The organism is Streptomyces sp. NPDC016677, from assembly GCF_055562815.1.
Genome location: NZ_JBVHEO010000002.1, coordinates 629,124 through 856,857 on the forward strand (window position 1 = coordinate 629,124; position 227,734 = coordinate 856,857).

190 protein-coding genes, 3 tRNA genes, 4 pseudogenes and 1 riboswitch (2 of these 198 only partly in view) are annotated in these 227,734 nt (G+C 72.7%); of the genes and pseudogenes, 88 read left to right on the forward strand and 109 right to left on the reverse strand.

Annotated features, from left to right (window positions below; translation table 11 throughout):
* Positions 1 to 1,233: the 5' portion of a S8/S53 family peptidase gene (locus ACZ3IG_RS08155; RefSeq protein WP_467430036.1), read on the reverse strand. The gene continues 201 nt to the left of window position 1, outside the view; only the first 1,233 of its 1,434 coding nucleotides appear in the window; it begins with the start codon at positions 1,231 to 1,233; its stop codon lies beyond the left edge, outside the window.
* A 149-nt stretch (positions 1,234 to 1,382) separates the two neighbouring features.
* Here ACZ3IG_RS08155 and ACZ3IG_RS08160 point away from each other — a divergent pair, with 149 nt between their 5' ends.
* Positions 1,383 to 4,193, forward strand: coding sequence for a CHAT domain-containing protein (locus ACZ3IG_RS08160; RefSeq protein ID WP_467430555.1), 2,811 nt, complete (start codon positions 1,383 to 1,385; stop codon positions 4,191 to 4,193).
* Positions 4,194 to 4,241: 48 nt separating this feature from the next.
* On the opposite strand, the gene ACZ3IG_RS08165 is transcribed toward ACZ3IG_RS08160, so the two are convergent.
* Positions 4,242 to 6,065, reverse strand: a complete 1,824-nt coding sequence (locus tag ACZ3IG_RS08165; RefSeq protein WP_467430038.1) for a LuxR family transcriptional regulator AbsR2 — start codon at positions 6,063 to 6,065, stop codon at positions 4,242 to 4,244.
* A 94-nt stretch (positions 6,066 to 6,159) separates the two neighbouring features.
* Between ACZ3IG_RS08165 and absR1 the strand changes: the two genes are divergently transcribed.
* Positions 6,160 to 7,245 carry a beta-glucuronidase AbsR1 gene (absR1, locus tag ACZ3IG_RS08170; protein WP_467430039.1) on the forward strand — a complete coding sequence of 362 codons (1,086 nt, stop codon included), beginning with the start codon at positions 6,160 to 6,162 and terminating at the stop codon, positions 7,243 to 7,245.
* Positions 7,246 to 7,628: 383 nt separating this feature from the next.
* Here the strand turns inward: absR1 and ACZ3IG_RS08175 are convergent, their stop codons facing one another.
* On the reverse strand, positions 7,629 to 8,231 hold the full coding sequence (locus ACZ3IG_RS08175) for a TetR/AcrR family transcriptional regulator (RefSeq protein WP_467430041.1): 603 nt from the start codon (positions 8,229 to 8,231) through the stop codon (positions 7,629 to 7,631).
* Positions 8,232 to 8,383: 152 nt separating this feature from the next.
* Between ACZ3IG_RS08175 and ACZ3IG_RS08180 the strand changes: the two genes are divergently transcribed.
* On the forward strand, positions 8,384 to 8,953 hold the full coding sequence (locus ACZ3IG_RS08180) for a TetR/AcrR family transcriptional regulator (protein ID WP_467430043.1): 570 nt from the start codon (positions 8,384 to 8,386) through the stop codon (positions 8,951 to 8,953).
* On the opposite strand, the gene ACZ3IG_RS08185 is transcribed toward ACZ3IG_RS08180, so the two are convergent.
* Together ACZ3IG_RS08185 and ACZ3IG_RS08190 are read right to left on the reverse strand one after the other, a co-directional pair.
* Positions 8,916 to 9,362, reverse strand: a complete 447-nt coding sequence (locus ACZ3IG_RS08185; protein WP_467430044.1) for a hypothetical protein — start codon at positions 9,360 to 9,362, stop codon at positions 8,916 to 8,918. The genes ACZ3IG_RS08180 and ACZ3IG_RS08185 overlap by 38 nt on opposite strands.
* 97 nt (positions 9,363 to 9,459) lie before the next feature.
* Positions 9,460 to 9,876 carry a MarR family winged helix-turn-helix transcriptional regulator gene (locus ACZ3IG_RS08190; RefSeq protein WP_467430047.1) on the reverse strand — a complete coding sequence of 139 codons (417 nt, stop codon included), beginning with the start codon at positions 9,874 to 9,876 and terminating at the stop codon, positions 9,460 to 9,462.
* 104 nt (positions 9,877 to 9,980) lie between these two features.
* On the opposite strand from ACZ3IG_RS08190, the gene ACZ3IG_RS08195 reads away from it, so the two are divergent.
* Positions 9,981 to 10,904 carry an alpha/beta hydrolase gene (locus ACZ3IG_RS08195; protein WP_467430049.1) on the forward strand — a complete coding sequence of 308 codons (924 nt, stop codon included), beginning with the start codon at positions 9,981 to 9,983 and terminating at the stop codon, positions 10,902 to 10,904.
* 42 nt (positions 10,905 to 10,946) lie between these two features.
* Here the strand turns inward: ACZ3IG_RS08195 and ACZ3IG_RS08200 are convergent, their stop codons facing one another.
* The 3 genes from ACZ3IG_RS08200 to ACZ3IG_RS08210 form a co-directional block, all read right to left on the reverse strand.
* On the reverse strand, positions 10,947 to 11,735 hold the full coding sequence (locus ACZ3IG_RS08200) for an OBAP family protein (protein WP_467430051.1): 789 nt from the start codon (positions 11,733 to 11,735) through the stop codon (positions 10,947 to 10,949).
* A gap of 77 nt (positions 11,736 to 11,812) precedes the next feature.
* Positions 11,813 to 13,372, reverse strand: coding sequence for a glycosyl hydrolase 53 family protein (locus tag ACZ3IG_RS08205; RefSeq protein WP_467430054.1), 1,560 nt, complete (start codon positions 13,370 to 13,372; stop codon positions 11,813 to 11,815).
* Between the two features lie 118 nt (positions 13,373 to 13,490).
* Entirely contained in the window at positions 13,491 to 15,512 is a 2,022-nt protein-coding gene (locus ACZ3IG_RS08210) for a beta-galactosidase (RefSeq protein WP_467430055.1), read from the reverse strand.
* A 184-nt stretch (positions 15,513 to 15,696) separates the two neighbouring features.
* On the opposite strand from ACZ3IG_RS08210, the gene ACZ3IG_RS08215 reads away from it, so the two are divergent.
* Genes ACZ3IG_RS08215 through ACZ3IG_RS08230 form a run of 4 tightly spaced genes read left to right on the forward strand, consistent with a single transcriptional unit; the run spans position 15,697 to position 19,863 of the window.
* Positions 15,697 to 17,010 (forward strand): ABC transporter substrate-binding protein, encoded by a 1,314-nt coding sequence (locus ACZ3IG_RS08215; protein WP_467430056.1) that lies wholly within the window; start codon positions 15,697 to 15,699, stop codon positions 17,008 to 17,010.
* On the forward strand, positions 17,007 to 17,933 hold the full coding sequence (locus tag ACZ3IG_RS08220; RefSeq protein ID WP_467430058.1) for a carbohydrate ABC transporter permease: 927 nt from the start codon (positions 17,007 to 17,009) through the stop codon (positions 17,931 to 17,933). The genes ACZ3IG_RS08215 and ACZ3IG_RS08220 overlap by 4 nt, the downstream gene beginning before the upstream one ends.
* On the forward strand, positions 17,930 to 18,835 hold the full coding sequence (locus ACZ3IG_RS08225) for a carbohydrate ABC transporter permease (RefSeq protein ID WP_467430059.1): 906 nt from the start codon (positions 17,930 to 17,932) through the stop codon (positions 18,833 to 18,835). Before ACZ3IG_RS08220 ends, ACZ3IG_RS08225 begins: the two co-directional genes overlap by 4 nt.
* Entirely contained in the window at positions 18,832 to 19,863 is a 1,032-nt protein-coding gene (locus ACZ3IG_RS08230; RefSeq protein WP_467430060.1) for a LacI family DNA-binding transcriptional regulator, read from the forward strand. Before ACZ3IG_RS08225 ends, ACZ3IG_RS08230 begins: the two co-directional genes overlap by 4 nt.
* 371 nt (positions 19,864 to 20,234) lie before the next feature.
* On the opposite strand, the gene ACZ3IG_RS08235 is transcribed toward ACZ3IG_RS08230, so the two are convergent.
* The 3 genes from ACZ3IG_RS08235 to ACZ3IG_RS08245 all read right to left on the reverse strand — a co-directional run bounded on the left by ACZ3IG_RS08235 (position 20,235) and on the right by ACZ3IG_RS08245 (position 22,691).
* Positions 20,235 to 20,627, reverse strand: coding sequence for a VOC family protein (locus ACZ3IG_RS08235; protein WP_467430063.1), 393 nt, complete (start codon positions 20,625 to 20,627; stop codon positions 20,235 to 20,237).
* Positions 20,624 to 20,926 (reverse strand): ArsR/SmtB family transcription factor, encoded by a 303-nt coding sequence (locus ACZ3IG_RS08240; RefSeq protein WP_467430064.1) that lies wholly within the window; start codon positions 20,924 to 20,926, stop codon positions 20,624 to 20,626. Before ACZ3IG_RS08240 ends, ACZ3IG_RS08235 begins: the two co-directional genes overlap by 4 nt.
* A gap of 649 nt (positions 20,927 to 21,575) precedes the next feature.
* Positions 21,576 to 22,691, reverse strand: a complete 1,116-nt coding sequence (locus tag ACZ3IG_RS08245) for an amidohydrolase family protein (RefSeq protein WP_467430065.1) — start codon at positions 22,689 to 22,691, stop codon at positions 21,576 to 21,578.
* Here ACZ3IG_RS08245 and ACZ3IG_RS08250 point away from each other — a divergent pair.
* Complete coding sequence (locus tag ACZ3IG_RS08250; RefSeq protein WP_467430067.1) at positions 22,672 to 23,298, forward strand: TetR/AcrR family transcriptional regulator; 627 nt, start codon at positions 22,672 to 22,674, stop codon at positions 23,296 to 23,298. The genes ACZ3IG_RS08245 and ACZ3IG_RS08250 overlap by 20 nt on opposite strands.
* 413 nt (positions 23,299 to 23,711) lie before the next feature.
* Here ACZ3IG_RS08250 and ACZ3IG_RS08255 read toward each other — a convergent pair whose 3' ends face one another.
* Together ACZ3IG_RS08255 and ACZ3IG_RS08260 are read right to left on the reverse strand one after the other, a co-directional pair.
* Positions 23,712 to 24,644: an MBL fold metallo-hydrolase gene (locus ACZ3IG_RS08255; RefSeq protein WP_467430069.1), complete on the reverse strand. Its 933-nt coding sequence runs from the start codon at positions 24,642 to 24,644 to the stop codon at positions 23,712 to 23,714.
* 93 nt (positions 24,645 to 24,737) lie between these two features.
* Positions 24,738 to 25,439, reverse strand: a complete 702-nt coding sequence (locus tag ACZ3IG_RS08260) for a TetR/AcrR family transcriptional regulator (RefSeq protein WP_467430070.1) — start codon at positions 25,437 to 25,439, stop codon at positions 24,738 to 24,740.
* A gap of 1,198 nt (positions 25,440 to 26,637) precedes the next feature.
* Here ACZ3IG_RS08260 and ACZ3IG_RS08265 point away from each other — a divergent pair.
* Positions 26,638 to 27,084, forward strand: a complete 447-nt coding sequence (locus tag ACZ3IG_RS08265; protein WP_467430072.1) for an ester cyclase — start codon at positions 26,638 to 26,640, stop codon at positions 27,082 to 27,084.
* Complete coding sequence (locus ACZ3IG_RS08270; RefSeq protein WP_467430074.1) at positions 27,081 to 27,872, forward strand: MBL fold metallo-hydrolase; 792 nt, start codon at positions 27,081 to 27,083, stop codon at positions 27,870 to 27,872. Before ACZ3IG_RS08265 ends, ACZ3IG_RS08270 begins: the two co-directional genes overlap by 4 nt.
* A 551-nt stretch (positions 27,873 to 28,423) precedes the next feature.
* Here the strand turns inward: ACZ3IG_RS08270 and ACZ3IG_RS08275 are convergent.
* From ACZ3IG_RS08275 to ACZ3IG_RS08300, 6 genes are all read right to left on the reverse strand, one after another.
* Positions 28,424 to 28,497, reverse strand: a tRNA-Pro gene (locus ACZ3IG_RS08275).
* Between the two features lie 94 nt (positions 28,498 to 28,591).
* Positions 28,592 to 29,671, reverse strand: a complete 1,080-nt coding sequence (locus ACZ3IG_RS08280; RefSeq protein ID WP_467430075.1) for an Ldh family oxidoreductase — start codon at positions 29,669 to 29,671, stop codon at positions 28,592 to 28,594.
* A gap of 23 nt (positions 29,672 to 29,694) precedes the next feature.
* Positions 29,695 to 31,416 carry a thiamine pyrophosphate-dependent enzyme gene (locus ACZ3IG_RS08285; protein ID WP_467430077.1) on the reverse strand — a complete coding sequence of 574 codons (1,722 nt, stop codon included), beginning with the start codon at positions 31,414 to 31,416 and terminating at the stop codon, positions 29,695 to 29,697.
* A gap of 13 nt (positions 31,417 to 31,429) precedes the next feature.
* Entirely contained in the window at positions 31,430 to 32,290 is an 861-nt protein-coding gene (locus tag ACZ3IG_RS08290; protein WP_467430078.1) for an amidohydrolase family protein, read from the reverse strand.
* Between the two features lie 141 nt (positions 32,291 to 32,431).
* Positions 32,432 to 33,631 (reverse strand): L-2-hydroxyglutarate oxidase, encoded by a 1,200-nt coding sequence (gene lhgO, locus ACZ3IG_RS08295; protein ID WP_467430081.1) that lies wholly within the window; start codon positions 33,629 to 33,631, stop codon positions 32,432 to 32,434.
* A gap of 27 nt (positions 33,632 to 33,658) precedes the next feature.
* The gene (locus ACZ3IG_RS08300; protein WP_467430083.1) at positions 33,659 to 35,107 is read right to left on the reverse strand and encodes an aldehyde dehydrogenase family protein; all 1,449 of its coding nucleotides are present in this window, start codon (positions 35,105 to 35,107) and stop codon (positions 33,659 to 33,661) included.
* A gap of 223 nt (positions 35,108 to 35,330) precedes the next feature.
* Here ACZ3IG_RS08300 and ACZ3IG_RS08305 point away from each other — a divergent pair, with 223 nt between their 5' ends.
* The 3 genes from ACZ3IG_RS08305 to ACZ3IG_RS08315 all read left to right on the forward strand — a co-directional run bounded on the left by ACZ3IG_RS08305 (position 35,331) and on the right by ACZ3IG_RS08315 (position 39,542).
* On the forward strand, positions 35,331 to 35,618 hold the full coding sequence (locus ACZ3IG_RS08305; RefSeq protein ID WP_467430085.1) for a putative quinol monooxygenase: 288 nt from the start codon (positions 35,331 to 35,333) through the stop codon (positions 35,616 to 35,618).
* Between the two features lie 110 nt (positions 35,619 to 35,728).
* The gene (locus ACZ3IG_RS08310; RefSeq protein WP_467430087.1) at positions 35,729 to 37,909 is read left to right on the forward strand and encodes a hypothetical protein; all 2,181 of its coding nucleotides are present in this window, start codon (positions 35,729 to 35,731) and stop codon (positions 37,907 to 37,909) included.
* Position 37,910: 1 nt separating this feature from the next.
* Positions 37,911 to 39,542 carry an ABC transporter substrate-binding protein gene (locus ACZ3IG_RS08315; protein WP_467430088.1) on the forward strand — a complete coding sequence of 544 codons (1,632 nt, stop codon included), beginning with the start codon at positions 37,911 to 37,913 and terminating at the stop codon, positions 39,540 to 39,542.
* A 22-nt stretch (positions 39,543 to 39,564) separates the two neighbouring features.
* Here the strand turns inward: ACZ3IG_RS08315 and ACZ3IG_RS08320 are convergent, their stop codons facing one another.
* The 12 genes from ACZ3IG_RS08320 to ACZ3IG_RS08375 form a co-directional block, all read right to left on the reverse strand.
* A complete protein-coding gene (locus ACZ3IG_RS08320; protein WP_467430090.1) occupies positions 39,565 to 40,584 on the reverse strand; it encodes a uroporphyrinogen decarboxylase/cobalamine-independent methonine synthase family protein in 1,020 nt (339 codons plus the stop codon).
* A gap of 2 nt (positions 40,585 to 40,586) precedes the next feature.
* Positions 40,587 to 41,063, reverse strand: coding sequence for a GlcG/HbpS family heme-binding protein (locus ACZ3IG_RS08325; protein WP_467430092.1), 477 nt, complete (start codon positions 41,061 to 41,063; stop codon positions 40,587 to 40,589).
* Positions 41,060 to 41,848 carry an alpha/beta fold hydrolase gene (locus tag ACZ3IG_RS08330; RefSeq protein ID WP_467430094.1) on the reverse strand — a complete coding sequence of 263 codons (789 nt, stop codon included), beginning with the start codon at positions 41,846 to 41,848 and terminating at the stop codon, positions 41,060 to 41,062. The genes ACZ3IG_RS08325 and ACZ3IG_RS08330 overlap by 4 nt, the downstream gene beginning before the upstream one ends.
* Positions 41,849 to 41,874: 26 nt before the next feature.
* A complete protein-coding gene (locus ACZ3IG_RS08335) occupies positions 41,875 to 42,246 on the reverse strand; it encodes a VOC family protein (RefSeq protein ID WP_467430097.1) in 372 nt (123 codons plus the stop codon).
* The gene (locus ACZ3IG_RS08340) at positions 42,243 to 43,016 is read right to left on the reverse strand and encodes a fumarylacetoacetate hydrolase family protein (protein ID WP_467430098.1); all 774 of its coding nucleotides are present in this window, start codon (positions 43,014 to 43,016) and stop codon (positions 42,243 to 42,245) included. Before ACZ3IG_RS08340 ends, ACZ3IG_RS08335 begins: the two co-directional genes overlap by 4 nt.
* Positions 43,013 to 44,461, reverse strand: coding sequence for an NAD-dependent succinate-semialdehyde dehydrogenase (locus tag ACZ3IG_RS08345; RefSeq protein ID WP_467430099.1), 1,449 nt, complete (start codon positions 44,459 to 44,461; stop codon positions 43,013 to 43,015). Before ACZ3IG_RS08345 ends, ACZ3IG_RS08340 begins: the two co-directional genes overlap by 4 nt.
* A gap of 25 nt (positions 44,462 to 44,486) precedes the next feature.
* Entirely contained in the window at positions 44,487 to 45,404 is a 918-nt protein-coding gene (locus ACZ3IG_RS08350; RefSeq protein ID WP_467430100.1) for a VOC family protein, read from the reverse strand.
* Between the two features lie 136 nt (positions 45,405 to 45,540).
* Positions 45,541 to 46,452: a LysR family transcriptional regulator gene (locus tag ACZ3IG_RS08355; protein ID WP_467430101.1), complete on the reverse strand. Its 912-nt coding sequence runs from the start codon at positions 46,450 to 46,452 to the stop codon at positions 45,541 to 45,543.
* A 213-nt stretch (positions 46,453 to 46,665) separates the two neighbouring features.
* Positions 46,666 to 47,625 carry a sugar ABC transporter substrate-binding protein gene (locus ACZ3IG_RS08360; protein WP_467430103.1) on the reverse strand — a complete coding sequence of 320 codons (960 nt, stop codon included), beginning with the start codon at positions 47,623 to 47,625 and terminating at the stop codon, positions 46,666 to 46,668.
* 116 nt (positions 47,626 to 47,741) lie between these two features.
* A complete protein-coding gene (locus ACZ3IG_RS08365) occupies positions 47,742 to 48,761 on the reverse strand; it encodes an ABC transporter permease (RefSeq protein WP_467430104.1) in 1,020 nt (339 codons plus the stop codon).
* Positions 48,758 to 50,278: a sugar ABC transporter ATP-binding protein gene (locus ACZ3IG_RS08370; protein WP_467430106.1), complete on the reverse strand. Its 1,521-nt coding sequence runs from the start codon at positions 50,276 to 50,278 to the stop codon at positions 48,758 to 48,760. The genes ACZ3IG_RS08365 and ACZ3IG_RS08370 overlap by 4 nt, the downstream gene beginning before the upstream one ends.
* On the reverse strand, positions 50,275 to 50,838 hold the full coding sequence (locus ACZ3IG_RS08375) for a carboxymuconolactone decarboxylase family protein (protein WP_467430557.1): 564 nt from the start codon (positions 50,836 to 50,838) through the stop codon (positions 50,275 to 50,277). The genes ACZ3IG_RS08370 and ACZ3IG_RS08375 overlap by 4 nt, the downstream gene beginning before the upstream one ends.
* 233 nt (positions 50,839 to 51,071) lie before the next feature.
* Here ACZ3IG_RS08375 and ACZ3IG_RS08380 point away from each other — a divergent pair, with 233 nt between their 5' ends.
* The 3 genes from ACZ3IG_RS08380 to ACZ3IG_RS08390 all read left to right on the forward strand — a co-directional run bounded on the left by ACZ3IG_RS08380 (position 51,072) and on the right by ACZ3IG_RS08390 (position 52,967).
* On the forward strand, positions 51,072 to 51,482 hold the full coding sequence (locus ACZ3IG_RS08380; RefSeq protein WP_467430108.1) for a cupin domain-containing protein: 411 nt from the start codon (positions 51,072 to 51,074) through the stop codon (positions 51,480 to 51,482).
* A 74-nt stretch (positions 51,483 to 51,556) separates the two neighbouring features.
* Positions 51,557 to 52,534: a bile acid:sodium symporter family protein gene (locus tag ACZ3IG_RS08385; protein WP_467430110.1), complete on the forward strand. Its 978-nt coding sequence runs from the start codon at positions 51,557 to 51,559 to the stop codon at positions 52,532 to 52,534.
* A gap of 100 nt (positions 52,535 to 52,634) precedes the next feature.
* Positions 52,635 to 52,967 (forward strand): hypothetical protein, encoded by a 333-nt coding sequence (locus ACZ3IG_RS08390; RefSeq protein ID WP_467430111.1) that lies wholly within the window; start codon positions 52,635 to 52,637, stop codon positions 52,965 to 52,967.
* A gap of 52 nt (positions 52,968 to 53,019) precedes the next feature.
* On the opposite strand, the gene ACZ3IG_RS08395 is transcribed toward ACZ3IG_RS08390, so the two are convergent.
* The 6 genes from ACZ3IG_RS08395 to ACZ3IG_RS08420 form a co-directional block, all read right to left on the reverse strand.
* Positions 53,020 to 54,348, reverse strand: a complete 1,329-nt coding sequence (locus ACZ3IG_RS08395; protein WP_467430113.1) for an MFS transporter — start codon at positions 54,346 to 54,348, stop codon at positions 53,020 to 53,022.
* 244 nt (positions 54,349 to 54,592) lie between these two features.
* A complete protein-coding gene (locus tag ACZ3IG_RS08400; protein ID WP_467430115.1) occupies positions 54,593 to 55,543 on the reverse strand; it encodes a catechol 2,3-dioxygenase in 951 nt (316 codons plus the stop codon).
* Positions 55,524 to 56,651: a 4-oxalomesaconate tautomerase gene (locus tag ACZ3IG_RS08405; RefSeq protein ID WP_467430116.1), complete on the reverse strand. Its 1,128-nt coding sequence runs from the start codon at positions 56,649 to 56,651 to the stop codon at positions 55,524 to 55,526. Before ACZ3IG_RS08405 ends, ACZ3IG_RS08400 begins: the two co-directional genes overlap by 20 nt.
* Positions 56,648 to 57,358: a 4-carboxy-4-hydroxy-2-oxoadipate aldolase/oxaloacetate decarboxylase gene (locus tag ACZ3IG_RS08410; protein ID WP_467430117.1), complete on the reverse strand. Its 711-nt coding sequence runs from the start codon at positions 57,356 to 57,358 to the stop codon at positions 56,648 to 56,650. Before ACZ3IG_RS08410 ends, ACZ3IG_RS08405 begins: the two co-directional genes overlap by 4 nt.
* Positions 57,359 to 57,481: 123 nt before the next feature.
* Positions 57,482 to 58,132: a GntR family transcriptional regulator gene (locus ACZ3IG_RS08415; RefSeq protein ID WP_467430119.1), complete on the reverse strand. Its 651-nt coding sequence runs from the start codon at positions 58,130 to 58,132 to the stop codon at positions 57,482 to 57,484.
* 106 nt (positions 58,133 to 58,238) lie between these two features.
* Positions 58,239 to 59,249, reverse strand: coding sequence for a LacI family DNA-binding transcriptional regulator (locus tag ACZ3IG_RS08420; protein WP_467430121.1), 1,011 nt, complete (start codon positions 59,247 to 59,249; stop codon positions 58,239 to 58,241).
* Between the two features lie 121 nt (positions 59,250 to 59,370).
* On the opposite strand from ACZ3IG_RS08420, the gene ACZ3IG_RS08425 reads away from it, so the two are divergent.
* Both ACZ3IG_RS08425 and ACZ3IG_RS08430 read left to right on the forward strand, forming a co-directional pair.
* Complete coding sequence (locus ACZ3IG_RS08425; protein WP_467430122.1) at positions 59,371 to 60,567, forward strand: Gfo/Idh/MocA family protein; 1,197 nt, start codon at positions 59,371 to 59,373, stop codon at positions 60,565 to 60,567.
* A gap of 138 nt (positions 60,568 to 60,705) precedes the next feature.
* Complete coding sequence (locus ACZ3IG_RS08430; protein ID WP_467430124.1) at positions 60,706 to 61,710, forward strand: Gfo/Idh/MocA family protein; 1,005 nt, start codon at positions 60,706 to 60,708, stop codon at positions 61,708 to 61,710.
* A 9-nt stretch (positions 61,711 to 61,719) separates the two neighbouring features.
* Here the strand turns inward: ACZ3IG_RS08430 and ACZ3IG_RS08435 are convergent, their stop codons facing one another.
* From ACZ3IG_RS08435 to ACZ3IG_RS08455, 5 genes are all read right to left on the reverse strand, one after another.
* Positions 61,720 to 62,133 (reverse strand): VOC family protein, encoded by a 414-nt coding sequence (locus ACZ3IG_RS08435; protein WP_467430125.1) that lies wholly within the window; start codon positions 62,131 to 62,133, stop codon positions 61,720 to 61,722.
* 176 nt (positions 62,134 to 62,309) lie between these two features.
* Complete coding sequence (locus ACZ3IG_RS08440; protein WP_467430127.1) at positions 62,310 to 63,212, reverse strand: sugar phosphate isomerase/epimerase family protein; 903 nt, start codon at positions 63,210 to 63,212, stop codon at positions 62,310 to 62,312.
* Position 63,213: 1 nt separating this feature from the next.
* On the reverse strand, positions 63,214 to 64,059 hold the full coding sequence (locus tag ACZ3IG_RS08445; RefSeq protein ID WP_467430129.1) for an ATP-binding cassette domain-containing protein: 846 nt from the start codon (positions 64,057 to 64,059) through the stop codon (positions 63,214 to 63,216).
* Between the two features lie 4 nt (positions 64,060 to 64,063).
* The gene (locus ACZ3IG_RS08450; RefSeq protein WP_467430130.1) at positions 64,064 to 65,116 is read right to left on the reverse strand and encodes an ABC transporter permease; all 1,053 of its coding nucleotides are present in this window, start codon (positions 65,114 to 65,116) and stop codon (positions 64,064 to 64,066) included.
* The gene (locus ACZ3IG_RS08455) at positions 65,116 to 66,153 is read right to left on the reverse strand and encodes a sugar ABC transporter substrate-binding protein (RefSeq protein ID WP_467430131.1); all 1,038 of its coding nucleotides are present in this window, start codon (positions 66,151 to 66,153) and stop codon (positions 65,116 to 65,118) included. The genes ACZ3IG_RS08450 and ACZ3IG_RS08455 overlap by 1 nt, the downstream gene beginning before the upstream one ends.
* A gap of 289 nt (positions 66,154 to 66,442) precedes the next feature.
* On the opposite strand from ACZ3IG_RS08455, the gene ACZ3IG_RS08460 reads away from it, so the two are divergent.
* Genes ACZ3IG_RS08460 through iolD form a run of 3 tightly spaced genes read left to right on the forward strand, consistent with a single transcriptional unit; the run spans position 66,443 to position 70,103 of the window.
* Positions 66,443 to 67,339 (forward strand): Cgl0159 family (beta/alpha)8-fold protein, encoded by an 897-nt coding sequence (locus ACZ3IG_RS08460; protein ID WP_467430132.1) that lies wholly within the window; start codon positions 66,443 to 66,445, stop codon positions 67,337 to 67,339.
* The gene (iolB, locus tag ACZ3IG_RS08465) at positions 67,336 to 68,241 is read left to right on the forward strand and encodes a 5-deoxy-glucuronate isomerase (RefSeq protein ID WP_467430134.1); all 906 of its coding nucleotides are present in this window, start codon (positions 67,336 to 67,338) and stop codon (positions 68,239 to 68,241) included. Before ACZ3IG_RS08460 ends, iolB begins: the two co-directional genes overlap by 4 nt.
* Entirely contained in the window at positions 68,238 to 70,103 is a 1,866-nt protein-coding gene (gene iolD / locus ACZ3IG_RS08470; RefSeq protein ID WP_467430136.1) for a 3D-(3,5/4)-trihydroxycyclohexane-1,2-dione acylhydrolase (decyclizing), read from the forward strand. The genes iolB and iolD overlap by 4 nt, the downstream gene beginning before the upstream one ends.
* A 66-nt stretch (positions 70,104 to 70,169) precedes the next feature.
* Here the strand turns inward: iolD and ACZ3IG_RS08475 are convergent, their stop codons facing one another.
* Positions 70,170 to 70,991, reverse strand: a complete 822-nt coding sequence (locus tag ACZ3IG_RS08475; RefSeq protein WP_467430137.1) for an IclR family transcriptional regulator — start codon at positions 70,989 to 70,991, stop codon at positions 70,170 to 70,172.
* A 211-nt stretch (positions 70,992 to 71,202) separates the two neighbouring features.
* Here ACZ3IG_RS08475 and ispH point away from each other — a divergent pair, with 211 nt between their 5' ends.
* From ispH to ACZ3IG_RS08495, 4 genes are all read left to right on the forward strand, one after another.
* A complete protein-coding gene (ispH, locus tag ACZ3IG_RS08480) occupies positions 71,203 to 72,201 on the forward strand; it encodes a 4-hydroxy-3-methylbut-2-enyl diphosphate reductase (protein ID WP_467430139.1) in 999 nt (332 codons plus the stop codon).
* Between the two features lie 12 nt (positions 72,202 to 72,213).
* Positions 72,214 to 74,028, forward strand: a complete 1,815-nt coding sequence (locus ACZ3IG_RS08485) for a 1-deoxy-D-xylulose-5-phosphate synthase (protein ID WP_467430141.1) — start codon at positions 72,214 to 72,216, stop codon at positions 74,026 to 74,028.
* Positions 74,025 to 75,176, forward strand: a complete 1,152-nt coding sequence (gene ispG / locus ACZ3IG_RS08490) for a flavodoxin-dependent (E)-4-hydroxy-3-methylbut-2-enyl-diphosphate synthase (protein ID WP_467430144.1) — start codon at positions 74,025 to 74,027, stop codon at positions 75,174 to 75,176. The genes ACZ3IG_RS08485 and ispG (ACZ3IG_RS08490) overlap by 4 nt, the downstream gene beginning before the upstream one ends.
* 417 nt (positions 75,177 to 75,593) lie before the next feature.
* Complete coding sequence (locus tag ACZ3IG_RS08495) at positions 75,594 to 76,235, forward strand: response regulator transcription factor (protein WP_467430146.1); 642 nt, start codon at positions 75,594 to 75,596, stop codon at positions 76,233 to 76,235.
* Here ACZ3IG_RS08495 and ACZ3IG_RS08500 read toward each other — a convergent pair.
* From ACZ3IG_RS08500 to ACZ3IG_RS08545, 10 genes are all read right to left on the reverse strand, one after another.
* On the reverse strand, positions 76,228 to 77,013 hold the full coding sequence (locus ACZ3IG_RS08500) for a transmembrane-type terpene cyclase (RefSeq protein WP_467430148.1): 786 nt from the start codon (positions 77,011 to 77,013) through the stop codon (positions 76,228 to 76,230). The genes ACZ3IG_RS08495 and ACZ3IG_RS08500 overlap by 8 nt on opposite strands.
* Before the next feature lie 46 nt (positions 77,014 to 77,059).
* Positions 77,060 to 78,253 carry an acyl-CoA dehydrogenase family protein gene (locus ACZ3IG_RS08505; RefSeq protein ID WP_467430150.1) on the reverse strand — a complete coding sequence of 398 codons (1,194 nt, stop codon included), beginning with the start codon at positions 78,251 to 78,253 and terminating at the stop codon, positions 77,060 to 77,062.
* Between the two features lie 2 nt (positions 78,254 to 78,255).
* A complete protein-coding gene (locus ACZ3IG_RS08510; protein ID WP_467430151.1) occupies positions 78,256 to 78,645 on the reverse strand; it encodes a limonene-1,2-epoxide hydrolase family protein in 390 nt (129 codons plus the stop codon).
* 2 nt (positions 78,646 to 78,647) lie between these two features.
* Positions 78,648 to 80,438 (reverse strand): FAD-dependent monooxygenase, encoded by a 1,791-nt coding sequence (locus ACZ3IG_RS08515; RefSeq protein WP_467430153.1) that lies wholly within the window; start codon positions 80,436 to 80,438, stop codon positions 78,648 to 78,650.
* A gap of 52 nt (positions 80,439 to 80,490) precedes the next feature.
* Positions 80,491 to 80,700, reverse strand: coding sequence for a ferredoxin (locus ACZ3IG_RS08520; RefSeq protein WP_467430154.1), 210 nt, complete (start codon positions 80,698 to 80,700; stop codon positions 80,491 to 80,493).
* A gap of 5 nt (positions 80,701 to 80,705) precedes the next feature.
* Positions 80,706 to 81,875, reverse strand: coding sequence for a cytochrome P450 (locus tag ACZ3IG_RS08525; RefSeq protein WP_467430156.1), 1,170 nt, complete (start codon positions 81,873 to 81,875; stop codon positions 80,706 to 80,708).
* 100 nt (positions 81,876 to 81,975) lie between these two features.
* Positions 81,976 to 83,001 (reverse strand): polyprenyl synthetase family protein, encoded by a 1,026-nt coding sequence (locus ACZ3IG_RS08530; RefSeq protein ID WP_467430158.1) that lies wholly within the window; start codon positions 82,999 to 83,001, stop codon positions 81,976 to 81,978.
* 184 nt (positions 83,002 to 83,185) lie between these two features.
* Positions 83,186 to 85,195, reverse strand: a complete 2,010-nt coding sequence (locus ACZ3IG_RS08535) for a tryptophan 2,3-dioxygenase family protein (protein WP_467430161.1) — start codon at positions 85,193 to 85,195, stop codon at positions 83,186 to 83,188.
* A gap of 28 nt (positions 85,196 to 85,223) precedes the next feature.
* On the reverse strand, positions 85,224 to 86,213 hold the full coding sequence (locus ACZ3IG_RS08540) for a polyprenyl synthetase family protein (RefSeq protein ID WP_467430163.1): 990 nt from the start codon (positions 86,211 to 86,213) through the stop codon (positions 85,224 to 85,226).
* Positions 86,214 to 86,482: 269 nt separating this feature from the next.
* On the reverse strand, positions 86,483 to 89,218 hold the full coding sequence (locus tag ACZ3IG_RS08545) for a LuxR C-terminal-related transcriptional regulator (protein WP_467430165.1): 2,736 nt from the start codon (positions 89,216 to 89,218) through the stop codon (positions 86,483 to 86,485).
* Positions 89,219 to 89,415: 197 nt separating this feature from the next.
* Between ACZ3IG_RS08545 and ACZ3IG_RS08550 the strand changes: the two genes are divergently transcribed.
* Both ACZ3IG_RS08550 and ACZ3IG_RS08555 read left to right on the forward strand, forming a co-directional pair.
* The gene (locus ACZ3IG_RS08550) at positions 89,416 to 92,193 is read left to right on the forward strand and encodes an AAA family ATPase (protein WP_467430167.1); all 2,778 of its coding nucleotides are present in this window, start codon (positions 89,416 to 89,418) and stop codon (positions 92,191 to 92,193) included.
* Between the two features lie 83 nt (positions 92,194 to 92,276).
* Positions 92,277 to 92,747, forward strand: a complete 471-nt coding sequence (locus ACZ3IG_RS08555; RefSeq protein WP_467430168.1) for a MarR family winged helix-turn-helix transcriptional regulator — start codon at positions 92,277 to 92,279, stop codon at positions 92,745 to 92,747.
* A gap of 211 nt (positions 92,748 to 92,958) precedes the next feature.
* On the opposite strand, the pseudogene ACZ3IG_RS08560 reads toward ACZ3IG_RS08555, so the two are convergent.
* Together ACZ3IG_RS08560 and ACZ3IG_RS08565 are read right to left on the reverse strand one after the other, a co-directional pair.
* Positions 92,959 to 93,069, reverse strand: a pseudogene (locus ACZ3IG_RS08560) (MarR family transcriptional regulator); the annotation flags it as partial.
* A 170-nt stretch (positions 93,070 to 93,239) separates the two neighbouring features.
* Complete coding sequence (locus ACZ3IG_RS08565) at positions 93,240 to 93,992, reverse strand: TetR/AcrR family transcriptional regulator (protein ID WP_467430170.1); 753 nt, start codon at positions 93,990 to 93,992, stop codon at positions 93,240 to 93,242.
* Between the two features lie 313 nt (positions 93,993 to 94,305).
* On the opposite strand from ACZ3IG_RS08565, the gene ACZ3IG_RS08570 reads away from it, so the two are divergent.
* Genes ACZ3IG_RS08570 through ACZ3IG_RS08580 form a run of 3 tightly spaced genes read left to right on the forward strand, consistent with a single transcriptional unit; the run spans position 94,306 to position 98,125 of the window.
* Complete coding sequence (locus tag ACZ3IG_RS08570) at positions 94,306 to 94,941, forward strand: (2Fe-2S)-binding protein (protein WP_467430172.1); 636 nt, start codon at positions 94,306 to 94,308, stop codon at positions 94,939 to 94,941.
* Positions 94,938 to 95,921, forward strand: a complete 984-nt coding sequence (locus ACZ3IG_RS08575; RefSeq protein ID WP_467430175.1) for an FAD binding domain-containing protein — start codon at positions 94,938 to 94,940, stop codon at positions 95,919 to 95,921. The genes ACZ3IG_RS08570 and ACZ3IG_RS08575 overlap by 4 nt, the downstream gene beginning before the upstream one ends.
* Positions 95,918 to 98,125 (forward strand): xanthine dehydrogenase family protein molybdopterin-binding subunit, encoded by a 2,208-nt coding sequence (locus ACZ3IG_RS08580; RefSeq protein WP_467430177.1) that lies wholly within the window; start codon positions 95,918 to 95,920, stop codon positions 98,123 to 98,125. The genes ACZ3IG_RS08575 and ACZ3IG_RS08580 overlap by 4 nt, the downstream gene beginning before the upstream one ends.
* Positions 98,126 to 98,434: 309 nt before the next feature.
* Here ACZ3IG_RS08580 and ACZ3IG_RS08585 read toward each other — a convergent pair.
* Positions 98,435 to 98,508: transfer RNA gene (locus tag ACZ3IG_RS08585), tRNA-Pro, on the reverse strand.
* Between the two features lie 99 nt (positions 98,509 to 98,607).
* Between ACZ3IG_RS08585 and ACZ3IG_RS08590 the strand changes: the two genes are divergently transcribed.
* Genes ACZ3IG_RS08590 through ACZ3IG_RS08600 form a run of 3 tightly spaced genes read left to right on the forward strand, consistent with a single transcriptional unit; the run spans position 98,608 to position 102,057 of the window.
* Entirely contained in the window at positions 98,608 to 99,114 is a 507-nt protein-coding gene (locus ACZ3IG_RS08590; protein WP_467430178.1) for a DUF309 domain-containing protein, read from the forward strand.
* Between the two features lie 24 nt (positions 99,115 to 99,138).
* Positions 99,139 to 99,915 (forward strand): precorrin-6A synthase (deacetylating), encoded by a 777-nt coding sequence (cobF, locus tag ACZ3IG_RS08595; protein WP_467430180.1) that lies wholly within the window; start codon positions 99,139 to 99,141, stop codon positions 99,913 to 99,915.
* A gap of 60 nt (positions 99,916 to 99,975) precedes the next feature.
* Positions 99,976 to 102,057 (forward strand): MDR family MFS transporter, encoded by a 2,082-nt coding sequence (locus ACZ3IG_RS08600; protein WP_467430182.1) that lies wholly within the window; start codon positions 99,976 to 99,978, stop codon positions 102,055 to 102,057.
* Between the two features lie 180 nt (positions 102,058 to 102,237).
* Here ACZ3IG_RS08600 and ACZ3IG_RS08605 read toward each other — a convergent pair whose 3' ends face one another.
* Together ACZ3IG_RS08605 and ACZ3IG_RS08610 are read right to left on the reverse strand one after the other, a co-directional pair.
* Entirely contained in the window at positions 102,238 to 103,014 is a 777-nt protein-coding gene (locus ACZ3IG_RS08605; protein ID WP_467430183.1) for a sulfite exporter TauE/SafE family protein, read from the reverse strand.
* Positions 103,015 to 103,063: 49 nt separating this feature from the next.
* Positions 103,064 to 104,575, reverse strand: coding sequence for a long-chain-fatty-acid--CoA ligase (locus ACZ3IG_RS08610; protein WP_467430185.1), 1,512 nt, complete (start codon positions 104,573 to 104,575; stop codon positions 103,064 to 103,066).
* A gap of 181 nt (positions 104,576 to 104,756) precedes the next feature.
* Between ACZ3IG_RS08610 and ACZ3IG_RS08615 the strand changes: the two genes are divergently transcribed.
* The 5 genes from ACZ3IG_RS08615 to ACZ3IG_RS08635 all read left to right on the forward strand — a co-directional run bounded on the left by ACZ3IG_RS08615 (position 104,757) and on the right by ACZ3IG_RS08635 (position 107,910).
* Positions 104,757 to 105,566: an alpha/beta hydrolase gene (locus tag ACZ3IG_RS08615; RefSeq protein ID WP_467430186.1), complete on the forward strand. Its 810-nt coding sequence runs from the start codon at positions 104,757 to 104,759 to the stop codon at positions 105,564 to 105,566.
* A gap of 196 nt (positions 105,567 to 105,762) precedes the next feature.
* The gene (locus tag ACZ3IG_RS08620) at positions 105,763 to 106,245 is read left to right on the forward strand and encodes a Dps family protein (protein WP_467430187.1); all 483 of its coding nucleotides are present in this window, start codon (positions 105,763 to 105,765) and stop codon (positions 106,243 to 106,245) included.
* Between the two features lie 75 nt (positions 106,246 to 106,320).
* Positions 106,321 to 106,653, forward strand: coding sequence for a DUF3140 domain-containing protein (locus ACZ3IG_RS08625; RefSeq protein ID WP_467430188.1), 333 nt, complete (start codon positions 106,321 to 106,323; stop codon positions 106,651 to 106,653).
* Between the two features lie 2 nt (positions 106,654 to 106,655).
* Positions 106,656 to 107,303 (forward strand): HhH-GDP family DNA glycosylase, encoded by a 648-nt coding sequence (locus ACZ3IG_RS08630; protein ID WP_467430189.1) that lies wholly within the window; start codon positions 106,656 to 106,658, stop codon positions 107,301 to 107,303.
* 79 nt (positions 107,304 to 107,382) lie between these two features.
* Positions 107,383 to 107,910: an NUDIX hydrolase family protein gene (locus tag ACZ3IG_RS08635; protein ID WP_215171454.1), complete on the forward strand. Its 528-nt coding sequence runs from the start codon at positions 107,383 to 107,385 to the stop codon at positions 107,908 to 107,910.
* 310 nt (positions 107,911 to 108,220) lie between these two features.
* Here ACZ3IG_RS08635 and mnhG read toward each other — a convergent pair whose 3' ends face one another.
* From mnhG to ACZ3IG_RS08675, 8 genes are all read right to left on the reverse strand, one after another.
* A complete protein-coding gene (gene mnhG / locus ACZ3IG_RS08640) occupies positions 108,221 to 108,580 on the reverse strand; it encodes a monovalent cation/H(+) antiporter subunit G (RefSeq protein WP_467430558.1) in 360 nt (119 codons plus the stop codon).
* A 41-nt stretch (positions 108,581 to 108,621) separates the two neighbouring features.
* Positions 108,622 to 108,909 (reverse strand): MrpF/PhaF family protein, encoded by a 288-nt coding sequence (locus ACZ3IG_RS08645; protein WP_467430560.1) that lies wholly within the window; start codon positions 108,907 to 108,909, stop codon positions 108,622 to 108,624.
* 26 nt (positions 108,910 to 108,935) lie between these two features.
* Complete coding sequence (locus ACZ3IG_RS08650) at positions 108,936 to 109,541, reverse strand: Na+/H+ antiporter subunit E (protein WP_467430192.1); 606 nt, start codon at positions 109,539 to 109,541, stop codon at positions 108,936 to 108,938.
* Entirely contained in the window at positions 109,538 to 111,232 is a 1,695-nt protein-coding gene (locus tag ACZ3IG_RS08655; RefSeq protein ID WP_467430193.1) for a Na+/H+ antiporter subunit D, read from the reverse strand. Before ACZ3IG_RS08655 ends, ACZ3IG_RS08650 begins: the two co-directional genes overlap by 4 nt.
* Entirely contained in the window at positions 111,229 to 112,143 is a 915-nt protein-coding gene (locus ACZ3IG_RS08660) for a Na(+)/H(+) antiporter subunit C (RefSeq protein WP_467430194.1), read from the reverse strand. Before ACZ3IG_RS08660 ends, ACZ3IG_RS08655 begins: the two co-directional genes overlap by 4 nt.
* A complete protein-coding gene (locus ACZ3IG_RS08665; protein ID WP_467430196.1) occupies positions 112,140 to 115,064 on the reverse strand; it encodes a Na+/H+ antiporter subunit A in 2,925 nt (974 codons plus the stop codon). Before ACZ3IG_RS08665 ends, ACZ3IG_RS08660 begins: the two co-directional genes overlap by 4 nt.
* A gap of 156 nt (positions 115,065 to 115,220) precedes the next feature.
* On the reverse strand, positions 115,221 to 117,230 hold the full coding sequence (locus ACZ3IG_RS08670; protein WP_467430197.1) for a beta-galactosidase: 2,010 nt from the start codon (positions 117,228 to 117,230) through the stop codon (positions 115,221 to 115,223).
* 46 nt (positions 117,231 to 117,276) lie between these two features.
* Positions 117,277 to 118,194, reverse strand: coding sequence for a LysR family transcriptional regulator (locus tag ACZ3IG_RS08675; RefSeq protein ID WP_467430199.1), 918 nt, complete (start codon positions 118,192 to 118,194; stop codon positions 117,277 to 117,279).
* A gap of 175 nt (positions 118,195 to 118,369) precedes the next feature.
* Here ACZ3IG_RS08675 and ACZ3IG_RS08680 point away from each other — a divergent pair, with 175 nt between their 5' ends.
* From ACZ3IG_RS08680 to ACZ3IG_RS08730, 11 genes are all read left to right on the forward strand, one after another.
* On the forward strand, positions 118,370 to 119,389 hold the full coding sequence (locus tag ACZ3IG_RS08680) for a fumarylacetoacetate hydrolase family protein (RefSeq protein ID WP_467430200.1): 1,020 nt from the start codon (positions 118,370 to 118,372) through the stop codon (positions 119,387 to 119,389).
* Positions 119,386 to 120,348, forward strand: coding sequence for a cyclase family protein (locus ACZ3IG_RS08685; protein WP_467430201.1), 963 nt, complete (start codon positions 119,386 to 119,388; stop codon positions 120,346 to 120,348). Before ACZ3IG_RS08680 ends, ACZ3IG_RS08685 begins: the two co-directional genes overlap by 4 nt.
* A gap of 24 nt (positions 120,349 to 120,372) precedes the next feature.
* Positions 120,373 to 121,497, forward strand: coding sequence for an FAD-dependent oxidoreductase (locus ACZ3IG_RS08690; RefSeq protein ID WP_467430203.1), 1,125 nt, complete (start codon positions 120,373 to 120,375; stop codon positions 121,495 to 121,497).
* A 5-nt stretch (positions 121,498 to 121,502) separates the two neighbouring features.
* The gene (locus tag ACZ3IG_RS08695) at positions 121,503 to 122,501 is read left to right on the forward strand and encodes an amidohydrolase family protein (RefSeq protein ID WP_467430561.1); all 999 of its coding nucleotides are present in this window, start codon (positions 121,503 to 121,505) and stop codon (positions 122,499 to 122,501) included.
* Between the two features lie 6 nt (positions 122,502 to 122,507).
* Entirely contained in the window at positions 122,508 to 123,440 is a 933-nt protein-coding gene (locus tag ACZ3IG_RS08700; RefSeq protein ID WP_467430204.1) for a VOC family protein, read from the forward strand.
* A 34-nt stretch (positions 123,441 to 123,474) separates the two neighbouring features.
* Positions 123,475 to 124,446, forward strand: a complete 972-nt coding sequence (locus ACZ3IG_RS08705) for a fumarylacetoacetate hydrolase family protein (RefSeq protein ID WP_467430206.1) — start codon at positions 123,475 to 123,477, stop codon at positions 124,444 to 124,446.
* Positions 124,443 to 125,198, forward strand: a complete 756-nt coding sequence (locus ACZ3IG_RS08710) for an SDR family oxidoreductase (protein ID WP_467430207.1) — start codon at positions 124,443 to 124,445, stop codon at positions 125,196 to 125,198. Before ACZ3IG_RS08705 ends, ACZ3IG_RS08710 begins: the two co-directional genes overlap by 4 nt.
* A gap of 36 nt (positions 125,199 to 125,234) precedes the next feature.
* On the forward strand, positions 125,235 to 126,431 hold the full coding sequence (locus ACZ3IG_RS08715; protein ID WP_467430210.1) for an MFS transporter: 1,197 nt from the start codon (positions 125,235 to 125,237) through the stop codon (positions 126,429 to 126,431).
* A 62-nt stretch (positions 126,432 to 126,493) separates the two neighbouring features.
* The gene (locus ACZ3IG_RS08720) at positions 126,494 to 127,078 is read left to right on the forward strand and encodes a sugar O-acetyltransferase (RefSeq protein ID WP_467430212.1); all 585 of its coding nucleotides are present in this window, start codon (positions 126,494 to 126,496) and stop codon (positions 127,076 to 127,078) included.
* A gap of 10 nt (positions 127,079 to 127,088) precedes the next feature.
* Positions 127,089 to 127,685, forward strand: a complete 597-nt coding sequence (locus ACZ3IG_RS08725) for a TetR/AcrR family transcriptional regulator (protein ID WP_467430214.1) — start codon at positions 127,089 to 127,091, stop codon at positions 127,683 to 127,685.
* Positions 127,686 to 128,556: 871 nt separating this feature from the next.
* Positions 128,557 to 130,428 carry an ATP-binding cassette domain-containing protein gene (locus tag ACZ3IG_RS08730; protein ID WP_467430217.1) on the forward strand — a complete coding sequence of 624 codons (1,872 nt, stop codon included), beginning with the start codon at positions 128,557 to 128,559 and terminating at the stop codon, positions 130,426 to 130,428.
* Between the two features lie 104 nt (positions 130,429 to 130,532).
* On the opposite strand, the gene ACZ3IG_RS08735 is transcribed toward ACZ3IG_RS08730, so the two are convergent.
* Genes ACZ3IG_RS08735 through panD form a run of 6 tightly spaced genes read right to left on the reverse strand, consistent with a single transcriptional unit; the run spans position 130,533 to position 151,547 of the window.
* On the reverse strand, positions 130,533 to 130,745 hold the full coding sequence (locus tag ACZ3IG_RS08735) for an MbtH family protein (RefSeq protein WP_467430218.1): 213 nt from the start codon (positions 130,743 to 130,745) through the stop codon (positions 130,533 to 130,535).
* A 49-nt stretch (positions 130,746 to 130,794) separates the two neighbouring features.
* A complete protein-coding gene (locus ACZ3IG_RS08740) occupies positions 130,795 to 145,383 on the reverse strand; it encodes a non-ribosomal peptide synthetase (protein ID WP_467430219.1) in 14,589 nt (4,862 codons plus the stop codon).
* A 9-nt stretch (positions 145,384 to 145,392) separates the two neighbouring features.
* Entirely contained in the window at positions 145,393 to 148,575 is a 3,183-nt protein-coding gene (locus ACZ3IG_RS08745; protein ID WP_467430221.1) for an amino acid adenylation domain-containing protein, read from the reverse strand.
* Between the two features lie 57 nt (positions 148,576 to 148,632).
* Positions 148,633 to 149,799, reverse strand: a complete 1,167-nt coding sequence (locus tag ACZ3IG_RS08750) for a nucleotide disphospho-sugar-binding domain-containing protein (protein ID WP_467430222.1) — start codon at positions 149,797 to 149,799, stop codon at positions 148,633 to 148,635.
* The gene (locus tag ACZ3IG_RS08755; RefSeq protein ID WP_467430224.1) at positions 149,799 to 151,028 is read right to left on the reverse strand and encodes a cytochrome P450; all 1,230 of its coding nucleotides are present in this window, start codon (positions 151,026 to 151,028) and stop codon (positions 149,799 to 149,801) included. The genes ACZ3IG_RS08750 and ACZ3IG_RS08755 overlap by 1 nt, the downstream gene beginning before the upstream one ends.
* Before the next feature lie 51 nt (positions 151,029 to 151,079).
* Positions 151,080 to 151,547: an aspartate 1-decarboxylase gene (gene panD / locus ACZ3IG_RS08760; RefSeq protein WP_467430225.1), complete on the reverse strand. Its 468-nt coding sequence runs from the start codon at positions 151,545 to 151,547 to the stop codon at positions 151,080 to 151,082.
* A 171-nt stretch (positions 151,548 to 151,718) separates the two neighbouring features.
* Between panD and hppD the strand changes: the two genes are divergently transcribed.
* The 7 genes from hppD (at position 151,719) to ACZ3IG_RS08795 (ending at position 159,053) form a co-directional block, all read left to right on the forward strand.
* Positions 151,719 to 152,849, forward strand: a complete 1,131-nt coding sequence (hppD, locus tag ACZ3IG_RS08765; RefSeq protein ID WP_467430227.1) for a 4-hydroxyphenylpyruvate dioxygenase — start codon at positions 151,719 to 151,721, stop codon at positions 152,847 to 152,849.
* A gap of 5 nt (positions 152,850 to 152,854) precedes the next feature.
* Positions 152,855 to 153,949 carry an alpha-hydroxy acid oxidase gene (locus tag ACZ3IG_RS08770; RefSeq protein ID WP_467430229.1) on the forward strand — a complete coding sequence of 365 codons (1,095 nt, stop codon included), beginning with the start codon at positions 152,855 to 152,857 and terminating at the stop codon, positions 153,947 to 153,949.
* Positions 153,946 to 155,271: an aminotransferase-like domain-containing protein gene (locus tag ACZ3IG_RS08775; RefSeq protein ID WP_467430232.1), complete on the forward strand. Its 1,326-nt coding sequence runs from the start codon at positions 153,946 to 153,948 to the stop codon at positions 155,269 to 155,271. Before ACZ3IG_RS08770 ends, ACZ3IG_RS08775 begins: the two co-directional genes overlap by 4 nt.
* Before the next feature lie 77 nt (positions 155,272 to 155,348).
* The gene (locus ACZ3IG_RS08780) at positions 155,349 to 156,218 is read left to right on the forward strand and encodes an ATP-binding cassette domain-containing protein (RefSeq protein ID WP_467430234.1); all 870 of its coding nucleotides are present in this window, start codon (positions 155,349 to 155,351) and stop codon (positions 156,216 to 156,218) included.
* Positions 156,215 to 156,871 (forward strand): hypothetical protein, encoded by a 657-nt coding sequence (locus tag ACZ3IG_RS08785; protein WP_467430235.1) that lies wholly within the window; start codon positions 156,215 to 156,217, stop codon positions 156,869 to 156,871. Before ACZ3IG_RS08780 ends, ACZ3IG_RS08785 begins: the two co-directional genes overlap by 4 nt.
* An 8-nt stretch (positions 156,872 to 156,879) precedes the next feature.
* Positions 156,880 to 158,139, forward strand: coding sequence for a cysteate synthase (locus ACZ3IG_RS08790; protein WP_467430237.1), 1,260 nt, complete (start codon positions 156,880 to 156,882; stop codon positions 158,137 to 158,139).
* Positions 158,140 to 158,159: 20 nt separating this feature from the next.
* Entirely contained in the window at positions 158,160 to 159,053 is an 894-nt protein-coding gene (locus tag ACZ3IG_RS08795) for a TIGR01777 family oxidoreductase (protein WP_467430239.1), read from the forward strand.
* On the opposite strand, the gene ACZ3IG_RS08800 is transcribed toward ACZ3IG_RS08795, so the two are convergent.
* Positions 159,037 to 160,311 carry an MFS transporter gene (locus ACZ3IG_RS08800; protein ID WP_467430241.1) on the reverse strand — a complete coding sequence of 425 codons (1,275 nt, stop codon included), beginning with the start codon at positions 160,309 to 160,311 and terminating at the stop codon, positions 159,037 to 159,039. The genes ACZ3IG_RS08795 and ACZ3IG_RS08800 overlap by 17 nt on opposite strands.
* A gap of 11 nt (positions 160,312 to 160,322) precedes the next feature.
* Positions 160,323 to 160,988, reverse strand: coding sequence for a helix-turn-helix transcriptional regulator (locus ACZ3IG_RS08805; protein ID WP_467430244.1), 666 nt, complete (start codon positions 160,986 to 160,988; stop codon positions 160,323 to 160,325).
* Positions 160,989 to 161,510: 522 nt separating this feature from the next.
* Between ACZ3IG_RS08805 and ACZ3IG_RS08810 the strand changes: the two are divergent.
* Positions 161,511 to 161,585: pseudogene (locus tag ACZ3IG_RS08810) on the forward strand (tyrosine-type recombinase/integrase); the annotation flags it as partial.
* On the opposite strand, the pseudogene ACZ3IG_RS08815 reads toward ACZ3IG_RS08810, so the two are convergent.
* A pseudogene (locus ACZ3IG_RS08815) lies at positions 161,550 to 161,906 on the reverse strand (Tat pathway signal protein); the annotation flags it as partial. The pseudogenes ACZ3IG_RS08810 and ACZ3IG_RS08815 sit on opposite strands and share 36 nt — an antisense overlap.
* An 887-nt stretch (positions 161,907 to 162,793) precedes the next feature.
* Here ACZ3IG_RS08815 and ACZ3IG_RS08820 point away from each other — a divergent pair.
* Positions 162,794 to 164,392, forward strand: coding sequence for a glycoside hydrolase family 15 protein (locus tag ACZ3IG_RS08820; RefSeq protein ID WP_467430247.1), 1,599 nt, complete (start codon positions 162,794 to 162,796; stop codon positions 164,390 to 164,392).
* Positions 164,393 to 164,488: 96 nt separating this feature from the next.
* Here the strand turns inward: ACZ3IG_RS08820 and ACZ3IG_RS08825 are convergent, their stop codons facing one another.
* Positions 164,489 to 164,812: a hypothetical protein gene (locus ACZ3IG_RS08825; RefSeq protein WP_398136294.1), complete on the reverse strand. Its 324-nt coding sequence runs from the start codon at positions 164,810 to 164,812 to the stop codon at positions 164,489 to 164,491.
* 207 nt (positions 164,813 to 165,019) lie between these two features.
* Here ACZ3IG_RS08825 and ACZ3IG_RS08830 point away from each other — a divergent pair, with 207 nt between their 5' ends.
* On the forward strand, positions 165,020 to 165,307 hold the full coding sequence (locus ACZ3IG_RS08830) for a hypothetical protein (RefSeq protein ID WP_467430249.1): 288 nt from the start codon (positions 165,020 to 165,022) through the stop codon (positions 165,305 to 165,307).
* Here ACZ3IG_RS08830 and ACZ3IG_RS08835 read toward each other — a convergent pair.
* Positions 165,299 to 166,104: pseudogene (locus ACZ3IG_RS08835) on the reverse strand (IS5 family transposase). The gene ACZ3IG_RS08830 and the pseudogene ACZ3IG_RS08835 overlap by 9 nt on opposite strands.
* Positions 166,105 to 166,306: 202 nt before the next feature.
* On the opposite strand from ACZ3IG_RS08835, the gene ACZ3IG_RS08840 reads away from it, so the two are divergent.
* The 3 genes from ACZ3IG_RS08840 to ACZ3IG_RS08850 all read left to right on the forward strand — a co-directional run bounded on the left by ACZ3IG_RS08840 (position 166,307) and on the right by ACZ3IG_RS08850 (position 171,192).
* Complete coding sequence (locus ACZ3IG_RS08840; protein ID WP_467430250.1) at positions 166,307 to 167,374, forward strand: SPDY domain-containing protein; 1,068 nt, start codon at positions 166,307 to 166,309, stop codon at positions 167,372 to 167,374.
* A gap of 149 nt (positions 167,375 to 167,523) precedes the next feature.
* A complete protein-coding gene (locus ACZ3IG_RS08845) occupies positions 167,524 to 168,597 on the forward strand; it encodes a PIN domain-containing protein (protein WP_467430252.1) in 1,074 nt (357 codons plus the stop codon).
* A gap of 960 nt (positions 168,598 to 169,557) precedes the next feature.
* Positions 169,558 to 171,192 carry a carboxylesterase/lipase family protein gene (locus tag ACZ3IG_RS08850; protein WP_467430254.1) on the forward strand — a complete coding sequence of 545 codons (1,635 nt, stop codon included), beginning with the start codon at positions 169,558 to 169,560 and terminating at the stop codon, positions 171,190 to 171,192.
* 72 nt (positions 171,193 to 171,264) lie between these two features.
* On the opposite strand, the gene ACZ3IG_RS08855 is transcribed toward ACZ3IG_RS08850, so the two are convergent.
* The 5 genes from ACZ3IG_RS08855 to ACZ3IG_RS08875 form a co-directional block, all read right to left on the reverse strand.
* Positions 171,265 to 172,236, reverse strand: coding sequence for a quinone oxidoreductase family protein (locus ACZ3IG_RS08855; protein WP_467430255.1), 972 nt, complete (start codon positions 172,234 to 172,236; stop codon positions 171,265 to 171,267).
* A gap of 65 nt (positions 172,237 to 172,301) precedes the next feature.
* The gene (locus ACZ3IG_RS08860) at positions 172,302 to 173,129 is read right to left on the reverse strand and encodes an ABC transporter permease (protein ID WP_467430257.1); all 828 of its coding nucleotides are present in this window, start codon (positions 173,127 to 173,129) and stop codon (positions 172,302 to 172,304) included.
* Positions 173,126 to 174,034: an ABC transporter ATP-binding protein gene (locus tag ACZ3IG_RS08865; protein ID WP_467430259.1), complete on the reverse strand. Its 909-nt coding sequence runs from the start codon at positions 174,032 to 174,034 to the stop codon at positions 173,126 to 173,128. Before ACZ3IG_RS08865 ends, ACZ3IG_RS08860 begins: the two co-directional genes overlap by 4 nt.
* A complete protein-coding gene (locus tag ACZ3IG_RS08870) occupies positions 174,034 to 174,888 on the reverse strand; it encodes an ABC transporter substrate-binding protein (protein WP_467430261.1) in 855 nt (284 codons plus the stop codon). Before ACZ3IG_RS08870 ends, ACZ3IG_RS08865 begins: the two co-directional genes overlap by 1 nt.
* A 303-nt stretch (positions 174,889 to 175,191) precedes the next feature.
* Complete coding sequence (locus ACZ3IG_RS08875; RefSeq protein ID WP_467430262.1) at positions 175,192 to 176,178, reverse strand: ABC transporter substrate-binding protein; 987 nt, start codon at positions 176,176 to 176,178, stop codon at positions 175,192 to 175,194.
* Positions 176,179 to 176,343: 165 nt separating this feature from the next.
* Here ACZ3IG_RS08875 and ACZ3IG_RS08880 point away from each other — a divergent pair, with 165 nt between their 5' ends.
* The 8 genes from ACZ3IG_RS08880 (at position 176,344) to ACZ3IG_RS08915 (ending at position 185,463) form a co-directional block, all read left to right on the forward strand.
* Entirely contained in the window at positions 176,344 to 177,696 is a 1,353-nt protein-coding gene (locus tag ACZ3IG_RS08880; protein ID WP_467430263.1) for an MFS transporter, read from the forward strand.
* Positions 177,697 to 177,781: 85 nt separating this feature from the next.
* Positions 177,782 to 178,633 (forward strand): IclR family transcriptional regulator, encoded by an 852-nt coding sequence (locus tag ACZ3IG_RS08885; protein ID WP_467430264.1) that lies wholly within the window; start codon positions 177,782 to 177,784, stop codon positions 178,631 to 178,633.
* Between the two features lie 126 nt (positions 178,634 to 178,759).
* Positions 178,760 to 181,072 carry a CaiB/BaiF CoA-transferase family protein gene (locus tag ACZ3IG_RS08890; protein WP_467430265.1) on the forward strand — a complete coding sequence of 771 codons (2,313 nt, stop codon included), beginning with the start codon at positions 178,760 to 178,762 and terminating at the stop codon, positions 181,070 to 181,072.
* Complete coding sequence (locus ACZ3IG_RS08895) at positions 181,069 to 181,878, forward strand: enoyl-CoA hydratase/isomerase family protein (RefSeq protein ID WP_467430267.1); 810 nt, start codon at positions 181,069 to 181,071, stop codon at positions 181,876 to 181,878. The genes ACZ3IG_RS08890 and ACZ3IG_RS08895 overlap by 4 nt, the downstream gene beginning before the upstream one ends.
* Positions 181,879 to 181,886: 8 nt before the next feature.
* Positions 181,887 to 182,657 carry an SDR family NAD(P)-dependent oxidoreductase gene (locus tag ACZ3IG_RS08900; protein ID WP_467430269.1) on the forward strand — a complete coding sequence of 257 codons (771 nt, stop codon included), beginning with the start codon at positions 181,887 to 181,889 and terminating at the stop codon, positions 182,655 to 182,657.
* A gap of 118 nt (positions 182,658 to 182,775) precedes the next feature.
* The gene (locus ACZ3IG_RS08905; RefSeq protein ID WP_467430270.1) at positions 182,776 to 183,624 is read left to right on the forward strand and encodes an alpha/beta fold hydrolase; all 849 of its coding nucleotides are present in this window, start codon (positions 182,776 to 182,778) and stop codon (positions 183,622 to 183,624) included.
* Positions 183,625 to 183,661: 37 nt separating this feature from the next.
* Positions 183,662 to 184,516: an alpha/beta fold hydrolase gene (locus ACZ3IG_RS08910; protein WP_467430272.1), complete on the forward strand. Its 855-nt coding sequence runs from the start codon at positions 183,662 to 183,664 to the stop codon at positions 184,514 to 184,516.
* Positions 184,516 to 185,463 (forward strand): quinone oxidoreductase family protein, encoded by a 948-nt coding sequence (locus ACZ3IG_RS08915; RefSeq protein ID WP_467430274.1) that lies wholly within the window; start codon positions 184,516 to 184,518, stop codon positions 185,461 to 185,463. Before ACZ3IG_RS08910 ends, ACZ3IG_RS08915 begins: the two co-directional genes overlap by 1 nt.
* 198 nt (positions 185,464 to 185,661) lie before the next feature.
* Here the strand turns inward: ACZ3IG_RS08915 and ACZ3IG_RS08920 are convergent, their stop codons facing one another.
* Positions 185,662 to 187,161: an AMP-binding protein gene (locus ACZ3IG_RS08920; RefSeq protein ID WP_467430277.1), complete on the reverse strand. Its 1,500-nt coding sequence runs from the start codon at positions 187,159 to 187,161 to the stop codon at positions 185,662 to 185,664.
* Between the two features lie 163 nt (positions 187,162 to 187,324).
* On the opposite strand from ACZ3IG_RS08920, the gene ACZ3IG_RS08925 reads away from it, so the two are divergent.
* The 11 genes from ACZ3IG_RS08925 (at position 187,325) to ACZ3IG_RS08975 (ending at position 199,628) form a co-directional block, all read left to right on the forward strand.
* A complete protein-coding gene (locus tag ACZ3IG_RS08925; RefSeq protein WP_467430279.1) occupies positions 187,325 to 188,572 on the forward strand; it encodes an aromatic ring-hydroxylating oxygenase subunit alpha in 1,248 nt (415 codons plus the stop codon).
* 115 nt (positions 188,573 to 188,687) lie between these two features.
* Positions 188,688 to 190,046, forward strand: a complete 1,359-nt coding sequence (locus ACZ3IG_RS08930) for a M20 family metallopeptidase (protein ID WP_467430280.1) — start codon at positions 188,688 to 188,690, stop codon at positions 190,044 to 190,046.
* The gene (locus tag ACZ3IG_RS08935) at positions 190,043 to 191,002 is read left to right on the forward strand and encodes a DODA-type extradiol aromatic ring-opening family dioxygenase (RefSeq protein WP_467430282.1); all 960 of its coding nucleotides are present in this window, start codon (positions 190,043 to 190,045) and stop codon (positions 191,000 to 191,002) included. Before ACZ3IG_RS08930 ends, ACZ3IG_RS08935 begins: the two co-directional genes overlap by 4 nt.
* Positions 191,003 to 191,139: 137 nt before the next feature.
* Positions 191,140 to 191,865 (forward strand): IclR family transcriptional regulator, encoded by a 726-nt coding sequence (locus tag ACZ3IG_RS08940; protein ID WP_467430283.1) that lies wholly within the window; start codon positions 191,140 to 191,142, stop codon positions 191,863 to 191,865.
* Between the two features lie 168 nt (positions 191,866 to 192,033).
* Positions 192,034 to 193,038 (forward strand): NAD(P)/FAD-dependent oxidoreductase, encoded by a 1,005-nt coding sequence (locus ACZ3IG_RS08945; RefSeq protein WP_467430285.1) that lies wholly within the window; start codon positions 192,034 to 192,036, stop codon positions 193,036 to 193,038.
* A 5-nt stretch (positions 193,039 to 193,043) separates the two neighbouring features.
* Positions 193,044 to 193,364, forward strand: coding sequence for a ferredoxin (gene fdxA / locus ACZ3IG_RS08950; protein ID WP_467430287.1), 321 nt, complete (start codon positions 193,044 to 193,046; stop codon positions 193,362 to 193,364).
* The gene (locus ACZ3IG_RS08955; RefSeq protein WP_467430288.1) at positions 193,361 to 194,167 is read left to right on the forward strand and encodes a 2-keto-4-pentenoate hydratase; all 807 of its coding nucleotides are present in this window, start codon (positions 193,361 to 193,363) and stop codon (positions 194,165 to 194,167) included. The genes fdxA and ACZ3IG_RS08955 overlap by 4 nt, the downstream gene beginning before the upstream one ends.
* Positions 194,164 to 195,126 carry an acetaldehyde dehydrogenase (acetylating) gene (locus tag ACZ3IG_RS08960; protein ID WP_467430289.1) on the forward strand — a complete coding sequence of 321 codons (963 nt, stop codon included), beginning with the start codon at positions 194,164 to 194,166 and terminating at the stop codon, positions 195,124 to 195,126. The genes ACZ3IG_RS08955 and ACZ3IG_RS08960 overlap by 4 nt, the downstream gene beginning before the upstream one ends.
* Positions 195,123 to 196,145, forward strand: coding sequence for a 4-hydroxy-2-oxovalerate aldolase (gene dmpG / locus ACZ3IG_RS08965; RefSeq protein ID WP_467430290.1), 1,023 nt, complete (start codon positions 195,123 to 195,125; stop codon positions 196,143 to 196,145). The genes ACZ3IG_RS08960 and dmpG overlap by 4 nt, the downstream gene beginning before the upstream one ends.
* Complete coding sequence (locus tag ACZ3IG_RS08970; protein WP_467430292.1) at positions 196,142 to 196,951, forward strand: alpha/beta fold hydrolase; 810 nt, start codon at positions 196,142 to 196,144, stop codon at positions 196,949 to 196,951. Before dmpG ends, ACZ3IG_RS08970 begins: the two co-directional genes overlap by 4 nt.
* 1,414 nt (positions 196,952 to 198,365) lie before the next feature.
* Positions 198,366 to 199,628, forward strand: a complete 1,263-nt coding sequence (locus ACZ3IG_RS08975) for a tyrosine-type recombinase/integrase (protein ID WP_467430293.1) — start codon at positions 198,366 to 198,368, stop codon at positions 199,626 to 199,628.
* Here ACZ3IG_RS08975 and ACZ3IG_RS08980 read toward each other — a convergent pair.
* A tRNA-Pro gene (locus tag ACZ3IG_RS08980) sits at positions 199,594 to 199,667 on the reverse strand. The genes ACZ3IG_RS08975 and ACZ3IG_RS08980 overlap by 35 nt on opposite strands.
* A gap of 142 nt (positions 199,668 to 199,809) precedes the next feature.
* Here ACZ3IG_RS08980 and ACZ3IG_RS08985 point away from each other — a divergent pair.
* Both ACZ3IG_RS08985 and ACZ3IG_RS08990 read left to right on the forward strand, forming a co-directional pair.
* Complete coding sequence (locus ACZ3IG_RS08985) at positions 199,810 to 200,520, forward strand: transketolase (RefSeq protein WP_467430295.1); 711 nt, start codon at positions 199,810 to 199,812, stop codon at positions 200,518 to 200,520.
* 34 nt (positions 200,521 to 200,554) lie between these two features.
* Positions 200,555 to 201,466, forward strand: coding sequence for a transketolase family protein (locus ACZ3IG_RS08990; protein ID WP_467430298.1), 912 nt, complete (start codon positions 200,555 to 200,557; stop codon positions 201,464 to 201,466).
* A gap of 14 nt (positions 201,467 to 201,480) precedes the next feature.
* Here the strand turns inward: ACZ3IG_RS08990 and ACZ3IG_RS08995 are convergent, their stop codons facing one another.
* Positions 201,481 to 201,840, reverse strand: a complete 360-nt coding sequence (locus tag ACZ3IG_RS08995; protein ID WP_467430299.1) for an MmcQ/YjbR family DNA-binding protein — start codon at positions 201,838 to 201,840, stop codon at positions 201,481 to 201,483.
* A 108-nt stretch (positions 201,841 to 201,948) separates the two neighbouring features.
* Between ACZ3IG_RS08995 and ACZ3IG_RS09000 the strand changes: the two genes are divergently transcribed.
* Positions 201,949 to 202,542 carry a helix-turn-helix domain-containing protein gene (locus ACZ3IG_RS09000; protein ID WP_467430301.1) on the forward strand — a complete coding sequence of 198 codons (594 nt, stop codon included), beginning with the start codon at positions 201,949 to 201,951 and terminating at the stop codon, positions 202,540 to 202,542.
* A 114-nt stretch (positions 202,543 to 202,656) separates the two neighbouring features.
* Positions 202,657 to 203,496: a class I SAM-dependent methyltransferase gene (locus ACZ3IG_RS09005; protein ID WP_467430303.1), complete on the forward strand. Its 840-nt coding sequence runs from the start codon at positions 202,657 to 202,659 to the stop codon at positions 203,494 to 203,496.
* A 7-nt stretch (positions 203,497 to 203,503) separates the two neighbouring features.
* Here the strand turns inward: ACZ3IG_RS09005 and ACZ3IG_RS09010 are convergent, their stop codons facing one another.
* From ACZ3IG_RS09010 to rpmG, 13 genes are all read right to left on the reverse strand, one after another.
* Positions 203,504 to 204,031 (reverse strand): GNAT family N-acetyltransferase, encoded by a 528-nt coding sequence (locus ACZ3IG_RS09010; protein ID WP_467430304.1) that lies wholly within the window; start codon positions 204,029 to 204,031, stop codon positions 203,504 to 203,506.
* A complete protein-coding gene (locus ACZ3IG_RS09015; RefSeq protein ID WP_467430306.1) occupies positions 204,028 to 204,612 on the reverse strand; it encodes a helix-turn-helix domain-containing protein in 585 nt (194 codons plus the stop codon). The genes ACZ3IG_RS09010 and ACZ3IG_RS09015 overlap by 4 nt, the downstream gene beginning before the upstream one ends.
* Before the next feature lie 46 nt (positions 204,613 to 204,658).
* Complete coding sequence (locus ACZ3IG_RS09020) at positions 204,659 to 205,561, reverse strand: LysR family transcriptional regulator (RefSeq protein WP_467430308.1); 903 nt, start codon at positions 205,559 to 205,561, stop codon at positions 204,659 to 204,661.
* Positions 205,562 to 205,579: 18 nt separating this feature from the next.
* A complete protein-coding gene (locus ACZ3IG_RS09025; protein WP_467430309.1) occupies positions 205,580 to 206,773 on the reverse strand; it encodes a glycine C-acetyltransferase in 1,194 nt (397 codons plus the stop codon).
* Positions 206,774 to 206,800: 27 nt separating this feature from the next.
* The gene (gene tdh, locus ACZ3IG_RS09030; protein WP_467430564.1) at positions 206,801 to 207,829 is read right to left on the reverse strand and encodes an L-threonine 3-dehydrogenase; all 1,029 of its coding nucleotides are present in this window, start codon (positions 207,827 to 207,829) and stop codon (positions 206,801 to 206,803) included.
* A gap of 167 nt (positions 207,830 to 207,996) precedes the next feature.
* On the reverse strand, positions 207,997 to 208,566 hold the full coding sequence (locus ACZ3IG_RS09035) for a GAF domain-containing protein (RefSeq protein ID WP_467430311.1): 570 nt from the start codon (positions 208,564 to 208,566) through the stop codon (positions 207,997 to 207,999).
* Positions 208,563 to 209,195 (reverse strand): GTP-binding protein, encoded by a 633-nt coding sequence (locus tag ACZ3IG_RS09040; protein ID WP_467430312.1) that lies wholly within the window; start codon positions 209,193 to 209,195, stop codon positions 208,563 to 208,565. Before ACZ3IG_RS09040 ends, ACZ3IG_RS09035 begins: the two co-directional genes overlap by 4 nt.
* Positions 209,173 to 209,547 (reverse strand): DUF742 domain-containing protein, encoded by a 375-nt coding sequence (locus ACZ3IG_RS09045; RefSeq protein WP_467430565.1) that lies wholly within the window; start codon positions 209,545 to 209,547, stop codon positions 209,173 to 209,175. The genes ACZ3IG_RS09040 and ACZ3IG_RS09045 overlap by 23 nt, the downstream gene beginning before the upstream one ends.
* 2 nt (positions 209,548 to 209,549) lie before the next feature.
* Complete coding sequence (locus tag ACZ3IG_RS09050) at positions 209,550 to 210,038, reverse strand: roadblock/LC7 domain-containing protein (RefSeq protein ID WP_467430314.1); 489 nt, start codon at positions 210,036 to 210,038, stop codon at positions 209,550 to 209,552.
* A 79-nt stretch (positions 210,039 to 210,117) separates the two neighbouring features.
* The gene (locus ACZ3IG_RS09055; RefSeq protein WP_467430316.1) at positions 210,118 to 211,929 is read right to left on the reverse strand and encodes a sensor histidine kinase; all 1,812 of its coding nucleotides are present in this window, start codon (positions 211,927 to 211,929) and stop codon (positions 210,118 to 210,120) included.
* 616 nt (positions 211,930 to 212,545) lie between these two features.
* Positions 212,546 to 213,904, reverse strand: a complete 1,359-nt coding sequence (gdhA, locus tag ACZ3IG_RS09060; RefSeq protein WP_467430318.1) for an NADP-specific glutamate dehydrogenase — start codon at positions 213,902 to 213,904, stop codon at positions 212,546 to 212,548.
* 233 nt (positions 213,905 to 214,137) lie between these two features.
* Positions 214,138 to 214,260 (reverse strand): type B 50S ribosomal protein L36, encoded by a 123-nt coding sequence (gene ykgO, locus ACZ3IG_RS09065; protein WP_403543453.1) that lies wholly within the window; start codon positions 214,258 to 214,260, stop codon positions 214,138 to 214,140.
* Positions 214,261 to 214,297: 37 nt separating this feature from the next.
* Positions 214,298 to 214,462: a 50S ribosomal protein L33 gene (gene rpmG, locus ACZ3IG_RS09070; RefSeq protein WP_467430321.1), complete on the reverse strand. Its 165-nt coding sequence runs from the start codon at positions 214,460 to 214,462 to the stop codon at positions 214,298 to 214,300.
* Between the two features lie 317 nt (positions 214,463 to 214,779).
* Here rpmG and ACZ3IG_RS09075 point away from each other — a divergent pair, with 317 nt between their 5' ends.
* Positions 214,780 to 215,055 (forward strand): DUF6355 family natural product biosynthesis protein, encoded by a 276-nt coding sequence (locus ACZ3IG_RS09075; RefSeq protein ID WP_215171464.1) that lies wholly within the window; start codon positions 214,780 to 214,782, stop codon positions 215,053 to 215,055.
* Between the two features lie 209 nt (positions 215,056 to 215,264).
* Here ACZ3IG_RS09075 and ACZ3IG_RS09080 read toward each other — a convergent pair whose 3' ends face one another.
* From ACZ3IG_RS09080 to ACZ3IG_RS09090, 3 genes are all read right to left on the reverse strand, one after another.
* Entirely contained in the window at positions 215,265 to 216,452 is a 1,188-nt protein-coding gene (locus tag ACZ3IG_RS09080) for an MBL fold metallo-hydrolase (RefSeq protein ID WP_467430324.1), read from the reverse strand.
* A 103-nt stretch (positions 216,453 to 216,555) separates the two neighbouring features.
* The gene (locus ACZ3IG_RS09085; RefSeq protein WP_467430567.1) at positions 216,556 to 217,341 is read right to left on the reverse strand and encodes an SGNH/GDSL hydrolase family protein; all 786 of its coding nucleotides are present in this window, start codon (positions 217,339 to 217,341) and stop codon (positions 216,556 to 216,558) included.
* Between the two features lie 228 nt (positions 217,342 to 217,569).
* Entirely contained in the window at positions 217,570 to 218,406 is an 837-nt protein-coding gene (locus ACZ3IG_RS09090; protein ID WP_467430325.1) for a M23 family metallopeptidase, read from the reverse strand.
* Positions 218,407 to 218,410: 4 nt separating this feature from the next.
* Positions 218,411 to 218,571: riboswitch (cyclic di-AMP (ydaO/yuaA leader) on the reverse strand.
* A gap of 421 nt (positions 218,572 to 218,992) precedes the next feature.
* Here ACZ3IG_RS09090 and ACZ3IG_RS09095 point away from each other — a divergent pair.
* Positions 218,993 to 219,790: a tyrosine-protein phosphatase gene (locus ACZ3IG_RS09095; protein ID WP_467430326.1), complete on the forward strand. Its 798-nt coding sequence runs from the start codon at positions 218,993 to 218,995 to the stop codon at positions 219,788 to 219,790.
* Positions 219,791 to 219,815: 25 nt separating this feature from the next.
* On the opposite strand, the gene ACZ3IG_RS09100 is transcribed toward ACZ3IG_RS09095, so the two are convergent.
* From ACZ3IG_RS09100 to shc, 8 genes are all read right to left on the reverse strand, one after another.
* Positions 219,816 to 219,935: a DUF6126 family protein gene (locus tag ACZ3IG_RS09100; RefSeq protein WP_189415745.1), complete on the reverse strand. Its 120-nt coding sequence runs from the start codon at positions 219,933 to 219,935 to the stop codon at positions 219,816 to 219,818.
* Entirely contained in the window at positions 219,932 to 220,561 is a 630-nt protein-coding gene (locus tag ACZ3IG_RS09105; RefSeq protein WP_467430328.1) for a helix-turn-helix domain-containing protein, read from the reverse strand. Before ACZ3IG_RS09105 ends, ACZ3IG_RS09100 begins: the two co-directional genes overlap by 4 nt.
* A gap of 83 nt (positions 220,562 to 220,644) precedes the next feature.
* Positions 220,645 to 222,030: an aspartate aminotransferase family protein gene (locus ACZ3IG_RS09110; RefSeq protein ID WP_467430329.1), complete on the reverse strand. Its 1,386-nt coding sequence runs from the start codon at positions 222,028 to 222,030 to the stop codon at positions 220,645 to 220,647.
* On the reverse strand, positions 222,031 to 223,947 hold the full coding sequence (gene dxs / locus ACZ3IG_RS09115) for a 1-deoxy-D-xylulose-5-phosphate synthase (RefSeq protein WP_467430330.1): 1,917 nt from the start codon (positions 223,945 to 223,947) through the stop codon (positions 222,031 to 222,033).
* 28 nt (positions 223,948 to 223,975) lie between these two features.
* Positions 223,976 to 225,130, reverse strand: a complete 1,155-nt coding sequence (gene ispG, locus ACZ3IG_RS09120) for a flavodoxin-dependent (E)-4-hydroxy-3-methylbut-2-enyl-diphosphate synthase (protein ID WP_467430332.1) — start codon at positions 225,128 to 225,130, stop codon at positions 223,976 to 223,978.
* A 4-nt stretch (positions 225,131 to 225,134) separates the two neighbouring features.
* Positions 225,135 to 226,157 (reverse strand): adenosyl-hopene transferase HpnH, encoded by a 1,023-nt coding sequence (gene hpnH, locus ACZ3IG_RS09125; RefSeq protein ID WP_467430333.1) that lies wholly within the window; start codon positions 226,155 to 226,157, stop codon positions 225,135 to 225,137.
* Between the two features lie 5 nt (positions 226,158 to 226,162).
* Positions 226,163 to 226,804, reverse strand: coding sequence for a phosphorylase family protein (locus tag ACZ3IG_RS09130; protein WP_467430335.1), 642 nt, complete (start codon positions 226,802 to 226,804; stop codon positions 226,163 to 226,165).
* On the reverse strand, positions 226,804 to 227,734 hold the end of the coding sequence (shc, locus tag ACZ3IG_RS09135) for a squalene--hopene cyclase (RefSeq protein ID WP_467430337.1). It continues 1,100 nt past the right edge of the window; only the last 931 of its 2,031 coding nucleotides appear in the window; the start codon falls outside the window, past its right edge — the gene reads right to left on this strand; its stop codon occupies positions 226,804 to 226,806. Before shc ends, ACZ3IG_RS09130 begins: the two co-directional genes overlap by 1 nt.

Here is a 227,734-nt window from a genome sequence, read left to right on the forward strand (position 1 = left end):
GCCGCTCCACTGCGCGTTCCCTTCGAACATCACCTGGTCGGCCTTGGCGGGCGCCTCGCCCGGCTCGCTCAGCAGGCCGGTGTGCCGGGGCGCCTGGCAGGTGCAGGCGTAGGCGGAGCCGTACCGGCAGGCGTCGTAGGTGGAGTGCTGGTAGACGTACGGGACGGGGGTGTCGAAGCCGGTGAGGGCGCTGGTGAGGCGCTCGCCGGGGGCGTACGCCTTGACCCAGGGGCCGTGGTTGGAGAAGCAGGCGCCGCCCTCGCCGTCGGAGCGCAGCGCGCCGACCGACAGCACGGAGTCCTCCCAGCCGGGCACGTCGGCGTAGGCGGCGGGCCAGAACGGCGTGGCGCTGCCGTTGTTGCCGGCGGCGGCGACCAGGAGGGTGCCGCGCGTGCGCAGTTCCTCCATGAAGGCGTGCACGCCGAGCAGGCCGTCGGTGCGGCCGTTGGGGGTGCCGGCGGAGAGGCTGATGACGTCGGGCCAGCCGTCCTGGTCGACGGCCTCGAACAGCTTCTCGCCGAACTCGGACTCCAGGATCGCCCCGGCGTCGTTGAGGGTGTTGCGCACGGTGATGTCGGTGTTGGGCGCCACGGCCGCGAGGAGCCCGGCGATGAAGGTGCCGTGGCCGACGTACTGCATCAGGACGCCGGCGTCGTCGCGCTCTTTGATCTGGAGGTCGCCCCGGGTGTGGGCGAGCAGCGGGCTGGACCGGTGGTCGCGCGTGAGGCCGGTGTCGATGACGAGGACGCCGACGGCCGAGCCGGGGTCGTACGGCGTGGTGGCCGCCGCCGGGTTGGGCGGTTCGGCGCGGGGCACCGGAACGGGCTCGTCGCCGGGGCAGGCGTTGACGGCGATGTGCACGACGTGGTTGCGGCTGACCAGGCGGCGCTGGGCGCGGCCCTCGGCGGCGCGCAGGGACCGCAGGGCGTTCGCGACGGCCGGGTCGCCGGCGCCGGTGCCCCGACCGGGGTCGCCGACCTGGATACGGGTGATGCCACAGCGGTTGGTCTCACGGCTCGCGCGGCGCACGTGGTCGGCGTCGAGCCCGGCGACGGCGGTGAAGTGCTCGCGGACGGTGTCCTCGACGACGCGTGCCTCCTCGCCGTCGCGGGCGAGGACGACACCCCTCTCGTAGAGGAACTCGGCGGAGTCGTCGGGGCCCATCGCCAGCGGGACGTCGGGCATCGAGCGCTGGATGTGGTCGAACTGCTCGCGGAATCGCTGTGGTGCCATGGCGGGTCCTCTCCCCCTGAGGCTGCGTTCGTCAATGAGAGTCCGGAGACAGATGATTGATACAGACCCGCACCTGTGTGACGTGGTGCGCTGCCACTACCATCCTTGAGGTGACAGCGGGAAGCGACTCGGTTTTCGAACTGCTGCCGATGGTGTTCGCGGCCCCGAACGAGGCGCTGGCGAGGGCGGAAGGGCTCCTGGACGCCGCTCCGCCCCCGCTGCACGCCTCGATCGCCCATCAGGTGATCGGCATCTGGCAGCGGGACTTCGGCGACACCCGGCTGGCACTGGCCCATCTGCGGCGGGCCCGCGATCTGGCCGCCCGGGCGGATTCACCCGAAAGAGAGGCCGACGTCCTGGCCACTCTGGGGGTGGCCCTGGTGCACACGGGCCGTACCCGGCAGGGGCTGGCCGCCTTCGAGCGAGGCGTGGCCCGCGGCACCGGGCACACCCGGGCGCGGGTGCTGTACCGGCGGGCGTACGTGTGGTGGGTGCTGGGCCGGCACGGGGAGGCGCTGGAGGACGTACGGCGGGCGATAGTCGTGCTGCGGCAGGCCGATGACGTCATCTGGACGGCGCGGGCGCTGACGCTGCGGGCGACGGTGCATCTGGCGCTGGGCGCGGTGGAGCGGGCGGAGGCCGACTTCGCGGCGGCGGAGGAGCTGTGGGGCACCACGGACCAGGAGCACGACAAGGCGGACGCGGTGGAGAGCCGGGGGCTGGCCGCGTTCCGGTCCGGGGACGTGCCGGCCGCGCTGCGGCTGCTCGACGAGGCGAGCGAGCGGTACGCGGCGCTGGGCACGCCGATGTTCATGCTGAACATCCGGCGCAGCGAGGTCATGATGGCCGCCGGGCTGGCCCCGGAGGCCCTGGCCGAGGTCGATCAGGCGATCGCCGTCCTGGACGGCATCGGCGGGCAGTCCACCCGCAAGGCGGAGCTGCTGCTGGTCGCGGCGCGGGCGGCGCGGCTGGCGGGCGACGCGCAGACCGCGGTGGCGCGGGCGGCGGTCGCGGTGCGGCTGTTCGCGGCGCAGCGGCGCACCTGGTACGAGACGCACGCCCGGCTGGTGCTGATCGAGGCGCGGGTGGCGGCCGGGCGGGGTGCGGGGCGGCTGGTCGCGGACGCGGCGGCGGTGGCGGAGAAGCTGGCCTCGTTCGGGGCGCCGGCCGCGCCGGAGGCGTCGCTGCTGGCCGGGCGGATCGCGCTGGACCTGGGCTGGACGGCGGACGCGGAACGGCATCTGGCGGTCGCCGCGCGCAGCCGGCGCAGCGGTCCGCCGCTGGCCCGGATGACGGGCTGGGCGGCGCAGGCGCTGCGGGCGCGGGCGGCCGGTTCCACGCGCGGGGTGCTGGAGGCGTGCCGGCGTGGTCTGGACGTGCTGGACGACCACCGGATGACGCTGGGGGCCTCGGAGCTGCGGGCCCGGGCGACCGCGCAGGGGGCGGAGCTGGCGGCGCTGGCGCAGGAGGCGTCGCTGGCCTCGGGCGGGCCGCGGCGGCTGCTGGTGTGGAGCGAGCGGTGGCGGGCGACGGTGCTGACGGCGCCGCCGGCCCGGCCGCCGGCCGACCCCGTGCTGCTCAGCGACCTGACGGCGTTCCGGGAGATCGCGGCGCGGGCGGAGGAGGCCCGGATGAAGGGCCGTCCGGTGGCGGCGCTGGAGCGTGAACAGCGGCGCCTGGAGCGGGAGATCCGCGCGCGGACCCTGCACATGCGCGGGGAGGCGCCGGGCGGCGGTGACCGGTTCGACGTCGGCCGGCTGCTGGCGGCGCTGGGGGACGACGTACGGCTGGTGGAGCTGGCGGTGCTCGACGGCCGGGTGCAGGTGCTGCTGTGCGGGCAGGGGCGGGTGCGGCGGTTCGAGGCGGGGCTGCTGGCGGAGGCGGAGCGGGAGGCCGAGCACGTCCAGGCCGGGCTGCGGCGGCTGGCCCATCCCGGCGCGGAGGCCCGGCTGCCGCTGGTGGAGGCGGCCGGACGGCGTCTGGAGGAGCTGCTGCTCGGTCCGGCGGCGGCGCATCTCGGTGCCGGCCCGGTCGTGGTGGTGCCGCCGGGGCGGCTGCACCGGGTGCCGTGGGCGCTGCTGCCGGCGCTGCGCGACCGGGTGCTGAGCGTCTCGCCGTCCGCGACCAGCTGGCTGCGCGCCCGGGAGACGGCGCCCCCCTCCGGCGGCCGGCACATCCTGGTCCGCGGTCCGGGACTGACCAGCGGCGGCGCGGAGGTCCCGCTGCTGGCCGAGGGGTACGGAGCACCGGCGATGCCCTCCGGGGGGTACGGGACGCAGGCGATGCCTCCCGGAAACCACACGACCGGGAGCCACGGGCCCCGTGCCCCGCGCCCCGGGCCCGACCGCCTCCGTCACCAGGCGTCGGCGACACGCGTCGACGGGGCCGACGGGGCCGCTGCCGAAGGGGCTTCGGTGGACGGAGCCGCGACCCTCGGGAACGGGGAGCCGGGGTACCCGGCGCCGGGGCTCGCGCTCGCGCGCGGGGCGCCGGTCGTGCTGGAGGGCGACGGGGCCCGCGTGCCCCGGGTGCTGCGGGAGCTGGACGGGGCGGCGCTGGCGCACATCGCGGCGCACGGCACGTTCCGGGCGGACAGCCCGTTGTTCTCGTCGTTGCGGATGGCCGACGGGCCGCTCATCGTGCACGACTTCGAGCGGCTGGACCGCAGCCCGTACCGGATCATCCTGTCCTGCTGCGACACCGCCCGGTTCGCGTCGGTGGGCGCCGACGAGCTGCTCGGCCTGGTCACCGCGCTGCTGCCGTTGGGCACGGCCGGGGTGGTGGCGTGCACGGCGCCGGTCAACGACGCGGCGGTGGTGCCGTTGATGCTCGCCCTGCACAAGGGCCTGGACGCCGGGCTGTCGCTGGCGGAGGCGCTGCGCGACGCGCGGGCCGCGCTGCCGGGCGACGCGGTGCACCAGGTCACCGGGTGGGCGTTCTCGGCGTTCGGGGCGGCCTGAACCGGCCGCCCCTCGTGCCCCGTGCCCGTGCCCGGCGCGGGCCTGCCCTCAGGCCGCCACGCGTGCCCCGGGCAGCTCCACCAGCCACGGCAGCGCGCCCCGGTCGCCGCCGCCGAGGCGGGCGTAGGCGCTGTAGAGGTGGTTGCCGACGGTCCGGACGGAGAGGGTGAGTCTCTCCGCGATCTGCCGGTTGCTCAGTCCGGCGGCGGCGAGAGTGACGATCTGCCGCTGCCGGGCGGTGAGTTCACCGAGGACCAGTCCGGACAGGGCCGGGGTCCGGGCACCCTGGCAACGGCGGGCCAGGGCGACGGCCCGGGTACGGGCGGTACGCGCGGCGCTCGGGTCGCGGTGCACCCGTACCGCCTGGGCGTGCGCCTCCGCCGCGAACAGCAGGAAGCCCCGGCGCTCCAGTTCCCCGGCGGCCCGGTCCAGGGCCGGTCCGTCGCGGCGCGCGAGGGCGTCCGCGTGGGCGGCGAACACCCCGGTCAGCCGTCCGGCGGCCCGCTGCGGCACGCCGAGCCGTACGGCGTCGTAGGCGTCGTCGGCCACGGCGGCCAGGGCCGCGTCGAGGTCGCCGCGCGCGGCGGCGGACCAGACGGCGGACCCGCCGCCGGCCGCCCCGCCGTCAGGCACGGCCCGGCCCGACTGGGCGTCGGCGAGGGCGAGTTCGGTACGGCAGACGGGGTCGCCGGGGGACGAGCGCAGCCCCTCGCGGGCCCATGCCGCGGCTTCCCGCAGCCGGCCGCGCAGCCGCGCGAACCGGGCCCGTACGGCCGCGTCGCCGGCCGGAACCCGGGCCCCCTCGGCGACCAGCCACTCCCCCACCGGTGCCTCGGCGTCGCGTACGTCGGCCCGCTCGACCCGCCGGGCGAGGGCGGCCGTCTCCGCCTCCAGGGCGCGTCCGCAAGCGCCGGGGGCGCGGGTCAGCCGCCGGGCCCGCAGCCGGCCGGCGGCGGCGCGCAGCACCGGGCCGTGCAGGGGGTGGGCGAGGCGTACGGTGCCGTGCTCGTCGTCGACCTCGATCAGGCCCTCGGTCTCCAGCCGTTCCAGCACGGCCAGGTCGAGATCGTCCAGGGCCGGCGCCAGGGGTTCGGCGAAGGCCAGCCGCTCCAGGGTCTCCCGCTCCTCGGGCGTGCGGCGGCCGAGGGCGGGGGCGGTGCGTTCCCGCAGGGTCGCGGTGACCGGCACGGGGCCGCGCCAGCTCCACTCCCCCGTCTCCGGGACCGTGCCGAACGGGCCCCGTTCCCGTACCGCGCCGAGCAGTTCGCGCAGCAGCCGCAGGTCACCGCGGCACAGGCGGTGCAGCCGGCCGGCGGTGAGCGGCTCGGGGGCGGTGCCGACGGCCGCCGTGAGCAGGTCGGCGGTCTCCTCGCGGGGCAGCGGGTCGAGGATGAGGCGGGGCAGCAGTTCGCCGGTCCACAGCCGGGAGACCGCCTCGGGCGCGGCGGCGGTGTCCGTGACGACGACCAGCAGCCGGGTGCGGCCGTGCACGGCGAGCTGGTGGACCAGGGCGGCCGAGGAGTCGTCCAGCAGATGGGCGTCGTCCACCACCAGCAGCCGTACGGCTGACAGCAGTTGGACCGCGCGGTGCAGCGTGACGGATTCGGGCAGCAGGTGGGCGAAGGCGGCGAACGGCAGGTGGCGGGTCTCGGGTGTGCCGGCCGCGCGGACGTGGTCGGTGCCGCGGAGGGCCTCGGTGACCAGCCGGGTCTTGCCGCGGCCCGCCGGGCCGGTGATCACGGTTCCGGGCCGGCCCGCGGTCACCGACCGGCGTACCAGCTCCAGTTCGTCCGCGCGTCCGGTGAACGGCCAGGTTCCGGCCGCCGGTGTCCTCGTACCCCGCTGCAGGGGCGTCACGTCGAAAGTCGTCACGACAAGGAGAGTCCGGTTGCTCAGATCTGATACAGGGGCAGTTGAGTAGACCGCGACTCAGGCGCCGGGGCCGTCCGGACGGCACGCTGGTCACATGACCGCCCGCTACTGCTCGCTGCCGCAGCAGCCCGCCCCCGCGTTGCCGCCGGGGCTGGCCGCCGAGCGGCTCGGCGCGCTCGTCGGCGGGCGGCGGATGTGGGTCAACGGCACTGTGCTGCATTACTACTTCTTCGACGGTGACGCCGACGCCTCGGTCATCACGGTCCCGGGTACGGGCCGTACGCGCCGGGTGTCGTGGGTCGGGAGCGAGGAGCAGCGGGAGCTGGTGCGCTCCTGCCTCCGTGAGTGGCGGGACCTCGGTATCGGACTCGTCTTCACCGAGGTCGGCGACCGCTCCGAGGCGGAGCTGCGGATCGGTTTCCAGGCGGGCGACGGCTCGTGGTCGGCGGTGGGGAAGGACGCCCTCAAGGTCGGCCTGAACGAGCGCACCATGAACTTCGGCTGGGACCTGGCCGCGTCGGGGGACCGCTGCACGGCCCTGCACGAGATCGGGCACGCGCTGGGGATGCTGCACGAGCACCAGAGCCCGTTCGCCGGGATCCACTGGGACGACGAGGCCGTCTACGCGGAGCTGTCCGGCCCGCCGAACCACTGGAGCCGGGACCGGACGTACTTCAACATACTGCGCAAGCTCGACGCGGACGAGGTCAACGGGGCCGTCTGGGACCCGCAGTCGATCATGGAGTACCCGTTCCCGTCCGGGCTGGTCCTGGAGCCGGAGCAGTACCGCGGCGGGCTGCACCCGCCCGGCACGCTCTCGGCCGCCGACAAGGAGTTCGTCCTGCGCTGGTACCCGCCGGCCGACCCCTCCGGGCCGACCGCGCTGGTGCCGTTCCGCTCGGTGCCGCTCGGTCTGGGCGCGGGCGAGCAGGCCGACCTCGTCATCGAGCCGCCGGAGACCCGCGACTACACCGTGGGGGTCTTCGGGGAGGGCGACACCGTCGTCGTGGTCTTCGAGGAGCGGGAGGGCGAGCCACGCTTCCTCGTCGGCGAGGACGACGGTGGGACGCCGCACAACGCCAGGCTGAGAGCACGGCTCGTCAAGGGCCGCCGCTACGTCGTCCGGGTCCGCCTGTACTCCTCGTGGGGTCCGGGTGAGACGGCGGTCATGTGCTGGTGACAGCACGGGCCGCCACACCGGAAGGGGAGCGCCACTGACCGGCGCCGGGGAAGCGGCCGGATCGCGTTGCCTTCGGGGGAGGGAAACGCCGTCCGGCCGCGCCGCGCCGGGTCCGCCGCACGGGGGTCGGCGGACCCGGCGCCCATCAGCGCCCGAACCGGACCGGACCGCCGCGGGGCCGCCCCGCCGACGCGCACCGGACGGCCGGCGGCCGGGGCGCTCGCGCGGCCGCCGGCACGCCCGTAGCGCCGATGACGGCACAGGTCCGCGGCGCGTCGTGGGACTGGCGCCGTACGCCACCCGGTGGACGGCCGGTGTCCGCGTCGGCCCCGGCGGGGTGCCGGGCGTGGCGAGGGGGCCGTACGGCGGCGGGATCACCGGGCTCAGGGCCGGATCAACGCCCTGCGCCAGTGTTCGGTGACCTGTGTCCGCAGCCGTTCCGTGTCGATGTGCCGCGGGTCGACGAGCCGTTGCATGCCGATGCCGCGCAGCTGCGCGACGATGGCGATCGCGGTCTCGTCGGGTGCGGCGTCGGGACGGATCTCACCGCTGGTGATCCCGGCGGTGAGGTCTTCGGCCAGATCCCTGCGGAACGCCTCGTCGCGCTCGCGGAAGACGGGGGCCAGGTCCGCCGACGTGGCGGCTTCGGCCCACAGCATGAGGAAGACCCGGTTCAGCACGCCCATGCGGCCGAGCTCGCCGATGTAGCCGTCGATCAGCCGCAGGAGACGGTCCAGTCCGGGCGGCAGGCCGTCGAGTCCAGGTACGAACCCTGCCTGGGCCGCGTGCGCCAGGCGTTCGACGAGCGCCTTCTTGGACCCGAAGTGGTGGGTGACGAGTCCCCGGCTGTAACCGGCTCTCTCACCCACGCGTGCCAGTGTCAGCGAGCGCACCCCCTGTTCGTCGACCAACTCGGCGGCGGCCATGAGCAAGGCGGCTTCGGCCTCCTCGCGACGCTGTTTCTGCGTGCGGCGGGTGGTGGTCATGATCCGGATCGTACAACATACTTGTCATACAGCCAGCAAGTGTAAGAAGATGGCGGCGCCCGGGGCGCGATCGCAGACGCCCACTCCCGCGCGGGCCGGCAAGGCGTCCGGACGGCCCGTGAGCACGCCACAGACCGGATCGGAAGGCACGGATGACGCAGCCCTCTCGACGCGCACCGCGGTCGGACGCGCGGGAGAATCGCGCGCGCATCGTGCGGACCGCACGCGCGGCCTTCGCCGACGACCCTTCCGTGAGCCTTCAGTCGATCGCCAGGGCGTCCGGCGTCGGCCAGGGAACGATGTACCGCCACTTCCCCAGCCGCGAGGCCCTGTTGCTGGCCGTCTACCGGGAGGAGGTCGAGGCGCTCGTCGCCGCCGCCTCGGCCCTGCTGGCCGGGCACGAGCCGCTGGGGGCGCTCCGCCTGTGGTTCGAGCACCTCATGGCCTACGGCCGGAGCGGGCACGGGGCGGCCCTGGCCGTCGAGGCCGCCACGCGCGCCGGCCAGGGCAGCCGGGACCGTCCGCCGGTCACCGCCGCACTGGACCTGCTGCTCCGCGCCGGCAAGGAGGCACGACAGGTGCGGCCGGACGCCGAGGCGGACGAGGTCCTGCTGCTGGGAGCCTGCCTGTGGCAGACCGGTGACGGGCCCGCGTCGCGGGAACGCCGCCGACGCGTGCTCACCCTCATCCTCGACGGCCTGCGCGTCGGCGCGCGCGGCTGACGCCGGACCGGCCGCGCGTGGTGGCGCCGGTCTCGACGACGGTGCGGGCCACGGGGCCGGTCGCGGGCTCCAGGCGGGCGGGGCGCCCGCTCCCGACGGGTCGGAGCTGTCGAATCCCCGGATCCGCTTCGTCGGTACGGCCGGCGGCGACGGTCGCAAAGGCGCTCCCGACGTACGCCGGCAGCCCCGCTCCGACTGCCGAGCCGGCCTGCGCGATCGCCGCCGGCGCGGCGCGCGGGCCGAGGCCGCCCGCGACGCGATCGTGGCGCACCGGCAGGCCGGTGTCCGGCACGTCGTCGCCGACGTCCCGGCCGACGACGGCCTCGCCGTACTCGGTGCCGCCACCCCGGGCCGTGACGCAGCTCGGCGAGCTGATCACCCGCCTCATCGGCGCGGTCCTGATCGGCACCTCCTTCCGGTCCTCCGTACGCCGCGACGAGCGGCCCGCCGAGGCGGCGGAACCAGGAGACAGCGAGAAGGCGGACGTCTCCTCCGGAGTGTCAGTCTCAGGCGGGCGGGGCGAGCAGGTCCTGGAGGATGCGCCGCAGCTCGGCGCGGTCCTGTGGAGTGATCCTCGCCAGCCTGCGGTCGTACTCCGCCGCGAGGGCGGCCAGTGCCCGGTCCCGTGCCTCGACGCCCTCACCGGTCAGGACGAGCCGGTGACGCCGCAGGTCCTCGTCGTCGATCTCGCGCCGGACGAACCCCTTGGCGACGAGGTTGCGGACGTAGACCGTGACGCTCGCCTTGGGCAGCAGCAGCGCCGTGGCGATCTCGGCCGGATACCGCGCCGCTTCCACCTCGGCCAGCACGAAGAACTCCTTCGTCTCCAGCCCCAGCTCGGCCAGTTCCGGCGTGCAGGCGTCCATCACGACGCTCAGCAGCCGCTGGTTCAGCGTCCACAGCTGTGCCCCGTCGACCGGCATGCGGTCTCCTGTCAAGAATCGAAGTGGTACGGTCCTGTATTAGTTCCGAACTGTATCAGTATAGGTTCTGTACTGGATGACGACGGAACGACGTCTCACGAAGGGTGCCCGCCATGCTCCAGCACCTCACCATCCCGCGAGGGCCGATCCACCTCGCGGCCGACCTCCATCTGCCCGACGACGCCGACAGCTCCACGCCACTGCGCGCCGTGGTGCTCTCCACGCCCGGCAGCAGCGTGAAGGAGCAGATCGGCGCGAACTACGCCTCGCGCCTCGCCGCCCGCGGCATCGCGGCGCTCGTCTTCGACCCCGCCCACCAGGGGCAGAGCGGAGGCGAACCCCGTGACCTGGAGGACCCCTACCGCCGGGGCGAGGACATCTCCTACGCCCTGGACGCGCTCACCACGATCCCCGGCGTCGACCCGCGTCGCGTCGGCGTCCTCGGCATCTGCGCCGGCGGCGGCTACGCCGTGCACACCGCCCGCACCGACCACCGCATCAAGGCCGTCGGCACGGTCGTCCCCGCCGACATCGGCACCGCGTTCCGCGGCTTCCAGCCCGACGGCGCGGCCGCCGCGCTCGACGCCCTCGCCGACGCGCGCACGCAGGAGATCCGCTCCGGTGAGCCGACCCGGGTGAACTGGCTGCCCGACACCCTGGAGGACGCCGCGGCGGCCGGGCTGACCGACCTCGACACCACCCAGGCGATCACGTACTACCGCACCGATCGGGGCAGCGCCGAACACTCCACCAACCGCCGCCTGGCGCGCGGCGACTCCCTCCTGCTGGGCTACGACGCGTTCCACCTGGTCGACCCGCTCATGACCCAGCCACTGCAAGTCGTTCTCGCCGGACGCGTCGGCACCACCGGCTCCTACGACGCCGGCATGCGGCTGTGGAGGACCGCCCCCAACCCCGTCGACCTCATGGTGATCGACGGCGCCGGACACTACGAGATGTACGACGAGCCCGCGTACGTCGACGCCGCCGTCGAACGGCTCACGCGCTTCTACGCCGACCACCTGTGAGGCGTCGGGCCGCGCGCGGGACCGGCCGGACCGGCGCGGCGGTTACCGCTTGAAGTCCACCTCTTCGAGGCGGGTCCGCACGGTCCGGCCGCTCTCCCACGCGTTGGCGCCCGGTGCCACGTCCGGCACCGGGATGTCCGCCCGGCCGCGCCGCTTGCGGGACGTCGAGACGCCGAGCCTCTCGTCCCGGGCCCGGACCAGGTCCGGCGCGAGCTGTCCGTCCCCGGTGAAGCCCATCATCAGCTGCGGGATGCCGTAGGGGAAGTCGTCACGGTCGTACTGCCAGGTGTGGAACGTCTTGCCGTAGGTCGTCACGAGGTCCTCGAAGTAGGCGTGCTCGGCCATGTCGGGGATGCCGGGGGCGGTGAGGCTGCCCGAGGAGACCTCGTAGTGGTGGCTGTGCCACAGCCGCTTCTCGTCCTCGGGCAGCCCGCGGAACCGCTCCTCGCTGATGATGTACTCGATGCCGATCAGACGGGCGTCGGGCGCGTTGCGGTCGAAGATCACGCACTGGTGCAGGTCGTGCTGGAGATGGATGCAGAAGTGGGTGGCCTCGACCTGGCGGCCCATGTCGTCGGCGTACATGTGGAAGCCGTTGAGGTAGGTGCTCATCGCGTCCAGTGGGTATTTCGGCTGCACGGCGCCGGCCGCGAGGTCCAGCGCGCGGTGCTTGAGCGGGTGGCCCTTGCCGACCTTGCTGATCGTGGCGGCCTTGCGGCCGAACAGCAGACCGGCCGCGGCCGTCACACCCGCCGCGACACCGATGCCGATGCTCGCGGCGGGCCCTGGGCCGGAGCCGTGCGGGCGGGATGCGCCGTGTGTGAGTGCCATGGGCGGCGAGTACCCCGAACACGGTGTTCCGCATCCGGTGCGGCAAGATCTGCCGGGGGCGCGGCGGGCGGGACGGGTCAGCGGTGGCCGAACCAGCTCATCGCCGGCAGGGCCCGGTCGTCGTAGCCGAAGAGGGCCTGGTTCTCCCAGCCGTTGCCGGAGGCGGGGTCGGTGGGGTCCCAGCCGTTGCCGGTGACGGCGGTCCAGGTGGCCTCCCAGTAGAAGACGCCCAGGCCGCGGCCGTTCGGTACGGCCTCCACGATGCTCGCGACGTCGTTCATCCACCTCGTCTGCCCGGCGGTGGTGGCCGGGTAGCCGGGGACGAGTTCCCCGTCGAGGTCGATGATGTTCTCCTGCGCGTCCTCGCTGTCGAGGCGGAAGGGGTAGGCCGTCTCGGCGACGAAGACCGGCTTGCCGTAGCGGGCGGCGGCGTCGTCCAGGGTGGTCTGGAAGTCGGACAGCGCCCCGTGCCAGTACCCGTAGTACGACAGGCCGACGGCGTCGAACCGCACACCGTTCGCGACGGCCGAGTCGAACCACCAGCGGGTGCCCTCCAGGTCACCGCCCTCGGCCAGGTGCAGTGCCACGGTCGTGGCGGGGCTGACCGCCTTGGCCGCGTCGTAGCCGGAGTTGAGCAGTCCGGCGAGCTGGGACCAGTTGCCGGTGGCGCCCTCGTCCCACAGCATGCCGCCGTTGATCTCGTTGCCGATCTGGACCATGTCGGCGGTGGTGCCCTGGGCCTTCAGCGCGTTCAGCACGTCGTACGTGTGGCTGTACACGTCCGTCTTCAGCTGGGCGTAGGAGTGCGAGGCCCAGGCGGCCGGCTTGGTCTGCTTGCCCGGGTCGGCCCAGGAGTCCGAGTAGTGGAAGTCGACCAGCAGCTTCATGCCCTGCGCCTTGATCCGCTTGGCCAGGGCGAGGACGTGGGCCTTGTCGTTGTAGCCGTCGGCCGGGTTCACCCAGACCTTCAGACGGGCGTGGTCCATGCCGGCGGACCGCAGGACGGTGAGCGGGTCGGCGGTGGAGCCGGAGCCGGTGCGGTAGGTGCCGCCCCGTGCCTCGCTCTTGGCGAGGGAGGAGATGTCGGCGCCGTGCACGGTGGTGCCGCCGGTGCCGGGGGCGAAGGTCAGGTCGTCGACGTTGATCCAGTTGCCCGCGTTGGCGTCACTGCTGATGCTGACGGTGCACTGGTTGGTGGTGACGGTGACCGGCACTACGATCCGGATCCAGCCGCTCGCGGAGACCGGGAGGCCGGTGCGCTGTTCGGCGCCGCCGCAGTTCTTGAGCGCTATGTACGCGGAGTTCTGGCCGCCGCCGGAGCGGACCCAGGCGGTGAGCCGGTAGCTGCCGTTGGCGAGGCCGGAGAGGTACTGGTAGGTCTCCGTCCGGTAGGCGGTGGACGCCCAGTGGCTCAGCCGGTGGCCGCCGCCGTGACCGCCCGCCTCGACGTAGGAGGCGCCGGCCGAGCCGTACTCCGACCAGCCGGCGGGGGTGGCCGCGCCGGTGCCGTCGGCTTCGAAACCGCCGTTGGTGAGGGTGCTCGCCGCCTGCGCCGCGGGCGCGGGCGGCAGGGTGAGGGCGAGCCCCGCGGCCAGCGGCAGCAGCAGGGCCCTGAGCGTGCGTCTGGGATGGAACATCATCGTCCGTCGTCCCTTCGACGTGGGGGAAGGTACCGGGCGGAGGGACCGAGTGGCCCTCCGCCCGTGGGTGGTGCGGGCGGCCCCCAGGCCCGCGAACGTGCCGGGGGCCGTTGGTTCAGCCGTCGAGCCGGACGACCCGTACGGCCCCCGCGGGAACCTCGATGCGGCCCGCGGCGCTCTCGCCCGTCAGCAGTTCGGTGCCGGGCGTGTCCAGGGGCACCTTGGCGTCGGTGCCGGTGTGGTTGATCGCGAAGAGGTAGCTGCCCGACTCGCCGGCGCGCCGCACCACCTCGACGTCCCGGGGCAGGTCGGGACGGGCCGGGACGCGCGCGTCCTCGGCGGCCCGGGCCAGCACCGCGTCCAGGCCGTCGGCGTCCAGGCGGGTGGAGACGTACCAGGCGGTGCCCTCGCCGAGGCGGTGCCGGGTGACGGCGGGGTGGCCGGCGGCCGGGCCGTCCGCGTACGTCCACACCGTCTCGGCGCCGCGCGGGACCACGAACTCGGTCCAGACGTCGGCGGCCAGGCCGGTGCCGTCGGGGCCGGTGACCCGGACGGTGTCGCCCGCCAGCAGCGGTGAGACCTCCTCGACGGTCAGGCCGAGCACGTCCCGCAGCGCGCCGGGGCAGGCGCCCTCGTGGACGGCGTCGTGCTCGTCGACGACGCCGGAGAAGTACGACACCACCAGCGTGCCGCCGCCCTCCACGTACCGGGTGAGGTTGCGGCCGGCCGCCTCGGTCATCAGGTACAGCGCGGGCACCACGACCAGGGGGTAGGCCGACAGGTCGGCCTCCGGATGGGCGAAGTCGACCGTGAGGTGGCGGTCGTAGAGCGCCTCGTAGAAGGCGTCGGCGCGTTCGCGGGCGTCGTGGTCCTCGCTGGGCCGCCACTCCAGGTTCTGCGCCCACCAGGAGTGCCAGTCCCACAGGACCGCCACGTCGGCGACGGTGCGGGTGGAGCGGATCTCGCGCAGTGCGTCGAGTGACGCGCCGAGCCCGACGACCTCGCGCCAGACGCGGGTGTCGGTGCCGCCGTGCGGCAGCATCGCCGAGTGGAACTTCTCGGCGCCGCGCCGGGACTGCCGCCACTGGAAGAACATCGCGCCCTCGGAGCCGCGGGCCACGTGGGCGAGGGAGTTGCGGGCCATCTGGCCGGGGGTCTTGGCCGGGTTGCGCGGCTGCCAGTTGACGCCCGAGGTGGAGTGTTCGAGCAGCAGCCAGGGGGCGCCGCCCGCCACCGAGCGGGTCAGGTCGGCGGCCATGGCGAGGTTGACGTGGGTGCGGCGGCCGTCCGTGATCAGGTAGTGGTCGTTGGTGACCAGGTCGACCTCGCGGCCCCAGGCCCAGTAGTCGATCGAGTCGCACTGGCTGAGGGCGGTCATGAAGTTGGTGGTGACCGGGACGCCGGGTGCCAGGCGGTGCAGGATGTCGCGTTCGGCGCGGAAGTTCTCGCGGATGGTGGCGTCGGCGAACCGCTTGTAGTCCAGCGCCTGGGCCGGGTTGCCGGCCGTGGGGGTCAGCCGCGGCGGGTTGATCTCGTCGAAGCCGCCGTAGCGCTGGCCCCAGAACGCGGTGCCCCACGCCTCGTTGACCGCGTCGACCGTGCCGTACTCCGCCGCCAGCCAGCGGCGGAAGTGCGCGGCGCAGGAGTCGCAGTAGCAGGCGGAGACGGGGACGCCGTACTCGTTGTGGACGTGCCACAGGGCGAGCGCGGGGTGGTCGGCGTAGCGCTCGGCGAGCTTGGTGGTGATGTTCGCGGCGGCGGCCCGGTAGTCCGCGTTGCTGTGGCAGATGGCGCCGCGGGAGCCGAACTCGTAGCGCCTGCCGTCGGCGGTGACGGGCAGCGCCTCGGGGTGGGCCCGGAAGAACCAGACCGGGGGGACCACGGTGGGGGTGCCGAGATCGACGCGGATGCCGCCCGCGTGCAGCAGGTCCAGCACCCGGTCGAGCCAGCCGAAGTCGTACGTCCCCGGCGCGGGCTCCAGCAGCGCCCAGGAGAAGATCCCCACGCTCACCATGGAGACGCCGGCCTCCCGCATCAGCCGGACGTCCTCGGTCCAGACGCTTTCCGGCCACTGCTCGGGGTTGTAGTCCCCGCCGAAGGCGAGCCCGGTGAGGCCCTTGGGGGTGGTCTCCGGCATGTAAGTCTCCCGGTCGATCGATCATTTGGGAACGTGCACACACATGATGGACGGTGCGAGCCCAACATAACCGCACAGCAACAACCATTGACAAGTGTCCGGGACGTTTCTCTACTGTGAACGCTCACAGACGCATGGCAGGTCCTCGTGATGTGCGAGGACCCTGTTTTCAGGGGAGATATCCATGCCGCACACGAAGCACCGTCGCCTCGTGGCCACCGCCGTCGCCGTCGCGCTCGGCGCCACCGCGCTCGCCGCCTGCGGATCGGAGGACGACGGGGCCGGATCGGGTCCCGTTTCGCTCACGTACTGGACCTGGACGCCCGGCATGGACAAGGTCGTCGACCTGTGGAACAAGGGGCCGGGCAAGAAGGAGCAGATCAGCGTCACGGTGAAGAAGCAGGCGTCCGGCGACACGCTGGTCACCAAGATCCTCACCGCGCACAAGGCCGGCGAGGCCCCCGACCTGGTCCAGGCCGAGTACCAGGCGCTGCCCACGCTGGTCAGCAATGACGCGCTGGCCGACATATCCGGCGAGGTCGGTGACGCGAAGGCCGCGTTCGCCGAGGGCGTCTGGCAGCAGACCACGCTGGGCACCGACGCGGTCTACGCGGTGCCGCAGGACATCGGGCCGATGATGTTCTACTACCGCGCGGACCTGTTCGAGAAGTACGGCCTCGAAGTCCCCGCCACCTGGGACGAGTTCGCCGAGACCGCCCGGGCGCTGAAGAAGAGGGCGCCGGAGGCGGACCTCACCACCTTCTCCGCCAACGACTCCGGGCTCTTCGCCGGTCTCGCCCAGCAGGCCGGCGCCCGGTGGTGGACCACCGAGGGCGAGAAGTGGAAGGTCGGCATCGACGACGCGGCGACCAGGAAGGTCGCCGAGTTCTGGGGCGGGCTCGTCAAGGAGGGCGCCATCGACAACCAGCCGATGTACACCCCGGCCTGGAACAAGGCGCTCAACACCGGCAAGCAGATCGCCTGGGTCAGCGCCGTGTGGGCGCCGGGCACCCTGACCACCGCCGCGCCCGACACCGCCGGCAAGTGGGCCATGGCACCGCTCCCCCAGTGGTCCGGCGGCGAGGACGTCACCGGCAGCTGGGGCGGCTCCTCCACCGGCGTCACCACGGACTCCGGCGACAAGGAGGCCGCCGCGAAGTTCGCCACCTGGCTGAACACCGACGGCGAGGCCCTGAACGCGCTCGCCGAGGAGAGCGGCATCTACCCGGCCGCCACCGCCGCCCAGACCAGCGGCGCCTTCGCCGAGCCGCCGGAGTACTTCTCCCACCAGGAGGACTTCTGGAGCAAGGCCGCCGAGATCGCGGGGACCACCGCGCCGTCCGCCTGGGGCCCGAACGTCAACGTCGCCTACACGGCGTTCAAGGACGCCTTCGGCGCCGCCGCCAAGAACAAGTCCGACTTCACCGCCGCCCTGGCCGCCATGCGGGACGACACCGTCGCCGACCTGGAGAAGCAGGGCTTCGAGGTCGCCCGGTGACCAGCACGGCACGCCGCAGGCCGTACGGGGTGAGGACCGCCCCGTACGCCTTCCTCCTCCCGGCGACGCTCCTGTTCGCCCTGTTCTTCGCGCTGCCCATCGGCTACGCGGTCTGGCTCAGCTTCCGCAAGGTGCGGGTCTCCGGTCTCGGCCTGGGCTCGGGCGCCCGCACCGAGGTCTGGGCCGGCCTGGAGAACTACACCGCCGCCCTCAGCGACAGCGAGCTGCTCAGCGGCGCGCTGCGCGTCCTCGGCTACGGCGCGATCGTCGTCCCCGTGATGCTGGGCCTGGCGCTGCTGTTCGCGCTGATGCTCGACTCCGAGCGGGTACGGCTCGCCCCGCTCACCCGGCTCGCGATCTTCCTGCCGTACGCCGTCCCCGGTGTGGTCGCGGCGCTGCTGTGGGGCTTCCTGTACCTGCCGGACGTCAGCCCGTTCTACTTCGTGCTCGACGAACTGGGGCTGCCACAGCCGGACCTGCTGGACGGCGGTCCGCTCTACCTCGCCCTGTCGAACATCGCGGTGTGGGGCGGCACCGGCTTCAACATGATCGTCATCTACACCTCGCTGCGGTCGATCCCGGCCGAGGTGTACGAGGCGGCGAAGCTGGACGGCGCCGGCCCGCTCCAGATCGCGCTGCGGATCAAGATCCCGATGGTGGCCCCCTCGCTGGTGCTGACCTTCTTCTTCTCGATCATCGCCACGCTCCAGGTGTTCAACGAGCCCACCACCCTCAAACCGCTCACCAACTCCGTGTCCACCACCTGGAGTCCGCTGATGAAGGTGTACCAGGACGCCTTCGGCAAGGGCGACATCTACGCCGCCGCGGCCCAGGCCACCATCATCGCGCTGGTCACGCTGCTGCTGTCCTTCGGCTTTCTGCGGGCCGCGAACCGTCGTCAGAAGCAGGAGGCGGCCCGATGAGTTCCCTCGCCCTGCGCGAGTCCGCGCCCGCCGCGGGCACCACCCCCGACGCCGCCCAGGGACCGCCGCGCCGCCGGCGGATCGCCCTGGTCCCGACCGTGACGCTGCTGCTCGGCGCGGTCTACTGTCTGCTGCCCGTGGCCTGGGTGGTGATCGCCTCCACCAAGTCGGGCAGCGAGCTGTTCTCCACCTTCACCTTCCTGCCGGGCAGCGGATTCACCGAGAACCTGTCCGACCTCAGCGCCTACCGCGACGGCGTGTACTGGCAGTGGATGGGCAACTCCGCCCTGTACGCCGTGGCCGGCGCCCTGCTCTCCGCGGCCGTGTCGGCGTGCGCCGGGTACGCGCTGGCGGTCTACCGTTTCCGCGGCCGGGAGGCGATGTTCAACGTCCTGCTGGCCGGGGTGCTGATGCCGCCGGTGATCCTCGCCGTCCCGCAGTACCTGCTGCTGGCCCAGGCCGACCTGACGGACTCCTACCTGTCCGTGCTGCTGCCGCAGATCCTCTCCCCGTACGGCGTCTACCTGGCCCGTGTCTACGCCGCCGCGGCCGTCCCGGCGGACGTGGTCGAGGCCGGGCGGATGGACGGCGCGAGCGAGTGGCGGATCTTCACCCGGATCGCGCTGCCGATGATGGTGCCGGGCCTGGTGACGGTCTTCCTCTTCCAGTTCGTGGCGATCTGGAACAACTTCCTGCTGCCGTACATCATGCTCAGCGACGACGAGAAGTTCCCGATCACCCTCGGCCTGTACACGCTGCTGGAGCAGGGGGCGAACACGCCCGCCCTGTACACGCTGGTGGTCACCGGCGCCTTCCTCGCGGTGTTCCCGCTGGTGGCGCTGTTCCTGGTCGTCCAGCGGTTCTGGAGTCTGGACCTGCTGTCCGGGGCCGTAAAGTCATGACCATGAGCAAGGCAGGGGGCCGGCCCAGACCACCGACCATCCACGACGTGGCGCGCGAGGCGGGTGTCTCGCGCGGCACCGTCTCGCGCGTCCTCAACGGCGGGCACTACGTGAGCCCGGCGGCGCAGGATGCGGTCAACGCCGCGATCCGCAGGACCGGGTACGTGGTGAACCGGCACGCGCGCTCGCTGATCACCGGCCGGTCGGACTCGGTGGGCTTCCTGTTGACGGAACCCCAGGAACGCTTCTTCGAGGACCCCAACTTCAACGTCCTGCTGCGCGGCTGCACCCAGGCGCTGGCCGCGCACGACATCCCGCTGCTGCTGATGCTGGCGGGAACGGACGACGAACGACGGCGCATCACGCGGTACATCACCGCGGGGCACGTCGACGGAGTGCTCCTGGTCTCCAGCCACTCCGGCGATCCGGTGGCGCAGGAGCTGCTGGAGGCGGGGGTGCCGCTGGTCGCCTGCGGCAAGCCGATCGGGCTCGGCTCCAAGGTGAGTTACGTGGCCGCCAACGACCGGGACGGTGCGCGGGACATGGTGCGGCATCTGCTCGCGCTCGGCCGCCGCCGGATCGGCATGGTCACCGGTCCGCTGGACACGCCCGGTGGTGTCGAACGGCTCGCCGGCTACCAGGAGGAGCTGACCGGGGCGGGTCTTCCGGTCGACGACCGGCTCATCGCCTCCGGCGACTACAGCCGGGCCAGCGGCGAGGCGGGCGCCGAGCTGCTGCTCGCGCGGGCGCCCGACCTGGACGCCGTGTTCGTCGCCTCGGACCTCATGGCGCAGGGCGTGCTCGCGGCGCTGCGGCGGGCCGGGCGGCGCGTGCCGCAGGACGTGTCCGTCGGCGGCTTCGACGACTCCCCCGCCGCGCCGGCGGCGAGCCCGGCGCTGACGACCATCCGGCAGCCGTGGGACCGGATCAGTTCGGAGATGGTACGGGTGCTGCTCGCCCAGGTCGGCGGCGAGGACCCGGCGGCGGTGATCCTGCCGACGGAGCTGGTGGTGCGGGAGTCCGCCTGAGCCGCTGTCCGGCCCGGCCGGGCCACCACCTGTTCGACGTGGCGGGGCCGCCCGTGGTCCTCATGGACTGCGACGGGCGGCTCAAGGCGTTCTGCCGCGGCGACTACGGCCCGGCAGGCGACCCGGCAGTCGTCCGCAACGTCTCCGGCCGACCGGAGGTCTTCGCCCTCGGCCGGAACGACTCCCTCCAGCACATGTGGCAGACCCACGCCGCTCCCGAGGGCCGTCTCCAGGTCTTCGCTCTCTTCGGGGACCACACCCTGCGGTACGCCCGGCAGAGCACCCCCGGCGACCGCACCGACTGGTCGGCCCCGGCAAGTCGCTGGGCGTCCCCCAGGGCTGACGTCGCGGCTGCGAGGGAGTCCGCCCGCCTACTGAGGCTGTGTCGCGATCTGGATCAGGTTGCCGCAGGTGTCGTCGAAGACGGCGGTGGTGACGGGGCCCGCCTCCAGGGGCTCCTGGGTGAAGCGGACGCCGAGGCCGCGCAGCCGTTCGTACTCCGCCGTCACATCGTCGACGGCGAACTGGGCGAGCGGGATGCCGTCCTCGACGAGCGCGTCGCGGTAGGGCTTGACGGCCGGGTGGCCGGAGGGCTCCAGGAGGAGTTCGACGCCGTCGGGCGCGTCGGGCGAGACGACGGTCAGCCACCGGTCCTCGCCGCCCAGCGGGACGTCGTACTTCTTCACGAAGCCGAGGACCCGGGTGTAGAAGTCCAGGGCCTTGGCCTGGTCGTCGACGAAGATGCTGGTCAGGTGGATCTTCATGGGGTGCTCTCTTCTGGTGCGGAGGTGCCGGGCACGGGCCATCGCTCGGCTATCTGCCGCAGCGGGGCCGTGTTCAGGTCGTGGAACTTGTAGCGGCCCTCCCGCCTGGTCTCGACGAGCCCGGCCGCCTCCAGCACGGCGAGGTGCTGGGAGACCGCCTGGCGCGAGATGTCGAGCCGATGTCGCGTGCTCAGCCGCGAGCAGATCTCGAACAGCGTCTGCCCGGATCTCTCCGCGATCACGTCGAGGATGGTGCGGCGGGTGGCGTCGGCCAGTGCTTTGAAAATCTCGTCGGCCACGACCACAGAATAGGCAAGTGTCGACTTGCCTATCAAGTCGACGTCCGGCACCCGCACTGGCGCGGCGGGCTGGGCTGGGCTGGGCTGAGAGCTGGGGGCACCTCTGGCCCGCCCTCGCACCCGCCGGTGCCAAGGGTGGACGGTCACGGCCGGCGCATGCCGGCCGTGAAGCCCTCAGGAACGGTCAGGGGCCGGTTTCGGCCACCCCGCTCCAAAACTGGGCCGACGCCTGTCGGTCTCCAAGCAGGCTGCGGCGAAACTCATCGCGGTGCTGCGGGAACGCGGATGCGTGGCACGCGACACGGACCCCCTGGACGCCCGTCGCGAACGCCTTCACGTCACCGCACTCGGGCTCGAAGTGCTGCGACAAGGTGAAGCGATCTTCGACGAGTTGCGCGCCCAGTGGGCGCGGCGGATCGGTCCCGCCGAACTCGCGACCCGCGAAACGCAGCCGGCCGGCGGGGAGAGTCGGTGTAGCACTCGCCCCCGGACCCGCACGCTCCACAGTCCCGAACCTGGGGAGTCACTCCCCTTTGAGCACCTGCGGGCCACAGTGTCCACGGTGCCGGGTCGGGCAGAGACGAAAGCCCTCGAAGTCGGTCAGGGGCGAGCGGGGTGCATAGGGCTTGACCTGTATAAAGGCGCCCTCTCAGAGACCGAGGAGCCGTTCGGCGGTACCGTGGGCGATGCGGTTCTTGTCCTCGACACTCATGTCCGCCTCCTCGAGGAAGGCCGCTACGCCTTCGTTTCCCACGAACGGATAGTCGACCGCGAGGGCGATGCGCTCGACGCCGAGCGTCTCCACGCAGAACCGGAACTGCGCCTGGTTCCACATGCCGCTGGGCGTGATGTGGACATGGTGCTTGAAGTAGTCCGTGAACGGTCGGTCGAGTTGCGTGATCTCCTGAGGCAGCAACTCCTCGATCCTGTCGAGATAGAACGGGATCATCTCGCCCCAGTGACCGAGAATGACCTGGAGGTCCTGGTACTTGTCGAAGACACCGGAGAGCACCATGTGGATGAAGTGCTCCGCGGTCTCCACGTGCCACCCCCACGCCGCGGTCTGAAGTCTGCCGGTCACAAGCGGGGGAAGGCCCTCGTAGCTGGCCTCGGTGACGGCGCGCGGCGGCATCGCGGGGTGCAGGTAGACGGGCACACCGAGGCGGTTGGCCGTGGCCAGGACGGGGTCGAATCGCGGAGCGTCCAGGAACTCGCCCTCTGTGCGCCCGTTGATCAGCGTCCCGACGAAGCCCAGTTCGCTCACGCAGCGTTCCAGTTCATGCGCGGCGGCCTCAGGAGCGGCGGTCGGCAGAGCGGCGAACGCGGCGAAGCGCCCGGGGAACGCGTTGACCGCTTGCGCGGCGGTGTCGTTCGCGGCGCGGACGAGTTCCGGCGCCACGTCGGCCGGGGCCTGCTGCGCCCACAGGCAGGACAGGACCTGGGTGGTGATGCCGTTCCGGTCCATGTCCGCGATCCGCTTCTCACCGAGGTCCAGCAGCATGGACTCACTCTGCAGCGAGCCGGCGAACCCGGTTCCGGCTGCGTAAGCCGCAGCGAAGTTCGGGGCGAGCCGGTTGATGGCCGGACTGCTCGCCGCCGTGAGCGCAGGGTCCGCGAAGTGCTCTTCGAGCGTGATGATCCGCATGGCAGCCACCCCAGATAGAGGACAATATTGTTTCTTAACTTGACTGTACCAGGAGCGCTCGACGTGACGCGGTCCCAAGTGAGCGGCTATAAAGGACACGATGAGCCGCTCCTCAGCCACCCGTTCGAACGTCCGTGACACTGTTGCCGCGGAACGGCCCACGCGTCGGCGTGGCACGGAACTGACCCAGGCGATCTACGAAGCGACACTGCGGGAGCTTGCGGAGACGAGCTTCGAGGAGCTGAGCTTCGAGTCGGTGGCGTCGGCCGCGGGCACCGGTAAGTCCGTGCTCTACCGCCGCTGGAGCACCACGGCCGAACTCGTCCTCGCGGCGCTCAAGGATTATGAGGTTGGCCTGGCCAAGCCCGTGGTGCCGGACACCGGCACGCTGCGCGGAGATCTGATCATGATCCTCTCAACCCTTGCCCAGGTTCTGGACGAGCCGCGTGGACGTGCTTTGTGGCCCCTGCTGCTCCAGCGTGCCCGCCACCCTGAACTTTTCCACCGGATCATGGACCAGGTCAGCCGTCCCCACCGGGGCACCCTGCTCGAGTGCATCCGCGGTTTCGCCGACCAGGGCCAGGTCAGCCCGGCCAGGGTGACGGCACGCATCGCAGCCGTAGGCCCGCGCCTGATCATCGCCGAGTGCCTTGAGACCGGGAGTGTGTCCCAGGACGACGTCGTGTCCGTCGTGGACGAGGTTCTGCTGCCCCTGCTGACGTCATGAGAGCCTCAAGACCGACAACTCTGCCTGGTCAAGAGCGTGAGTTGCCGCTTCCTGGCGACCAGCTTCCCGGGTCGTGACGGCGGTCTTGCGCGTCCGGTGTTCCGCCGGCGGGTCGCAGCCGAAAGATGTTGCCCGCCGGGGCCCACGACGAGATCGGGGATGATGCCGGCGCCGGCTCCGCCGGTGCGGTGTGGACGGCTTGGACGACGTCCGTGTGATCGGTGGGATGGCAGCGGCGCCCGCGGCGAGCAGGCCGTCCTTCCTGGCAGTGTGCCGTGGGAAACGGCGTCGGTCTCCGCCGCCGTGATCCCAGGTGTGGGGGCCGCCGCCTTCGCGCGAAGAAGCCGCGGACACGTCCTCCCGGGGCAGCGGCGAGGTCGAGCAGAGCACCCGGCCGCTGCCGTTCGTCCGTGTCAGCCGCGCGGGAAGGCGGCCCACGCGGTGATGTCGAAGCCGTCGCCGTTCTCGCGGACTTCGGCGGCTCCGTGTCCCGGCCAGTGGGCCGGGATGACGAGTTCCCGTGTCTCGGCGGCCCGGGAGAGATAGGCGCGGCGGGTTCTGGCCGCGAGCGGGAGGTCGTCGCAGAAGCAGCTGTTCCAGCCGGGTTCGAGGACCTGGACGGGGCTGTGCAGCATGTCCCCGACGAAGACGGCGCGGTCGGTGCCCGAGCGGAGGGTGAGGACAGACGAACCGGGGGTGTGCCCCGGTGCGGCCTCCAGCAGCAGGTTGCCGTCGATGCGGTGGGCGTCTTCCCACAGGAGCGCCTGTCCGGCGCGGTGGATGGGGGCGACGCTGTCGTTGAACACGAGCTTGCTGCCCTCCCAGCGGAGGCGTTCGTGGTCGTCGCGCGGGGCCCTGCTGCGGCGGGGGTTTTCCGGGTCGAAGTAGAGGTTGTCGGCGCGGGGGATCAGGTAGGTGGCATTGGGGAAGGTGGGCACCCATTCCCCGTCGCGCAGTTGGGTGTTCCAGCCGACGTGGTCGTAGTGGATGTGCGTGTTGACCACGACGTCGACGTCCTCGGGCGCGACGCCGGCCTCGCGCAGGCGGGCGAGGTAGCCGGTCGACAGTCCGGCGAACTGCGGGATCTGCGGGCGCTCCCGGTCGTTGCCGACGCCGGTGTCCACCAGGATGGTCCTGCCCTCGCTGCGCAGGACCCAGGTCTGGATGTGGCAGTGGTAGGCGTCGTCGGCGGGGGTCCAGAAGTCCGGGGCCAGCCACTCCTGGTTGTCCCGCCAGGTTTCCTCGTCGCTGTCCGGGATGATGAAGCGGGCGGTACGGATGGGGCCGGACCACTCGACGACGCGCGTGATCGTGACGTCGCCGAGGGAGATGGCGTGTGCGGGCATGAGGGGTACTCCGGAATCGCTGAACGGTTCGGATGCGGTTACGGAAGTGCGGAGTGCGGAGTGCGGAGTGCGGAGTGCGGTGGAGCGTACGGCTCAGGCAGACTGCGCTGGGCCGTGGGACGCGGGAGCGTAGCGGGCCAGGAAGCTGAGTACGGCTTCCTCGATCACCACTTCCGCGGAGGGCTGGACGGCGGTCTCCTCGTCGAAGGCCATGACCCGGGGCCAGACGAGGAACTCCTGCACCAGACCCATGAACTGACGCGCCGCCAGATAGGTGTCCGCGCATCGCAGACGGCCGGTGCGGACCAGAGTGTCGAGGCAGCCGGCGAACGCTTCCGCGATGGGCCCCTTGCCCACCTGGTAGAACTCGTCGGCGATCCACGGCAACCGCCCGGACTCGCTCACCACCAGCCGGGCGAAACGGATCTGGTCCGTCTCGGTGGCGAAACGCTGAAGTGACCGTGCGAAGGAGCGTAGGACGTCCTCGGCGGTCTGCTCGGCGTCGCACTCCACGAGCGGCCGGCCCGGCCCGGCGAACGCCGACCAGTGATGGCGCGTCATCTCCCGGAAGACCGTCTCCTTCGAACCGAAACGGTTGTAGACGGTCTGCCTCGAGACCCCGGCGCACTCGGCGATCCGCTCCAGGGTGACGCCTTCGTAGCGGTCGGTCAGGAAGAGTTCCTTCGCGGCCGCGAGGATCTTCGCGTCGGAGGCGGACCTTCGGCGTCCGCTCCCCTTCCGCCGCGCTCCCGCCCTGTCCGGACTCGACAGGTCCGTGCTCGGCTGTTCGGTCACGCCGTTTCGCCCCCACTCACCCGCTGATTCCCCGGCCTGCCGGAGACGCCACGGCGGCACCGGCACGGCCATCGATGGGCGGTCCGGCCCGATCAGCCAGGCCGTCCTTCCCGCGTCGCAGTTTAGACTTTACAGTACAGTCCAACTCAGTGACCGCGGCCCAGTGGCCCTGCTGTCGGCGTCCAGCCCCGGCCGCGCCGGCCGCGACAAGGCGCGCGATGTTCTCCAGGGCAACGGGGGGCGGCGTCCGCGCCGTTGGCGGGAAGCGCCCTGTCGACCTGGCCGGCGATGGTGCAGATGCGGCCGTCCGGCGCTCCCACTCGCGAGCGACGTGCACCGTGTCCGTGCCGTGCGGATCCAGCGCCGCGGTGACGGGGCCCGCGCCGAGTTCGCGGACCCTGCCGGTCAGGCCCTGGCCGTACGCGGCCGGTTCGGCGCCGAGGCTTCGCAGACAATCCGCTGCCGACGGCGAGCCCGTCCCGATGACTGGCGCACCCGCCCTCCGCGCGAGCTGGACGGCGAAACGGCGCTCGGGAACGGGCGGCAGCAGCGGCGCGGCGCGCTCGACGGCACGAACCCCATCCACCGGACCGGCTGACCAGGGAGGACCGACCGATGAAGCATGCCTGGCAGGACACCGACGTCCTCGACATGCCGACCCTCGGCGCCCCGATCACCACCCTCGACGGCCTGAACGACGTGCCGGGCGGCTACGGCGCCCAGCCCGCGTGGGGCCCGTACGCGGGCGGCGGCGCCGCGCGCCGTATTCACGGCAACCGGCACTCCGGACAGCGTCACCACCTGCGACCTGGTAACCCTGCCCTGCCCAACGAGGTTCGGCCTTTCCCGCGCCTCCCTGGCCATCGCCCCGCTTCCTCGCCATCACCAACCGCACGCTCGTGGTGCGGTGGACGGAGAGCGACGGGCGGCGGGCCGCTGTTCGAGCCGAGCGAGGTCGGACTCGGCCGGAACACGCCGTACTTCGCGGCGCTGACCCGCCGCACCCCCAGCCGGGTGCGGTCTCTGATGCTCACCGAGCACGGCACGGCCCTCAGCCATCTCGCCCGTCTCGACCACCGAAGAGACCCGCAAGGCCCAGCAGAAGCTCGTCCTGGACCATTTCCACGACGAGGTCCGCCAGGACTGGGACGACGCCCTCGCCGCCTTCCCGCACCCGCACTACGAGCCGATCCCGACCATGCAGGTCCACGACGGAAACACAGCCGTCCGCGGCTACTACCGCGACAGGCGTATCGCCTTCCCGGACCAGGACCAGGACCAGGACCAGGACCAGGAGATCATCGCCCTGCGCCACAGCGACGACGCCGTCATCGTCGCATCCCGGCTGCTCGGCACCCACCTCGGCCCACTGGGCGCGATTCCCACACACACCGGCAACCGCTTCCGGGGCCGCATGACCGCGTACTTCATCTTCGACGACGACGGGAACGGCGGTGAGGCGCTGGTCTGCGAGCGGATCTGTTTCAACAGCCTTACACTGCTGAAACAGCTGCTCGACGGCCTGAACAGGCGTGACCCCCGCAACTGGTTCCTGGCCGCCCGCTGCCTGCGCGGACTCGTCGAAGACGCCGGCGGCGCCCCGCACCCCACCCGCGTCAACACGCCGAAAGCAGGACTGCCGTGAAGGTCCACCATCTCAACTGCGGCACCATGCACCTGCGGAGCGGCCCCCGGCTGGTCAGCCACGTTCTCCTCGTCGAGACGGACGAACAGGGCCTGGTCCTCGTCGACTCCGGCTTCGGCCTCCAGGACGTTGCCGCTCCCGGGCGCCGCGTGGGACCGGCCCGCCATTTCATCAGGCCGGCCCTCGACCCCGAGGAAACCGCCGCCCGCCAGATCGAACGCCTCGGCTTCCGCCGCGACGACGTCCGGCACATCGTCCTCACCCACTTCGACGCCGACCACATCGGCGGCCTCGCCGACTTCCCGCACGCCACCGTCCACATCACCGCGGCCGAGGCACGCGGCGCGATCCACGCCCCCTCCTGGCGCGAACGACTCCGCTTCCGTGCCGCCCAATGGGCCCACGGCCCGGCGATCGTCGAGCACAACCCGGACGGCGAGGCGTGGCGCGGGTTCGCCGCCGCCAAGGAGCTCGACTCCGTCGCGCCCGGCGTCGTCCTGGTCTCCCTCCCCGGACACACCCGCGGTCACGCCTGCGTGGCCGTCGACGCCGGCACGCGCTGGATTCTGCACGCCGGCGACGCCTTCTACCACCCCGGCACCCTCGACGGCCGCACCCCAGTGCCCCTCGCTCTCCGCGCCATGGAAACGATCGTCGCGTACGACCTCGAACAGGTCCGGGCCAACCACGCCCGCCTCGCCGAGCTGCATCGGCGCGCCGATTCCGACCTCGTCATCGTCAACGCCCACGACCCCGTCCTGTACGAGAAGCATCGGACCGACACGTGACACCGTCCGCTCGCGGCCTCCAGGTCGGCCGAGTCCAGCGCACCACAGCATGAAGGAAGGCACTGCGCGGCCCGGAACTCAAGACTCTCGCCCCCTACCTCTCGGGCCGGCGCACGCGCGTGGTACCCACCCTGGGTCACCTGCCGGTGCGGATGATCACCAACGGCGTCGTCGACCGCACCGTGCAGAACTGGATCGCCGACGAGCACAGCCGCTCTAGGTGAAGAACACCATCCCCGCCCTGGTGCGCGTCATGGAACAGGCCGTCCGCGACGGCACCATCAGGGTCAACCCCGCCCGTGTCACCGGCTGGCAGAAGCTCTGCGAACAGGCCCGGAACAGCCGCCGGCGCAGCCCTCTCCGGGCACCTCACCGCAGTCCGCGCCCCGCCCCCGCTCGGTCCCCAGCCCGATCGCCATGCCCCGCTGCCCCGGTCAAGGACGCCAAATATCCCCACTGGTCCCCAACTGGTCCCCAACTGGTCCCCAAGAATGATCAAAGGCCGGTTTCGGATCTCTCCCAAACCGGCCCTGACCTGCGACTGTCACCAGTCGGGACGACAGGATTTGAACCTGCGACCCCTTGACCCCCAGTCAAGTGCGCTACCAAGCTGCGCCACGTCCCGTGAACTCGCAGGTCAAGCCTACCGTATGCGCGGAGTGGGGGAAGTCGCCGGCCGTCCCCCCTTGAGTGCGGCCGGCGACGTACGGTCCCCCGGGTCAGGCGGCGTCGGGGGGTGTGATGCCGAACTTCTCGGCTGCCCGCGTCAGTTCGCGCCACACCTTGGGGGCCACCGGCACGCCGTGCGTACCGCGCTCGGCCGCCACGGCGGCGCTGCGCTCGCCGGGGTAGTACACGCCGGACGCGCCCTCCGCGGCCGGCAGGCCCTTGACGGTGTCCAGCGTGGTGTCGACGGCGCCGGTGAAGTCCTCCGCGCTGCCGCCGAAGGCCGCCGGGTCGACGGCGATCAGCAGGGCGTTCTGGCGGTGCCGGCGGCCGGCCGGGTCGGCCGAGTGGAAGGAGGAGAGGATCGGCGCGCCCACCAGGACGCTGGTGAGGAGTTCGAAGGCGAGGGACATGCCCGAGCCCTTGGCGCCGCCCAGCGGCAGCGGCATGACCGCCAGGGACGGGTCGGTGGTGGGGGTGCCGTCCTCGGTGGCGGCGGCGTTCTCGGGGAGCGGGGTGCCGTCGGCCCTGGCCTGGCGGATCTTGCCGAGCGCGATGGTGGCCGTCGCCATGTCGAGGAGGAGCGGGGCGTGGCCGGCGGCCGGGACCGCGATCGCCAGGGGGCTGGTGGCGACGGCCGCGCCCTTGACGCCGGTGTAGCCCATGGTGGGCATGCCGGCGACGAAGCCGAGGCCGACCAGGCCCTGGTCGGCGATCCGGGAGACGTAGTAGCCGATGGCGCCGGTGTGCACGGTGCGGCGTACCCCGACGGAGGCGATGCCGAAGGCGCGGGCCCGTTCGACCGCCTCGTCGGCGGCGGCGGTCAGGGCGACCGGGCCGGGGGCGCGGTCGGCGTCGATGACGGCGGCGGCCGGGGTGGTGGACTCGACCTTGACGTCGGGGGTCGCGTTGGCCACACCCTCGGCGAGCAGGTCGAGGTAGGCGGGGACGCGGGCCACGCCGTGCGACTCGACGCCGCGCCGGGCCGCCCAGACGAAGACGTCGGCGGTGGTGGCGGCGTGCTCGGGGCTCAGGCCCCCTTTCTCCAGGAGGGCGGCGGCGAAGGCGCGCAGGTCGTCGGCGGGGACGCGGACCTTGCCCGGCTCGGGCGCCGGGGTCGGGGTGTCGGTCATGGTGCGTAGGTCTCCTGGGTCGGTCAACGAATGACGAGGACGTCCACGACGGCGGTGGTGCCCTCCGCCACGGCCTTCAGGGCGCGCTCCAGGGCGGGCGCGAGGGCGTCGGTGGTGTCGACGGTCTCGGTGTGCATGCCGAAGGGTTCGGCGAAGGCCGCGAGGCGGGGCAGGCGGTGCAGGTCGGTGCCGAGCCACTCGCCGGTCCCGGCGGCGGCGCCGTCGGGGTAGAAGCGGCGGTGGTTGAGGTTCATCGACTTGTAGACGCGGTTGTTGAAGACCACGATCAGCAGCGGCAGGTCGTAGCTCCTGGCCGCGTCGTACGACGGGATCACCGGGTTGTAGGCGAAGGCGCCGTCGCCGACGGTGAGGACCACGGGCCTGTCCCGGGCGGCGAGTTTGACGCCGAGGGCCACCGCGATGCCCTGGCCGAGGCCGCCCTGGACGTAGAAGTAGGAGTCGGGGGCGTCCGTGCGCAGGTGGCGTCGGACGGTCTTGCTGTGGGTGATGGTCTCGTCGACGACGATGCCGTCCCGGCCGGACAGCAGCCCCCGGAGGGTGGCGGCGACCAGGACCGGGTCGACTCCCCGTGACTGCCCTGCCTTCGCCTCGGCGGCGGCGATCGCCTCGCGTTCGGCCGTGTGGCGGGTCTCCTGGGCCGCCCGGCGTGCGCTCACCGCGGTCCCGTCCAGGTCTTTCGCCCGCTTGGTGAGCTGGCGCAGGGTGTGGGTGACGTCGCCCTCCAGGTAGGCGTCCGCGAACAGCACCTGGTAGGCGATGTGCGGGCGCTGCGGCACCTGGTCGACGACGACGACCCTGGCCTTCGACGGCCGGCGGCTCGGCGGGTAGAACGGGGCCCGGCAGTTGACCAGGAGGATCAGGTCCGCCTCGGCCGTCCACGGTCCGATGTCGCTGCCGGCGTGCAGGGGGTGGGTGCGCGGGAAGTTGCCGCAGACCGCCGAGTCGGGTTCGACGACGGGCACGTGCCATGCCTCGGCGAAGGCGACGAGGGCCTCGAAGCCGCCCGCCTCGCGGCCCGCGGTCTCGGTGACGACGACCGGGTTCTCCGCCTCGCGGATCAACTGCGCGACGCGGTCGACCTCTTCGGGCGAGGAGTGGGTGGAGCCGGGTGGCACGACGGGCTTGGCCTCGCGGCCGTCCCAGTCCTCCAGCAGGGTCTCCAGCGGGATGTCGAGGTAGGCGGGGCCGGCCGGGGCCCGCCAGGCCAGTTCCGCCGCCCGGGTGATCATCGCGGGCAGGGTGCTGATGTGCGCGGCCTCGTTGGCCCACTTGGTGAACGGCTGGGCCATGTGGTGCGGGCCGCCCACGACGGACAGGTTGCGGTACCACTGGCCGCCCGGGTCCTGGCCGGGGCCGTCGCCGTACGTGGTGGACTCCGAGGAGGCCACCACCATGGGCACCCCCGCCAGCAGCGCCCCGTGCACGGCCATGGAGCCCTGGAGCAGACCGGGGGCGGCGTGCAGGAGCACACCCTGGGGACGGCGCCGGAGCAGTCCGTAGCCGGTGGCCATGCCGACCGCCACCGTCTCATGGGTGAGGTCCAGGTACGCGGGGGCCGGCTCGCCGTCGCGGTGGCGGCGGGCCAGCGACTCCCACACCGGGGCCCACTCGGAGCCCGAGGAGCAGAAGAGGTAGTCGGCGCCCGCGGCGGTGAAGGCGGATACGAAGGCGTCGCCGCCGTCACCGGCGTCGGCGCCCGGCTCGTTGCGGGGGGTGCCCGTCATCTCGTCCGGTCCCTCAGCCCTCGTACGGCCAGTTCAGGACCTCGGAGATACCGCGGCCCATGATCCATTCGAGTTCCTCGGGGGTGAAGTCCCAGTGCTTGGTGAACTGCTCGATGGTGTCGGTGTAGGTGATGCCGTGGCCGAGCAGGCGGGTGATGTCGGTGCCGTAGAAGCAGCGCCGCGGCCCCATCCTGTCGACCATCTCGCGCACGTACTTCTGGATGTTGTTGTTCGGGAAGGGCTGCGTGGAGTAGCCGGGCAGCGCCGAGACCTTGACGTAGATGTTGGGGTGCGGGGCGAGGTCGGCGGTCTCCTGGACCCAGTAGCCGATGGCGTCGTCGACGCAGCGGGCCATGATGCCCATGTGGTCGATGATGATCTTCAGCTCGGGGTGCTTGGCGGCGATCTCGCCCAGTTCGCGCTTCCAGATGGGGGCGTGGACCATGGTCGGGACGCGGAGCTGCTCGGCGACCGGCCAGTACCAGTCGTTGGTGCCGTCGATCATCCAGTTGCGGTCCTGCGGGCGGTGGAAGGTGAGCCGGGTGCCCTTGATGTGCGGGTTCTGGGCGAAGTCCGTCAGCAGGGCCGTGCCCTCGGCCTCGTTGTCCTGCGGGACGCGGGCCATGATGCCGAAGCGGTCGGGGTGGGCCTCGCACGCTTCGAGGGCGTAGTCGATGCGGTTGCCCTCCCAGGACGGCGGGAGGATGAGGGCCCGGTTGACGCCGGCCTCGTCCATCAGCTCCAGGGCCTCCTGGTAGGAGAAGGGTGCCTCGCGGTGGCCGTTGAGGCGGATGCGCTCGCGGGCGCCCGGGACCCAGGGGCGGTCCGGGGTCTCTTCCTTCCAGATGTGGATCTGGGTGTCGACGACGAACATGTCGTGAACTCGCTTTCTCGTCGGGGGCGCTGCGGTGGTGTGGAAGGAACGCTAGGGGGGTGCCGGGGCCTTGCAGAGAGCCCGGGACGCAAGCTGTTGTTGCGCGAGAACGCGCCGTACGCAGGGCGTTTCCGGATCGCGTCAGGCGTCGCCGAAGACGGCGCCGGCGATGTGCTCGGCGATCGCCATGGAGGCGGTGGCGGCCGGTGAGGGCGCGTTGCGCACGGCGGTGATCCGGCCGGCCCGGTGGACGCGGAAGTCGTCCACGAGGGTGCCGTCCCGGTCCAGGGCCTGGGCGCGGACGCCCGCTCCGCCGCGCACCACGTCCTGGGCGCCGACCCCGGGGACGTAGCGTCCCGCGTCGCGCATGAACGCCGCGGTGGACAGCGAGCCGCGGTACTCCTTGACGCCGGTACGCCAGTGCTGGGCCGCCATCCTCCAGGTGCCGGGGTAGGCGGCGAGGCCGAGCAGGTCGCGCGGGGAGACCGTGGTGAGCCGGTAGCCCTCCCTGGCGAGGGCGAGGACGGCGTTGGGCCCGACCTCCACCGTGCCGTCGACGCGCGGGGTGAAGTGCGTGCCGAGGAAGGGGTAGCGGGGGTCGGGGACCGGGTAGAGCAGCCCGCGCACCAGGTGGGCGCGGTCGGGCTTGAGCAGCATGTACTCGCCGCGGAACGGGACGATCCTGGGTTCTGGCCGGTCCCGGGCGAGCCTGGCGACCGTGTCCGAGTGGAGGCCGGCGCAGAGGATCAGCCGGTCCGTCTTCAGGCGCCGCTCGCCGGAGGCGACCTCGACGCCGCCGGGGACGCCGGTGATGCCGGTGACGGGGAAGCCGAGCTTCACCTCGCCGCCGGAGGCGGTGATGTCCTTGGCGAACTCCCGGGCGATCGCCGGGTAGTCGGTGATCGCGGTGCGCGGGGAGTGCAGGGCGGCGATGCCGCCGGCGTGGGGCTCCAGTTCCTTGATCTCGTCCCGGGAGACCTTCCTGAGGTCGGGCACGTGGTTGTCCTTGGCCCGCCGGTAGAGGGTCTCCATGCGGCCCAGCTCGTCCTCGCGGACGGCCATGACCAGCTTGCCGATCTCCCGGTAGGGCAGGCCGCGGTCCTGGCAGTACTCGCGCAGCAGGGCCACGCCGCGGACGGTCAGGTCCGCCTTCAGGCTGCCGGGCGGGTAGTAGATGCCGGCGTGCACGACGCCCGAGTTGTGGCCGGTCTGGTGCAGCGCGACCCGCGGTTCCTTCTCGACGACCACGACACGGGTGCCGGGCCTGCGCAGCGCGATCTCGCGGCCCAGGGCCAGGCCCACGATGCCGGCGCCGACGATGCCGATCGTCTCGTCAGCCATCGGCGTCCTCCTTCGTCGATAGCTCGTTCACGCGCCGAAGTGGACGGCGACCGTCTTGACCCGCGTGGAGAAGCGCAGGACCTCGTCGCCCTGCTCCTTGTAGCCGGTGCCGGAGTCGTGGAAGCCGCCGAAGGGCAGGTGCACGTCCCAGCCGGGGGTGGGGTGGTTGACGGCGATCTGGCCGCACTCGGCCTCGTCGGCGAAGCGGTAGGCGGCGCCGAGGTCACGGGTGAAGACGGCCGCGGCCAGGCCGTACACGGAGTCGTTGACCGCTTCGACGGCGTGCGTGAAGTCGTCGACGGCGCGGACGGCGAGGACCGGGCCGAACACCTCGTCCCGCCAGACGGCCATCCCGGGGGTGACGTCACCGAGCACGGTGGGCCGCACATAGCAGCCGTGCACGCGGTCTCCCTCGGTGTCGGCACCGCCGCCGGTGAGGACGCGGGCCCCCTCCTCGACCGCCCTGGCCAGCGCGGCGAGGACGCTGTCGCGCTGCCGGGGCCCGGACAGCGGGCACATCGTCGTCGCCGGGTCGGTTCCCGGACCGACGGTCAGCTTCTCGGCCTCCGCGACCAGCAGCCGGGTGAACTCCGCGTGCACCGGCCGCTCGACGACGACCCGGCTGGTGGCGGTGCAGCGCTGGCCGGCCTGGCCGAAGGCGGCGGCGGCGACGGCCCGCGCGGCGGCCGGCAGGTCGGCGTCCCTCAGCACGGCGGAGGCGTTCTTGCCGCCCAGTTCGCCCTGGAAGCGGACGTTGCGGCCGGCGAGGCGGCGGCGGAGCAGGTCGCCGACCTCGTTGGAGCCGGTGAAGGTGACGCCCGCGATCCGCGGGTCGTCCAGGAGCGCCTCCTCGATCTTCGGCGTCCGGCCGGTCACCACGTTCAGCACCCCGGCCGGCAGGCCCGCCTCGTGCAGGGCGCGGGCGAGGTGCAGGCCGGACAGCGGGGTGCCGGTGGCCGGCTTGAGGACGGCCGCGTTGCCGGTGGCGAGCAGCGGGGCGAGTTTGCGGGCCGGGGTGATCAGCGGGTCGTTCCAGGGGCTGATGACCAGCAGCACGCCGACGGGCTCGCGCTGGGTGTGCGTACGGGTGCCGGGGCGGGCGTCGTGCAGGAGGGTGCCATAGCCCTGGCGGGCGAGGCCGGCGTAGTAGTCGAGGAAGTCGGCGGCCTTGCCGGCCTCGCCGCGGGCCTCGGCCAGGGTCTTGCCGTTCTCGGCGGTCACGTCGGCGGCGATCTCGTCGAGGCGTGCGCGGATCAGCCGGGCGGCGCCGGTCAGGACGCGGGCCCGCTCGAACGGGCTGGTGCGCTTCCAGCCGGCGAAGCCCCGCTCGGCGTGGTCGTAGGCGCGGGTGACGTCCTCGGCGGAGAGGGCCGGGACCCGGGCCACGGGGGTGCGGACGTCGGCCGGGTCGTGGACGTCGATCCACTCGCCGGTCGTCACCCACTCCCCGCCCAGGAGCGTTTCCAGGGTGCGCATCAGATCACTTCCTTCATCGGCCGCGGCACAGGGGGGCGCGGTCAGCGGGTCGGCCGTGCGGGGCCGGAAGCGACGACACACCATGCCGGGACCGGCCCACCAGCCCCGCGGCGGCAGGCATTGCTTGCGCCGCGCGCGGGCCGGGCCAGGGGTGGTCCATGCTGGAATCTGCCGTCCGGACGGTACGCCCCGGACACCGTCCCGAGCCGAGGAGAGACCGCTCATGGCCTACGCAGTCGTCGCCCACTACCGCTGCGCGCCCGCCGACGCGGACGCGGTGCGAGCCGCGCTGCTGAGGGCGCGGGAGGCGACCCGCGCCGAGCCGGCGAACCTCGCCTACGACGTGCACGCGGTGGCGGACGATCCCGGCGGCTTCCTGCTGTACGAGCGGTACGAGGACGCCGCCGGGTTCGAGGCGCACCAGGCGGCCCCGCATTTCCAGGAGCAGATCGTCAAGACGGTGTGGCCGCTGCTGACCGGCCGGTCGGTGACCTTCGCCGAGGCGCTGTGACGGGCCGAGATCTCAGGTAGGTACCAACTTCCCTGCCGCACTGTGGTGTTGAAGGGGTCCGTGCTAAGTTCCCGGCCATCCCTGGCGACCGCACACCCACGGGGGCGTGGATGGCGAACGGTGAACTCCACGGGTACGGGCCGCTGCTGGAGACCTTCGTGCCCCGGGCGGTCGGCCTGGACGCGCGGGGCAGGGGCACCAGGCCCGGCTGGCCCGGCGGCGCCCCGGTCATCAGGATCTACGGCGGGCGCGGAACGGGCCGGACCGCGGTGTGCCAGGCCCTGCACGGCCGGTACGTCAACCGGCTGCACGTCGCCAAGTGGCCCGCGACCGACCGGGCGGTCCCGGCCGCGGCGCCGCCGGCGGACGGCGCGGGCCTGCTCGTCTCCCGCCCGCTGGCGGCCCTGGCCTGGCTGGTCCACGAGCTGAACGCCGGCGTGCCGAAATTCGGGCGCATCGCGTTCCCCCGGTTCACCTACGCCGTACTGGCCGTCGTCACCCTGGAGGAGTCGGCGCCCCGGGCCGACCCGGACGGTCCGAGTCCGGCCGAGCTGGCGACGTTCCAGCGGCAGCGGCAGGACCTGGAGCAGGCACTGGAGGACTCGGCCGGCGAGCCCGCCGTACGGGAACGCTTCGGTGCCCTGGTCGACGCGACGGTCCCACTGCTGCGGTGGATCCCGGTGCTGGCGCCGCTGGAGGACCTGGTGCGCGAGCTGCTGCGGCAGGCCCGTCGGGGCCGCGGCGGCCAGGGGCTGGACGCGGCGGCGCTGCGGTGGTGGGACGAGCGGCCGCTCGGCGTCCCGGGCACCGGGATCGAGAAACTGCTGCGGTACGCGCAGCACCTGGGCTTCGAGCTGCCGGCCCCCGCCCGCGACGACCTGGAACGGCGGCTGGCCGCGGCGTTCTTCGCCGACATCGACGCCTACTACCGGGCCTGGCACTTCTTCACCCGCCCGCTGCCCCTGGTCGTCCTGGACGACACGCACACCCGCACCGGCGAGCGCCTGTTCGACCTGCTGCTGACCGCGTACGCCGAGGCCGCGGGGCCGGACCCCGGCCGGGGCGCGGACGTCAGCCGTCCCGTGCTCGTCAGCACCCGGCTCGGCGCGGGCCCCGGCGGGGCACCGGACCGGGACCGGCACCCGGCCGACGTGACGAGGATCGGCACGCTCGCCTGGGAGAGCCCGCGGGGACGGTCGCCCGACGCCTGGCAGCTGTGGCTCAGGGCGCCGGCGCTGCGGACCGCGGACATCGCGGCCGCCCTCGGCACGGGCTGCCCCCGGGGGCTGCCCGATGTGACCGGGCAGATCAGCGCCGGCCGCGCGGGCCTGGCCCGGCCGCTGACCGACGCCGCCCGGCAGGACCTGCGCCGCGGCCGGGACAGTGTGCTGCGCCGGTGCGCGACCGAGGGCCTGGGCCGCGCGCTGCTCGGCCTCCCCCCGGCGGGTCCGGCCGAGGAGGCGAGCGTCGCGGACGTCCTGCTGCACTACCTGGTGCCCGAGCGGTCGCTGATCGAGCCCCTGCTGCCCTGGGCCGTGGCGCTGCGCCTCGACGACGTACGGCGGCTGCCGGGCCTCGGGGACGGCGAGGTGGCGGCGGGGGACCGGGTGCGGGCCTTCCTGCGGGCCGAGCACTGGGACCGGTCCCCCTGGGCGGGCGAGGCGGGTTTCGTGCCTCCGGTCGGCGACCGGGCCCTGCGCGAACTGCTGCTGCACCGGCTGCGGGCCGAGTGCACACCCGCCCGCCGGGGGCCCGACGCCTTCGCGTACTGGACACGGCTGCACTCGGCCGCCGCCGCCCACTACGGCCGGGCCGCCGCCGACGACCGGGACGCGCTGATCGCCCGGCTCCACCACACCCTGGCCCTGGGCCGCCGCGAGGAGGCCGTGGCCGGACTGCACCAGCTGTTCGGCACCGACGACCGGCGCTCCTGGCTGGCCGCCGTGCAGTTCGTCTGCGCGGCACCCCGGCCGCCGGACGGTTACGCGCGGCAGCACCCGGAGGGGCCCGGCAGCTGCCCGGCCTGTCCCGGGCCGCGTCCGGACGGCCGGCACCGGGCCGTCGCGGCGCTGGTGACCCGCCTCCAGGACCTGTCCACGCTCTCCTCCCTCTACACGGACGACCCCGACAGCCCGGACAACCGGCTGCGCCAGTTGCTCAGCGGCTTCGACATCGCCTACGACGACCAGGACATCGCCACCGTGGAGGCCGCCCGGCTCTGGCCGGCGCTGCTCGCCCAGGGGCGGCGCGTTCCCGAACTGCCCATTCCGGCCGAGCGAAGGGACCACTGACGTGCCGGCACCCGAGTTCTGGCCCGGATGGCTGCTGGTCGGCGGGGCGAGCGCGCTCGTCGTCGCCACGGCACTGGTCCTGTGGTGGGTGTGGCACGCCGGTGTCGACCACCTCGTCCGCAACGCCGTCGCCGTCGTCTGCGCCCTCGTCGCGGGCGGCGCGGTGGCCGTCGTCTGCTGGACGGCCGCGCTGCCGGACTACTGCCAGAGCGGCAACGAACGGCTGGTCCGGGAGGACGGCCAGTGTGTGGGGATCAGCGACGGCGGCTACGTGTTCGACGACGCCCTCGCCGCCGTGTCCGCGCGGATCGAGGAACTCAACCACCGTGTCGAGCAGGGCGACAAGCCGTACGCCACCATCGCCCTGATGATCCCCATGACGCCCGGTGAGGAGAGCGCGGCGGACCGCGCCCAGTTGCTGCGCGAGGTCCAGGGCGCCTATCTCGCGCAGTACCGGGCCGACGTGGTGGCCCCGGAGGACGTGCCCGTCCGGCTCGTCCTCGCCAACCCGGGCCGGGACCTGGAGCACGGCCGGCGGGTGGCCGACTGGCTCGCCGAGCTGGCCGCCTCCGACCAGGACCGGCTGCGGGCGGTGTTCGGCTTCAACCTCAGTGTCCAGGAGAACGCCGACACCATCGGCTACCTCACCCGGGAGAAGAAGATCCCGGTGGTGGGCGGCCCCATCACCGCCACCGATCTCGCCGACGGCGGGAGGACGCCGTATCCGGGCCTGGTGAAGGTGGTGCCGTCCAACCACGACCAGGCGCGCGCGCTGCGGCACTACCTGGACCAGGACGACACCAAGTCCTTCCTCGTCGAGGACATCAGCGGCACCGACCTGTACGCGAGGTCGCTGCGGGAGGCGTTCCGCGAGGTCACCAGGAACGCGGCGAGCGGCCCGGAGCAGTACGACGCCCAGCGGGTGACGAACAACGACTTCCAGCAGATGGTGAACAACATCTGCGACTCCCGGGCCACCACCCTCTACTTCGCCGGACGGCCGGCCGCACTCGCCCAGCTGATCAACGCGCTGGGCCGGCGCGGCTGCGACCGGCATCTGACCCTCGTCACCGTCTCCGGGGCGTCGACCATCACCCTGGAGCCCAGCCTCGACTGGGGCGCGCTCACCCGGGGCAAGGGCCTGACCGTGGAGTACGCCACCATCACCCACCCGGACGTGTGGGCGGCGGACGGCAGCCCCGCGCCGCCCTCGACCGGCGGCTCGCCCGCGGACCTCGCGAAACTGACCGGTCTGCTGGAGCCGGACGCCGCGCACGATCCGGGGGACATCGGCGCCACCGACCTCTCCGACGGGCGCACCATCACCATGTACGACTCGGCGCTGACCGCCATCACCGGCATCGAGAACCGGGTGACCGAGAAGGGCGAGGTGCCGGATCTCGCGGCCATCGAGGAGGCGTGGCGGCGGCTGCACGGCGTGCACAAGGTGCCCGGGGCGAGTGGGTGGATCTGCCTGGGCGGCGACGGCACCCCGTACGACAAGGCGGTGGCGATCGTCCGGCTGGTGGCCGAGGGCGGCGAGGGGCCCGGCGGGCACCTCGCCTACCAGGGGGTGGCGTGGCCGACCGGCCGGCCGCTGACCGCCGAGCGGTGCCTGAACACCAAGGGCTGAGCCGGTCCCCCGCCCCGCGCCGTCAGAACTCGTTGCCCCAGCAGTAGCGCGCGATCGTCTCCACGAGCACCAGTTTGCGGCGCTGGTCCCCGGCGGTCAGCAGCGGCCGCGCCGCGACGTCCGCGAAGCCCCGGGACGGGGACACGGCCGCGTCCTCCAGGTCGGCGAACGCCTCCAGGGGGTCGATGCGGGACATCACCGTGTCGATGTCCTCCAGTGCCGGACTGGTGGCGTCGACCACGCCCAGGCAGAAGTCCCGCCCCTCGGGCAGCGCCCGCACCAGGTCCGTCTCGGCCGCGGTGCCCCGGTCGAACGGGAGCACCCAGCGGTCGGCGGGAATGCCGGTGTACATCCGCTCGGCGCGGGCGCGGTCCACGGCGGCCGGTGCCGCCCAGCCCGGGGACACGGCGACGCGGACGCCCTCGGGCCGCTCGGCCGGCCGTACGGCCCGGGCGTCCACGGCGAGGGCGTCCACGGCGAGGGCGTCCTCGAAGGACAGGGCGCCGCCGGGGGCCGGTTCGGTGCCGGCCTGGCCGAGCAGGAGCGGGTTGTTGAGCTGGATCAGGCGGACACCCTCGGCGACCAGCAGGGCGATCTCCGCCCGCACGATCTCCGCGAGCGCCTCGCCCAGTTCGCGGGCGGAGGAGAGGCCGGGGCCGGGCCGGTACGTGGTGGCCGCGAGGTACGCCGGGGAGGGCAGGGACACCTTCGGGGCGATCCGGGTCAGCCCGGTGAGCCGGGCGGCCCGGTCGGCGAGCAGCGGGCCGTCCGCCTTCGGCGGGGACTCGGCGACCCAGCGGACCAGGCCGTCGGGGCCCGTCTCGCCGGTGCGGCGGAAGCCGGAGACACGGTCGAGGACGGCGCCGCGGAAGTCCTCGCGCGGGAAGTCGCCGTCGGTGACGACGGTGGAGCGCAGCCTGCGCTGGTCGGCGACGGCCTCGGCGACCGCGTCCGCCACCGAGTCCGGGTCGTCGCGCACCAGGCGGGCCGGGCGGACCAGGCTGCCGTGGTGGTCGATGCGGTAGTTGTACGTGTCCGCCATGATCAGCTCTCCGTTCCCTGGGCGGCGGGCTCGGCCGCGACGCCCCAGGCCGCGAACTCCAGCTCGTACCCGAGGGATTCGAGCACCTCGTCGGCGATGGCCTGGTCCTCGTCGGCGGTGCCGCCGGCGATGCCGAGGCCGCCGATGACCTCGCCGTCCTTCTTGACGGTGACGCTGCCGTCGGTGGCCATGATGGGCTGGGCGGCCCCGGGGAGCTGGGAGAGCTGGGAGAAGAAGACGGGCTGGCTCTCCTGCCACTTCTTCAGCATTCTGCCGGGGCGCCGCATCACGGCGGCGGTGTACGCCTTGGCGCGGGCGATGTCGGGGGTGAGCGGGCGGGCGCCGTCGGAGCGGCGGACGGCGACGACGAAGCCGCCGGCGTCGACCACGGCGACGCTCACCGCCTTGCCGACGGCCCGCCCGCGCTGGAGCGCGGCGGCGATGATCTCTTCGGCGGCGTCGAGGCTGATGGTGCTCATACGGCGGCTTCCTCCGGGGCGGTGAGGGTGCGGCGCAGCCGGGCCAGGGCGGCGTTGTAGGGCTCGGGCGTCTCCCAGTACATGGAGTGCGGGGCGCCGGGGACGATCTCCAGGTGGGAGCCGGGCAGCAGTTCGTGGGCGCGGGTGACGGTCTTGACGCCGAGCACCGCGTCCTTCTCGCCGGCCAGGAAGGCGACCTTGACACCGGAGTGCTGGATCTCGTCCAGGGTCGGGCCGTCGGTGTCGAGGTTGCGCAGGTCCTGCATCCTGGCCGCGTTGAACGTGCCCATCTGCTGGAAGAGGAAGGTGAGGTCGGCGCGTTCGGTCTGGAACTCCTTGGTGAGCAGCCGGTCGGTGACGGGCAGCTTGACGGCCTCGGCACGGTCGGCGGCGGCCAGTTCCCGCAGCTCGGGGTGGTTGATGCCGCCGAGGGAGTGGCCGAGGACGACGCAGGAGACCCGGTCGGGGCGGAGCAGGCCGGCGCGGAGGGCGGCGACGGAGCCGATGGACTGGCCGACCAGCATGACGTCGGTCAGGTCCGCCGCCTCCAGGACCGCGACGACGTCGCCGGGGAAGTCCTGGCCGTCGAACTCCGGCAGGGAACTGTCGGACTTGCCGAAGCCGCGCAGGTCGAGCGTGACGACCGTGAACCGCTCGCGCAGCGCCGCGACCTGCTGCCACCAGGCGGCGTGGTGGCCACCGCTGCCGTGCACGAACAGGATGGCCGGGCCGCTGCCGTGGCGCTCGTAGTAGACGGCGGTGCCGTCGGAGTCGGCGAAAGGCATGGGGTGCAACTCCTCGACAGCGTACGTCAGTTGGGGCGCTTGGCGTGGTGGACCAGCTCGATCATGGTGTGGTCGGGGTCGTGGATGTAGCAGAACTCGGACTGGTTCTCGGGGCGCTGGACGGGCCGGGTGTGCCGGATGCCCAGCTCCCTGAGGTGGGCGAGGAAGTCGTCCCAGTCGTCGACCTCGACGGCGAAGTGGTAGGGCGCCATGCGCTCCATCTCCTCGACCGGGGTGAAGTGCAGGTCGAAGGTGCCGCGGGTCATCAGCACCACGCGGGTGTTGGACTTGGGCATGATCCGCTTCATGCCGAAGACCTTGGCGTACCACTCGGCGGTGCGGTCGGGGTCGGTGGTGGGGAAGTTGACGTGGTGGATGTAGCGGGGTGTGGCGCTCATGACGCGTTCCCTTCCAGGTGTACGGGGTTGGAGAGGGCGCCGATGCCGCTGATGCCGACCTCGACGGTGTCGCCGGGTTCGAGCGGGCAGACGGACTCGGCACCCATCCAGAGCACGTCGCCGGGGTGCATGGTGATGTGCCGGGTGATCTCGACGATGTAGTCGTACGGGTCGAAGACCATGTCGCCGGTGGCGAACTCGGCGCGGACGTCGCCGTTGACGCGCAGGGTGGTGGTCTGCGCCAGCGCGTCGACGTCGGTCTCGATCCAGGGGCCCATCGGCTTGAAGGTGTCGCTGTTCTTGCCGCGCCACAGGGTGCGGTCCTGGTGCTGCCAGGTGCGGGCGCTGACGTCGTTGCCGACGGTCCAGCCGAAGACCGCCGCGCGGGCCTGGTCGTGGGTGGCGTGCCGCAGGGTGCGGCCGATGACGGCGACGAGTTCGGGCTCGGCCTCGAAGCGGCCGGTGACCTCGGCCGGTTTCACGATGGGCGTGAGGTGCCCGGTCAGGGCGTTGTTGGCCCGGTAGCCGACCTCGGGGCGCTCGGGCGTGGGCACCCCGGCGTGGGCGATGTGCCGGGGGTAGTTCAGGCCGACGGCGTAGAAGACGGGCGGGACGACGGGCGGCAGCCAGTGGGCGCCCTCGCGGGGCACGGTGCCGATGACGTCGACACCGGTCTCCTGGAGCGGGGAGCCGGACAGCAGCTCGATGTCCCGCTCCCCCACCCGGCCCCACACCGCCCGCCCGCCGGCCGCGACGCGCGCGTACCTCATGGCGCCAGCAGGTGGGAGACGCGCTTGGTGATCAGGTAGGCGTCGAGTGCCTCGGGGCCGCCCTCACGGCCGTAGCCGCTGTCCTTGACGCCGCCGGAGGGGGCCTCGTGGACGGAGCCGCCGCAGTGGTTGACCGACAGGATGCCGGCCTCCAGTTCGGCGCAGAGCCGCTCGGCGGTGGCGGCGGAGCCGGTGAAGCCGTAGGCGGCCAGCCCGTACGGCAGGCTGTTCGCGAGCGCGAGCGCCTCGTCGAGGTCGTGGAAGGCGACGATCGGCGCGAGCGGTCCGAACGGCTCCTCGCTCAGCAGTTCCGCGTCCTCGGGTACGCCGGTGAGGACGGTCGGCGTGAAGAACCAGCCGGGGCGGTCCAGGCGCCTGCCGCCGGTGCGGATCTCGGCGCCGTGGGCGACGGCGTCGGCGGTGAGGCGCTCCATGGCCTGGAGGCGGCGTTCGTTGGCGAGCGGCCCCATGGTGGTGGCCGGGTCCAGCCCGTCGCCGACCGTGACCGCTTCGGCGGCCTTGACGAACTCGGCGGTGAACTCCTCGGCGATCGACGCGTGGACGAGGAAGCGGCTGGGCGAGGTGCAGACCTGGCCGGCGTTGGCCCACTTGGCGCGGGCGGCCGTGCGGGCGGCCGTCACGGGGTCGGCGTCGGCGCAGACGATCACCGGGGCGTGGCCGCCCAGCTCCATCAGGGAGGGCTTCATGACCTGGCCGGACCTGGCGGCGAGGAGCTTGCCGACCGGGACGGAGCCGGTGAAGGCGACCAGGCGGGTCACCGGGGAGGCGATGAGGCGCTCGGAGACCTCGGCGGGTTCACCGAAGACGAGGTTGAGGACGCCGGGCGGCAGGCCCGCGTCGGCGTAGCAGCGGACCAGTTCCATGGCGCTGGCCGGGGTCTCCTCGGACGCCTTGATGACGAGGGAGCAGCCGGCCGCCAGGGCGGAGGAGATCTTGCGGTTGGGGCCGCCGACGGGGAAGTTCCACGGGACGAACGCCGCGACGGGGCCGATGGGTTCGCGGCGCACGGTGAGGACGGTGCCGGGGTCGGCGGGGATGACCCGGCCGTAGGCGCGGCGGGCGTCGTCGGTGTGCCAGCGCAGGGTGGCGGCGGTGCGGCGGGCCTCGCCGGTGGACTCGCGCAGCGGTTTGCCCTGTTCCCGGGTGGCGGTCCGGCCGAGCGCGCCGGCCCGCTCGGCGATCAGGTCGGCGGCGGTGTGCAGGATGCGGGTGCGCTCGGTGACCGGGGTCGCGCGCCACACCGGGAAGCCCTGCGCCGCCGCGTCGAGCGCGCGGTCCAGGTCGGCCGTGGTGGCCAGCGGGACGTCGCCGATCACCTCCTCGGTGGCGGGGTCGGTGATCGGGGCGGTACGGCCGGTCTCGCCCTGGCACCACTCGCCCGCGATGTACATGCGGACGGCGGGGCGGCCGTGGTCGGTGGTCATGGGTGGGTGCCCTCTCGAAAGGGGTTCAGGACGCGGGGGCGTCCTGGTCACGGTGGGTGCGCAGGGCCCAGATGTGGTGCGGCGGGGTGGTTTCGTGGACGCGGGTCTCGTAGGTGTCGTCGACCCGGTCCATGTCGGCGGCGTACTCGACGCGTCCGCCGCAGGGGGCGTGCAGGAAGCGGAAGACGTTGGAGCCGACGGTGTGCCGGCCCAGCCTGCGGGCCTCGCGCCAGCCCCGTTCGATCATGTGGTTGCCGCCCTCGACCACATCGTCGAAGCCGGGGACCTCGTAGGCGATGTGGTTCACGCAGACGCGGTCGGGGCGGTGGCAGAGCAGCATGGTGTGCTGGTCGTCGTCGCCGGGGGCCCGCATGAAGACACCCATGGGTTCGACGACGTCGGTGGGGCGGAAGCCGAGGAGGCCGGTGTAGAAGGCGACGGCCTCGTCCTTGCCCTCCTTGGCGATGTTGAGGGCGACATGGCACATGCGCAGGGGGTGGGCGCGGGTGAGCGGCTCCAGCGGCTCGTTCCAGCGGTGGACACTGCCGTAGGTGTTGGCGCGGCGGGGTTCGACGGTGACCTTCCTGGGGCGGGCGAGGGTGAGGCCCACGCCGAAGCCGCTTCTGTCGACGGTGTGGTGGACGCCGTCGGCGGTGGTGCGGACCCGGTGGCCGCGGGCCACGGCGGTCACCAGCCGGTCCAGTTCCTCCTGGGTGTCGACGCCCCAGACGACCTCGCGCAGGGTGGGGCCGTCCTCCACCGGGGGCGGCAGCAGGGGGCTCGGGTCGGTGTCCAGGTGGAGGGTCTGTCCGGTGAGCGTCTCGAACACCGCGTGTTCGTCGGTGCGTTCCACCAGGAAGAGACCGAAGTCCTCGAAGAACCGGACGCATGCGCCGAGGTCGTCGACGCTGTGGGTGACCGACTCGATGCGCTGGATTCCCATGGCTTCCTCGTTTCCGTCTCGCCTGGTGAGCGTAGGTTTGCGGAGGGTGGGGCCTCAATGGCCCGGGGGCCGCCGGGTGCGCAACCCTTTCTTGCGCCGCCGGCACGGTCGAAGCCGCCGCGGGCACGCGCGGCGCTCAGGGCCGGGCGGCGGCGATGGGGTGCCGGGAGAACCAGTCGGCGAGGAAGTCCAGGAAGACGCTCACCTTGCGCGGGGTGTCCCGGCCGGGGCCGTAGATCGCGTAGAGCGGGCGGTCGGGGACGGCCAGTTCCGGCAGCAGCACCTTCAGGGCGCCGGCGGCGATGTCGTCGTGGACCGGGCGCTGGGGCAGCAGGGCGAGGCCGCGGCCGTGTACGGCGGCCTTCTGCAGGGCGATGTAGGAGTTCGACGAGAAGACGATGTTGCGGATCTTGTGCAGGGTGCTGGCGTGGCCGTGGCCGATCCGCCAGACCGGGTCGTTGACGTGCACCAGGCAGTCGTGGTGGGCGATGTCGTTGGGGTGCGTCAGGTCCCCGTGCCGCTCGATGTACTCCCCGGAGGCGCACAGCACGAAGGGCAGCGAGGAGATCTTCTTCAGACGGACGCTGGAATCGCGCAGGTCCCGGGTGTGGAAGGCGATGTCGAATCCGCTGTCCAGGAAGTCGTAGGTGCGGTCCGACATGCCGCCCAGCTCGAAGCGGATGTGGATCTTGGGGTGGGCGGCGGAGAACGCGGCGATGGCGTCGCCGAGGTCGAGGCTGCCGATCCATTTGGGGCAGATGACGCTGAGGGTGCCCTCGGCACGGTCGTGGAGCCGGGCGATGCCGGCGTCCTCGGCCTCGATCTCGTCCAGGATGCGGGCGGCGAACTCCGCGTAACGGCGGCCCGGTTCGGTCAGGCTCACCGAGCGGGCGGTGCGGTTGACCAGACGGACCCCGACCTGGCGTTCCAGCTCCGCGACGTGCCGGGAGACCAGGGAGCCCGACGACCCGAGTTTCTTGGCGGCTCCGCTGAAACTGCCGACCTGGGCGACGGTGACGAGGCTGTGCATGAGGAGCAGACGGTCCATGTTTCCCTCCGGAGGCCGCTCCCCGTCCGACCGGCGGCGCGGGGCGGGGAGCAAGGGCCCGTCGTGCCGTCGGCCCGCCCCCGTGGCGGGTCCACGGGGCAGGCCGGACGCGCGGCGGGCGGGATGTGCGCGGCTCGTGCGGGTGAGGCTCGTGCGGATGCGGCTCGTGCGGGTGGCTCGTGCGGTGAGGGGGCGCCGGTTCCCGGTGGGGGCCTACTTCGGGCAGTACTGCGGAGCCTCGCTCAGGTTGTCCTTCGTGACCAAGACAAGAGGAATGTCAGAGATTTTGTCAACACCTTGTGCCTCGCCGAGCAGTCCGATCGTGCTCTTCACGGCGGTCTGTCCGATGGTCATCGCCGAGTTGGCGACGGTGGCGGCCAGGCGCCCGTCCTCGACCGCGGCGATGCCGTCCTCGGTGCCGTTCACCGAGACGATCCGCACGTCCTCGGCGCCGGCGGCGTCGAACGCCTTGCGCACCGCGAACGCCATCTCCTCGTTGGCGACGAAGGCGTAGTCCAGGCCGGGATGGGCCTGGATCATGTTCTCGGCGACGTCCTGCGCCTTGGCCGGGTTGAACATGCCGGGCTGGTCGGCGACGACCTTCGCGTTCTTCGGCAGGGCGTCCTGGAACCCGCCGACCAGCAGGTCGGAGGCGGCGCCGGGGGCACCGGCGACCACGCCGACCGTCACCTCCTTGCCGGCGGCGTCCTCGGCGATCCACCCGGCGTCCAGCGCGCCGACCTTCTTCAGGTCGACCACCGCGGCGCCGAGCACGTCGTCCATGTCGGAGGTGGCGACCGAGGTGAGGTAGATCGGGATGCCCGCGCTCTTGGCCTTGGCGATGTCGCCCTCCAGGGCGTCGACGTTGACCGTCTGCACGATCAGTGCGTCCACGTCGCGGGAGATCATGTCCTCGATGTTGGACAGCTCGGTCCCGGCGTCCTGCTTGGAGTTGGCCGAGTAGACCGTGGCGTCCCGCGCCTCGGCCTCCTGCTCGACCGCCTTGAGCAGACAGGAGTGGAAGTGGGTGGTGGAGCCGTTGACGAACCCGAGGGAGACGGAGCCTTCGGCAGCACCGCCGCTGTCGTCTCCGGAACCGCATCCGGCGAGCACCAGGGCGGTGGCGCCGATGAGAAGGGCCGCGACGGTGCGGCGTGAGCGGACGGAGTTCATGGGTCGAACCTTTCCTGCGTCGTCGAAGAGAAGGTGCGTGCGCGGGGCTGCGCCGGGATGGGGGAACGCGCGAAGGTGCGGGGACGTGCGGAGGCGGAGGGTGTGCGGCCGGGACGCTAATGCCCTGGTGCGGACCCGCGCTGGAACTCGTTGACGACGGCCGCGACCAGCAGCACCCCGCCGGTGACGACGAGCTGGTAGTTGCTGTCGACCTGGAGCAGGTTCAGCGCGTTGCCGACCACGCCCAGCAGGATCACGCCGAAGACGGTGCCGACGACGGTGCCGTGGCCGCCGGCCAGCGAGGTGCCGCCGATGACCACCGCGGCGACCGCGGTCAACTGGGTCTGGAGCCCCGCGGTGTTGGGCGCGGCGGCGCCGAGCCGGGAGAGCAGCATCAGGCCGGCCAGACCGGCGAGCACCCCGGCGAGCGCGTACAGGGCGAGCTTGCGCCGGCCGACGTCGATGCCGCTGAGCCGGGCGACGTGCTCGTTGCCGCCCATCGCGAACGCGTCCCGGCCGAAGGTGGTGAACCGCATGGTGACGCCGGTCAGCGCCAGCACCAGCACGGCCACCACCGTCAGGTACGGCACACCCGCGACCTCGTCGTTGCCGAGCGCGGACATCTTGTCGCCGGTGGTGACACTCATGCCGTCCAGGACCAGCAGGGCGACACCGTCCAGGAGCATCGCCGAGGCGAGGGTGGCGACGAACGGGGCGACCCGGGTGAAGGTCACCACCAGCCCGTTGGCCAGGCCGATCAGGGTGGCCAGGGCGAGGCAGACGACGACCACGGCGGGTGTGGACCAGCCGCCATCCAGCAACTGAGCGCCCGCGCACAGGGTGACGGCCGCGTTGGAGCCCATGGAGAAGTCCATGCCGCCGGCGGTCATCAGCAGGGTCAGGCCGGCCGCGATGACGGCGTTGACGCTGACCTGACGCACCACGTTGAGCAGGTTCTGCGAGGAGGTGAAGGCGTCCGCCTGCACGGCGGTGAACACACAGACCAGGATCAGTACGAGGATCAGCCCGCCGTGCGGGACGCGCAGCAGGCTCCGGGCGCCGGGGCGGGAGTCCGCCCGGCCGGGCGGGCCGTCGGCCGTGACGTCCGGGGCGGCGGAGGGGGTCTTGAGGCTCACTGCGGTTGACCTCCGAGTGCGGTCGCGACCAGTTGGTCGCGGGTGATGGCGTGGATGTCGTGCTCGGCGACGGTGCGGCCGGCGCTCACCACGACGACCCGGTCGGCCAGGCGCATGACCTCCTCGGCGGAGGAGGAGGCGAGCAGGACGGCCACACCGCGGGCGGCGAGGCCGTCGACGAGGGCGTGGATGTCGGCCATGGCGGCGACGTCCACCCCGTTGGTGGGGTCCTCCAGGAAGCAGGCGACCGGCTCGGTCTCCAGCCACTTGCCGAGCAGCACCTTCTGCTGGTTGCCGCCGGACAGCGCGCCGACCGGCGGGTTGCCGGAGAGGGCGACGACACCGTAGGCGGTGCGGACGGGCGCGGCGCGGCGGGCGAGGTGGGCGGCGCGGTGCAGCCGGCGGCGGGCGAAGCGGTCGCCTGCCAGCATCAGGTTCTCGTCCACGGTCATGCCCTGGACCAGACCGAGGGAGCGGCGGTCCCCGGTGACGCAGCGCAGGCCGCTGGCGAGGGACGCCCTGACCTTGCCGAAGGGCACGGGGCGGCCGTCGACGCGGACCTCTCCGGCGTCGGGGCGGCGACGGCCCGACAGCAGGTCGAACAGGCGGGACTGGGCGTCGCCGGCCGGGCCGAGGACGGCGACGACCTCGCCCTTGCGGACCTCGACGGTGAAGTCGCGCACGGCACGGCCGTCGGTCAGTCCGCGCACGACCAGCCCGTGGTCGTCCTCGGGCGCCGGGCGTACGGGGCGGGTGGAGACCACGTCCCGGCCGGCCATGGCCCGCACCAGCGAGGCGGGGTCCAGCTCGGCGGCCGGGGCGCTGCGCGCCAGGGCGCCGTCGCGCAGCACGGTGACCCGGTCGGCGATCGACATGACCTCGTCGATGTAGTGCGAGATGTAGACGACGGCGACGCCCTCGTCCCGCAGCCGGCGCACCAGGGCGCGGACCTGGCCGGCGTCCCGGGCGCCGAGGCAGGCGGTCGGCTCGTCCAGGATCAGCACCGTGCCGCCGCGCCGCACCTCGCGGGCGACCTCGACCATGGTCTGCTCGGCGACGGTGAGGGTGCCCGCGACCCGGTCGACGTCGATGTCGATGCCGAGGCCGGTGAGCGCGGCCCTCGCCTGGGCGCGGACCGCCTTCCAGCGCACGGTGCCGGCCCGGGTGGGCAGGTCGCCCAGCATGACGTTCTCGGCGACGGTGAGCCCCATCGCCAGTTCGCGGCGCTGCGGCACCGAGGAGACGCCGAGTCCGCGGGCCTTGCGCACGGTGAGTCCGGCATGCCGCTCGCCGCCCACCTCGACGGTGCCGCCGTCGGGCCGGTGGACGCCGCTGAGGACCTGCACCAGGGTGGACTTGCCGGCGCCGTTCATGCCCATCAGGGCGTGGATCTCACCGGCGTACAGGTCGAGGTCGACGCCCTTGAGGGCGGCGGCCCCGCCGAAGCTCTTGGTGACGCCCCGTACCCGCAGCACGGCCCGCACACCGGTGCCCGCCGGGTCCGGTACGGCACTCACGGCCGGGCCCCGTCGCCGTCGGGGGCGACCCTGCCGTGACCGCGGACGTCGGGGAAGGGCGGCTCCTTGCCGGGCTGGAGGTCCACCTGGAAGGTGTTGAGACACATGCCGAGCATGGTGAAGTTGCCGAGCGCGCCGATGGTGTCGACCAGGCCCCTGTCGCCGAAGTGCCGCCGGGCCGCGGCGAAGGTGGCGTCGGTGACGAAGTGTTCCTCCAGGACCTCCTTGCAGAACCGGTAGAACGCCTGGTCGGCCTCGTTGTCGAAGACCGCCTCGCGCTTCTCGGCGATGGCCTTGACGGCCGCCTCCGGGACACCGGCCTCGATCGCCTGGTGGACGTGCGCGTTCCAGGAGTACTGCGCGTCCCAGTTGCGGGCCGCCAGCAGCAGCGCCAACTCCCGCAGGTGTTCCGGCAGGCCGCAGTCGAACCGGGCGAACGCGCCGAGCGACTCGGCCCGTTCGCACATCTCCGGGCTGTGCAGCCAGACCCGGAAGGGGCCGCGGACCGCGCCGCGGCGTCCGGCGATTCGCGCGGCCAACTCCCGCTGCCGCTGGTCCATTTCCTCTTCGGTGAGCACGGGGAGCCTCATCGGGCCGACACCTGCCTTTTCTTTCCGGCGCGTTTCCCGGGCGGGTCGAGCGGCCCGCGGTGACAGGTGACGGTACAGCCGGGCCGTTGCGGCACACCCCTTGCGGAACGCAACGTAAAACTGCGCGCCCGAGGGCACCGGCCGGTGCCCGCGCGGCCTAACGTCGTGCGACGCGAGCCGCCGAACGGAAGGACATCCCCGCAATGACCACGATCATCAAGGCCGCGTCCGTGCCCCTGCTCGACCGGGGCGGTGCGGTGGTGACCACGCCCCTGATCACCACGTCGTCGGCCGGCGGGGAGAACCGCGTCACCAGTGGCATGAGCGTGTACCCGGTGGGTTCCGGGGCGCCGCTGCACTCGCACAACTGCGACGAGCACGTGACGGTCCTCGACGGCGAGGCGGAGGTGTGGGTGGACGGCGAGGTGACGAAGCTGGAGCGTTACGACACCACGTACATCCCCTCCCCCGTCCCGCACCTGTTCCGCAACGTCGGCGACACGCCGCTGCGCATCCTGTGGGTGTACTCCTCCGGCCATGTGACCCGTACGTTCACGGAGACCGGCAAGACGGTGGAGCACCTGTCGGCCGAGGACCGGATGGGCGAGGACTGATCCCGCCCCCGTGTGACCGATCACATGCCGAGACACGCTTGCATCATGCACCTGACCAGGCGTTGTCTCGCACGGTGAGTACCGAACGAACCGAACACCACGACACCGCGGCCACCGCGGCCACCGCGGCCACCGGTGACCGCTCCGCACGGCGTGCCGTCACCGTCTTCCCCGTACTGGTCCTCCTGGCCGGCGCCCTCGGACTGCTGCTCCCGGGCAGCTTCTCCGGCTGGAGCGAGGGAGTGCCCTATCTGCTGGGCGTCGTGATGTTCTGCATGGGCGTCACCATGACCCCGGAGGACTTCCGCGGGGTCGCCAAGCGGCCCTGGGCGGTGGCGCTCGGACTGGTCGCGCACTACGTCATCATGCCGGGGCTCGGCTGGGCCATCGCCCACCTCCTCCATCTCTCCCCGCAGCTCGCCGCCGGGGTGATCCTGGTCGGCTGCGCCCCCAGCGGCACGGCCTCCAACGTGGTCACCTACCTGGCGCGCGGCGACGTGGCGCTGTCCGTCTCCGTCGCCACCGTCTCCACCGTGCTGGCCCCGCTGATCACCCCGCCGCTGACGCTGCTGCTGGCCGGCGAGTACCTGCCGGTCGACGCCGGTTCGATGGTCACCGACATCCTCAAGACGGTGCTGCTGCCGGTCCTCGCGGGTCTCGTCGTCCGGCTGGTCGCCGGCCGGTGGGTGCAGCGGACGCTGCCGGTGCTGCCGTGGCTCTCCGCGCTGACCATCGCCGTGATCGTGGCCGTGGTGGTGGCGGGCAGCGCCGACGCCATCAAGTCGGCCGCCCTGCTGGTGTTCGTCGCCGTGGTGCTGCACAACGGCCTGGGCCTGGCGCTGGGGTACGGCGCGGGCCGGCTGGGCCGGCTGGGCGAGGGGGGCAGCCGCGCCATGGCCTTCGAGGTCGGCATGCAGAACTCCGGGCTCGCGGCCTCGCTGGCCACCGCCCACTTCAGCCCGCTGGCCGCGCTGCCGGCCGCGGTCTTCTCCGTCTGGCACAACATCTCCGGCGCGCTGGCCGCCGCCTGGCTGTCCCGCCGTCCCCGCTGAGTCACCCCCCTGTACGGCACCGCCCCGGTCCACAGCATGATGTGGGCCGGGGCGGTGCCGTCGTTACGGCGGCACCGGAAGGCTCGCGAAGGGGGAAGCATTGACCATGCCGAACGCCGGCCGGCGCGTCGTCGCCGTCTGGGCCGGACTGTGTCTGGCCGGTCTGACGGCCACCTGGGTCCTCTCCTCGGACCCGTACGCGGACGGCCCGGAGTTCCCCGCCGAGGAGCCGGCTGCGGCACCCACGGGGAGTTACTCCTACGACTGCGAGGAGATCGCCGACGAGATCGCGCGGGAGCGGGCGGAGGCGGCCCGGGAGCAGGCGCTGCCGCCCTCCCCCGGGGCCGTTCCCGTCCAGACGTTGAGGGCGTACGCGGTGCCCGAGGACTGCCGCGACGAGCTGGACACCCCGCTGGGCGTCAACTCGCCATGAGAAACGCCGGCCCCGCGTCCTCACGGGGGCCGGCTCGGCGCGGCGGTGCCGCTCAGTGGGCCGCGCCCACCAGCTTCCGCCCGGCGCCGTCCCCGGCCGTGCGCCTGCCGGCGCGGGCGGCGGCGATGCCGATGAAGACCATGGACGCCACACCGGCCAGCGCGAACGCGGTGAAGCCCCAGTCGCCCTTGTCCGCGGCGAGCAGCTGACCGCCCAGCCAGGGGCCGAAGACCGCGCCGAAGCGGCCCATGCCCGAGGTCCAGCCCACGGCCGTGGCCCGGCTGTCGGGGGTGGAGGCGATGGACACCGTCGCGTAGATCATCACCTGGGCGCTGTTGAGGAAGACACCGGTGAGGAAGACGACCACGAAGGTCAGCGCCAGCGGCATGTGGACGCTGAGCAGGAAGACACCGGCGGCGGTCACCGCGAACCAGAGAGCGGAGATGCGCGGGGCGCCGAACCGGTCGGAGGCGCGGCCGGCGATCAGCATGCCGACGATGCCGCCGAGGTTGAACAGGACCACGAAGGTCAGCGCCGAGCCCAGCTCGTAGCCCTCACTGCGCATCAGGGTGGGCAGCCAGGTGGCGACGCCGTAGACCAGCAGCAGTCCGCCGAAGGAGGCCAGCCAGTACAGCAGGGTCTGGATCCACTCCCGGCCCTGGAAGAGAGCGGCCAGGTTGCCCCAGCGGGCGCCGGCGGCCTTGTCGGCCTTGGGGGCGGGCAGCTCGACGTCGTAGCGGGCGGCCAGTGCGGCGGCCTCGTCACGGCGGCCCTGGGCGACCAGGAAGCTCAGCGACTCGGGCAGCCACTTCAGCAGCACCGGGACGAAGAGCAGCGGGACCACGCAGACCCAGAAGGCGGCGCGCCAGCCGAGCGGCTCGACGATCCACAGGGCGACGTAGGCGGAGAGGATGCCGCCGGCGTGGTGGGCGGTCATCAGCAGGCCGATGGTGAGGGCCGCGCGGCCCTTGGGGGCGTAGTCGGAGACCATGCTGATCGCGGTGGGCAGCAGACCGCCGAGGCCGACGCCGGCCAGGGTCCGGCCGAGGCCGAAGACGGCGACGCTGTTCGCGACGGCGCACAGGCCGGAGGCCAGGGAGAAGAGCGCGACGCAGGAGAGCATCAGCTTCCTGCGGCCGATCCGGTCCGCGATCGTGCCCGCGGTCAGCGCGCCGACGAGCATGCCGAAGGTGGCGTAGCTGCCCAGGTCTCCCGCCTGGCCGGAGGTGATCCCGAGGGCCTTCTCCTCCAGCATGTGGGGCAGCACCGAGCCGTAGATGAACATGTCCAGGCCGTCGAAGAGCACGGCGACCCAGCACAGGACGACGACCAGCAGGGCCAGTCTGCTGCCCTTTGAGGACAGGGCGGGGGAGGAGGACATCGTTGTTTTCCTCTCGACCAGGACGAGTTCCCTGGAGGGATCGGTGAAGCGGGTCCGCGCGGCTCGTGCGGCTCGACCCGTGATGTGCGCTAGACGCTAAAGTTCCGGCCCTTGAGTGTCAACGGTTTTGTTAACAATCTCAGCAACGATCTGCTGGCGCCCGGCCCCTCCCCCTGCGCCACGGGGGCGGGGCCGCGCACACCTGTCCGCGCGGCCCCGCCCCCGTGGCCCGTGGTGCCCGTCGTCAGGCGACCGGCGGGGTGCCGTGGGTGTGGAAGGACTCGATGGTCTTCAGCCCCCAGGCCTGCCCCTTCTTCCGCTCCTCCTCGGTCCAGGTGATCAGCGGCCAGTCCGGCGCCAGCACCAGGCGGGTGAGCGGGTTGCACAGTTCGATCCGGTTGCCGCCGGGCTCGTAGACGTACAGGAAGAACGTCTGCTGGATGGCGTGCTTGTGCGGGCCGGTCTCGATGAACACGCCGGTGTCGATGGCTAGGTCGGCGGCGCGCAGGATGTCCTCGCGGTTCTCGGTCGCGAAGGCGATGTGGTGCAGCCGCCCCTCGGAGCCGGTCCAGTCCTCGGTGTAGACGACGTCGTAGGACTTGTCGGTGAAGGTCAGCCAACGGGCCGCGATCCTGCCGGAGTCCAGCCGGATCTGCTCGGTGGGCCGGGCGCCCAGGAGGTGTTCCTGGAACTCGGCGTTGGCGAGCACGTCGGAGGCGAGGAAGTTGATGTGGTCGAGGCGGCGGACGCCGACTCCCCGGTTGGGCTTGGCCTGCGGCTGGTTCTTCAGGGCGGGCTTCAGCCCGTCGGGGGCCCGGTAGTGCTCGCTCTCCCAGTACAGGGCGTGCTCGTGGCCGTCGGGGTCGGTGGTGAGGTAGAGCCGGCCGAGGCCCGGCTCGTCCTCGACCCACTTCCCGCCGCGGCCGGCCTCCTCCAGGGCCCTCACCCGGCGCTGGAGGGCGTCCTCGCTGGAGGTGCGCAGCGCGAGCCGGCCGAGGCCGGGTGTCTCGCGGGCGGTGAGCACCAGGCTGTGGTGCTCGTAGTCGTCGTAGGTGCGCAGGTAGACCGTGTCACCGTCCTGGCCGTTGACCGTCAGGCCCAGGAAGTCGGTGAAGAAGCCGACACTGGCGTCGAGGTCGGGCGTGAACAGCTGGGTGTGACCGATATGGGCGATGTCACCGAGCGGCGGAGTCATCGTTGCCTCCAGAGGATGGTGCGGGGGTCGGGGCCGTCCCGGCCGGCCGGGGGAACACGGTGCCGTCGAAGATCTTCCGTGCGGTGCGCACGACGGCGGTACGGCGGACCACCGGGGGCGTGCCGTCGGTCCCGGGGTCGACGGCGGTCTCGACGTCCAGGAAGCCGGTGGGGTGTTCGACGCGGGTGCGGTCGCCGCTGCCGGGCAGCTCGGCGATGCCCTCCCCCACCCCGCCGGGCAGGCGGAGTCCGGCGGCCACGCTCGCGGCGCCCAGGACGCCGATGGAGGTGTGGCAGCGCACGGGGATGAAGGTGCGGGTGGTGACCGCGCCGCCGTCCCGGGGCGGCGCGAGCAGGCTGAGCTTGGGCACGGTGGTGGACTCGACGTCCCCGAGCCCCATCAGCCGGCCCGCCGCCAGCCGGATCTCCCGGAGGCGGCCGGCCAGGGCCGTGTCCTCCTCCAGGTCCCGCGGCTCCTCGTAGCCGGTGACCTTCAGGGCGCCCGCCGGGATCAGCACGACCGGCATGCCGTTGTCGACGCAGGTCACCTCGGTGCCGGCGACGGTGTCGCGGACGTTGCCGGTGGGCAGCAGCGGTGAGCTGCCCTGCGGGAACTCGATGACGACCGCGGCGGCGGTGCCCGGTACGCCCGAGATCCCGGCGTCCCCGGTGTAGTCGACACGCCCGCCCGGGGTGGGGAAGGTGGCGATCGCCAGTTCCCCGGTGTTGCGCATCCTGATGCGTACGGACGTCTCACCGTCCCGGGCGGGGACCAGTCCGCGCTCCACGGCGAACGGGCCCACCCCGGCGAGGATGTTGCCGCAGTTCTGCCGGTCGGTGACCTCGGGAGTGTCCACGTCGACCTGGAGGAACAGGTAGTCGACGTCGGCCTCGGGGTCGTCCGACGCCGAGACCACGGCGACCTTGCTGGTCAGCGGGTGGGCGCCGCCCAGCCCGTCGATCTGGCGCGGGTCGGGGCTGCCCATGACCCGCAGCAGCAGGCCGTCGCGGGCGGCGGTGCCGGCGGGGAGGTCCTCGGCCAGGAAGTAGGCGCCCTTGGAGGTGCCGCCGCGCATCAGCATGCAGCGGACCTCGTCGGGTGCGCTCACGACGCGTCCCCGCCGCGCGTGTACTCCTCGTAGGACTGGTAGGTCACGCCGAGCTGGACCAGCTTCTCGCGCAGCCCGTAGCGGTCCAGGCCCAGCTGGCCCTCCAGGAAGGCGGCGCGGGTCGCGGCCTCCTTGTCCTCCCGGGCCCGGGACGCCTCGGCGGTCCGCCGGGCCTTCTCGCGCGGGACGACGACCACGCCGTCGTCGTCGGCGACGATCACGTCACCGGGGTGGATGACCTGGCCGCCGATGACCACCGGCACGTTGACGCTGCCGCCGGTCGCCTTGACGGTGCCCTGCGCGGACACGGCGGCGGACCAGGCCGGGAAGCCCATCTCGCGCAGCTCGGAGGTGTCCCGGACACCCGTGTTGATGATCAGCCCGCGCACCCCGCGCTGCTGCAGCGCGGTGGCGAACAACTCGCCGAACAGGCCGTCGGTGGAGGGCGAGGTGGTGGTGACGACCAGGATGTCGCCCTCACCGCACTGCTCCACGGCAGCGTGGATCATGAGGTTGTCGCCGGGCCAGGACAGCACCGTCACCGCGGTGCCGGCGATCCGGGTGTCCTGCTGGATCGGGCGCAGGTGCGGGCCGAGGAGGCCGGTGCGGCCCATCGCCTCGGACACGGTGGCCACGCCGTACCCGGACAGGGCCTCGACGTCCTTGGCCTCCGCCTTCGGCGGGTCGGTGACGATGACGCCGCTCATGCCTGCTCCTTCGGGGTGTGCGGGTACGCGAACACGGGATCTCTTCCTCTTCGGGCCGGTGCGCCGGCACGCCCTCGCTCCTCGCTCACCGGGGTGAGCGGATGCGCGTCCGCCCGGTGCGGGTCAGTCGCGCAACGCCCCGATCACGCTGGTGAGGTGGGCGCGGACGGCCGCCTCGGCCGCCTGTGGGTCTCTGGCCTCGATCGCCTCGATCATGGCCAGGTGCTCGTTCAGGGATTGCTGGGGCCGCCCCGGACGCAGCGCCAACTGGAAACGGTGGCGCACCAGTTGGGCGTTGAGCCGCTCCAGCAGCTCCAGCGCCGTCAACTGGCCGGAGAACTCCCGGATCCTGGTGTGCAGTTGGTGGTTGAGTTCCGAGTAGGTCAGCGGTTCGCCGTCGGCCACGGCCTTGCGCATCGCCGTACCGAGGCCGGTCAGCTCGACGACCTGTTCGTCGGTGACGGCTGCCGCCGCCTTCGCCGCGCAGAGCCCTTCGAGCACCAGCCGGCACTCGGTGATGGCGACCGCTTCCTCCACGGTCACCACCCGCACCCGCGACCCTCGGTTGCGGATGCGCTCGACCAGTCCCTGCGACTCCAGGTCGATCAGCGCGGCCCGGATGCTGGCCCGTGTCACACCGAACTGCTCGGCGAGTTCGTTCTCCACCAGCCGCTGGGCCGGTGCCATGTCGCCGCGCAGAATCGCCTCCCGCAGCTGTCCGAGCGCAAGCTGTTTCGCCTGCTCCCCGGTGCTCGGACCGGCTTGTTTCGGCATGTGCCCTCCCTGAGTGAGTGCTCGTCGAACGTAAATCTATCCAAACAAGATTGTCAACAATTTTGTTCGCTGAATTACGGGGCGCTGTGCGGGGTCTTCGACGTGGTCACCGGCGCGGCGGGGCGGTGGTTCCCCGGATCTCCAGCGCGGGAGCCGCGAGGTGCAGGCCGCCCGGTCCGCCGGGGGCGCGGAGCCGGTCGAGCAGGCGGTGGGCGGCGCGGCGGCCGACCTCGTGGCCGGCGTTGTCGACCGTGGTGAGCCAGAGGTGGCGCAGCCGGGAGATGCTCGTGTTGTCGTATCCGGCCACGGACAGGTCGTGCGGCACCCGCAGTCCCAGTTCCTCCGCCGCCGACAGGGCGCCGACGCAGGCGATGTCGTTCACGGCGAAGACTGCGGTGGGCCGCTCGGGTCCGCTGCCGCCGAGCAGCCGGACGGTGGCGCGGTAGCCGCCCTCCTCGGTCATGTCGCAGGGCTCGACGGTGGCCCGGCCGGCGAGGCCGTGGCCGCGCATCGCCGACTCGAAGCTGCGCCGCCTCAGCTCGCCGACGGCCCCGTAGCCCGCGAGGTGCGCCACCGCGCGGTGGCCGAGGCCGATGAGGTGCTCGGTGACCAGCCGCGCCCCGCGCTCGTCGTCACCGGCCACCACGTCCACGCCGGGCGGCACTGCCTCGCGGGCGCCCGCGACCACCACGGGGATCCGCGCGGCGACGTCCTCCAGGGCGGCCGGGTCGGGCAGCGTGCCGACCACGACCAGCCCGTCGACACCGAGGTCGCGCAGGGGGCCCGCGGCGTCGCCCGGTCCCCAGCGGCGGTTGAGACGGGCGTCGGAGAGCAGCACGTGCAGGTCGTTGTCGCGCAGCACGGCGTTCAGTCCGTCGAGCAGGTCCACGAACCAGGGGTTGCGCAGGTCGTTGAGGAGGACGCCCACGGTGCGGGTGCGCCGCTCGCTCAGGCTGCGGGCCGCCGCGTTGGGCCGGTAGCCGAGTTCCCGCGCGGCGCGCAGCACCGCTTCCCGCCGCTCGGGCCGTACCCCGTCGGCGCCGCGCAGCACCAGGGAGACCAGCGACTTGGAGACCCCGGCCCGCTCGGCCACGTCACGGATGGTCGGCTGCTTCATGGCTGGACCGTTCCACGGGGTGCTTCGCCTGTCAAAGCCTTGACATCACGGGCCAGGAGTCCTCAGGGTGACAGGGACAGGTGCTGGACCGGTCCAAAGAGGGGCTCGCATGGTTCACCCGGTGGTTCACCCGAGAGGTCGCCCGGAGGTTCCCGCGGAGGGGACGCTCGGCGTCGCCGTCGTCGGTTTCGGCTGGATGGGCCGGGTGCACACCCAGGCCTACGCCCGCGTCCGCCACCACTATCCGCGGCTCGCCGTCCGTCCGGAGCTGGTCGTGGTCGCCGAGGAGGTGCCGGGCCGGGGCGAGGAGGCCGCCGACCGGTTCGGGTTCGCCTCGGCCGTCCGCGACTGGCGTGAGGTGGCCGCCGATCCCCGGGTACGGGCGGTCAGCGTCACCGCCCCGAACTTCCTGCACCGCGAGATCGGCGTCGCGATGGCCGAGGCGGGCAAGCACCTGTGGATCGAGAAGCCGGTCGGGCTGAACGCCGAGGACGCCCGCGCGGTGGCCGCCGCCGTCGCCAGGGCCGGGGTGCAGGGCGCGGTCGGCTTCAACTACCGCGGCGCGCCCGCCGTCGAGGCGGCCCGCGACCTGATCGCCGCCGGGGACATCGGCGCCGTCACCCATGTCCGCGTCCGGCTGTTCAGTGACTACGCCGCCCATCCCGAGTCGGCCCTGACCTGGCGGTACGAGCGGGAGCGCGGCGGCAGCGGGGTGCTGGGCGACCTGGCCTCGCACGGCGCGGACCTGGCCCGGTTCCTGTGCGGCGACATCGCCTCCGTGACCGCCGACACCGCCGTCTTCGTCCCCGAGCGGGCCCGCCCGGCCGCCGCCACCGCCGGTCACACCCGGGCGACGGGCGGGGAGCGCGGCCCGGTGGAGAACGAGGACTACGTCGGCTGCCTGCTGCGCTTCGCCTCCGGCGCCCGTGGCGTGCTGGAGGCGTGCCGGGTCTCGGTCGGCGAGCAGAACGCCTACGGCTTCGAGGTGCACGGCACCAGGGGCGCGGTGTTCTGGGACTTCCGGCGGATGAACGAGCTGGGCGTCAGCCGCGGCACCGGGTACCAGGACCAGCCGGTCAGCACGGTGTACGTCGGTCCGGGCGACGGCGAGTTCGCCGCGTTCCAGCCGGGCGCGGCCAACGCCATGGGCTATGACGACCTGAAGGTGATCGAGGCGTACCGCTTCCTGCGCTCGGTCGCGGAGGGCACCCCGTACGGCGCGACGCTGGCGGACGCGGTGCGCGGCGCGGCCGTGCTGGACGCGATGGAGCGTTCGGCCGCGAGCGGTGCCTGGGTCGCCGTGGACCCGTCGGTGTGACCCCGCCCCCTCTCCATCCCGCTCCCTCTCCATCCCGCTCCCTCCACCCCGCTCCCTCTCTATCCCGCTCCCTCCACCCCACTCCCTCTCCATCCCGCTCCCTCCGCCCCGCCCCTCGCCTGTCTCAGGAGCAGCTCCATGCGTATCGGCATCCTCGGTCTCGGCCGCATCGGCGCCTTCCACGCCGAGACCCTCGCCGGGCTCGGCGCCGTGGAGTCCCTGGTCGTGTCCGATCCGGCGGCCGGCGCCGCGCGGGCCGCCGCCGAGCGGTTCGGCGCGCGGGTCGCGGACTCCCCCGCCGAGCTGCTGGCCCGCGGGGTGGACGGGCTCGTCGTGGCGGCGGCGACCGACGCCCATCCGGCGCTGATCCGGGCCGGGGTGGACGCCGGGGTGCCGGTCTTCTGCGAGAAGCCGGTGGCCCGCACCATGGCCGAGGGCACGGAGGTGCTGAAGGCCGTCGCGGGGCGGGACGTGCCGGTGCAGATCGGGTTCAACCGGCGGTTCGACGCCGGGTACGCCGCGGCGCGGGCGGCGGTGCGCTCCGGCGAGCTGGGCCCCCTGCACACCGTACGGTCGACCACACTGGACCCGGCGCCGCCGCCGGCCGCGTACGTCGCCGCCTCCGGTGGCATCTTCCGGGACTGCGCGGTGCACGACTTCGACATGATCCGCTGGGTGACGGGCCGCGAGGTGACCGAGGTGTACGCGGTCGGCGGCAACCGGGGTGCCGCGTACATCCGGGAGGCGGGCGACGCCGACACCGCCTCGGCGGTGCTCATCCTGGACGACGGCACGGTCGCGGTGGTGTCCAGCAGCCGGCACAACGGGCGCGGTCACGACGTCCGCATGGAACTGCACGGCTTCGCCGACTCCCTCGCGGTCGGCCTGGAGGACCGGCTGCCGCTGCGCTCGGCGGAGCCGGGCGCGACCTTCCCCTCCGGTACCCCGCACGACTTCTTCATGGACCGGTTCGCCGCCGCCTACCGCGCCGAGCTGGCCGCCTTCACGGAGGTGGTCGCCGGGGCGCGCCCGTCGCCGTGCGGGATCGAGGACGCGCTGGAGGCGGGCTGGATCGCGGAGGCGTGCACGCTGTCGCTGCGCGAGCACCGTCCGGTGGCGGTGGAGGAGGTACGGCGGGCGTGAGCGGTCCGGTCAGGCGGCCGGCTCACTGATGTCCACCATCCAGGAGACGCCGAACCGGTCCCTGCACATGCCGAAGACGTCGCCCCACATCTGCTTCTCCAGCGCCACGTCGACGGTGCCGCCCGCGGACAGCTTGGTCCAGTAGCCGCGCAGCTCGGTGTCGTCGTCGCCGCTGAGGCTGATCGAGAAGGCGTTCCCGGGGGTGTGCTCGGTGCCGGGCGGGGCGTCGGCGCCCATCAGGGTGAAGCCGCTCGGTGTCTCCAGCATGCCGTGCATGATCTTGTCGGCGTCCGGGCCGGGCGACCCGCCGAAGGACGCGTAGGTGTTCAGTGTCAGCGTGCCGCCGAACACCTCCTCGTAGAACTCCATCGCCCGGCGGGCGTCGCCGTCGAAGCTGAGGTACGGATTGAGCCGCGTGGTCATGACTGCCTCCCGGAACGGGACGAAGGGCCATCGTCATCGACGCTAGCGCGCACCACTGACAACGGCCCCCCGAGCCGATCCGGGCGGCCCTCCGGAAGGCCCCTCGGAAAGGCCCCGCAGCCCCTCAGCCCCCGCAGCTGTCCAGGGCCCCGCAGGCCCTCAGCCCTCACAGCACCTCACGCCCCGCAGGAGCGCAGGAAGCGGCGGGTGCGGGCCGCGATGGGCAGCGGCTGGTCCGGCTCGCAGGGGTACATGTCCTGCTCGACGATGGCGAAGAGGTCCACGCCGAGCCGCTGGGCCGCCGCCAGCACCGGTGCCAGCTCGGGCACGCCCCCCGGCGGTTCGCACATCACCCCGCGCCGCACGGCCGGGCCGAACGGCAGCCCGTCCGCCCGCACCCCGGCGAGGATCTCGGGGTCGACCTGCTTGAGGTGCAGGTACCCGACGCGCTCGCCGTAGGTCTCGATGAGCTTGACGCTGTCGCCGCCGCAGTAGGCGTAGTGGCCGGTGTCGAGGCAGAGGCTGACCAGGCCGGGGTCGGTGGCGTCGAGGAAGCGTTCGACGTGCTCCTCGGTGTCGAGGTGGGTGTCGGCGTGCGGGTGGACGACGATGTCCAGGCCGTACGTGTCCCGCACCTCGCGGCCGAGGCGTTCCATGCCCCGGGTGAGGTGGGACCACTGCTCGCGGGTCAGCTCCGGGGGTTCCAGGATCTCGGCGGTCTTGTCGTCGCGCCAGAAGGACGGGATGACGACGAGGTGCCGGGCGCCCATCGCCCGGGTGAGGGCGGCGACGCGGCTCACCTGCTCCCAGGTCGCGTCCCACTCGGAGGGGCCGCGGTGCAGGCCGCAGAAGATGGTGCCGGCACTGACCCTCAGGCCGCGCCGGTCCACCTCGTCGGTGAGGCGGGCCGGGTCGGTGGGGAGGTAGCCGTAGGGGCCCAGTTCGATCCAGGAGTAGCCGGCCTCGGCCACCTCGTCTAGGAAGCGCTGCCAGGGCACCTGGTGGGGGTCGTCGGGGAACCAGACGCCCCAGGAGTCGGGGGCGGAGCCGACCCGGATGCGGTCGAGCACGGGGGTCATGTCAGGTGTGTCCTTCCCTGGGCGACGTGAGGTCCCGCTCGTCGGGGAGAGTGGCGGTGCCGGCTCCGCCGGGCTGCGCCAGCTCGTGTTCGAGCGCGGCGAGTTCGGCGCCTCCGGCCATGTGGTCGGTCAGCTCCTCCAGGGTGATGTCGCCGCGGGCCGCGGACAGTTCGAGGGTGCCCAGGCGCAGCACGGTGAAGTGGTCACCGACCAGGTAGGCGTGGTGGGGGCTGTGGGTGATGAGGATGACGCCGAGGCCGCGGTCGCGGGCGGCGGCGATGTACTTCAGCACCACGCCGGACTGCTTCACGCCGAGCGCGGCGGTGGGCTCGTCCAGGATGAGGACGCGGGCGCCGAAGTGGACGGCGCGGGCGATGGCGAGGCACTGGCGCTGCCCGCCGGAGAGAGTGCCGACGGGCTGCTCCAGGTCGTCCAGGACGATGCCCATGGCCCGCAGTTCCTCGTCGGCGGTCCGCTTCATGCGGGCGATGTCGAGGCGGCGGACGGGCCAGGGGCCCTTGGTGAGTTCGGAGCCGAGGAAGAAGTTGCGCCACACCGGCATCAGCGGGACGGTGGCCAGGTCCTGGTAGACGGCGGCGATGCCCCGGTCCAGGGCCTCGCGCGGGGTGGTGAAGCGGACGGGCCGGCCGTCGACGAGGAACTCGCCCTCGGTGTGCTGGTGCAGCCCCGAGACGATCTTGATGAGGGTGGACTTGCCGGCGCCGTTGTCGCCGAGCACACACGTCACCCGGCCGGGGTGGACGGCGAGGTCGACGCCGTGCAGGGCACGGACGGTGCCGTAGGACTTGCCGGCGCCGCGCAGTGCGACGAGGGGTGTGTCGGTCATGTGCTCACCTCCGGGTCGCCGTGCGACGGACCCACAGATTGACGAGGACGGCGCCGAGCAGCATCACACCGAGGAACGCCTTGAACCAGTCGGGGTTCCATCCGGCGTACACGATGCCCTGGTTCACCATGCCGAACATGAAGGCGCCGAAGACCGGGCCGATCGCGGAGCCGTGGCCGCCGGTCAGCAGGCAGCCGCCGATGACGGCGGCGGCGATGTAGATCAGCTCCTGGCCGACGCCCTCCCCGGACTGCACGGTGTTGAAGGAGAACAGCTGGTGCATGCCGGTGAACCAGGCGCCGAAGCCGACCAGCACGAACAGGGAGACCTTGGTGAAGGTCACCGGCACGCCGACCGCGCGGGCGCTGTCCTGGTCGCCGCCGACGGCGAAGACCCAGTTGCCGTACTTGGTGCGCAGCAGCACCCAGGTGGCCAGGGCGGCGAAGGCCAGCCACCACACCACCGTGATCTTCACCTGGACGCCGCCGATGCCGAAGGAGGACGCGAAGAGGGCTTCGGCCTGGCCGAAGCCGTCCATGTCGCTGATGTCGTCGGTGGCGACGTTGCCGGTGACGAGTTTGGTGACGGCGAGGTTGACGCCCTGGAGGATCAGGAAGGTGCCGAGGGTGACGAGGAAGCTGGGCAGCCGGGTCTTCACCAGCATCCAGCCGTTGAACGCGCCGACGGCGAGGGAGACCACCAGGGCGACGACGACGCCGGTCCAGACGTTCACGGTCAGCTGGTAGCTGAGCATGCTCGCGGTCAGCGCCGAGGTGACGACGGCGACACCGGCCGACAGGTCGAACTCGCCGCCGATCATCAGCAGGGCGACCGGCAGCGCCATGATGCCGATGGTGGAGGACTGGTAGAGGACGGTCGCCAGCGAGCCGCCCTGCCGGACCGAGGGCGCCGCGATCAGGAAGAAGACGAGGACGGCGACGGCCCCGAGGAACACCCCGACCTCGGGCCGGGCCAGCAGCCGCGGCAGCAGGGGGCGCCCGGCCCACCGCGCCCCGGGGGCCGGCCGGTCGGTCACCGCCTGTGGGGCGCCGCTCATCACCGGGTGCCCTTCGCGGCGAACTCGGCGACCTGGTCGACGTTGGACTCGTCGACGAAGGCCGGCCCGGTCAGCACCGGCTGCTCACCGCCACCGCTGTAGTTGCCGTTGTTCTTGTAGAGCCACAGTCCGTCGACCGCCAAGTACCCCTGGAGGTACGGCTGCTGGTCGACGGCGAACTCGATGTCGCCCTTCTGGACCGCCCCGGCCAGCTCCTTGTCGAGGTCGAAGGTGGCCACCTTCGCCCGGCCGCCGCTCTCCGCCACCGACCGCACCGCGGTCATCGCGAAGGGCGCGCCGAGGGTGACGACGTGGTCGATGGAGCTGTCCTGCTTGAGCTTGGCGGTGATCGTCGACTGCACGGACGGCATGTCGGTGCCGTTGACGTACAGGTTCTCCACCGAACCCTCGAAGGTCTTCTTCACCCCGTCGCAGCGCTGGGTGAGGCCGACGTTGCCCTGTTCGTGCAGGACACAGACGGCCTTCTCCGCCCCCACCTCGTCGAGCTTCTCGCCGAACGCCTCGCCGGCTACGCTCTCGTCCTGCCCGAAGAACTCCGTCAGCCCCATCCGCTTCCAGTCGCTCAGCCCGGAGTTGAGCCCGACCACGGGGATGCCGGCCTGCCGGGCCCTGCTCACCACGCTCCTGAGGGCGTCCGGCTTGGCGAGGGTGACCGCGATGCCGTCGACCTTCTGGTCGATGGCGTTCTGCACCAGGCCGGCCTGGTTGCCGGCGTTCGGGTCGTGGGAGTAGACGAGTTTGATGTTGTCCTTGGCGGCGGCGGCCTCGGCGCCCTTGCGGACGATGTCCCAGAAGGTGTCGCCGGCCGCCTGGTGGGTGACCAGGGCGACCGTCATCCGGGGGGTGCCGGCCTTTCCCGCCGGGGCTCCGGACGTCCTCTCCTCGTCGGCCTTCTTGCCCCCGGAGCCGCTGGAGCAGCCGGCGAGGGCCAGGGCCGCCGCCGCGGCGAGCGCCAGGGCGGGGACGGACCGCCGGGGGCGGTGGCGGGTGGGGCGGGCTGGAGCGGAGCGGTCCATCTTTCCTGCACCTCACTGTAGCGACGGGAGCCGAGAGCCGTGGTGCCGTAGTGCTTGAGTGCTGTAGGGAGAAGGCTTGCGCTGGGACCGGATACAAGTGCGTCGCGCCCTCGATGTCAATGCTTTGTCAAGACATTATTTCAGGCTGAGGTCCGAATGTCCGTACAAAGTATTGACAGGACGGTATCCGGCGCCCTACACCGGAAAGGGCGTCCCGCGTCGGAAAGGGCGTCCGATCCCTACCCCCGGCGGCCGGACCTACCCCTGACCTCCCGAACGGAGTCCCGTCGTGCCCCTCACCCCCGCCGACCTCACCACGGTCAGAGCACGGCGCCCCGAGGCGATCGCCGAGGCGGCGGCCCGCCGGGTGCGCCGCCCGCTGATCGGGGCGAGCGGGCGGCTGATGATCGTGGCCGCCGACCATCCGGCGCGCGGCGCCCTCGGCGTCGGGGACCGCCCGCTCGCCATGGCCAACCGGGCGGACCTGCTGGGGCGGCTGTGCACCGCGCTGTCCCGGCCGGGCGTCGACGGCGTGCTGGCCACCGCCGACATCCTGGAGGACCTGCTGCTGCTCGGCGCGCTGGACGGCAGGATAGCGGTGGGCTCGATGAACCGCGGGGGCCTGGCGGGCGCCGCCTTCGAGATGGACGACCGGTTCACCGGGCACCGCGCCGAGGACCTCGCCCGGCTCCGGTTCGACGCGGGCAAGCTGCTGCTGCGCATCGACCTCGACGATCCTGGTTCGCTGGCCACCCTGGAATCCGCCGCCCACGCCGTGGACGCGATGGCCGGGCACCGGCTGCCGCTGTTCGTCGAGCCGTTCCTGTGCCGCCGGGCCGGGGGACGGGTCCGTACCGACCTGTCCGCCGAGGCCGTCGCCCGGTCCATCGCCATCGCCTCGGGACTGGGCGGCACCTCCGCCTACACGTGGCTGAAACTGCCCGTCACCCACGACCCGGACGACATGGCCGAGGTCCTGGAGACCTCCACCCTGCCGGTGGTGCTGCTCGGCGGCGATGCGGGGAACGATCAGGAGGCGGCGTACGCGCGCTGGCGCAAGGCGCTCCGGCTGCCCACCGTCCAGGGCCTGGTGGCGGGCCGCTCGCTGCTCTACCCCGCCGAGGGCAGTGTGGAGCGGGCGGTGGACACGGCGGTCGGGCTGTTGGGAGAGGGAGGCATGCCATGACGTACCACCTGCCCGCGGGCAGGGCCGGAAGCGGCCCCTACGCGGTCGACGTGACCCCGGAGACGGCCGGCTGGGGGTACAGCGGCCTGCGGGTCCTCACCCTCCCGCCGGGCGGCTCGCACACCTTCGACACCGGGGACAGCGAGTGGATCGTGCTGCCGCTGGCCGGCGGCTGCGCGGTCACCGCCGACGGCACCGCCTTCGAACTGCACGGCCGCCCCGACGTGTTCAGCGCCGTCAGCGACTTCGCCTACGTCCCGCGCGACGCCCGCGCGACCGTCTCGTCCGCCGCCGGCGGCCGGTTCGCGCTCACCGGCGCCCGCTGCGCCCGCCGCCTGCCCGCCCGCTACGGACCGGCCCGCGCCGTCCCGGTGGAGGTGCGCGGCACGGGCACCTGCTCGCGCCAGGTCAACAACTTCGCGGCGGCCGCCCGCGCCGCAGGCGCTGACGAGCAGGGTTTCGAGTGCGACAAGCTGATCGCCGTCGAGGTGCTCACCCCCGGCGGCAACTGGTCCTCCTTCCCGCCCCACAAGCACGACGAGCACCGCCCCGGCGAGGAAGCCGAACTGGAGGAGATCTACTACTTCGAGTTCGCCGCCCACGACGGCGTCCCCGGCCTCGGCTACCAGCGGGTCTCGCCCTCCGGCCGGGGCCGCGGCACCGACGTGCTGGCCGAGGTGCGCGACGGCGACGTCGTCCTCGTCCCCGACGGCTGGCACGGACCGTCGATGGCCGTGCCGGGCCACGACATGTACTACCTCAACGTCATGGCGGGCCCCGCCGTCGAACGCGCCTGGCTGATCAGCGACCACCCCGGCCACGCCTGGATCCGCGACACCTGGCCCGAGCAGCCGGCCGACCCCCGGCTCCCCCTGTACACCGCCCCGGAGGGGACCGCATGAGCGCGTTCCGGCTGACCACCGCCCAGGCCCTGGTGCGGTTCCTGGCCGCCCAGTACACCGAACGGGACGGCGTACGGCACCGGCTGATCGCCGGGATGTGGGGGATCTTCGGCCACGGCAACGTCGCCGGGATCGGCCAGGCCCTCGTCGAGTACGCCGGCGTCATGCCGTACCACCAGGGCCGCAGCGAACAGGCCATGGTGCACGCGGCGGTGGGCCACGCCCGGCACCTCGACCGCCTCTCCGCGCAGGCCGTCACCACGTCGATCGGACCCGGCGCCACCAACCTGGTCACCGGCGCCGCCCTGGCCACCGTCAACCGCCTGCCGGTGCTGCTGCTCCCCGGCGACTACTTCGCCGCCCACCCCGCCGACCCGCTGCTCCAGCAGCTCGAACACCCGTCGGCGGCCGATGTGTCGGTCAACGACACCCTGCGCCCCGTCTCCCGCTTCTTCGACCGCGTCACCCGCCCCGAGGCGCTGATCCCCTCCGCGCTGAACGCGATGCGGGTCCTCGCCGACCCCGCGGAGACCGGCGCCGTGACCCTGGCGCTGCCGCAGGACGTGCAGGCGGAGGCGGCCGACTGGCCCGAGGAGTTCTTCGCCGACCGCGTCTGGCGGGTACGGCGCCCCGCGCCCGACCCGGCGGAACTGGCCGACGCCGCTGACGCGATCCGCTCCGCCGCCCGTCCGCTGATCGTCGCGGGCGGCGGTGTCCACCACAGCGGGGCGGAGGAGGCGCTGCGCGAACTGGCCGACGCCACCGGCATCCCCGTCGCCTCCACCCAGGCCGGCAAGGGCTCGCTGCGCCACGACCACCCGGCCGACGTCGGCGGCATCGGGCACACCGGCACCGCGGTCGCCGACGACCTGGCCCGCGCCGCCGACCTGGTGATCGGCGTCGGCACCCGCCACACCGACTTCACCACCGCCTCCGGCACCCTCTTCCAGCACCCGGACGTCCGTTTCCTCAACCTCAACATCACCGCCTTCGACGCCCACAAGCTCGCCGCCCGCACCCTGGTCTGCGACGCGCGCACCGGCCTGCGGGCGCTCACCGGGGCCCTCGCCGGCCACCGCGTGGACGACACCTACGCGGCCGGGTACCGCGCCGGCAAGCAACGCTGGGAGCGGGTCGTCGAGGCCGCCCTGCGCGCCGGGGACGACAGCGCGGTGCCGACCCAGACGCAGGTGATCGGCGCGCTGGACGAGGTCGTCGGCGACACGGACGTGGTGATCAACGCGGCCGGCTCGCTCCCCGGCGACCTGCACAAGCTGTGGCGGGCCCGGTCCCCGCGCCAGTACCACCTGGAGTACGGCTACTCCTGCATGGGCTACGAGATCCCCGCCGCCCTCGGCGTCCAGCAGGCCGCGCCGGGCACCCCGGTGTGGGCGCTGGTCGGCGACGGCACGTACCTGATGAACCCGACGGAGATCGTCACGGCCGTGCAGGAGGACCTCCCCGTCAAGCTGGTCCTGCTGCAGAACCACGGCTACGCCTCCATCGGCGGGCTCTCCGAGTCGGTGGGCGCGGAGCGGTTCGGCACGGCATACCGCCACCGGGCCGCCGACGGTTCGTTCACCGGCGATCCGCTGCCCGTGGACCTCGCCGCCAACGCGGCCAGCCTCGGGATGGACGTCCTGCGCCCCAAGACCGTGGGCGAGCTGCGCGCGGCCCTGGCCGCGGCCCGCGCCGCGTCCCGGCCGACCTGCGTGTACGTCGAGACCGACCCGGCGCCGACCGCCCCCGGGGCTCAGGCGTGGTGGGACGTGCCGGTGGCCGGGGTGTCCGCGCGGCCGGCCGCCGTGGACGCCCGGGCGGCCTACGACCGGGCGCTCGCGGACCGCCGCCACCACCTCTGAACCGCCGCCACCACCTCTGACCGCCGGGCCGCCGCGCCGCCCGGCGGACGCGGCGGCGGACGCGGATCAGCCCCCGTCGGCCAGTTGCTGCTCGATGGCGTCGGCGGTGTCGAGCAGGGCGCGTGCGACGCTGCGCAGGTCCCGGGTGTTCACCGTGTCGCCCAGCACCACCGCGGCCACCGGTCCGCCCTTGCCGAGCCGGACCGGGGCGGCCAGTTCGACCAGGTCGGGGATGGTCTCGCTGCGGGCGTAGGACAGCCCGGTGCGCCGGATGCGCTCGAACTCGCGGCGCATCGCCTCCGTCCGGGCCCGGGTCATGCCGGTGCCGGCCGGCGCCGTGCCGAAGAGGTCCGCCGGGGTCCGCTGCGACATCGCGAGCAGGAGCTTGCCCGCCGCCGAACCGTACGCCGGGACCGGCTGGCGCAGCGCCATCGCGAGCCGGACGTGTTCCTGCCCGTAGAGGGTTCCGACGTGCTGGACCTTCGTGCCCGACAGGGTGCCGAGGCTGACGATCCGGTGGGTGAGCTGGAACAGTTCGAGCAGGAAGGGGGTGACCGGGTAGCTGAGGCGCTGCACCCCGGCGGGGCCGCCCGTCGCCGCCAGCCGGGACAGATAGGTGCCGATCTCGTAGGACTTGGACTCCCGGCGGACGGCGAGACCGATGTCGGTGAGCGCCTGCATCAGGCGGTGCAGCGTCGACTTCGGCAGGTTCACCAGCCGTGACAGTTCCGACAGGGTCAGTGGCCGGGACGCCTCGGCCAGTGCCTCCAGTACGGTGAGCGCCTTGCGCAGCGGGCCTCCGACGGACGCGGGCGCGGCCGTCCGCAGCTCCGTGCCGACGGCCGCCGCCGGGCACGACGCCTGATACGGATGTCGTTCACCGTCCACCCGGATGCTCCCCTCGCCGAGGCACGCACGAACCGGTGTCCATGCCTACCCGCGCGCCGAGGGCGGGCTCAAGGCCGGCCGGGGTTGCTGTCCCCAGGGTGCTCGGGATCGGGCCCTTTTGTCGGCCGGTGGCCGGGCGCGGAGCAACGACCGTTCCGGAAACTGGAAACGGCCGTAGAACCGGTGCCGTGCCGTCCCTACTGTCCCGATCATGGCTGATGTGAGCTCGTACGAGTACGCGGGGGACGGCGTCGCCCGCCGAGTCCTGCTGGCCGGCCCTCGTTCCTTCTGCGCGGGTGTCGAGAGGGCCATCGAGATCGTGGAACGGGCTCTGGAACAGCGGGGCGCCCCGGTCTACGTCCGCAAGCAGATCGTGCACAACGTCACCGTCGTCGACGACCTCGCGCGGCGCGGCGCGGTCTTCGTCGAGGAGCTGGACGAGGTGCCCGACGAGGCGACGGTGGTCTTCTCCGCGCACGGGGTCTCCCCCGCCGTGCGCCGGGAGGCGGACCGGCGCGGCCTCGACGTCATCGACGGAACCTGCCCCCTGGTCGCCAAGGTCCACGCCGAGGCACGCCGGTTCGCGGCCCGCGGCGACACGGTCGTGCTCGTCGGCCATGCCGGGCACGAGGAGGTCGAGGGCACGCTCGGTGAGGCGCCGGAGTCGATGGTGCTGGTCTCGACGCCCGACGAGGTCCAGGACCTGCCACCCGACGTCGGGCAGCTCTCCTACCTGACCCAGACCACGCTCGCGGTCGACGAGACGGCGGAGGTCGTCGGCGCGCTGAAGGACAGGTTCCCGCAGTTGCAGGAGCCTCCCACGGACGACATCTGTTACGCCACCACCAACCGGCAGGCCGCGCTCAAGGCGATCGTCGCGGAGTCCGACCTCGTCCTGGTCGTCGGTTCGGAGAACTCCTCCAACTCGGTACGGCTGGTGGAACTCGCGCGCCGCGAGGGCACCCGCGCCGAGCTGATCGACCGGGCCGACGACATCCGTCCGCAGTGGCTGACGGACGTGCGCACCGTCGGGCTCACGGCCGGCGCCTCGGCACCGCCCGCCCTGGTCACCGAGGTCGTGGACCGGCTGGGCACCTTCGGTCCGGTCCATGTCGAGGAGCGCGAGATCGCCCGCGAGACGGTGAGTTTCGACCTGCCCTCGCCGGTACGCCGCACCACGCGGCGGACGGCGGACGGGCGTTCCAGCTGAGCGAGGAGAGACGTGTCATCGAGTGTGCTCGGCCGGATCACCGGTCCGCGGGAACTCAAGGAACTGCCTCCCGAGCAGTTGCCCGAACTGGCGCGTGAGATCAGGGAGTTCCTGGTCGACAAGGTCTGCGCCGCGGGAGGACACCTCGGTCCCAACCTCGGCGTGGTGGAGCTGACCATCGCGCTGCACCGGGTCTTCGACTCGCCGGCGGACCGGATCGTCTTCGACACCGGCCACCAGTCCTACGTCCACAAGATCCTCACCGGCCGGCAGGCCGCCTTCGACACGCTGCGCGCGACGGGCGGGCTGTCCGGCTACCCGCTGCGCGCGGAGTCCCCGCACGACCTGGTGGAGAACTCGCACGCCTCCACGGCCCTGTCGTACGCCGACGGTCTGGCCAAGGCGCAGCGGCTGCTCGGCGAGGAGCACCGCCGGGTGGTCGCGGTCATCGGGGACGGCGCGCTGACCGGCGGCATGGCCTGGGAAGCCATGAACAACCTCGGCAGCGGCAAGCGGCCGGTGGTGGTGGTCCTCAACGACAACGGCCGCTCCTACGACCCCACGGTCGGCGGGCTGGCCGAGCACCTGGCGGAGCTGCGGTGCGGCAGGCCCCCGAGCCCGACCCTGTTCGAGACGCTCGGCTTCGCCTATCTCGGCCCGGTGGACGGGCACGACATCGGCGCCCTCGAACTGGCCTGCCGGCTGGCGAAGAACCTGGACCAGCCGGTCGTGGTGCACTGTGTCACCGACAAGGGCCGCGGTTACGCCCCGGCCGAGAACGACGAGGCCGACCGCATGCACGGCATCGGTGTCCTCGACCCGGCCACGGGCCGGCCGCGGGGTGGTTCGTCGCCCAGCTGGACCGGCGCGTTCGGCGCGGAGCTGGAGCGGATCGCCGCCGAGCGGCCCGACGTCGTCGCGCTGACGGCCGCGATGCTGCGCCCGGTCGGCCTGCACGGGTTCGCCCGGCGGTTCCCGGACCGGGTCTTCGACGTGGGCATCGCGGAGCAGCACGCGGTCACCAGCGCCGCGGGGCTGGCGATGGGTGGCCTGCACCCGGTGGTCTGTCTCTACGCCACCTTCCTCAACCGCGCCCTCGACCAGGTCATGATGGACGTGGCCCTGCACCGCCTGCCGGTGACGTTCGTGCTGGACCGCGCGGGGGTCACCGGCCCCGACGGGCCGAGCCACCACGGCATGTGGGACCTCGCCCTGCTGGGCGCGGTGCCGGGGATGCGGGTGGCGGCGCCGCGCGACACCGTCCGGCTCGCCGAACTGCTGGGCGAGGCGCTGGCCGTCGACGACGGTCCCACCGCATTGCGGTTCCCCAAGGGCGGTGCCGGTCCGCAGATCCCCGCGCTGACCCGGATGGAGGGCGTGGACATCCTGCACCGCACCCGGTCCCGGCCGCTCGACGTCCTGCTGGTCTCCACCGGCGTCCTCGCCGCCCCCGCGCTGGAGGCGGCGGAGCTGCTGGCCGAGGAGGGCGTCGGGGTGACCGTCGTCGACCCGCGCTGGGTCCTGCCGGCCAGTCCCGCCCTGACCCACCTGGCGTCCCGGCACCGGGTCGCGCTCTGTGTCGAGGACGGGGTGCGCGCCGGCGGCGTGGGCGCCGCGCTGGCCCAGGCCTGCGCCGAGGCCCGGGTCGGCACCCCGGTGCACGCCCTGGGACTGCCCCGGGAGTTCCTGGACCACGGTGAACGGCCGGCCGTCCTCGCCGAACACGGCCTCACCGCGCGCTCCGTCGCCGAGACCGCGCTCGCCCTGCACGGCGCCGTGGCGGCGACGCACCCCTCAGTACCCCTTTCGGAAAGGACACCGCGGTGACCCAGGTCGCGCTCGGTATGCCCGCTCTGCCGCCTGCCACCCTCGCCGAACGCCGGCCCACCCGTCAGTTGCGGGTGGGGTCGGTCGGGGTGGGCAGTGACCATCCCATCTCCGTGCAGTCGATGACCACGACCGTGACGGCCGACGTCAACGCCACCCTCCAGCAGATCGCCGAACTCACCGCCGCCGGCTGCGACATCGTCCGCGTCGCCTGCCCGAGCGCCGACGACGCCGAGGCGCTGCCCGCGATCGCCGCGAAGTCCAAGATCCCGGTCATCGCCGACATCCACTTCCAGCCGAAGTACGTCTTCGCGGCCATCGAGGCCGGGTGCGCGGCGGTGCGGGTGAACCCGGGCAACATCAAGAAGTTCGACGACAAGGTGGGCGAGATCGCCCGCGCGGCCCGGGACCACGGCACCCCGATCCGGATCGGGGTGAACGCGGGGTCGCTGGACGCGCGCCTGATGCGCAAGTACGGCAAGGCCACGCCGGAGGCGCTGGCCGAGTCGGCGCTGTGGGAGGCGTCGCTCTTCGCCGAGCACGGCTTCCACGACCTGAAGATCTCGGTCAAGCACAACGACCCCGTGATCATGATCCGCGCCTACGAGATCCTCGCCGAGAGCTGCGACTACCCGCTGCACCTGGGGGTCACCGAGGCGGGGCCGGCGTTCCAGGGCACCATCAAGTCCGCCGTGGCGTTCGGCGCGCTGCTGCGCCAGGGCATCGGCGACACCATCCGGGTGTCCCTGTCCGCCCCGCCGGTGGAGGAGGCCAAAGTGGGCGGGCAGATCCTGCAGTCGCTGAACCTGCGGCCCCGCAAGCTGGAGATCGTCTCGTGCCCGTCCTGCGGCCGGGCCCAGGTGGACGTCTACAAGCTCGCCGAGGAGGTCACCGCGGGGCTGGAGGGCATGGAGGTGCCGTTGCGGGTCGCCGTGATGGGGTGTGTGGTCAACGGCCCCGGTGAGGCGCGCGAGGCCGACCTCGGCGTGGCGTCCGGCAACGGCAAGGGGCAGATCTTCGTCAAGGGGAAGGTCATCAAGACCGTGCCCGAGCACCGGATCGTGGAGACCCTCATCGAGGAGGCCCTGGTGCTCGCCGAGACGATGGAACCGGTCGACGGAGGGTCCGTCTCGGTCGTCGCCGGCTGAATGAGGGATTCCCCCTGAAGGAACAGGAACACCGCGCTCAACCGGCTCCCCGAGGTCGGCCTCAGTATCGTTCTTGACATCGTTTTCCGACTGTCTCGGACCACATCAGGCCACTCTCGGGGAGCTTTGACGTGTTGGCACAGTACGACCCCACGCCGGACACGAACGGAACACCGGCTGTGCGGCGAATACCGGCGGCTCAGCGCCAGGACCTCGTCCACGACCCAGGCATGCGCAGCAGGACCATCTGTCCGGGCCCGTCCCGCGACCGGCTCACCCGGTCGCGTCGGCCTTTCCGGACGTGTTGAGCGGACGACACCGCGAACCGCGCGTAACGGCTCAGGAAGTACCACTTCGACGCCTGGCGTCCCGACCGGACGTCCCGGCGAACACGCTGCCTTTCCTGGAGGATTCACCATGACCGCCAACACCACGGTACGTTCGGTAAAAGCCCTGGTGCGGGCTCCTGACCCGCTCACGCAATCGGCGGTGAGCGGTCATCTCGACTCCGCGCCGAACATCGAGGTGGTTTCGCCGGAACGCCCCGATCCGGTGGATGTCGCCGTGGTCGTCGCCGAGCGGATGACCGTGGAGGTGACGTCGTTGCTGCGCAAGATCAAGGACACCCTCCGCGTGCCGGTGGTGCTGATCCCGTCCGAGATCGACCGGGCCGACCTGTTCACCGCGGTGGAGTGCAATGTGGTGGCGGTACTGCCGCGGGTCGCCGCCACCAGCAACCGCATCCAGGAGACGGTGCTGACCGCGGCGGCCGGCGGCGGCGTCTACCCCACCCAGTTGCTCGGGGAACTGCTGCGGCAGATCGAGCGGATGCAGCGCGAGGTGCTGTCACCGCACGGTCTGCACACCTCCGGACTGACCCCCCGGGAGATCGATGTGCTGCGGCTGATGTCGGAGGGCCTGGACACCGCCGAGATCGCCGACCGGATGTGCCTGTCGGAACGGGCCGTCAAACGCGTCGTCTTCGGGGTCACCCGGCGCCTGAACCTGCGCAACCGGCCGCACGCGGTGGCCTACGCGCTGCGCAGCGGCGTCATCTGACCGGGCTGCGGCGCTCCTGAGCCCGCCCGGCACCGGCGTCCGCCGGGCCGGCGGCGGGGACGGCCGCGGGCGCGCGCGACGCCCACAGCGGCCGTCCCTCCCGGCGCATCGTCCGGCGCAGCAGCACCACGTAGGCGATGTCCAGGGCGACGTAGGTGGGCACCAGCACCTGGAGCAGGTGGTGGGACGGGTAGACGACGAAGGCGGTCAGGCCGGCGAAGAGGGAGCCCACGAGTTTGGCGACGGCGAGCCGCATGGACTGCCCCGTGCTGGACCCGCGCCGCTTGAGCAGCAGCAGGAACGAGGCGCTCAGCGGCACCTGGATGATCATCCCGGTGTACATGCCGTCCCGGTCGTGGAACTCGTTGGCCCCGACGACGACCATGACCGCCGCCCACAGCAGCACCCCGGCGAAGCTCCACCGGAAGACCCGCGGGGTGAGAGCGGGGTAGTCGCGCGGTCCGTACCGCAGCGCCTGGTAGAGCAGGACCGCGTTGAACATCACCCACAGGACGTTGATCTGGCGCTGGGTGGGGGTCTGTTCCAGCACGAAGGTCAGGCTGAACTCCCAGGCGAAGTTCACCGCCACCAGATAGGCGGGGATGCCCACCCGGCGGTCCGTGAACGCCTGCCGGATGGCCAGGACGTAGGTCAGCAGCCAGCCGGCCGCGGTCGGCCCGGCGAGGGCCCAGAAGAGCGCGTCCGGTACGTCGGCCGGCCCCTCCGTGACCGGTGCGACCTGCGACATCGGGATGAGGACGGGAGGCAACCAGACCATGGTGTTCCTTGGGTGGGTGAGGGGTGGGCCGAAGGCCGGGCAGGTCTCAGAGGCTGGGCACGACGAGGTCCAGGCCGAAGAACGAACCGCCGTACAGCTCCCGCCCGATACGGGGGTTGAGCAGGGCGTGGCGGGCCGCGGTGTTGGCGTCGCGCCAGTACTGCTGCAGCGGGTTGGACTCGGCGAAGGCGGCGGCGCCGTGGGCCCACATCAGCTCGTCGAGGGCGAGGGTGACGAGGTTGACCGCCTGGCCGACGTCCCCGCGGATCCGGCGCAGTTCGCTCTCCGGGAGGTCCACGGCCGCGCGGGCGGCGTCGTCGATGACATCGGCGGCCCGGTTGACGTGCAGTTCGGCGGCGTCGATCGTCAGGGCGGTCTGGCCGAGCGCGGAGACGAAGGTCTGGGAGCCGGGCTGGCTGGTGTACGTGCTGGGCGCGATGGACCGGCCGGGCGCCCGGTCGACGACGAGGGCGAGCGCGGCCTGGCCGACGCCGACCACCACGGAGGCGCAGACGACGCCCATGGCCGCGATCGCGGCCGTCCGCAGCAGCGGGGGCAGGGTGGTGTCGGTGGCGTTCTCCCGTCCCCGCTGCCGCTCGGCCGGGATCACCCGGTGCCCGGGCACGAACGCGTCCCGGAGCACGACGGTGTGGCTGCCGGTGCCGCGCATGCCGACGGTGTGCCAGGTGTCCTGGACGGTCAGGTCGGCGGCGGGCACCAGCAGGGAGAGCCCGCCCACCGGCCGGCCGTCCCCGTCGACCTCCTTGGCGACCAGGATCGCCCAGTCGTCGTGCAGGATGCCGGTGGCGTACGGCCAGTTCCCGGTGAGCAGGAAGCCCCCGTCGGTACGGACCGCGGTGCCCGTGGCCGCGAAGACCGAGGCCAGTTTGGCGCCGGGGTCGCTCCCGAACACCTCGTCGCGGGCGGCCCGTGGGAACTTCGCGGCGAGCAGGTTCGACCCGTTGATGTTGTTGACCACCCACGAGGTGGACGGGCAGTGGTGGGACAGGGCCTTGGCGACCTCGCTCATGGTGCGGACGTCGGTCTCCAGGCCGCCGTAGGCGCTCTCGGTCCACAGCCTGCTCACCTGTGACTCGTCGATCGCGCGCACCGTGGCCTCGGGCAGCCGCCGCTCCCGCTCCCCCTCGGCGACGCCCTCCGCGAAGACCGGGCCGAACTTGTGGACCCGGCTCACCAGGTCGGCCCGGAGGTTCAGCAGTTCCGTTCGGTCGTTCGTCATGGTCACCAGTCCGGGCGCTCGGAGATGAGGTGGGTGTGGTCGTAGTAGTCCCGCCAGGCGCTGATCCGGCCGTCGCGCAGCTCGAACGCCGCCATCACCCTCAGGTTCAGCGCGATCGGGGTGCCGTCGGCGCGGAGCATGTTCTCGATCCGCTCGGCCAGGACGGTGTGACCGGTGGTGGCCAGGTGCCGGAAGCGGACCTCCAGCCGCGCGAAGTCGGCCGGCAGCAGTGCGAGGATCTCCTCCTTGCCCCGGCACACCGGGGCCCCCGGGTTCTCCCACACGCAGTCGTCGGTCAGGAAACCGTCCACGGTCTTCCTGACGTCGTCCGGGGTCGGCCCCATCCGGGTCAGGAAGTCCTGGACGACGCGTTCGGCGTCGGTGACGGGCATGGTCAGCTCCCGGTGGCGGTCGCGTCGGCGTGGCCGAGGATCCGGCGGAGCGCGGCGCCGAGTTCCTGGTCGACGCGCGGGCCCGCCTGCGCGCTGCGCCAGGCTATGTGCTGGTCCGGCCGTACCAGGACGGCGCCGTCGTCGCCGGTCCCGCGCACCGCGGTCCAGGTGCCGTCGGCGTCCCAGTAGTCCGCCGCGCCGGCCCGGCCGCCGACGGACACCACGGTGAGCGGCACCCCGAGGGTGTCCTCGGCCTGCTTCGCCGCGACCGCCCAGCACTCGCTCAGCGGTCCGGTGATCAGTACGAAGCCGGCCCGGCCGTCGACCAGGTCGTGGGTCGACACCCGGGTGTCGCCGTGCCGCAGCCAGGCGTGCGGCAGCCGGTGTCCCGGACGGGTCACCGGGTGGTACGTCGCGCCCGTGGGGTCCCGGGGCGGTGGCTCGGTGCCGTCGGGGACCACCGCGCCGGCCGGGTAGGAGTGGCCGAGTTCGATGTCGTGCGCCTGGTACTCGATGCGCTGGGTGCCGAACACCTCGCGCACCACGGTCCGCCGGGTCTGCCCCAGGGGGGTGTCGGCGAGGAGTTCGGCGAAGTTGGCCCGGGTGGCCTCGGGCCGGCCGTGGACCACGCCGAGGCTCGCGAAGAGCACGCCGTAGTTGAGCAGGCAGTTCATCGCCCAGCCGACGTTGCGCCGCGCGACGGGCAGCCGTTCCGCCTCGTAGGAGTCGAGGAGTGCCTCACCGGCCCGGCCGTCGAGCACGGCCCCGAGCTTCCAGGCGAGGTTGTGCGCGTCCTGGACGGCGGTGTTCAGGCCGCCCCCGGCGGCGGGCGGCTGCCGGTGCGCGGCGTCCCCGGCGAGGAAGACCCGGCCGACCCGGAAGGACCGGGCCACCACGGCCTCCGGCCGGTACTCGCTGACGTGGTGGACCCGTACGTCCACGTCTCCCGGCAGCTTGAGCAGTTCACGCACCCGTACGGCGATCGCCTCCGTGCCGAGGTCCGCCTCGGCGCCCGGCGGCACCCGGAAGTGCAGCGCCCACTCGTCGGAGGCCAGGCCCCAGCGGGGCCCGGTCGCCACCACGACGGAGACCTCGCCCTCGGGGCTGATGATGTGGGTCATCAGCACCTTGTCACCGGGCCACCAGCGCGACAGGTCGGCGCTGAAGTGGACGGAGATGATGGTGAAGCCGCCTCCCGCGCCGTCCATGGCCACGTCGAGCGTCTTGCCGACGCTCCGGCCGCCGTCGGCGCCGAGCAGGTAGCGGGCGCGTACGGTGCTCACCTCGCCGGTGGTCCGGTCGGTCACCCGCGCCGTGACGCCGTGCTCGTCCTGGGTGAAGCCGGTCATCTCGTGGTGGAAGAGCAGGCTGTCCGGGGCCCGTCGTTCCGCGTGCCGGCGCAGCAGCGGTTCCAGCCGGTGCTGCGGGAGGTTGGTCGACGGGCCCGTGCTGTCGACCGCGTACGGTCCGGTCGGGCTGCCGCCGCCGAAGGTCTCCATCCGGTGCAGTTCCCGGGCGTCCACCGGGCCGCCGCCGCCCAGCGAGGTGCTCCAGACGACCTCGCTCATGTGGTCCGGCGGGCAGCTGATCCCGTAGACGTCGTCGGCGATGCCGTACTGCCGGAAGATCTCCATGGTGCGCTGGTTCAGGTAGTGCGCCCGGGGCAGTACCGACGTCGACTCGCGCCGCTCCACCAGCAGGTGGCGCACGCCCGCGTCGGACAGGAAGACCGACGCGGCGAGTCCGCAGCCGCCGCCACCGACGACGAGGACGGGCACCTCTGTGTCACGCATTGCTTTCCCCTGGTCTCATCCCCTGGTCTCTTTCCCCTGGGTCGTGGGTCGTTCATGGCCGGCCGGTGTGTGCGCGCAGGGTGATGACGGCGGCCGGGCACCGCTCGGCCGCCGCCCGGACCGAGGCGTGGGCGTGCTCGGGCGGGGCCGCGTCCAGCAGGACGACCGTGCCGTCCTCGTCGCTCTGGTCGAAGACCTCCGGTGCGAGCGCGGCACAGTTGCCGACCGCGAGGCACCGGCTCTGGTCGGTCTCGACGCGCACGCCGCTCACCAGGCGACCGGCAGGCTGTTCACCCCGAAGACCAGGGCGTTGGTGCGGTAGTCCAGTTCCTCGTGCGGGACGGCGAGCCGCAGGGTGGGGAACCGCGCGAACAGGGCCGGCAGCGCGACCCGCAGCTCCATGCGCGCCAGTTGCTGGCCCAGGCACTGGTGCGGGCCGAAGCCGAAGGTGAGGTGGCGCTGCACGGGACGGCGGACGTCCAGCCGGTCCAGGTCCTGGTCCGCCGTGCCGAGGTCCCGGTTGGCGGCCAGGACGGACGCCACGACCCGCTCGCCCTCCTCGATCCGCTGGTCGCGCACGCAGATGGGGCCGGCCGCCTGGCGCGGCAGAATCGTGGCCGGGGCGCAGTACCGCAGCAGTTCCTCGACCGCCCCGTCGACCGCCTCGGGGTCGTCGCGGACCACCGCGAGCTGGTCGGGGTGCTGGAGCAGCAGGGCGACGGACGCCGACAGGGTGTTGGCGATCGTCTCGTGCCCGGCGATGAGCAGCATGTTGCCGATGCCGGCCAGTTCGCTGTCGGTGAGCTGGTCGCCGTACTCGCGTACCACCCGGCCCAGGACGTTGTCCCCGGGCTCCTCGCGGTGGCGGGCCACCAGCCCGGCCATGTAGGCCTCCATCTCGGCGGCCTTCTGCATCTGTGTCTCACGGCTGGAGCTGAAGTCCAGCGCGACCACGGTGCGCTGCTGGAACTCCTCGCGGTCGGCGTAGGGCACGCCCAGCAGTTCGCAGATGACGAGCGTCGGGATGGGGGTGCAGAAGAGCTGCACCAGGTCCGCGCCGTGCCCGGCCTCCCGCACCGCGTCCAGCGCGGAGTCGACGACCCCCTGGATCTGCGGCCGCAGCTCCCGGGCCCGCTTGGTGGTGAAGGAGCCGGTGAGCATGCGGCGCAGCCGGGTGTGTTCGGGTCCGTCGTAGCTCAGCAGGTTGCCCGCCTGGTACGGCATGGACCCGCCCATGCGCAGCTGGTCGTCGGCGAGCACGGTCTTGACGTCCTCGTACCGGGTGACGACGACCGCGTCGAAGGAGCCCAGCATCGGGCTGGGCACCTGGACCCGGCGCAGTTCCTCGTCCTTCTGCGCGTCGTACAGCTCCTGGACGGGAGCGAACGGGCAGCCGTCGGCCCGGCCCCCGATGGGGATCGCCGTGGACTCGGTCATGGGTCGGCCTTTCTGTTCAACGGGGGAAGACATCAAGAGGAAGACGTCAAGAAACGGACATCGAGAGACGGACATCGAGAGACGGACGTCGAGAGGGGTGTCAGAGCTGGCGGCCGAGGATGAACCCGGCGACCTCCAGGAACTCGCCGCGCACGTCGTCGGGGATCTCGGCGGTGGCCAGGCACGTCTCGGCCGCGGCGACCTGCCGGGCCGCCTCGTCCCGCGCCCAGTCCCGTCCCCCGGCCCGCTCCACGAGGTCGGCGACGCGCTCGACGGCGCGCTCGGTCAGCGGTTCGGGGCTCAGGTACAGGGCGCGCAGCTCCTCGCTGCCGGGCGCTTCGAGGGCCGCGACCACGGGCAGGGACTTCTTGCGGACCCGCAGGTCGGCGCCGATCTGTTTGCCGGCCCGGTCCGGGTCGCCCCAGATGCCCAGCAGGTCGTCGACGAGCTGGAAGGCGAGGCCGATGTGCTCACCGAAGGCGGCGAGCCGTTCGACCAGGGCCGGCTCGGCGCCGACCAGGTCGGCGCCGAGCGCGCAGGCGCAGCCGAGCAGCGCGCCCGTCTTGTCGCCGGCCATGCGCAGGCACTCGGTCAGGGTCACGTCGTCGCGCCGTTCGAACGCGACGTCGGAGGCCTGGCCGTCGATCATCCGCTGGGTGGCGGCCATCAGGGACACGGTGGCGGAGCGGGCCCCCGCGCCGGGCGCGGCCAGCAGCACGGAGGTGGCCGCGGTGGCCATCGCGTCGCCGGCCAGGATGGCGTTGGGCGCCCCGAAGACCGTCCAGGCGGTGGCCCGGCCCCGGCGGGTGCGGTCGCCGTCCATGATGTCGTCGTGCAGCAGGGAGAAGTTGTGCACCAGCTCCACGGCGAGCGCGGCGGGCAGCCCGTCCGCGGCGGACGCTCCCGCCGCCCGCGCCGACAGCAGGGCCAGGGTGGGGCGGACCATCTTCCCGCCCCAGCTGCCGGTGGGGCGGCCCTCGGCGTCGGTCCATCCGAAGTGGTACTGGGCGATCCGGCTCATCTCCGGCCCCAGGTGGGCGCGGACGGCGTCGCGCAGGGCGGGGCCGAGCATCGTACGGCCGGTGTCGAGCACGGGGGATTCGCCGCGGACCGGGGTCGTCGTCATGAGCCCCACCGGCCACCCGCGAGGCGGACCGGGAGCCGGGCCGGGAGGTGGACCGGGAGCCGGGCCGGGAGGTGGACCGGGAGCCGGGCCGGGAGTCGGGGAACCGTCCGGGACCGGTCCGCTCGGGGACGGTCCGGGGGCGTACTGGCGTGTCGCATGCTGCACCTTCGTCGGCTGGAGGTGGTCACGGCGTGGGCAGGTCACGGGAGGTGGGCCGGGCGGTGCCCAGCAGGGCCCGCCGCAGGACCCGCGGGTCGGTGAGCAGGGTGCGGGGCGGGGCCAGCAGGAAGAGGACGTCGCGGTTGGCGGCGCACACCACCGGATCGCTCGGCACGTGGTCGCGCACCCGGCCGAGGTAGCCGTTGAGCAGCCGGGCGAGCGGGCCGGTGCGCACCGCGTTGCCGGTGGCGCCCGGCATGGGGCTGTCCGCGCCCGTCGCCACCTCCCAGGCGGAGCGGGAGGAGCGCAGCACCGCCCGTTGCAGGGCGTGCGCCGAGGGGGCGAGGGGGCCGGCCAGTTCGTTCCTGACGGCGACCGCGTTCAGGGCCGCCGCGGACAGGCCCTGTCCGTAGACGGGGTTGAGCGCGCAGGCCGCGTCCCCGACGACGAGCAGTCCGGTGCTGTCCCGGCCCAGCCGGTCGTAGCGGCGGCGCCGGTTGGCGGTGTGCCGGTAGCCCACGGGCCGGGCGAGCGGGCGGGCGGTGCTCAGCCACTTGTGGACGGCGGGGTGCGGCAGCAGTCCGGCGTAGTCGACGAAGCCCTCGGGGTCGGTGGGCGGCGTCCGGTCGCGCGGCCCGGAGAGGGTGACCATCCAGCGGTCGTCCTCGGCGGGCAGGACGATCGCGCCGAACGGCTGCCCGGCGTCGGGCACGATGTAGAAGCCCTTGAGGTCCGCGTCCGGGTCGTCGGCGTGGAAGACGCAGGTGGCGTACGCCCGTCCGGTCTCCACCACCTCTTCGGCGGGGGCCCGGCCGCCCAGGTCGGTCAGCCACTGGGGGGTGCGGCTGGCCCGTCCGGTGGCGTCCACCACGAGGTCGGCCGTCAGTTCCCGCCGCGAGTGGTGGTCGCCGCCGCGGTCCCGGACGGTGACGCCGGTGATGTGTCCCGGGCGGCCGAGCAGGCCCGTCGCCTCCACCCCCGTCCGCACTTCGATACGGGGGTCGGACACGATCCGGCCGCGGACGCGGTGTTCCAGGAGAGGGCGGGAGGGAGTCATGATCGGCTGGGACGGGTTGCGGCGGGATATCCACTGCTCCGCCTGCCACACCCCGAGGTCCCCCGGCACCGCGAGCCGTGGCGCGCCCGCCTCGGTCAGCTCGGGCAGCAGCCCCGGCAGCAGTTCGTCCAGGGCGCGCATGCCGCTGGTGAGCAGGACATGGGTGTGGCGTGACTGCGGTACCCCCGCGCGGGGTGCGGGGCCGGCCTCGTAGTGGTCGCGTTCGAGTACGGTGACCCGTTCCGCGTGGTCCGCGAGGACGTGCGCGGTGAGCAGCCCCGCCACACTGCCGCCCATGACGACCACGTGCCCCAGGGAGGGGCGGGCGGACGGCGCCGACGACGCGGGCAGCGGCCGGGGGTGGGGGGTGCCCTCGGAGTCCGGGCGGGCCTGGGAGGCGGCGGGCCGCTCGGGTTCCGGTGTGCCGTCCAGGCGGGCGGCCAGGAAGCCGGCGCCGGAGGTCTGGCCCGTGCCGGGCAGTCCGCCGAGCATGTGGCCGACCATCTCCAGGTGGGTGGTCCGCCACCGCCGTACGGCGTCGTCCAGCTCGCCGAGCAGCCGGGCCTCCTGCGGCGTACGGTCCCCACCGCCGTTCTTCGTCAGCCGCCTGACCCGGGTGAACAACTCCCGGAACTGCTCCGAGTCCAGTCCGCTCGCCGTGCCGAACCGGTCCCGGAACCGCAGGAAGTCCTCCCGGCGCAGCGCGTGGCGCAGCAGCGTCAGCTGCCCCGTCAGGGCGTCCATCAGCCGTATCACGCGCTCCAGCCGGTCGGCGAGGCACTGCGGTCCGCACGGGGCGGGCTCGATGTGTCTGAGGTCGACGAGGGCCTGGCTGAGCAGGGTCTCGGACGCCTGGTGGACGACGATGAAGAGCCGTTCGCTGTCGCTCAGGTCCCGCTGTTCCGCCGGGGTGAGCGGCTGCTGCAAGGAGAGCAGTTCGTCGAGACGCAGGTACGACGCGTAGGTCGGGGAGGACATGAGGCCAACTCCTCGGGGTGATTCCGCGCTACACCAGACGGCCGGGCACGGTGAGGTCCATCAGCGCGTCCCGGTGCACGCCGGGCGGCAGGGCCTGGAGCGCCGCCGCGGCCATCCGCACATGACGGTGCGACACCTCACGGGCCGCCGCCGTGCCGTCGTAGGCGTGGACCAGTTCCGCCATGGCCTCGTAGCGCTCGTCGACGGGTACGGAGACATCGGCGAGCAGCCGCTCGATCCGCCGCCGCCGTTCGGCGGTGGCCCGTTCGTGGGCGAGCAGCACCGGCAGGGTGGGCCGGCCGTTGCGGACGTCGGAGATGTTCGGCTTGCCCGCGCGCGTTCCGTCGTAGGCCATCAGGTCGTCGCGTATCTGGTACGCGATGCCCAGTTGGTCGCTGTACTCGCTGAACGCCTTCAGGGCCGTGTCGTCGGCCCCGCCGAGGGTGGCTCCGACGCCACAGGCCATCCACAGCAGGGCGCCGCTCTTGTCCGCGATCATGTCGAGGTAGGTGTCGACGGAGCAGATGCCCCGGCTCATCCGGATCTCCCGCAGGGCCGCGTCCCCGATCCGCAGTCCGGCCCTGGCCAGCACGGTCAGCGCCCGGGCGACCCGGGCCGGGGAGGCGCCGGCCTCCTGGCACTCGGCGAGGGCGGCGAAGCCGTGGAAGAACAGTCCGTCCCCGCCGACGATCGCCGCCGACGGCCCGAACACCGTGTGCGCGGCCGGCTTGCTGCGCCGTTCCCCGTCGCTGTCGATGATGTCGTCGTGCATCATCGCGCCGACCTGCACACACTCCACACCCACCGCCGCGGGGAGGACGGTGGCGATGTCCCCTCCCACCGCGAGACTGGACCGGATGGCCAGCCAGGGGCCCATCATCTTGCCGAAGGGCATCAGCCCGTACCGCACCAGTTCGTCGAGTCCCGAAACGTCGTGCGGCCATCGGTTCTCGACCTCGGCCCGCACGATGTGCGCCACCTCGGGATCAGCGACCTGAGGCACATCGATGTCGGTCATGAACACGACGTTAGGCAGGCCCCATCAGGGCTGTCGTCACCGGCGGCCGGCCTCGGCCCGAGTGGTCCCCGGGGATGGCATCTTTGACCCGGAACCCGGTCCGGACCTGACCCGACCGGGGCGGGACGGGCCGGAACCGGGGCCCGGAGGGGCCGGAACCGGGGCCGGGGAGGGGGCCCGGAGCTGGGCCCGGAGCTGGGGCCGGAACCGGGGCCGGCGAGGGTGCCGGAACCGGAACCCGGCTCCGGCACCCGGCCGCGCGCCCGCGCTCAGGTCGCCGTCTGCGTCAGCCTCCCGGCCAGGCTGGCCGCGGCCAGTTCGACCCGGGACCGGCAGCCGGTGCGGGCGAACAGACGGGTCAGGTGGTTCTCCACGGTCTTCTCGCTGATCTCCAGGCGCAGCGCGATCTGCCGGTTGGTCAGGCCCTCGCCGATCAGCTCGATGACGCGCCGTTCGGTGACCGCCAGTGCCTCCCGCCGGCCGGGGGCGCGCGGCGCGGGGACCCCTCGTTCGCGGGTCACCGCGCGGACGCGTTCCAGCACCGTGGAGGCGCCGCACCGGGTGGCCAGCGTGTGGGCCTCGCGCAGCCAGGGCCGCGGGTCCTCGGCGAACCGCGCGATGACCAGGCACGACGCCAGCAGCGACGGCAGGTCGCCCCGCTCCCGGGTGAGGTCGGTGGCCAGCCGGAGCCGGTGTTCGTCGCGGTACACCAGGCCGCGCGCCAGCAAGAGGGCCTCCCGCGCCACCGTATCGGCCTCGTCGGGCAGCAGCTCCAGCTCCTGGAGCAGGTCCGCCGCGCCGTCCCGGTCACCGGCGAACGCGGCGATCCGGACCGCCCGGGTCAGCAGGAGGTGCAGGCCCTCGGGCAGTCCGGCCAGACGCAGCCGCCGGCTCACCCGCAGGGCCAGCCGGGCCGCCCGCCGGTCGTCTCCGGCGCGGCTGAGCACACCGGTCCGTACCCAGGTACGCATCACGGCGATGCCGGGGACCGGCACCACGTCGGCCAGCCACTGGGCCGCCTGCCGCGACTCGCCGCGGGCGGCGTACATCTCGGCGGCCAGCAGCCGGGCCGCGTGGTGCACCAACGTGGCTTCCGTGTAGGACAGTTCGAGTTCCCGTACGGCGGACATGGCCCGGGTCCAGTCGGCACTCGTGTAACCGTGCACCACCCGCTGGTACACGGCGAGCACCCCGGTCAGGGGGGCGCGGTGGTGGGCGCTGAGGACGAGATGGGTGACGGTGCCGACATCGATCGTCGGCCCCGTGGGGTGCGGGTGGCCCGGTCCCGGGGCGGAGCCCGCCCGGCCGGAGCGGCGCCAGGTCCGCTCGTAGGCGCCGGGATCACCGCTCATCGCGGTGCTCAGCAGGGCCATGCGTTCGGCCGGGTCGTGGGGGTCCGCCGCCGTCTCGGCCGTTCCGCACGGCACGGGCTCCCGGCCGGGCGCCGTCGGACGGCCGAACCACCACAGCCCGAATCCGGCCCGCTCCCGGCCGGTGACCCCGTGGTCCAGCAACGACCGCACCGCGCCCTCGGCGGGCGGGCGGCCGGAGTGCAGGGAGATCAGGACCGCGGCGAGGTGGATCCGGGCCAGGGTGCCCGGGGCGCAGCCCTGTTCCGCGTACTGGGTGAGCACGTCGCCCAGCAGCTCGTACCGGCCCGTCCGGGCGGCCAGACGCATCAGCCTGTTCAGCGTGCGGGAGTGCTCCGGTTCGTCCGGGGACATGCGGCGCAGCGCGGCCACGCACCACCGGGCGGCGTGCTCCGGCTGCTCCGGCTCGGCCTCCGCGGCCCGGTCGAGCAGCCAGCCGACCATCCGCGGTTCGAGTACGACGGCCGCTCCGCCGCGGGCGATGTGGTCGGCGAGCACCACCGGGTCGACCTCGTCGCCCCGCCGGTGCCGGGACAGCAGCCGCTCGGCGACCGCCGCGTGCAGGGCGGCGCCGCCGTCACCGCCCGCGAGGCCGACGGCCCAGGCCGCCAGGGCGGGGCACCGGCAGCTCAGCCGGCCCGCCGGGTCGGCGACCAGCACCTGCGCGTCGATGAGCCGGTCGAGCAGGCGACCGCAGTCGTCGAGCCGGGCGCCGGTCACTTCGGCGAGCAGCGGCAGATCGTCGACGTTCATGCCGTCCCACACGGCGACCCAGTACAGCAGCCGCGCCGCCGGGTCGCCCAGGGCCGCGACCCGGCGCACCAGGTGGTGGTCGGCGGGCAGGTGGACCGGTTCGGCCGGCCTGCTCAGGCACAGCCGGCCGCGGAAGAGGGTCAGCCGGCCGCGCCGGCGCAGATCGGCGAGGGTGCCCAGCAGGGTGCCGGGGTTGCCGAACAGCGGTCCCAGAGCCGTGCGCAGGAGGTCCGGCACGGACTCGTCGAGGCGTGCCCCGTGTACGCGGCGGGCCAGGGACTCCGCGACGTCGTCGGCCAGCGGTCCGAGCGTCATCACCTGGTCGGCCGCGGCCAGCAGTTCGGCGGTCCCCGGAGCGTGTTCGGCGCTCTCGTCGCAGGTGGCCAGCACCAGGCAGCCGGCCCGGCGGGCCGCGGTGAGCACGGGGGCGGGCTCGGCGACCGCGTGCGCGTCGTCGACGAGCAGCGCGGTACGGCCCTGGCCGCCGATCCGGTCGAAGAGGGCGCCCAGCGCGGTGACGACGGCCGGGGTCCAGCCGCCGGTGCCCTGTCCCGCCGCGTCGCTCAGCCGGGCCACCGTGCCGAGCGCGTCGCCGTGCCCGGCCTCCGGGAACCGCTCGAACCGGTCGCGCACGGCGCGCACCAGCGGCACGAGGGCGAACGCGTCGTCGCCGCGGCTGTCCGGGCCGGCGCCCGGGCGCACCGGCAGGACGCGCACCCCGGCCCCGCGCAGCAACCGCTCCGCCTCGTCCAGCAGCGCGGTCCTGCCGATGCCGGCCGGTCCCGAGATGACGACCAGGCCGCCACCGTCTGCCCCCGACACCGCGCGCAACGCCGCCAGTTCCTGGTCCCTGCCCCGGATCATGGCACGTGCTCGGGCCACTGCGGGCCTCCTCTCGTGACACCTGTGACGCCGTGTGCCGCCGGGTGCGGCGCGGGCTCCCCGGGCCACCGTCCTTGGGGGGCCTGATGTCCGGGAGGCGTCCGAGACGGCTCGTCCCGCACTCAACTGCCCGTCGAGGACGCGATTGTAACGTTCGGAAGTGCTACCGGACGGGGCGCGCTGGGCATACTGGTTCGGTGATCAACTACTGGCTCGGCGTGGCCTGTTCGGACCAGCCGGCGCAGCCGCTGTTCGGCCGTGGCACCTCCGTCGCGCGCGTCGTCGACATCGCCACCTCACGCGACGCCGCCCCACTGGTCCTGGTCACCGGCCCGACCGGGATCGGGCGCGGCGCGGTGCTGGCCGCCGTCCGGGACGAGCTGACCGCGCGGGACGTCACCACCCTGACCCTGCGGGTGGCGCGCGCCGAGCGCGACCGCCCGTTCTCCCTGGTGTCCCGGCTGGCCGCCGAACTCACCGCGGCGAACCCGGGCGGCGACGCCAGACGCACGGCGAAGGGCGCGGCCCCGGGGCCGGGCCGGGACGCCGGGCGCCGGCTGGCCGCCGAGCTGCGGGCGGCCGTCACCGCCTGCGACAAGCTCACCGTCCTCGTCGACGACGCCCAGTGGACCGACCCGGACTCCCATGCCGTACTGCTGCCGCTGGTCCGCGCGCTGGCGGGGGGACCGGTCACGTTCGTCTGCGCGCTCCGCCCCTCACCGGCCGACCCGGCGGGCGGGCGGGCCGCGCTGGACCAGCTGTGCGCCGCCGGTCTCGTCGAGGCGGTGCCGCTGCGTCCGCTGCGCGAGTCCGAGGTCCGCGCCCTGGTCACCCAGCACCTGCAGGCCAAGCCGTCGGCGTCGCTGCTCGGGTACCTGCGCCGGGAGTGCCGCGGCAGGCCCGCCGCCGTGCTCACCGCCCTGGCGGGGCACCGCAGGAGCGGCTCGCTGCGGGTCTTCGACCGGCACGCCTACCTCACGGCGTATGACCAGCCGCCCTCACTGCCGTCCGACCTGCCGCCGGTGGAGTACCTGAAGCAACTGGGCGGGCGGGTCTGGCCGGTGGCCAAGGCGATGGCCGTACTGCATCCGCTGGGCTCCGCCGCGATCGGGCTGGCCGGCGAGGCGGTGGGCGCGACGGAGGACGAGGTCCGCGCGGCCCTGGCCGAGCTGTACGCCGAGGGGGCGCTGCGGCACGGGACCGGGCCGGACCACTGGAGGTTCCGGGTACCGCTGCTCGCGTCCGCGCTGATCACCTGTCTCGGGCCGTACGAGCGGCGCAGGCTCGCCCAGCTGGCGGTCACCGCGATCTGGGCGGGCACCGCCGTCGCGGACGACCGGTACCTCGCGGAACAACTGGTCGCCGCGGGCCGTTTCGTGGACTCCGGGCGGGCGTCGGTCGAGCTGCTCGCCCTGGGCACCGCCGCCATGCTGGACGACGGGTACCACGCGGAGCGCTGGCTGCGCGCCGCCCTCGACCTGATCGCCGAGCCGGAGCGGCGCGCCCGGGCGCTGGTCGCGCACGCCTCGACCTGTCTGATCCATCTGCGGTACGGCGAGGCGCTGGAGAGCGCGTGGACGGTCATGTCCGAGTACGCCGGCCTGGTCTCCCCCGAGGCCCTGCTCGAAATGGAACTGGTCTACGTGGCCTCGCTCGGCGGGACCTCGGACATGGCGGCGCTCGCCGAGATCTGTGACGGCGGCTGGCGCTCACTGCCGGGCAGGGAGGGGCATCGGGCCCTCACCCGCTGCATCGCGCTGTGCCATCTCGACCGCTGGCGGGAAGCGGAAGAGCACCTGGAGGCCCAGCGGCACACCTGGAGCCGTGACAACGATGTCGTCGCCGCGTTGGGGCTGCTGTTCAGCGAGTGCATCCAGGCGGTCCTCGGCAGGACCGAGCTGTTCGAGCGGGCCGTCGCCGCGCCGACCCGGTGGCCCCTGTGGGCGGAAGGGGAGCGGCACCGCTTCGAGCGGCTGTCGCAGCTGGCCCGGGTACTGATGCTGCTCGGCGACCCGGACCGGGCGGAGAAGGTGCTGGCGATGCACCGACTGCCCTCCGCCTACCGGCCCGTACCCGACCGGGTGGTCGCGGACAGCCAGAGCGGGCACTGGGACCGGGCGCTCGGGCTGGCCCGGGAGAGTCTGGCCGTCGGGCTGTCGATCGGCGACCTGCCCACCCACACCGTGATGTGCCGGGAGACGAGCGCCATCCTCGGTGCGCGCGGCCGGCTGGCCGGGGCGCGGGAGGTGATCGAGCGGGCGCGGACCGTGCAGCCCGTGATGCTCCATCTGCTGGCCGTGCCGGAGTCGTACCTGGAGCGCGCCCTGGGCGCGACCGACCGGGCCGACCAGCTCGTCACCGACGCGCTCGCCGTGGCCGCCGAGCGCGGTCTGGTCGTCGGCACGGACGACCTGTGGCTGCTGCGGGCCGAGTCGGAGCTGGCGGCGGGCGACCTGGCGGCGGCGGGGCGGTGCGCGGACGAGGCGCGCAAGGTCGCCGAGCTGCTCGGCACCGGCCGGGCCCGGCTGTCCCACCTGCTCACCGCCGCCGTGGTGCACCACGACCGCGAGTCCGCGACCGCCGCGGTACGGCTCGCGCGCAAGCGCGCACAGCCGCTGGAGCGGGCCGACACGCTCGCCGTGGTGGTCCGGTACGGCCTGGCGGATCCGTCGTTGCTGCACGAGGCGTACGCGCTGTACGGCGACCTGGACGCGCTGCTGCGCAGGGCACAGCTGCGGAACCTGATGCGCGCCCACAAGGTCGCCGTGCCGGGCCGGAGCCTCACCATCGCCGAGAACGAGCGGCTGCTGGCCGTCCTGGTCACCGAGGGGCTGACCAACCGGGAACTGGCGGTCGCCCTCGGCTGCAGCGAGAAGAGCGTGGAGAGCCGGCTGGGCAGGCTCTTCAAACGCACCGGGTTCCGTTCGCGGGTCGAACTCGCCTCCGCGATGCTGACCGGTGAGTACGCTGCCTGACACGGGTTCCCGGCCGGGCTCCTGTCCCCGCGAAGGCTTGCCCAGGCAAGTGATTCCGCTTGCCTGGGCAAGTAATGGGGTTCATGAACACCGAGTCACCCTGGCTCGACGATGACGAGCAGGCCCTGTGGCAGGCGCTCCTCACCGTCGCCATCGCCCTCCCCGCGGCCCTCGACCGTCAGCTGCAGCGCGCGTCGGGCATCTCCAGCTTCGAGTACGGGGTGCCGGCCCGGCTCTCCACGGCCGACGAGCACACCATGCGCCTCAGCGACCTCGCCCGGGACTGCGACAGCACCCAGCCCCGTCTGTCCAAGGTGATGGACCGCTTCGAGTCCCGCGACTGGGTCGGCCGGCGGCCCGATCCCGGAGACGGCCGGTACACCCTCGCCACCCTCACCGACACAGGCTGGCAGAAGCTCGCCGAGGCGGCGCCCGGACACGTCGCGGAGGTCAAGCGGCTCGTCTTCGATCCGCTCACCGCCGCCCAGCGCCGCCACCTCGGCACCGCGCTCCCCCGCATCGCCGCCACCGTGCGCCGGGAACTCGACCTCTGAGCACCGCGAAGGCCACCTCGGGGGCACGGCCCGCGGTCAAGGGCGGCCGGCGCCCCGGCTGCCCCCCCCCGCTGATCTCCGACCGGTCCCCGAGAGCGCGGTGGGACAGAGGACGGTGCCCGCGACGAGGGGGCAGGGGCGGGGCCGGAGTGTGCGCACGTCATGAGCCCATGAGGGACGGGCCGGGGGAGGGCCTGCGGGAATCGGCCGGTCAGGGGGGCGGGGCCTTGGCGGGGAGCACCTCGCGCCCCTGCCGCGCGGCGCGGGTGACGCTCTCGCCGACGAAGTCGAGGAAGCGGGCGATGTCCTCCAGGCGCGGCGCTCACTCAGGCGTCGGCCCGGCCGTCCGGAGGGGACGCCGGTCCGCCCGCCCGGCCCGGACGCATGTCGTCGGGGTCCCCTCCACCGTGACCGCACCGACCCCGGGTGACCCGGCGGCCGGGCAGGCCCGTGAGGCGTCCGTCCCGCCGGCCTCCGCCGTGGCCCCGGCGTTCACTCAGGGGGTTCCGGGCCGTCCTCCGCCGCGGTGGCGAGCCGGGTGAGCCACTCGCCCAGCAGCAGGTACTCCCCCGGTGTGAAGCGCTGGTCCGCGTCGTCGAGCAGGGCCTTGAGGGCGACGGCGTGCCGGGCGCGACGGGCGGCCCGCGTGTCCGTGGACGGCTCGTCCTCCGGGCCGGCGACCAGCGCCGCGAGCACGGCCTCGCGCGTACGCTCCGAAAGGCCCTCGTGGTCGGCGAGCCGGCCCGCCGCGTCGGCGCCGATCAGGGTGACCGTGACCCCGACGCACGCGGCGTGGATCATCGCCGCCGCCTCTTCGACACCCGCCCGCAGCCGGCCGGTCTCGGCGACCCGGGTGACGAGCCGCAGCAGCAGGTCGCCGGCCTGACCGGTCACCGAGGAGCCGGCGCCGGGGCGCGCGTCGGTGTTGAGCAGCCGGTAGAGAGCCGGGTTGGCGAGACCGAACGCCACATGCGTGGCCCAGCCGCGGCGCAGCTGGTCGATGGGGTCGCCCGTGGTGAGGTTCGCCTGCTTGGCCGCCAGGTAGGAGGCGTATCCCCGGCGGGCCACCTCGTCGAGCAGCCCCTGCATGTCTCCGAAGTGCCGGTAGATCGTCTGCGCCTGTACGCCCGCGGCGGCGCTCACGGCGCGGGTGGAGACCGCCTCGCGTCCACCGCCGGCGAGCAGGTCCGCCGCTGCCTGGAGGATGCGCTCGCGCGGCTGGGGTGTGGGGTCGGTGAACGCCATGAATCGATGATAACGCTTGACCCGCATCACTGCTGTGTTATCGTCGATGTGTCATGTGATGCATCAGTGATCCACCCAGGTCGCGCCGTGTCCGTGCGCACGGACAGCGACGCCGGCGCGGGCGACCGGTCCCGGACCAACGACAACCTCACCCTCACCGCACGGTGCCCGTTCCCGGTCGCGCCACCCCGTCCGCCGTCCCCGTTCGTCTCGGACGAGGACGGCCCCGCCGGTCCCACCCCGATCCACCGCGCCGCACCGAGCCGGGGAACGCCAGATCCTTCCGTCACGTCCCGCCAGGAGGCACAGACCCATGTCCGACACCGAGGAGCACGAACGCCCAGCCGACGACCACAGCCGCCGCAGCGTGCTCAAGGCCGGTGCCGTCGGCGCCGTCGCCGTGGCCGCGCCGGGCGGCCTGACGACGATCGCGGCCGGCGGCGCGTCCGGCGCGGAGCACGCGTTACCGTCCCCGGCCCCGACGGCCGAGGTGACCCTGCACGTCAACGGCGTGGAACGCCGCGTCGCGGTCGAGGCACGGGTCACCTTGCTGGACGCGCTGCGTGAGCGTCTCGGACTGACCGGGGCGAAGAAGGGCTGCGACCGCGGTGAGTGCGGCGCCTGCACCGTCCTCGTCGAGGGCGAGCGGGTCACGTCGTGCATGACCCTGGCGGTCATGGAGGACGGCCGGGAGATCACCACGGTCGAGGGCCTGGCCCGCGGGGACGAACTGCACCCCGTGCAGGAGGCCTTCATCCGGCGCGACGCCTTCCAGTGCGGCTTCTGCACGTCGGGGCAGATCATGTCGGCCGTCGCCTGCGTCCGCGAGGGGCACGCCGGCTCGGACGCCGAAATCCGGGAGTGGATGAGCGGCAACCTGTGCCGGTGCGGCTGTTATCCGAACATCGTCGACGCGGTGCGGGACGCCGCGAAGGGACACGGGAAGTGAAGCTCTTCGACTACACGCGCACGTCGCGCGCCTCCGACGCCGTCGACCTGGTCGCGGGCCGTCCCACGGGCGCGTTCATCGCCGGCGGCACCGACGTGACCAACCTGATGAAGGACGGCGTCCTCGCCCCGGACCTGGTCGTGGACGTGGGCCGGCTGGACCTGGCGGACATCGGCATGAGCGAGGGGCGGCTGCGCATCGGGGCGACGGCCCGCATGGGGGACGTCGCCGGCCACCCCGTGGTCCGGGAGCGATTCCCCGTCGTCTCCGAGGCCCTGCTGGCCTCCGCCTCCCCCCAGGTGCGCAACCGGGCCACCATCGGCGGGAACCTCATGCAACGCACCCGCTGCTGGTACTACCGGGACCCCGGCAGCGCCTGCAACAAACGCGTGCCCGGCAGCGGCTGCCCGGCCCTGGACGGACAGAACCGGTGGCACGCCGTCCACGGCGGCAGCGACCACTGCATCGCCGTCCACCCGTCCGACCTGGCCGTCTCGCTCACCGCCCTGGACGCCACCGTGGTCACCCTCGGACCGGACGGCCGACGGTCCGTCCCGATCGGGGACCTCTACCGCCTGCCCGGGTCCACGCCGGACCGGGAGACCACGCTGCGGCACGGCGAGCTCATCACCGCCGTCGACATCCCCGTGAGCCGCCTCGCGGCCGGCTCGCGCTACCTCAAGCTGCGCGACCGCGCCTCGTTCGAGTTCGCCGTGGTCTCCGTCGCCGCCGCCCTCACCCGGGAGCGCGGAGTCGTCAGTGACGTCCGGCTCGCCTTCGGCGGCATCGCCCCCCGGCCGTGGCGTTCACCCGGGGCCGAGGAGGCCCTGCGCGGCCGCCCCCTGACCCGCGCCACCATCGCGGCGGCCGGCCGGGCCCTGGCCGACGGCGCCCGGCCCCGCGAGCACAACGCGTTCAAGGTCGAGCTGGTGCAGCGTGCCCTGGCCGACATCCTCGAAGACCTCGGAGGCCCGGAATGAGCCCGATCGTCGGCAGCCCTCTCGCCCGGGTCGACGGCCGCGCCAAGGTCACCGGCGCGGCCACCTACACCGCGGACACCGAGATCCGCGGGGCGCTGCACGGCTTCCTCGTGCTGAGCACGGTCGCCAACGGGCGCGTCACCGGCATCGACGTGCGGAACGCCGAGCGCTCTCCCGGCGTGGTCGCCGTCTTCACCCACCGCAACATGCCCGATCTGACCCTGCCCACCGGGCAGGGAACGGTCTACTGGAAGCGCGTCGTCCCCCTGCAGGGCACCGAGATCCACCACAGCGGCCAGCCCGTGGCCTACGTCGTGGCCGAGAACCTGGAACAGGCCCAGCACGCCGCGTCGCTCGTCGAGGTCTCCTACGACGCCCGCGCGCCCCGCGCCGGCCTGGCCGAGGCCATGGACGAAGCCTATGTGCCCGAGCCGGGCCTGAAGGGCCCCAACGACATCACCCGCGGCGACCCCGAGGCCGGCCTGGCACAGGCCGACGTGCGCGTCGACGTCACCTGCACGACGCCCATGCACCACCACAACGCCCTGGAGCCGTCCGCCACGATCGCCGTGTGGAGCGGCGACAAGCTGACGGTGTACGAGACCGCGCAGGGCATCAACGCCACCAAGGCCACCGTGGCCGCGGCGCTCGGAGTACCCCCCGCCGACGTGCGCGTGCTGTCCCGGTTCCTGGGCGGCGGCTTCGGGGCGAAAGGTCCGGTGTGGCCGCACACCCTGATCACCGCCGCGATAGCCCGCGAGGTGGGGCGCCCGGTCAAGCTGGTGCTCTCCCGCGCCCACACCTACACCTCGCACGGCCACCGCCCCGAGACGTACCAGCGGCTCAGGATCGGGGCGAAGCGGGACGGCACGCTCACCGCCATCGAACACGTCACCACGTCCCAGGTCAGCCGCACCGAGGACCTGCTGTTCAACACCAGCGAGCCGACCCGCATGCTGTACGCCTGCCCCAACGTGCGGGTGACCCAGCGGGCGGTGCGGCTCCACCTGCCCGCGCCGAGCATGATGCGGTCACCGGAAGCCGTCGCCTCGCACGGCCTGGAGACGGCGCTCGACGAACTGAGCTACGCCCTGGGCATGGACCCCGTCGAACTCCGGCTGCGCAACTACGCCGCGGACAACCCCGACGAGGACGGCGCCCCCTTCGGCAGCAAGCACCTGGCGGAGTGCTACCGCCGGGGCGCGGACGCGTTCGGCTGGAGCAGGCGCGATCCGCGCCCGCGGTCGATGCGCGAGGGCGACACCCTGATCGGCTGGGGCATGGCGACCGCCGCGCACACGGCCGGCGGAAGACCGGGAGCGGGCGCCCGCGTGGTGATCTCCACCGGGGGCAGGGCGACGGTCCAGGTCGCCACCCACGACATCGGAACCGGCACCTACACCGTGATGTCCCAGGTGGCCGCGCAGGTCCTGGGCCTGGGCGTCGACGACGTGGACTTCGAACTCGGCGACACCGCCTACCCGTTCGCCTTCGTCTCCGCCGCGTCCGCGACGGTCCCCGGGGTCGGCGCCGCCGTCAACCGGGCCTGCGCCACGGCCCGCCGGACGCTGACCGGCATCGCCGTCGCGGACCCGCGCTCCCCCCTGTACGGCCTCCCGGCCGACCGGATCACCGTCGAGGACGGAGTCCTCCACGACACCGACCGGCACACCCGCCGCGACACCGTCCGCGCGGTCGTCGCCCGGCACGGCGCGCCCGTCGAGGCCACCGCCGACCCCGTCGCCATTCCCCCCGGTTACTCCACCGGCGCGTGCTTCGCGGAAGTACGCGTCGATCCCCGGCTCGGACGGGTCCGCGTCACCCGTATGCACGGGTTCTTCGACGCCGGCCGGGTACTCAACCGCAGAACGCTGCGCAGCCAGGGGATGGGCGGCGCGGTCTGGGCCGTCGGCTTCACCCTGTCCGAGCACACCCTGGTCGACCCGCACCTGGGGCGGATCGTCAACCCCAATCTGTCGGGCTACCTGGTGCCGGTCAACGCCGACATCCCCGAGGTGCGGATGGGCTTCGTGGACGAGCCCGACCCGGCGAACGCCGACTCGCTCGGCGCGCGCGGGTTCGGCGAGACCCCGATGACCGGGATGACCGCCGCCATCGGCAACGCCGTCTACCACGCCACCGGACGCCGTGTCCGCGACCTGCCCATCACCCAGGACAAGATCCTCGGGGAGGGGGGAGCCTGACGGACGGCACGGGGCGACGGCTCCACCGGCGGGGGGGGGCCGGCCACACGGACGGCCTCACCCCCCGTCGAACTGACCTGTGGGGGTGATGTCACCGGGCCCGGGAGGTGCCGTCGGAGACGCTGATGAGAGGTCCGGCCACCGTCCGCTCCGGACCACCGGCACACCGGCCTGACCTGGTATTCACTTCGACCCGCTGACCCGGTCAAGGACGCCAGATCCGCCGCTGGTCCCCACTGGTCCCCGGGAATGATCAAGGGCCGGTTTCGGATCTCTCCGAAACCGGCCCTGACCTGCGACTGTCTCCAGTCGGGACGACAGGATTTGAACCTGCGACCCCTTGACCCCCAGTCAAGTGCGCTACCAAGCTGCGCCACGTCCCGATGCGGTCGCGCACGGCGTTCCGTGCGATCACGCGGTCAATACCTTACCGCACCCCCCGGGGTGCCCCGGAAACGGCACCGGCGCGGCACAATCGGCGCATGGACAGCGCATCCGCCGACCGGGGCCGGGACCGCGACGACGAGGGCAGGGCGCGCAACGCCCGGCCGAGGGACGGGCTCGGCAGGCCCCTGCCGTACGGCGCGGACGGGGTGCCCCGGCAGCCCGAGGGCGTGGTGCGGGCGCCCGAGGAGACGGTCGTGGAGGCACAGCGGCTGCTGGACGAGGGGAAGCCGTTCCACGCGCACGAGGTGTTCGAGGACGCCTGGAAGTCGGGTCCGGAGGAGGACCGGGAGCTGTGGCGGGGCCTGGCGCAGCTCGCGGTGGGGCTGACGCACGCGGCCCGCGGCAACGTCACGGGCGGGCCCCGGCTGCTGCGGCGCGGCGCCGGTGCCGTCGAGGTGTGGGCGGCCGGGACCTCGCGGCGGCGGCCGTACGGGATCGACCTCGCCTCGGTCGCCGGGTGGGCGCGGCAACTGGCCGGGGACGTGGAGCGTGGCGGCACACCCGTGGACGCGGCGGCACGCGCACCCCGGCTGCGCGGCTGAACGGGCGTACGGCAGACTCGGGGCGTGCGGAAGATCCATGTCATCGGTATCGGCGCGGGCGACCCCGAGCAGCTCACCCTCCAGGCGGTGCGGGCGATGCGGGGCACCGACGTGTTCTTCGTCCTGGACAAGGGCGAGGTGAAGGCCGACCTCACGCGGCTGCGCCACGACATGCTCCAGGCGCATGTGCCGCGGGGGACGTACCGCGTCGTCGAGGCGCGGGATCCGGAACGGGACCGGGCGGCGGGCGGCAGCGCCTACTCCCCCGCCGTCGAGGACTGGCGCGCCGCCCGCGCCGACGTCTACGAGCGGCTGATCGCCGAGGAACTGGGCGAGGACGAGACCGGCGCGTTCCTGGTGTGGGGCGACCCCGCGCTGTACGACAGCACGCTGGGCATCCTGGAGGAGGTGCTGGAGCGGGGGTCGGTGGAGTTCGGCTACGAGGTCGTCCCGGGGATCAGCAGTGTCTCGGCGCTGGCCGCCCGGCACCGCACCGGGCTGAACCGGGTCGCCCGGCCGGTGCAGATCACCACCGGGCGGCGGCTGGCCGAGGAGGGCTTCCCCGACGGGGTGGACGACGTGGTGGTGATGCTGGACGCCCGGCAGGCCTTCCGGGCCTGTGCCGGCCAGGACGTCCACATCTACTGGGGTGCCTATCTCGGCACGCCCGACGAGATCCTCGACTCCGGTCCGGTCGCCGAGGCGGCGCCGCGGATCGAGCGGCTGCGCGCCGAGGCCCGGGAGCGCAAGGGCTGGATCATGGACACGTATCTGCTGCGCCGCGCCCCCGGCGGCAGGTAGGGGCACCCGGCCGGACCGGGTTCGCGTGCGCGGCCGGGCCGGCGATGTGATCGTGGCCGTGTGACCGTCGCCGAGGAGAGCCCGCGGACCGCCGCCGCCCAGCCGCCGGTACTGGACCCGCGGCGGCGCAACGTCGTCTTCGTCACGATCGTGCTGGGCATGCTGCTCGCGGCCCTGGACCAGACGATCGTCGGCACCGCCCTGCCGACGATCGTCTCGGACCTCGGCGGGGCCGAGCACATGTCCTGGGTGGTCACCTCCTATCTGCTCGCCGAAACCGTGGCGACGGTGCTGGTCGGCAAGTTCGGCGACCTGTTCGGACGCAAGATCGTCTTTCAGGTCTCGGCGGTCGTGTTCATCGTGGGTTCGTTCCTGTGCGGTCTGGCCACGAACATGACCCTGCTGATCGTCTGGCGGGCGATGCAGGGGGTGGGCGCGGGCGGGCTGATGGTGACCGCGATGGCGCTGATCGCCGACGTGATCCCGCTGCGCGAGCGCGGCAAGTACCAGGGCGCCATCGGGGCCGTGTTCGGCGTGGCCACCGTCGTCGGGCCGCTGCTCGGCGGGCTGTTCACCGACCATCTGTCCTGGCGGTGGGCGTTCTACGTCAACGTCCCCATCGCGGTCGTGGTCGTGCTCGCCGCCGCCCGCACCATTCCGGTGGTGAGGTCGGCGCTCCGGCCGGTCATCGACTATCTGGGCATCGCGCTGGTCGCGATCGGCGCGAGCGCGCTGATCCTGGCCACCAGCTGGGGCGGCAACCAGTACGCCTGGGGCTCCCCGGTGATCATCGGGCTGTTCGCGGGCGGGGTGGCGGCGCTCGCCCTGTTCTGCTGGGCGGAGAGCCGGGCGGCCGAGCCGATGCTGCCCATGCGGCTGTTCGCCAACCCGGTGTTCACGGTCTGCTCGGTCCTCAGCTTCATCGTCGGCTTCGCCATGCTCGGGGCGATGACGTACCTGCCGAGTTACCTCCAGTACGTCGACGGCGACTCGGCCACGGTCTCGGGGGTGCGGACGCTGCCGATGGTGATCGGGCTGCTCGCCTTCTCCATCCTCAGCGGCACCGTGGTCAGCCGGACGGGGCGGTACCGGCTGTTCCCGATCGCCGGTGCCCTGGTGATGGCGCTCGGCCTGTACCTGATGTCCCTGATGGGCCCGGACACCGGCGCGGCGCTGGAGTCGCTGTACATGTTCGTGCTCGGCGCCGGCATCGGGCTGTGCATGCAGGTGCTGGTCATCGCCGTGCAGAACACCGTCGAGTACGCCGAACTGGGCACCGCCACCTCGGGCGTGACCTTCTTCCGTACGCTCGGCTCCTCCTTCGGCACCGCCGTCTTCGGCACGATCTACGCCAACTCCCTCACCCCCAACCTGCGGGACGGGATCGCCTCCGCGGCGGCGACCGGGGCAGCCGATCCGGCCACGATCAGCCGGGCGGCGACCAGCCCGGAGGGGGTGCACGGGCTGCCGTCCGAGGCGGCCTCGCCGATCATCGGCGCCTACGCGGACACCATCCAGACCGTCTTCCTGTGGACGGTGCCGGTCGCGGGCCTCGGCTTCGTCGTCGCCCTGTTCCTCAGACAGGTGCGGTTGCGTGACAGCGCGCGGGCCGGGTCGACCGACATGGGCGAGGGCTTCGCCTCACCGAACGACACCGACTCCCGGCGGGTCCTCGAAGCGTCCGTGGGGAAGATCATCGGCGGTACCCGGCTGGACACCGCGCGCCGCATCATCGCGGACAGCGACACCCGGCTGGACGTCGCGGGCGCGTGGGCGGTGATGCAGGTCGAACTGTTCACACGGCTGGTCGGGCACGCCAGTCTCGGTCTGATCGCCACGCGTCACCGGGTGCCGCCGGAGGTGCTGCTGCCGGTGTTCGACCGGATGGTGGACGAGGGGTATCTGACCCGCGACGGCTCGCTGCTCTCGCACACCGGGGCGGGCGCCCGTGAGGCCGCGGTGATCGCGCGGGCCTGGACGACGTGGCTGGAGGACCGGGTGGCGGGGGACATCGGCCGTCCCGGTGACGCCGAGATCCGGGCGGCGGTCGACGCGATCGCCAAGCGGCTGCTGGTGGAGGACCTGAGCAGCGGGCTGCCGCAGCGGGTACGGCGGCCGGCCGGCGCGACGGCGGGCCGCTGACCTCCGGGTCCAGGGCCTGTCGTGCGGATCACGCCGCGGACGCGTGGTCTGGCACGCCCATCTGCGGCGTCGTCGCCGGTCCTCGACTCCCTCCCCCGCCTTGCAGCCGCACGCACCAGACCCCGCCGGCCGGCATCGACCGGGCACCGCACCCTCCCCGCGGCCTGGTCCAAGCGCGCCCTAGCGCAGCAGCAGTTGCAGGCCGCCGAGGACCGTCGCCGCGATGACGAGCCGCTCGAAGAGTTTCTGGTTGATCCGGTTCACCGCCCACTTGCCGAGCAGCGCGCCGGGCACCACGAACACGACGAGCGCGGCGTCGAGCAGCAGCGAGTACCCGTCGATCAGGCCGAGCCCCACGCTGAACGGCAGTTTGGAGACGTTGACGATCAGGAAGAAGAAGGCGGAGGTGCCGAGGAAGCCCAGCTTCCGGAATCCCGCGGAGAGCAGGTACATCGACATCACCGGGCCGCCCGCGTTGGCGACCATGGTGGTGAAGCCGCCCAGCACACCGTACGAGCGGGCCTTGAGCCGGCCGGCCCGGGTCGCGGTGCCCTCCTGCGGCCGCTCCCGCTGACCGGCCGTCCGCCGCCGCCACACCGTCACCGCGGCCATCACCAGCAGGATGACGCCGATCGACGTCCGTACCGCCCCGTCGCCGGCCCGCATCAGGAAGAGGGTGCCGGCGACCACCCCCGCGCCGACCGCCGGGAACAGCCGCCACAGCGTGGGCCAGTGCGCGTGCCGCCGGTAGGTGAGCACGGCCAGCACGTCCCCGGCGATCAGCACCGGCAGCAGGACGCCGGTGGAGGCGCGGGCGGGCAGCAGCGCCGCGAAGATCGCGAGGCTGACGGTGTTGGCGCCGCTCACGGCCGTCTTGGAGAACCCGACGAGCAGGGCCGCGAGGGCGAGCGCCGCGAACTCCCAGCCGGTGAGGTGCCAGTGCGTCATCATGTCCATTACGAGGACAGATGGTATGCGCAGCCGCCCGGAAGGGTGGCACGCACAGCTAACCGGCGGCGTACCGCACCCTCAGTTCGCGCTTGAGCACCTTCATGCTGGGGCCGAGCGGCAGCGTGTCCGTGAACTCCACGCGGCGCGGGTACTTGTGCCGGCCGAGGTGCTCCTTGGACCACTCGGTGATGCCGGCGGCGTCCGGGCTCGCGCCGGGCACGGGCACGACCACGGCGCACACCTCCTCGCCGTGCAGGTCGTCCGGGAGTCCGATGACGGCGACCTGCGCGACGCCGGGGTGGCGGACGAGGACCTCCTCGACCTCGCGCGGGTAGACGTTGTAGCCGCCGCGGATGATGACGTCCTTCTTGCGGTCGACGATGCGCAGGAAACCCTCGTCGTCCTTGGTGCCCAGGTCGCCGGTGCGGAACCAGCCGTCGACCAGTGCCTCGGCGGTGGCCTCGGGGCGGCCGAGGTAGCCGGAGAAGACGTTGTGGCCGCGGATGACGACCTCGCCGAGTTCGCCGGGCGGCAGCAGCTCGATCCGTCCCTCCGTCTCGGCGCGGGCGATCTCCACGTCGACGCCCCACAGGGGGTGGCCGATGGTGCCGGGCCGGGCGCCGAACACCGGCTGGTTGACGGCCGCCGCCGGGGAGGTCTCCGACAGCCCGTACCCCTCGTAGATCCTGGCGCCGAACGCCGCCTCGAACCGCTCCAGCACGGCGACCGGCAGCGAGGCGCCGCCCGAGACGCACACCCGCAGGGCGGGCAGCGTCTCGGCCCTCGCCGCCGCGGCGGCGAGGGCGACGAACATGGTGGGCACCCCGTGGAAGGTGTCGACCTTCTCCCGCACCATCAGCTCGATCGCGCGCGCCGCGTCGAACCTCGGCAGCAGCACCAGGGTCGCCCCGGCCCGCCAGACGGAGTTCATGGAGACGGTCTGCCCGAAGGCGTGGAAGAGCGGCAGCGCGCCGAGCGCGATGTCGTCGGGCCGGATGTCGTTGGCGTCGAAGGCATTGACGGTGGCGTTCATCACCAGGTTGAAGTGGCTGAGCACGGCACCCTTGGGGACGCCGGTGGTGCCGCTGGTGTAGAAGACGACGGCGGGGTCGTCGGCCTCGCGGGTGACGTACGAGGTGAGCGGCTCGGCGCCGGCGGCCAGCTCGGTGAACTCCGCGCCGAGGATGACGACCCGCACCCCGGCCGCGCGGGCCGCCGCCGTGCCCGTCTCCGCCTGCGCCGGGTGGCACAGCAGCAGGGTGGCGCCGCTGTCGGTGAGGACGTGCTCGACCTCCTCGGCCGACAGCAGCAGGTGGACCGGGACGACCACACCGCCGGCCGCGGCGATCGCGTAGTACGCCTGCGGGAACTCGGCGGTGTTGGGCGCCATCAGCGCGACGCGGTCCCCCGGGCGGACGCCGAGCCCCGCGAGTGCCCCGGCACGGGCGAGGGCGCGCTGCCACATCTCGGCGAAGGAGAGCCGCAGGTCGCCTTCGACCAGGGCCTCCTTGTGCGGGCGGCGCCGGGCGTTCTCGGCGAGGATCGCGGCGACGGAGAGGGTTGCCATGGGTTGTTGCTCCGTTTCCTTGCGGCTCTGCAGGGTCGGGAACGGGCCGTACGAGCGGGGTGAGGTCGGGTCCGGTCCACGGCGACCGTTAATTAGCACTGCTAGTTTTGGACTATAGACCGCCCGGCCGCTCCCTGGGAAGATCCCTCCCGGACCCTTCACCGACGCAGCCGGAGGACCGATGCCCCAGGCCCGTGAGCACACCCTGACCGGAACCCGGGGACGGATCGCCGTCCACGAGTGGCCCGCCGCGCGCCCCCGGTACGTGGCGCTGCTGGTGCACGGGTACGGCGAGCACCTCGGCCGCTACGAGGAGGTCGCCGGCGTGCTGAGCGCGCACGGCGCGGCCGTGTACGGGCCCGATCACCTCGGGCACGGGAGGTCGGACGGCGAGCGGGTGCTGATCGAGGACTTCGAGGACGTCGTCACCGATGTGCGCGCCGTGGCGGAGCTGGCCCGGACCGCCCACCCGGGTCTGCCGGCCGTGCTGGTCGGGCACTCCATGGGCGGCCTGATCGCCGCCCGCTACGCCCAGCGTCACCCGGAGGACCTGACCGCGCTGGTGCTGTCCGGGCCGGTGATCGGCGACTGGGAGCTGCCCCGCCGGCTGCTCGCCCTGGACGAGATCCCCGACACGCCGATCAGCCCGGCGGCGCTCTCCCGGGACCCGGCGGTCGGGGCGGCGTACGCGGCGGACCCGCTGGTGTGGCACGGCCCGATGAAGCGGCCGACGGTGGAGGCGTTCGTACGGACGCTGGACACCGTCGCCGACGGCGGCACCGCCGGCCGGCTCCCGCTGCTGTGGCTGCACGGCGACGACGACCGGCTGGTGCCGCTGTCCGGCAGCCGTCCCGGCGTCGAGCGGCTGTCCGGCGGGGAGCTGACGGAACGGATCTATCCGGGCGCCCGGCACGAGGTGTTCCTGGAGACCCACCGCGCCGAGGTGTTCGCGGACCTGACCGCCTTCCTGGACGGCGTGCTCGCCCGCTGACCCGTCCGGTTGTTTGCGCAGGTACCGCCGGGGCACACGGGTGTCCAGGGAGCGGTGGAGCCGCAGGGCTCCGCCGGGGAGGACGTCGCACCGTACCTCTCCCCGAGCGGGGCCGCGCCCGGACCCGGCGAGCACCGCCGTCCGGCGCCCGGCACGCTCCCGGCCACACCATCGACGCCACGAGGAGCAGCACCGTATGACTGTCGTGAAGAGCACGATTCCGGAGTCGGCCCGCCAGGTCACCTGGGAGGCGTTGCAGAGCACGCTCGTGGATCTTCTCGGGCTCTCCCTGATCGGGAAGCAGGTGCACTGGAACATCGTGGGACCCCGGTTCCGTTCGATCCACCTCCAGCTCGACGAGGTCGTCTCGACGGCCCGGGAGTACGCGGACACCGTCGCCGAGCGCTCGGCCGCCCTCGGGATGCCGGCCGACGGGCGTCCGGAGACGATCGCGTCCGCGTTCACGCTGCCGTCCCCGAAGGACGGCTGGGTCCGGGACGAGGACGCCGTCGCGCTGATGACCGAGACGCTGGAGGCGGCCATCGTCCGGCTCCGGGAGCGGATCAAGGCCACCGACGAGCCGGACCCGGTCACCCAGGACCTGCTGATCTCCGTCACCGCCGAGCTGGAGAAGCAGCGCTGGATGTTCGACGCCGAGAACTGGCCGAAGGAGGACTGACCGGCGCGGCCCGCCGTCACCTCTCCTCGTCTCACCGCACACACGCACGTACGCACCACGAAGAAGGGGCACCTCATGGCCGACGCCCTGGAACTCGACGCGCTGTGGGAGGACTTCCACCGCGTGGTCAACATGACCTCCGCCGAGCTGTCCGCCTGGCTGCGGGTCAGCGACGCCGACGAGACGACCGAGCCGCTGCCGGACCAGGCGGGCTCGCCCACCGGGCAGCACGTCCTCGCCATCCTCCAGAAACGCCGTACCGACCTCACCGAGGACGACCTGGGCGTGATGCGGGCGGTGGTGGACACGGTCACCGAGCAGACGGACGTGGAGAACGAGCCCGCGGCCGAGGACACCGAGCGCCGGCACCGGCTGATGACCCTGGGCCACGACCCGCTCAAGGGGTAGCCGTGGACCGCGACGCGCGCGTCGTACGCGAACTCGTCGGCGCGCACGGGGGGACGTACGCCGAGGAGGCGGGCATCCGGCTGAAGGACACCCCGCAGCCGCTGTACCACCTGCTGGTGCTGGCCCATCTGCTCAGCGCCCGCATCCGCGGCTCGGTCGCCGTGGCCACCGCACGCGCCCTGCGCGAGGCGGGGCTGCGGGACCCCCGCCGGATGGCGGAGGCCACCTGGCAGGAACGGGTGGACGCGCTGGGCCGGGGCGGCTACCGGCGTTACGACGAACGCACCGCCACCCAGCTCGGCGAGGAGGCCGAGCTGCTCGGCGACCGCTGGGGCGGTGACCTGCGCCGGCTCCGGAGCGAGGCGGACGGCGACGTGTCCGCGCTGCGCCGGCTGCTCCAGGAGTTCACCGGGGTCGGGCCGACCGGCGCCGACATCTTCCTGCGCGAGGTCCAGCGGGTCTGGCCGGAGGCCGCGCCGTACCTGGACCGCAAGGCGCTGCGGGGCGCGGAACGCCTGGGGCTGCCCGGGGACCCCGGCCGCCTGCTGGCCGCCGCCGGCCGGACGGACCCGGCGGTGCTCGCCGCCGCGCTGGTGCGGGTGTCGGTGGACAAGAAGGTGGCCCAGGACGTCCGGGAGCGGGCCGGGTGACGACGTGCGCCGGGCAAGCTCTCGGCGTGACGCACTCCCCGGCGGCGGGCGCTGAAAGTATGATCAAGCGATGTCTGACATGACCGAAACCACGCCGGGCTGGCTGACGACCGACGAGCTCGAATCGGCGCGCGCCCGCATGCCCATCCTGTACGTCGAGGCCGTGCCCGTGCGGGTCGACGACAGCGGCGAAGTCACCAGCGTCGGCCTGCTGCTGCGCATCGGCCCCGACGGCACGGTCAGCCGGACCCTGGTCTCGGGCCGGGTACTGCACCACGAGCGGGTGCGCGACGCCCTGCTGCGGCACCTGGAGAAGGATCTCGGCCCGGTGGCGCTGCCCCGGGTCCCGGCCTCGCTCCAGCCGTTCACGGTGGCCGAGTACTTCCCGACCCAGGGCGTCACCCCGTACCACGACCCGCGGCAGCACGCGGTGTCCCTCGCCTACGTCGTGCCGGTGACCGGCGACTGCCGGCCCCGGCAGGACGCGCTGGACCTGGTCTGGTTCAGCCCGCAGGAGGCGCTGTCACCGGCGGTGCAGAGCGAGATGCCCGGCGGTCACGGCGTCCTGCTGAAGCAGGCGCTGGCGCATGTGGGCTGCGTGGCCTGACGCTCGGCGGGCGGCCCGGCGGCCGGGAGCCGACGCCTCGCCGACGGAGGTCGTGGCCGCGCTCGAACACGCGGTCGGGCTGCTCGACCAGGCGCTCGTGCCGCCGCGGCACGCCGGCCGGCCGGTCATCGCCCGTCGGCTCGCCGAACGCCTGGGCCTGCCGTCGGCGGGGGCCGGCGAGACGCCGGCCAAGCGGGGAGAAGCGCGGACTGCTCGCGCGTACGCCGAACCGGCCGTCCGGGCGCCCTCCTCGGTGCTGGTGACCAGCACCGAGGAGGGCGCCCGGACGGTGCACGACGCTGGTCGTGAGCTAGTCGCCGTCCTCGTGGCTGAGCTGGGGGTCCAGGTCGTCGCGGAGCAGGCCCCGGCTGCCGGTCTGTCCGGTGCGGTAGGCGGAGCGGGCCACCAGGTGCGAGGCGACGGGGCCGGTCAGGAACTGGAAGAACGCGATCAGCGCCAGGGTGCCCAGGTCGATGCCGTTGCGCAGCCGCAGCGCCACGCCGACCAGGACCAGCAGCAGGCCGAGGGTCTGCGGCTTGGTCGCGGCGTGGCTGCGGGAGAGCACGTCGGGGAAGCGCAGCATGCCGATCACGCCGAGCAGGCTCTGGAAGCAGCCGAGCAGCAGCAGGAACGCACCGACGAGGTCGGCGGCCTCGGCCCAGGGGTTCACGGCGTTCACGGCGTGTACGGCGTGTGCGGCGTGTGCGGCGTTCACCGGTGGTCCTCCGTGCCGTCCGGCCGGACGGTGGGCCGGTCGCGCACGGCGATGAACCGGGCGATGCCCACCGAGCCGGTGAAACCGAGGAAGGCCAGGACCAGCATGACGGGGAAGTAGAAGGCGTCGCCGTCGCGGGCGGCCTTGGCGCCGATGCCGGCGATGATCAGCGCGGCGGCCACGTCCAGGGCGACCGCCCGGTCCAGCATCGAGGGTCCCCGCCAGATGCGGAACAGCAGCAGGGCGCCCGCGACCAGGATCATCACGACCGAGGCGACGAGCATGCCCTCCTCGACGGCGTGCAGGGTGTTCACGGCGACTGGTCCCCTTCCGGTGCCGGGACGGGCCGGGCGACGAGGGCGATGTCCCCGGCGGTGCCGAAGGCGCGGGCGACGAGTTCCTCCATGCGCCACACCTGCCGCCTGGTGCTCTCGATCGCGCCGGGGTCGTCGGCGTCCAGGACGTGGACGAACAGGGTGGCGGTCGCGCGCCGCACCTCGATGATGGAGCCGCCGGGGACGTTGGAGACGGCGACGGCGGTGGCGGTGAGCATCAGGTCGCTGCGGCCGCGCAGCGGCACGGCGACGACCGCCGCGTGGTACGGGTCCTCGGCGAAGATCTGGCGGGTGACCCGGAGGCTGGAGGAGAACATGTCGTGGACCAGGAAGGCGCCGAGCCGGAGGATGCCCAGCGGGCGCAGGCGCAGCCCGAGGTCGACGGCGGGCAGCGGGAAGGCGAGGCAGACAGCGACCGCGACGAGGACGCCGTTGACGAGGTTGGCCCAGGACAGGGTGCCCCACAGCAGCGTCCAGATGACGGTGAGCCAGGCGATCAGCGGCAGGTCGAGCACGCGCCGGCCGGTGCCGACGCGCAGGGACCAGCTGTACGGGGAGCGGTGCCGGAAGAGATCGCTCATCGGCCGAGCACCGCCTCGATGTAGGGGGTGCGGGCGAGGAGTTCGGCGGCGGCCTGGTCGGTGAAGGTGGTCAGGGGGCCGCCGAGCACGGTGTAGAGCAGGCCGAGGGTGACGGCGGCGCAGGTGGCGACGACCATGGGCCACGGCAGGTGCTTGGTGGTGGTGATGGACTGCCCCAGGAAGCTCGCGGGGACCACGGCCCCGGCGGGGACGTGCCGCCGGGCCCCGGAACCGGCTCCGGCTCCGGCCCTGCCCCTCCCCTGTCTGCCCCGTCTGCGCCGAGGCCTCTCCCCGTCCTCCTCCTCGTCCTCCTCCGTGTCCTCGTCGTCCTCCGCCGACTCCAGGACGACACCCTCCTGCGCGAAGCCGGGCGGGGCGTCCCGCCAGAAGGCCAGGTTCCACACCTTGGCCATCACGTAGAGGGTGAGCAGGCTGGTGGCGGCGGACCCTGCGACCAGCAGCCAGGACCAGCCGCCGCCGTCCGCGACGCCCGCCCGCATCAGGCCGACCTTGCCGATGAACCCGGACAGCGGCGGGATGCCCGCGAGGTTCATGGCCGGCACGAAGAACAGCACGGCCAGCAGCGGCGCCGACTTGGCGAGGCCGCCGAGGCGGGTGAGTTCGGTGCTGCCGGCCCGCCGCTCGATGAGCCCGGCGACGAGGAACAGCGTGGTCTGCACGGTGATGTGGTGGGCGACGTAGACGATGGCGCCGCTGAGCGAGTCGCGCCCGGCGAGGCCGATGCCGAAGACCATGTAGCCGATGTGGCTGATGAGGGTGAAGGACAGGACGCGTTTGAGGTCGGTCTGGGCGACCGCGCCGAGGACGCCGATGGCCATGGAGGCGAGCGCGGCCAGCATGAGCAGGTCGCCGAGGCGGTGCCCGGGGAAGAGCAGGGTCTGGGTGCGCAGCATCGAGTACACGCCGACCTTGGTGAGCAGGCCCGCGAAGACGGCGGTGACCGGCGCGGGCGCGGTCGGGTAGGAGTCGGGCAGCCAGGCGGCGAGCGGGAAGACCGCCGCCTTGATGGCGAAGACGGTCAGCAGCATGGCCTCCAGCAGGGTGCGGACCCCGATCGGGACCTCCTGGAGGCGTCCGGCGAGCTGCGCGAAGTTGACGGTGCCGGCGACCGCGTAGGTCATGGCGATGCCGACGAGGAACAGCAGTGAGGAGAAGAGGGAGATGATCACGTACGTGGAGCCGGCCCGGACGCGGGTGGCGGTGCCGCCGATGGTGAGCAGCACGAAGCTGGCCACGAGCATGATCTCGAAGCCGACGTAGAGGTTGACGAGGTCGCCCGCGAGGAAGGTGCAGGAGACGCCGGCGACGAGGATCAGGTAGGCGGGGTGGAAGACGCCGAACGGGGTCTGGTCGTCGCGGTCGGCCATGCCCTGGCCCAGTGAGTACAGGTGGACGAGCAGGGTGACGGCGCTGGAGACGGTGAGCATCAGGCCGGCCAGCCGGTCGGCCACGAGGGTGATGCCGATCGGCGGGGGGAAGTCGCCGAGGTCGACGTGGAGCGGGCCCTGCCGGTCGGCGGCGATCATCAGGGTCACGGAGAGCACGAAGACCACGCCGAGGACGGCGAGGCTGATCAGGCGCTGGAAGCGCTGGAGCCGCGGTCCGATCGCCAGCTTCAGGCCGGTGACGAACAGAGGCAGCAGCACGGGGAGGGGGACGAGGGCGTTCACGGCGATCCTTCCTTGTCCGCGCCCCCGGGGTCGTCGGGCTGCCGGGGCGGCCCCGGCGGCGCGTCGCGCGTCCGCGGGGAGTCCTCGTCGGGGGCACGGCCGGACTCGTCGGGGGCACGGCCAGTCTCATCGGGGGCGCGGCCGGACTCGTCCGAACCACGGCCCACCTCGTCGGAGCCCCGGCCGGTCCCGTCGGGCTCATGGCCGGTCCCCTCGGGCTCATGGCCGGACTCGTCGGGCTCATGGCCGGACTCGTCCGGGTCGTTGCAGGGCCCGGCGTCGCGGGCGGGGGCGGGGCCGGGGCGGCCGGCCGCGTCGGTGGAGCCCTGTTCCGCGCCGGCGCGGTAGTCCTCCGGGTCGGCGCCGAGGATGTCGTTCCACAGGTTCCCGGAGACGTCGTTGGCACGGGCCTGGTAGGCCCGCTCCTCCCGCATCCGCTCCCGCAGCCGCCTGCGCGCGGCCCGGTAGCGTTCGCGCTGCTCGCGGGTGGTGCCGCGCTCGGCACGGGCCCGGCGGTAGCTCGCCCGCAGTTCGCCGCGCCGGTCGAGGAACTCGGCGCGCAGCGCGACGAGCCGGTCCTCGGTGTCGTCGCTGATCTCGTCGGAGCCGGTGACCTGGTGACTGCGGTAGGCCATGGAGAGCAGGAACGCGGTGGTGGCGAGGGTGATGACGATGGCGGTGAGCGCGATGGCCTGGGGCAGCGGGTCGGTGACGCGGTTGCGGATGACGTTCGGGTAGAGCAGCGGGGCCTCGCCGGCGCTGCCGGTGGAGGCGAGCACCAGCAGGTTGACACCGTTGCCGAGCACGACGGCGCCGAGCAGGATGCGGGTCAGCGACCGGGTCAGCAGCAGGACGCCGCCGACGGCGCTGAGGACGGCGGCGGTCACCAGCAGGGAGAGGCTGACGGTCATGCCGGGCCCGCCCCTCGCCGTGCGGCGCGCTGGGCGGCGGCGCGTTCGATGTGCCGGTCGATGCGGGCGCCCAGGGCGCGCACGATGTCGAGGACGACGCCGAGGACCAGCAGGTAGACGCCGCAGTCGAAGAGCACGGCGGTGGACAGGTGGGCGTCGCCCCACACCGGCAGCCGGCCGTGCCAGGTCCAGCCGTGCAGCACGGTGCCCTCGACGAGGCCGCCGAGCGCCACGCCCGTGGACAGGAACAGGCCGAGGCCGGTGAACAGGCCCGGCGCGAAGGGGGCGGCGTCGGCGAGTTCGTGCCGCCCGCCCGCGAGGTAGCGGGTGATGAAGGCGACCCCGGCGACCAGACCGGCGACGAAGCCGCCGCCCGGCAGGTTCTCCGCGCACATCAGCAGATAGACGGAGAGGACGAGGATGGGGTGGTAGATGAGGCGGGCGACCACTTCGAGGACGATGGAGCGGCGCTCGGGGGCGAGGGTGTCGCCGGCCGCGAGCCAGGTCCTCTCCGGCGCGCTCTCGTCGCCGCTGGGCAGCCCCACGAGGGCGCCCGAGGCCACGCTGCCGTCGGTGCGCAGGGCGGCCTCCGGGTGGTCGCCGGGCAGCGGCAGGACGGGCTGGTCGGCGCCGTCGGTGCGGCGGTGCAGGTAGATCAGGCTGGTCACGCCGACGGCGGCGACGGCCAGGACGGCGGACTCGCCCATGGTGTCCCAGGCCCGCAGGTCCACGAGGATGGTGGCGACGACGTCCTTGAGGCCGTGATGGGCGACCTCCTCCACCATCGCGTCGCCGGCGGAGTCGCCGCCCCGGCGGTGCCCGGCCATGATCCAGACGACGAAGGCGGCGGCGCCGCCGCCCGCCAGCGCCACCGGCATCCGCAGCAGGCGCCGCAGCGGGACGAAGTTCTCCTTGAAGAGCACGGGCATCCGGCGCAGCACCAGTACGAAGACGATCATCGAGACGGTCTCGACGCAGAACTGGGTCAGGGCGAGGTCGGGGGCGCCCTGGAGGACGAAGAGCAGCGCGGTGCCGTAACCGGTCAGCCCGGCGAGCACGACCGCCTTCATCCGGCGCCGCACACCCAGGCAGAGCAGGGCGACGGCGCAGGTCATGAGCCCGACCCCGGCCTGCGCGGGGGTGTCCCACGGGCGCGGGGCGGGGGCCGCGTCCCAGGGCGTGTCGACGACGAGGACGGCGATCTGCCCGGCCAGCACCACGCTCAGCGTCGTCACCAGGTACACCGACAGCGAGCCGCGCTGGACGAAGCCGGTGCACTGCAGGGCGGCGCGTTCCAGGGCGAGCAGCAGCCTGCCGAAGTTCCGGTCGGCGGAGCGCCAGGCCAGCTTCTCCCCGACGCGCGCCACGGGAGCGGCGGCGAGGAACAGCAGGACCCCGCCGGCCCAGGCGGCGCAGGAGAGCAGGAAGGCGAGCCCCGCTTCGTGCCAGAGCGCGAGGTGGTACGAGTGCGCGGGCGCGGGCGCGGGGAACTGTCCCGCGTACGCGCCGGCCACCTCTTGCACCCACCCGGCTCCGGGGCCGAGGAGCAGTCCGGCGAGGGCGAGCACGGCGGGCGGCGCGAGGAAGGCCGGCGTGACGGCGTGGGCGCGGGTGTCGGGGAGGCCGGGCTTGCGGGCGAAGGCGCCCCACAGGTAGCGCAGGGTGTAGGCGGTGGTCAGCGCCGAGCCGGCGACGGTCGCGGCGAGCGCCCACCGGTCGGCGGTGTCCCCGTCCAGCAGGGTCTGGAAGGCCGCCTCCTTCGCGGCGAAGCCGAGCAGCGGCGGTACGGCGGCCATGGACAGCCCGGCGAGGACGGCGACCGCGCACACCCCGGGCAGCCGTCGCCCGAGCCCGGACAGGCGCCGCAGGTCACGGGTGCCGGTGGCGTGGTCGACGATGCCGGTGACCAGGAACAGCGGAGCCTTGAACAGGGCGTGGCCGAGGATCATGGCGATGGCGGCGAGGCCGGTGTCGTGGCGGCCCGCGCCGGCCAGGACGGTGAGGAAGCCGAGCTGGCTGACGGTGCCGTGGGCGAGGACCAGTTTGAGGTCGTGCAGGCGCAGCGCCCGCCAGCCGCCGAGCAGCATCGTGGCGCTGCCGAGGACCAGCAGCAGCGGGCGCCAGGGCGTGACCTCCGCGAAGGCGGGGGCGAGCCGGGCGACGAGGTAGACGCCGGCCTTGACCATCGCGGCGGCGTGCAGATAGGCGCTGACCGGGGTGGGCGCGGCCATCGCGTTGGGCAGCCACAGGCTGAACGGCCAGACCGCCGACTTGGACAGGGCGCCGACGAGGACCAGCACGACGGCCGCGGACAGCGCGCCGGAGGCGGGCGGCGGGTCGGCGAGGATCGCGGAGATCCGGAAGGTGCCCGCCTCCTGACCCAGCAGCAGGAACCCGACCAGCATGGTCAGTCCGCCGAGCGTGGTGACCGTGAGGGCCTGCAGCGCGCTGCGCCGGTTGCGCTTGTGGTCGCTGGTCTGGCCGATCAGCAGGTAGGAGAAGACGGTCGTCAGTTCCCAGAAGACGTAGAGCAGGATCAGGTCGTCGGCGAGGACGAGCCCGAGCATCGCCCCGGCGAAGGCGAGCAGGCTGCCCGCGAAGCGGCCGAGCTGGGGGGCGCGGTCCTCGAAGTAGGAGGCGCAGTAGACGAGGACGAGGGTGCCGACGCCGGCGGCGAGCAGCACCATGAGGGTGGCGAGGGCGTCCAGGCGCAGGGCCCAGTCCACGCGGTAGTCGGGCAGCCAGGTCCGTACGGTGGTGTCGGCGCCGTCCCCGGTCACCGTGCTCCACCGCAGGACCGCCCAGACGGTGGCGGCGGCGGGCGGCAGGGCCAGTACCAGGAAGGCACGGGCCCCGCACCACCGCACGAGCGGCGCGGCGCACAGCGCGAGCGCGAAGTGGCACAGGACCAGCGCGGTCATACGGGTCCGCCCACGGGGACGGGAACGGCGACGGCGCGAGGACAGGACACTCGACAGTGATATATCGGATATGTCGCCCGGCCGCCCAGGCACGCCGCAGCCGCCCCCGACGGTGGCCCCCGGTCCTCCCGCACGCCTCCCGCACGACGGCGGCGCTCAGTCCTCCCGCACGACGGCGACCTCGCCTCCCGGCAGGACGAGGGGGCCGGTCACTTCCCGGTCCCGGATCAGTTCCCGGCCGCGGACCGGGATCTCGACGTCCTGTCCGGTGTGGTTGACGAGGAAGAGGAAGCGGGTGCCGTCCGGCCGGTGGCGGCGTACCGCCTCGACGCCGGCGGGCAGCCCCGGCAGCTCGGGAGCCACGCCCGCCTCGTCCAGCAGGGAGCGGACCAGCCGGCGTACGCCCTCCTCGTCCGGCCGGGCGGCGACGTACCACGCCGCGCCCCGCCCCACCGCCCTGCGGGTCACCGCCGGCCGGCCGGTGAGCGGTCCGTCCGCCCAGGTGCGTACGGCGGTGGCGCCCGTCAGGTGGGTCTTCTCGCTCCACAGGTCGGCGGTGCAGCCGTCGTCGAGGGTGTGCGTCTCACCCTCCAGGAGCGGCCAGAACTCCTCGGTGCGCACGCCCAGCAGCTCCCGGAACGCGCCCGGATAGCCGCCCGGCCGTACGTGGTCGTGCTCGTCGACGATGCCGCTGAGGAAGGTGAGCAGCACCGAGGTGCCCGCTTCGGCGGCGGCGGTGATCCGTTCGGCGACCGCGTCGGTGACGCTGTAGAGGGTCGGCGCGATCACGGCCCGGTAGCCGTCGAGGGCGGTGTCGGCGGAGACGACGTCGGCCGTGACGCCCAGCTTCCACAGCGCCCGGTACCAGCGCAGCAGCTCGCTCTGGTAGTCGAGGGCCTCGGTGGGCCGGCCGTCCTGTTCGGCGGCCCACCAGGACGGATAGTCGAAGACCAGGGCGACGTCGGCGCGCACCCGGCTGCCGCGCACCTCGGCCAGGGCCTTCAGGCGCCGGCCGAGTTCGACGGTGTCGCGGAACACGTCGGTGTCCCGGCCGGCGTGCGGGACCATCGCCGAGTGGTACTTCTCCGCGCCGGCCAGGGACTGCCGCCACTGGAAGAACATCACCGCGTCGGCGCCGCGCGCCACATGGGCGAGGGAGTTGCGGAACATCTCGCCGGGGCCCTTCGGCCGGTTGCGGGGCTGCCAGTTGACCGCGGACGTGGAGTGTTCCATGAGGATCCAGGGGGCGCCGCCCGCGACGCCGCGGCTGAGGTCGGCGGAGAGGGCGAGTTCGATGTGCGCCTCGGGGTCCGCGGCGATCAGGTAGTGGTCGTTGGCCACCACGTCCGTCTCGGCCGACCAGGAGAAGTAGTCCACCCACTTGTTGCGGGTGTTCATCATGAAGTTGGTGGTCGTGGGCACGTGCGGGGTGACCTGGCGCAGTACGTCGCGCAGCGCCCGGTAGTGGGCGAGGTGCTCGTCGGAGGAGAAACGCGCGAAGTCGAGCCGCTGGGTGGGGTTGACGAAGGTCGGCGCGGCCAGCGGCGGCAGGATCTCGTCGAAGGCGTCGTAGCGCTGCGACCAGAAGGCGGTTCCCCAGGCCGCGTTGAGGGCGTCGACGGTGCCGTAGCGTTTCTCCAGCCAGGCGCGGAACGCGGTGGCCGAGGCGTCGGAGTAGTCGTGCGGCACGTGGCAGCCCAGTTCGTTGTCCACGTGCCACAGCGCCAGGGCGGGGTGGTCGCCGTAGCGCTCGGCCATGGCGCGGGTCATGCGGAGCGCGTACGCGCGGAAGACCGGTGAGGCGATGGCGTACGACTGGCGGGCGCCCTGGTGCAGGACGGCGCCCTCGGCGGTGCGCGGCAGGATCTCCGGGTGCGCGCGGGTCAGCCAGGGCGGTGGTGAGGCGGTGGCGGTGGCGAGGGCGACGCGGATGCCGGCCGCGTGCAGCCGGTCCAGGACCTGGTCGAGCCAGGTGAAGTCGTGGACGCCCTCGCGCGGTTCGAGCAGGGCCCAGGAGAAGATGCCGACGCTGAGCAGGCCGACGCCGGCCTCGCGCATCAGCTCGATGTCCTCCAGCTGGACCTCCAGAGGCCATTGCTCGGGGTTGTAGTCACCGCCGTAGGCGATGCCGGGGACGTCGAGGGGCCAGGGCTGTGGGGTCGTCATCTGCCCGATCCTTCCAGCGAGACCGGCCCGGGGCGAGGGTGCGTGATCACCCCTCGGGCGCGCCGGCCAGCAGTCGTCCGACCCGGGCGGCCGTCTCGCGCAGCCAGATGTGGGCCGCGTCGTGGGTGTGCACCGGGTGCCACCACAGCGCCTCCCGCAGCGGCACCGCCTCGTAGGGCGGCTCCACGGTCCGTACGGCGGCCAGCGAGGTCAGCAGCCGGGCCAGGCGGGCCTGGATCAGGGCGATACGGCGGGTGCCGGCCACCAGCAGGGGCAGCAACTGGAAGCTGTCCACGGAGACTTCGGCGTGCGGCTCGATGCCGAGCATGCCGAGCTGGCGTACGGCCGGGGCGTCGTAGGTGCGCAGGTAGGTGACCCAGGGCAGCCGGGAGAGGTCGTCCTCGGTGAGCCGGTCGCCGACGTCCGGGTGGTCCTCGCAGACGAGGAAGACCCAGCGGTCGTCGTAGAGGTCGGTGGCGGGGAAGCCGCTGATGACGCCGTGCGGCATGAGCAGGCCGTCGGTGGCGCTGAGCAGGGTCGCGGTGTCGTCGGTCACGCCGGACGGGGTCTGGGTGAAGCGCAGCCGGATGCCGGGGGCCTCCTCGTGCACGACGCGGGCCAGCGCGGTGCCGAAGACGGCGACGGCGTAGTCGGAGGCGATCAGCCGGAACTCGCGCCTCTCCGCGGCCGGGTCGAAGTCGGCCTGGCTGGCGAAGAGGCGTTCCAGCACGTCGTAGGCGGTGGCGGTGCGGTCCAGGAGGACCTGGCCGAGGGCGGTGAGTTCGTAGTGACCGCCGACGCGGGCGAGCAGGTCGTCGGAGAAGTGGCGGCGCAGCCGGGCCAGGGCGGCGCTCATGGCGGGCTGGCTGAGCCCGACGCGCTGCCCGGCGCGGGTGACATTGCGTTCCTCCAGCAGGGCGCGCAGGGCGACGACGAGGTTGAGGTCGAGGCGGGCGAGGTTCACCGGGCGCTCCCTTGCATCCGTTGCTCCTGTGGCTGGCACTCGCTGTCTCTGGCCATCCCAGGCTGTACAGCCACGGCCAGCGAGAATAGATCCGATGGATGACTGTTATCCACACAATCTATTTCCCTGATCACGGGCGGCGGGTCCAGATTAGTGCCACCGCAATCAGGAGGACATGTCCGTGAAACCTGAACCCTCGTCGCCCTCGGCACCGTCGCCCGCGCTGTTCGCGGGTCCCTTCGCCCTCGGCACGCTGTCGGCCCCGGACGGGCCGGCCTTCCCCGCCCTCGTCACCCCCGACGGCCAGGCGCTCGATCTTCGGGCCGCCTTCGGCGACGACCGGCTGACCACCCGGGAGCTGCTGGAGAGTTGGGAGTCCGCACTGCCCCGGCTGCGGGCGCTGGCCGGTGCCGCCGGTCAGGCCCGGCGGCCGCTGGCCGAGTTCCGGGTGCACGCGCCGGTCGAGCCGCGCCAGGTGTTCCAGTCCGGCGCCAACTACCGGCAGCACGTCATCGACCTGCACGTCGCGCACCGTGCCCCGGGTGACGACCGGCCGGAGGCGGAGCGGCGTGCGGAGGCCGCCGAGATCATGGACCGGCGGGCGGCGCGGGACCTGCCGTACGTGTTCATCGGCCTGCCGAGCGCGATCACCGGCCCGTACGACGACGTCGTGCTGCCCGCGTGGGCCGAGCAGCCCGACTGGGAACTGGAGCTGGCGGCGGTCATCGGCCGGCCGGCCCACCAGGTCTCCGTCGAGGAGGCACTGGACCACGTCGCCGGGTACACGATCGCCAACGACCTGACCGACCGGGCCACCGTCTTCCGCCGGGACATGCCGCAGATCGGCACCGACTGGCTGCGCAGCAAGAACGCCCCCGGCTTCACCCCGCTCGGCCCGTGGATCGTGCCCGCCGAGTCGGTCACCGACCCCGGCGACCTGCGTCTCGTCCTCCAGCTGAACGGCGAGACCATGCAGGACGAATCCACCGCGGACATGCTCTTCAGCCTGGCGCGCATGGTCTCCTACGCCTCGCGGACCGCCCGGCTGCTCCCCGGCGACCTGGTGCTCACCGGCTCCCCGGCCGGCAACGGCATGCACTGGGGCCGGCTGCTGCGCGACGGCGACGTCATGGACGCCTCCATCACCGGGCTCGGCGCCCAGCGCACCCGGTGCGTGGCGGAGGTGGCCCGATGACGCTGGACCGCACCGATCCCGAGGGGTCGATAGCGAGGGCCGCCGAGGCGTACTCCAACTGGGGCCGCTGGGGCGCGGACGACGTGCTCGGCACGGTGAACTTCCTCGACGAGGCCAAGCGCCGCGAGGGCGCCGCGCTGGTCCGGCGGGGCGTGAGCTTCTCCCTCTCCCAGCGCTTCGACATGGACGGCCCGCAGCAGGGCTGGCGGCGCCGCACCAACCCGGTGCACACCATGCTGGACACCGGCACCGACGCGGCCCTCGGCAACCAGGGGTTCCCGCACGGCCTCGGCGGCGCCGACGACGTGATCGCGATGCCGCTGCAGTGCTCCACGCAGTGGGACGGGCTCGGGCACATCTTCGACCACGGCAAGGCGTGGAACGGGCGGGACGCGGCGCGCACGGTCACCTCGGACGGCGACCTCGTCACCGGCGTCGAGCACCTGGCCCCGCACATCGCCGGGCGCGGTGTGCTCCTGGACGTCGGCCGGGTGATCGGGGTGGACGGGGAGCTGCCCGACGGCTTCGCGATCACCGAGGAGCACCTGACGGCGACCGCCGAGGCGCACGGGGTGACGGTCGGCCGCGGGGACATCGTCGTCGTCCGCACCGGCCGGCTCACCCGGGCCCGCCGTGAGGGCTGGGGCGAGTACGCGGGCGGTCCGGCACCCGGCCTGTCGTTCACCACGGCGGGCTGGCTGCACCGTACCGAGATCGCCGCGATCGCCACCGACACCTGGGGCTTCGAGGTCCGCCCCAACGAGTTCGAGCACGCCTTCCAGCCGCTGCACCAGGTCGCCATCCCCCACCTCGGCCTGCTGATCGGGGAGATGTGGGACCCGGACGCGCTCGCCGAGGACTGCGCGGCCGACGGCGCGTACGCCTTCTGGCTCACCGCCGCTCCCCTGCCCGTCACGGGCGCGGTCGGCTCCCCCGTCAACCCGATCGCCGTCAAGTAGCCGGTGCAACGAAGGAGTTCCCCCATGAGCGAAGCCCGCACGGTCCTGGTGATCGGCGGCGGTGCGGCCGGCAACGCCGTGACGATCCTGCTGCGCCGCGCCGGTGTCACCGTGGACCTGGTCGAGGCCAAGGACGACTGGAACGCGACCCGCGGCTCCGGCATCACCCTCCAGGGCAACGCCCTGCGCGTCCTGCGCGAACTCGGCGTCTGGGAGCAGGTGGAGGCATCCGGCTTCGGCTTCGGCTCCGTCGGCATCACCGCCCCCGACGGCACCGTCCTGCACGTCCAGGACGACCTGCGCACCGGCGGCGACGACCTGCCCGCCAGCGTCGGCATGCGGCGCCCCCGGCTCCAGCAGATCCTCATCGACGCCGTGCGCGCCAGCGGCGCCACCGTCCGCCTCGGCACCACCGCCGAGATCCTGGACCCGGCCGGCGGCCGGGTACGCCTCTCCGACGGCTCCGAGCACCACTACGACCTGGTGATCGCCGCCGACGGCCTGGGCTCCGCCACCCGCGCCGCGATCGGCATCACCGCCAAGCCCGAGCCGACCGGCATGGCCATCTGGCGGATCGCGGCCCCGCGTCCGGCGGGGCTGACCCGTACCGACCTCGCCTACGGCGGCCCGGCCTACATCGCCGGCTACTGCCCCACCAGCGAGGACACCATCTACGCCTACGTCGTCGAGGACAACCGGGACCGGGCGTCGATCCCGCCGGAGTCGTACGCCGAGGAGATGCGCCGCCTGACCCGGCACTACGGCGGGTTCTGGCCGGAGATCACCGAGCACATCACCGACTCGGGGAAGGTCAACTACACCTGGTTCGACCGCATGCTCGTGGAGGGCTCCTGGCACCGCGGCCGGGTCGTGCTGGCCGGTGACGCCGCGCACTGCTGCCCGCCCACCCTCGCCCAGGGCGCCGCGCTCTCCCTGGAGGACGCCTGGGTGCTGGCCCAGTTGCTGACCGGGACCGACGAGTGGGACGACGCGCTGTTCCAGGCGTACTACGACCGGCGGATCGGCCGGGTCCGGCCGGTCGTGGAGGCGTCGGTGCAGATCGGGCGGTGGCAGCTCGACGGGGTGCGCGACGCCGACGTTCCCGGCCTGATGGGCCGGACGATGACGATGCTCCGGGAGCTGCCGTGACCGCCGTGAACACGCCCACCGTGGACGTGCACGCCCACGTCCTGCTGCCCGAGGCCGAGGCGCTCGTCGCCGGTCTGCCCGGCCACGCCGAGGCCCGCGCGCTGGACGCCCGCCGCAACGGGCCCGCCGCCCTCGCGGTGAGCGGGCCGATGGTCCGCGACCGCATCCCGCTGCTCACCGACCCCGCCGCCCGGCTGGCCGCGATGGACGCGCAGGGCGTGGACGTGCAACTGGTCAGCCCCTCGCCATCGCACTACCACTACTGGACGGACGAGCAGACCGCCGAGAAGGTGTACCGGCTGGCCAATGCGGCGACCGCGGCGCACTGTTCGGCCGCCCCCGGGCGGCTGCGCGGCCTGGGGCTGGTCCCACTCCAGCACCCGGACCTCGCGGTGCGCGCCCTCGACGACGCCCTGGCGCAGGGCCTGCTCGGTGTGGAGATCTCCAGCCACGCCCCCGGCCGGGAGCTGTCCGACCCGGCCTACGAGCCCTTCTGGTCCCGGGCCGAGGAGACCGGCGCGCTGGTCTTCCTGCACCCCTTCGGCTGCACCCTCGACGAGCGCCTCGACCGCTGGTACCTGTCCAACACCGTCGGACAGCCGGCCGAGAACGCCGTCGCCCTCTCCCACCTGATCTTCTCCGGGGTCCTCGACCGTCACCCGGACCTGACGCTGATCGCCGCGCACGGCGGCGGCTATCTGCCCACCCACATCGGCCGCTCCGACCACGCCTGGTCGGCCCGCTCCGACGCGGGCGCCGGCTGCGCCCACCCGCCCAGCAGCTACCTGAGGCGGCTGTACTTCGACTCCCTCGTCCACGACCCGCACGTCCTGCGGGAGCTGGTACGGGTCGCCGGCGCCGACCGGGTGCTGCTCGGCTCGGACTTCCCGTTCGACATGGGCACCGAGGACCCCCTCGGCGCACTGCGCGCCGCGCGGCTGTCCGAGGCCGACTTCGACGCCGTACGCGGCGGGAACGCCACCACTCTCCTCCGGAAGGGATGACACACCATGCGTCTGCTCACCCACCTGCGCCACGTCGACCTCGCGGTACCCGACTACGACAAGCAGCTCGACTTCTACGCCGGCGTCTGGGGCCTGACCAAGGTCGCCGAGGACTCCGGCCTCTCCTTCCTGGCCGCCGAGGGCTCCCCCGAGCAGTACGTCGTGCGGCTGCGCAAGGCCGAGGAGAAGCGCCTCGACCTCGTCTCCTACGGCGCCGCGTCCCCCGCCGACGTCGACACCCTCGCCGAGCGGCTCCTCGCGGGCGGCGTCCAGCTGATCTCCCGGCCGGGCACGGTGGACACCCCCGGCGGCGGCTACGGCTTCCGGTTCTTCGACGTCGACGGCCGCACCATCGAGGTCCTGGCCGACGTCGAGGTCAGGCAGCACCGCAAGATCGAGGAGAAGGAGGCCATCCCGGTCAAGCTCTCCCACGTCGTCCTCAACTCCCCCGACCTGAACCGCACCCGCGAGTGGTACGAGCGCCACCTCGGCTTCGCCCTGTCGGACACGCTGTCCTCCCCGCACATGGGCGAGGTCATGCACTTCATGCGGATCAGCAACCAGCACCACTCGATGGCCATCGCCCAGGGCCCGCACACCGCCCTGCACCACGTCTCCTTCGAGATGCGCGGCCTGGACGAGTACATGCGCGGCTCGGGACGGGTGATGCGCGCCGGCTTCCGGAAGATCTGGGGTCCGGGCCGGCACATGGCCGGGGACAACACGTTCACGTACTTCCTCGACCCGCACGGCAACACCGTCGAGTACACCACCGAGCTGGAGATCCTCGACGAGGACACCTGGCACCCGCACGTCTACGACTTCTCCCAGCCCGAGGTCACCGACCAGTGGGGCACCGCCAACCCCATGAACGAACTGGTCGCCAAGGAGTCCTTCAACGACCCCGACCGCGGCGTCTTCATCGCGCCCCCGGTCTGATCCTCCCCCGCCTACCGGAAAGCAGAGGCGCGCCATGCGTTTCGCCGCCTACGAACACCACCACGAGCGCCGGGTGGCCGTCGTCGAGGAGGACGGCACCCTCTTCCCGCTGCCCGGCGTCACCTCGCTCACCGGCCTGCTCGCCGAGACCGGCGGCCTGCCCGGACTGCTGGCCGCCGGCAGCGCCGCGCTCGAAGCGCCGCCCGGCCCCCGGATCTCCGGGGTGCGGCTGCTCCCTCCCCTGCGGCCCGCGTCCGTACGGGACTTCGTCACCTTCGAGGAGCACGTCGAAGGCGTACGCCGCTCCGTCGACGGCGTCGCCGGGGTGCCCGAGCAGTGGTACGCGGCGCCGACGTTCTACTTCACCAACCCGCACGCGGTCTACGGCCACCAGGACACCGTCCCGGTGCCGCCGGGCTCGGCCGTGCTGGACTTCGAGCTGGAGGTGGGCGCGGTGATCGGCCGGGAGGGCAGCGACCTCACGCCCGCACAGGCCCGCGACCACATCGCCGGCTACACCGTGTTCAACGACTGGTCCGCGCGCGACCTCCAGGGCGCGGAGATGAAGGTCGGCCTCGGCCCCTGCAAGGGCAAGGACACCGCCACCACCCTCGGCCCGTACCTCGTCACCGCCGACGAGCTGGAGCCGTACCGGGACGGCGACGGTTTCCTGCGGCTGGCCCTGAGAGCCGAGGTCAACGGGGTGAAGGTGGGTGAGGACCTGCTGTCCAACATGAGCTGGACGTTCGAGGAGATGACCGCCTACGCCTCGCGCGGCACCCGGGTCGTACCGGGCGACGTGCTCGGCTCGGGCACCTGCGGCAACGGCGGCTGCCTCGCCGAACTGTGGGGACGGCGGGGCGAGAGGACCCCGCCGCCGCTGCGGCCCGGCGACACCGTCACGCTCACCGTCGAGGGCCTCGGCACCCTCACCAACACCGTCGTCCCCGGCCCGGAGCCCGTCCCGCTGCCGGCCGGGCGGCGGCGCGGCCGGGAGCGGCCGTGAGGAGGCTGGAGGGCAAGGTCGTCGTGGTCACGGGTGCCGCCCGTGGCCAGGGCGCCGCCGAGGCCGCGGCCCTCGCCCGGGAAGGCGCCCGGGTCATCGCGACCGACGTGTCCCCGGCGGGCGGCTGCCGTCGCCTCGACGTCAGCAGCGACGACGAATGGGCCCTGCTCGCCGCCGAGTTGGCACAGACGTACGGGCAGGTGCACGGCCTGGTGAACAACGCGGGCGTCACCTGGCGGGCCCGGGTGGGTGACGTACGGGCCGAGGACTTCGAGCGGGTCCACTCGGTCAACGTCACCGGTCCGCTGCTCGGCATCCAGCGGCTGAGCCCGCTGATGCCGCCGGGCTCCTCGATCGTCAACGTCGGCTCCTCCGCCGCGCTCACCGCGCACTACCCGGTCGCCTACACGGCGAGCAAGTGGGGTCTGCGGGGCCTGTCGAAGGCGGCGGCGCTGGAGCTGGGCCCGCGCGGCATCCGGGTGAACACGGTCCACCCCGGTTACATCGAGACCGGGATGACCGCCTCCGCCGCCCCGGCGTTCCGCGCGGCCAACGTCCGCGAGACCCCGCTGGGCCGCACGGGCACGGTCGACGAGGTGGCGCCGCTGGTGGTGTTCCTGCTGTCGGACGAGTCGTCGTTCATCACCGGCGCCGAGATCCCGGTGGACGGCGGACTGACCGCGCACGGCGGCGTCAAGTCGGTCTCCGACGCGCTGCGCCCCCAGCCGCCGCCCGGTCCCGAAGAACCGTAGTGTACGTTCGTACGCTCTCCGGGTAGGGTCGCGGCCATGACAGTCGACATACCGGTCCGGCCCTCCTCGGCGGAGCGGCGGGCCCGTATCGCCGTGGCCGTGCTGTTCCTCACCAACGGCGCCCTGTTCGCCAACCTGCTGCCGCGCTACCCGGAGATCAAGGCCGACCTCGGGATGAGCAACGCCGTCTACGGGCTGGCCGTCGCCGCCTTCCCGGCCGGCGCCATCGTGGCGGGGCCGGCGGCCGGCGTGCTCGTGCGCCGGTTCGGGTCGGCGCGAGTGGCCGTCGTGTGCACCCTGCTGACCGCCCTCGGCGCCCTCGCCGCGGGGACCGCCGGCTCGGTGCCGGTGCTCGCGGCGGCCCTGTTCCTGGCGGGGGCGATGGACGCGGTCACCGACGTCGCGCAGAACGCGCACGGCCTGCGCGTACAGCGCCGCTACGGACGTTCCATCATCAACTCCTTGCACGCGATCTGGTCCGTCGGCGCCGTCACCGGAGGCGCCATGGCCGCCGGGGCCATCGCCCTGGACCTGACGCGCGGACAGCATCTGACGGTCTCGGCGGTCGTCTTCGGCGCCGCCGCCTGCCTCACCCTGCGGTACTGCCTGCCCGGCCCCGACACCGGACCGGAGGCCGACGGCCACGAGGGCCACCGACCGCGGCAGGCGGGCACCGCCCGCCGTACGGCCTACGTGCTGACCGCCCTCGTCCTGATCGCCACCGCCGGCACCCTCGTCGAGGACGCCGGGAACTCCTGGGCCGCCCTCTACCTCTCCGGCTCCCTGCACTCCTCGGCGGCGCTCGCGGCCACCGGCTACATCGCCCTGGTGGGCGCCCAGTTCACCGGCCGCGTCATCGGCGACCGGCTCGTCGACCGCTTCGGGCAGCGCGCGGTGGCCCGGGCCGGCGGCCTGATCACCGCGGCCGGCATGGGTCTGGCCCTGGCGGTGCCCACCCTCCCCGGCACCATCGCCGGCTTCGCCGCCGCCGGGTTCGGCGTCGCCACCCTCGTACCCGCCGCGATGCACGAGGCCGACGCGCTGCCCGGCCTCAGACCCGGCTCGGGGCTGACGATCGTCTCCTGGCTCATGCGCCTGGGCTTCCTGCTCTCCCCTCCCGTCGTCGGCCTCGTCGCCGACGCCGCCGGCCTGCGGCTGGGCCTGCTGGTGGTACCGCTGGCCGGAGTTCTCGTGGTGCTGCTCGCCGGGGTGCTGCGGCCACGCGAGCGCTGAGCGCGCCCCGGTGCGCCCCGCCAGAAGGTACGTTCGTACGCTCAGGGTGTACGCTCGCGACCATGGCGACGACGGACCACTTCGCGGGCGACCCGCGCACCAACCTGGAACGCATGCGGGCGGGCGACCTCTACATCGCCGACGACCCGGAGATCGCCCGCCGCCAGCAGCGGGCCGTGCGCCTGGCCGCCCGTTACCAGGCCGCCTACGCCGAGGACGCCGACGCGGCCCGTCCGCTCCTCGCCGAGCTGCTCGGCGCGCTCGGCGAGGAGGCGCACGTACGGCCGCCCCTGTACGTCGACTACGGCAGCAACATCACGATCGGTGCCCGTACCTTCGTCAACTACAACCTCACCGCCCTGGACGTCGCCGCCGTCACCATCGGCGCGGACTGCCAGATCGGACCGAACGTCCAGTTGCTCACCCCGACCCACCCGCTGGAGCCGGGGCCCCGCCGCGACAAGCTGGAGGCCGCCCGGCCGATCACCATCGGCGACAACGTGTGGCTCGGCGGCGGCGCGATCGTGCTGCCCGGCGTGACCATCGGGGACAACTCCGTCATCGGCGCCGGCGCCGTCGTCACCAAGGACGTCCCCACGGACGTCGTCGCCGTCGGCAATCCCGCCCGCGTGGTACGGAGTCTGTGAGTCTGTCGTCATGGCCACCGGACACACCGACCCCCAGCGCCGCGAACGCATCCTCGCCGCGACCCTCGACCTGATCGCCGACGAGGGGGTCGCCGGCGTCTCCCACCGGAAGATCGCCGCACGCGCCGGCGTGCCCCTGGGGTCGATGACCTACCACTTCGACGGCATGGACCACCTGCTGGGCGAGGCGTTCCGCCGCTTCACCGACCACATCGTCGCCCTCTTCGACGCCCATCTCAGCGCCCCGGCCGACCGCGACCAGGCCAGGGCGGCGGTGACCGACCTCATCCACGTCCTGTCCGAGGGCAGCCAACGCGACCTCGTCCTCACCCAGGAGCTGTACACCCTCGCCGCCCGGCGCCCCGCCTACCGGGAACTCACCCACACGTGGATGGCGCGCAGCCGCACCCACCTGGAGAAGCACTTCGACCCGGACACCGCCCGGCAACTGGACGCCCTCATCGAGGGCCTGACCCTCCACCGCGCGCTCGCCCGGCACCCCCACGACCGCGCCCTGACCCTGGAAGCCGTCACCCGCGTCACCACACCCGGCACGCCCGGCACACCGGGTTCACCGGGCACCGTCCCCGGCGACCGGGCCACCTGACCGCCCGTGCGGCACGGACCTGACCGCTGTGCCGCACGGGCCCCGCAGTGGCAGGCTCGTCCGCCCGAAGGACGCCGCGGACCCGCGCTGTCCCGCTACAGCGTTCCCCGTCGCGCGACAAGCGGATCGGAGACCGCGGCGAGCGCACCGCGGCCACCGGAACGGTCCGCTCCGACGGCATGGGCGCCGTCTGCTGGCCGGCGTTCGGCGGAAAGCACACGTACCGCCCCGGCCACGACCGGTACTCCCTCCACGCCTCGAAGGCAGCGGCACCGGCCTGACCCTGCGCGTGCGCGACACCACGGCCGTCGACCGGCTCGGGTACGCCTGGTCGCGGCGGAGCGACCGCGCCGCGCACACCCGGCACCCACCACCCGAAGAGACCTGACCCGCGGGTCACTCGATCGTCGCGCGTGCCTCCTGGCATCCGGCGGCGCCGTCGACGGCTGCGCCCCGGCCGTGGACCCAGCCGCCCGGCCGGCCGCCGCAGCGGCGTGGGAGACCGTGATCGGCACGGACACCTTCGCCGGCCACGGTGCCCTGGAGGCCACGTGGAACTCCCCGTCTCCGGCCCCGGCGTCTGGCGCACCCACCGGGCTCGACAGCGTCTGAGGCGGCCGGCACCGCGGCAACGACGGCTGGAAGACGCGTCGCCCGCCGAGTCGCCCGGGCCGGCGCGCCTCCGCGTTTCGGCCACCCGGGTCTCGCCGCCCTGCCCTTGCGCGGCGAGGGTCGTTGTAGCCGACATGTGCCGGCGCCCCTGCGGAGCCTGGTGAGCCATCCCGGCCGAAACACGTGCGTTCGATTGCGGCCCCGCGTCGTTGAGCCCGGTGCCGGGTCGCCCCCGGCCCCGACGCAAGGAGACGCGCAGTTGACCCCGACCACCCGGCCCGTGCAGCCGCCACCGCCCGCGGAGATCACCTACTCGGGGCAGTACTCCGTCAACCCGCTGGGACAGGCCGGTTTCCGGAGTCTGTGCGCGCAACTCCCGTCCGTGCTGGCCCGCATCGCGCGGCTGGCCTGGGGGATCGACCGCCGCGCCGTGCTCCTCCTGCTGGCCTGTCAGCTGGCCGCCGGAGCGGCAGCCGCCGTACTGCTGACCGCCACCGCCCGCGCCCTGGCCCCCGTCCTCGGGGCCGGTGCCGTGGCGGACCGGCTGCGCGAGGCCCTCCCGGCGCTGGCCGTCGTCGCGACGGCCGGCGCGGTCGCCCGGACGTCCGTGGCCGTGGCCCGCTATGCCGAGCGGCGCGTCACGCCCCGGCTGACGACCGCGATGGACACCGCGCTCGTCGAGGCCGTCTGCCGGGTCGAGGCCGCCGCCTACGCCGGCGACGGCTTCTCCGACCGGCAGGAAGCCGCGGAGATGGGTGTCACCCGCACCCACGTCATGGTCATGGACGCCCAGCGGTTCATGACGGCCTTGATCAGGCTGGTCACCGCCGGCGTCGTCGTCTCCGTCCTGCACCCCCTGATGCTGCCGCTGCTCCTGCTGGCCGTCACCCCGGCCGGTGTCGGGGCGGTCCTGACCGCACGGGTCGACTACGAGATCCACTACGCCAACATCGCCGACCGCAACATCCGCGGCATGACCCGCTGGTGGGCCACCACACCCAAGTACGGCGACGAGGTCCGCGCCAACGGCATGACCGACTACCTCCTGTACTGGTACCGCGCCCTGTCCGAACGGGTCGACCGGCGTACCGTGGCCGCGGCACCCCGGACCCTGCGGATCACCCTGCTGTCCTCGCTCGCGGGCGGGACGTTCCTCGCCGCGACCTGGGGAACGCTCGCCTGGCTGACCGCGAGCGGACGGATCGCGCCGGCCGTCGCCGCGACCGCGGTCGTGGCCGTGCAGACCACGCTGGCCGCGCTGTCCCAGCTTGTCATCGAGGGCGCCGCCGTCTTCCACACCAGCCTGTATCTCGGCGACATGCAGGCGTTCTTCGACGACGCCGCCGCCCGCGCGCCCAGGCGGGGAACGTCAGCCGTCGCGCCGCCCGTGGAAGAGATCCGGCTGGAGGAGGTCGTCTACCAGTACCCCGGCAAGGACCGCCCCGCTGTGAACGGCGTCTCCCTCACCCTGCGGCGCGGTCAGATCCTCGCCGTCGTCGGAGTGAACGGCTCGGGCAAGAGCACCCTGACCCGGCTGATCACCGGCATCTACCTCGCCGACAAGGGCCGCGTCACCTGGAACGGCACCGACCTCGCCGACACCGACCCGGCCACCGTCTGGGCGTGCACCGGACTCGTGCCGCAGATCTTCGCCCAGTGGCCGCTGCGAGCCCGGGAGAACGTCACCCTCGGCCAGCCCCACAGCCATGACGACCGTGACGTGTGGGACGCCGTCGACTCGGTCGGCATGCGTGAGGTGATCGAGGAACTGCCCGGCGGGCTCGACACCCTCCTCGCCCGCGAGGTCTTCGGCGGCACCGAACTCTCCGGCGGCCAGTGGCAGCGGCTGGCCTGCTCCCGCGCCCTGTACCGGCGTCCGCCCCTGCTGATCCTGGACGAGCCGACCTCGCAGACGGATCCTCGTGGCGAGCACGCCATCTTCGAGCGGATCAAGGCCATCTCGGCCGACCGGATCACCATCGTCGTCACCCATCGGCTGGAGAACACGAAGACCGCCGACCACATCGTCGTCATGGAGCAGGGCCGCATCACCGAACAGGGCACCTACGACGATCTCGTCCACGCCGCCGGGACCTTCGCCGACCTCCTCCGTCTGTCGCAGGAGCGGTGAACTCCCGTCTCCACCGGCCGCGGTCCCGTCCGGACCGGAAACGGTCAGGGGCCCTCAGGGGCCGGTCCCGGGCGGCCCCGGAACCGGCCCCTGGGGCCCGTCGGCTACGCCTGCCTCATGGCCGCGACCAGGCCGGCGGGGCGCATGTCGGTCCAGTTCTTCTCGATGTGCTCCAGACATTCCCGGCGGCCGGCCGGGCCGTGCGCCGTGCGCCAGCCCTGTGGGACGTCGATCGACACCGGCCACAGCGAGTACTGGCCCTCGTCGTTGACAAGGGCGAGGTACTGGGCGTGCTCGTCCTCGAAGGGGTTGCTCATCTTTCCGCTCCTACGGTCGATTCCTGTGGTCGATTCCTGTGGTCGATGTTCATCGGAGTTCGGCGAGGCGGGCGGCCAGGACGGGACCGATGGCGGCCAGGGACTCGGGCCGGGTCATGTCCTCGTGGCCGCAGTGGACGAGGTGCTCCTCGACGCTTCCCGCCACGTGCGGATGCCACAGCCGCGCCGTCAGGCCGTGGCCTTGCGGCTTCCGGGTGGCGCGGAAGAGCAGCAGCGTTCCGTGGAAGACGCCGGGGGTGAAGCGCGCGGCTGCCCTGGTGTTGCGTTCGTAGGCCCGGGTCAGGCGCTCCGCGAGGCCGGCCGACCACTCGGCGTCCGAGAAGCCCGCCATCTCCCCGCGCACCGCCTGGCCGGGCGACCCCGACGGCAGTCCCCCGACGTCGTGCAGCGGATAGGCGTCCAGGACGGCGAGCAGGCCGACCCGCTTGCCCCGGCGCTCCAGCCGCACGGCGATCTCATGGGCGATCAGGCCCCCGACCGACCAGCCGACCAGGTGGTACGGACCGTCGGGGCACACCTCCAGCATCCGGGCGAGGTGGTCCTCCGCCATCTCACCGATGCTGTCCGGACCGTGGGCCGGAGGGTCGGCGACGGCCCGCGACTGCAGACCGATGACCGGACGGCCGGCCGGGATGTGCGCCGTGAGCCCGGAGAACGACCAGGCCAGGCCGCCCGCCGGATGCACGCAGAACAGCGGCGGCAGGCCGCCGCCCGACCGGAGGGGATGCACCGCCTCGAAGTCTCCCCCGGCACCGCGCACCTGGTCGGCCGTCGCGGCGAGCCGGGCCGGCGTGGGCGCCTCGAACAGCTGCCGCAGGCCCACCTCGACGCCGAGGACCGAACGCAGCCGGCTGATCAGCTTGGCCGCGAGCAGGGAATGGCCGCCGAGTTCGAAGAAGTCGTCCTCGACCGAGACCGCCGGCACCCCCAGCACCTCGGCGAACACCCCGCACAGCGCCTTCTCCCGCTCGTCCCGCGGCTCGCGCCCGCCGGCCGTGCCGAGGTCGGGCGCCGGCAGGGCCGCACGGTCGATCTTGCCGTTCGGGGACAGCGGAAGGGCCTCCAGGACGACGATCGCGGTGGGCACGAGATAGCCCGGCAGCGTCGAGGCGAGCTGCCGCCTCAGCGCCGACGGGTCGGGAACGGCGCCGGGCTCGGGCACCACGTGGGCCAGCAGCCGGTCGTCCCGGACGACGGCGGCCGCCTGGGCGACGCCGGGCAGCGCGGCCAGTTCGGCCTCCACGTTGCCGGGCTCGACCCGGAACCCCCGCACCTTGACCTGGTCGTCGGACCGCCCGAGGAAGTGCAGCCGGCCGTCACCGTCATGGCGTACGAGGTCTCCGGTGCGGTACATCCGCGTCCCCGCCGGGCCGTACGGGTCGGCGACGAACCGCGACGCGGTCAGGGCCGGCCTGCCCAGGTAACCGCGGGCGAGTGCCGGGCCGCTGACGTACAGCTCTCCCGGAACACCGGTCGGGACCGGGCGCAGCGAGGGGTCGAGGACGCGCAGTCCGACCCCGTCGACACCCGTGCCGATCGTGGGAGGTCCGTCCGGGTCCAGGGGCTCGCTCATGGTGGCGCAGACCGTGGTCTCGGTGGGTCCGTACGCGTTGAGCAGGCGGACCCGGCCGGCCAGCCGGCGAACGGCGTCGCGGGGAAGCGCGTCGCCCGCGACGGCCAGGGTGGTCAGGGCCGCCAGGCTGTCGTCGGACATCAGCGGCAGGGCGGCCGGGGGCAGGGTCAGATGGCTGACGGAACGCGCCGCGAGCAGTCGTGTCAGCGGGGCGCCCGGCAGCAGTTCCTCCTGCGGGGCCACCACGAGCGCGGCGCCGGCGAGGAGGGCCATGCACAGTTCGGAGAAGGCGGCGTCGAAGCTCGGTGAGGCGAACTGCAGGACCCTGCTGCGCTCGTCCACCGCGAACCTGGCGATCTGGCTCCCGGCGAGCCCGGCGATCCCCGCGTGCGTCACGACGACACCGTTGGGGCGGCCCGTGGAGCCGGAGGTGTGGATGACATAGGCCGGGTGAGCGGGCGTCAGGGCCGCGAGCCGGTCGCCGGGGGCCAGGTCGGCGCCGGACTCCCGGGCGATCCGGGCGGCCGTCTCCGGGTCACCGAGCAGGGCAGGGTCCACGACCAGGTCCGGCCGGGCGTCGTCGAGCACGAGCCGGACGCGCTCGGCGGGGTATGCCGGATCGACCGGGAGGAAGGCGGCACCGGACTTCAGCACCGCCAGCGTCGCCACGACCTGTTCCACGGACCGTGGCAGGCGCAGCGCCACCAGGCCCTCGGGTCCGGCGCCGGCCGCGACGAGGTACCGGGCCAGCCGGTTCGCACGCCGGTTCAGCTCGGTGTAGCTGATCTCGTCGTCGCCGCAGACCAGCGCGGTGCGGTGCGGAGTACGCCGTACCTGTGCCTCGAACAGGTCGGGGAACACCGCCGGCCGGGGACCGGCCGTCCCGGACCGCAGCGTCTCCAGCAGCGCGCCCTCGCCCGGCAGCAGGATGTCGGCCGAGCCGATCGGCGCCTCGGGCCGGACGGCGACGTACCGCAGCAGTCCGGTGAACCGCCCGGCCATGCCCTCGGCCGTGGAGCGGTCGAACAGGTCGCCGCTGTACCGGAGGACACCGCGCATCCCCCGGGCGCCGGTGGCGTCGCGCTCCTCGACCAGATCGAATTCGAGGTCGAACTTGGCGGCGGGCACATCGACCTCGTAGGCCTCGGCCCGGACACCGGCCAGCGCGGGGGGCGCCGCCGAGCCGGTACGCAGCGCGATCATGACCTGGAAGAGCGGGTGACGGGCCGGGGTCCGCTCGGGGTTGAGCGCCTCGACCAGCGTCTCGAAGGGCACGTCCTGGTGGGCGTAGGCGGTCAGCGCGGTCTTGCGCGCCCGCTCGACCAGCTCGGCGAAGCCGGGATCGCCGTGCGCGTCCAGGCGCAGCACCAGCGTGCCGGCGAAGAAGCCCACCAGGTCGTCCAGCGCCTCGTCGGTCCGCCCGGAGACCGGTGTCCCCATGGGGATGTCGGCGCCCGCGCCGAGCCGGACGAGCAACGCCGCGACCGCCGCGTTCATCACCATGAACGTGCTGGCGCCGAGGGTGCCCGCCAGCTCCGTGAGCCGCCGGTGCGTCGTGGCGTCCACGTCGAAGCGGACCGCGCCGCCCCGGTGGCTGGGCACCGCGGGCCGGGGGCGGTCCGCCGGGAGCGTGAGCTCGGCGGGCAGCCCGGCCAGTTCGTCGCGCCAGAACGCCAGTTGGCGCGCCAAAGGGCTGTTCTCGTCGGTCCGGGTGCCGAGGCGGTCGCGCTGCCAGAGCGCGAAGTCGGCGTACTGCACCGGCAAGGGCGGGAACGGGGGTTCACCGCCGTTCGCCCGGGCGCGGTAGGCGGTCGCCAGATCGCGCAGCAGCACCTCGGTGGACCCGCCGTCCGTCGCGATGTGGTGGAACACGAACAGCAGCACGTACTCGTCGGGCCCCCGCACGATCAGGGTCACGCGGACCGGGATCTGCCGGGCCAGGTCGAAGCCGCGGGCGGCGAGGGCGGTCAACTCCCGTGCCAGCGCGGCGTCGTCGGCACCGCGGTGGTCCACGACGTCCAGCTCCGGCCAGCTCCCGGCCACGACCTGCCGCGGCTCGCCGTCACGCTCCGGGAAGACGGTCCGCAGGCTCTCGTGCCGCCGGATCACGTCGCGGACCGCGGCCGCGAGCGCCGTTCGGTCGAGGGCGCCCGACAGCCGCACGGCGACCGGCACGTTGTAGGTGGCGGACGGCCCCTCCAGACGGTTCAGGAACCACAGGCGGCGCTGGGCGAACGACAGCGGGACGGTCCGCGGGCGCGGCATCGGCGCCAGTGGCACGCTCGTGTGGTCCGACTCACCGATGCGGACGGCCAGTTCCTCGACGGTCGGTGCTTCGAAGACGGTCCGCAGCGGCAGGTCGACGCCGTACCGGGCCCTGATCCGGTTGGTGAGCTTCACCGCCATCAGCGAGTGGCCGCCGATGTCGAAGAAGCTCTCGTCCACGCCGACCGCGCCGGCCCCGGCGAGTTCGGCGAAGACCGCGCACAGTTGCTCCTCCAGCGGGGTGCGGGGCTCGCGGCGGGAGCGCTCGCCGGACCCGGCCTCCGGTGCGGGCAGCGCCTTGCGGTCGAGTTTGCCGCTGGACGTCAGCGGCAGCGATCCCACGGTCACGATCACGCCCGGCACCATGTGGTCGGGCAGCACCGAGGCCAGTTCGCGGCGCAGCCGCGCGGGGTCCGCCGAGGCTTCCGGGGCGGGGACCACGTAACCGACCAGCCGCTGGTCGCCGCCGGCCGTGTCACGCACCGCGGCGGCCGCCTCGGCCACGCCCGGCACGCGGCGCAGCGCGGTCTCGACCTCGCCCAGTTCGACGCGGAACCCGCGGATCTTCACCTGGTCGTCCACGCGCCCCAGGTAGTCGATCTGCCCGTCGGTGGTCCAGCGCACCAGATCGGCGGTGCGGTACATGCGGGTCCCCGGCTCGCCGAACGGGTCGGCGACGAAGCGCTCGGCGCTCAGCGCGGGACGGCCGAGGTAGCCGCGGGCGACGCCCCAGCCGGCGATGTACAGCTCTCCGGGGACCCCGGCCGGCACCGGCCGCAGGCGGTCGTCGAGGACGTACACCCGGGTGTGTGTCAGCGGGCGGCCGATCAGCGGCCGGCCCGCGCCGCCGTCCGAGTACCAGGCGGTCGAGTAGACCGTGGCCTCGGTGGGGCCGTAGATGTTCGCCACGGCGCAGCCCGGGACGGAGCGCCGGATCCGCGCCACGACCTCCTCGGTCAGCGCCTCGCCCGCCAGCACCATACGGTCCACCGCCAGCACCGGCTCGTCCACCGCCGGCACCGGCTCGTCCGGGGCCGGCGCCGGTTGCGCCGCGGCCTCCCGCAGCAGCGCCGAGACGACCGACGGCACGCCGCTCGCCAGGCTTCCGGTGAACGGCCGGTCCGCGACCGCCAGCAGGTCCCGCGCCACCTCGATGCTGCCGCCCGCGGCGAGCGGGGCGAAGATCTCGAAGACCGAGACGTCGAAGCTGAGCGAGGTCGCGGCGAGCACCCGGGCCAGGCCGTCGCGCCCGAAGGCGGCCACCGCCCAGGCGACCAGGGCGGCCATGCCGCGCCGGGAGACCACGACGCCCTTGGGCCGGCCCGTGGAGCCCGAGGTGTGGATGACGTAGGCGGCCCGGTCCGGGTGCTGCCCGGCGTCGCCGAGGCGGGCCGGGGAGAGGGCGCCGACCGTGCCGCGTTCCTCCGGGTCGTCCAGGACGAGCCTGGTCACGCCGTGCGCCTCCGGCAGGAGCGCGGCGGCGGCGGACGTCGTCACCAGCAGGACCGGTGACACGTCCGCGAGCACGTACGCGTTGCGCGCCGCCGGGTAGTCGGGGTCGACGGGCAGGTAGGCCGCTCCGGTCTTCAGCACCGCGAGCAGCACGGCGATCGTCTCCGCGGAGCGCGGCACGGCGACCGCCACGAAACGCTCCGGTCCCGCGCCGAGGCCGGCGAGCCTGCGTGCCAGCCGGTTCGCCTCGGCGTCCAGCCGGGCGTAACTCCACTCGGCTCCCTGGCACACCACCGCCACGGCACCGGGCCGTTCGGCGGCGCGGGACTCGAACAGGGCGACCGGGTCCCCGCCGGGCGCGGTGGCGGAGCCGGCCGACGGTGCCGGCAGGGCGTTCCCGTGGCGCAGGAGCCGCTCCCGCTCCCCCGGTTCCAGGATGTCGACGGCCCCGATGCGGACCTGCTGGTCCCGGGCCACGGCCGCCAGGAAACGCACCAGCCGGCCGGTCAGGCGCTCGACGCTCTCCGGGTCGAACAGATGGGTGCGGAACACCACCCTGCCCCGCATCCCGTCGGGCGCCCGGTCCGGCGTCAGCCGTTCGCGCAGCTCGATGTCGAGGTCGAACTTGGCCCGGTCCGGGCGGACTTCGAGGGCCTCGGCGACCAGGCCGGGCAGCGCGAGGTCCGGCTCGACGTTGTTCTGCAGGGTGAGCATCACCTGGAACAGCGGGTGACGTCCCATCGACCGCGGTGGGTTCAGCACCTCAACGAGCCGCTCGAACGGCACGTCCTGGTTCGCGTAGGCGGTCAGGCTGTTGCGGGAGACCCGCTCCAGGAGGCCGGCGAAGGCGGGGTCCCCGCCGGTGTCGACGCGGTGGACCAGGGTGTTGACGAAGAAACCGACCAGGTCGTTCAGGGCCGCGTCGCCGCGCCCGGCGATCGGGCCGCCGAGGGGGATGTCGGTCCCGGCGCCGAGCCGGGTCAGCACCGCGGCCAGTGCGGCCTGGAGCACCATGTAGAGGCTGACGTTGTGGCGGCCGGCCACTTCCCTGAGTCCGGCGTGCAGTTCCCGGGGGACGGTGAACGTGGTCACCGCGCCGGCGTGGTCGGCGACCGCCGACCGGGGGCGGTCCGTCGGCAGCGCCAGCTCGGCGGGCAGCCCGGCCAGCGTCTCGGTCCAGTAGGCGGTCTGACGGGCGAGCTCGCCGGCCGGGTCGTCGTCGGCGCCCAGCAGCGACCGCTGCCAGAGGGTGTAGTCGGCGTACTGCACCGGCAGCGGGGTGAAGTCGGGGGCGCGTCCGGCGATCCGCGCGGTGTACGCGGTGACCAGGTCGCGGGCCAGCGGAGCCATCGACCAGCCGTCCGCCGCGATGTGGTGCACCACGACGAGCAGTACGTGCTCGTCCGCACCGGTCCTGAACAAGGTGGCCCGGATCGGCACCTGGTGTGCGAGGTCGAAGCCCTCGGCGGCGGCCTCGGCGAGCACCCGGGTGAGATCCGCTCCGGCGGCCCGCGTCGGCGGCAGTTCGACGGCCACGTCGTCGAGGACGACCTGGCACGGTTCTCCGTCGCTGTCGTGGAAGACGGTGCGCAGGCTCTCGTGCCGCGCGACGACGTCCTGGAGCGCGGCCTCCAGACCGGGCCGGTCCAGCGATCCGGTCAGGCGCAGCGCCATCGGGATGTTGTAGACGCCGGTCGGTCCTTCGAGGCGGTGCAGGAACCACAGGCGGCGCTGGGCCGGGGACAGCGGGACGACCGCGGGGCGCTCGGCCGCCGTCAGCGGCGGCCTGCCGGCCCGCTCCGCGGACGCGATCACGCGTGCCAGGTCACTGACGCGGGGCGTCTCGAAGACGGCCCGTACCGAGAGTTCGGCGCCGAAACCCGAACGGACGGCGTTGACCAGGCGGATGGCGAGCAGCGAGTGGCCGCCGAGGGCGAAGAAGTCGTCGTCGGCACCGACCCGCGGCACCCCGAGGACCTGCCCGAACAGCGTGCACAGCTGTTCCTCGTACGCGTCGCCCGGGGCCCGGCCCGATGCCTCGCCGGCGAAGTCGGGCGTGGGCAGCGCGGCCCGGTCCAGCTTGCCGTTCGCGGTGACCGGGAGGGCGTCCAGGACCACGAACATGGACGGCACCATGTAGTCGGGCAGCCGCCCGGAGAGGTGGCCGCGGAGCAGCCGGCCGAGCCCGCCGGACTCGCGGAACGTCACCGGGCTGTTGATCAGCGGGCCGGTCCGGGTCTTCGCAGGGGCCTGGGGCGGCCGGGTCGGGACCGGCATGTCGTCGGGGAACGTCCCGGTGTCCAGCAGGAGGTGGTCGAGCGCGCCGTGGCCGGCGTCCGTCGCGGACCAGGTGGTGACCGTACGGAAGCCGTGCCCGGCGGCGAACCTCTCGACGTCGGCGGGGTCGACGCCCGCCGGCCGGGCGAGTGCCGCGCGGACCTCGTCGAGGCTGTCACCGGCGAACAGCACCTGTGCGGCGGCGGCCTCGTGGGCGACCCGGCGGTTCGGCACCCCGACCAGGCGCAGCGCGGTGGGCCGTTCGCGCTCCAGCAGAGCGGCGATCCCCGCGAGACCGCCCGCCTCGGTCCACGGCACCGGGCGGGCGTCGACCGGTGTGACGGTCCTCTTGTGCAGCACGACGTCGTAGCGGTACCGGCTCAGCTCGTTGTGGAACTGCGCGCGCTTGACGCGGACGTCCACGCAGCCGACGTCCGGGAGGACGTCGCCGAGGGTGTGGAAGTACTCGGGAGCGACCAGGAGTTCCTTCTCGCGTACCACCCGGCGGTCGACGGCACGCCGCAGTGCCGCGGCGTCGCCGGCCGTCGCGCCCGCGGCCTCCACGGCGGTGTGGAACGGCCTCAGCAGTCCCAGGTGGCGGATGTCGCCGAGGAAGACCGCGCCGCCGGGAACGAGCAGGTCCACCACCTGGCGCAGGACCGATTCCAGGTACCCGGCGTTCGGGAAGTACTGGACGACGGAGTTGACGATCACCGTGTCGAAGAACCCCGTGGGCAGGCCGGACATGTCGTCGGCGCCCTGCCGCCGCAGCCGCACCACGTCCGCCAGCTCCGGCCGGGCCGCGACCTCACGGCGCAGTGTCCCGATCGCCTCGGCGGAGAAGTCGGTGCCCCAGTACGCCTCGCAGCCGGCGGCGAGCTGCGAGAGGATCAGACCGCTGCCGACGCCGATCTCCAGCACCCGGCGGGGCGTCAGGGACCTGATGCGCCCGACCGTGGCGGCCTGCCACTCCGTCATCTGCTCCTCGGGGATCGGCTCGCCGTCGTAGCTGCTGTTCCACCCGGAGAAGTCCGCGCCGAACGCGGCCCGCGGCGCGGCGCCGTACATCGTGTCGTAGATCTGCTGCCACTCGGCGACCTGCGCGCGCTTGCCCTCCTCCAGCCGGTTCTCCTGCCCGGCCCAGTCCGGCACCACGTAGCCGACGAGCCGGGTCTGCCCGGTGTGGTCCTCGCGGGCCACCACCTCGGCCTGGGCGACCGCCGGGTGACGGCTCAGTTCGGCGGCCACCTCGCCCGGTTCGACCCGGAAGCCGCGCACCTTGACCTGGTCGTCGGCGCGGCCGGCGAACTCCAGTTGCCGCGCGCGGTTCCAGCGGCCGAGGTCGCCGGTGCGGTACATCCGGGTGCCGGCGGGGCCGTACGGCGAGGCGACGAACCGCTCCGCGGTCAGGCCGGGGCGGGACAGATAGCCTCGCGCCAGGCCCGCGCCCTCGATGTAGATCTCGCCGGCCACTCCCGGCGGGACCGGGCGCAGCCGCTCGTCGAGCACATGGATCCGGGCGCCCGCGAGCGCGTGGCCGAGGGGCAGCCGGCTGCCGGCGGTGTACGGCGCGCCGACCTCGGACTGCGCGGCGCACAGGGTGGTCTCGGTCGGTCCGTAGAGCTGCCGGAAGACCACGCCGGGGCAGGCGCGCAGCAGGTTCTCGACGGCGGACGGCGGGACCACGTCGCCGCCGGCCAGGACCTCGGACACCCCGGCCAGGCACTCCGGCGCCTCCTCGGCGACCAGCCGGAACAGGCCGGCGGTGAAGTGGACCGAGGTGATCCGCTCGGTTTCGATCAGCCGCGCCAGATCGTCGACGCCGAGCCTGCCACCGGGGGCGAGGACCACGCAGCCGCCCTGGGTGAGCGGGACCCACAGTTCGTAGTCGGAGATGTCGAACGCGTAGGGAGCGTGCATCAGCACCCGCTCGTGCCGGCCGCTGTGCCAGCCGGGGTCCTCGACGAGGGCGAGCAGCCCGGAGTGCGGGACCGCGACGCCCTTCGGCGTGCCCGTCGACCCCGAGGTGTACATCACGTACGCCAGCTGCCCGGGGTCCGTGACGCCGGGCGGCGGGACGGCCGCCGGACCGGCCGGCGGGTCCGACGGCGTGACGAGCAGGACCTGCCGGTCCCCGGCCACGTCATGGATGTCGCCGCCACCGTCGGCCAGCACCAGGCCGACGTCCGCGTCGTCCAGGATCCACCGGAGCCGCTCCGCCGGATACGCCTCGTGCAGCGGGACGTGGACGCATCCCGCCTTGAGCACGCCGAGGACGGCCACGACGAGTTCCGGCGAGCGTTCCAGGAACACCCCGACCGGGGTCTCGGGCCCTGCCCCGGCGGCGGCGAGACGCTCCGCGACCGCGTCGGACCGCGCGTCGAGCTCCTGGTACGTCAGGGCGCGCGGCCCCGCCTTGACGGCGACGGCCCGTGGCCGGGACCGCACCTGGTCGCGGATGAGGTCCAGTACGGTGCGCCGCGGCGGAGCGGGGAAGGAGCCGCGGGCGGCCAGCCACTCGCGTTCGGAGTCCGACAGGACGTCGAGGGCGCCGATCCTGGCCTGCGGGTCGGCGGCGAACGCCTCCAGCACGGCCACGAGCCGGTCGGCGATCTCCGCGACGGTCCCGGTCTCGAACAGGTCGACGGCGAACTCGACCGCTCCCCCGATGCCCAGCGGCCGGCCGTCCTCGCCGAACCGCTCGCGCAGGTTGAACGCGAGGTCGAACTTGGCGGACACCGCGGCGTCCGGCTCGACCGCGGCGTCCAGGCCGGGGAAGTCCAGCGTGGCCGCCGCGTTGTTCTGCAGGGCCAGGAAGACCTGGAAGAGCGGGTGCCGGGCCGGCGAGCGCACCGGGTTGAGCACCTCCACCAGCCGCTCGAACGGCACGTCCTGATTGGCGTAGGCGGCCAGGTCCGTCTCCCGGACGCGGGCCAGCAGCTCGGCGACGGTCGGGTCGCCGGAGGTGTCCGTCCGCAGCACGAGGGTGTTGACGAAGAAGCCGATGAGGTCGTCCAGAGCGGCGTCGGTGCGCCCGGCGACCGGTGTGCCCAGCGGGATGTCGCAGCCGCCGCCCAGCCGGGTGATCAGGGAGGCGACGGCGGCCTGGAGGACCATGAACAGGCTGACCCCGTGTTCCCTGGCGAGGTGCAGCAGGCGCCCGTGCAGCCGGGCCGGGACCCGTACCTCGACCGTGCCGGCGGTGGAGCCCAGCACGGCCGGCCGGGTGCGGTCGGCCGGCAGGTCCAGGTCCAGCGGCACACCGGCCAGTGCCCGCTTCCAGAACTCGGTCTGCCGGGCTATGGGGCTGTCGGGGTCGTCCTCCGTCCCGAGCAGGTCCCGCTGCCACAGCGTGTAGTCGCTGTACTGCACGGGCAGCGGACGCCAGTCGGGCGCCCGTCCGTCGACGCGCGCCGCGTACGCCGTCGCGAGGTCACGTGACAGGGGGAGCATCGACCAGCCGTCGCCCGCGATGTGGTGCATGACCAGCAGCAACAGGTGCTCGGCCGGGGCGGCTTCGAAGACGTGGACCCGGATCGGCAGGTCGGCGGCCAGGTCGAAGCCGCGTCGGGCGGTCTCGGCCGCGGCGGTGCGTGACACCTCCTCGCCGAGCGGGAGGAACTCGACCAGCGGCCGGGCGTCCTCCGCTTCGACGATCCGCTGCGCCGGGACCCCGTCGGCCTCGGCGAACAGGGTGCGCAGCGGCTCGTGGCGCGACACGAGGTCGTGGACGGCGGCGGTCAGCGCGTCGCGGTTGAGGTCGCCGCGGACCCTGATCACCCGGGAGACGTTGTAGGCGGAGGCGCCGGGGTCCATCTTCTGCAGGAACCACAAGCGCTGCTGTGCGTAGGACAGCGGGACGGCCGCGGGACGGTCCTGGGCGCGGCGCAGGGCCGTGCGCGCGCGGCCGGCGCCGGCCAGCCGCGCGGCCAGTCCCCCGGGCGTGGCCGTCTCGAAGACGGCGCGGATCGGCAGCTCGACGCCGAAGGCCGCGCGGACCCGGCCGACCAGGCGGGTGGCCAGCAGGGAGTGCCCGCCGAGGCGGAAGAAGTCGTCGTCGGCTCCGACCCGTTCGAGGCCGAGCAGCTCCGCGAAGATCGCGCACAGGATCTCCTCCTGCGGCGTGCGGGGGTCGCGTCCGGTGCGCCCGCCGGCCAGGTCCGGTGCCGGCAGTGCCGCGCGGTCCAGCTTTCCGCTGAAGGTCTGCGGGATCGCGTCCAGGCTCACCACGGCGGTGGGGACCATGTGTTCGGGCAGCACCCCGGCCGCCCCGCGCCGGATGCCGGCGGGGTCGGGTGCCGCGCCGGCCTCGGGCACGACGTACCCGACGATGCCGGGTCCGCCCGGCAGGTCGTCACGCAGCACCGCGACGGCCGCCAGCACCCCGGGCTGTTCGGTCAGGACCGCCTGGATCTCGCCGAGTTCGATCCGGAAGCCGCGCAGCTTCACCTGGGCGTCGGCACGTCCGACGTACTGGAGCTGTCCGTCCGGCCGCCAGTACGCCACGTCTCCTGTCCGGTACATCCGCCCTCCGGGCGGGCCGAACGGGTCGGCGACGAAGCGTTCCGAGGTCAGCCCGGGGCGCCCCAGGTAGCCGCGGGCGAGGAGGGGGCCCGACACGTACATCTCGCCGGGGACGCCGACGGGTGCCGGGCGCAGCCATGCGTCGAGGACGTAGATGCCGGTGTTCCAGTACGGCCGGCCGATCGGGACGGGGCCGCCGGGCAGCTCGGTGCCCGCGGGGATCCGGTGTTCCGCGCAGTTGACCGTGGCCTCGGTGGGACCGTAGGCGTTGATCAGCTCCACGTCGGGGTGGGCCGCGCGCCACGCGGTGACGGCCTCGCCGTACAGCGCCTCGCCGCCGAGCATGAGGGTGTCCGAGGGCGCGAAGCCGGCCGGGAGTTCGTCGAGGATCGGCAGATGGCTGGGGGTGGCCTTCAGGAAGCCCGGTGGGGAGGGGGCCTCCTGGGGCTGTGTCCCGGCGAGGTCGAGCACACCGACGCGGACGCTGCCGCCGCCCACCAGCGGCGGGTAGATCGAGGTGACGGTGGCGTCGAAGGAGATCGACGCGTGCAGCAGGGTGCTGCCGGTCGCGCTGGGTCTGCCCGCGGCCGGGTAGGCCGCGCCGGCCCAGGAGGCGTAGGCGGCCAGCGCCGCGTGCGGGACGCCGACGCCCTTGGGGCGTCCGGTCGATCCCGAGGTGTAGATGACGTAGGCCAGCTGCTGCGGTCGCGGTGACGCGGGCGGTGGCGTCGGCTCGTCGGCGGCGAGCCGGCGGGCGGTGCCGGGGTCGTCGAGCAGCAGCACGGGTGGGCAGGACCGCGGCAGCCGGCCGGCGAGGGAGGCCACGGTGACCACGACGGCCGGGCGGGAGTCGTCGAGCAGGTAGGCGATGCGCTCGGTGGGGTAGTCGGCGTCGACGGGGACGTAGGCCGCGCCGGACTTCAGGGCCGCCAGCGGTGCCGCGACCAGATCGGCCGTCCTGGGCAGCATCACCGCCACGAACCGCTCCGGTCCGGCGCCCCGCTCCGCCAGGATCGCGGCGAGCCGGTCGGTCCGGGCGTCCAGTCGGGCGTAGGTCAGCGTTTCGGGGCCGCAGATCACCGCCGCGGCGTCGGGGGTGGCCGCCGCCTGGGCGCGGAAGCGGTCGACGACGCCTTCGAAGGGGACGTCGCGCGGGGCGCCGTTCCACTGGCGCAGCACCAGGTCGCGTTCGGCGGCGTCGGTCAGCTCGGCCCTGGACAGGGCCAGGTCCGGGCGGCGCGCGAACGTGGTGAGCAGTCGGGTGAACCGGATCGCGATCGCGTCGGCCGTGGCACGGTCGAACAGGTCCGACCGGAAGTCCAGACGGCAGCGCAGTCCGGCGGGCTCGCCCGTGTCGGTGAACCGCTCGTGGATGTGCACCGCCAGATCGAAGCGTGCCACCGGGAGCTGCCGCTGCTCGGCCGTGACCGCCAGGCCCGGCAGCTCCGGCGTCACCGCCGTGTTGTTCTGCACGGCCAGCAGCACCTGGAACAGCGGGTGACGGGACGTCGAACGCCGCGGGTTGATCGCCTCCACCAGCCGCTCGAACGGCACGTCCTGGTGGCTCAGGGCGCCCAGGGCGAACCGGCGGACCCGGCCGACGAGGTCGGCGAAGGCCGGGTCGCCGGAGGTGTCGGCGCGCACCACCAGGGTGTTCACGAAGAACCCGACCAGGTCTTCCAGCGCTTCCTCGGTGCGTCCGGCGACCGGGACGCCGATCGGGATGTCGTCTCCGGCGCCGAGCCGGGTCAGCAGGGCGCTGAGGCCCGCGTGGAGCACCATGAACATGCTGGCTCCGCGCTCGCGGGCCAGCGCGGCGAGACCGCGGTGGGTGTCCGCGTCGATGTCGAACGGCACGGAGCCGCCCTCGCGCGCCGACCGGGTACCGCGCGGACGGTCGAACGGCAGCGCCAGTTGGTCCGGCAGGCCGGCCAGCGCGGTCCGCCAGTGGGTGAGCTGCCGGGACAGGCGGCTCGACGGGACGTCCTCGTCGCTGAGGAGATCCCGTTGCCAGAGCGCGTAGTCGGCGTACTGCACCGGCAGCGGCTCCCAGCCGGGCGCCGATCCGTTCCGGCGGGCGGTGTAGGCGGTGGCGATGTCGCGGGCCAGGGGGGCCATCGACCAGCCGTCGCCCGCGATGTGATGGACGACCAGCAGCAGCACGTGCTCGGCGGGGCCGAGTTCGAACAGGGTGGCTCGCAGGGGGATCTCCCGCGCGAGGTCGAACGGCCGCGCCGCGGCCTCGTCGAGGAGCCGTTCCAGTTCGCCGGCGCCGGCCGGCACGACCGGCAGCCCGATGTCCCGCGCCGGTTCCAGGATCACCTGCTCCGGCTCGCCGTCGTGGTCGTGGAAGACCGTGCGCAGCGCCTCGTGCCGCTCCACCAGGTCGGTCAGGGCCGCCCGCAGCGCGGCGCGGTCCAGCTGACCGCTCAGCCGCACCTGGAGCGGGAGGTGGTAGGCGACGCCGCCCTCCCCCATCTGTTCCAGGAACCACAGCCGGCGCTGCGCGAACGAGAGCGGGATCATGCTGTGCTCCTAGGAGACTCGTCGGGCGCGGGGCACCAGGGCGGGGCGGGGCGGTTCGGCGGCAGCCGCCCCGAGCGCGGCGGCGACATGCTCGTCAAACAGCCGTGCGATCGTCTGGGCGTCGAACAGCGCGCGCAGGTCCAGGTCGACGCCGAGCGCGGAACGTACGCGGCTGATCAGCTTGACCGCGGTCAGCGAGTTGGCGCCGAGGGCGAAGAAGTCGTCGTCGATGCCGACCTCCGGCAGGCCCAGCAGGTCGGCGGCGATGGCGCAGAAGGCCGCCTCGGCCTCGGTCCGTGGGCCTCGGCCGGCTGCCTCGGGGGCGGGGCCGGGGTCCGGCAGGGCGCGGCGGTCCAGCTTGCCGTTGGGGTTGAGCGGCAGCCGGTCGAGGACGACGCCCGCCGAGGGGACCATGTAGGGCGGGAGTTCGGCGCCGAGGCGGGCCGCGAGTTCGGGCCACCGCGGGACGGCCCCCTCGTCGGGGACCACATAGGCGACCAGCTGCTTGACGTCGGCGGAGTCGCCGCGGGCCAGGACGACCGCGTGCCGGACGCCGGGCAGCCGGCCGAGCACGGTCTGCACCTCGCCGGGCTCCACGCGCAGCCCTCTGACCTTGACCTGGTCGTCGGCCCGCCCGAGGTGTTCCACCACACCGTCGCGGGTCCACCGGCCCAGGTCGCCGGTGCGGTACATCCTGGCGCCGGGGCCGCCGAAGGGGCTGGCGACGAAGCGGTCGGCGGTCAGGTCCGGGCGTCCCAGGTAGCCGCGGGCCAGGCCGGCGCCCTCGACGTAGATCTCGCCGACCGCGCCGACCGGCACCGGCCGCAGCCGGTCGTCGAGAAGGTGGACCCTGGTGTTCGGCAGGGGCCTGCCGACCGGTGGCGCGCCCGCCTCCTCGCCGTCGGCGCCGCCGGAGAACCACGCGGTCGCGTAGACGGTGACCTCGGTCGGGCCGTAGAGGTTCGCGATCCGGCAGCCCGGCACGGCCTGCCGGACCCGGGCCACCAGGGACTCGGTCAGCGCCTCGCCCGTGAAGCCGATCGTCTTGGCGTCGAGGCCGACACCGGGCCCGCTCAGCAGGGTCGACATCACGGACGGCACCGAGCCGGCGTATCCGCCGGACAGCACCCGCCCGCCGAGGGCCAGCGGTCCCGACAGCACTTCGACGCAGCCGCCGGCCAGCAGTGGCGCGAAGATCTCCAGCGTCGACGGGTCGAAGCTGAGCGAGGTCGCCGCGAGCGTGTGGGCCAGGGTGTCGGCACCGAGGGCCTCGACGGCCCAGCCGATGAGGTTCACCATGCTGCGCCGCGAGACGACGACGCCCTTGGGGCGTCCGGTGGAGCCCGAGGTGAAGACGGCGTAGGCCGGGTTGTCCGGACGCAGGGGCGTGGTCCGGTCGGCGTCGGTGAGGCGTCCGGCGGGACGGGCCGCGAGGTCCCGCGCCGCCTCGGGATCGTCCAGGAGCAGCCGGGTGGTCCGCGGCGCCGCCCCCAGCACGGGCTCGGTGTCCCGGGTGGCGATGGTCAGCACGGGGTCCGACAGTTCGAGCATGTACGCGATCCGCTCGGCCGGATAGGTCACGTCCAGCGGTACGTACGCCGCGCCGCTCTTGAGGACGGCGAGCAGGGCGACGAGCATGTCGGGGCCGCGCGGCAGGGCCAGGGCCACGAACCGCTCGGGGCCCGCCCCCGCCTCGACGAGCCTGCGGGCCAGCCGGTTCGCGCGGGCGTCGAGGCCGGCGTAGCTGAGTGACTCGCCGTCGTGGAGCACCGCGACGGCCCGGGGAGCGCGGTCGGCCTGTGCTTCGACGAGTTCCGAGATGTCGGCGTCCGGGATCGCCCGCTCGGGCCCGTACCAGCCGCCGAGCAGGTTCGTACGCTCGTCCGGCAGCAGGAAGTCCAGTGCGCCGACCGGTGTGTCGGGGCCGGCCTTCGAGAGTTCCGTCAGCAGCACCGCCAGGCGGTCGCGGTGGGCTTCGAGCACCGGCGTGTCGTACAGCCGCGGGTTCGCGTCGAGACACACGCGCAGCCCCGGGACGCCGGCACCGCTGTAGACCGCGAGGTTGAAGTCCTCGACGGGACCGTTCGACAGGATGTTGACGGTCGAGCGGGCCTGCCCGAACGTCAGGTCGTCCTGGAAGCGCAGGACGTCGACCGAAGGCCCGTACAGCCGCTGTCCGCCGGCCAGCCTCAGGTCGCGCCGCAGGTCCTCGAAGCGGTAGCGCTGGTGCGCCAGCGCCTGTTTGATCTCGTCGGCGGTGCGTCGCAGGAAGGCACCCACGCCCAGGTCGGGGTCGATGTCCAGCCGCAGTGGCACCACGTTCGCCGCCATGCCGACCGTGCGCTTCTGGACGGCCCCGAAACGGGCGGCGACCGGCAGGCCGATGACGACCTCCCGGGTCCCGCGCATCCGGCCCAGGTACACCGCCATCGCCGCGCAGATCGCCACCGAGTGGGTGGTGCGCACGCCACGCGTGAGCTTCTGCAGCCGGTCCAGGACGTCGGCACCGATCTCCGCGGTCACGCGCAGGAAGGTGTGCGCGGGCAGCGCCGTGGTGTCCGCGAGTCCCTGCACCTCGCCGGCTCCGGCCATCCGCTCCGTCCAGAAGGCGCGGTCGGCCGCGAACCGGTCCGAGGCGCGGTATTCGGCGTCCGCGTCCAGCAGGCTCGCGGCCGGGCCGAGGGCGGTGTCCTGGAACGGCTCCCCGGCGGCCATGGCGCTGTAGATGTCCGCGACCCGGCCGGCGACCAGCGAGGAGGAGTAGCCGTCGCAGACGATGTGGTGGGCGCGGTTGAACCAGAACCAGTGGTCGTCCGCGGCGCGGAACAGCAGGCAGGAGTAGAGGGGGTCCTTCTCCAGGTCGACGGGCCGGGCCATCTCCTCCCGCATCACGGCCTCGGCCGCGGCCTGCGGATCGGTCTCGCCACTGACGTCCACCACGGGCATCGACCACTCGCGCTCCGCCGGGACCTGCATCGGGCCGTCCGCCGTCTCCACGAAGCGGACGTGGACGGCCTCGCTCTCCTCGACCGCCCGCGCCACGGCCGCCCGCAGCAGGTCCGGGTCGACCGGGCCGGTGATGTCGAGGTACTGGCAGCCGGAGAAGATCGGGTTCGCCCGGTCCAGCCGCTGGGCGAACCACATGCCGGCCTGGGCCCCTGATACGGGAAGCGGAGTCGTCGTGCGGGTCATCTCATCTCACCTTCGGTGGACGCTGAGCGGATCGGGTACGACGGAAACGGCCGGTGATCAGGCGACGAGGGAGGCGAGGCGGTCGACGACCTCGGCGGGGCTGGGCATGGCCCGTATCTCCTCCCGGACCTCGTGGGCCGCGGTCCGGAAGGCCGGCTCGTCGAGCACCCGGGTCAGGTTCTCCCGCACCTCGGCCGCGCTGATCCGGTCCGGGGGCACCAGGGCCGCGACCCCACGGGCGGCCAGCACCCGGGCGTTGGCGGGCTGGTCGGCGGTCTGCGGCAGGACGACCTGCGGCACGCCGAGGGCGAGGCTCGTCATGGAGGTGCCGGCCCCGGCGTGGTGGACGACGGCCGAGCAGGCCGGCAGCAGCGCGCCGAGCGGCATCCAGCCGACGACGCGGACGGCCTCCGGCAGCTCGCCGATCCCCTCCAGGTCGCTCTCCCCCATCGCCACGACGACCTCGACGCCCAGTCCGGCGAGTTCGACGAGGATCTCCCGGACCACCGCGACGTAGAGCTGCTTGAGCTCCGAACCGGCCGGGAGGTTGCCGAGGACGCTGCCCATCGTGACGCAGACCCGCGGCCTGCCGGGGGCGGCCAGTACCCAGTCCGGCAGGACACGGCCCTCGTTGTAGGGGACGTAGCGCAGCGGCCACTCGGTGCCGGTGTCGCGTCCGCCCAGGCCGGCGGGTCTGATGTCCAGCACAGCGGCCGGTTCCCGCCAGGGCTCGCCGATGCCCAGGCGTTCACGGGTGGGCAGCAGGTACTCCGCGACGGCTCTCCGGTACGTCACCGCCTGCTCGTCGGGGCTGGCCCAGGCGAGCCGGACGCTCTGTTCGACGTACGGGATGCCCAGCCGGGTCGCGACCAGTTCGCCGGCTCCCTGTTCGAGGGTGGACACCACCAGGTCCGGCCGGAAGGCCTCGGCGGCCCGCAGCAGGCCGTCGGCCATCGCCTCGCCGAACATGCCCATGCCGCTGCGCCGGGGCCGCTGCCCGCCGGGGGCGGCCAGGACGGCCTGACTCGCCGCCAGGAAGTCGGCGTGCACATCGGTCCCCGGGGCCGCGTCCACGGTCCAGAAACCGCCGGCGGCCACCGACCGTGACGTGCCTCCGGTGTTCATCACGAGGACCTCGTGTCCCGCGGCCCGCAGGGCCCAGGCCAGGGGCACGGTGGGCAGGAACAGCCCGGCTCCGGGCGCGGCCGTCGACAGGACGCGCATCAGCGGTCCGCCGCACGGCAGGCGACCGGGAGCCGGACCGGGCCGATGAGGCCGACCGAGGGGTGCAGGACGGTGCCGTCGAGAACCGCGATGTCCCGGGTGCGGCTGAGGACGCCCTCGACCGCGATCCGGCTCTCCAGCCGGGCCAGCGGCGCGCCGAGGCAGAAGTGGATGCCCTTGCCGAACGCGCGGTGCGGATTGGGGTCGCGGTGGATGTCGAACCGTGCCCCGTCGGTGAAGACCCGCTCGTCACGGTTGGCGGAGGCCAGCCAGACGCAGACGTTCCCGCCGGCCGGGATCTCCGTACCGCCCAGCACGGTGTCCACGGTGGCCACCCGCTGGTCTCGGACGAGCGCCGGACGCCAGCGCAGCACCTCCTCGACGGCCGGCGGCAGCAGACCGGGGTCCGCGCGCACCTCCGCCATCGCCTCGGGGTGTTCCAGCAGGCACGTCACGGTGTTGCCGACCATCAGGGAGGTCGACATGTGACCCGCGATCAGGAACATGGCGATGACGCCGAAGATCTCGTCGTCGGCCAGTCGCCTGCCCTCGACCTCGACACGGGCCAGCGTCGAGCTCAGGTCGTCGCGGGGGTTGGCGCGTCGGTCGGCGATGTGTGCCATCAGGTAGTCACTGGCCTCGGTGAGCAGTTCGCCGATCCTGCGCATCGCGGCCTCGTCGACCGTGCCCAGCTCACCGAAGGGCCGTGAGCCGATCAGGCCGTCGGACCAGGTCCAGAACACCTTGTGGTCGGCCTCGGGGATGCCGAACAGCTCGGCGATCACCGCGGCGCTCAGCTGGCTGGCGAAGTCCTGGGCGAGGTCGAACCGGACCTCGTCACCGGGGCCGGCCTCGTCGAAGACCGTGTCCAGCAGGTTGTCGGAGAGTACCCGGATACGCGGTTCGAGGCGGGTGATGACGCCCGGGGTGAAGGCCTTGTTGACCAGGCCGCGCATCTTCGTGTGCAGCGGCGGGTCGACCCCGATGAAGTTGCCGCGGGCGGCCTGTGCCAGCCTCTTCTGGTCCTCCGGGATCAGCGCCGTCTTGTCGCTGCTGAAGGTCTCGTGGTCCGAGAGGACCGCCATCGCCTCGTCGTAGCGGAAAACCTCCCAGACGTCGGGCTGGCTGCTCGCTCCGGCCGCCTCGTGGGCACGGCGGCCCTCGAAGTAGGCGAACAGCTCCTTGATCCGTGCGTCGGCGGGCAGCTTGGTCAGGGCTTCGAAGTCCATGGCGGGTTCCTCCCCGGCGACGCGAGGACGCGTCCGGTCGGTGACTGACGTTCAGGTGCGCGTGGCGGGACCGCCGCGCGCGGATCGGGCGACGACCGTGTCGCCGCGTACCAGGCCCGATCCGTCCGGGGCACCGGCCGGATCGGCGCCCACGGCGTCGATCCGGTTGCCGGCGTCGACGAAGACGATGCGCGGCTGGAACGAGCGCGCGATCTCCTCGGCCACGGCCGAGTAGGAGATGACGATCACGAGGTCGCCGGGGGCCACGAGACGGGCCGCCGCGCCGTTGACCCCGATCACGCCGCTGTCCCGTTCCCCGGTGATGACGTAGGTGGAGAACCGGTTGCCGTTGTCGATGTCGACGACGTCGACCTTCTCCCCGGGCAGCAGGTCGGCCGCCTCCATCAGCGCGGCGTCGATGGTGATCGAGCCGACGTAGTGCAGGTCGGACTGGGTGACCGTGGCTCGGTGGATCTTGGACTTCAGCATGTCCCTGAAGGTGACTGGCGTCGCGGCCATCCGGACGGCCTCCCCGTGACGTGGTCTGGATCGCCTGGGCACGCTACGGGCGGTGGATCAACGCGGGCAGCGCCGATCGGGTACACCGATCGGGCACCCCGGTCGACGCTGTGCCCGGCCGTCCCCGCTTGGGATAGTCGGGCGATCGTTCTGGCGTAGAGACGGAGAGCAATGAGCACTCACGTGACCGCGGGCGAGGACCTGGATCTCGCGTATGTCGAGTTGTACGTGGACGACCTGGAAGCCGAGCGCGACGCCTTCGTGGAGCTGTACGGCTTCGAGGTCGTCGGCACGGCCGGCTCGTCCGCACAGGGCTTTTCAAGCGTGGCACTGACGCAGGGCAGCTCCACCCTCGTGCTCACCCAGGGCCTGGCCGACGAGCACCCCGCCTCCTTGTACGTCCTCTCCCACGGTGACGGCGTGGCCGACATCGCGATGCGCACCGCCGACGTACCCGGCGTCTTCGCGGCCGCGGTGGCGGCGGGCGCGACGCCGGTGGCGGAGCCGCGGGCCGGCGCGGACGGCCTGTTCACCGCGACGATCCGGATGCTCGGCGATGTCACCCACACCCTGGTGCAGACGTCCCTCACCGGGCGGGGCGGTCCGCCGCCGGGGTTCACCCCCGCGCCGGCGCCCGTGGCACAGGCACCGGCACCGGCACCGGCACCGGCACCGGCACCGGCAAGGACGCCTCGGCGCCCCGGGGACGCCCTGCACCTCGACGTGGTGGACCACTTCGCGGTCTGCGTGCCGGCCGGGACCCTGGACCGGACGATCGCCCTGTACGAGTCCGCCCTCGGCTTCCGGCAGACCTTCGAGGAGCGGATCACCGTTGGTTCCCAGGCGATGGAGTCCAAGGTGGTGCAGAGCGCCTCGTCCACCGTGACCTTCACGATCCTGGAGCCGGACCCGGAGCTGGAGGCCGGGCAGATCGACGAGTTCCTGAAGAACCACGGCGGCGCGGGCATCCAGCACGTGGCCTTCGCCACCGACGACATAGTCCGGACCGTCGCTTCGATGCAGCGCCGCGGCGTCGACTTCCTCTCGACCCCGGGCGCGTACTACGACCTGCTGCCGGACCGGATCCTGCCCGGCACCCACGGCGTCGATGAGCTGCGGGAGCTGAACATCCTGGTCGACGAGGACCAAGGCGGGGAACTGTTCCAGATCTTCACCCGCTCGAACCATCCCCGCCGCACCCTGTTCTACGAGGTGATCGAGCGGGCGGGCGCCCGGCTCTTCGGCTCCAACAACATCAAGGCCCTGTACGAGGCGGTCGAACTCGGGAGCTCGGGGAACTAGCGCCGATGGCACCGACAACGGACGCGGCCAGCGTCGCGGATCTCGAACCCGCGGCCCGGGAGCGGCTGGCCGGGGACATCTGGGACTTCATCGCCGGCGGCAGCGGCGACGAGACCACCCTGGCCGCGAACCGCGCCGCGCTGGACCGCATCGCACTCGTCCCGCGCGTGCTGCGCGACCTGTCGGAGCGTCATACGCGGTGCGAGCTGTTCGGGTTCCACGCGTCGGTACCGGCCGCCGTCGCACCCCTCGCCTACCACCGGCTCGTCCACCCGGACGGTGAGCCGGCCACCGCGCGTGCCGCCAGGCGCGCCGGTGTCCCCCTGACCGTGTCCACCATGAGCAGCACGCCGCTGGAGCAGGTCACCGAGGCCGGCGGAACGGTCTGGTTCCAGCTCTATCCGCTGCGGGACCGGCAGCGGACCCGCGCGCTCGTCCGCCGGGCGGAGGACGCCGGGTGCGCGGCGCTGATGGTCACGGTCGACGTGCCGTGGATGGCGCGGCGGCCCCGGGACATCCGCAACAGCTTCAGCCTCCCGTCCCATGTCAGGGCCCCCCTGCTGGGGGACGAGGACGGGGCACCGGACGCCCGCAGCAGGGTTCCGCACGCCTCGGCGGTGGCCGAGCACACCCGGGCCGCCTTCGCGCCGTTCACCTGGGCCGACCTGACCGAGCTGCGCCGTGCGACATCGCTCCCGTTGATCGTGAAGGGTGTGCTCGCGCCCGACGACGCCGTACGGGCCGTCGAGGCCGGCGCGGACGGCGTCGTCGTCTCCAACCACGGTGGCCGCCAGCTCGACGGCGCGATCCCCACCGCCGACGCGCTGGGCGCGGTGTGCGAGGCCGTCGGCGGGCGCGGGACGGTCCTGTTCGACAGCGGAGTGCGTTCCGGGACCGACGTCCTGCGGGCCCTGGCCTGCGGCGCCGACGCCGTACTGGTCGGCCGCCCGGTGCTGTGGGGCCTGGCCGTCGGGGGCGAGGCCGGTGTGTACCGCGTACTGACGTTGCTGCGGCGGGAGTTCACCGACGCCCTGGGCCTGGCGGGATGCCCCGACCCGGCCGCGGCCCGGGAACTGGCGACATGGAGGCGACCGGTGTGAGGGCGACAGTCGCCGTGGCGGATCTGCACGCGTCCTTGGCCGACCCGGCCCTGGACTCGATGAACTTCCTGAACGAGATCGCCAATGACTACCCGGACGCCGTCTCGTTCGCACCGGGACGGCCCTACGAGGGGTTCTTCGACACCGCGCTCATCCACGACTACCTGCACCGCTTCGAGCAGTACCTGCTCGTGGAGCGGGGGTTCACCCCCGAGCAGGTGTGCCGGGTCCTGTTCCAGTACGGGCGCACCAAGGGCGTCATCGACGACCTGGTCACCAGGCATCTGGAGATCGACGAGGGGATCCACGCCGAGCCGGAGTCCGTCGTCGTCACCGTGGGGTGCCAGGAGGCGATGTTCCTCGTCCTGCGGGCGCTGCGGGCCGACGACCGGGACGTCCTGCTCACGGTGACCCCGGCCTACGTGGGCATCGTCGGCGCCGCGCGACTGGCCGACATGCCGGTGGTCGGCGTGGACGGCGGCCCGGCCGGGATCGACCTGCCCGCGCTGGCCGGGACGGTACGGCGGCTGAGGGCCGAGGGCCGCCGTCCGCGCGCCTGCTACGTCGTGGCCGACCACTCCAACCCCTCCGGTGTCAGCCTCTCCCCCGCCGACCGCCGGGCGCTGCTCGACCTGGCCGCCGCCGAGGACTTCCTGATCCTGGAGGACAATCCGTACGGGCTCTTCTCGGCCGACGACGAGCGGCCGCCGACGCTCAAGGCGATCGACTCGGGACGGCGCGTCGTCTACCTCGGTTCCTTCGCCAAGACCGGCATGCCCGGGGCCCGCGTGGGCTACGTGGTCGCCGATCAGCCGGTGGCCGGTGGCGGCCTGCTCGCCGACCAGCTCGCCAAGGTCAAGAGCATGCTGACCGTCAACACCTCTCCGATCGCCCAGGCGGTGATCGCGGGCAAGCTCCTGGCCCACGGCTGCAGTCTGGTGAAGGCCAACCGGCCGGAGATCGCCGTCTACCGGCGCAACCTGACGCGTCTTCTGGAAGGCCTGGCCCGCCGCTTCCCGGCCGACGGCCCCTCGGGCATCGGCTGGAACCGCCCGCGCGGCGGCTTCTTCCTCATGCTGTCGGTGCCGTTCGAGGCGGACGACTCCCTGCTGGAGCGGTCCGCCCGTGAGTTCGGCGTCCTGTGGACGCCCATGCGGCACTTCGCCACGGGCGCGGCCGCCCGGTGTGCGATCCGCCTGTCGTTCAGCGCCCTCACCCCCGAACAGATCGACGAGGGACTGGGCCGCTTCGCCGCCCTGGCGGCCTCGGTCACCCGAAGAGGTGACGCGCGACCTCGCGACACGGACACACTCCTTCGGTGAGCCGGACAATGGCTCGACGCGCGACGCGGGTCGCGGGCGAAGAGGGAGGATTCAGGCAGGTGTTGACCCTGAGGGCAGTGAGCAAACGCTACCGGCGCGGCCGTCCGGTGCTCGTCGACGTCGACTTCCGGACGTCGCCGGGTGCCGTCCAGGCCGTCACCGGCGGCAACGGCTCGGGCAAGTCGACGCTGCTGCGGATCCTGGCCGGTGTCTCACGGCCGACCTCCGGCACCCGCTCCGGTGATCCGGGGGTCATCGGCTACGTACCGGACCGCTTTCCGGCGGGCACCCGGCTGTCGGCCCGTTCCTACCTCGCGCACATGGGACGCATCAAGGGGCTGCCGAGCGGGCGTGCCGTGTCCCGGGGCACCGAACTCCTGGCCCGCCTGGATCTGGTGGGCGGATTCGAGACGCCGATCCGTGACCTGTCCAAGGGCAACGCGCAGAAGGTCGCCGTGGCGCAGGCCCTGCTGGTGCCACCGCGGTTGCTGATCCTCGACGAGCCGTGGTCGGGCCTGGACGCCTCGACGCACGGCGTGCTGGCGTCGGTCATCACGGAGGTCGCCTCCGGCGGCGGGACCGTGGTCTTCACCGACCACCGGGAGGCCGTGACCCGGTCCGTGGCGACCGAGGTCTACCGCATCGAGGCGGGACGGCTCGGCGAGGCGTCGGCCGTGCCGCCGGCCGCGGCGGATCCCCGGGCCCCGATGTCGGAGGTCGTGCTGCGCGCGCCGGGCCCCCCGCCCGCCGCGCTCGTCGACGCCCTGACGGGGGCGGAGGGCGTGCGGTCGGTGACCCCCGAAGGGGAACGCGGTGTCCGGGTGAGGGTGCTGCGCGGCCACTGCGACACGCTGCTGCTCACGGCGCTCCACGCCGGCTGGTCCGTCGACGCGCTCCGGCACGACGTCGTCGTCCCCGCCCCGGCGGACGGGCGGGTGACCCGATGACCGCCCTGTACCGCTACACCATGGCCACCGTGCTGCACTCCCAGCGTTATGTGCCGCCCATGGTGTTCTTCCTCGCCCTGCTCGCCATTCTCACCAGCAGCGACAGCGGCCCGCTGCTGGAGGTGTACCAGGCCTCCGCCGGGTCCGTGCTGGCCTGCACGACCTGGATCGCCGCCGCGGTGGTCAACGTGGAGGAGCCCGTCGGACGGGCCATGGTCGTGGTGAACGCGCGCCGTTCGCGCGACGTGCTCGTCGCCGCCGTCGCCGCCTCCGCCACGTTCTGCGTCGGCATGACCTTGATCGGCCTGGTCTATCCGGTCGTCTCCGGCTCGCACACCGTCACCTGGCAGGCGGTGGCGCTCGGCGCCGCCGCACAGCTGATCTGTGCCGGCGTCGGCATCGGGCTGGGGCTGCTGTGCTCACGGCTGGTGATCGGCCGGCCGGGCTTCTCGGTGGTGGCCGGGCTCGGGCTGGTGCTCGCGGTGATCCTCGCCAAGCCGGTACCGCCGGTCCATCCGATGCTGCGCTCGATGGCCGGCGACCGCAGGCCGGCCGACCTGGTGCTGCCGTTCGCCGGCTACGGCGTGGCCGGCCTTGCCGTACTGGCCGCGGCCACGGCGGTGACGCAGTACTTCGCCACCCGACGGGACTGAGGGGAAACATGAGGGCGTATCGCCTGGTGTGTTGCGCGTGCGGCACCGAGTACGACGACGACGGGCTGCGGCTCGCGTGCGATGCGCCCCATGAGCCCTCGCTGCTGCGCACCGTGTACCAGGCGTCGGGTCTGCACGCGCGGCATCCCGCGCCGGCCGGCAGTGTCTTCCGCTTCGCCTGGCTGCCGGTGGTCCGCTCGATACCCGGTTCGCCGGGGCCGGTCGCCTGCCGGGCCGAGGAACTCGGCCGTGTTCTCGGGCTGTCGGACCTGTGGATCTCCTTCAGCGGCCACTGGCCCGAGCGCGGCGCGCTGCTGCCGACCGGCACGTTCAAGGACCTGGAGGCAGGCGTGGTCCTGGGCCGCCTCCCGGACGATCCGCCGGTGCTGGTGCTCGCCTCCGCGGGCAACACCGCCGCCGCCTTCGCCGCCGCGTGTGTCCGGGAGGGGGCGAGGTGTCTGATCGTCGTTCCCTCGTACGCCGTGGGGGCGGTGTCCGCCACGGCCGGACGGGCCGACGGCGTGGGGCTGGTCGTGGTCGAGGGCGGGACGTACGACGACGCGATCGCCCTGGCCGAGGCGGTGGGTGCCCTGGACGGTTTCCGGCCGGAGGGCGGGATACGCAACGTCGGGCGGCGTGACGGCCTGGCGACCTGTCTGCTGTCGGTCTTCGAGGCGTCGGGACGGCTGCCCACCCACTACGTCCAGGCGGTGGGCAGCGGCGCGGGAGCGGTGGCCGCGCACGAGGCGGCCGGACGCCTGCGCGAGCACGGCTGCCCCGACCCGCTGCCCCGGCTCCTCCTGTGCCAGAACGCCCCTTACGCACCCCTGCACGACGCCTGGCACGGCCTGCGGACCCCGGCGCCCGCCGGACCCGTCGTCGCCCCGGAACTGACGAACGGCCGGCCTCCTTTCGCCGTGCGCGGCGGCGTACGGGAGGCGCTGGTCGAGAGCGGCGGAACGGTGGTCGTCGCGCGGGGCGACGAGGCCCGGCATGCCATGGCCCTGTTCGAACAGACGGAGGGCGTCGACATCGAGCCCGCGGCCGGGGTGGCGCTGGCGGGTCTGGCCAAGGCCGTCCGCGCCGGGCGCATCGGCACGGACGACATGGTGCTGCTCAACATCACCGGCGGCGGCCGGCGCCGCCTGTGCGCCGGGTCCGGGACCGTGCCGGTGCGGCCGGACCTCTCGGTCGGCGTCGTCGAGATCCGTGACCCCGCCCTGCTCGAGATCGCCGCGAAGAGCGTCGCCGACGCGTTCCCGGCGTGACGCGACCCCCTGGAGGAACTGTGAAGATCGCTGTTGCCGGAGCCGCCGGCGCGCTCGGTTCAGCCGTTGTCGGGGACCTGAGGACGGCCGGCCACGACGTGTCCCGGCTGGTACGGGGCCGGGCCCACGCCGCGGACGAGATCGGCTGGGACCCTTCCTACGGACGCATCGCCCCCGGGACCCTCGACGGCTACGACGCGGTCGTGAATCTCTACAGCACCGGCCTGGCCGGCGAACGCTGGGACGCGGCGCGGAAGCGGAAGATCCACGACAGCCGTGTGGTGGCCGCCCGCACCCTGGCCTCGGCCGTCGCCGCATCGGGTGTGCCGGTGTTCCTGAGCGGATCGGAGACCGCCTACTACGGGGACACCGGCACCGTCGCCGTCGACGAGAGCGCCGGGAGCGGAACCGGTTTCCACGCGGAGCTGTGCCGCGACTGGGAGGCCGCCGCGAGAGAGGCCGAGGGCTCCGGCACCCGCGTCGTGCTGCTGCGGCTGGGGACGGTGCTCGCGGCGGACAGCGGCATCATCAAGGTCATGACACCGGCGTTCCGGGCGTTCCTGGGCTTCCGCTTCGGGCGGGGCGACCACTGTCTGTCGTGGGTGACCGAGGACGACGCGGTCGCCGCGGTGCGGTTCGTCCTGGAGAACGAGTCGGTCGCCGGGCCGGTCAACGTCACGGCGCCCGGAGCCGCCGTTCAGCGCGAGTTCGCCGCCGCGCTGGGCCGGGCCCTCCGCCGCCCGGTGCCCTGGAGCCTGCCACGCCCGGTGCTGAGGACCGCGCTCGGTGAGTACGCGGACGCCTTCTTCGCCGGGCGGCGCGCGGTTCCGTCGGTCCTCACCGCCGCGGGGTTCGGCTTCCGCCACCCGGACCTCGATGGCGCGGTCGCGGCGCTGTTCAGGGCAGGGACCTGACGGTCCGGCGCAGCAGGGCCAGGGTGCCGCTGCCGGCTGCCAGCCCGGACACCGTGAGCGTGAGCGCGAGCCCGTCTTGGGTACCGAGCGCGGCCGACAGGCCCTCGGCGGCCAGACCGCCGAGCAGCGCGCCGAACGGGATGGCCGAGAAGTTGAGCGTTCCCGCTGTCGCGCTCACCCGTCCGAGCAGCCCCGCCGGGACCGCTTCCTGACGGAGGGTCACGACGGTCGAGTTCCACAGCGGGAGCGAGAACGACGACACGACCCGCATCACGAGCAGTGTCGGCAGCGCGGGCAGTACCAGTGCCAGCGGGGCGAACACCCAGACGGCGGCGGCCGCGTTGGCCCCCAGCAGTGCCCGCCCGGTGCCGGCCCGCCGCCGCATCGGCACCGTCAGCCACGCCCCGAGCACCGCCGCCACGGTGCCGGACGCGAACAGGATCCCGGCGACGCCCGCGGACAGTCCCAGGGCCCGGTAGGCGAAGAGCAGCAGGACGGTGTTGACGGCCGTGTTGCCGAAGTTCCGCGCCGCCGACGCCAGGGTCGTGCGGCGGAGCACCTCGTGGTGCCACAGCACCCGCACGCCCTCTCGCAGGTCCTGCCAGAGCGAGTTCCGGCTCTTGGCGCCCGGCGGCGGCTCCGGTGTCCTGATCACGAGGATCCCGGCCACCGAGAAGCAGAAGGACAGCGCGTTCACGGCCAGCGCGGTCGGGCCGCCCCACCACTGCACCAGCCAGCCTCCGAGGGCGGGCCCGAGTACCAGGGCCAGGGTGTTGGAGATCTCCATGCGCGCGTTGGCGGTACCGAGGAAGCCCGGTCCCACGAGCGTCGGCAGGTGTGACTGGCTCGCCACGTTGAAGAAGACGGCACAGACCCCGGCGACCACGGCGACCGCGTAGAGCATGCCCAGGTGGCTGCCCCCGCTGAGGGTGAGCAGGGGCACGGCGCCGAACGCGAGCCCGCGCACCACGTCGGAGGCGACCATCACGGGCCGCCTGCGCCGGCGGTCCATGAGCACCCCGACGAACAGCCCGAGCAGGCTGTAGGCGCCGGTGTTGAGCATGTTGAGGACACCGACCTCCAGCGACGAGGCACCGAACGCGGTGATCGCGATGGTGGGCAGCACGAAGGCGGCGACCTGGTCGCCGACGACGCTCACGCTCTGGCCGGCCCAGTACCACCGGAAGTCCCGCCGCCCCGTCCGCTGCCCCTCGGCGTCGCCGACGCCCTCGGCGGTCAGGCCCGTCCGTCCCGGCATCGCGGCCCCGCTCAGTCCATGACCCGGCTCGCGCCGAGGAAGTCCTGCTGAAGCGCGTACGACACGGCCTCGGTCCGGTTCGAGCAGTTCAGCTTCGCGAGGATGTTGCTGATGTGGCGTTTCACCCCGTGTTCGGAGATGCCGATCCGCGGTGCTATCTGCTTGTTGCTCAACCCCTGCGACAGCAGCCCCAGGACGTCGATCTCCCGCTGGGTCAGCGGGTTGCGGTGCCACAGGGAGGACAGGCGCCCCTCGGCGGAGCGGTGCGCGCGCCGGGTGAGGCGCCTGGACGCGGGGACCGCTGCCCCCGCGGGCGGAGGAGTCGCCGCCCCGGCGCCCCGGTGGAGGCGCAGGGCGCTGCCGAGCCGTTCGGACGTCAGCCCCTGTAACGGCACGATGCCCTCGGGAAAGCGCTGGACGAGCCGGGCCAGCCGCGGGTCGAGGGCGTCGTGCAGCAGGAGGAGCACCGCGCTTCCCGCGCCGGCCGCCCACGCCCGGATCCGCTCCAGGTCGTCCTCCGGCAGGTCGCTGGAGACCAGCACGGTGTCGGCGTGGCCGGCCGCCAGGGTGTCACAGGGGTCGCCCACCTGCGTCACGGTGATGACCTGTGAGACGGACTCCATCGCCCAGAGCATCGCCAGCAGTCCAAAGCGGATCACCTCGTTCGGCTCGACCACCGCTATCGCGTGCGGCGCCGGCCCGCCGCGGCCCGGTCCCGCCTCGCCCCTGTCGGACGGACAGCCGGTCGCGGCGTCCCCGTTCCCGTCGGCTTCCCCCGCAACGTGTACCCCGTTCATTGGCCCCCGCCTACTGTCGTCCGACGACAGCAGCATCCCTGAAATGCGTAAGAAACTTCACATGATTGGAACAATCGCGCTTTGTTTTTTACCCTCCCGGGCGCTCGACGTCGACCCCCACCCGGTCCCGGGCAACACTCAGGGCCGGTTTCACGCATCCGGGGAACCGGCCGTGACCTGCGGCTTCAGAAGCGGTATCCGGAGGAGCCCAAACGGGACACGATCGCGTCGGCCCGCTCCCCCGGCAAGACGATCACGGTGATCGCGCGGGATCCGGGGTGAGCCCGGAGAGCCCGCGCGGCCGGGTCAGGCGCGACCGGATCGACCGCGGGGGCCACGGTGTCCGGCGCGTGCGCGCTGAACCGCGGAGGCCGGGCCGGGCGGTCGGCCGCGGCACCACCCCACACCGGTCCGACCAGGTTCGCCGACGCCGGAGTCCCCGTGCATGTCCTCCGCAGGATCGCCGGCCACGGATCGCGTCACCACGCGCAGTGGAGGGGCGACGCTCCAGTCAGAACTACTGTCGGTCGAGCCTGTCGACCCGTCCTCCAGCCCGAGATCGGCGAGGGTGAGGCGGCGGCCGAGCCTGCGGGACAGCGTCTCACGCAGGATATGAGGCGCTCGTCCGCTGGGTTTCGTGCCCTGGATCCACATGGCGATGTGCGAGCGGGAGATGGCCTCCAGTTCGCGTGCGCCACTCTCCGCGGCAACACGTGCGACTGCGGCGGCTGCTTGGGGCTGGGACCAGCCCGCTTCGCGCAGAAGTGCGGCAAGGGCGACGTTTCGCTCACGGGCCATGGACTGCCCCCTTGTTTCGAAATGATCTTTGACGCCTTTGACGGCCTTGCTGACCTCCCAGGCATACCGCCAGGCGGGGATTCGCGGTTCGCTCAACGTAGCGGGCGGATCACTCACCTTGCACGTCAACCGACTGCGTTGCACGGCGTTGCCCGCTTGATTTTGCTTGATCGATACAGGAGTTGTGTCATGCGTCTCTCGCTGGCCCCTGACCGGACGTCCTGCCAACGCGGCGAGCAGGACGGGACACGCCACGCTATGGGCGGGCTGAGCCTGCGACGGGACCGGTCGGCCTGCGCGGCGGAGACGGTGACGCTCGTGCTGGGCCAAGACGCGCCGTTGCCCGATTCTGCCGCTGATGTAGAGGACCTCGTGCTGCGGCTGCGAGGGCACGTCAGCCAGCTCGCGACCCTGACGCCTTCCCAGGAGCCGGCCTGCTCCGTGCGCAGCAGCTCGGTTCGGGCGACCTCCCCGAGGGCTACATGCCCAGCCGGGTTCATCTGGTCAGGCTGGCCGAGGCAACCCAGGAACTGCTCGCTGCTGTGCAAACCTACGGCGCCGTCCCCGCCAAGCCGTCACGGCAACGGCGTTGGCGGAAGCCGCCGATCAACGTGCTGCGTGGCTCGGTCTTCGTTCTTGCCCTCGCCTGCTTGGTCCTGGCCGCGTCTGTGCCCCGGACGTGACTACGACCAGGGCACTTTCGATGGCGCTGACTCTCGATTCGCGCGGCCAGCCACCCAGCCCTTATGGGGCGGCTTTCGCGCCGAGGCTTGAGTAGGCGTCCCTCGGCTTTGGTAGCTGCCGAGCGTCCCCTCACAGCCGTTCCCAGCCGCTGCAGTGACCCAGAAACTGGCCCCGGATTCCGGGGACCTACGGAGATTCACACGATGAAGCGCCTTCCGCGTATCGAGCAGTACGGCCTGATCGGCGACATGCAGACGAGCGCCCACGTCTGCGACGACGGGTCGATCGACTGGTTGTGTCTGCCTCGCTTCGATTCACCAGCGGTTCTGGCCGGCCTGCTCGGCACGCAGCAGCACGGCACTTGGCAGTTAGCGCCGGCCTCCGCCGTTCCTCCTGGAGGTCTTCGGTCCGTCGCGGAGCGGCGGTATCTGGAGCACTCGCTGATCCTGGAGTCGGTGTGGCACGCCGCTACGGGCGTCGTGCGGGTTACCGATTTCATGCCGCCGGATGGCGAGGCGCCGCGCGTCCGCCGGATTGTCGAAGGCGTGGACGGCGTGGTGCCGATGGTCTCGTGCATGCGTCTGCGGCCGGGTTATGGCCGTGTCAGTCCGTGGATCTTCGAGACGAGCGGACGGATGGCTGCGGTGGCCGGCGAGGACGCTCTGTGGCTGGACACTTCCGTGGAGCAGAGGGAGAAGGACGGCGCGGTCGTCAGCTCGTTCACCGTGGCCGCCGGGCAGACAGTGGCGTTCGTACTGAGCTGGGCTCCGTCGCACGCAACCGCGCCGGAGGTCCCGGACCCGGACGTCGTCCTGTCTGAGACGCGTGAGTTCTGGCGGGACTGGGTGCGGCAGTGCGCCTACGGCGGATCGCGCCGTGAGTCCGTCGTGCGGTCGCTGGTCACGCTGAAGGCGCTGACGCACCTGGCGAGCGGCGGAATGGTCGCGGCACCGACCACATCGCTGCCCGAGGAGATCGGCGGCGGACGGAACTGGGACTACCGCTACACCTGGTTGCGGGACGCCTCCTTGACCGTGGCGGCCCCGGCGGCCCCGGCCCAGCTCCTGCACCGGCTCTCGCCCCAGGTCTCCTCCGTCCCGGGTGAGGACTCGGCGCCTGCAATCGCTTCCGGCCGTCCGTGGCCCGACGTGAAGGCGGTCAACACCGCACCGGAGTACGTCCCCCTACGCCGGGCGTTCATGGCGCGGATCATCGCCCAGTGGATCGGGGAGTGGCACCAGCAGGGCCACCGGACGTCCTTCGGCGCCGTGATCGACAGCAAGGAACCGGGCGGATCCCCACTTGAGGGGGGTCGGCGTCCCGTGGACGTCTTCGACGACTACGTCCACTCCTACCGTCACAAGGAGTTCGACGTCACCCGCGAGACGACCGACGGTCGAGTCACGCGCGTCACCCGGTACTCGTACGGCGGCGCGGACCCCACGCAGGTGAATCTGTCCGCTGTTGAGGCGGCGGAGATGCGCGAGCGGTACCCGCGACTCGCCGAGTCCGCGCCGGCCTCCGCCGAACGCCAGGTGACCGCCGAGGGCGGTTCCCTCTGGCTGGGTGGTTCGACCACCCCTCCGGAACAGGGCTTCTGGGCCGGCCTCAAGGACGACGCCGACCGGGTGACCGGCGGGAACGGCTTCGTCCTGGCGGTGGTCGCGCTCGCCCTGGGCGGGCTCTTTCTTCGGCTTCCGCGCGGGTCCGCGTCGGCGGGGCCGTCCTGCCGCCCGACGCACACCGTCCGGCCCGACTCGGTCCAGGCCCGCCGGCTGGTTCTCACGCCGTGGAGCGCGTGAGAACCAGCCGGCCTCACCGCCGTCCGGTCAGGCCCAGCCCCGCCCTTCGCACTCCCGGTCGGGGAGCGGCGTTTCCGCTCCCCTCGGGTGGCATGACTACCAGATGTAGAACCAGATCATGAGCCGCAGGTCTGTCGACCCGGTTGTCTCGGCCCGGATGAGGACCTGGTCGGTCAGTGGCGTCACATTGTGGACGGTCAGCACCGCATCGCCGAAAACCGGGACGAATCGCGAGTCCACCTCACTCATCGTCGCGAGACAGAAGTGATTCGGCTTGACCCCTGCCGTGTTGAACCTGCGGGAGAAGAGCCCGTGTCCCGTGGTTGAGCAGAAGTAGTGTGCGGGTGTGGGAAATTCGCTGACTTGTGAGCGCTCCAGGGTCCTTGGGTCGATGACCTCTCCGGTCCGAATTTCATCCATTTCAAGACCGTCCTCTCGATGAGGGAGCACACCCCGCTTTTCCAACTTAACCGCCGTCCAAGGTGATCGCATCATGTCGCCAGCTCGGGAACCCGACTACGCCTGGTCGTCCGGCGCACACCGCCGTGCACAGGCCGGCCCGGGCGGTGCTGACGTCCGACACCGGAGCCGCCGACCGGCTCACCGCCACGGCGGCCGGAGAGATCTGTGCCCGGCACACCACGGGCCCCAAGGACGAGGTACCACCCGGTCGCCGGGGCACTGCTCGCGGGAAGCCACGACGACCATGCCGCGGCGGTCACCTCGACGGCCGCCGAACTGCACCGCGTGGGGATCGGGCACCGGCTCGGCTTCCAGGCTGAGGTCCCGCACCGGCTGGCAGGCGGGTACGTGCAGCGGGCGGACCCGGTGGTGAGGGTGCCCGCGGCCGCCGTCCTGGAGCTGGCCCGCGCCTACGGGGTGGAGATGCCCATCACTGAGCCGTTTTCATCCTGAATAGCCGCAGGTCAGCAGGGTGTGGACGGCTTGGACGATGGTGCCGATGCGGCGGGTGGAGCATCTGGCTCGCCGTAATAGCCGCCAGGACTTCAGCTGCGCGAAGGCGCGTTCGCCGGGGCTCGGAGCCTGGCGTGGTCGCGGTTGAACTGCTGGTAGTGCTCTGACTGTTCGCGGTGGTGGTAGTACGGGGTGCGGAAGGTGGCGCCGGCGCCCTGGTAGACGCGATCCGCGAGGACGAGGATCTGCCGGGTCAGGCAGGCCTGGACGATCCCGTGGGCGCGGGCCGCGGTCAGATCGTGGGTGCGTCCCGGCGTCGCGCGGGAGAACCACAGCGGTGTGCCGTCCGGGCGGGTGATGACCTGCACGTTCATCCCGTGCCGACGGTGCTTCATCGAGTAGTACGGCTCGTCCGCACGGATCCGGTCGACGGGGATCAGGGTGCCGTCAACGATGACGTGGTCGCCCTCACCGAGCCCGGTAAGGGCTTCGTGAAGACCGGGCGCCCAGGAGGCCAGAACGTCCAAGACCTCGTCCACGTACCGCCAGGCGGTGGCCTGCGATATCCCGAAACCCGCTCCGAGCTGCGAGAACGTCTCGTTCTTACGCACATGCACCAGCGTGAGCAGCGCCTGCTTGAAGCAGCCGAGCTTGCGCCAACGTGTGTTACGGGCCCGGCGATGCTCGTACAGCAGCCAGGCGACATGCTCAACGAGCTCGTGCGGGACATCGAGCATGCCAGGGTACGGAACCAACAGGGCCCCTTCGGTCGCCAGCGGGTTGAGTGGAATCACCACGCCAACGACGAGGGGCCCTGCCTCGTCACCACACCCGCCGGCCAGCCCATTTCACCCTCCAGCACAGGATGAAAGAGGTGCACTGGAGCCTTACTGGGCCGCCGACGCCGCCGAGCACCTGATCGCCGAAGGCATCACCGTTGAGATCACCCCTCGGCTGCAGGAGGCCATCGACGAGGGATGAACCTGGGCGAACTACCCGATGCCCTGGTGCATTCGCAGCGAAATCCGCGAGATCTCCAACCAGGCGCAGGAGATCCACGACGACATCCGCAACGGCCAGCTCCTCATCCACGCCCACGCCCAGGACGGCCACACCACCGTCGCCGTCGGCACGTACCTCCACCGGGGCGGCAAGTCCGTCTACCTGCACGGCGAGGACCATCTGCGCCAGGTCGCCGACACGTTCGACTCACCCGCCAAGGCCCTGCTGGCCTTCGAGAAGGTCCACTCGGCCGAGATGCGCCCCGGTCCGGCACCCCTGACCGACACCGAACGCGCCGCCATCGAAGCCCGCTCCGTCTTCGACGTCACCACAGCCGAGCCCGAACCCCGTCCGAAGCCGGAGACCGTCCCCGTCTACCTCGCCGATGCCGGCGACCACGACGCCCTCCTCGACACCTTCCTCGACACGCACGGCGAGTTCGAGAAGTGGCAGACCTGGTCGGACGACACGACACACGCCATCCACGAGTCGCAGACCCTGCGTATCGAGCGCGTCCACGAAACCCCCGCCCACGAGACCGCCTGGACCGTGGCCGCCTACGAGACACCCGTCTCCGACCGCACGTGGCACCTCACCGCGACCGGCGCCACCCCCGCTCCGGTGCTGCAGAATCTGCTGATCCACCTCGCCGACGGCGACGGCTGGGACGCCGTCATCGGCGCGGTGGACGAGAGGACGGTCACCACAGCCACGCAGCCGCTCACTGAGGCCGGGTGGAAGCACACCCTGACAGGGCACGGGATCCGGTGGACGTCCCCCGACGGGCAGGCAGGCGTTCGCTTTGACCCACTGACTGCGCAGGACCCCCAGAACACAGCCACCTGGACCATCTGGGCCGGCCCTGACCCGGACCGGCCCACCTGGACCATCACCACGTCCCCGCACACCCCGAGTTCGCTGCTGGCCAGCCTCTCCGAGGCTCTCGCCCACGAAACCGGCACGCGCCAGGCCCAGGCGGACCGCGAACACGGGGCCCGCCTCGCAGCCAGCGCACCAGCAGCTCCAGCCGTCACGGCCAGCCGACCCACCAGCCGTTCACACTGACCACCGGCCCGCACGAGCGGGGCAACATAGCCCGGGATCGCCGGTTGGCCAAACCGGCGATGCCACGCACCATAGACAGTCCACCGCCACACCCTGTCCGCACGTCGAAAGGCTCCTCCCACGTCACTGACCCTGCGGAGGCCGAAGCCATGCAGGCTGCCCGCTCAGGGCGAGTGGTCGTAGATACCAGCGCTGCCGTCACCCTAGCCCTCTTGGAACCGGGCGTAGCCGAACGGCTCATGGGTCACCCCCGGTCACTTGTGACGACCGACCAGCTCTTCACCGACGCACTGCACGCTCAGGAATCACTCGCCCTGCGCACCGATATGGAGCTCACCTGGGACGAGGGCGACGCCCGTCCGGCCGTCCGCACCACCTCCGCCGAGCGCCTCGCCCGCATGCGAACCACCTCGGCGCGTCTCGTCGAGGTGGTTCGGGCAATGCCTCGCGTGCCCCGGCCGGAACTGCGCAGCCTGCGGCAGCTACCCGTCCACAGGAGCAGTACGCAGTGGCTGACGGCCCTCGACCACGCCAAGGAGTACGGTCTCGTCTTGTGGTGCGACGACCGGGTCCTGCGGGCCGTCGCGCGGTCCGAAGGAGTGGCCGCCTTCGGCACCCTCGCGCTCCTCGACGCCCGCGTCAACGCTGGCCTGACCACGCCAGAGGAAGCGCTGCTGACCAAGGCCGAGCTGCTGCGGAACCACTACGTCGACATCCCCTTCTCCGCCGACCTCTACCATCCTGCAGCGCTGGCCGACGGATGGCAGGCCAGAGCCGTCGCCGTGGCCCTCTCCCGTCCCTCCGCCTGGGCCGATGCGAAGGCGACCTCCGCCTTCGCGCTCGACGCCGCCCCGCGCGCCGTTGACACTCTGCCGCACGAGGCCACAGGCTGGATCAGCGCCGCCTACGGCGGTCTTCACCGGGCCACGCCGCCCGCGCACCGGCAGCGCAACCTCCGGACGTTCTCGCTGCAGGTCCTCACACAGCCCTGGATCTCGTCGTCCACCCTTCCCTTCGCATGGGCGGGGCTACGCGCCGGTGTCGAAGCCGCAGGCGACAGCGACGCTCCTCTGGAAGCGGCACTCACCCTCTACCTCCAGGCCCTCGCCGAGGAGCTGACACCCTTGGTCGCCGCCGGCACCTTGACGGCCATGTTCGTCCACACCGACGAGGCGGACCGCGCCATGGCAGCCCGCGTCGTGCTGACCTCTGCCGAGTACTGAGCCCGCGGCCCTCGGCGATGAGCCGCTCCATCAGCTCCTGTGCCTTCGCCCGCCGGACTCGCGCGACAGGCCCCTCGCCATAGGGCGTGCGAGGGTTGACCGCCACCGTCGGCTCACTGCCATCGGCGGCCGAAGAGTTGTCGTCGATCATCAGGACCACGATCCCGCAAGGCATCGGCTGAGCGCCAGGCGCTCGACAACCAGGTTCCAGTGCTCTCGTGGCAAAGGAGGCGGCCGACGAGCCCGTACTGCCGTGTAGAGCCGAAAGACACCCGTCAGCAGTGGGATCCCTCTGGGACTTTTCTGGGACTTCCAGCCCTATCAACCGGCACGAGCGTGAAACAACCGAAAGACCATTCGTGCAGGTCAGCAGTCGTCACACGCCCATCACGGCAGGTCACGGCGCTCGCTGGTCTCTTCCGGGACATCTGATCTGCAGGACCCGGCGACTCCGCTTTGAGCGTCATCAGCCCTCGGCGTTGCCTCGTCACCCGCAGCCTTGACGCCCCCTGACCTGCCCAACGTGCGCCTGACACCCCATCAGGACGAGCGTCAGATGAGCGTCACGAGCGTCATTTCAGCGTCAAGATATCGCCCGTAACGCCCACACCGCACATAATGCACACGGGCAAAACCGCAGGTCAGGAGCCCTTCGCGGCCGGTTCGAGGATCGCGACGCACTCCACATGATGCGTCATCGAAATGATGTTGGCTTGAGCCGGCTCCCGAAAGGACCAGGTCAGAGCCTGTCTCTGGCTGACTGGCCGGTGCGCGGGCGCCGGGAGCGTCAAATGAGCGTCATCAGCAGCGCCCCTGCTTCCTCCAGGAGGTTGTGCGCGGCCCGCCAGGTGCGGCCTCCTTCCGGCCCCGGGATCCGTTGAACGGAACGCGAAAGCCGCATGCTTGCCGCGCCGGGCTCATCATGGCTCCCCCCATCGCTCCGACCTCTCAGGAGATCTCGTGCGACCCATTGTCCGACAGGGACTCGCCTGCCTGGCGAGCCTGTTGTTCCTGCTGAGCCTCACAGCGGCTGTCCCCGCGACGGCCGCCCCGCGTTCCCTGACGATTCCCACCGACAAAGGTCTGGTCGCGGGAGGCTCGGCGGACGGAGTCGACCGCTTCCTCGGCATCCCGTACGCGGCTCCGCCCGTCGGTGCCGGACGCTGGCAGCCCCCGGCACCCGCCGCTGCCTGGCCAGGCACTCGGTCGGCCACGTCTCCCGGCTCTCGCTGCCTGCAGTTCGGCGGCGGCACAGGCAGCCCGGGAATGAGTGAGGACTGCCTGTACCTGAACGTCTACACCCCGGCCCACCGCACGAACCGTCCGCTGCCGGTGATGTTCTGGATCCACGGTGGCGGCTTCTCCTCCGGTTCGGGGGACAGGGAAGACGGCTCGCTGATCGCCAGGACCAACGACGTCGTGGTCGTCACGGTCAACTACCGCCTCGGTGTCTTCGGCTTCCTCGACCTCCCCGGGCTGAGCCGGCACGGCGCGGGCAACTTCGGCCTGCTCGACCAACAGGCGGCGCTGCGCTGGACACAGCGCAACATCGGTGCGTTCGGCGGAGACGCGAGCCGGGTCACCATCGCCGGTGAGTCGGCCGGAGGCCATTCCGTCTGCGCGCTCATGGCATCGCCCCCGGCACGAGGGCTCTTCTCCGGCGCGATCATCCAGAGTGGCGGGTGCCCGAGTCACACCGTCGGGCAGGCCGTCGACCGCGGGAAGAAGTACGCGGCGGCCGCGGGCTGCTCCACCACCTCGGCCGGCCTGTCCTGTCTGCGGGCCAAGCCCGCCGGTGCACTACAGGCCGCTGCGGGGGACTTCGTCGGCGGCGTCCTGAGCGGTCCGCTGCCCGTGTCCGGCGTCCCCGAACTGCCCCTCCCGCCGATCGAGGCCGTACGCACCGGCCGGGCCGCCAACGTCCCCCTCCTGATCGGCCACACCCGTGACGAGGTGCGCGCGTGGGCACTGCCGTTCGCGCAGGCCACGAAGGAGCAGTACGAGCGAGCGGTCCGGATCGAGTTCGGGGACGAGGCCGACGGCGTACTCGCGCACTATCCGTTCGACGCCTATGGCGACTCGTACACCGGGGCTTACGCCTTCGGCGCGCTGTGGGGGGACAGCAGCGTCTTCTACGGACTCGGAGGCTGCCAGTATCAGAACCTCACGGCCCGGTTCGCGATGCGGCAACCGCGGACGTATTCCTACGAGTTCAACGACCCGCACCCGCCCACCGGCCGGCCCTCGACCGGCTTCGACGCGGGTGCCTCGCATGCCAGCGAGATGGCATACCTGTTTCCCTCGGCGCTCTCGGAGCTGCTGTCTCCCGAACAGCGGCAGCTGTCCGGGGAGATGGTGCGCCATTGGGGCTCGTTCGTGAAGCACGGGAACCCTGCTGCCCCGGGGCTGGCCGCCTGGCCGTCGTTCCGGGCGGGCCGGTTCATGTCCCTGCTGCCAGGCGGTGGGAGCCGGGCACTGAAGACCGAGGTGTACGAGGCGCGCCGTCAGTGCGGCTTCTGGAACTCCATCGACTACGACTGGCTGCCCGTCGACCCCGACCGGCTCGCCGCACAGGCAGGCGTTCCCCAGTCCTGACCCGGTACGTCGAACGGGCCCTCTCCCGCGGGAGAGGGCCCGTTCGACGTGTTCCGCCGGGGAAAGAGGGCGTCAGTCGCCGGTGTCCCCCAGGTCGAGCACGATCTTGCCCACCGCCGTTCCCGTGCGCAGCCGCTCCACCGCTTCGCCGAGCGCGTCCATCCCGTATCGCTCGTACGGCAGCGACAGCGCGCCCGAGGACAGGTCCGGCAGCAGGCGCAGTACCTCGGGAGCGACCTCCTGGCCGCGGGAGATCATGTTGACCGGCAGGAGGGAGACGTCGGCGAGGAAGAAGTCCGCGAGGTCGAGGGTGAGCTCGCGGCCGGCGGTGTATCCGAGGAGCGCGGCCCGGCCACGCGGGCGGACCAGGGCGAGGGCGTCACGCAGGATCCTGCCGCCGACCGTGTCGATCAGTACGTCGACCTTGCCGCCGATCGCTTCCTCGGACAGGTCCGAGGCGAGCAGCGCCTTGGCGACGCCGGGTACGTGGGGCAGCTTCGCGGGCCGTCCGACCGCGCCGACGACCTCGGCGCCGGCGCGCGCGGCGAGCTGCACGGCCATGGCGCCGACCGCGCCGGACGCGCCGGTGACCAGTACCCGCTCCCCCGGGCGTACCTGGGCGATGGGGTGGACGGTCGCCCAGGCGGTGCCGACCGGCGAGAAGTAGATGCAGGCCAGAGCGGGGTCGGTGCCCTCGGGCATGGGCTCCGCGGCGGCGTCGGGTACGAGCACGTGCTCGGCCCAGGCGCCGTCGCGGCTGAGGCCGAGTCCTTCACCGCGCAACCGGACCAGAGCCCCCTCGGGGTGCGTGTCCGAGGCGACGACGTAGCCGCTGCCCTGGGTTCCGGGGATGAACGGCAGCTCGGGCAGGATGCCGAACTTTCCGTCGAGGATGTTCAGGTCCAGATGGGCGACGGTGGCCGCCGCCGTCCGGACGAGGGTGTGTTCGGGCCGCGGTTCGGGCACGGCCCTCTCCTTGAGACGCGGCAGGGTGCCGAACTCCTCGAGGACAAGGGTGCGCGAGGTGGACGAGGAAGTACTCACGTGCTGTTTTTCTCCGTTCTTCCCCCGTTGGTCACTGCGCTCCTCCGTTGATCTCACGGCTCCGTTTACACCTTAACTCCATACTTGCGCAGTACACGCATCGCGATCAGGCGCAGTATCCGGTCGTAGACGAGGCCCAGGATGCCGAGGGTGATGATGCCGACGAAGACCCAGTCGATGCGGCCGTAGTTGCGGGAGGTCCAGATGAGGGAGCCGAGGCCCACCTGGGCGGCGACGATCTCGGCGGAGACGATCGTCAGGAAGCTGTTGCCCATGGCCAGGCGGGCGCCCGTGAGAATGTAGGGGACCGTGGAGGGCAGCACGACGCGCTGCAGGATCTGTCGGCGGCCGGCTCCGAGACTGGCGGCCGCGCGCAGCTTGGACTCGTTGACGGCCACCACACCGGCGCTGGTGTTGAGCGTGACGATGAAGACGGCCGTGTAGAAGATCAACACCACTTTCGACGACTCGCCGATGCCCAGCCACACCACCGCCAGGGTCACGAAGGCGACCGGCGGGATGAAGCGGAAGAACTCGATGTACGGCTCCAGGAGCTGGCGGACGATCCTGATCTGCCCGATGAGCAGTCCGACCGGGGCGCCCACCGCGACGCCGAGGCCCCAGCCGATGAGGATGCGCCGGCTGGAGGCGGCGACCGAGTTGCCGAGCGTGCCGTCGGACGCCAGTTCACGGGCGGCCGACAGGGTCTGCCGCGGCGAGGCGACCAGGGAAGGGCCGTACTTCATGGCCACGAGTTGCCAGACACCCAGGCCGACCAGGACGGCGAACGCGTACAGGCCGAAGGTGCGCAGTGCCTGTCCGCCGCCCGCCCCGCCGGAGCGGCGTGGGCGGGTGCGGGTCGGGGCCGGGGCCTCGGTCGTGGTGATCGTCATGCGCCGTTCGCCTCTCGGTCGAGCTGGTCGTCGAGTCCTTGATCACGCATGGCCTTGCGGACCTCTTCTCCGATGTCCTCGCGCAGCTTGTTGCGCAGGCGCAGGGCGGCGGGGTCGGACTCGTCGCGGGGGCGCGGCAGGTCGACCGTGTACAGGGATTTGATCGAGGCCGCCGGGCCTGCCGTCATGACGGCGATCCGGTCGGCGAGGAGGATCGCCTCGTCGATGTCGTGCGTGACGAAGACGACGGTGCAGCCGGACGCGCTCCAGATGCGGGCCGTTTCCTGCTGCAGCACCTGCCGGGTCTGCGCGTCGAGCGCGCCGAAGGGTTCGTCCATGAGGACGACGCCCGGTTCGTTGGCCAGGACACGGGCGATCTGGACGCGCTGGCGCATGCCGCCGCTGAGCTGGCCGGGGTAGCGGTCCGCGCAGTGGCGCAGGCCGACCAGGCCGAGGAACTCGTCGGCCACCCGGTTCTGTTCGGTGCGGCTGCGGCCGCGCATGCGGGGCCCGAAGGTGACGTTCTGGTGCACCGTCATCCAGCCGAAGAGGGCCTCGCTGCTCTGGAAGACCATGCCGAGTTCGGGGTCGGGACCCCTGACCGGGACGCCGTCCGCAGCGAGAGACCCCTCGCTGACCTGGACGAAGCCGGCCATGGCCGACAGCAGCGTGGACTTGCCGCAGCCGCTCGGACCGAGCAGGCAGAGGAACTCGCCGGCCGGGATGTCCAGGTCGATTCCCTGGACAGCCCGGAAGTCACCGAAGGAGATGCCGGCCCCGTCGACGCGCAGGGACGCGCCACGTCCCGGCGCCGCTTCCGTACGCGGGGCTGTCACGGTGGCCGCGGCTCCGACGCCCTTCGCCGGCGCCGTCTTCTTCTCGGCCCCCTTGGTCACCTCGGTCATCAGGACCCCTTCGTGTCGTCGGAGAACCAGCCGCGCTGGACGGTGCGGGACACGTCGGGGCGAGCCTTGACCTTGCCGGTGTCCAGGTAGAAACGGGCTGTGTCCTCGTAGCCCTTCAGGTCCTCGGCCGTGAAGTCGCGCACGGCGAAGTCGATGTCCTTCACCGCGTTCACGGTCTGCGCGGAGGGGATCTTCGCGGCGTCCTTGGTGGCCTGTGCCGCGGCCTGCGGATCGCTCTCGGTCTTCTCGGCCGCTTCCGCGAGGGCCGCCGCCACCTTGGCGGCGGTGTCCTTGTTCTCCTTGAGCCAGGGTGAGGTCGACAGGAGCCAGTGCTGGTAGCTGAGGCCGTAGTCGCCCGTGGTCTCCAGGACCCGCGCGCCCACTTCCTCCCCCTTGGCCGGCCACGGCTCCCACAGGACGTACGCGTCCACGTCGCCCTTCTTGGTGAGCGCCGGAATCTCGGCGGGGTCGGCCGTAACGAATTCGACCGCGTCGGGCTCGATGTCCTTCGATTCGAGGAACCGGGTGGCGGCGAGTTCGGACAGGCCCGGGACGACGGCCATCTTGCGGATCGCGGCCGGGGACTTCACATGGGGGCCCAGGACGACCTTGAGGTACTGCCCGGAGTCCTCGTAGACGAGGAGCGAGCGCAGGTCCGGGTTCTGTCCGAGCAGGCCGATGGTGGTGGCGTCGGAATTGCCTGCCATCTGGACCTGCCCGGCGTTGAGGGCGTCGACTCCCTCCCCTCCCTTGGCGAACTGGACCAGGTCGACATCAACCCCGTGCTTGGCCCACAGCCCCTCGGCGCCGGCCACGAAGAACGGCGCGTACGAAGCGTCGACACCGACCGCCACGCGGATGTGGGGTCCGCCCGCCCCGCCGGAGCCCGGACCGGCCTCCGAGTCGGTGGTGCCCGCGCCGCACGCGGTCGCCGTTAGCAGTGTGGCAGTGAGGAGGGCAGAGCGGGTGATGTGTGGTTTCGAGTGGGTTTTCGGGCGGGACGCAGTCTTCATGGCCACCTCGGATCGGGACGCTTTTCGGCAGGTCATCGGGGGGGTGGGCTCGCGAGTTGGCGCACGCTACTGCCGGTCGGAGGGCAGGTGCATGCGCGGCGGTCCGCTCAGTGGGACGGTCTGGGAATGGTTCGTCCCGTCCGGTCATCCGGCGTGCTGGTCGTACCAGCCGCGCAGCAGGACCGTGTCGAGGTCGGGGGCGCTCTTGACGAGGTGCTGCTCCAGAAGGAAGTCCACGATCCGACGTGAGGACGTGACATCGGCCGAGGTCAGGGCCCGGGGCTCGAACGAGATCTCACCAATGGCCTTCTCCGTGCCCGCCACCGGCAGCTGGGCCTGCTCGTGCGCCGCGAGGGCTGCCGCGTGCGGGTCCTCGGTCACCGCCCGGCCCGCCTCGGCCACCACCTTGAATACTTTCCCGGCGAGTTCCTGGTTGTTCTCCAGCCACTTCTGGTCGGCGATGAGCCACTGTACGTAGGTGACCCCGAAGTCGCCGATCGCCCCCGCGAGGTGACCGCCTGCTTCGACGCCCTTGCTCACCCAGGGGTCGAAGAGGATGTAGGCGTCGATGTCGCCGCGCTGGAGCATCGTGGGTATTTCCTGGGGCCCGCTCTGCTGGATCTTCACCGAGTCCGGGGCGATGCCGTGGTGCCGCAGGTACTCGTGTGTCGCGTACAGGCCGATGCCCTGGATCGAGCCCATCGTCTTGATCTGGCGCGGCGAGGTGATGCCTTCCCGAAGGACGACCTTGAGGTAGCCGCCTGAGGACTGGAAGGCGCCCAGGGCGCGCAGCCGCGGGTTGTTCACCATCTGCGGCAGCGCGGTGGAGTCGGCGTTGGCGGAGATCTGTGCCGTGCCGGCCGTGACCGCCTGGGCCGCTGCCGGCCCGCCCTCCACCTTCATCAACTGCACATCGAGGCCGGCCTTCCCGAACATGTCGCGTTCGGCGGCGAGATAGAGCGGGGCGTACGAGGCGTCCACTCCGAGGGCAATTCTCACGGTCGGGTGCTTGCCGCCCCCGGAGCCGGCCAAGTCGGTGGTGCCGGCCCCGCAGGCGGTGGCGAGAAGGAGCGCGAGCAGCGTGGCGAGGGCGGCCGCCGGGCGCCCTTGCGTGCCGTGATGGCGGAACATCGGATGCGGCCTCCGGGTCGGAGTGGGGTCGGGGTGGCGGCACGCTGACACTTCGCGTGCACCGGGGAAAGTGCGGTGTCCCACCTGGCGGACCGGCCCGATTGAGGTGGCATGGTGCCGTTCGTACGCTCCACCGATCTCAGGCTCGAACGGCAAGGAGCACACATGCCCCGCAAGAGCACGACCGAGGGCGCGTCCACGACGCGGCGCGTGGTCATCGCGTCCGTCGCCGGCAACATGCTGGAGTGGTACGACTTCTTCCTCTACACCACCGCCGCCGCGCTGGTCCTCGGCACGGTCTTCTTCCCCTCCGGCGGGCATCCGCTGCTCGGCACCATCGCGGCCCTGGCCGGTCATGCCGTGGGGTTCGCCGCCCGGCCCATCGGGGGCTTGATCTTCGGGCACATCGGTGACCGGCGGGGCCGCAAGGCCGCGCTCATGGGGACGCTCTCGCTGATGGGCGGCGCCACCTTCTGCATGGGGCTGCTGCCCTCGTACTCCACGGCCGGTCTGCTCTCCCCGCTGCTCCTGGTCCTGCTGCGGGTTCTCCAGGGAGCGGCGGCCGGCGGGGAATGGGGCGGCGGCGTCCTCATCATCACCGAGAACGTCCCGGCCGAGCGCCGTGGGTTCCTCGCCTCGTTCAGCTCCTGCGGCATGGGTCTGGGCTTCGTGCTGTCGTCGCTCGCGCTGTGGCTGGCCGAGCAGGTGTCCGGGGACGGCTTCCTGGCCTGGGGCTGGCGGCTGCCGTTCCTGGCCAGTGCGGTGATCTTCGTGGTGGGGATCTACATACGCCGGAACCTCGGCGAGACGGACAGCTTCGAGGCCGAGTCCGCCAAGGCCGAGAGCACACCTCACTCTCCGCTGCGGGAAGTGCTGCGGCGGCATCCGCGCCAGGTGCTGTTCGCGATGGCTCTGCGCTTCGCCGACAGCGGTGCCAGCTACATCTTCATGTCCTTCTCCCTCGTGTACGGGGCGTACGTGGGGATCTCCTCGACCGTGCTGCTGTGGGCCGGCATCGTCGGGATGCTGGTGGACTCGGCGATGATGGTCGTCTTCGGCCGGCTCTCCGACAGGGTGGGCAGGCGTCCCGTCTACCTCGGCGGGGCGATCGGGATGCTGATGTGGGCGGCGCCCTTCTTCCTCCTCATGGACACGGGGCATCCCGCGGCGGTGTGGGCGGCGTTCGTGGTCGGCCACACCGCGATCGCCGCGATGATCGGGGTGCAGCCCTCGTACTTCTCCGAGCTCTTCAGCACCAGCACCCGGTACTCCGGGATGGCACTCGGCCACGAGCTGTCGTCGGCGATCGCCGGGGGCCTGTCGCCGGTCGTGGCAACGGCGCTGCTGGCCGCCACCGGGCACTTCCTGCCGGTCGCGCTGCTGACCATGGGAATGGCCGTGGTCACGCTGGCGGCACTGGTGTTCTTCGCACACGTACCTCAGGCAGAGGGGGTGGCGCAGCCCGACACACAGAACACCGAAACAGACAAGAAGGACATCGATACATCTGTTGCCTGAAATTAACCTACCCGCGCCTCTAGGCAACATGGCGTTGTTGCACTTCAAATGGCCTTGTCCGCCATGCGACGAAGTGAGGACGCCGATGCAGTCGAACGCCGACGACGATGTGCTCCTGCCCAATTCGGTACTGGGCAAGGCTCAGCTGCTGCTCGCCGCGTTCGAGTCGGGGGCGGACCGGTTGCGCCTGAGCGAACTGAGCCGCCGGTCGGGCGTGCCGAAGGCATCGGCGTACCGGCTCGCCCAGGAACTGGTGCGATGGGGCCTGCTGGACCGGCACGGGGAGACGTACGAGCTCGGCATCAGGCTCTTCCACCTGGGGCAGCGGGTCCCCGCTTCGGCCGTGCTGCGCTCGGTCGCGCGCCCGCTGATGACCGACCTGTACACCCGGACCCGTGCCGCCGTGCACCTCGCGATCCTCGACGGCACCCATGTCCTGTTCCTGGAGAAGATCGCCGGTGAGGCGAACGTGCTCACCCACTCGTACGTCGGCGGCCGTCTCCCCGCGTCCTGCACGGCTACCGGTCAGCTGCTGCTCTCCCTGGCCCCGGACGGGCCCGAGCGGGTCGCGGCCCTCGCCCGCACCGGGCTTCCCGTGCTGACTCCCCGTTCCGTGACCGATCCCGGAGTACTGGCCCAGCGCCTGTCCAGGGCTCGGCGTCAGGGGTACGCGCTGGAGGTCGAAGGGGTCAGGGCCGGGTACGCCAGCCTCGCCGTGCCGGTGTCCCTGGGCGGGCAGGAGTACGGGGCGCTCTCGGTCACCGCGCCGGTCGCGCAAGTGTCGGTGGACAGGTGGTTCGCGGCCCTGCGGGCCACGGCGGAGAGCATCGAGCGCGGCGTGGCGCGGAAGACCGCGCGCAAGGCGTCGTGCGAGACGGTCCGTCCGGCGCGCGCACGAGAAGCACCCGTCGCGCGTAGCGCGCCGGCCGTGAGCTGAACGGCGCGGCGCGGGCTGCCGGTCCGGTCGGTTCGGTCAGCAGAACACCCGAGTGGTCCCGCCTCCCCTCCCCCAGTGATCGTGACATCCCGCAAGGGCTGCGGACACGTATGGGGAGGAGCCGTGGTGCGACCAGACACGGACCCGCCGGCACTGCGCGTGCTGGACCTGACCGATGAACTCGCCTTCCAGGGTGCCAGGCTGCTTGTCGGAGTCGGCGCCGACGTCGTACGGATCGAACCGGGCACCGACCTCGGCCCGGCGGCCCGTACGCACTGGCACGCGGGCAAGCGGTGGGTGGCGGTGGACGACCCGGCCGGCCTCGACGCCCTGGCGGCAGGCGCAGATGTCGTCCTGGAGAGCGGGCCCGTGGCGCGGCTGCGCGGCCTGCGGGAAGACGGTTCGTCCCGTTGGCCGCACGCCGTGCACGTGGTGGTGACACCCTTCGGGCTGACCGGGCCACACCGCGACTGGGTCGGTGACGACCTGGTCCTGGCGTCGGCGGGTGGCATGACGTGGCTCGGCGGGCATCCCGACGGTCAGCCCAAGCCTCCCCCGCGGGAGCAGGCACTGCAGACCGCCGGGGCGCACGCGGCGATCGGGGCGCTGTTGGCCGTGGTGTCGGGCACCCCTCAGCTGGTCGACGTCTCCGTGCAGGAGGCCGTCGCGGCGACCCTGGAGACCGGCGCCGTCGCCTGGATCCACGCCGGACGTTTCCCCGTACGCAACGCGGGCGTGTACGAGCACGTGGCGCACCGGATCTTCGAGGCGGCGGACGGCCATGTCGCCGGGGGCTACTCCGGCAGTGACCGGATGTGGACGGATCTGCTGGCATGGATGGCGGAGCGGGGTGAGGCCGGTGACCTCCTCGACGAGCGCTGGCAGGACCCCGCGTTCCGGTGGCGGCAGCGCGCCCACGTGGACGCTCTCGTGCAGCGGTTCGCGGCACGGCAACCCGCCGCCGAGCTGGCCACCGAGGCGAGGGCGCGGTCCCTGCCGTGGGCGGAGGTCGTACCGGCCGGTCGTCTGACGGGCAACCCGCAGCTGCGCGACCGTGATTTCCTCGTCACGATCACCGGTGCGGGGCTGCCGGACGGCGGCGTCGAGAACGTCGGCTTCCCGTGGGCGGCGCTCCCCCGCCCGGTCGCCCTGCCGACGCTCCGCGAGGTGGCACCGGGCGAGACGCCGTGGCGCAGTTCCGGGCCGGGCCGGGTGCGCGGCGGCGGTGCGACGCCCAGGTCCCGTGCACTGGAGGGTGTTCGCGTCCTCGACCTGACCTGGGTCCTCGCCGGCCCGTACGTGACCAAGCAGCTCGGGGAGCACGGCGCGGACATCGTCAAGATCGAGTCGCGGCACCGCCAGGACCCCACGCGTTTCGCACCCTCGATGCATCTGCGGCCGGGCTCCGACCCCGACGACAGCGGCTACTTCCTCAACTTCAACCGCAACAAGCGTGGCGTCGCCCTGAACCTGCGGACCGAGGAGGGCCGGCGGTTGCTGCGGGCGCTGGTCCCGCACTGCGACGTCGTCGTGGAGAACTTCAGCCCGGGTGTGCTGGCCCGGTGGGGCATGGACCACGCGTCGCTGCGTGAACTGAACCCGGACGTGATCCTGGTGTCGATGGCGGGGGTCGGGCAGACCGGGCCCTGGCGCAACGCCGTGACGTTCGCCGACACGCTCGCCGCCATGGCGGGCCTGTCCGACGAGACCCGCGATGCGGGCGGTCCGCCGCAGGGACTGACCTTCGGACTCGGTGACATGGTCGCCGCCAATGCCGCGGTGCTCGCCACGCTCGACCTGCTGGCGCGGGGACGTGGCGGCCACGTGGACCTGTCCCAGCTGGAGGCGATGGCCGCGACGATGGGCCCCGCGGTTCTGGAACCCGTCCTCGGCACGGACGCGCCCGATCCCCGGACCGCCGAACACCCGAACCGGTCACCGCGTGCCGTGCCGCACGGGGTGTATCCGGCGGCCGGGGACGACCGATGGGTGGCGGTGTCGGTGACCGACGAGGCGCAGTGGCAGGCCCTGACACGTCTCGTCGACCTCCCGTGCGCCGACGGTGACCTCGATGCCCGACGGGCGAACGAGGACGGGATCGACGCCGCCCTCGCCGCCTGGACGAGTCGGCAGGACGGTCACAAGCTGGCCGAACTGCTCCAGGGCGAGGGCGTGGCGGCGGCGGTCGTGGCGACCGGGCAGGACCTGGTGGAGGCCGACGAGCACCTGGCGGCCCGCGCCTTCTATCCCGTACTGGACCATCCCCTGACCGGGCCGGTCCGGCACGAGGGCATCGTCGCGCGGCTGGCCGCGACACCCGGAGCACTCGACAGGCCCGCTCCCCTCCTCGGCCAGCACACGCACGAGGTACTGCGCGAACTGCTCGGCCTGAGCGACGAACAGCTGGCGGCGCTGGCCGCCCAGGGAGTGACGGAATGAGGGACATGAAGATGACCCGGAACATGACCCAGGAGAAGCGCTCCGTACTGCACGTGACACGCGACGGCGCGGTGGCTGCCGTCCGCGTCGACCGGCCCAAGGCGAACGCCGTCGACCCGGCGATGATCGAGGAGTTCCTCACCGTCCTGGCCCCGCTGGCCGCCGACCCGGAGGTGCGGTGCGTCGTCATCACCGGAACCGGCCGGTTCTTCATCGCGGGCGCCGACATCGCGGTCATGCGGGACCTGTCCGCGGACAACCAGGCGAAGATGCGCCGCTGGATCGACGTACAGCGGTTGATCGAGCAGGCTCCCAAGCCGGTCGTCGCGGCGATGAACGGCCACGCGCTGGGCGGGGGCGCCGAGTTGTCCCTCGCCTGCGATCTGCGGATCATCTCGGCCGAGGCCACGTTCGGCTTCCCGGAGATCAGGCTCGGGCTTTTCCCGGGAGCCGGCGGCAGTCAGCGTCTGCCCCGGCTCGTCGGTCCGCACGTGGCGAAGCGCCTGATGATGGAGGGGGAAGGGCTGACGCCGCAGCGCGCCCTGGAGCTCGGACTCGTGGATCTCGTGGTGGAGCAGGACGAGTTCGACGCGGTGGTGTCCGAGCGGGCCCGCCGTCTCGCCGCGCAGCCGACTGCCGCCATCGGTCTGCTCAAGCGGGTCGTCGACGAAGGGTACGGGCTGCCCGTCGAGCAGGCCCTGCGGCGCGAGGAGAAGGGCGTCGCCGACCTGACCCGGACCGCCGACGCGGCGGAGGGGCTTCAGGCTTTCCTCGACAAGCGCACCCCGAAGTTCACGGGTCGGTGAGGGCAGGCATGCAGCACACCGAAGAATCCGTACAGAGCGGGCCGGTGCTCGTCACGGGCGGCACCAGCGGGATCGGACTCGCGATCGCCGAGGCCGTGGCCCGCGACGGACGGCCCGTGGTGGTCACCGGGCGTTCCACGGAACGGTGTCGATCGGCGGGGCAACGGCTCCACCACGTGTGCGGCGAGAGGCAGCTGGCGCTCGTCGCGGACACCACCGACCCGGAGGCGCTGGCCGAGGCCGTGGGCCGGGCCACTGACCGGTGGGGCCCGGTGACCGGCCTGGTGACGGCCGCCGGCCGTCTGGCCCGTGGCTCGGTGCTCACCCTGACCTCCGAAGAGTTCCACGCCGCCCTCGACACCAACGTCATCGGAACCTGGCTGGCGATCCGCGCCGTCCTGCCCGGCATGACCGGCGCCGGTCACGGACGCATCGTCACGATCGGCTCCGTGCTCGGCTCGACCGGCGCCCCGGGACGGTCCGGCTACGCGGCCACCAAGGCCGCGGTCGCCGCGCTCACCAGGTCGGTGGCCCTGGAGGTCGCGGGAACCGGCGTCACCGTGAACTGTGTCGCTCCCGGCCCGGTGCGCACCCCCATGAACGAGGGCGACGCCGATACCGACGCCGCCGCCCAGGCCGCCTTCACCGCCAAGGTGCCGTTGGGCCGCTGGGGAAAACCCGAGGACATCGCGCACGCGGTACTCCCCCTCCTCGCCGCCGGTTCGTCCTTCACGACCGGTGCGGTGCTGCACGTGGACGGCGGCTACACCGCGCAGTGAACCACGCCATGAGCCGCCCAGCGAAAGGGGTTCGCTCAGCGGACCGCGGAGCTGGGCCCACGCCCGGCGCGGTGATGGGCTCGACTCCGGCCCCTCCCATTCGTACGGAAGGAATCGCATGTCACCAGCACCGGAGAGCCGATACGCGGACGGCGCGGGCATCCGCTACCACTACCACGACCTCGGCTCGGGTCCCGACACCGTGTTCTTGCACGGCGGCGGCCCCGGCTGTACGGCGTGGAGCGACTTCGGGCCCGTCGCGCCTCTGTTCGCGGCCGACCGGCGCTGTCTGCTCGTCGACATCCACCAGTACGGCAAGTCGGAGAAGTCCCGCATCGAGGGCCCGATGTGGGACCACCACGCGGCGAAGACGGTCGGTCTGCTCGACACGCTCGGCGTCGACCGCGCCGACTTCGTGTGCAACTCATGGGGCGGCACCATCGCCCTCAACCTCGCCGCGAAGTACCCCGAGCGCGTCCGGTCCCTCGTCATCACCGGCAGCATGCCCGTCTTCTACGGGCCGCTCGCCCCGCTGCCCGAGAACGGTCACCGCGGTCGCACGGCCCGGGACGTCTACTACGGCGGTGAGGGCCCGACCCGCGAGAAAATGCGGCAGCTCATCACGAAGCTGGAGTGGTACGACGGCGCGAAGCTCCCCGAGGAGACGCTGACGCTGCGCTACGAGCAGAGCCTGGACGAGGGCGAGCGCGCGCTCGCGGCGATGTCCGACTCCCCGCGCGGCGACTGGCAGGACCTCACCGAGGAACTGGGCCGGATCCAGGCTCCGACGCTGTTCATGTGGGGCATGCAGGACGCGTTCCTCACCCCCGACTACCCGCTGATGCTCGCCCGCATGGTGCCTAGCGGGAGTCTCCACGTGATGGACCATGCCTCCCACCACCTCCAGGAGGAGCGCCCGGAGGCGTACCACTCGGTGGTCACCGGCTTCCTCGACTCCTTCAACTGAACCCGCCCCGCCCCAACAGTCCTACGGAGTGCAGCCCATGTCGATCTGGACCGAGATCAGCCCCACCCCCTTCCGCGTCGAGTACGTCGACGCCGCCGGCGTTCCCACGCGCACCTTGCGCGCCGGCGACCCGCACGCCCAGGCCGTCGTGTTCCTGCACGGCACCAGCGGCCACCTGGAGGCGTTCGCCCGCAACATCACCGCGCACGCCGCATACGACCTGCACGCCATCGACATGCTCGGCCACGGCTACACCGGCAAGCCCGACAAGCCCTACGAGATCGCCGACTACGTGACCCACCTGCTCGACTACCTGGACGCCGTCGGGGTCGACAGCGCCCACATCGTCGGCGAGTCCCTGGGCGGCTGGGTCGGCGCCCGCGCCGCCATCGAGCACCCCGAACGGATACGTAGTCTCCAGCTTCTCTGCTCCGGCGGCACCGTGGCCAACCCGGAGGTCATGGAGCGCATCCGCACCAGCACCAAGAAGGCCGTCGCCTCCGACGACATCGACCTCACGCGCGAGCGGATGCGGCTGCTCATGGCCGACGACGCCTCCGCCACCGAGGAACTCGTCGAGGTCCGGCACGCGATCTACCACACACCGGAGTTCGTCGCGGGCGTCGACAACCTCCTCTCGCTCCAGGACATGGAGCGACGTCAGCGCAACCTGCTGCGTCCCGAGCACCTGGCGCGGATCACCCAGCCGACGCTGGTGGTGTGGGGCCGGCAGAACCCGTTCGGCGAGGTGCCCGAGGCGACGGCGCTGCACCAGGACATCCCCGGCTCGCGCCTGGAACTGTTCGAGGAGTGCGGACACTGGCCGCAGCACGAGCAGGCCGAGCGGTACAACGCCCTCAGCCTCGAGTTCATCGGCAAGGCCGCCCGCTGATGCGGGCGGTGCGGTTCCACGCGTGGGGCGACGCTCCGGTCCTCGACGAGGTGCCCGAGCCCGTCCGCGCGCCGGGTGAGGTCCTCGTCCAGGTCACGGCGGGCGGCGTATCACACCTCGACGCCACTGTCGCCACCGGCGGCTTCGAGCTGAAGCCGGCGCTGCCGTACGTCGGCGGTGTCGAGGGCGCGGGCACCGTCCTGGAGGCCGACGCCGATTCCGGGCTCACGCCGGGCACGCAGGTCGTGCTGCGCGGCGGCGGCCTGGGCCTCCTGCGCGACGGCACCTGGGCCGAGCGGGTCAGCGTGAAGCGCAAGGCCGTCACCCCACTCGCGGCTCCGCTCGACCCCTCGGTGGCGGCGAGCTTCTTCGTCCCCGCCACGACCGCGTATGTGGCGCTGCACGACGTCGCCCGGCTCGGGCCCGACGAGGACGTCGTCGTGGTGGGCGCCGCCGGCGCGGTCGGCGCGATGGTGACCCAGCAGGCGCTGGCGGCGGGCGCGCGGGTGACCGGCGTGGTCGGCCGGCAGGACCAGCTGGCCGACGTGCCGAAAGGGGCGGAGGCCGTGACGCTGGACGACGCGGAAGGTCTCGCCCGGGACCGGTCGGCCTCGCTGCTCGTCGACACGCTCGGCGGCGCCGGGCTGCCCGGCCGCAGCCGGTGGGTGCGGCAGGGCGGACGCGCCGTCGTCATCGGGTACGTGGCGGGCCCGCGCGTCGAGCTGGACCTGCCGAGCTGGCTGCTCGACGAGGTGGCGCTGCTGCCGGTGAACATGATCCGCCAGGAGCGCCGGGCCCGCGAGGTCTCCGACGACCTGGTCCGGCGGCTCTCCGAGGGGAAGCTGACACTCGCGGTGGAGCGATTCGGTCTCGCGGAGGCCGCGGCGGCGCTGGACGCGCTGAGGGCCGGGAGAGTCCGGGGGCGGGCAGTTCTGCTGCCCGGGTGAGAGCTTGGAGCGGTGGGCCGTCGGCCGGGTACGGGCCGTGTACGGCTGGTCGCGCAGTTCTCCGCGCCCCTGAAGGCAGGCGGCTTCGCCGCCGCCTACATCAGGGAGATGCCGCACGAAGTGCGTGCATCTCAGGGGCGCGGGAACTGCGCGACCAGCCACAACGTGCCGTACCCGGTCGACGGCCCAAGACACTTCCTAGCCGCACCGGTCCCACGTCACCCCGGTGACACCCCGCTCCCTCAGCACGGATTTCCGGACCTTCCCGGTCTCCGTGAGCGGCAGTTCCGCGACCACGTCCACGTACCGCGGAACCGCGAAGACCGGCAGCTCGCGCGCACAGTGCCGCGCCACCTGCGCCGGGTCGAGCCCACGGCCGGTGCGCGGCACCACCGCCACCATCACCTCGTCCTCGGCGAGGTCGGACGCGACCGGGAAGGCGGCGGCCTGAGCGACGTCGGGATGGGCGCGCAGAGCGGTCTCCACCTCGTAGGACGAGATGTTCTCCCCGCGGCGCCGGATGCAGTCCTTGACCCGGTCGACGAAGCGGAACCAGCCGTCGGCGTCACGCACCACGCGGTCCCCGGTACGGCGCCACGAGCCCGGGGCCGGCTCGGCCTCGCCCACGTAGCCCGTGGCGAAGGCGTGTTCCTGGTCGGTGCGGACGACGAGCTCACCGGGCGTTCCGTCCGGCACGCACGAAAGGTCCGCGTCGACGACCCGTGCCTCGAAGCCGTCGCGCACCGTGCCCATGTAACCGGGACGGCAGTCCTCCGGTACGGAGCCGATGACCAGGTTGGTCTCCGTGGAGCCGAACCCGTCGACCAGAGTCACCCCGAAGCGCTCACGGAACACGTCCCACAGCGCGCCGGGCGTACCCGGGCCCAGTCCGCGCCGGGCCCGGTGCGCGCGGTCCCCGGGCCCGGGCGGCTGCGCGAGCAGCATCGGCACCATGGCGCCGAGCACGTACACGCAGGTGGCTCCCGCCTCGGCGGCTCGCGCCCAGTACTTCGACGCGGAGAACCGGCGGTCGACGACCACGGAGGCTCCGACGGTCATCGCCTGCGCCAGCGTGTTGAGGGCGTTGGTGTGGAACAGGGGGAGACATGTGTAGAGCGTGTCGTCGGCCGTCAGCCGCAGTGAGTCGGCCACGTTCCGGCCCCACCAGGCGAACTGGGCGTGCGGGCAGCGCACCCCGCGGGAGGGCCCGGTGGTGCCGGAGGTGAACAGGATGGCGGCCGTGTCGCCGGGCCGGGACGGGTAGGGCTCGAGTGCCCGCTCGACTCCGGGGACGGGCGCTTGCGGCGAGCCCGGCCCCGCCACCCACACCTGCCCCGCGTAACCCACGTGCTCCACACGCTCGGCCAGCTCTTCCTCCGTGTACAGAAAGCGCGGCTTCGCCTCGTCCAGCGCGTGCCGGAGCAGCCGTCCGTGGAGCGCCGTGTTGAGCGGGACCACGACCGCACCGAGCCAGGAGCACCCCAGCACCAGATCGACCAGCTCGACGCGGTTGGACAGCAGCGCGGCGACCCGGTCGCCCGGCCGGCAGCCCCGGGCCGCCAGCGCGCCGGCCATCGTGGCCGCGGCCGTACGGGTCTGCGCGTAGGTGCGCCGGGTTCCGTCGACGGTGAGGAAGGGGCGCTCGCTGTGATGTGCGGCCGCCGCGTCGACCAGGCCGGGAATCGTCATGCGGTTCATGGACGGATGCTGTGCTACCGCCCCTGAACGATCAAGGCCGACGGTTCGCTGACCGGTCCGCCGCAGGCCACGGTCCGTTCACCGGAACAGGTTCATAGGCAGGCGCCGTGCCGCGCCGGATGCTCGTGGCGCACATCCACCGGAGCAGGAGGCCACGAGCGAGATGACGACGAGCGAACGACCCCCCGCAGTGAAGAAGAGCGCCACGAAGGAGCCCGCTCAGGCACACCGGGGATCCGCCGACAAGATCGGCCGGCAGGACTGGTCGTCCTGGCCCCACTACGACGCTGCGGCGTCGGGCTTCCGCGGCTACTGGTACCCGGTCACCTGGGCGAGCCACATCACCGGTGATCCGAAACCGTTCACGCTCTGCGGTGAGAAGATCACACTGATCCGCGACAGCGGAAAGGTGTACGCGCTGCACAATCGCTGCCCGCACCGCGGCGTCCCGCTGTCCGAGGGCAACCAGCAGTTCCCCGGCACCGTCAGCTGCCCCTATCACGGCTGGACCTTCGACCTGCCCACCGGCAAGCTCTCCGCGGTCATCACCGACGGCCCCGGGTGCCGGCTCACGGGCAAGCTGGGGGTGCGCACGTACGCCGTCGAGGAGCGGCTCGGCATGGTCTGGGTGTACGTTCCCGTCGCCGACGAGGAGCCGCACCCGATCGACGAGCAGCTTCCCGAGGAACTGGTGTCGAACGCCTTCGTGATGGGCGGCCGCATCGAGGCGCGCGGCGGCAACTGGCGCTTCGCCTGCGAGAACGGCTTCGACGAGGGACACGCCAAGTACCTCCACCGGACGGCGCTGTGGCGACTGTTCAAGCCGATGCCCACGTGGAACATCACCCGCATCGTGCCGAAGGACCGCTGGATCTACCGCGTCCAGGACGAGGTCTACTGGGAGGCCGACTTCCCGGGCGTGGGCCGCTGGTCCAACAAGCGGTGGTGGAAGAAGCAGCCGCCCAAGGAGACGTTCAACCTCGGCAACACCGGAAAGACCGACTCGGTCGATCCGGTCATCGAGGCTCAGGACTTCCCCGGCTTCGCCTCGCTCTCGATGCCGGGCGTACTGCGCATCGCCTACCCCAAGTTCATCCACTACGAGTTCTACGTGCCGGTCGACGCCGACCACCACCAGTACGTCGGCGTGATGGTCAACTTCAAGCAGGGCTGGGACACGCTCCGCTTCTACGCCAAGTACCTGGGCGCGGTTCGCTGGCTGTTCCACGGCCAGTTCTCCGGCCAGGACGCCTGGATGGTCGACGTGACCGACGCACCCCCGGAGAAGCTCTACCGCCCCGACGTGTCACTGACCTCCTGGCGCAATCTCAGCGAGGAGGAGTACGGCAAGAAGCTCGCCGCCACCGGAGTCACCGCACCCGCCACGAACACCACGGAAACGGAAGCCTGACCATGACCCGCACCCTGTTCAAGATCCTGGTCGGTGTCGCCCTCGCGGTGGCGCTCCCCCGCGCGAGGAAGCGCTTCGCCCAGACGACGATGACCCAGGTCCACCGGGTCAACCAGTGAGCACCGACGACGGACTCGCCGGACTCGACGACCGGCGGCGCACCTGGGTGACGGAGGCTTGGCAGCACGTCACCGAGGAACGGCTGCGCGAGCTGATCGTGGGCCTCGTCGGCATCCCCAGTCCGACCGGTGAGGAGCGGCCGCTCGCCGAACACATCGCCGGGACCCTCGCCTCGGTCGGCCTGCGCGCGGCCTGTCAGCCCCTCGACAAACGCCAGGCGAACGCCTGGGCCCGGCTCCAGGGGGACGGCACCGGGCCCGACCTGATGTTGTACGCGCCCATCGACACCCTCACCGTGGGTGACGAGAGCGAAGACGTACCGTGGATCGGCCCGGAGCTGCGCGAGGACATGCGCCCTGCGGCCACCGTCTACGACGACCTGGTGACCGGCCTCGGCGCCTCCAACCCGAAGGGCCACGCGGCCTGCGTGATGATGGCCGCCGAGGCGATCGCCCTGGCCGGAGTCCCCCTGACGGGGAACCTGGTGGCCGCGTTCGGCGCCGGCGGCATGCCCACCAACGCCCGGCCCGGCAGCGAACGCCTCAACACCGGGCAGGGAACGGGCTGTTCCTTCCTCCTCGAACAGGGGGTGTGGACCGACTACGCCGTCATCGCCAAGCCCGGCTGGACCGTGTCGTGGGACGAGGTCGGCCTGGTGTGGTTCGAGGTCACGGTGCACGGGACCCACACCTATGTGGGCTCCCGCCACCGGCTCCCCTATGACAACGCCATCAGCCGAACCGGGGACGTCGTACGGCACCTGGAGCGATGGTTCGCCGAGTACGCGGAGCGGCACACCGCCGGCACGGTCGCGCCGCAGGGCATCGTGTCGTCGGTGCGGGGCGGCTGGCCGCGCATGGCCGCGGTGACCACGGCGGCCTGCACCCTGCGGGTGGACCTGCGGATCGCGCCCGGGACGACGCCCATGCAGGCCAAACGTGAGTTCACCGCGGCGGTGGCGGAGCTGAGACGCTCCCTGCCGGGGCTCGACGCCACCGTCGAGATGGTCCTCGCCATCCCGGGCACCAGCACCAGCCGGGAGAGCTGGATCTTCCGCAGCGCGGTCGCCGGATGGGAGGCCCTGGAAGGGCGCCCGCATCAGGTCGTGAACGGCAACAGCGGGGCGACAGACGCCAACATCCTGCGCGGACGCGGCATCCCGACCGTCCGCGTCGGCATGCCGAAGGTGACGGAGGCGCCCTTCGACATCGACTTCGCCCGCGGCATGAACACCGTCTCCGTACGGGAGACGCAGAGACTGACCCGCCACCTGATCCGCACCGCGGTCGACACCGTCACCCGTTCCCACGAGGAGTGCGCCTCCGCCGTGGAACCGGAAGGAGCAACGGCATGAGCGAGATCGTGTTCGGTGTGGGGGCCTCCCACAGCACGCTGATGAACACGCACTGGGAGGAGACCCTCCACAAGGACCGCGCCGAACGCTTCCGTGACGCGCTCGGCGCGGCTCGCGCGGAACTGGCCCGAACCCGCCCCGACACCGTCGTCCTGATCGGCTCGAACCACTTCCGCGGGTTCTGGCTCGATCTGATCCCGGCGTTCACCCTCGGTGTGGGGGAATGCATCGCGAGCGGCGAGTCCGGGACGCCGAAGGGCCCGCAGCCGGTGGACGTCCCGCTCGCGCAGCACATCGCCGACTCGTTGGTGGAGGGCGGGCGGTTCGATCCGGCGTTCTCCGCCCGGCTCCAGATCGACCACGGGCAGTCGCACGCCATCCAGTACCTCCTCGACGGGCTCGACGTGGAGATCGTGCCCCTGGTGGTGAACGTCTTCGCTCATCCGCTGCCGACCCTGGCGCGGTGCGAGGAGTTGGGCCGCGCCATCCGCGAGGCCGTGCTCGCCTTTCCCGGCGACCGGCGCGTCGCGGTGGTCGGCTCGGGCGGGCTCTCGCACCGGCTGCCCTGGCCGGACTGGCGCGAGCCGCACGGCGACGACGAGGAGTTCATGGTCGGCGCGTGGCTCAACGGCCGCGAGAACTGGCAGGACTACGACGCGCGTCGCCGCGAAATCATCCGGGCCGCCGAGGCGTCCCTCACCCCGGAGTTCGACCACGAGTTCCTCACCCTCCTCGAACGCGGCGAGGCCCACCGCCTCACCGCGTACACGACCGAGGAACTGGAGAAGGCCGCGGGCAACGGCGCGCAGGAGCTGCGGACCTGGCTCCTGATGGCCGCAGCCCTCGACCACGCGCCCGCACGGCGCCTGGCGTACGAGCCGATGCCCGAGTGGCTCACCGGCATGGGCGTCGCGGTCATCGACCCGGCAGCCGTGGACGCGGGGCAGTCGGCATGACAGCGCCGGCCGGGGTGGAGAGGGCCGGTGATCACTCTCTCGCCGGCCCGGTGCCGCACGACTGCGTGTTCTCCGCACACCATGCGGCGCCGGGGACCGAGGCGGTTCCGGGCGGTTCCGCGGGCGGCGCCGACCCCATGAACTCCGTGCTGGGGAAGGTCCGTCCGATCCTGGAGGCGTTCACCTCCGACGACGCCGCCCTCTCGCTCGCAGAGCTGGTGCGCCGATCGGGGGCGGCCAAGGCCACGGTGCACCGGCTGGCCCAGGAACTGGTCAGCTGGGGGCTGCTGGAGCGAGAGGGGTGTGACTACCGGCTCGGTCTGCGCCTGTTCGAGCTGGGGCAGCGGGTGCACCGCCAGCGCATCCTGCGCGAGGCCGTGCAGCCGTACATGGAGGATCTTCTCCTGATCACCAGGGAGACCATCCACTTCGCCATCCACGACAGCCTGGACGTCGTCTACCTGGACAAGATCTTCCCGCACCGCGGGCTGAACGCCGAGTCACGGGTGGCGGGACGGCTCCCGCTGTACTGCACGGGCACCGGCAAGGCGATCCTCGCGTACTCGCCGCCGTCCCTCTTCGTCGAGGTGGTGCGGGGCGGCCTCAAGCCGATCACCAGGCACACTGTGGTCTCACCGGGCCGCCTGCGCGCCCAGCTCGACCGGATCCGGGAGGAAGGCATCGTTCTGGAGTCCGAGGAGATCAGACTCGGTTACGCGAGTCTGGCCGTCCCGGTGTTCGCCGGCAGCGCCACGCTGGTGGGCGCGTTGTCCATCACGGCGCCCACCTACCGGATGGACGCGGTGGGGTACGCGACCGCGCTGCGGACGGCCGCGCTGGGCATCAGCCGGTCACTGGCCTGAGCCCAGCCGGACAGGCGGGAGCGGAGACGTAGGACACGCGATACGAACACGAAGGGGCCCGCCGGACGGCGGGCCCCTCGCCGCGTCTCGAGGCCGAGCAGCGCGGCCGTCCTGCTCACCGGAACGACTCCATAGGGAGAACCGCCACCTCGTTCCTACGCTCACCCCATGAGCCAACTCACCGACGACACCGGCGTCCTGACCACCGACGTCCTGATCATCGGCGCCGGTCCGGCGGGCCTCTACGGCGCGTACTACGCCGGGTTCCGCGGCCTGACCGTCACCGTCATGGACGTGCTCCCGCAGCTCGGGGGGCAGATCAGCGCGATGTACCCCGAGAAGCCGATCTTCGACATCGCCGGCTTCCTGTCCGTACGCGGCCGCGATCTGGTGGACGGTCTTGTCGCGCAGGCCGAGCCGTACTCCCCGCGCTACCTCCTGGGCCACCGGGCCGCCGAGTTGACGCACGACGCCGGCGGACTGCCGGTCGTCCGCAGTGATCACGGGGCGACGGTGCGGGCCAGGGCCGTCGTCATCACCGGCGGCGTGGGGACGTTCACCCCCCGCCCGCTGCCCGCCGGGGAGGAGTTCCTCGGGCGCGGCCTCGCCTACTTCGTGCCGGACCCGTCCGTGCACGCGGGCCAGGACCTGGTGGTCGTCGGCGGAGGCGACAGCGCCTTCGACTGGGCGGCCCTCCTCGCGCCGATCGCCAGGTCGGTCACCCTCGTGCACCGCACCGCCCGCTTCCGCGCCCACACGGCGTCCGTGGAGAAGGTCCGCGCTCTCGGGGTGGAGATCGTCACGGACAGCGAGGTGAACCGGCTCATCGGCGCGGAGCGGGTGGTACAGGCGGAGATCCGGCACCGCACGACCAAGGAGACCCGTCTCGTCCCGGCCCAGGCCGTGGTCGCCGCGCTCGGCTTCCTCGCCGACCTCGGCCCCCTTCAGCACTGGGGCCTTGACCTCAACGCCCGGAAGATCACCGTCGACACCCACATGGCGACCAACCTGCCCCGGGTCTTCGCCGCGGGCGACATCACCGACTACCCCGGCAAGGTCCGCCTCATCTCGGTCGGCTTCGGCGAGGCCGCCACCGCCGTCAACAACGCGGCCACCGTCATCGACCCGGAGGCGGCCCTGTTCCCCGGGCACTCCACCGAGAAGGAGCACTGAACACCATGGCGTACGTCATCGGCGCGTCCTGCGTCGACATCATGGACCGGTCCTGCATGGAGGAGTGCCCGGTCGACTGCATCTACGAGGGCGAGCGCAAGCTCTACATCAACCCCATGGAGTGCATCGACTGCGGGGCCTGCGAAGTCGCCTGCCCCGAGCAGGCGATCACGGTGGACCGCAAGGCGGACCCCGACTTCCGCGAGGACAACCGGCGCTTCTTCACGGAGGTCCTCCCCGGCCGGGACAGCGCGCTCGGTACCCCCGGCGGGGCGACGCCACTGGGCCCGCTGGGTGTCGACACTCCGCTGGTGAGCGCCCGGTGAGCGCCGCCGACGCGACGAAGGCGGCCGATGCCCTGCTGGCCGCCGAGCGCACGGGCGAGCCCTGTCCCCCCGTACGGTCCCTGCTCCCCGAGGGCGACATCGGCGCCGCGTACGGTGTTCAGCACCTCAACGTCGAGCGGGGCCTGGCCACGGGACGCCGCGTCGCCGGACGCAAGATCGGGCTGACCTCCCCCGCCGTCCAGACGCAACTCGGCGTCGGTCAGCCGGACTTCGGCACGCTCTTCGCCGACATGGCCGTCCCCGACGGCGGCACCGTCACGGCCGGCCGGCTCATCCAGCCGAAGGTCGAGGCGGAGGTCGCGCTCGTGCTCGGCGCGGACCTGCCGCACCGGGACTGCACGGTGGCGGACGTGATCCGGGCGACCGACTTCGCGCTCGCCGCCCTGGAGATCGTGGACAGCCGCGTCGCCGACTGGGACATCACCATCGTCGACACCGTCGCCGACAACGCCTCCAGCGGCCTCTACGTGCTCGGCGGCACACCCGTGCCACTGTCGGGCCTGGACCTGCGTGCCGTGCGGATGACCATGACGCGCGACGGCTCGGCCGAACCGGTGTCCGAGGGAACGGGCGCCGACTGCCTGGGCGGCCCGCTCAACGCCGCCGCCTGGCTCGCCTCGACGCTGGCCGTCGCGGGGGACCCGCTGCGCGCGGGTGACGTCGTGCTCACCGGGGCGCTCGGTCCGATGGCCGTCGCCTCGCCCGGCGACCGCTTCGAGGCACGCATCAGTCAACTGGGCCGCATCAGCGTGCGGTTCGCACCGGAAGGAGGCGCCGCATGAGTGCCACGCATGCCCCGAGCGGCCGTACGAAGGTCGCCGTCATCGGCTCCGGCAACATCGGAACCGACCTGATGATCAAGGTGCTCCGGCTGTCCGAGACGCTGGAGATCGCCGCGATGGCCGGCATCGACCCGGACTCGGACGGGCTGGCCCGCGCCCGCCGCCTGAAGGTCGCCACCACTCATGAGGGTGTCGAGGGCCTGCTGCGGATGGACGAGTTCGCGGACGTGGAGTACGTCTTCGACGCCACCTCGGCCGGCGCCCACCGCCACCACGAGGACGTCCTGCGCCCCCTGGGACGTACGCTGATCGACCTGACTCCGGCGGCCGTCGGCCCCTACGTCGTCCCTCCGGTCAACGGCGAAGCCCACCTGGATGCCCCGAACGTCAACATGGTCACCTGCGGCGGTCAGGCCACCATCCCGGTCGTCGCCGCCGTCAACGCGGTCACCCCCGTCCACTACGGCGAGATCGTCGCCTCCATCTCCTCGCGCTCGGCGGGTCCCGGCACCCGAGCGAACATCGACGAGTTCACGGAGACGACCTCCTCCGCCATCGAGCAGGTCGGCGGCGCCGCACGCGGCAAGGCGATCATCGTCCTCAACCCGGCCGAGCCCCCGCTGATCATGCGGGACACCGTGCACTGTGTCGTCACCGCCTGCGCCGAAGAGACCGTCACCGCCTCGGTCGAGGACATGGTCGGCCGGGTTCAGGCGTACGTGCCTGGATACCGCCTCAAGCAGAAGGTGCAGTACGAGGCGGTCCGCCCGGGCGACCCGCTGCACGCCCTCGCACCGGCCGGGACCGGCGAGGCACTGAAGGTGTCGGTGTTCCTGGAGGTCGAGGGCGCCGCTCACTACCTGCCCGCGTACGCCGGGAACCTCGACATCATGACGTCGGCCGCTCTGCGCACCGCCGAGCGCATGGCCGCGCACCACGCGACGGAGGCCACCAAGTGACCAGTCTCTACGTCCAGGACGTCACCCTGCGCGACGGCATGCACGCCGTACGCCACCGTTACACCGTCGGCCAGGCCCGCGCCATCGCCGCCGCCCTCGACGCCGCCGGGGTCGCCGCCATCGAGATCGCGCACGGTGACGGGCTCGCGGGCTCCAGCGTCAACTACGGTGTCGGCGCGCACACCGACTGGGAGTGGATCGAGGCCGTCGTCCACGCCACGAACACCGCGATCCCCACCACGCTCCTCCTCCCCGGCATCGGCACCATCCACGACCTCAGGCAGGCCCACGCGCTCGGCATCCGCTCGGTGCGCGTCGCCACGCACTGCACCGAGGCCGACATCGCCGCCCAGCACATCGCCGCCGCGCGCGAACTGGGCATGGACGTCGCCGGGTTCCTGATGATGTCCCACATGGCCGAGCCCGCCGAACTGGCCCGTCAGGCCAAGCTGATGGAGTCCTACGGCGCGCACTGCGTCTACGTCACCGACTCGGGCGGCCGGCTCACCATGGACGGTGTGCGCGACCGCTTCCGCGCCTACCGCGACGCCCTCGACCCCGCCACCGAACTGGGCATCCACGCCCACCACAACCTCGCCCTCGGAGTCGCCAACACGGTCGTCGCCGTGGAGGAGGGCGTCACCCGCGTCGACGCCTCCCTCGCCGGGCAGGGCGCGGGCGCGGGCAACTGTCCTCTCGAGGCGTTCGTCGCCGTCGCCGACCTGATGGGATGGGAGCACCACTGCGACCTGTTCCCCCTGATGGACGCTGCCGACGATCTCGTCCGTCCACTGCAGGACCGCGACGTCCGTGTGGACCGGGAGACGCTGAGCCTCGGTTACGCGGGCGTGTACTCCAGCTTCCTGCGCCACGCGGAGGCCGCCGCCACCCGCTACGGCCTGGACACCCGCAGCATCCTCGTCGAGGTGGGGCGGCGCGGGATGGTCGGCGGCCAGGAGGACATGATCACGGACATCGCTCTCGACCTGACGGCACGGGCGAAAGGGACCCGCGCATGAGGAACAAGACGCATACGACCACCTTGCGGAAGGGCTATGCGCCCAGCCGCTTCGGTCAGTTGCACTACGTGGAGTGCGGTGACGGCGAGCCCGTGCTGCTGCTCCACCAGACGCCCCGCTCCTGGACGGAGTACTTGGATGTACTCCCTCTGGTCGGAGAACGGTACCGGGCGATCGCCATGGACACGCTGGGCTATGGAGCATCCGCGCGGCCCACCGGGCCGCACACCGTCGAACGCTTCGCGGACGCGGCGGAGGAACTGGTCGAAGCACTCGGCCTGGACCGGTTCCACCTGGTCGGGCACCACACGGGCGGGGTGATCGCCGTCGAGCTGGCAGCGCGCCTCCGGAATCGCGTGGCCAGCCTCATGCTGTCCGCGACCTCATTCGTCGACGACGAGAAGCGCGCCAGCACGGCCACCCACGGACGCGTCGACCATGTCGACCCCGCGCCGGACGGCACGCATCTGCGGGAGTTGTGGGACAAGCGCCGCGCCTTCTACCGTCCCGGCGAGGAGGCGGCTCTGGGGCGGTACGTCGTGGACGCGCTGACCGTCCTCGACCGCGTCGAGGAGGGCCATGAGGCGGTACGCCGCTATGTCATGGAGCCCCGCCTGTCACAGATCACCGCACGCACGCTCGCGGTGTGCGCGCCCGACGACCACTTTTCCCTCCCGTCCCTGGCCAAGTTCGCAGCAGCGCTCGGCTGCCCGACCAGAGTGCTGTCCGACGGGCACGTGGCGGCACCTGAGCAGGTGCCCCAGGAGTTCGCCGCGACCGTAGTGGACTGGATCGGTCCCATCTGACCTCCGCGTAAGGCGACCCCCGGGACGTCCTGGAACGTCAGGAAACGGGGAACCATGTCGAAAGGCGCGGAGCATTCCCGCGAGCGCGGGGCCAACACTTCCTGGCCTGCGGATTTACCAAGCATGACTGCTGATTTCATGTAGTTGCTTCACGGGTAGCCCTCCTTACAGAGGAACGGCTATTCGGCTGCCGGAGGTTCGTAACCGCCACGTCGCGGTCCGTTGCATCTGTCATGCAGGGTGTGCATCCCGACGTCTGGTCTGCGGAACTGAAAGAATGCTCGCTCGGGTCGGTCATCGGTTCGGGCGGATGGACCTACGGTGGCAGATGCGAACCTACGCGAACTGCGTACTCGGCCCGGTGGGCCGGGAGAACAGCTGGCAACTGGCTGAGTACGTAGGCCACCGCGTCCCTGCTAACCCCCAGGATCTGCTAAGTCGTACACGCGGGACACCTGGGCAGGTGCGTGATGAATCTGCGAGAGTACGTCGCCGAGACGCTCAGCGACAGGGCCGCTTCCTGATCATCACCAGCAACCGGGCGCCCAGCGACTGGTAACCCCTCGTTCTCGACCCCGGCTCAGCGTGCACGACCCTTTAGCGGGGTACAGGGCGTCGGACCACGCCTCAGCGCGAGCCGTCCTGCGCTGTCTCTGAACGTGCGGTCGGGCCACCATATTGCCGCGCCGACCACGATGGCACTGCACCATCCGGTTCACCGACCTTGCCGTTCCCTGCGCTCAATGATCGCTCGGTCAACCGCACGCGGCCCCGCTATGCGACCCCACCGGTGCCCGTCCGAGCTGCATAGCGGCCGAGAACATAACTCATGATCGCCGGTTGGGCAAACCGGCGTTGCCGCAGATCATTGACAGGTCGCCGCACTGCGTCCGCTCAACGCGACCGCCGACCGGCCAGCAAGTCCTGCCCGACCTTGACCCATCGGCCAACCACCCCGGTGCCACCGCACGAGCCGTAGCCTGCTCAAACACTGCCAGCACCGACCGACAGTCGGAGTACCTGTCACCCTCTGGTCTCGCCTGAGAGCCGGCCACGCTCTCTCACTGGAAACCCTGCCTCGTATCCCCACTCTGCCCCCACACGCCGCGAAGCACCCACGCCCGTCCAAGGGCATCCCCACCACCCCGCCCGGAGCCCATGACCCCCGTTACTCCCAATCAGCACGCCACCACGGACACACCGCCCCAGGACCTCCTCACAGGAGGCTGGAGCAGCACCGAGCAACTCGCCCGGCTGCTGAACGTGGATCCCTCGACCGTGCGCCGCTGGCGCACCGCTCGCCCGCCGCAGGGCCCGCCCTTCGTCCGACTGTCCGAACGCGTCGTCCTCTACAGCGACCGCGACGTGGAACAGTGGCTCCGCCGGCACCGCACCGTCCCCCGGACGGGCGCTGATGGAACGAGCCGCACACATCCCGCTCGGGGTCCGGCTCTCCTCCGACATCGAGCACCGCCCCGACCGGCCCTCCCCTTACCGCGCCCGCGCCCGCTGGACCGACCCCGCCACCGGCAGACGCGTCACCCTCTCCGAGGGCCAGGCAGCCGAGGACGACGCCCACAACTGGATCAAGAGCCTCAAAGAGGCCGCCCAGGCCGGCATCTCCCCCGGCCTCGCCACCATGACCCTGGCCGACTACGGCAACACCACCATGCCCCTCGCCCTGCGCGGCCTGGAACTGAAAACTCACGACCCCTACCTCGCCGGCTGGCGCCGACGCGTCGTCCCCGCCCTCAGCCACCTGCCCGTCCGCATGATCACCAACGGCGCCGTCGACCGCACCGTCCACACCTGGATCGCCGACGAACTCTCCCGCTCGGTCGTCAAGAACAGCATCGCCGTCCTTGTCCGCGTCATGGAACAAGCCGTCCGCGACGGCCTGATCACCACCAACCCCGCCCGCATCACCGGCTGGCAAGCCCAGTACAAACAGGCCCAGGACGAACTCGACGACCCCCGCTCCCTCGCCCTCCCCGACTTCGCCGCCCTCCAACGCCTCGCCCACGCCCTCGTCGAGCGCTCCCACGGCAACTACCAGGGCTGGGGAGACGTCGTCCTGTTCGCCGGATGCACCGCCGCCCGCATCGGCGAGGTCTCGGGCGTCCGCCTCGGCGACATCGACCCCACCACCTGGATCTGGACCGTCCGCCGCCAGACCACCCCCGCCCCCGGCGGCCTCACCGACAAAGCCACCAAAGGCAAACGCGCCCGCAAGGTCCCCCTCATCGAGGAGATCCGCCCCCTGGTCGCCCAACGCCTGCTCACCGCCGGCCCCGACCCCGACGCCCGCCTGTTCACCGGACCCCGCGGCGGACGCATCTCCACCGCCGTCCTGCGCGACGCCACCCACTGGGACACCGTCGTCACCGAACTCGGCCACGAACACCTGCGCCGCCACGACCTGCGCCACACCGGACTCACCTGGTTCGCCGACGCCGACGTCCCCGTCCACGTCCTACGCGAGATCGCCGGGCATGGTCCGCGCCCCGAAAACCCTGCCGACCCTGCCAGCAGGTCCCCGCCGCGCCCGCTAGACCGCCTGGTCCCCACATGGCCCCCAAGACATGCCGCAGAGGGTCCGCCGGATTGCTCCGGCGGACCCTCTGACCCGCGACTCTCTCAAGTCGGGACGACAGGATTTGAACCTGCGACCCCTTGACCCCCAGTCAAGTGCGCTACCAAGCTGCGCCACGTCCCGTTGCCCGCCTGACCTGGGGTTTCCCCGGCAGGGCGTGCAGGAAAACCATACCGCACTCGGGACGGTGGTCGCGCATCCCTTTCCCGTACCGCACCCTTCACCGCTTGACCTCAAGTTAGGTTGAGGTAGCACGCTCGTCCGTATGACGAAGACGACCGGGGAACGCAGGCGTGCCTACGGGTACGCCGACCTGCCGGGCCTGATGGCCCTGATGACGGGGGACGAGAAGCACGGGCCCGCCGCGACGTCCACCCTGGACGTGCTGTGGGTGCTCTACGACCGGGTGCTCCGGGTCGGCCCGGAGCGCCGGGACGACCCCGGGCGGGACCGGTTCCTGTTGTCGAAGGGGCACGGGCCGATGGCGTACTACGCCGTGCTCGCCGTCAAGGGCTTCGTGCCCGTGGACTGGCTGGACGGCTTCGGCTCCTACGACTCGCCGCTCGGACACCACCCCGACCGGACCCTGGTGCCGGGGGTGGAGATCGGCAGCGGGTCGCTGGGGCACGGGCTGCCGATCGCCGTCGGGACGGCGCTGGGGCTGCGCGCCCAGGGGCGCGGCGAGCCCCGGGTGTGGGTGCTGACCGGGGACGCGGAGCTGGACGAGGGCAGCAATCACGAGGCGATCGCCTTCGCCGGGGCCGTCGGCCTGGAGCGGCTGCACACCGTCGTCGTCGACAACGCCTCCGCCCTGCACGCCCGGACCGGCGGCATCGCGGCCCGCTTCGAGGCCGCGGGCTGGTCGACGGCGACCGTCGACGGCCGGGACCACGAGGAGCTGTACGCGGCGTTCACCGCGCCGCATCCGGGCCGCCCGCACGTGGTGGTGGCCCGGGTGGAGCCGAAGTCCGCCTGACCCGCTCATGATCCCTTTTTCCGAAGGACTTCCCATGGACACCATGCGTGACCGTTTCGCCCCCGTCGTCTCCGGGCTGCTCGACGAGGACCCGCGCGTCGCCGTGGTCCTCGCCGAGATCGGCGCGGACGGCTTCGCGGAGGCGGGGCGCCGCCACCCCGACCGGGTGATCAACGTCGGCATCCGCGAGCAGCTGCTCGTCGGTGCCGCCGCGGGGCTGGCGCTGACCGGGCTGCGGCCCGTCGTGCACACCTTCGCCAGCTTCCTCGTGGAGCGGCCCTTCGAGCAGGTCAAACTGGACCTCGGCCATCAGGACGCGGGCGCGGTGCTGGTCAGCGCCGCCGCGTCCTTCGACTGGCCGGCCGGCGGATACACCCACATGGCGCCCGGTGACGTGGCGCTGCTCGACACCCTGGACGGCTGGACGGTGCACGTCCCCGGGCATCCGGACGAGGCCGAGACCCTGCTGCGGCACGCGGTCGCCGCCGGGGACGACAAGGTGTACGTACGGCTGTCGGTGCAGTCGAACGCCGACGGGCTGCCGGTCGACGGGGAGCGGTTCCGTGTCGTGCGCGAGGGCGGTTCGGGCGTGGTCGTCGCCGTCGGGCCGGTGCTGGACGGCGTGCTCGCCGCCACGCAGGGACTCGACGTCACCGTGCTGTACGCCACCACGGTCCGCCCCTTCGACGCCGGGACGCTGCGCCGGGCCGTGCGGGCGGCGCGGGCCGACGTGGTCCTGGTCGAGCCGTACCTCGCGGGTACGTCGGCGGCGGCCGTGAACGAGGCGCTGTCCGACGTACCGCACCGGGTGCTGGGCCTGGGGGTCGGCCGGCGCGAACTGCGGCGGTACGGGGACGTCGAGGAGCACGCCGCCGCTCACGGACTGGACGCCCGGTCGCTGCGGGAGCGGATCGGCGGCTTCCTCGGGGCGGCGGCGCGGAGCTGACCGGGGGCGGGGCGTCAGCCGGTGGGCGGCAGGCCCAGCCGGGGGTGGCTCCCCAGCAGGGCGGACGGGGCGGCCTGGCGCCAGGAGTCGGCGAGGATGTCCCGCAGCTCGTCCTCGCCCTCCAGCGCGGCCAGCCGGGCCCGCACCCAGGCGAACTGGGCCTCGTGCCCGGCGATCCAGAACTTGTGCGGCTCGGCGAGGACCAGTTCGTCCCGCTCCTCCTTGGGGCAGCGCACGGCGATGGACGTCTCGTCCTCGGGCAGCGTGGCGAACATCTTGCCCGCGACCCGGAAGGTCGGCATGCTCCAGGCGATCTTCTCCGTGGTGTCCGGCAGGGACAGGGCGATACGGCGTACGTCTTCGGCGTCCGGCATGTCAGGCACCGTAGCCCGTGCCACTGACAGCCGGTCCGGAGCGGCGACCCGTCGGCCCCGGTTCCCCCACCACCGATGATCTTGCCGGTGGCGCATACCCTTGTGCCCATGACGCAATTCTCGGGTGACCTCGACGGTCTCGTACGCGCCCGGATCCGCGCCCTGCGCGTGGCGCAGGGCTGGTCCCTGGACGAGTTGGCCGGCCGCGCCCGGCTCAGCCCCTCCACCCTCAGCCGCATCGAGAACGGCCGGCGCCGCCTCGCGCTGGACCAGCTCGTCACCCTCGCCCGCGCCCTGGACACCTCGCTCGACCAGCTGGTCGAGACCGCCGCCGACGACGTGATCTCCAGCCCGACGATCGACGCGGCCCATCAGCGGATGCGGTGGGCCCTCCGCGCCGACCCGGGGCTGAGCGTCGTACGCCAGCGTCTGACGGACCCGCCGCCCGACAGTCCCGCGCGCATGCGCGCCCATCCCGGCCGGGAGTGGCTCGTCGTGCTCTCCGGTACCGCCGTCCTGCTCCTGGGCGACCGGCGCATCCGGGTGGAGACCAACCAGGCCGCGGAGTTCCCGACGATGCTCCCGCACGCCCTCGGCGCCGAGGGCGGGCCGTGCGACGTCCTGGGCATCTTCGACCGTGACGCCCGCCGCGGCCACCAGCGCGCCGAGACGGAGGTGGAGGCCGGGCGCCCGTCCCCGTGAGGAGGGGCCGCGGACCAGGGGCTTCTTGCGTGCCAGGCACGCCGGGCGGCCATCGTCTTGCCCTTCCGGGAAGCGACCACGCCGTACGCCGGCGGTTCTCCTAGCGTGGCCGGTATGACACACACCTCCCCGTGCGCGGGCCACGACTCCGACGGCCAGGCGGAGATCCTCGACCTGGACGCCGAGGTGCTCGCCGAGCACCTCGGCGCCATCACCGCGTGGCTGCCCGTCACCGCCCCTCCCCGGCACATCGTGGACCTGGGCTGCGGGACCGGGGCCGGCACCTTCGCCCTGCTCGACCGCTTCCCCGAGGCCGAGGTGACCGCCGTCGACGCCTCGGCCGGCCATCTGAGCCGTCTGCGGGAGAAGGCCGCCGCGACCGGTGCGGCCGACCGGGTGCGCACCGTCCAGGCCGACCTGGACGCCCCCTGGCCCGGCATCGGCGCGCCCGAACTGGTCTGGGCGTCCGCCTCCCTGCACCACATGGCCGATCCCGACCGCACCCTGCGCCGGGTGCGTGACCTGCTGGCGCCGGGCGGGCTGTTCGCCGTCGTCGAACTGGCCGGGTTCCCCCGGTTCCTGCCCGCGGACGCCCCCGAGGACCGTCCCGGGCTGGAGGAACGCTGCCACGCCGTGCTCGACCGGCACCACGCCGAGCACGTGCCGCACCGCGGCGCCGACTGGGGAGCCAAGCTCACCGCCGCCGGTTTCACCGTCGAGGCCGAACGCACCGTCACCGTGAACGTCGGCCCGCCGCACACCGAGGCGGTCGGCCGCTACGCCCTCGCCGGCCTGCGCCGCCTGCGCGGCGCCGCCGCCGGGACGCTGGCGGCCGAGGACCTCACCGCCCTCGACCGGCTGCTCGACACCGACGATCCGCGCGGCATCCTGCGCCGCGACGACCTGACGGTGCGCACCGAGCGCATGGTGTGGGCCGCGCGGCGCGCTTCCTGAGCCCGGTTCAGCCGGGCGGCGGTCCGACGTGTTTGAAGTACAGCGTCGTGGGCCGCAGGACGCCGTCCGGGTTCGCGGCGTAGTCGGGGATCACTCCGGCCCTGGTCCAGCCCGCCGAGCGGTACAGGTGTTCGGCGGGGCTGTCGGTCTCGGTGTCCAGGTGGAGCAGGGTGATGCCGGCCGCGGCGGCGGCGCGTTCGGCGGTGTGCAGGAGAGTGCGGCCGAGGCCCCGGCCGCGGGCGCGGGGGTGCACCATCAGCTTGACGAGTTCGGCGCGGTGGCGGCTGTTGGGCTTGTCGGGCAGGACGAGACCGACGGTGCCGGTCACCCGTCCGTCCTCACGCGTCACCCACACGGCGAGGCCGCCGGCGGCCACCGCGTCGGCCCGCGACCGCCACCAGGCGAGGGCCTCGGCCCGGTCGAGCGGGGCGAGGAAGCCGACCGAGGCGCCGCCGCGCACGGTGTCGGTCAGCAGGTCGGCCAACTCCCCCGCCGCGTCGGCGAGCCGGGTCGCGTCCAGCCGGGTCGCCGTCATGGCAGCACCACCGCCAGCACGTACCGCGCGTCGCCCGGCCCGGGGCACCGGAACCGGGTCGGCCCCCAGACACGCAGCCGCAGACAGTCACCGGCGTCCAGGCGGTGGGCGGTGTCCTGCGCCGTCACCTCCAGCTCCCCCTCCAGCACCCAGATGTGCTGTTCCAGACCGGGTACGGGCGGCCGGTCGTACGCCAGATCGGCGCCGGCGGCGAGCCGGCCCTCCACCAGTTCGCCGCGCAGACCGGCGTGCGGCGGCGACACCGACCGGCGTACGAAGCCGGCGGCGCGGTCCGTCCAGACCTGCTGGTCGGCGGCCCGGACCACAGGGGCGGGCCGGGCCTCGACCTCGCCGAGCAACTGGGACATGGTCCGTCCGTGGACCGCGCACAGACGGTTCAGGAGGGCGGCGGTGGGGCTGATCTCGGCCCGTTCGGCACGGGAGAGGGTGGAGCGGCTCACGCCGGTGCGTTCCGCCAGGTCGTCCAGGGACCAGCCGCGTTCGGCGCGCAGCTCGGCCAGGCGGGTGCCGAGCCGGACGTCCACCGGGTCCGGGGCCGTGCCCTCAGTACGCTGTCTCATATCCGGGACGGTATCCCGGATATGAGACAGCCGTGTTACGGGACGCTCAGTCCCGCGCCGCCGTCTCCAGCGCGTCCAGTACCGGGCGGATCAGCGGATGCTCCTCCGCGCCCCGGCGTACGGCCGCGAAGACCCGGCGGGTGGGCGCGACCCCGTCGACCGGCCGGACGACCACACCGGTGAGGTCCATGCCGCGCAGCGCCGAGCGCGGGACGAGGGCCACGCCCGCCCCGGCCGAGGCGAGGGCGACCACCGCGCGGAAGTCGTCCGAGGAGTGCTCGGGGCGGGGCTGGAACCCGGCGCTCTCGCAGGCCAGCATCACCACGTCGTGACAGGGGTTGCCGGGATACGGCCCGATCCACGGGTCCTTGGCCAGCTCCGCGAGCGGCACCTCGGCGGCCTCACCGAGCCGGTGGGTGACCGGCACCACCGCGTCGAACGGCTCGGCGTACAGCGGGACGTGGGTCAGCCGCGGGTCGTCGGCGGGCGGCGCCCCGCGGTACTCGACGGCGACGGCCACGTCGACCTGCCGGTCCAGCACCATCGGCACGCTGGCGTCGCCCTCGGCGTCCTGGACCCGCAGCCGGATGCCGGGCGCGCTGCGGGCGAGGCCGGTCAGCGCGGGCGCGACGACCTGGGCGATGCCGGTCGCGAACGAGGCGACGGTGACCGTGCCGGCCTCGCCCGAGGCGTACGCGGCCAGCTCGGCCTCGGCCCGCTCCAGCTGGGCGAGGACGGCGTTGGTGTGGCCGAGCAGGATCTCGCCGGCCGGGGTGAGCCGTACGCCCTTGGCGCCGCGCTCGACCAGGCGGTGGCCGGTCTCCTGCTCCAGGGCGGCGAGCTGCTGGGAGACCGCCGAGGGGGTGAGGTAGAGCGCGGCGGCGGCCGCGGTCACCGTGCGGTGGTCGGCCAGCGCCCGCAGGATGTGCAGCCGCCGCGCTTCGATCATGCCGTCGATTCTCCCAGCTCAGGCATCGAGTTCCGCCCGTGCCCCCACGAAGGCGTCCACCGCGCGGTGCACGTCCTCGGTGGAGTGCGCGGCGGAGAGCTGCACACGGATACGGGCCTGCCCCTGCGGGACGACCGGGTAGGAGAAGCCGATCACATACACGCCGCGCTCCAGCAGCAGCTCGGCCAGCCGGCCGGCCCGCGCCGCATCGCCGATCATCACCGGCGCGATGGCGTGGTCGCCGGGGAGGACCTCGAAGCCCTCCTCGGTCATCCGGCGGCGGAACAGCGCGGTGTTCTCGGTGAGCCGGACGCGCAGGTCGTCGGCGGACTCCAGGAGGTCGAGGACCTTGAGGGACGCGGCGGCGATCACCGGGGCGAGGGTGTTGGAGAAGAGGTACGGCCGGGACCGCTGGCGCAGCAGCGCGACGATCTCGGCGCGGGCGGCGACGTATCCGCCGGAGGCGCCGCCGAGGGCCTTGCCGAGGGTGCCGGTGAGGATGTCGACGCGGTCCATGACGCCGTGCAGCTCGGGGGTGCCGCGCCCGCCGGGGCCGACGAAGCCGACGGCGTGCGAGTCGTCGACCATGACCAGGGCGTCGTAGCGGTCGGCCAGGTCGCAGATGCCGGCGAGCGGCGCCACGTACCCGTCCATCGAGAACACGCCGTCGGTGACGATCAGGCGCCGTCGCGCGTCGGAGGCGTCCTTCAGCCGCCGTTCCAGGTCGGCGAGGTCACGGTTGGCGTAGCGGAGGCGGCGGGCCTTGGACAGGCGGATGCCGTCGATGATGGAGGCGTGGTTGAGGGCGTCCGAGATGACCGCGTCCTCGGGGCCGAGGAGCGTCTCGAAGACGCCGCCGTTGGCGTCGAAGCAGGAGGAATAGAGGATGGTGTCCTCCTGGCCGAGGAAGGCGGAGAGCCGGGCCTCCAGTTCCTTGTGCACCTCCTGGGTGCCGCAGATGAAGCGGACGGAGGCCATGCCGTAGCCCCAGCGGTCCAGGGCCCGGTGGGCGGCGGCGATCACCTCGGGGTGGTCGGCGAGGCCGAGGTAGTTGTTGGCGCAGAAGTTGAGGACCTCGCCGGGACGGCCGCCGGCGGTGACGGCGACCGTGGCCGACTGCGGGGTGCCGATGACGCGCTCGGGCTTGTGCAGGCCGGCGGCGCGGATCTCGTCGAGGGTGGCGCGCAGGTCGTCGCGCACGGAGTCGTACATCGGGGCTCCAGGGGAAGGGTCGGGGTGTCAGACGGTCCAGTCGAGGACGACCTTGCCGCCGCGTCCGCTCGCGGCGTCGGCGAACGCGGCCTCGTGGTCGCGGTGGGAGTACCGGCCGGTGATCACGGGGGCGAGGTCGAGGCCGCCCTCCAGCAGCACCGACATCGCGTACCAGGTCTCGAACATCTCCCGGCCGTAGATGCCCTTGATCGTGATCATCGAGGTGACGACGCGGGCCCAGTCGACCGCGAACTCCTCGGACGGCAGGCCCAGCATCGCGATCCGGCCGCCGTGGGTCATGTTGGCGAGCATGTCGCGCAGGGCCTCGGGGCGGCCGGACATCTCCAGGCCGATGTCGAAGCCCTCGCGCAGGCCCAGTTCCCGCTGCCCGTCCGCGATGGCCGCCCCGGTGACGTTCAGGGCGAGGCTCGCGCCGACCCGGCGGGCCAGCTCCAGCCGTTCCTCACTGACGTCGGTGATCATCACGTGGCGGGCGCCGGCGTGCCGGGCGACGGCGGCGGCCATCAGACCGATCGGTCCGGCGCCGGTGATCAGGACGTCCTCGCCGACCAGCGGGAAGGACAGGGCGGTGTGCACGGCGTTGCCGAACGGGTCGAAGATGGCCGCCACGTCGAGGTCGACGGGGACGCGGTGCACCCACACGTTGGCCGCGGGCAGCGCCACGTACTCCGCGAACGCCCCGTCCCGGCCGACGCCGAGCCCGACGGTGGACCGGCACAGGTGGCGCCGCCCGGCCAGGCAGTTGCGGCACTTCCCGCACACGAGGTGGCCCTCGCCGCTGACCAGGTCGCCGGCCGCGATGTCGGTGACGTCCCGGCCGGTCTCCACGACCTCGCCGGCGAACTCGTGCCCGAGGACCAGCGGGGCGCTCACGGCCCCGCGCGCCCAGCCGTCCCAGGCCCGGATGTGCAGGTCGGTGCCGCAGATCCCGGTGCGCAGCACCCTGATGAGGACGTCACCGGGTCCGACGGCGGGCTCGGGGACGTCCGTGAGCCACAGACCGGGCTCCGCCTTCTCCTTGACCAGCGCTTTCAACGCCACGGCTCCTGAGGGTGGGCCCCGGCGCCGGGCACGCCGAAGCGGCCCGCGTCCGGGGAAACGAGGTGATCGCCCAGCAATCTGCCCCACCGCGCGTCGCCCGTCCATCGAGGTTTTCTTAACCGCCGCCGCAGCTTTCCTTCACACCCCGGCGCGGTGGCACCTCACAGCGGCAGGCCGTCGGCCGCGCTCCGCTCGATCCGGCCCATCAGGTCCGCCGCCGTCGCCTTGATCGTCTCCAGCCCGGCCCTCCCCCAGGGTCTGGGCCGTACGTCGGCGACGCTCACCGCCCCCAGCACCGTCCCGGTGCTGTCGATGAGCGGGGCGCCCAGGTAGGAGCGGATGCCGAAGGTGTCGACGACCGGGTTGCCCGCGAACCGCGGATAGTCGCGGACGTCCTCCAGGGCCAACGCCCGCCGCCGGGCGGCCACATGGGGGCAGAACCCGTGGTCCCGGGGCTGGACCCGGGCGAACTCGGGCAGGGTGCCGGCGTCCGCCGGCGGGACCGGGGGGACACGCAGTCCGGCGAAGAACTGCCCGTTCTCCAGCAGGAAGTTGACCATGGCGTACGGCGCCTCGGCCAGGCCGGCGAGCCGGTCCGCGAAGGCGTCGAGGGCGGGGTCCCGGCGCTCCCCCAGGCCCAACTGCCGCAGCCGCCGTACCCGCGCGGGGGCCTCCCGGTCCTCGGGGGTGAGCAGCAGCCGTCCGGCCGGGCGCGGCGGGTCGTAGCTCATGGGCGGGCTCCGGCGCCGTGCCCCGCGGCGGGCGCCGGCGTGTGGGCGATGAGATGGCGTACGAGGGTGAGCAGGGTCTGTACGCCGGAGCTGGAGATCCGGGCGTCGCAGCGGACGATCGGGACCTCCTCGGGCAGGTCGATGGCGGTGCGCACCTCCTCGGTGTCGTAGCGGTGGGCGCCGTCGAACTCGTTGACGGCGACGATGAAGGACAGTCCGCGCTGCTCGAAGAAGTCGATGGCGGCGAAGGACTCCTCCAGGCGCCGGGTGTCGGCGAGGACGACCGCGCCGAGCGCGCCCTCGCACAGTTCGTCCCACATGAACCAGAACCGTTCCTGGCCGGGGGTGCCGAACAGGTACAGCACGTGCCGCGCGTCGAGGGTGATGCGGCCGAAGTCCATGGCCACGGTGGTCTCCAGCTTGTTCTCGATCCCGTCGAGGTTGTCGGTCGCGGCGCTGACGGTGGTGAGCAGTTCCTCGGTGCTCAGCGGCGCGATCTCGCTGACCGCGCCGACGAAGGTGGTCTTGCCCACGCCGAACCCGCCCGCCACCAGGATCTTCAGCGCCGTGGGGAACGGGTCGCCGCCGTCGGCGCTCTCGTCGTAGTCAGAGCTGTCGTCGTAGTCCATCGAGCACTGCCTCCAGAAGGGCCCGGTCCGTGGGGTCGTGGTGGAACGCGGCGGGTGGCTTGGTGGTCAGCGCGCCGCAGTCGACGAGGTCCGCCAGCAGCACTTTGGTGACCGCCACCGGCAGCCTCAGTTGGGCGGCCACCTCGGCGACCGGGACGGGAGCGCGGCACAGGCCGAGGGCCTGTGTGTGCTCCGGGCCGAGGTAGCCGAGGGGGGTGGCCCCGGTGGTCATCACCTGCGACATCAGGTCGAGGGCGACGGTGGGCCGGGTGCGGCCGTTGCTGACCGTGAAGGGGCGCACCAGGCGCCCGGCCGCTTCGTCCAGCCACGGCCCGTCGCCGGCCGTCGCCACGCTCAAGGCCTCATCGCCGGGGAAGCCGGGGCCGACGGAACCGACGGGATCGACGGGGACGGCGGGCCGGCCGGGGACCCGAGGGCGTGCTGGCGGGGCGCGGTCACCAGGTAGGGGCGGACGCTCTTGACGAGCATCGCCATCTCGTAGCCGAGGACCGCCGCGTCGGCCTCGCGGCCGGCCAGTACGGCGAGACAGGTGCCGGAGCCCGCGGTGGTGACGAACAGCAGCGTCGAGTCGAGTTCGACCACGACCTGTCGTACGTCGCCGCCGTCGCCGAAGCGGATTCCGGCGCTGCGGCCGAGGGAGTAGAGGCCGGAGGCCAGCGCGGCCATGTGGTCGGCGCTGTCGGCGTCGAGGCCGTGGACGGACTTCACCAGTCCGTCGCAGGACAGGAGCACCGCGCTGGAGGTGTGCGGCACCCGCTGCACGAGGCCGCTCATCAGCCAGTCGAGATCGGATACATGGCCGGTGGGCGCATCGCTCGCCATGGTGGATCGACTCCTTGGGGTACGAAGATCTGCGCAAGCGCTGGGGCAGAAGTAGGGGCGGAGGCGGACAGAGGGACGGTCATACGGCCGGTGTGCTGCCGTCGGACCGGATGTCGGGCCGGGTGCCGGTTGTGCGGGTGACGTTCCCGGTGTCGGCCGGGGGGTGCTCCGGGAGACCCGCTTCCAGGCGCTGCTGGGCCTCGGCGAGGCCGATGCCGCGCTGGAAGGCGGCCATCAGGCCGGGGTCGTGCCCGGCCTGCTGGCCGGTGTCCTGGCGGGGCGCGGGCCCCTCGCGCAGTTGGGGCACGAGGTGCTCCTGGGCGCGGCGGTGGGGCAGCCGGGGCTTGTCCATGGTGCCGCGCACGGCGGTGTGGCGCGGCACGGGCGGTGCGGCGGTGTGCTCGGCGACCGGGTGCCGGTCGTCGGGCCGGACGCCGGGCACGGCCTCGGCCGGGGTGGGCCGCGCCGTTCCCTGGGCGCCGCGCACGGGCAGTGGCGCGGGTGCGCCGTGGGGGGCGGCCGGGGGGAGCCGGGGTGCGGGCACCGGTCCGGGGACGGGCGCGGGCGGCGGCTCCGGCACCGGTCCGGCGGTGGGCGCGGGTGGCCCCGGGGGCGGGGGTACGGCGGTCAGGTCACCGCCGGTGGCCTGGGGCGCCGGTGTCCCCGGGGCCGCGGCGGCGTCCGGCGCCGTGCCCAGCAGGGCCTGCGGCACGATGAGGACGGCCTGGACACCGCCGTAGATGTTGGTCTGGAGGCGGACGCCGATGCCGTGCCGCTTGGCGAGCTGGGAGACGACGTACAGGCCGATGCGGCCGTCCGCCAGCAGCCGGGCGACGTTGACCTGGTCGGGGTCGGCGAGCAGGGCGTTCATCCGCTGCTGTTCGGCCACCGGCATGCCGAGGCCGCGGTCCTCTACCTCGACGGCGAGCCCGGCGGTGACCAGGTTGGCGCGCAGCAGCACCTGGGTGTCGGGGGCGGAGAACACGGTGGCGTTCTCCACGAGTTCGGCCAGCAGGTGGATGACGTCGGCGACGGCGTGGCCGCGCAGGGTGCCGTCGACGGGCGGGACCAGCCGGACCCGGGAGTACTGCTCGACCTCGGCGATGGCCGAGCGCATCACCTCCGTCACGGAGACGGGGTGGCTCCACTGGCGGCGGGAGACGGCGCCGCCGAGCACGGCGAGGTTCTCGGCGTGGCGGCGGATGCGGGTGGCCAGGTGGTCGACGTGGAAGAGGCCCTTGAGCAGGTCGGGGTCCTCCTGCTCGTTCTCCAGCTCGTCGAGGATGGAGATCTCCCGGTGCACCAGTGACTGCAGGCGCCGGGCCAGGTTGACGAAGACCTCCAGTTTCTGTTCGCTGCCCGCCTGGCTGGAGAGCTGGGCGGCCCGCACGACGGCGCTGACGGCACCGTCGTGGGCGCGGGACAGGTCGGCGGCGAGCAGTTCGAACGCGTCGGCGTCGTCCGGTGGTCCGCCGCGTGGTGTGCGCTGGGGCGGGCCCTCGCCGCGACGCAACGTTTCGACCAGGGCGCGCAGTTCGGCCTCGCCGCGGGCGGTGCCGCGGCGCAGCGCGCCGAGGCGTTCCTGTACGGAGCGGGCGGCGCGGTCGGCGGCGACGGCGGCGATGACGACGGCGGCCACGGTGACGGAGACCGCGCCGGCCAGCACGGCCCACAGCACGAGGGCCGGGCGGATGCCGGTGGACCGGACGGTGAACAGGACGGCCGCCGAGGCGCTGAGGGCGACCGCCACGGGCGGCAGCACGGCGAGACGGAGCAACTGGGACCGCAGGGGGGCCTCGGGCAGCGCGGGCCCGGTACGGGCGGCCGGCCGGCCGTGCCGTCCGCCTTCACGGCGGTCGGCGCGCGATGCCGGGGCGCGGAGGTGAGACATCGGTGTCCTCGGTCGGGTGCGGGTCCGTCGGGGCTGGGTGCTCGCGCGTGGTGCGCCACGCGGGCATGCGCCATCGCGGTGTCGGCCGCGCGGACCAAGAACCCGGCCGCGTCGCCCGACGGACACTCACAGTAGTCGCGTGCGTCTCACGTGCGAGGGGCGCTTTGCCGAAATCCCCCGGACATCGCCAGGGAGGGATGAGTGAACGATCGGAAGCGATCAGATCGAGTCACTCTTGGTTACGACAGATCATGTTCCCGCCCGTCCCCGGTCGACCGGCGCGAGACGGAGGCGTACGGATACCGGCCTGGACGTCGCCCGATCGCCGGCATGGACGCCGGCCGTGGATGCGGACACCGGTCAGCGGCGCGCCCTCGCCACGGCGGCGCCGGCCGGCTCACCGCGCGCGCCGGGGCGCTTCCTGGCGGCCGTGCCGGGCCGGCGTATCCGTGTTCGACGCCCGGGCGAGCGCGTCGCGGGCCGGTCCGTCCCTGTCGGCCCGCCACCGCGTCGACGGGCCACCGCGTCGACGGGCCGGTGGGCCGGTGGGCCGGTGGGCCGGTCGACGGTCCACGTCGACAGGCCGCGTCCCGGCGCCCCGTGCCCGTCGGTCCGGTCAGATCACGCCCTGCGCCAGCATCGCGTCCGCCACCCGTTCGAAGCCGGCGATGTTCGCTCCCGTCACATAGTCACCGGGAGCCCCGTAGCGCTCGGCCGTCTCATGGCAGGTGGTGTGGATGTCGTTCATGATCCGGGTCAGCTCCTCCTCGACCCGCGCCGCCGGCCACGACGTACGGGCGTGGTTCTGCGCCATCTCCAGGGCGCTGACCGCGACACCGCCCGCATTGGCGGCCTTGCCGGGCCCGAACGCGACACCGGCCTGCTGGAACAGGTGCACGGCGGCCGGGGTCGTCGGCATGTTGGCGCCCTCCGAGACCGCCTTCACGCCGTTGCGGATCAGGGCGGCGGCGTCCTGCTCGTTCAGTTCGTTCTGCGTGGCCGACGGCAGCGCGAGGTCGGCCGGGACCTCCCAGACCCGTCCGCCGGGCACGAAGCGGGCCGAAGCGCCCCGGCGCTCGGCGTACGCGTCCACCCGGCCGCGCTCCACTTCCTTGATCTGCCGGAGGAGGTCGAGGTCGATGCCCTTCTCGTCGACGACGTAACCGGAGGAGTCCGAGCAGGTCACGGCGTTGGCGCCGAGGGCGGTCAGCTTCTCGACGGTGTGGATGGCGACGTTGCCGGAACCGGAGACGACCGCCGTCCGGCCCTCCAGGTCCTCACCGCGCTCACGCAGCATGGCCGCCGCGAAGAGGACGTTGCCGTACCCGGTGGCCTCGGGGCGGATCAGAGAGCCGCCCCAGCCCGGACCCTTGCCGGTGAGGACGCCGGCCTCCCAGCGGTTGGTGATGCGCCGGTACTGGCCGAACAGGTAGCCGATCTCCCGGCCGCCGACGCCGATGTCCCCCGCGGGCACGTCCGTGTGCTCGCCGATGTGCCGGTACAGCTCGGTCATGAACGACTGGCAGAACCGCATGACCTCCGCGTCGCTGCGGCCGTGCGGATCGAAGTCGCTGCCGCCCTTGCCTCCGCCGATGCCGAGGCCGGTCAGCGCGTTCTTGAAGATCTGCTCGAACCCGAGGAACTTGACGACGCCCAGGTTGACGGAGGGGTGGAAACGGAGGCCGCCCTTGTACGGGCCGAGCGCGCTGTTGAACTCCACCCGGAAACCACGGTTGACGTGCACCCGCCCCTGGTCGTCCTGCCACGGCACCCGGAAGATGACCTGACGCTCCGGCTCGCACAGCCGCTCGATCAGCCCGGGTTCGGCGTACTCGGGCCGGGCGGCGACGACGGGTGCCAGTGTCTCCAGGACTTCGTGTACGGCCTGGTGGAACTCGGGCTGCGCGGGGTTGCGGCGCTCGATCTCGGTGAGCAGGTGCGCAAGGGTGGTCTTCGTCTCGGATCGCGTGGTCACAGGAGCCCTTTCTGGCACGGCCGGCACCGGGAGGCGGTGCGCGCCGACGGGGGCGCTCGGCTCCGTTGCCGTGCGCGGGACACGTAAGTGTTACGCGCATGTAAACATCTTGACCAGCGTCGGGGTCCAGGAACGCCCACTATGCGAGACGGGCTCCCCGCCGGGCCGCCCGCCCCGCGAGGCCGCGGCGGCCCGGCACCTCGCGCGGTGCCGGGCCGCCGCGGCCTGCCACGTCAGCCCTGGCGGGCCTTGAAACGCGGCTCCTTCTTGTTGATCACGTAGGTGACGCCACGCCGGCGCACCACCTGGGCGCCCGGCCTGGCCTTCACCGAGCGCAGGGACTTGCGTACCTTCATCGCGGCCTCCTTCCGAAGGGCGTGGGTCGACGTTGCCTCAGCGCGTCTCGCGGAAGAGGACGTGCCCGCCGACGACCGGGTCGTACTTGCGCAGGGCCAGCCGGTCGGGGTCGTTCAGACGGTTCTTGCGGGTCACGTAGGTGACGCCGGTGCCGGCCGTGGAAGTCAGCCTGACCACCGGACGCGTGGTGCCGCGTGCCATGAGGTGCTCCTTGCTCCACCACCCGAGCCTCTTGACTCGGGCATGTCATACATGCGGTGGCAACGCCCGCGCCGGGTGCCGCATTCCCGACACGCGCACCGCCGGACCTCGTCCTCCGAACGGCGGAACCGGTGTCGTGCGGTGTGTTGACGCCCCTTCTGGGTGAACGCACCCCGTTGGCCCCGGTCGTGCCGTTCCGGACTGCGACTCTCGGGACCGACGTCCGGCGCCGGGCCGCTCCGCGCCCACGCCTCGGCGTCACCCGTACCCGATCCGACCGATCCGTTCCAGGAGCCCTTGTGACTGTCCGACACCGGGTGACCAGCACCCTCGCCTCCGCCGCCGCCCTCGCGCTCACCGCCCTCGGCGCCGTGGCGTTCACCGCGGCCCCTTCGGCCGCCGCCCCGTGCGGCTTCTACGAGACGAGCGCCGACGCCTTCTACCAGCACTGCACCTCGGACGGCTCCCACGTCGTCATCAAGGTGGCCGTCGCGCACGCGGCCGACTACGAGCGCTGCGTCGCCCCCGGCCGGACGTGGCTCGGATCGGCGTCCAAGATCCAGGGCGCGCACTACGTCGGCCGTACCTGCTGACGCCGGCCGCCGATGAGCGCCACCGGGCGCGGGAGGACGACTCCGCCCGTGCCCGGTGCGCGGCGGGACCGCGCCCCGCGGGCGGGACGACCGGCCCCGCGGGCGCGCGATCGGCCGGGCGGACCGACCGCCTCCGCGCTTCGACGTGGCACACCGCCGCCAGCGGCGTCCGCTCGGCCCTCCACACCCCCGCCGTACCGCGGAGACGCTCAGCCGGCGAGGTCCAGATCGCCGCTGCGGGGCTCGTCCGCCACGACCTCGGCCTGCCGGGGACGACGCCACGGGTGCGCGATCGGCTGGGACACAGGCCGCCACCACGGGTCCGTGGGGAGCGCTCCCGCGGGCTCGAACGGCTCACCGGGCCGGGGAAACGCCACCGCCTGCCCCGCCTCCTCCGCCGCGTCCTTCATCCACTCCCCCGGCTCCGCCCACGCGTGCGGCGCCAGGTTGAACGTGCCCCAGTGGATCGGCAACAGGATCCCGCCCGGGTGTCCGCCCATCAGATCGAGATGGGCCCGGACACCCTCCTGCGGGGTCATGTGGATGTCCGGCCAGAACTCCGCGTACGCGCCGACCTGGATCATCGTGGCGTCGAACGGGCCGTGCGCGGCGCCGATGTCCTGGAAACCGTCGAAGTAGCCGGTGTCGCCGCTGTGGTAGACGCGGTGTTCCGGCCCGGCGACCACCCAGGAGGCCCAGAGGGTGTGCTGGGTGTTGCGCAGGGCCCGGCCGCAGAAGTGGCGGGCCGGGGTGGCGGTCAGGGTGAGGCCGCCGACCTTCGCCTCCTCGTGCCAGTCGAGCTCGCGCAGCCGGTCCGCGGGGACGCCCCAGTGCTCCAGGTGGGCGCCGACACCGAGGGGAACGGCGAACAGGGTGTCCGTGCCGGCCAGCGCCTTGATGGTGGGCAGGTCGAGGTGGTCGTAGTGGTCGTGCGAGATGACGACGACGTCGACCGGGCCGAGGGCGGCCAGCGGCACCGGCACCGGGTGCAGCCGCTTGGGGCCGGCGAAGGAGAAGGGGGAACAGCGCTCGCCCCACACCGGGTCGAACAGCACCCGCTGCCCGTCTATCTCGGCCAGCACACTGGAGTGCCCGGCCCAGGTCAGCCGGAGACCCGTGGCCGGGGGACGGGCCAGGTCGGCGACGGTGGTGGGGTGCACGGGGATGGTCCCGGCGGGAGCACGGCGGACCCGCGCCTCACGGTCGAGATAGGACTTGACCAGCCCCGTCGAGCTGGAGGGCCGGGTGCGGGCGGCGCCTCCCGGGTTCTGGAAGACGCCGTTCGCGAAGTGCGGTGATCTGCGGATGCGCGCCATGCGCTCGCCGCTCGGGTCCGCGCCGAAGGCCTCGGGCCGCGGCGCGCGAAGCCCGGAGCTGGGGGAACGGAAACCGGCCACGGTACCTCCAGGTGGAGTAGGACAGGGCTCCATTATGGTCGCCCGGTGTGACAGCGGAGTTCCCGCCGCCACCGGTCGCCGCTCGCCGTCGGCCCGCGGCCGCTCAGGCGACCGCCGCGATCCGCGTCCTGATGTCGTCCGCCGACAGCCTCCCCTTGGCCGTCACATGGTCGCCGGAGGACTCGCCGCGCAGCCGGCGCCCGATCCACGGCACCAGGTACTCGCGCGCCCACTGCACGTCGTCCCGGCGGATGCCGAGCGTGCCGCGCGGCGGAAGCGCGGGCCAGGGCTGCTCCGGGTCGGCCGGCACCGGCAGGCCGAGGACCTGGCCGGCGCGCAGCGCCACGCGCGTGTGCCCCTCGGGCGAGAGGTGCAGCCGGTCGGTGTCCCAGGCGCGGCGGTCCTGGATGCTGCGCAGCGACCACAGGTCCAGCACCGGGCAGCCGTAGCGGTCGGCGACGGCCCGTACATGTCCGTTGTACGTGGCGATCTTGCCCCGCAGGTGCTTGAGGACGGGCATCCGGCGGGTGTCGAAGCCGGTCGTCACCATGACCGTGCCGGCCGTCGCGGTGAGCGCGGCCACCGCCCGCTCGAACCGCTCGGCCACCTCGTCGGGGTCGGTGCCGGGCCGGAGGATGTCGTTGCCGCCCGCGCAGAAGGAGACCAGGTCCGGTGCGAGATCGACCGCCTGGGGCACCTGGTCCGCCACGATCTGGTCGAGCAGCTTTCCGCGTACGGCGAGGTTGGTGTACGTGAAGTCGCCCTCGGGCCGCCGGTCCGCGAGCAGAACAGCGAAGCGGTCGGCCCAGCCGACGAACGCCCCGTCGGGGCCGCGATCACCGACACCTTCGGTGAAGCTGTCCCCCACCGCCACGTACGACCCGATCACTGCTCTCTTGTCACTCTTCGAATCGTCTGCCACGTCGGCCCATGATTCACCTTGGATTGTGACCTACGCGACCGTAGGAAGGGGTTGACGGGCGGTGAGAAAGGCCACTCCTAAAGTGTTGGCCAATTCCGGAATAACTGAGCCACGTTCCCCGGGCCACACAGGACACCGAAGGCCGGACCCGGCGATCGGGGTCCGGCCTCCGGCGGGCGCGGGCGGCGGGCGGCGTCAGACGGAGACGCCCTTCGACCTGAGGTAGGCGAGCGGGTCGATGTCCGAGCCGTAGTCCGGCGTGGTGCGGATCTCGAAGTGCAGGTGCGGGCCGGTCACGTTGCCGGTGGCGCCGGAGAGACCGACCTGCTGTCCGGCCGTCACGGAGTCGCCGCTGGAGACGGAGAGCGAGGACAGGTGGGCGTACTGGGCGTAGGTGCCGTCCGCGAGCTTGATGACGACCTGGTTGCCGTACGCGCCGCCCCAGCCGGCGGTGACGACCGTGCCCGCGCCGACGGCCTTCAGCGAGGTGCCGGTCGGGACGACGAAGTCGGTGCCGGTGTGGTAGCCGCTGGACCACATGCCGCCGGACTGGTGGTACGGGGTGCCGACGGTGCCGCCGTCGACGGGGGCCACGAAGCCGGCGGAGCTGTCCGCGGTGTCCGACGCAGGCTGCGCCGTCTTCTTCTCCGCGGCGCCCGCGGTGTCCGCGGTGTCCGCGGCGGAGTCGGCGCTCGCCGCTGCCTTGCCGCCGATGGTGAGCTTCAGACCGGGACGGATCAGCGACGGGTCGTCACCGACGGCGTCGCGGTTGTCCTCGTAGAGCTTCTTCCAGCCGCCGCTGACGTCCTCGGCGTCGGCGATCTTCGCCAGCGAGTCACCGGCGCGGACGGTGTAGGTCTGCGCGTCCTTCACGGCGGCGGACTGCGCCGAAGCGGACTGCGCGGGAGCGGCGTGGGCGCCGGCGGCCCCCAGGAGCGGCAGGGCGAGTGCGGCGCCGCCGGTTCCGGCGACGGCGAGGGTGCGGGTCAGGCGCTGGGTCTTGGTACGGCGGTGCTTACCCTTCGCGGGCATGACGAATTCCTCTCCGGCGCCTGCGAGGTGAGCTGTCGGGTGCGGGCTGGAGCTGCCCGGCCGCGCCGGAAGAGCGCGGCTTTACCCCTAGCCGTCCCGGGAACCGGAACAGGCGGTCGTACCTGTGGGTCCCCCGCTCCTGCCGCGTACGGGTGGTGAGTGGGTGTGGTCTCCGGGCGGCGGCAGGATTAGGCGTCCGCCCGGATCGGTGGTGAACGTAAGGGACCAGGACGCACAGGGACAAGCGAGGGATTACCGGTGCAGGTGTTTCACATGATCCTTTGGGGGAATGATCCGTCACCCTCCGTCGATGGCGGGAATTGCGTGGGAGGCGAACACCCTTGAAAAGCACCCGCATTACGTGAACATGAGGGGCGACGTACGGTCACGGATATGACGCTGCTCACGCGGGCCCGCGCCAGCGACTTTTATTCCAGAGCGAGTTGGGGAGAATGCTCCAATTCGGACAGACGCATCAGAAGTCACACAGAGGGACAACCAGGACTCTTTCGAGGGTCGGAATGCCGTATCGTCGGGCGCACCCGCCGTCGAACAGCGGCAGCGGAGCCGAATGGGAGGAGTCCTCGTGACGCAACAGGTCCCGTCGACCGAGCCGGAGCTGGCCGGGGTACGCAATTTCCGTGACGTGGGCGGCCTGCCGGCCACGGACGGACGGCGGGTGCGGTTCGGCGTGCTGTTCCGCAGCGGCCACCTCGCCCACGCGACCGCCGAGGACGCGGCGTTCCTCGCGGGTCTGGGCCTGCACACCGTCTTCGACTTCCGCAACGCGGCCGACCAGAAGCTCGAAGGCCCCGACGTGACCCTGCCGGGCGTGCGCAATGTGAACCTGCCGCTGTCCGACCCCGCCGACGGCGCCGAGTTCTGGACGATGGTCCGCGACGGCGACCTGGACCAGCTGCGGGAGATCCTCGCGGACGGCAAGGGCGCCGACCGGATGATCGCCTCGTACCGCTCGATCATCACGGACCGCACCGCAGAGCACTCCCAGGTGCTGCACGCGCTCGCCGAGGACAGCGTCCCGGCCCTGATGCACTGCGCGGCCGGCAAGGACCGCGCGGGCCTGTCCATCGCGGTGACGCTGCTCGCGCTGGGCGTCGAGCGGGAGGCGATCGTCGAGGACTACCTGAAGTCCAACGAGAAGCACCGCCGTTACAAGGTCAAGCGCAGCGGCTCCGCGGACTCGGCCTACTCCCCCGAGGTCATGGAACTGCTCAGCCCCCTGTTCGACGCGCGCGCCGAGTACCTGACGGCGGCCTTCGAGACGATCGAGCGGACCTGGGGCGACGTCGACACCTATCTGGAGCGGGGCCTGCGGATCACCCCGGGGACCCGGGACCGGCTGCGCGACCGGTTCCTCGACTAGGCGGCGTCCGCGAAGGCCCAGGACGTCACTTCGCGCCCACCTCGAAGAGCAGGTACACGAAGGCCGCGAAGACGTGGCCGACGGCGATGTAGACGATGAGCCTTACCCACAGGGCGCGGGGGAACTTCTCCTCGATGTCACTCATGGGGTGCCTCCGGTGAGCGGCCCCAGGCACAGTGTGGCCGTGGGGCTCTGCAGCAGGGTGTGGACGAACAGCAGCTCGACCCCGTCGGGGCCCGCCGCGGCGATGCGGTGCGGGGTCAGCGAGTCGAAGTGCGCGCTGTCCCCGCGGGTGAGCAGGTGGGTGGCGTCGCCCAGACGCAGCCGCAGCCGCCCGGCGAGCACGTACAGCCACTCCTCGCCGGGGTGCACCCGCACGATGTCGCCCTGTGAGCCGTACGGCACCTGGACCCTGAGGGCCTGCATGCCGCGGCCGGGGGCGCCGGCCGGCCAGTAGGTCCAGCCGCCCGCGGCGGTCGGCTCCACCTCGGCGGCGCGCACGACGGCGTCCCGCTCGGCGGCGGTCTCACCGAGCAGGTCCGAGACGGTCGTACCGTAGATACGGGCCAGTGCCAGCAGCATGGGCAGCGAGGGCTGGCGCTGTCCGGTCTCCAGCCGGGAGAGGTGGGCCGGGGAGAGTCCGGCGGCGCGGGCCGCGGCCTCCAGGGTGAGGGAGGCGCGGCGGCGCAGCTCGCGGAGCTGGGGCGCCACGGCGGGCAGGTCCGCCGCCGGCCCGGCTTCCGGGGCTCCGGAGGCTTCCGAGGGGCTCATGCCCTCCATTCAGCCGCAGCCTTGCCTGTGGGGCAAGTTTTTTGCCCCACAGGCAAAAACTCACCGTTCCGGCGCCAGGCTGCTCATCGATGCGCCACCGCCTGCTTCACCAGCGTCTTGCCGAACTCCCACATCAGACCACCGCCGCTGTGCGCGTCGTCCATGACCTCGGTGAAGGCGTCGACGAACCGGTCCACCTCCCGCTCCCCCACGATCAGCGGCGGGATGAGCTTGATGACCTCCAGGTGGTCGCCGGAGACCTGGGTGAGGACGCGGTGGCGCTGGAGCAGCGGCACCACGACCATCTGGGCGAACAGGCCCTTGCGGGCGGCCTGGAGCATGGTCCAGCGGCTGCGCAGCTTCAGCGACTTCGGCCGGCCGAACTCGATGCCGACCATCAGCCCCCGGCCGCGTACGTCGGCGAGCAGTTCGTACTTGTCGACCAGCGCCGCGAGCCGGGAGCGGAGGAGGTCACCGGTGGTCCGGGCGTTCTCGGCGATCCGCTCGTGGGCCATGACGTGCAGGACGGCCAGCCCGGCCGCCATGGCCTGCGCGTTGGACCCGAAGCTGGCCGAGTGCACCAGCACCCGGTCCATCGACGAGTAGACCTTCTTGAAGATCCAGTCCTTGCCGAGGGTGGCGCCGACGGGCACGTACCCGCCGGAGAGCGCCTTGGCCACGCACACCAGGTCGGGTTCGACGCCGGCCTCGTGCTGGTAGGCGTAGAAGGTGCCGGTGCGGCCGAGGCCGGTCTGCACCTCGTCGGCGATGAGCAGCGCCTTGTGCCGGTGCAGCAGTTCCTGCGCGGCCCGCAGATAGCCGGGCGGCGCCTCGTGCACGCCCTTGCCCTGGATGGGCTCGACGATCAGGGCGGCGACGTCCCCCTTCTTCAGCTCCCGGGCGAGCGCGTCGAGGTCGCCGAGCGGTACGGCCGTGTCGGGCAGCAGGGGCGCGAACCCGTCCCGGAAGCCGCCCTCGCCGTTGACCGACAGGGAGCCGGTGGTCAGCCCGTGGAAGGCGTGGTCGCAGTACAGGACGCGGGGTCTGCCGGTGGCGAACCGGGCGAACTTCAGCGCGGTCTCGACCGCCTCCGTGCCGCTGTTGCCGAAGAACACCCGGTCCAGGTGCGGGCTGTACGTCAGCAGCTGCTCGGCGAGCAGGCCCGGCAGTGGCTGGCAGTCGAAGCGGGTGAGGTCGGCGAGGGAGGCGTCGAGGACGTCGTGCAGCGCCCGGCGGACGACGGGGTGATGGCGGCCGAGGCCCATCACCCCGAACCCGGCGAGCATGTCGAGGTAGTCGTTGCCGTCCGCGTCGAAGAAGTACGCGCCCTCGGCGCGCTCGTAGACCTTGTCGAAGCCGATGGTGCGCAGCATGCGCGGGAGCTGGTGGTTGAGGTGCCTGGTGTGCAGCTCGTACCGCTCGGCCCCGCGCTCGGCCAGGAGCGCGCCGAGGTCGAACTCCTTGGTCATTCAGTTCTCTCCTTGTCCCGACGCGAGTCGTCCCGACGCCAGAGGTCCTGACGCGAGGGCCAGGCTCGCGCTGATCCGGCCGGCGATCTCGACCGGGGTGAGACCGATGTCGGCGAGCACCTCGGCGCGTCCGGCGTGCGCGAGGAACTGCTCCGGGATGCCGAACCGCCTTACCGGTACGTCGACTTCGGCGTCCCCGAGGGCCAGCGCGACCGCGGAACCCACCCCGGCCGCGCGGCTGTTGTCCTCGACGACGGCGACCAGGCGGTGCCGTGCGGCCAGCGGCGGCAGGGCGGGGTCGACGGGCTTGACCCAGCGCGGGTCCACGACGGTGCAGGCGATGCCCCGGGCTTCGAGCAGTCCGGCCGCCTGGAGGCAGACGGGCGCCAGCACGCCGACGGCGACGAGCAGCACCTCGGGCTCGTCCGCGGTGTGCAGCACGTCGAGGCCGCCGATGCGGTCCACCGCCGGTACGACGGGGCCCACGGACTCCTTGGGGAAGCGCAGTACCGTCGGCGCGTCGTCGACGGCGACCGCCTCGCGCAGTTGGGCGCGCAGCTGGTCGGCGTCGCGCGGGGCGGCGATGCGCAGGCCGGGGACGACCTGGAGGACCGACATGTCCCACATGCCGTTGTGGGAGGCGCCGTCGGCGCCGGTGACCCCGGCCCGGTCCAGGACGAAGGTCACCCCGCAGCGGTGCAGGGCGACGTCCATCAGCACCTGGTCGAAGGCGCGGTTGAGGAAGGTGGCGTAGACGGCGACGACCGGGTGGACGCCGCCGGTGGCGAGGCCGGCCGCGGAGACGGCGGCGTGCTGCTCGGCGATGCCGACGTCCCAGACCCGGTCGGGGAACCGCTCGGCGAACTCGCCGAGGCCCACCGGGTGCAGCATGGCCGCCGTGATCGCGACGACGTCCTCGCGCTCCTGGCCGATCCGGACGATCTCGTCGCCGAACACGGACGTCCACGACGGTCCGCCCGCGGGGCGCAGCGGTTCGCAGGTGAGCGGGTCCATCGCGCCGACGGCGTGGAAGTGGTCCTCCTCGTGGGCGAGGGCGGGTTCGTAGCCGCGGCCCTTCTCCGTGAGGCAGTGCACCAGCACCGGCCCGTGGAAGCGTTTCGCGCGCCGGAGCGCCGACTCGACGGCCCCGATGTCGTGTCCGTCGATCGGGCCTACGTACTTCAGCCCGAGGTCCTCGAAGAGTCCCTGCGGGGCGAACGCGTCCTTGAACCCCTTCTTCGCGCCGTGCAGTGCCTCGTAGACGGTGTTGCCGACCACCGGGGTGCGCTGGAGCACGTCCTTGCCCCAGGCGAGCATCTTCTCGTAGCCGTCGGTGGTGCGCAGGGTCGCGAGGTGGTTGGCGAGGCCGCCGATGGTGGGGGCGTAGGAGCGCTCGTTGTCGTTGACGACGATGATCAGCGGCCGGTCCTTGGCGGCGGCGATGTTGTTCAGCGCCTCCCAGGCCATGCCGCCGGTGAGCGCGCCGTCGCCGATGACGGCGACCACGTGCCCGCGTTCCCCCTGGACGTCACGGGCCTTGGCGAGTCCGTCGGCCCAGCCGAGCGCGGTGGAGGCGTGGCTGTTCTCGATGACGTCGTGCTCGGACTCCTCCCGGGACGGGTAGCCGGACAGCCCGCCCTTGCCGCGCAGTTTGGAGAAGTCCTGACGTCCCGTCAGCAGCTTGTGCACATAGCTCTGGTGGCCGGTGTCCCACAGGATGCGGTCGACCGGTGACTCGAAGACCCGGTGCAGCGCGACGGTGAGTTCGACCACCCCCAGATTGGGCCCGAGGTGACCGCCGGTCCTGGCCACCGCGTGCACCAGGAACTCGCGTATCTCCTCGGACAGTTCGCCGAGTTCGGCCTCGGACAGCGCCTTCAGGTCGCGTGGTCCCCGGATGTTCTCCAGAATCGTCACGCTCGGGCCCCCTTCGGTCCGTGCTGTTTCAGCTCACGGTGACGGCGGGCTCCCCCGACGCGCCGTCCTTCTCCATCTGCTCGGCGATCTTCATCGCCTCGTCGATCAGCGTCTCGACGATCCTGGACTCGGGGACGGTCTTGACGACCTCGCCCTTGACGAAGATCTGCCCCTTGCCGTTGCCGGAGGCGACGCCGAGGTCGGCCTCGCGGGCCTCGCCGGGGCCGTTGACCACGCAGCCCATGACGGCGACGCGCAGCGGGACCTCCATGCCCTCCAGACCGGCGGTGACCTCCTCGGCCAGCTTGTAGACGTCGACCTGGGCGCGGCCGCAGGACGGGCACGACACGATCTCCAGGCGGCGCTCCTTGAGCCCCAGCGACTGGAGGATCTGGATGCCGACCTTGATCTCCTCGACCGGCGGGGCGGACAGGGAGACCCGGATCGTGTCGCCGATGCCCTGGGAGAGCAGGGCGCCGAAGGCCACGGCCGACTTGATCGTGCCCTGGAAGGCGGGGCCGGCCTCGGTGACACCGAGGTGCAGCGGGTAGTCGCACTGGGCGGCGAGCTGCCGGTAGGCCTCGACCATGACGACCGGGTCGTTGTGCTTGACGGAGATCTTGATGTCCCGGAAGCCGTGCTCCTCGAAGAGCGACGCCTCCCACAGCGCGCTCTCGACCAGCGCCTCGGGCGTCGCCTTCCCGTACTTCTGGAGCAGCCGCTTGTCCAGCGACCCGGCGTTGACACCGATGCGGATCGGGGTGCCGTGGTCCCTGGCGGCCTGGGCGATCTCCTTGACCTTGTCGTCGAACTGCTTGATGTTGCCCGGATTGACCCGGACCGCCGCACACCCCGCCTCGATGGCGGCGAAGACGTACTTGGGCTGGAAGTGGATGTCGGCGATGACCGGGATCTGCGACTTGCGCGCGATGACGGGCAGCGCGTCGGCGTCGTCCTGCGTCGGGCAGGCCACCCGCACGATCTGGCAGCCGGACGCGGTCAGCTCGGCGATCTGCTGGAGGGTGGCGCCGATGTCCGAGGTGCGCGTCGTGGTCATCGACTGCACCGACACCGGGGCGCCGCCCCCGACCGCCACCGGTCCGACCTGGATCCGCCGCGCCGGTCGCCGCGCGGCGACCGGCCGGACCGGTACGTCGGGAAGCCCGAGGGGCACGGCGGTCATGACATCACGCCCGGTTCCCGGAGACCGTCTCGCGCAGGGCGCGCAGGGACTCCTTCAGGGACCCCATGGTGGCCAGCACTGCGGTGGGCTCGTAGCCGCAGTGCGCCATGCAGTTGTCGCAGCGCGGGTCCTTGCCCCGGCCGTACTTGTCCCAGTCGGTCTCCTCGATCAGCTCCCGGTACGTCGGCACGTACCCGTCGCTCATCAGGTAGCAGGGGCGCTGCCAGCCGAACAGGGAGTAGTTCGGGATCGCCCACGCGGTGCACGGGAAGTCGACCTTGCCCTCCAGGAAGTCCAGGAAGAGCGGGGAGTGGTTGAGCCGCCAGCGCAGCCGGTTGCCGCCCGCGAACGCCTTTCTGAACAGCTCCCGGGTCTGGGTGACGCCGAGGAAGTGGTCCTGGTCGGGCGCCTTCTCGTAGGCGTAGGCGGGCGAGACCATCATCTCGTCGACCTTGAGGTCGTCGTTGAGGTAGTCGAGGACCTCGATGATGGTCTGCGGGGTGTCGGTGTTGAAGAACGTCGAGTTGGTGGTGACCCGGAAGCCGCGCCGCTTGGCCTCCTTGATCGCTGCCACGGCCTCGTCGAAGACGCCCTCCTTCGCCACCGACTCGTCGTGCCGCTCCTTCAGGCCGTCGATGTGCACGGTGAAGGCGAAATAGGGAGAGGGCGTGAACTTGTCCATCTTCTTGCGCAGCAGCATGGCGTTGGTGCACAGGAAGACGTACTTCCGCTTGGCCACCAGCTGGCGCACGATCTCGTCGATCTGCGGGTGCATCAACGGCTCGCCGCCGGCGATGGAGACCATCGGCGCACCGGACTCCAGCACCGCGCCCACGGCCTGGGCGACCGGCATGCGCTGCTTGAGCACGCCCGCCGGGTGCTGGATCTTGCCGCATCCCTCACATTTCAGATTGCAGGCGAAAAGCGGTTCCAATTCGACGATGAGCGGAAACTTGCTCCGCCTGCGAAACTTCTGTTCTGCCAGATATGTAGCGACCTTGATGGACTGACGAAGCGGCATTGCCATCTGGCTCACCTCCGGGGGAGCAACAAAGAACGGTGCCATTCATAGAAAGCAGGAAGAACGGAACGAAGGACACGGAAAGCCGATATTCCACCGCGTACCGTGCCGATCCGGACGAGTTCATGTTCTGGAGCGTCCACGACCACCCGCACGGCCGCAACCGGGCGCGCGGCCGTCCGGACGGCGCTCAGAAGCGTGGCGGCGGACTCCATGTCGACCGCGATCGCGCCGGTCGCCCCCAGCTCGGCGCGCTCGGAGCCCCGGACCACGTGGTCGGAACCGGTCAGCGGCCCGGTGTGCACGGTGCGGCCGGGCACGGCCCGGGTCAGCGCCTTGACCAGCAGCTCGGTCCCCACGCAGCCCACGGTGCCGCGCGGGGCCCGGGTCTCCTCGGCGACGACCAGGTCACCGGGGTGCATCCCCGGGGCGAGTCCCGCGCAGAAGCCGGTGGCCAGCACGGCGGCGCCGGCCAGCGCCGGGTCGGCCAGGACCCGGGTGACCGACCGCTCGGCCGCCTTGGGACCCATGCCCGTACGCAGGACGGTGACCGGCCCGTCCGCGCCGCCCCGGCCGCCCGAGCGCAGGGCGAGGTGCTCGATGCCGAGCGCGCAGGCGATCAGCAGCGGCGCCGCAACGGGCGGGCGGCTCATCAGCCCGCCTTCGCCTCGGCGAGGCGCGCGCCGCCGCCGGTCCTCGGCCGGGTGACGGCCGGTTCGCCGTGCACGTACCGGCCGAGCGCGGTGAGCGGGAAGACCTGTCGGTAGAGGTGGTAGTTGATGGAGAAGTCCCAGGGAAAGCCGGTGCCGGTGAAGTACGGCTCGTCCCAGGAGCCGTCCTCCCGCTGGGTGTCGGCGAGCCACCGCACGCCCCGCTCGACGGCCTTGGAGTCCTTCTCCCCCGCCGCCAGCAGGGCCATCAGGGCCCAGCCGGTCTGCGAGGCGGTCGAGGCGCCCCGGCCGCTCCACTCCCGCACGTACCGGTAGGAGCGCAGGTCCTCGCCCCAGCCGCCGTCGTCGTTCTGCACGGACTCCAGCCAGGCCACCGCGCGGCGGATCGCGGGGTGGGAGGCGGGCAGTCCGGCCGCGACCAGGGCGGGGACGACGGAGCCGGTGCCGTAGACGTAGTTGACGCCCCAGCGGCCGAACCAGGAGCCGTCCGCCTCCTGTTCGGCCAGCAGCCACTCGATGCCGCGCCGGGTGCGCGGGTCGTGGCTGAGGCCCTCGGCGGCGAGCATCTCGACGACATGCGCGGTGACATCGGCCGACGGCGGGTCGATGACCTCGCCGAAGTCGCAGAACGGCAGCCGGTTGGGGAAGGGGCTGGTGTTGTCGACGTCGAAGGCGCCCCAGGCGCCGTTCCTCGACTGCATGCCGAGGTTCCAGCGCACCCCGCGGCCGATGGCCTTCTCCACCCGTTCGGGGTCGTGGTGCTTGACGCGGCGCAGCGCGAGGACCACCTCGGCCGTGTCGTCGATGTCGGGGTAGTTGTCGTTGTGGAACTCGAACGCCCAGCCGCCGGGCGGCAGTCCGGGCCGCTTCACCGACCAGTCGCCGGGGCGCACGATCTGCTCGCCGAGCATC

Bases quoted from the DNA above. Each gene is read 5' to 3' on its own strand.
- ACZ3IG_RS08320 (WP_467430090.1), bottom strand. From the start codon at position 40,584: ATGGCGGACACGTACAACTACCGCATCGACCACCACGGCAGCCTGGTC.
- ACZ3IG_RS08750 (WP_467430222.1), bottom strand. From the start codon at position 149,799: ATGCGCGTCCTGTCGACGGCCGCGCCCGGAGCCGGGCTGTTCCTGCCC.
- ACZ3IG_RS08300 (WP_467430083.1), bottom strand. From the start codon at position 35,107: ATGCGCACCCTGGAAACGCTCCTGGGCGGGGAGTGGGTGACGACCGGC.
- ACZ3IG_RS08380 (WP_467430108.1), top strand. From the start codon at position 51,072: ATGACCACGATCATCAAGGCCGCGTCCGTGCCCCTGCTCGACCGGGGC.
- ACZ3IG_RS08825 (WP_398136294.1), bottom strand. From the start codon at position 164,812: ATGGATGAAATTCGGACCGGAGAGGTCATCGACCCAAGGACCCTGGAG.
- ACZ3IG_RS08610 (WP_467430185.1), bottom strand. From the start codon at position 104,575: ATGGCAACCCTCTCCGTCGCCGCGATCCTCGCCGAGAACGCCCGGCGC.
- ACZ3IG_RS08500 (WP_467430148.1), bottom strand. From the start codon at position 77,013: ATGGTCTGGTTGCCTCCCGTCCTCATCCCGATGTCGCAGGTCGCACCG.
- ACZ3IG_RS08280 (WP_467430075.1), bottom strand. From the start codon at position 29,671: ATGACCGACACCCCGACCCCGGCGCCCGAGCCGGGCAAGGTCCGCGTC.
- ACZ3IG_RS08305 (WP_467430085.1), top strand. From the start codon at position 35,331: ATGGCCTACGCAGTCGTCGCCCACTACCGCTGCGCGCCCGCCGACGCG.
- ACZ3IG_RS08335 (WP_467430097.1), bottom strand. From the start codon at position 42,246: ATGAGCGCCACACCCCGCTACATCCACCACGTCAACTTCCCCACCACC.
- ACZ3IG_RS08845 (WP_467430252.1), top strand. From the start codon at position 167,524: ATGCAGGCTGCCCGCTCAGGGCGAGTGGTCGTAGATACCAGCGCTGCC.
- rpmG (WP_467430321.1), bottom strand. From the start codon at position 214,462: ATGGCACGCGGCACCACGCGTCCGGTGGTCAGGCTGACTTCCACGGCC.
- ACZ3IG_RS08740 (WP_467430219.1), bottom strand. From the start codon at position 145,383: ATGATCCCGCTCTCGTTCGCGCAGCGCCGGCTGTGGTTCCTGGAACAG.
- ispG (WP_467430332.1), bottom strand. From the start codon at position 225,130: ATGACCGCCGTGCCCCTCGGGCTTCCCGACGTACCGGTCCGGCCGGTC.
- ACZ3IG_RS08940 (WP_467430283.1), top strand. From the start codon at position 191,140: ATGAACTCCGTGCTGGGGAAGGTCCGTCCGATCCTGGAGGCGTTCACC.
- ACZ3IG_RS08985 (WP_467430295.1), top strand. From the start codon at position 199,810: ATGACGAAGACGACCGGGGAACGCAGGCGTGCCTACGGGTACGCCGAC.
- ACZ3IG_RS08205 (WP_467430054.1), bottom strand. From the start codon at position 13,372: ATGTTCCATCCCAGACGCACGCTCAGGGCCCTGCTGCTGCCGCTGGCC.
- ACZ3IG_RS08515 (WP_467430153.1), bottom strand. From the start codon at position 80,438: ATGCGTGACACAGAGGTGCCCGTCCTCGTCGTCGGTGGCGGCGGCTGC.
- ACZ3IG_RS09110 (WP_467430329.1), bottom strand. From the start codon at position 222,030: ATGACCAAGGAGTTCGACCTCGGCGCGCTCCTGGCCGAGCGCGGGGCC.
- ACZ3IG_RS08215 (WP_467430056.1), top strand. From the start codon at position 15,697: ATGCCGCACACGAAGCACCGTCGCCTCGTGGCCACCGCCGTCGCCGTC.
- ACZ3IG_RS08495 (WP_467430146.1), top strand. From the start codon at position 75,594: ATGACCGCCAACACCACGGTACGTTCGGTAAAAGCCCTGGTGCGGGCT.
- absR1 (WP_467430039.1), top strand. From the start codon at position 6,160: ATGACCGCCCGCTACTGCTCGCTGCCGCAGCAGCCCGCCCCCGCGTTG.
- ACZ3IG_RS08565 (WP_467430170.1), bottom strand. From the start codon at position 93,992: ATGGCGTTCACCGACCCCACACCCCAGCCGCGCGAGCGCATCCTCCAG.
- ACZ3IG_RS09100 (WP_189415745.1), bottom strand. From the start codon at position 219,935: ATGAGTGACATCGAGGAGAAGTTCCCCCGCGCCCTGTGGGTAAGGCTC.
- ACZ3IG_RS08605 (WP_467430183.1), bottom strand. From the start codon at position 103,014: ATGGACATGATGACGCACTGGCACCTCACCGGCTGGGAGTTCGCGGCG.
- ACZ3IG_RS09050 (WP_467430314.1), bottom strand. From the start codon at position 210,038: ATGGCGAGCGATGCGCCCACCGGCCATGTATCCGATCTCGACTGGCTG.
- ACZ3IG_RS08860 (WP_467430257.1), bottom strand. From the start codon at position 173,129: ATGACGATCACCACGACCGAGGCCCCGGCCCCGACCCGCACCCGCCCA.
- ACZ3IG_RS08665 (WP_467430196.1), bottom strand. From the start codon at position 115,064: ATGACCGCGCTGGTCCTGTGCCACTTCGCGCTCGCGCTGTGCGCCGCG.
- ACZ3IG_RS08720 (WP_467430212.1), top strand. From the start codon at position 126,494: ATGGCGACGACGGACCACTTCGCGGGCGACCCGCGCACCAACCTGGAA.
- lhgO (WP_467430081.1), bottom strand. From the start codon at position 33,631: ATGGCTGACGAGACGATCGGCATCGTCGGCGCCGGCATCGTGGGCCTG.
- ACZ3IG_RS08190 (WP_467430047.1), bottom strand. From the start codon at position 9,876: ATGCCGGTCGACGGGGCACAGCTGTGGACGCTGAACCAGCGGCTGCTG.
- ACZ3IG_RS08920 (WP_467430277.1), bottom strand. From the start codon at position 187,161: ATGAACCGCATGACGATTCCCGGCCTGGTCGACGCGGCGGCCGCACAT.
- ACZ3IG_RS08945 (WP_467430285.1), top strand. From the start codon at position 192,034: ATGAGCCAACTCACCGACGACACCGGCGTCCTGACCACCGACGTCCTG.
- ACZ3IG_RS08925 (WP_467430279.1), top strand. From the start codon at position 187,325: ATGACGACGAGCGAACGACCCCCCGCAGTGAAGAAGAGCGCCACGAAG.
- ACZ3IG_RS09015 (WP_467430306.1), bottom strand. From the start codon at position 204,612: ATGAGACAGCGTACTGAGGGCACGGCCCCGGACCCGGTGGACGTCCGG.
- ACZ3IG_RS08660 (WP_467430194.1), bottom strand. From the start codon at position 112,143: ATGACCGTCAGCCTCTCCCTGCTGGTGACCGCCGCCGTCCTCAGCGCC.
- ACZ3IG_RS08620 (WP_467430187.1), top strand. From the start codon at position 105,763: ATGACTGTCGTGAAGAGCACGATTCCGGAGTCGGCCCGCCAGGTCACC.
- ACZ3IG_RS09020 (WP_467430308.1), bottom strand. From the start codon at position 205,561: ATGATCGAAGCGCGGCGGCTGCACATCCTGCGGGCGCTGGCCGACCAC.
- ACZ3IG_RS08895 (WP_467430267.1), top strand. From the start codon at position 181,069: ATGAGGGACATGAAGATGACCCGGAACATGACCCAGGAGAAGCGCTCC.
- ACZ3IG_RS08690 (WP_467430203.1), top strand. From the start codon at position 120,373: ATGAGCGAAGCCCGCACGGTCCTGGTGATCGGCGGCGGTGCGGCCGGC.
- ACZ3IG_RS08875 (WP_467430262.1), bottom strand. From the start codon at position 176,178: ATGTTCCGCCATCACGGCACGCAAGGGCGCCCGGCGGCCGCCCTCGCC.
- ACZ3IG_RS08250 (WP_467430067.1), top strand. From the start codon at position 22,672: ATGAGCCGCTCCTCAGCCACCCGTTCGAACGTCCGTGACACTGTTGCC.
- ACZ3IG_RS08755 (WP_467430224.1), bottom strand. From the start codon at position 151,028: ATGGACTTCGAAGCCCTGACCAAGCTGCCCGCCGACGCACGGATCAAG.
- ACZ3IG_RS08790 (WP_467430237.1), top strand. From the start codon at position 156,880: ATGAGGGCGTATCGCCTGGTGTGTTGCGCGTGCGGCACCGAGTACGAC.
- ACZ3IG_RS08910 (WP_467430272.1), top strand. From the start codon at position 183,662: ATGTCGATCTGGACCGAGATCAGCCCCACCCCCTTCCGCGTCGAGTAC.
- ACZ3IG_RS08395 (WP_467430113.1), bottom strand. From the start codon at position 54,348: ATGTCCTCCTCCCCCGCCCTGTCCTCAAAGGGCAGCAGACTGGCCCTG.
- ACZ3IG_RS08420 (WP_467430121.1), bottom strand. From the start codon at position 59,249: ATGAAGCAGCCGACCATCCGTGACGTGGCCGAGCGGGCCGGGGTCTCC.
- ykgO (WP_403543453.1), bottom strand. From the start codon at position 214,260: ATGAAGGTACGCAAGTCCCTGCGCTCGGTGAAGGCCAGGCCGGGCGCC.
- ACZ3IG_RS08680 (WP_467430200.1), top strand. From the start codon at position 118,370: ATGTCCGTGAAACCTGAACCCTCGTCGCCCTCGGCACCGTCGCCCGCG.
- ACZ3IG_RS08200 (WP_467430051.1), bottom strand. From the start codon at position 11,735: ATGGCACTCACACACGGCGCATCCCGCCCGCACGGCTCCGGCCCAGGG.
- ACZ3IG_RS08535 (WP_467430161.1), bottom strand. From the start codon at position 85,195: ATGTCCTCCCCGACCTACGCGTCGTACCTGCGTCTCGACGAACTGCTC.
- ACZ3IG_RS09090 (WP_467430325.1), bottom strand. From the start codon at position 218,406: ATGCCCGCGAAGGGTAAGCACCGCCGTACCAAGACCCAGCGCCTGACC.
- ACZ3IG_RS09010 (WP_467430304.1), bottom strand. From the start codon at position 204,031: ATGACGGCGACCCGGCTGGACGCGACCCGGCTCGCCGACGCGGCGGGG.
- ACZ3IG_RS08645 (WP_467430560.1), bottom strand. From the start codon at position 108,909: ATGCTCGTCGCCTCGGTCGTGATGATCCTGGTCGCGGGCGCCCTGCTG.
- ACZ3IG_RS08670 (WP_467430197.1), bottom strand. From the start codon at position 117,230: ATGACGACCCCACAGCCCTGGCCCCTCGACGTCCCCGGCATCGCCTAC.
- ACZ3IG_RS08410 (WP_467430117.1), bottom strand. From the start codon at position 57,358: ATGAGCGGCGTCATCGTCACCGACCCGCCGAAGGCGGAGGCCAAGGAC.
- ACZ3IG_RS09035 (WP_467430311.1), bottom strand. From the start codon at position 208,566: ATGAGCTACGACCCGCCGCGCCCGGCCGGACGGCTGCTGCTCACCCCC.
- ACZ3IG_RS08800 (WP_467430241.1), bottom strand. From the start codon at position 160,311: ATGCCGGGACGGACGGGCCTGACCGCCGAGGGCGTCGGCGACGCCGAG.
- ACZ3IG_RS08455 (WP_467430131.1), bottom strand. From the start codon at position 66,153: ATGGACCGCTCCGCTCCAGCCCGCCCCACCCGCCACCGCCCCCGGCGG.
- ACZ3IG_RS08440 (WP_467430127.1), bottom strand. From the start codon at position 63,212: ATGACCCCCGTGCTCGACCGCATCCGGGTCGGCTCCGCCCCCGACTCC.
- ACZ3IG_RS08885 (WP_467430264.1), top strand. From the start codon at position 177,782: ATGCAGTCGAACGCCGACGACGATGTGCTCCTGCCCAATTCGGTACTG.
- ACZ3IG_RS08700 (WP_467430204.1), top strand. From the start codon at position 122,508: ATGCGTCTGCTCACCCACCTGCGCCACGTCGACCTCGCGGTACCCGAC.
- ACZ3IG_RS08705 (WP_467430206.1), top strand. From the start codon at position 123,475: ATGCGTTTCGCCGCCTACGAACACCACCACGAGCGCCGGGTGGCCGTC.
- ACZ3IG_RS08325 (WP_467430092.1), bottom strand. From the start codon at position 41,063: ATGAGCACCATCAGCCTCGACGCCGCCGAAGAGATCATCGCCGCCGCG.
- ACZ3IG_RS08715 (WP_467430210.1), top strand. From the start codon at position 125,235: ATGACAGTCGACATACCGGTCCGGCCCTCCTCGGCGGAGCGGCGGGCC.
- ACZ3IG_RS08400 (WP_467430115.1), bottom strand. From the start codon at position 55,543: ATGACTCCGCCGCTCGGTGACATCGCCCATATCGGTCACACCCAGCTG.
- ACZ3IG_RS08310 (WP_467430087.1), top strand. From the start codon at position 35,729: ATGGCGAACGGTGAACTCCACGGGTACGGGCCGCTGCTGGAGACCTTC.
- ACZ3IG_RS08525 (WP_467430156.1), bottom strand. From the start codon at position 81,875: ATGACCGAGTCCACGGCGATCCCCATCGGGGGCCGGGCCGACGGCTGC.
- ACZ3IG_RS08745 (WP_467430221.1), bottom strand. From the start codon at position 148,575: ATGACCCGCACGACGACTCCGCTTCCCGTATCAGGGGCCCAGGCCGGC.
- ACZ3IG_RS08375 (WP_467430557.1), bottom strand. From the start codon at position 50,838: ATGGACCAGCGGCAGCGGGAGTTGGCCGCGCGAATCGCCGGACGCCGC.
- ACZ3IG_RS08175 (WP_467430041.1), bottom strand. From the start codon at position 8,231: ATGACCACCACCCGCCGCACGCAGAAACAGCGTCGCGAGGAGGCCGAA.
- fdxA (WP_467430287.1), top strand. From the start codon at position 193,044: ATGGCGTACGTCATCGGCGCGTCCTGCGTCGACATCATGGACCGGTCC.
- ACZ3IG_RS08915 (WP_467430274.1), top strand. From the start codon at position 184,516: ATGCGGGCGGTGCGGTTCCACGCGTGGGGCGACGCTCCGGTCCTCGAC.
- ACZ3IG_RS08685 (WP_467430201.1), top strand. From the start codon at position 119,386: ATGACGCTGGACCGCACCGATCCCGAGGGGTCGATAGCGAGGGCCGCC.
- panD (WP_467430225.1), bottom strand. From the start codon at position 151,547: ATGGCCGCGACGCCAGTCACCTTCAGGGACATGCTGAAGTCCAAGATC.
- ACZ3IG_RS08540 (WP_467430163.1), bottom strand. From the start codon at position 86,213: ATGACCGACATCGATGTGCCTCAGGTCGCTGATCCCGAGGTGGCGCAC.
- ACZ3IG_RS08865 (WP_467430259.1), bottom strand. From the start codon at position 174,034: ATGACCGAGGTGACCAAGGGGGCCGAGAAGAAGACGGCGCCGGCGAAG.
- ACZ3IG_RS08265 (WP_467430072.1), top strand. From the start codon at position 26,638: ATGCAGGTCCACGACGGAAACACAGCCGTCCGCGGCTACTACCGCGAC.
- ACZ3IG_RS08160 (WP_467430555.1), top strand. From the start codon at position 1,383: ATGGTGTTCGCGGCCCCGAACGAGGCGCTGGCGAGGGCGGAAGGGCTC.
- ispH (WP_467430139.1), top strand. From the start codon at position 71,203: ATGGCTGATGTGAGCTCGTACGAGTACGCGGGGGACGGCGTCGCCCGC.
- ACZ3IG_RS08770 (WP_467430229.1), top strand. From the start codon at position 152,855: ATGGCACCGACAACGGACGCGGCCAGCGTCGCGGATCTCGAACCCGCG.
- ACZ3IG_RS08445 (WP_467430129.1), bottom strand. From the start codon at position 64,059: ATGACCGACACACCCCTCGTCGCACTGCGCGGCGCCGGCAAGTCCTAC.
- ACZ3IG_RS08450 (WP_467430130.1), bottom strand. From the start codon at position 65,116: ATGAGCGGCGCCCCACAGGCGGTGACCGACCGGCCGGCCCCCGGGGCG.
- ACZ3IG_RS08570 (WP_467430172.1), top strand. From the start codon at position 94,306: ATGTCCGACACCGAGGAGCACGAACGCCCAGCCGACGACCACAGCCGC.
- ACZ3IG_RS08840 (WP_467430250.1), top strand. From the start codon at position 166,307: ATGCCCTGGTGCATTCGCAGCGAAATCCGCGAGATCTCCAACCAGGCG.
- iolB (WP_467430134.1), top strand. From the start codon at position 67,336: ATGACGTACCACCTGCCCGCGGGCAGGGCCGGAAGCGGCCCCTACGCG.
- ACZ3IG_RS08330 (WP_467430094.1), bottom strand. From the start codon at position 41,848: ATGCCTTTCGCCGACTCCGACGGCACCGCCGTCTACTACGAGCGCCAC.
- ACZ3IG_RS08555 (WP_467430168.1), top strand. From the start codon at position 92,277: ATGAACACCGAGTCACCCTGGCTCGACGATGACGAGCAGGCCCTGTGG.
- ACZ3IG_RS08180 (WP_467430043.1), top strand. From the start codon at position 8,384: ATGACGCAGCCCTCTCGACGCGCACCGCGGTCGGACGCGCGGGAGAAT.
- ACZ3IG_RS08995 (WP_467430299.1), bottom strand. From the start codon at position 201,840: ATGCCGGACGCCGAAGACGTACGCCGTATCGCCCTGTCCCTGCCGGAC.
- ACZ3IG_RS08785 (WP_467430235.1), top strand. From the start codon at position 156,215: ATGACCGCCCTGTACCGCTACACCATGGCCACCGTGCTGCACTCCCAG.
- ACZ3IG_RS08650 (WP_467430192.1), bottom strand. From the start codon at position 109,541: ATGAGCGATCTCTTCCGGCACCGCTCCCCGTACAGCTGGTCCCTGCGC.
- ACZ3IG_RS08970 (WP_467430292.1), top strand. From the start codon at position 196,142: ATGAGGAACAAGACGCATACGACCACCTTGCGGAAGGGCTATGCGCCC.
- ACZ3IG_RS08290 (WP_467430078.1), bottom strand. From the start codon at position 32,290: ATGTTCGTCGTCGACACCCAGATCCACATCTGGAAGGAAGAGACCCCG.
- ACZ3IG_RS08435 (WP_467430125.1), bottom strand. From the start codon at position 62,133: ATGACCACGCGGCTCAATCCGTACCTCAGCTTCGACGGCGACGCCCGC.
- ACZ3IG_RS09000 (WP_467430301.1), top strand. From the start codon at position 201,949: ATGACGCAATTCTCGGGTGACCTCGACGGTCTCGTACGCGCCCGGATC.
- ACZ3IG_RS08510 (WP_467430151.1), bottom strand. From the start codon at position 78,645: ATGCCCGTCACCGACGCCGAACGCGTCGTCCAGGACTTCCTGACCCGG.
- ACZ3IG_RS08725 (WP_467430214.1), top strand. From the start codon at position 127,089: ATGGCCACCGGACACACCGACCCCCAGCGCCGCGAACGCATCCTCGCC.
- ACZ3IG_RS08255 (WP_467430069.1), bottom strand. From the start codon at position 24,644: ATGCCCGCACACGCCATCTCCCTCGGCGACGTCACGATCACGCGCGTC.
- ACZ3IG_RS09130 (WP_467430335.1), bottom strand. From the start codon at position 226,804: ATGAGCCGCCCGCCCGTTGCGGCGCCGCTGCTGATCGCCTGCGCGCTC.
- ACZ3IG_RS08960 (WP_467430289.1), top strand. From the start codon at position 194,164: ATGAGTGCCACGCATGCCCCGAGCGGCCGTACGAAGGTCGCCGTCATC.
- ACZ3IG_RS08735 (WP_467430218.1), bottom strand. From the start codon at position 130,745: ATGAGCAACCCCTTCGAGGACGAGCACGCCCAGTACCTCGCCCTTGTC.
- ACZ3IG_RS08625 (WP_467430188.1), top strand. From the start codon at position 106,321: ATGGCCGACGCCCTGGAACTCGACGCGCTGTGGGAGGACTTCCACCGC.
- ACZ3IG_RS08415 (WP_467430119.1), bottom strand. From the start codon at position 58,132: ATGCCGAAACAAGCCGGTCCGAGCACCGGGGAGCAGGCGAAACAGCTT.
- iolD (WP_467430136.1), top strand. From the start codon at position 68,238: ATGAGCGCGTTCCGGCTGACCACCGCCCAGGCCCTGGTGCGGTTCCTG.
- hpnH (WP_467430333.1), bottom strand. From the start codon at position 226,157: ATGGCAATGCCGCTTCGTCAGTCCATCAAGGTCGCTACATATCTGGCA.
- ACZ3IG_RS08905 (WP_467430270.1), top strand. From the start codon at position 182,776: ATGTCACCAGCACCGGAGAGCCGATACGCGGACGGCGCGGGCATCCGC.
- ACZ3IG_RS09040 (WP_467430312.1), bottom strand. From the start codon at position 209,195: ATGGACTACGACGACAGCTCTGACTACGACGAGAGCGCCGACGGCGGC.
- ACZ3IG_RS08635 (WP_215171454.1), top strand. From the start codon at position 107,383: ATGACCGAAACCACGCCGGGCTGGCTGACGACCGACGAGCTCGAATCG.
- ACZ3IG_RS08350 (WP_467430100.1), bottom strand. From the start codon at position 45,404: ATGGGAATCCAGCGCATCGAGTCGGTCACCCACAGCGTCGACGACCTC.
- ACZ3IG_RS08580 (WP_467430177.1), top strand. From the start codon at position 95,918: ATGAGCCCGATCGTCGGCAGCCCTCTCGCCCGGGTCGACGGCCGCGCC.
- ACZ3IG_RS08235 (WP_467430063.1), bottom strand. From the start codon at position 20,627: ATGAAGATCCACCTGACCAGCATCTTCGTCGACGACCAGGCCAAGGCC.
- ACZ3IG_RS08880 (WP_467430263.1), top strand. From the start codon at position 176,344: ATGCCCCGCAAGAGCACGACCGAGGGCGCGTCCACGACGCGGCGCGTG.
- ACZ3IG_RS08820 (WP_467430247.1), top strand. From the start codon at position 162,794: ATGAAGCGCCTTCCGCGTATCGAGCAGTACGGCCTGATCGGCGACATG.
- ACZ3IG_RS08225 (WP_467430059.1), top strand. From the start codon at position 17,930: ATGAGTTCCCTCGCCCTGCGCGAGTCCGCGCCCGCCGCGGGCACCACC.
- ACZ3IG_RS08210 (WP_467430055.1), bottom strand. From the start codon at position 15,512: ATGCCGGAGACCACCCCCAAGGGCCTCACCGGGCTCGCCTTCGGCGGG.
- ACZ3IG_RS08900 (WP_467430269.1), top strand. From the start codon at position 181,887: ATGCAGCACACCGAAGAATCCGTACAGAGCGGGCCGGTGCTCGTCACG.
- ACZ3IG_RS08340 (WP_467430098.1), bottom strand. From the start codon at position 43,016: ATGAGGTACGCGCGCGTCGCGGCCGGCGGGCGGGCGGTGTGGGGCCGG.
- ACZ3IG_RS08975 (WP_467430293.1), top strand. From the start codon at position 198,366: ATGGAACGAGCCGCACACATCCCGCTCGGGGTCCGGCTCTCCTCCGAC.
- ACZ3IG_RS09025 (WP_467430309.1), bottom strand. From the start codon at position 206,773: ATGTACGACTCCGTGCGCGACGACCTGCGCGCCACCCTCGACGAGATC.
- ACZ3IG_RS08230 (WP_467430060.1), top strand. From the start codon at position 18,832: ATGACCATGAGCAAGGCAGGGGGCCGGCCCAGACCACCGACCATCCAC.
- hppD (WP_467430227.1), top strand. From the start codon at position 151,719: ATGAGCACTCACGTGACCGCGGGCGAGGACCTGGATCTCGCGTATGTC.
- ACZ3IG_RS08505 (WP_467430150.1), bottom strand. From the start codon at position 78,253: ATGACGAACGACCGAACGGAACTGCTGAACCTCCGGGCCGACCTGGTG.
- ACZ3IG_RS08360 (WP_467430103.1), bottom strand. From the start codon at position 47,625: ATGAACTCCGTCCGCTCACGCCGCACCGTCGCGGCCCTTCTCATCGGC.
- ACZ3IG_RS08615 (WP_467430186.1), top strand. From the start codon at position 104,757: ATGCCCCAGGCCCGTGAGCACACCCTGACCGGAACCCGGGGACGGATC.
- ACZ3IG_RS08590 (WP_467430178.1), top strand. From the start codon at position 98,608: ATGGACAGCGCATCCGCCGACCGGGGCCGGGACCGCGACGACGAGGGC.
- ACZ3IG_RS08430 (WP_467430124.1), top strand. From the start codon at position 60,706: ATGCGTATCGGCATCCTCGGTCTCGGCCGCATCGGCGCCTTCCACGCC.
- ACZ3IG_RS08285 (WP_467430077.1), bottom strand. From the start codon at position 31,416: ATGACGGGCACCCCCCGCAACGAGCCGGGCGCCGACGCCGGTGACGGC.
- ACZ3IG_RS08355 (WP_467430101.1), bottom strand. From the start codon at position 46,452: ATGGACCGTCTGCTCCTCATGCACAGCCTCGTCACCGTCGCCCAGGTC.
- ACZ3IG_RS08935 (WP_467430282.1), top strand. From the start codon at position 190,043: ATGAGCGAGATCGTGTTCGGTGTGGGGGCCTCCCACAGCACGCTGATG.
- ACZ3IG_RS09005 (WP_467430303.1), top strand. From the start codon at position 202,657: ATGACACACACCTCCCCGTGCGCGGGCCACGACTCCGACGGCCAGGCG.
- ACZ3IG_RS08530 (WP_467430158.1), bottom strand. From the start codon at position 83,001: ATGACGACGACCCCGGTCCGCGGCGAATCCCCCGTGCTCGACACCGGC.
- ACZ3IG_RS09055 (WP_467430316.1), bottom strand. From the start codon at position 211,929: ATGTCTCACCTCCGCGCCCCGGCATCGCGCGCCGACCGCCGTGAAGGC.
- ACZ3IG_RS08345 (WP_467430099.1), bottom strand. From the start codon at position 44,461: ATGACCACCGACCACGGCCGCCCCGCCGTCCGCATGTACATCGCGGGC.
- ACZ3IG_RS09105 (WP_467430328.1), bottom strand. From the start codon at position 220,561: ATGAGCCCCTCGGAAGCCTCCGGAGCCCCGGAAGCCGGGCCGGCGGCG.
- ACZ3IG_RS08990 (WP_467430298.1), top strand. From the start codon at position 200,555: ATGGACACCATGCGTGACCGTTTCGCCCCCGTCGTCTCCGGGCTGCTC.